205 protein-coding genes and 1 pseudogene (1 of these 206 cut by a window edge) are annotated in these 224,632 nt (G+C 70.3%); 92 read left to right on the forward strand and 114 right to left on the reverse strand.

What is annotated here, in order from left to right:
• Positions 1 to 54: 54 nt before the first annotated feature.
• Both moaA and QRN26_RS03880 read left to right on the forward strand, forming a co-directional pair.
• Complete coding sequence (gene moaA / locus QRN26_RS03875) at positions 55 to 1,122, forward strand: GTP 3',8-cyclase MoaA (RefSeq protein ID WP_056009996.1); 1,068 nt, start codon at positions 55 to 57, stop codon at positions 1,120 to 1,122.
• The gene (locus tag QRN26_RS03880; protein ID WP_056780293.1) at positions 1,115 to 1,372 is read left to right on the forward strand and encodes a MoaD/ThiS family protein; all 258 of its coding nucleotides are present in this window, start codon (positions 1,115 to 1,117) and stop codon (positions 1,370 to 1,372) included. The genes moaA and QRN26_RS03880 overlap by 8 nt, the downstream gene beginning before the upstream one ends.
• Positions 1,373 to 1,385: 13 nt before the next feature.
• Here the strand turns inward: QRN26_RS03880 and QRN26_RS03885 are convergent, their stop codons facing one another.
• Genes QRN26_RS03885 through QRN26_RS03895 form a run of 3 tightly spaced genes read right to left on the reverse strand, consistent with a single transcriptional unit; the run spans position 1,386 to position 5,069 of the window.
• Positions 1,386 to 1,856 (reverse strand): BLUF domain-containing protein, encoded by a 471-nt coding sequence (locus QRN26_RS03885; protein ID WP_285035331.1) that lies wholly within the window; start codon positions 1,854 to 1,856, stop codon positions 1,386 to 1,388.
• A gap of 34 nt (positions 1,857 to 1,890) precedes the next feature.
• Positions 1,891 to 2,433 (reverse strand): hypothetical protein, encoded by a 543-nt coding sequence (locus tag QRN26_RS03890; protein WP_285035332.1) that lies wholly within the window; start codon positions 2,431 to 2,433, stop codon positions 1,891 to 1,893.
• A gap of 35 nt (positions 2,434 to 2,468) precedes the next feature.
• Complete coding sequence (locus QRN26_RS03895; RefSeq protein ID WP_285035333.1) at positions 2,469 to 5,069, reverse strand: excinuclease ABC subunit UvrA; 2,601 nt, start codon at positions 5,067 to 5,069, stop codon at positions 2,469 to 2,471.
• 93 nt (positions 5,070 to 5,162) lie between these two features.
• Between QRN26_RS03895 and QRN26_RS03900 the strand changes: the two genes are divergently transcribed.
• Positions 5,163 to 5,735 (forward strand): dihydrofolate reductase family protein, encoded by a 573-nt coding sequence (locus QRN26_RS03900; RefSeq protein WP_285035334.1) that lies wholly within the window; start codon positions 5,163 to 5,165, stop codon positions 5,733 to 5,735.
• Between the two features lie 66 nt (positions 5,736 to 5,801).
• Here QRN26_RS03900 and QRN26_RS03905 read toward each other — a convergent pair whose 3' ends face one another.
• From QRN26_RS03905 to QRN26_RS03955, 11 genes are all read right to left on the reverse strand, one after another.
• On the reverse strand, positions 5,802 to 6,230 hold the full coding sequence (locus QRN26_RS03905) for a molybdenum cofactor biosynthesis protein MoaE (RefSeq protein ID WP_056011786.1): 429 nt from the start codon (positions 6,228 to 6,230) through the stop codon (positions 5,802 to 5,804).
• Entirely contained in the window at positions 6,223 to 7,212 is a 990-nt protein-coding gene (gene moaCB / locus QRN26_RS03910; RefSeq protein ID WP_056009984.1) for a bifunctional molybdenum cofactor biosynthesis protein MoaC/MoaB, read from the reverse strand. Before moaCB ends, QRN26_RS03905 begins: the two co-directional genes overlap by 8 nt.
• Positions 7,209 to 8,444 carry a molybdopterin molybdotransferase MoeA gene (locus tag QRN26_RS03915; protein ID WP_285035335.1) on the reverse strand — a complete coding sequence of 412 codons (1,236 nt, stop codon included), beginning with the start codon at positions 8,442 to 8,444 and terminating at the stop codon, positions 7,209 to 7,211. The genes moaCB and QRN26_RS03915 overlap by 4 nt, the downstream gene beginning before the upstream one ends.
• 58 nt (positions 8,445 to 8,502) lie before the next feature.
• Complete coding sequence (locus QRN26_RS03920; RefSeq protein WP_285035336.1) at positions 8,503 to 9,642, reverse strand: ThiF family adenylyltransferase; 1,140 nt, start codon at positions 9,640 to 9,642, stop codon at positions 8,503 to 8,505.
• A gap of 37 nt (positions 9,643 to 9,679) precedes the next feature.
• Positions 9,680 to 10,057 (reverse strand): VOC family protein, encoded by a 378-nt coding sequence (locus QRN26_RS03925; protein WP_056011783.1) that lies wholly within the window; start codon positions 10,055 to 10,057, stop codon positions 9,680 to 9,682.
• A gap of 55 nt (positions 10,058 to 10,112) precedes the next feature.
• A complete protein-coding gene (locus QRN26_RS03930) occupies positions 10,113 to 10,646 on the reverse strand; it encodes a TetR-like C-terminal domain-containing protein (RefSeq protein ID WP_285035337.1) in 534 nt (177 codons plus the stop codon).
• Positions 10,647 to 10,686: 40 nt separating this feature from the next.
• Positions 10,687 to 11,523 (reverse strand): alpha/beta fold hydrolase, encoded by an 837-nt coding sequence (locus QRN26_RS03935; protein ID WP_285035338.1) that lies wholly within the window; start codon positions 11,521 to 11,523, stop codon positions 10,687 to 10,689.
• Positions 11,524 to 11,648: 125 nt separating this feature from the next.
• On the reverse strand, positions 11,649 to 11,906 hold the full coding sequence (locus QRN26_RS03940; protein ID WP_056009974.1) for a DUF6510 family protein: 258 nt from the start codon (positions 11,904 to 11,906) through the stop codon (positions 11,649 to 11,651).
• On the reverse strand, positions 11,906 to 12,634 hold the full coding sequence (locus tag QRN26_RS03945; RefSeq protein ID WP_200921065.1) for a ferredoxin reductase: 729 nt from the start codon (positions 12,632 to 12,634) through the stop codon (positions 11,906 to 11,908). Before QRN26_RS03945 ends, QRN26_RS03940 begins: the two co-directional genes overlap by 1 nt.
• Positions 12,631 to 13,224, reverse strand: a complete 594-nt coding sequence (locus QRN26_RS03950) for a sulfite oxidase-like oxidoreductase (RefSeq protein WP_056009970.1) — start codon at positions 13,222 to 13,224, stop codon at positions 12,631 to 12,633. Before QRN26_RS03950 ends, QRN26_RS03945 begins: the two co-directional genes overlap by 4 nt.
• Before the next feature lie 89 nt (positions 13,225 to 13,313).
• Positions 13,314 to 14,009: an HAD hydrolase-like protein gene (locus QRN26_RS03955; protein ID WP_235526789.1), complete on the reverse strand. Its 696-nt coding sequence runs from the start codon at positions 14,007 to 14,009 to the stop codon at positions 13,314 to 13,316.
• A 107-nt stretch (positions 14,010 to 14,116) separates the two neighbouring features.
• On the opposite strand from QRN26_RS03955, the gene QRN26_RS03960 reads away from it, so the two are divergent.
• Both QRN26_RS03960 and QRN26_RS03965 read left to right on the forward strand, forming a co-directional pair.
• The gene (locus QRN26_RS03960; protein WP_285035339.1) at positions 14,117 to 14,998 is read left to right on the forward strand and encodes a sugar phosphate isomerase/epimerase family protein; all 882 of its coding nucleotides are present in this window, start codon (positions 14,117 to 14,119) and stop codon (positions 14,996 to 14,998) included.
• Positions 14,995 to 16,053 carry a Gfo/Idh/MocA family protein gene (locus QRN26_RS03965; RefSeq protein ID WP_285035340.1) on the forward strand — a complete coding sequence of 353 codons (1,059 nt, stop codon included), beginning with the start codon at positions 14,995 to 14,997 and terminating at the stop codon, positions 16,051 to 16,053. Before QRN26_RS03960 ends, QRN26_RS03965 begins: the two co-directional genes overlap by 4 nt.
• Positions 16,054 to 16,083: 30 nt before the next feature.
• Here QRN26_RS03965 and QRN26_RS03970 read toward each other — a convergent pair whose 3' ends face one another.
• Positions 16,084 to 17,298 carry an ROK family protein gene (locus QRN26_RS03970; protein ID WP_285035341.1) on the reverse strand — a complete coding sequence of 405 codons (1,215 nt, stop codon included), beginning with the start codon at positions 17,296 to 17,298 and terminating at the stop codon, positions 16,084 to 16,086.
• 146 nt (positions 17,299 to 17,444) lie between these two features.
• Between QRN26_RS03970 and QRN26_RS03975 the strand changes: the two genes are divergently transcribed.
• The 3 genes from QRN26_RS03975 to QRN26_RS03985 all read left to right on the forward strand — a co-directional run bounded on the left by QRN26_RS03975 (position 17,445) and on the right by QRN26_RS03985 (position 20,407).
• Positions 17,445 to 18,944, forward strand: coding sequence for a glycoside hydrolase family 36 protein (locus QRN26_RS03975; protein ID WP_285035342.1), 1,500 nt, complete (start codon positions 17,445 to 17,447; stop codon positions 18,942 to 18,944).
• A 95-nt stretch (positions 18,945 to 19,039) separates the two neighbouring features.
• A complete protein-coding gene (locus QRN26_RS03980; protein ID WP_056780252.1) occupies positions 19,040 to 20,002 on the forward strand; it encodes a helix-turn-helix transcriptional regulator in 963 nt (320 codons plus the stop codon).
• A gap of 27 nt (positions 20,003 to 20,029) precedes the next feature.
• Positions 20,030 to 20,407, forward strand: coding sequence for a Rid family detoxifying hydrolase (locus tag QRN26_RS03985; protein WP_056009959.1), 378 nt, complete (start codon positions 20,030 to 20,032; stop codon positions 20,405 to 20,407).
• An 82-nt stretch (positions 20,408 to 20,489) separates the two neighbouring features.
• Here QRN26_RS03985 and QRN26_RS18895 read toward each other — a convergent pair.
• From QRN26_RS18895 to QRN26_RS04020, 8 genes and pseudogenes are all read right to left on the reverse strand, one after another.
• Positions 20,490 to 20,954: pseudogene (locus tag QRN26_RS18895) on the reverse strand (GrpB family protein); the annotation flags it as partial.
• Entirely contained in the window at positions 20,951 to 22,033 is a 1,083-nt protein-coding gene (locus QRN26_RS03990; protein WP_285035343.1) for a LacI family DNA-binding transcriptional regulator, read from the reverse strand. The pseudogene QRN26_RS18895 and the gene QRN26_RS03990, both read right to left, overlap by 4 nt.
• A gap of 86 nt (positions 22,034 to 22,119) precedes the next feature.
• Entirely contained in the window at positions 22,120 to 23,001 is an 882-nt protein-coding gene (locus QRN26_RS03995) for a sugar phosphate isomerase/epimerase family protein (RefSeq protein WP_285035344.1), read from the reverse strand.
• The gene (locus QRN26_RS04000) at positions 22,998 to 24,095 is read right to left on the reverse strand and encodes a Gfo/Idh/MocA family protein (RefSeq protein WP_285035345.1); all 1,098 of its coding nucleotides are present in this window, start codon (positions 24,093 to 24,095) and stop codon (positions 22,998 to 23,000) included. Before QRN26_RS04000 ends, QRN26_RS03995 begins: the two co-directional genes overlap by 4 nt.
• 51 nt (positions 24,096 to 24,146) lie before the next feature.
• A complete protein-coding gene (locus QRN26_RS04005) occupies positions 24,147 to 24,965 on the reverse strand; it encodes a sugar phosphate isomerase/epimerase family protein (protein ID WP_285035346.1) in 819 nt (272 codons plus the stop codon).
• Between the two features lie 38 nt (positions 24,966 to 25,003).
• A complete protein-coding gene (locus QRN26_RS04010; RefSeq protein WP_082498572.1) occupies positions 25,004 to 25,948 on the reverse strand; it encodes a carbohydrate ABC transporter permease in 945 nt (314 codons plus the stop codon).
• The gene (locus QRN26_RS04015) at positions 25,945 to 26,916 is read right to left on the reverse strand and encodes a carbohydrate ABC transporter permease (protein WP_285035347.1); all 972 of its coding nucleotides are present in this window, start codon (positions 26,914 to 26,916) and stop codon (positions 25,945 to 25,947) included. Before QRN26_RS04015 ends, QRN26_RS04010 begins: the two co-directional genes overlap by 4 nt.
• Positions 26,916 to 28,178, reverse strand: coding sequence for an ABC transporter substrate-binding protein (locus tag QRN26_RS04020; RefSeq protein WP_285035348.1), 1,263 nt, complete (start codon positions 28,176 to 28,178; stop codon positions 26,916 to 26,918). The genes QRN26_RS04015 and QRN26_RS04020 overlap by 1 nt, the downstream gene beginning before the upstream one ends.
• A 184-nt stretch (positions 28,179 to 28,362) precedes the next feature.
• On the opposite strand from QRN26_RS04020, the gene uxaC reads away from it, so the two are divergent.
• The 4 genes from uxaC to QRN26_RS04040 all read left to right on the forward strand — a co-directional run bounded on the left by uxaC (position 28,363) and on the right by QRN26_RS04040 (position 34,251).
• Entirely contained in the window at positions 28,363 to 29,781 is a 1,419-nt protein-coding gene (gene uxaC / locus QRN26_RS04025; protein WP_285035349.1) for a glucuronate isomerase, read from the forward strand.
• Positions 29,778 to 31,247 (forward strand): mannitol dehydrogenase family protein, encoded by a 1,470-nt coding sequence (locus tag QRN26_RS04030; RefSeq protein ID WP_285035350.1) that lies wholly within the window; start codon positions 29,778 to 29,780, stop codon positions 31,245 to 31,247. Before uxaC ends, QRN26_RS04030 begins: the two co-directional genes overlap by 4 nt.
• 60 nt (positions 31,248 to 31,307) lie before the next feature.
• Positions 31,308 to 32,546: a D-mannonate dehydratase ManD gene (gene manD / locus QRN26_RS04035; protein ID WP_285035351.1), complete on the forward strand. Its 1,239-nt coding sequence runs from the start codon at positions 31,308 to 31,310 to the stop codon at positions 32,544 to 32,546.
• Between the two features lie 115 nt (positions 32,547 to 32,661).
• Positions 32,662 to 34,251: a NosD domain-containing protein gene (locus QRN26_RS04040; RefSeq protein ID WP_285035352.1), complete on the forward strand. Its 1,590-nt coding sequence runs from the start codon at positions 32,662 to 32,664 to the stop codon at positions 34,249 to 34,251.
• Between the two features lie 40 nt (positions 34,252 to 34,291).
• On the opposite strand, the gene QRN26_RS04045 is transcribed toward QRN26_RS04040, so the two are convergent.
• The 3 genes from QRN26_RS04045 to QRN26_RS04055 all read right to left on the reverse strand — a co-directional run bounded on the left by QRN26_RS04045 (position 34,292) and on the right by QRN26_RS04055 (position 36,582).
• Positions 34,292 to 34,696 (reverse strand): RidA family protein, encoded by a 405-nt coding sequence (locus tag QRN26_RS04045; RefSeq protein ID WP_056009933.1) that lies wholly within the window; start codon positions 34,694 to 34,696, stop codon positions 34,292 to 34,294.
• Positions 34,697 to 34,771: 75 nt separating this feature from the next.
• Positions 34,772 to 35,536, reverse strand: a complete 765-nt coding sequence (locus QRN26_RS04050; protein WP_056011768.1) for an IclR family transcriptional regulator — start codon at positions 35,534 to 35,536, stop codon at positions 34,772 to 34,774.
• Positions 35,533 to 36,582, reverse strand: coding sequence for a sugar kinase (locus tag QRN26_RS04055; RefSeq protein WP_285035354.1), 1,050 nt, complete (start codon positions 36,580 to 36,582; stop codon positions 35,533 to 35,535). The genes QRN26_RS04050 and QRN26_RS04055 overlap by 4 nt, the downstream gene beginning before the upstream one ends.
• A 155-nt stretch (positions 36,583 to 36,737) precedes the next feature.
• Here QRN26_RS04055 and QRN26_RS04060 point away from each other — a divergent pair, with 155 nt between their 5' ends.
• The 4 genes from QRN26_RS04060 to QRN26_RS04075 are packed head-to-tail and all read left to right on the forward strand — an operon-like array spanning position 36,738 to position 41,871.
• The gene (locus QRN26_RS04060) at positions 36,738 to 38,042 is read left to right on the forward strand and encodes a type III PLP-dependent enzyme domain-containing protein (RefSeq protein WP_285035355.1); all 1,305 of its coding nucleotides are present in this window, start codon (positions 36,738 to 36,740) and stop codon (positions 38,040 to 38,042) included.
• Positions 38,043 to 38,066: 24 nt separating this feature from the next.
• Entirely contained in the window at positions 38,067 to 38,726 is a 660-nt protein-coding gene (locus QRN26_RS04065; protein WP_285035356.1) for a bifunctional 4-hydroxy-2-oxoglutarate aldolase/2-dehydro-3-deoxy-phosphogluconate aldolase, read from the forward strand.
• Entirely contained in the window at positions 38,723 to 40,363 is a 1,641-nt protein-coding gene (locus QRN26_RS04070) for an N-acyl-D-amino-acid deacylase family protein (RefSeq protein ID WP_285035357.1), read from the forward strand. Before QRN26_RS04065 ends, QRN26_RS04070 begins: the two co-directional genes overlap by 4 nt.
• A gap of 38 nt (positions 40,364 to 40,401) precedes the next feature.
• Positions 40,402 to 41,871 carry a GntP family permease gene (locus tag QRN26_RS04075; protein ID WP_285035358.1) on the forward strand — a complete coding sequence of 490 codons (1,470 nt, stop codon included), beginning with the start codon at positions 40,402 to 40,404 and terminating at the stop codon, positions 41,869 to 41,871.
• A 200-nt stretch (positions 41,872 to 42,071) separates the two neighbouring features.
• Here QRN26_RS04075 and nucS read toward each other — a convergent pair whose 3' ends face one another.
• Positions 42,072 to 42,767 carry an endonuclease NucS gene (nucS, locus tag QRN26_RS04080; RefSeq protein WP_285035360.1) on the reverse strand — a complete coding sequence of 232 codons (696 nt, stop codon included), beginning with the start codon at positions 42,765 to 42,767 and terminating at the stop codon, positions 42,072 to 42,074.
• A 69-nt stretch (positions 42,768 to 42,836) separates the two neighbouring features.
• On the reverse strand, positions 42,837 to 44,078 hold the full coding sequence (locus tag QRN26_RS04085) for an MFS transporter (RefSeq protein WP_285035362.1): 1,242 nt from the start codon (positions 44,076 to 44,078) through the stop codon (positions 42,837 to 42,839).
• 124 nt (positions 44,079 to 44,202) lie between these two features.
• Here QRN26_RS04085 and QRN26_RS04090 point away from each other — a divergent pair, with 124 nt between their 5' ends.
• From QRN26_RS04090 to QRN26_RS04105, 4 genes are all read left to right on the forward strand, one after another.
• Positions 44,203 to 45,270 (forward strand): LacI family DNA-binding transcriptional regulator, encoded by a 1,068-nt coding sequence (locus QRN26_RS04090; protein WP_285035364.1) that lies wholly within the window; start codon positions 44,203 to 44,205, stop codon positions 45,268 to 45,270.
• A gap of 80 nt (positions 45,271 to 45,350) precedes the next feature.
• A complete protein-coding gene (locus QRN26_RS04095; RefSeq protein ID WP_082455989.1) occupies positions 45,351 to 46,637 on the forward strand; it encodes an amidohydrolase in 1,287 nt (428 codons plus the stop codon).
• Entirely contained in the window at positions 46,634 to 47,035 is a 402-nt protein-coding gene (locus tag QRN26_RS04100; protein WP_056009919.1) for a YbjQ family protein, read from the forward strand. The genes QRN26_RS04095 and QRN26_RS04100 overlap by 4 nt, the downstream gene beginning before the upstream one ends.
• A 37-nt stretch (positions 47,036 to 47,072) precedes the next feature.
• A complete protein-coding gene (locus QRN26_RS04105) occupies positions 47,073 to 48,377 on the forward strand; it encodes a glycoside hydrolase family 125 protein (protein WP_056780204.1) in 1,305 nt (434 codons plus the stop codon).
• Between the two features lie 63 nt (positions 48,378 to 48,440).
• Here the strand turns inward: QRN26_RS04105 and QRN26_RS04110 are convergent, their stop codons facing one another.
• The 6 genes from QRN26_RS04110 to QRN26_RS04135 form a co-directional block, all read right to left on the reverse strand.
• Complete coding sequence (locus QRN26_RS04110) at positions 48,441 to 49,070, reverse strand: response regulator (protein WP_056009915.1); 630 nt, start codon at positions 49,068 to 49,070, stop codon at positions 48,441 to 48,443.
• Positions 49,067 to 50,326: a sensor histidine kinase gene (locus QRN26_RS04115; RefSeq protein ID WP_285035367.1), complete on the reverse strand. Its 1,260-nt coding sequence runs from the start codon at positions 50,324 to 50,326 to the stop codon at positions 49,067 to 49,069. Before QRN26_RS04115 ends, QRN26_RS04110 begins: the two co-directional genes overlap by 4 nt.
• A 35-nt stretch (positions 50,327 to 50,361) precedes the next feature.
• Positions 50,362 to 51,258: an ABC transporter permease gene (locus QRN26_RS04120; RefSeq protein ID WP_285035368.1), complete on the reverse strand. Its 897-nt coding sequence runs from the start codon at positions 51,256 to 51,258 to the stop codon at positions 50,362 to 50,364.
• Positions 51,255 to 52,172 (reverse strand): ABC transporter ATP-binding protein, encoded by a 918-nt coding sequence (locus QRN26_RS04125; RefSeq protein ID WP_285035369.1) that lies wholly within the window; start codon positions 52,170 to 52,172, stop codon positions 51,255 to 51,257. Before QRN26_RS04125 ends, QRN26_RS04120 begins: the two co-directional genes overlap by 4 nt.
• Positions 52,173 to 52,358: 186 nt before the next feature.
• Complete coding sequence (locus QRN26_RS04130; protein ID WP_285035371.1) at positions 52,359 to 52,934, reverse strand: hypothetical protein; 576 nt, start codon at positions 52,932 to 52,934, stop codon at positions 52,359 to 52,361.
• A gap of 99 nt (positions 52,935 to 53,033) precedes the next feature.
• A complete protein-coding gene (locus QRN26_RS04135) occupies positions 53,034 to 54,374 on the reverse strand; it encodes an MATE family efflux transporter (protein WP_285035374.1) in 1,341 nt (446 codons plus the stop codon).
• A gap of 1,297 nt (positions 54,375 to 55,671) precedes the next feature.
• Between QRN26_RS04135 and QRN26_RS04140 the strand changes: the two genes are divergently transcribed.
• On the forward strand, positions 55,672 to 58,095 hold the full coding sequence (locus QRN26_RS04140; protein ID WP_285035376.1) for a hypothetical protein: 2,424 nt from the start codon (positions 55,672 to 55,674) through the stop codon (positions 58,093 to 58,095).
• Between the two features lie 78 nt (positions 58,096 to 58,173).
• Here QRN26_RS04140 and QRN26_RS04145 read toward each other — a convergent pair whose 3' ends face one another.
• Complete coding sequence (locus tag QRN26_RS04145) at positions 58,174 to 61,065, reverse strand: VTT domain-containing protein (protein WP_285035379.1); 2,892 nt, start codon at positions 61,063 to 61,065, stop codon at positions 58,174 to 58,176.
• 149 nt (positions 61,066 to 61,214) lie between these two features.
• Between QRN26_RS04145 and QRN26_RS04150 the strand changes: the two genes are divergently transcribed.
• Positions 61,215 to 63,194: a M13 family metallopeptidase gene (locus tag QRN26_RS04150; protein ID WP_285035381.1), complete on the forward strand. Its 1,980-nt coding sequence runs from the start codon at positions 61,215 to 61,217 to the stop codon at positions 63,192 to 63,194.
• A 289-nt stretch (positions 63,195 to 63,483) separates the two neighbouring features.
• Positions 63,484 to 64,923, forward strand: a complete 1,440-nt coding sequence (argG, locus tag QRN26_RS04155; RefSeq protein WP_056009903.1) for an argininosuccinate synthase — start codon at positions 63,484 to 63,486, stop codon at positions 64,921 to 64,923.
• 419 nt (positions 64,924 to 65,342) lie between these two features.
• Here argG and QRN26_RS04160 read toward each other — a convergent pair whose 3' ends face one another.
• From QRN26_RS04160 to QRN26_RS04180, 5 genes are all read right to left on the reverse strand, one after another.
• Positions 65,343 to 66,479, reverse strand: coding sequence for an NAD(P)/FAD-dependent oxidoreductase (locus QRN26_RS04160; RefSeq protein ID WP_285035383.1), 1,137 nt, complete (start codon positions 66,477 to 66,479; stop codon positions 65,343 to 65,345).
• Positions 66,476 to 67,561, reverse strand: coding sequence for a Gfo/Idh/MocA family protein (locus QRN26_RS04165; RefSeq protein ID WP_285035385.1), 1,086 nt, complete (start codon positions 67,559 to 67,561; stop codon positions 66,476 to 66,478). The genes QRN26_RS04160 and QRN26_RS04165 overlap by 4 nt, the downstream gene beginning before the upstream one ends.
• Positions 67,561 to 68,331: an amino acid ABC transporter ATP-binding protein gene (locus QRN26_RS04170; protein ID WP_285035389.1), complete on the reverse strand. Its 771-nt coding sequence runs from the start codon at positions 68,329 to 68,331 to the stop codon at positions 67,561 to 67,563. The genes QRN26_RS04165 and QRN26_RS04170 overlap by 1 nt, the downstream gene beginning before the upstream one ends.
• Positions 68,328 to 69,116: an amino acid ABC transporter permease gene (locus tag QRN26_RS04175; RefSeq protein ID WP_056009897.1), complete on the reverse strand. Its 789-nt coding sequence runs from the start codon at positions 69,114 to 69,116 to the stop codon at positions 68,328 to 68,330. Before QRN26_RS04175 ends, QRN26_RS04170 begins: the two co-directional genes overlap by 4 nt.
• A 75-nt stretch (positions 69,117 to 69,191) precedes the next feature.
• Positions 69,192 to 70,061, reverse strand: a complete 870-nt coding sequence (locus QRN26_RS04180; protein WP_285035392.1) for an ABC transporter substrate-binding protein — start codon at positions 70,059 to 70,061, stop codon at positions 69,192 to 69,194.
• Between the two features lie 209 nt (positions 70,062 to 70,270).
• Between QRN26_RS04180 and QRN26_RS04185 the strand changes: the two genes are divergently transcribed.
• Entirely contained in the window at positions 70,271 to 71,341 is a 1,071-nt protein-coding gene (locus tag QRN26_RS04185) for a LacI family DNA-binding transcriptional regulator (protein WP_285035393.1), read from the forward strand.
• 223 nt (positions 71,342 to 71,564) lie between these two features.
• Here QRN26_RS04185 and QRN26_RS04190 read toward each other — a convergent pair whose 3' ends face one another.
• Complete coding sequence (locus QRN26_RS04190; protein ID WP_285035395.1) at positions 71,565 to 72,209, reverse strand: SAM-dependent methyltransferase; 645 nt, start codon at positions 72,207 to 72,209, stop codon at positions 71,565 to 71,567.
• Between the two features lie 262 nt (positions 72,210 to 72,471).
• Complete coding sequence (locus tag QRN26_RS04195; RefSeq protein WP_285035397.1) at positions 72,472 to 74,016, reverse strand: leucyl aminopeptidase; 1,545 nt, start codon at positions 74,014 to 74,016, stop codon at positions 72,472 to 72,474.
• 87 nt (positions 74,017 to 74,103) lie between these two features.
• Here QRN26_RS04195 and QRN26_RS04200 point away from each other — a divergent pair, with 87 nt between their 5' ends.
• Complete coding sequence (locus QRN26_RS04200; protein WP_285035399.1) at positions 74,104 to 74,880, forward strand: hypothetical protein; 777 nt, start codon at positions 74,104 to 74,106, stop codon at positions 74,878 to 74,880.
• Between the two features lie 51 nt (positions 74,881 to 74,931).
• On the opposite strand, the gene QRN26_RS04205 is transcribed toward QRN26_RS04200, so the two are convergent.
• The 6 genes from QRN26_RS04205 to QRN26_RS04230 form a co-directional block, all read right to left on the reverse strand.
• Positions 74,932 to 76,071, reverse strand: a complete 1,140-nt coding sequence (locus QRN26_RS04205) for a Gfo/Idh/MocA family protein (protein ID WP_285035402.1) — start codon at positions 76,069 to 76,071, stop codon at positions 74,932 to 74,934.
• Positions 76,068 to 76,847, reverse strand: a complete 780-nt coding sequence (locus QRN26_RS04210; RefSeq protein ID WP_056009885.1) for a ThuA domain-containing protein — start codon at positions 76,845 to 76,847, stop codon at positions 76,068 to 76,070. The genes QRN26_RS04205 and QRN26_RS04210 overlap by 4 nt, the downstream gene beginning before the upstream one ends.
• 59 nt (positions 76,848 to 76,906) lie before the next feature.
• Entirely contained in the window at positions 76,907 to 77,788 is an 882-nt protein-coding gene (locus tag QRN26_RS04215; protein ID WP_056780160.1) for a carbohydrate ABC transporter permease, read from the reverse strand.
• Positions 77,789 to 77,803: 15 nt separating this feature from the next.
• A complete protein-coding gene (locus tag QRN26_RS04220) occupies positions 77,804 to 78,802 on the reverse strand; it encodes a carbohydrate ABC transporter permease (protein ID WP_056009881.1) in 999 nt (332 codons plus the stop codon).
• Positions 78,803 to 78,807: 5 nt separating this feature from the next.
• On the reverse strand, positions 78,808 to 80,067 hold the full coding sequence (locus QRN26_RS04225) for a sugar ABC transporter substrate-binding protein (RefSeq protein WP_285035405.1): 1,260 nt from the start codon (positions 80,065 to 80,067) through the stop codon (positions 78,808 to 78,810).
• 100 nt (positions 80,068 to 80,167) lie between these two features.
• Positions 80,168 to 81,376 carry a Gfo/Idh/MocA family protein gene (locus QRN26_RS04230; RefSeq protein ID WP_285035406.1) on the reverse strand — a complete coding sequence of 403 codons (1,209 nt, stop codon included), beginning with the start codon at positions 81,374 to 81,376 and terminating at the stop codon, positions 80,168 to 80,170.
• Between the two features lie 183 nt (positions 81,377 to 81,559).
• Here QRN26_RS04230 and QRN26_RS04235 point away from each other — a divergent pair, with 183 nt between their 5' ends.
• Positions 81,560 to 82,597, forward strand: a complete 1,038-nt coding sequence (locus tag QRN26_RS04235; protein WP_235522596.1) for a LacI family DNA-binding transcriptional regulator — start codon at positions 81,560 to 81,562, stop codon at positions 82,595 to 82,597.
• Here QRN26_RS04235 and QRN26_RS04240 read toward each other — a convergent pair.
• Positions 82,587 to 85,169: a bifunctional lysylphosphatidylglycerol flippase/synthetase MprF gene (locus tag QRN26_RS04240; protein ID WP_285035411.1), complete on the reverse strand. Its 2,583-nt coding sequence runs from the start codon at positions 85,167 to 85,169 to the stop codon at positions 82,587 to 82,589. The genes QRN26_RS04235 and QRN26_RS04240 overlap by 11 nt on opposite strands.
• A gap of 255 nt (positions 85,170 to 85,424) precedes the next feature.
• On the opposite strand from QRN26_RS04240, the gene QRN26_RS04245 reads away from it, so the two are divergent.
• A complete protein-coding gene (locus QRN26_RS04245) occupies positions 85,425 to 86,816 on the forward strand; it encodes a glycine--tRNA ligase (protein ID WP_056009877.1) in 1,392 nt (463 codons plus the stop codon).
• Between the two features lie 97 nt (positions 86,817 to 86,913).
• Here QRN26_RS04245 and QRN26_RS04250 read toward each other — a convergent pair whose 3' ends face one another.
• The 10 genes from QRN26_RS04250 to QRN26_RS04295 form a co-directional block, all read right to left on the reverse strand.
• Positions 86,914 to 87,657 carry a dienelactone hydrolase family protein gene (locus QRN26_RS04250; RefSeq protein ID WP_056009875.1) on the reverse strand — a complete coding sequence of 248 codons (744 nt, stop codon included), beginning with the start codon at positions 87,655 to 87,657 and terminating at the stop codon, positions 86,914 to 86,916.
• A 134-nt stretch (positions 87,658 to 87,791) separates the two neighbouring features.
• Positions 87,792 to 89,423 carry a beta-N-acetylhexosaminidase gene (locus QRN26_RS04255; protein WP_285035413.1) on the reverse strand — a complete coding sequence of 544 codons (1,632 nt, stop codon included), beginning with the start codon at positions 89,421 to 89,423 and terminating at the stop codon, positions 87,792 to 87,794.
• Between the two features lie 25 nt (positions 89,424 to 89,448).
• Positions 89,449 to 89,799 carry a hypothetical protein gene (locus QRN26_RS04260; protein WP_285035416.1) on the reverse strand — a complete coding sequence of 117 codons (351 nt, stop codon included), beginning with the start codon at positions 89,797 to 89,799 and terminating at the stop codon, positions 89,449 to 89,451.
• Between the two features lie 168 nt (positions 89,800 to 89,967).
• The gene (locus tag QRN26_RS04265) at positions 89,968 to 91,710 is read right to left on the reverse strand and encodes a DUF5605 domain-containing protein (protein WP_285035419.1); all 1,743 of its coding nucleotides are present in this window, start codon (positions 91,708 to 91,710) and stop codon (positions 89,968 to 89,970) included.
• Positions 91,711 to 91,830: 120 nt separating this feature from the next.
• Positions 91,831 to 94,659, reverse strand: a complete 2,829-nt coding sequence (locus tag QRN26_RS04270; RefSeq protein ID WP_285035421.1) for a family 78 glycoside hydrolase catalytic domain — start codon at positions 94,657 to 94,659, stop codon at positions 91,831 to 91,833.
• A complete protein-coding gene (locus tag QRN26_RS04275; RefSeq protein WP_285035423.1) occupies positions 94,656 to 97,133 on the reverse strand; it encodes a beta-glucosidase family protein in 2,478 nt (825 codons plus the stop codon). The genes QRN26_RS04270 and QRN26_RS04275 overlap by 4 nt, the downstream gene beginning before the upstream one ends.
• Positions 97,134 to 97,288: 155 nt before the next feature.
• Positions 97,289 to 98,140 carry an ATP-binding cassette domain-containing protein gene (locus QRN26_RS04280; RefSeq protein WP_056009863.1) on the reverse strand — a complete coding sequence of 284 codons (852 nt, stop codon included), beginning with the start codon at positions 98,138 to 98,140 and terminating at the stop codon, positions 97,289 to 97,291.
• The gene (locus tag QRN26_RS04285) at positions 98,137 to 99,996 is read right to left on the reverse strand and encodes a dipeptide/oligopeptide/nickel ABC transporter permease/ATP-binding protein (RefSeq protein WP_285035425.1); all 1,860 of its coding nucleotides are present in this window, start codon (positions 99,994 to 99,996) and stop codon (positions 98,137 to 98,139) included. The genes QRN26_RS04280 and QRN26_RS04285 overlap by 4 nt, the downstream gene beginning before the upstream one ends.
• Positions 99,993 to 100,934, reverse strand: a complete 942-nt coding sequence (locus tag QRN26_RS04290; RefSeq protein ID WP_056009860.1) for an ABC transporter permease — start codon at positions 100,932 to 100,934, stop codon at positions 99,993 to 99,995. The genes QRN26_RS04285 and QRN26_RS04290 overlap by 4 nt, the downstream gene beginning before the upstream one ends.
• Before the next feature lie 133 nt (positions 100,935 to 101,067).
• Positions 101,068 to 102,588, reverse strand: a complete 1,521-nt coding sequence (locus QRN26_RS04295; protein WP_285035428.1) for an ABC transporter substrate-binding protein — start codon at positions 102,586 to 102,588, stop codon at positions 101,068 to 101,070.
• A 248-nt stretch (positions 102,589 to 102,836) separates the two neighbouring features.
• Here QRN26_RS04295 and QRN26_RS04300 point away from each other — a divergent pair, with 248 nt between their 5' ends.
• Positions 102,837 to 103,397: a TetR/AcrR family transcriptional regulator gene (locus QRN26_RS04300; protein ID WP_235522595.1), complete on the forward strand. Its 561-nt coding sequence runs from the start codon at positions 102,837 to 102,839 to the stop codon at positions 103,395 to 103,397.
• Positions 103,398 to 103,405: 8 nt separating this feature from the next.
• Here QRN26_RS04300 and QRN26_RS04305 read toward each other — a convergent pair whose 3' ends face one another.
• Entirely contained in the window at positions 103,406 to 104,536 is a 1,131-nt protein-coding gene (locus QRN26_RS04305; protein ID WP_285035430.1) for a VanZ family protein, read from the reverse strand.
• Between the two features lie 116 nt (positions 104,537 to 104,652).
• On the opposite strand from QRN26_RS04305, the gene QRN26_RS04310 reads away from it, so the two are divergent.
• Positions 104,653 to 105,252 carry an NAD(P)H-dependent oxidoreductase gene (locus QRN26_RS04310; protein WP_285035431.1) on the forward strand — a complete coding sequence of 200 codons (600 nt, stop codon included), beginning with the start codon at positions 104,653 to 104,655 and terminating at the stop codon, positions 105,250 to 105,252.
• Positions 105,253 to 105,326: 74 nt separating this feature from the next.
• Here the strand turns inward: QRN26_RS04310 and QRN26_RS04315 are convergent, their stop codons facing one another.
• Positions 105,327 to 106,064 carry a FadR/GntR family transcriptional regulator gene (locus QRN26_RS04315; RefSeq protein ID WP_285035434.1) on the reverse strand — a complete coding sequence of 246 codons (738 nt, stop codon included), beginning with the start codon at positions 106,062 to 106,064 and terminating at the stop codon, positions 105,327 to 105,329.
• Positions 106,065 to 106,275: 211 nt separating this feature from the next.
• On the opposite strand from QRN26_RS04315, the gene QRN26_RS04320 reads away from it, so the two are divergent.
• The 8 genes from QRN26_RS04320 to QRN26_RS04355 all read left to right on the forward strand — a co-directional run bounded on the left by QRN26_RS04320 (position 106,276) and on the right by QRN26_RS04355 (position 115,246).
• Complete coding sequence (locus QRN26_RS04320) at positions 106,276 to 107,655, forward strand: MFS transporter (protein WP_285035436.1); 1,380 nt, start codon at positions 106,276 to 106,278, stop codon at positions 107,653 to 107,655.
• A complete protein-coding gene (locus tag QRN26_RS04325; protein ID WP_285035437.1) occupies positions 107,652 to 109,412 on the forward strand; it encodes a dihydroxyacetone kinase family protein in 1,761 nt (586 codons plus the stop codon). Before QRN26_RS04320 ends, QRN26_RS04325 begins: the two co-directional genes overlap by 4 nt.
• Complete coding sequence (locus QRN26_RS04330; RefSeq protein WP_056009848.1) at positions 109,409 to 109,879, forward strand: ribose-5-phosphate isomerase; 471 nt, start codon at positions 109,409 to 109,411, stop codon at positions 109,877 to 109,879. The genes QRN26_RS04325 and QRN26_RS04330 overlap by 4 nt, the downstream gene beginning before the upstream one ends.
• Complete coding sequence (locus QRN26_RS04335) at positions 109,879 to 110,661, forward strand: triose-phosphate isomerase family protein (RefSeq protein ID WP_285035440.1); 783 nt, start codon at positions 109,879 to 109,881, stop codon at positions 110,659 to 110,661. Before QRN26_RS04330 ends, QRN26_RS04335 begins: the two co-directional genes overlap by 1 nt.
• Positions 110,658 to 111,455 carry a sugar phosphate isomerase/epimerase family protein gene (locus QRN26_RS04340; protein ID WP_285035442.1) on the forward strand — a complete coding sequence of 266 codons (798 nt, stop codon included), beginning with the start codon at positions 110,658 to 110,660 and terminating at the stop codon, positions 111,453 to 111,455. Before QRN26_RS04335 ends, QRN26_RS04340 begins: the two co-directional genes overlap by 4 nt.
• Positions 111,452 to 112,324: a phosphogluconate dehydrogenase C-terminal domain-containing protein gene (locus QRN26_RS04345; RefSeq protein ID WP_285035443.1), complete on the forward strand. Its 873-nt coding sequence runs from the start codon at positions 111,452 to 111,454 to the stop codon at positions 112,322 to 112,324. Before QRN26_RS04340 ends, QRN26_RS04345 begins: the two co-directional genes overlap by 4 nt.
• A 242-nt stretch (positions 112,325 to 112,566) precedes the next feature.
• Positions 112,567 to 113,319, forward strand: coding sequence for an SDR family NAD(P)-dependent oxidoreductase (locus QRN26_RS04350; RefSeq protein ID WP_285035444.1), 753 nt, complete (start codon positions 112,567 to 112,569; stop codon positions 113,317 to 113,319).
• Between the two features lie 7 nt (positions 113,320 to 113,326).
• Positions 113,327 to 115,246 carry a D-apionate lactonase family protein gene (locus tag QRN26_RS04355; protein WP_285035445.1) on the forward strand — a complete coding sequence of 640 codons (1,920 nt, stop codon included), beginning with the start codon at positions 113,327 to 113,329 and terminating at the stop codon, positions 115,244 to 115,246.
• Positions 115,247 to 115,253: 7 nt separating this feature from the next.
• Here QRN26_RS04355 and QRN26_RS04360 read toward each other — a convergent pair whose 3' ends face one another.
• Positions 115,254 to 115,769 (reverse strand): GNAT family N-acetyltransferase, encoded by a 516-nt coding sequence (locus tag QRN26_RS04360; protein ID WP_285035446.1) that lies wholly within the window; start codon positions 115,767 to 115,769, stop codon positions 115,254 to 115,256.
• A 133-nt stretch (positions 115,770 to 115,902) separates the two neighbouring features.
• Between QRN26_RS04360 and QRN26_RS04365 the strand changes: the two genes are divergently transcribed.
• Together QRN26_RS04365 and QRN26_RS04370 are read left to right on the forward strand one after the other, a co-directional pair.
• Entirely contained in the window at positions 115,903 to 116,181 is a 279-nt protein-coding gene (locus QRN26_RS04365; protein ID WP_139382353.1) for a hypothetical protein, read from the forward strand.
• Between the two features lie 10 nt (positions 116,182 to 116,191).
• Positions 116,192 to 117,502: an MFS transporter gene (locus QRN26_RS04370; protein WP_285035448.1), complete on the forward strand. Its 1,311-nt coding sequence runs from the start codon at positions 116,192 to 116,194 to the stop codon at positions 117,500 to 117,502.
• A gap of 24 nt (positions 117,503 to 117,526) precedes the next feature.
• Here QRN26_RS04370 and QRN26_RS04375 read toward each other — a convergent pair whose 3' ends face one another.
• Positions 117,527 to 118,537: a diacylglycerol/lipid kinase family protein gene (locus QRN26_RS04375; protein ID WP_056009834.1), complete on the reverse strand. Its 1,011-nt coding sequence runs from the start codon at positions 118,535 to 118,537 to the stop codon at positions 117,527 to 117,529.
• A 170-nt stretch (positions 118,538 to 118,707) separates the two neighbouring features.
• Here QRN26_RS04375 and pdxY point away from each other — a divergent pair, with 170 nt between their 5' ends.
• A complete protein-coding gene (gene pdxY / locus QRN26_RS04380) occupies positions 118,708 to 119,556 on the forward strand; it encodes a pyridoxal kinase PdxY (RefSeq protein WP_056009832.1) in 849 nt (282 codons plus the stop codon).
• 91 nt (positions 119,557 to 119,647) lie between these two features.
• On the opposite strand, the gene QRN26_RS04385 is transcribed toward pdxY, so the two are convergent.
• The 8 genes from QRN26_RS04385 to QRN26_RS04420 all read right to left on the reverse strand — a co-directional run bounded on the left by QRN26_RS04385 (position 119,648) and on the right by QRN26_RS04420 (position 128,786).
• Entirely contained in the window at positions 119,648 to 121,156 is a 1,509-nt protein-coding gene (locus QRN26_RS04385) for a PucR family transcriptional regulator (RefSeq protein WP_285035450.1), read from the reverse strand.
• Positions 121,153 to 122,208, reverse strand: coding sequence for a DUF917 domain-containing protein (locus QRN26_RS04390; protein WP_285035451.1), 1,056 nt, complete (start codon positions 122,206 to 122,208; stop codon positions 121,153 to 121,155). The genes QRN26_RS04385 and QRN26_RS04390 overlap by 4 nt, the downstream gene beginning before the upstream one ends.
• A gap of 9 nt (positions 122,209 to 122,217) precedes the next feature.
• On the reverse strand, positions 122,218 to 123,366 hold the full coding sequence (locus tag QRN26_RS04395) for an S-methyl thiohydantoin desulfurase family protein (RefSeq protein WP_285035452.1): 1,149 nt from the start codon (positions 123,364 to 123,366) through the stop codon (positions 122,218 to 122,220).
• Complete coding sequence (locus QRN26_RS04400; RefSeq protein ID WP_285035454.1) at positions 123,363 to 124,466, reverse strand: S-methyl thiohydantoin desulfurase family protein; 1,104 nt, start codon at positions 124,464 to 124,466, stop codon at positions 123,363 to 123,365. Before QRN26_RS04400 ends, QRN26_RS04395 begins: the two co-directional genes overlap by 4 nt.
• On the reverse strand, positions 124,463 to 126,016 hold the full coding sequence (locus QRN26_RS04405; RefSeq protein ID WP_056780096.1) for a hydantoinase/oxoprolinase N-terminal domain-containing protein: 1,554 nt from the start codon (positions 126,014 to 126,016) through the stop codon (positions 124,463 to 124,465). The genes QRN26_RS04400 and QRN26_RS04405 overlap by 4 nt, the downstream gene beginning before the upstream one ends.
• A 67-nt stretch (positions 126,017 to 126,083) precedes the next feature.
• On the reverse strand, positions 126,084 to 127,436 hold the full coding sequence (locus QRN26_RS04410) for a purine-cytosine permease family protein (RefSeq protein ID WP_285035456.1): 1,353 nt from the start codon (positions 127,434 to 127,436) through the stop codon (positions 126,084 to 126,086).
• Positions 127,437 to 127,708: 272 nt separating this feature from the next.
• Positions 127,709 to 128,440 carry an alpha/beta hydrolase gene (locus tag QRN26_RS04415; protein WP_285035458.1) on the reverse strand — a complete coding sequence of 244 codons (732 nt, stop codon included), beginning with the start codon at positions 128,438 to 128,440 and terminating at the stop codon, positions 127,709 to 127,711.
• A gap of 58 nt (positions 128,441 to 128,498) precedes the next feature.
• Positions 128,499 to 128,786 (reverse strand): hypothetical protein, encoded by a 288-nt coding sequence (locus QRN26_RS04420; protein ID WP_056009816.1) that lies wholly within the window; start codon positions 128,784 to 128,786, stop codon positions 128,499 to 128,501.
• 52 nt (positions 128,787 to 128,838) lie between these two features.
• Here QRN26_RS04420 and QRN26_RS04425 point away from each other — a divergent pair, with 52 nt between their 5' ends.
• The gene (locus QRN26_RS04425) at positions 128,839 to 129,396 is read left to right on the forward strand and encodes a GNAT family N-acetyltransferase (protein WP_285035459.1); all 558 of its coding nucleotides are present in this window, start codon (positions 128,839 to 128,841) and stop codon (positions 129,394 to 129,396) included.
• Between the two features lie 189 nt (positions 129,397 to 129,585).
• A complete protein-coding gene (locus QRN26_RS04430; RefSeq protein ID WP_157580297.1) occupies positions 129,586 to 129,789 on the forward strand; it encodes a hypothetical protein in 204 nt (67 codons plus the stop codon).
• A 26-nt stretch (positions 129,790 to 129,815) separates the two neighbouring features.
• On the opposite strand, the gene QRN26_RS04435 is transcribed toward QRN26_RS04430, so the two are convergent.
• From QRN26_RS04435 to QRN26_RS04465, 7 genes are all read right to left on the reverse strand, one after another.
• On the reverse strand, positions 129,816 to 130,796 hold the full coding sequence (locus QRN26_RS04435; protein ID WP_285035461.1) for a cyclase family protein: 981 nt from the start codon (positions 130,794 to 130,796) through the stop codon (positions 129,816 to 129,818).
• On the reverse strand, positions 130,777 to 131,568 hold the full coding sequence (locus QRN26_RS04440; protein ID WP_285035463.1) for an IclR family transcriptional regulator: 792 nt from the start codon (positions 131,566 to 131,568) through the stop codon (positions 130,777 to 130,779). Before QRN26_RS04440 ends, QRN26_RS04435 begins: the two co-directional genes overlap by 20 nt.
• 65 nt (positions 131,569 to 131,633) lie before the next feature.
• A complete protein-coding gene (locus tag QRN26_RS04445; RefSeq protein WP_285035464.1) occupies positions 131,634 to 132,764 on the reverse strand; it encodes an extracellular solute-binding protein in 1,131 nt (376 codons plus the stop codon).
• Positions 132,765 to 132,877: 113 nt separating this feature from the next.
• Entirely contained in the window at positions 132,878 to 134,014 is a 1,137-nt protein-coding gene (locus tag QRN26_RS04450; RefSeq protein ID WP_285035466.1) for an ABC transporter ATP-binding protein, read from the reverse strand.
• Positions 134,011 to 134,913 (reverse strand): ABC transporter permease, encoded by a 903-nt coding sequence (locus QRN26_RS04455; RefSeq protein WP_285035468.1) that lies wholly within the window; start codon positions 134,911 to 134,913, stop codon positions 134,011 to 134,013. The genes QRN26_RS04450 and QRN26_RS04455 overlap by 4 nt, the downstream gene beginning before the upstream one ends.
• On the reverse strand, positions 134,910 to 135,785 hold the full coding sequence (locus QRN26_RS04460) for an ABC transporter permease (RefSeq protein ID WP_285035470.1): 876 nt from the start codon (positions 135,783 to 135,785) through the stop codon (positions 134,910 to 134,912). Before QRN26_RS04460 ends, QRN26_RS04455 begins: the two co-directional genes overlap by 4 nt.
• A gap of 4 nt (positions 135,786 to 135,789) precedes the next feature.
• Positions 135,790 to 136,572 carry an IclR family transcriptional regulator gene (locus tag QRN26_RS04465; protein ID WP_285035472.1) on the reverse strand — a complete coding sequence of 261 codons (783 nt, stop codon included), beginning with the start codon at positions 136,570 to 136,572 and terminating at the stop codon, positions 135,790 to 135,792.
• 204 nt (positions 136,573 to 136,776) lie between these two features.
• Here QRN26_RS04465 and QRN26_RS04470 point away from each other — a divergent pair, with 204 nt between their 5' ends.
• From QRN26_RS04470 to QRN26_RS04505, 8 genes are all read left to right on the forward strand, one after another.
• Entirely contained in the window at positions 136,777 to 137,697 is a 921-nt protein-coding gene (locus QRN26_RS04470; protein ID WP_285035475.1) for a DUF6282 family protein, read from the forward strand.
• The gene (gene kce, locus QRN26_RS04475; RefSeq protein WP_285035477.1) at positions 137,697 to 138,629 is read left to right on the forward strand and encodes a 3,5-dioxohexanoate:acetyl-CoA acetone transferase; all 933 of its coding nucleotides are present in this window, start codon (positions 137,697 to 137,699) and stop codon (positions 138,627 to 138,629) included. The genes QRN26_RS04470 and kce overlap by 1 nt, the downstream gene beginning before the upstream one ends.
• Before the next feature lie 30 nt (positions 138,630 to 138,659).
• Positions 138,660 to 139,577 carry a cupin domain-containing protein gene (locus QRN26_RS04480; protein WP_285035480.1) on the forward strand — a complete coding sequence of 306 codons (918 nt, stop codon included), beginning with the start codon at positions 138,660 to 138,662 and terminating at the stop codon, positions 139,575 to 139,577.
• Between the two features lie 2 nt (positions 139,578 to 139,579).
• Positions 139,580 to 140,365, forward strand: a complete 786-nt coding sequence (locus tag QRN26_RS04485; protein ID WP_285035482.1) for an HpcH/HpaI aldolase family protein — start codon at positions 139,580 to 139,582, stop codon at positions 140,363 to 140,365.
• An 82-nt stretch (positions 140,366 to 140,447) separates the two neighbouring features.
• A complete protein-coding gene (locus QRN26_RS04490; protein WP_285035484.1) occupies positions 140,448 to 141,230 on the forward strand; it encodes an SDR family NAD(P)-dependent oxidoreductase in 783 nt (260 codons plus the stop codon).
• Positions 141,231 to 141,309: 79 nt separating this feature from the next.
• On the forward strand, positions 141,310 to 142,542 hold the full coding sequence (locus QRN26_RS04495) for an iron-containing alcohol dehydrogenase (RefSeq protein ID WP_285035486.1): 1,233 nt from the start codon (positions 141,310 to 141,312) through the stop codon (positions 142,540 to 142,542).
• Complete coding sequence (locus QRN26_RS04500; protein WP_285035488.1) at positions 142,539 to 143,993, forward strand: NAD-dependent succinate-semialdehyde dehydrogenase; 1,455 nt, start codon at positions 142,539 to 142,541, stop codon at positions 143,991 to 143,993. Before QRN26_RS04495 ends, QRN26_RS04500 begins: the two co-directional genes overlap by 4 nt.
• Positions 143,994 to 144,106: 113 nt before the next feature.
• A complete protein-coding gene (locus tag QRN26_RS04505; protein WP_285035490.1) occupies positions 144,107 to 145,294 on the forward strand; it encodes a uroporphyrinogen decarboxylase/cobalamine-independent methonine synthase family protein in 1,188 nt (395 codons plus the stop codon).
• A gap of 47 nt (positions 145,295 to 145,341) precedes the next feature.
• Here QRN26_RS04505 and QRN26_RS04510 read toward each other — a convergent pair whose 3' ends face one another.
• The 3 genes from QRN26_RS04510 to QRN26_RS04520 form a co-directional block, all read right to left on the reverse strand.
• Positions 145,342 to 146,250, reverse strand: coding sequence for a cation diffusion facilitator family transporter (locus QRN26_RS04510; protein ID WP_285035493.1), 909 nt, complete (start codon positions 146,248 to 146,250; stop codon positions 145,342 to 145,344).
• A 46-nt stretch (positions 146,251 to 146,296) separates the two neighbouring features.
• Positions 146,297 to 146,509, reverse strand: a complete 213-nt coding sequence (locus QRN26_RS04515) for a hypervirulence associated TUDOR domain-containing protein (protein ID WP_064295385.1) — start codon at positions 146,507 to 146,509, stop codon at positions 146,297 to 146,299.
• A 107-nt stretch (positions 146,510 to 146,616) separates the two neighbouring features.
• Positions 146,617 to 147,213, reverse strand: a complete 597-nt coding sequence (locus QRN26_RS04520; RefSeq protein ID WP_285035495.1) for a hypothetical protein — start codon at positions 147,211 to 147,213, stop codon at positions 146,617 to 146,619.
• A gap of 115 nt (positions 147,214 to 147,328) precedes the next feature.
• Here QRN26_RS04520 and QRN26_RS04525 point away from each other — a divergent pair, with 115 nt between their 5' ends.
• A complete protein-coding gene (locus QRN26_RS04525; RefSeq protein WP_285035499.1) occupies positions 147,329 to 148,612 on the forward strand; it encodes a threonine/serine exporter family protein in 1,284 nt (427 codons plus the stop codon).
• Here QRN26_RS04525 and QRN26_RS18900 read toward each other — a convergent pair.
• Entirely contained in the window at positions 148,569 to 149,651 is a 1,083-nt protein-coding gene (locus QRN26_RS18900) for a GrpB family protein (RefSeq protein ID WP_350223906.1), read from the reverse strand. The two genes, QRN26_RS04525 and QRN26_RS18900, sit on opposite strands and share 44 nt — an antisense overlap.
• Positions 149,652 to 149,708: 57 nt before the next feature.
• On the opposite strand from QRN26_RS18900, the gene QRN26_RS04540 reads away from it, so the two are divergent.
• Entirely contained in the window at positions 149,709 to 150,293 is a 585-nt protein-coding gene (locus QRN26_RS04540) for an NADPH-dependent FMN reductase (RefSeq protein ID WP_285035501.1), read from the forward strand.
• 24 nt (positions 150,294 to 150,317) lie between these two features.
• On the opposite strand, the gene QRN26_RS04545 is transcribed toward QRN26_RS04540, so the two are convergent.
• Complete coding sequence (locus QRN26_RS04545) at positions 150,318 to 151,433, reverse strand: zinc-binding alcohol dehydrogenase family protein (RefSeq protein WP_285035502.1); 1,116 nt, start codon at positions 151,431 to 151,433, stop codon at positions 150,318 to 150,320.
• A gap of 102 nt (positions 151,434 to 151,535) precedes the next feature.
• Here QRN26_RS04545 and QRN26_RS04550 point away from each other — a divergent pair, with 102 nt between their 5' ends.
• Entirely contained in the window at positions 151,536 to 152,102 is a 567-nt protein-coding gene (locus tag QRN26_RS04550; RefSeq protein WP_285035503.1) for a TetR family transcriptional regulator, read from the forward strand.
• A gap of 43 nt (positions 152,103 to 152,145) precedes the next feature.
• Here the strand turns inward: QRN26_RS04550 and QRN26_RS04555 are convergent, their stop codons facing one another.
• Complete coding sequence (locus QRN26_RS04555) at positions 152,146 to 153,276, reverse strand: hypothetical protein (protein ID WP_285035505.1); 1,131 nt, start codon at positions 153,274 to 153,276, stop codon at positions 152,146 to 152,148.
• Between the two features lie 73 nt (positions 153,277 to 153,349).
• Here QRN26_RS04555 and QRN26_RS04560 point away from each other — a divergent pair, with 73 nt between their 5' ends.
• Positions 153,350 to 153,931 carry a hypothetical protein gene (locus QRN26_RS04560; protein WP_285035507.1) on the forward strand — a complete coding sequence of 194 codons (582 nt, stop codon included), beginning with the start codon at positions 153,350 to 153,352 and terminating at the stop codon, positions 153,929 to 153,931.
• Positions 153,932 to 153,958: 27 nt separating this feature from the next.
• Here the strand turns inward: QRN26_RS04560 and QRN26_RS04565 are convergent, their stop codons facing one another.
• Both QRN26_RS04565 and QRN26_RS04570 read right to left on the reverse strand, forming a co-directional pair.
• On the reverse strand, positions 153,959 to 154,234 hold the full coding sequence (locus QRN26_RS04565) for a hypothetical protein (RefSeq protein ID WP_285035509.1): 276 nt from the start codon (positions 154,232 to 154,234) through the stop codon (positions 153,959 to 153,961).
• Positions 154,235 to 154,286: 52 nt separating this feature from the next.
• The gene (locus tag QRN26_RS04570; RefSeq protein WP_285035510.1) at positions 154,287 to 155,333 is read right to left on the reverse strand and encodes a LacI family DNA-binding transcriptional regulator; all 1,047 of its coding nucleotides are present in this window, start codon (positions 155,331 to 155,333) and stop codon (positions 154,287 to 154,289) included.
• 160 nt (positions 155,334 to 155,493) lie between these two features.
• On the opposite strand from QRN26_RS04570, the gene QRN26_RS04575 reads away from it, so the two are divergent.
• The 6 genes from QRN26_RS04575 to QRN26_RS04600 all read left to right on the forward strand — a co-directional run bounded on the left by QRN26_RS04575 (position 155,494) and on the right by QRN26_RS04600 (position 168,017).
• Positions 155,494 to 156,789 (forward strand): ABC transporter substrate-binding protein, encoded by a 1,296-nt coding sequence (locus QRN26_RS04575; RefSeq protein ID WP_056780049.1) that lies wholly within the window; start codon positions 155,494 to 155,496, stop codon positions 156,787 to 156,789.
• A gap of 76 nt (positions 156,790 to 156,865) precedes the next feature.
• Positions 156,866 to 157,783, forward strand: a complete 918-nt coding sequence (locus QRN26_RS04580) for a carbohydrate ABC transporter permease (RefSeq protein ID WP_056780046.1) — start codon at positions 156,866 to 156,868, stop codon at positions 157,781 to 157,783.
• A gap of 2 nt (positions 157,784 to 157,785) precedes the next feature.
• Positions 157,786 to 158,709 (forward strand): carbohydrate ABC transporter permease, encoded by a 924-nt coding sequence (locus QRN26_RS04585; protein WP_350223907.1) that lies wholly within the window; start codon positions 157,786 to 157,788, stop codon positions 158,707 to 158,709.
• Between the two features lie 2 nt (positions 158,710 to 158,711).
• Positions 158,712 to 160,679 carry a glycoside hydrolase family 127 protein gene (locus QRN26_RS04590; protein WP_285035514.1) on the forward strand — a complete coding sequence of 656 codons (1,968 nt, stop codon included), beginning with the start codon at positions 158,712 to 158,714 and terminating at the stop codon, positions 160,677 to 160,679.
• A 203-nt stretch (positions 160,680 to 160,882) separates the two neighbouring features.
• Positions 160,883 to 167,143, forward strand: a complete 6,261-nt coding sequence (locus tag QRN26_RS04595; RefSeq protein ID WP_285035516.1) for an OmpL47-type beta-barrel domain-containing protein — start codon at positions 160,883 to 160,885, stop codon at positions 167,141 to 167,143.
• Between the two features lie 166 nt (positions 167,144 to 167,309).
• Complete coding sequence (locus QRN26_RS04600; RefSeq protein WP_285035518.1) at positions 167,310 to 168,017, forward strand: DUF805 domain-containing protein; 708 nt, start codon at positions 167,310 to 167,312, stop codon at positions 168,015 to 168,017.
• An 8-nt stretch (positions 168,018 to 168,025) separates the two neighbouring features.
• Here QRN26_RS04600 and QRN26_RS04605 read toward each other — a convergent pair whose 3' ends face one another.
• Positions 168,026 to 169,264 (reverse strand): RNA polymerase sigma factor, encoded by a 1,239-nt coding sequence (locus QRN26_RS04605; protein ID WP_285035519.1) that lies wholly within the window; start codon positions 169,262 to 169,264, stop codon positions 168,026 to 168,028.
• 13 nt (positions 169,265 to 169,277) lie between these two features.
• On the reverse strand, positions 169,278 to 169,721 hold the full coding sequence (locus QRN26_RS04610; RefSeq protein ID WP_056780040.1) for a YciI family protein: 444 nt from the start codon (positions 169,719 to 169,721) through the stop codon (positions 169,278 to 169,280).
• A gap of 214 nt (positions 169,722 to 169,935) precedes the next feature.
• Here QRN26_RS04610 and QRN26_RS04615 point away from each other — a divergent pair, with 214 nt between their 5' ends.
• Both QRN26_RS04615 and QRN26_RS04620 read left to right on the forward strand, forming a co-directional pair.
• Complete coding sequence (locus tag QRN26_RS04615) at positions 169,936 to 170,139, forward strand: three-helix bundle dimerization domain-containing protein (RefSeq protein WP_056009776.1); 204 nt, start codon at positions 169,936 to 169,938, stop codon at positions 170,137 to 170,139.
• 153 nt (positions 170,140 to 170,292) lie between these two features.
• Positions 170,293 to 171,093, forward strand: coding sequence for a sugar phosphate isomerase/epimerase family protein (locus QRN26_RS04620; RefSeq protein ID WP_056009774.1), 801 nt, complete (start codon positions 170,293 to 170,295; stop codon positions 171,091 to 171,093).
• A 116-nt stretch (positions 171,094 to 171,209) separates the two neighbouring features.
• Here the strand turns inward: QRN26_RS04620 and QRN26_RS04625 are convergent, their stop codons facing one another.
• Complete coding sequence (locus QRN26_RS04625; RefSeq protein ID WP_285035523.1) at positions 171,210 to 172,499, reverse strand: HNH endonuclease signature motif containing protein; 1,290 nt, start codon at positions 172,497 to 172,499, stop codon at positions 171,210 to 171,212.
• A gap of 67 nt (positions 172,500 to 172,566) precedes the next feature.
• Positions 172,567 to 174,603, reverse strand: a complete 2,037-nt coding sequence (locus tag QRN26_RS04630) for a beta-galactosidase (RefSeq protein ID WP_285035524.1) — start codon at positions 174,601 to 174,603, stop codon at positions 172,567 to 172,569.
• Between the two features lie 227 nt (positions 174,604 to 174,830).
• Between QRN26_RS04630 and QRN26_RS04635 the strand changes: the two genes are divergently transcribed.
• The 5 genes from QRN26_RS04635 (at position 174,831) to QRN26_RS04655 (ending at position 180,773) form a co-directional block, all read left to right on the forward strand.
• Positions 174,831 to 176,132, forward strand: coding sequence for an ABC transporter substrate-binding protein (locus QRN26_RS04635; RefSeq protein WP_285035526.1), 1,302 nt, complete (start codon positions 174,831 to 174,833; stop codon positions 176,130 to 176,132).
• A gap of 184 nt (positions 176,133 to 176,316) precedes the next feature.
• A complete protein-coding gene (locus QRN26_RS04640) occupies positions 176,317 to 177,186 on the forward strand; it encodes a carbohydrate ABC transporter permease (RefSeq protein WP_235522636.1) in 870 nt (289 codons plus the stop codon).
• 3 nt (positions 177,187 to 177,189) lie between these two features.
• Positions 177,190 to 178,095 (forward strand): carbohydrate ABC transporter permease, encoded by a 906-nt coding sequence (locus tag QRN26_RS04645; RefSeq protein WP_082455980.1) that lies wholly within the window; start codon positions 177,190 to 177,192, stop codon positions 178,093 to 178,095.
• 79 nt (positions 178,096 to 178,174) lie between these two features.
• Positions 178,175 to 179,188 (forward strand): LacI family DNA-binding transcriptional regulator, encoded by a 1,014-nt coding sequence (locus tag QRN26_RS04650; RefSeq protein ID WP_056009767.1) that lies wholly within the window; start codon positions 178,175 to 178,177, stop codon positions 179,186 to 179,188.
• Between the two features lie 148 nt (positions 179,189 to 179,336).
• Positions 179,337 to 180,773: a glucose-6-phosphate dehydrogenase gene (locus tag QRN26_RS04655; protein ID WP_285035530.1), complete on the forward strand. Its 1,437-nt coding sequence runs from the start codon at positions 179,337 to 179,339 to the stop codon at positions 180,771 to 180,773.
• A 65-nt stretch (positions 180,774 to 180,838) separates the two neighbouring features.
• Here QRN26_RS04655 and QRN26_RS04660 read toward each other — a convergent pair whose 3' ends face one another.
• Positions 180,839 to 182,020: an alcohol dehydrogenase catalytic domain-containing protein gene (locus QRN26_RS04660; protein WP_056009765.1), complete on the reverse strand. Its 1,182-nt coding sequence runs from the start codon at positions 182,018 to 182,020 to the stop codon at positions 180,839 to 180,841.
• A gap of 90 nt (positions 182,021 to 182,110) precedes the next feature.
• Positions 182,111 to 183,037: a LysR family transcriptional regulator gene (locus QRN26_RS04665; protein WP_285035533.1), complete on the reverse strand. Its 927-nt coding sequence runs from the start codon at positions 183,035 to 183,037 to the stop codon at positions 182,111 to 182,113.
• Positions 183,038 to 183,109: 72 nt separating this feature from the next.
• Here QRN26_RS04665 and QRN26_RS04670 point away from each other — a divergent pair, with 72 nt between their 5' ends.
• Positions 183,110 to 184,048: a DMT family transporter gene (locus tag QRN26_RS04670; protein ID WP_285035535.1), complete on the forward strand. Its 939-nt coding sequence runs from the start codon at positions 183,110 to 183,112 to the stop codon at positions 184,046 to 184,048.
• 6 nt (positions 184,049 to 184,054) lie between these two features.
• On the opposite strand, the gene QRN26_RS04675 is transcribed toward QRN26_RS04670, so the two are convergent.
• The 4 genes from QRN26_RS04675 to QRN26_RS04690 are packed head-to-tail and all read right to left on the reverse strand — an operon-like array spanning position 184,055 to position 185,886.
• A complete protein-coding gene (locus tag QRN26_RS04675) occupies positions 184,055 to 184,408 on the reverse strand; it encodes a hypothetical protein (protein ID WP_285035537.1) in 354 nt (117 codons plus the stop codon).
• Positions 184,408 to 185,028 carry an Asp23/Gls24 family envelope stress response protein gene (locus QRN26_RS04680; RefSeq protein WP_056011709.1) on the reverse strand — a complete coding sequence of 207 codons (621 nt, stop codon included), beginning with the start codon at positions 185,026 to 185,028 and terminating at the stop codon, positions 184,408 to 184,410. The genes QRN26_RS04675 and QRN26_RS04680 overlap by 1 nt, the downstream gene beginning before the upstream one ends.
• Positions 185,025 to 185,576, reverse strand: a complete 552-nt coding sequence (locus QRN26_RS04685) for an RNA polymerase sigma factor (protein ID WP_056780022.1) — start codon at positions 185,574 to 185,576, stop codon at positions 185,025 to 185,027. Before QRN26_RS04685 ends, QRN26_RS04680 begins: the two co-directional genes overlap by 4 nt.
• A gap of 7 nt (positions 185,577 to 185,583) precedes the next feature.
• Positions 185,584 to 185,886 carry a hypothetical protein gene (locus QRN26_RS04690; RefSeq protein WP_056780019.1) on the reverse strand — a complete coding sequence of 101 codons (303 nt, stop codon included), beginning with the start codon at positions 185,884 to 185,886 and terminating at the stop codon, positions 185,584 to 185,586.
• Between the two features lie 131 nt (positions 185,887 to 186,017).
• Here QRN26_RS04690 and QRN26_RS04695 point away from each other — a divergent pair, with 131 nt between their 5' ends.
• Positions 186,018 to 186,542, forward strand: coding sequence for a MarR family winged helix-turn-helix transcriptional regulator (locus QRN26_RS04695; RefSeq protein WP_285035540.1), 525 nt, complete (start codon positions 186,018 to 186,020; stop codon positions 186,540 to 186,542).
• Between the two features lie 253 nt (positions 186,543 to 186,795).
• Here QRN26_RS04695 and QRN26_RS04700 read toward each other — a convergent pair whose 3' ends face one another.
• Entirely contained in the window at positions 186,796 to 187,152 is a 357-nt protein-coding gene (locus tag QRN26_RS04700; RefSeq protein WP_082498562.1) for a DUF7882 family protein, read from the reverse strand.
• A 63-nt stretch (positions 187,153 to 187,215) separates the two neighbouring features.
• Positions 187,216 to 187,530 (reverse strand): ArsR/SmtB family transcription factor, encoded by a 315-nt coding sequence (locus tag QRN26_RS04705; RefSeq protein ID WP_056009753.1) that lies wholly within the window; start codon positions 187,528 to 187,530, stop codon positions 187,216 to 187,218.
• 82 nt (positions 187,531 to 187,612) lie between these two features.
• On the opposite strand from QRN26_RS04705, the gene QRN26_RS04710 reads away from it, so the two are divergent.
• The gene (locus QRN26_RS04710) at positions 187,613 to 188,848 is read left to right on the forward strand and encodes an MFS transporter (RefSeq protein ID WP_200936415.1); all 1,236 of its coding nucleotides are present in this window, start codon (positions 187,613 to 187,615) and stop codon (positions 188,846 to 188,848) included.
• Here the strand turns inward: QRN26_RS04710 and QRN26_RS04715 are convergent.
• Entirely contained in the window at positions 188,837 to 189,328 is a 492-nt protein-coding gene (locus QRN26_RS04715) for an Lrp/AsnC family transcriptional regulator (RefSeq protein ID WP_056009751.1), read from the reverse strand. The two genes, QRN26_RS04710 and QRN26_RS04715, sit on opposite strands and share 12 nt — an antisense overlap.
• Positions 189,329 to 189,419: 91 nt before the next feature.
• Between QRN26_RS04715 and QRN26_RS04720 the strand changes: the two genes are divergently transcribed.
• Entirely contained in the window at positions 189,420 to 190,073 is a 654-nt protein-coding gene (locus QRN26_RS04720; RefSeq protein WP_056009749.1) for a YitT family protein, read from the forward strand.
• Between the two features lie 3 nt (positions 190,074 to 190,076).
• Here the strand turns inward: QRN26_RS04720 and QRN26_RS04725 are convergent, their stop codons facing one another.
• The gene (locus tag QRN26_RS04725; protein ID WP_056009747.1) at positions 190,077 to 191,303 is read right to left on the reverse strand and encodes a pyridoxal phosphate-dependent aminotransferase; all 1,227 of its coding nucleotides are present in this window, start codon (positions 191,301 to 191,303) and stop codon (positions 190,077 to 190,079) included.
• A gap of 226 nt (positions 191,304 to 191,529) precedes the next feature.
• Here QRN26_RS04725 and QRN26_RS04730 point away from each other — a divergent pair, with 226 nt between their 5' ends.
• The 4 genes from QRN26_RS04730 (at position 191,530) to QRN26_RS04745 (ending at position 196,753) form a co-directional block, all read left to right on the forward strand.
• Positions 191,530 to 192,516 carry a 3-oxoacyl-ACP synthase III gene (locus QRN26_RS04730; RefSeq protein ID WP_056780005.1) on the forward strand — a complete coding sequence of 329 codons (987 nt, stop codon included), beginning with the start codon at positions 191,530 to 191,532 and terminating at the stop codon, positions 192,514 to 192,516.
• Positions 192,517 to 192,551: 35 nt separating this feature from the next.
• Complete coding sequence (locus QRN26_RS04735; protein ID WP_285035680.1) at positions 192,552 to 195,188, forward strand: alpha/beta fold hydrolase; 2,637 nt, start codon at positions 192,552 to 192,554, stop codon at positions 195,186 to 195,188.
• Positions 195,185 to 196,153 (forward strand): NAD-dependent epimerase/dehydratase family protein, encoded by a 969-nt coding sequence (locus tag QRN26_RS04740; RefSeq protein ID WP_285035546.1) that lies wholly within the window; start codon positions 195,185 to 195,187, stop codon positions 196,151 to 196,153. Before QRN26_RS04735 ends, QRN26_RS04740 begins: the two co-directional genes overlap by 4 nt.
• 63 nt (positions 196,154 to 196,216) lie before the next feature.
• Positions 196,217 to 196,753 carry a GNAT family N-acetyltransferase gene (locus tag QRN26_RS04745; protein ID WP_285035547.1) on the forward strand — a complete coding sequence of 179 codons (537 nt, stop codon included), beginning with the start codon at positions 196,217 to 196,219 and terminating at the stop codon, positions 196,751 to 196,753.
• Between the two features lie 22 nt (positions 196,754 to 196,775).
• Here the strand turns inward: QRN26_RS04745 and QRN26_RS04750 are convergent, their stop codons facing one another.
• Both QRN26_RS04750 and QRN26_RS04755 read right to left on the reverse strand, forming a co-directional pair.
• The gene (locus QRN26_RS04750) at positions 196,776 to 197,333 is read right to left on the reverse strand and encodes a hypothetical protein (RefSeq protein WP_285035549.1); all 558 of its coding nucleotides are present in this window, start codon (positions 197,331 to 197,333) and stop codon (positions 196,776 to 196,778) included.
• Positions 197,330 to 197,911, reverse strand: coding sequence for a helix-turn-helix domain-containing protein (locus QRN26_RS04755; RefSeq protein WP_285035551.1), 582 nt, complete (start codon positions 197,909 to 197,911; stop codon positions 197,330 to 197,332). Before QRN26_RS04755 ends, QRN26_RS04750 begins: the two co-directional genes overlap by 4 nt.
• A 107-nt stretch (positions 197,912 to 198,018) precedes the next feature.
• Between QRN26_RS04755 and QRN26_RS04760 the strand changes: the two genes are divergently transcribed.
• Positions 198,019 to 199,149 carry an epoxide hydrolase family protein gene (locus tag QRN26_RS04760; protein WP_285035552.1) on the forward strand — a complete coding sequence of 377 codons (1,131 nt, stop codon included), beginning with the start codon at positions 198,019 to 198,021 and terminating at the stop codon, positions 199,147 to 199,149.
• 18 nt (positions 199,150 to 199,167) lie between these two features.
• Here the strand turns inward: QRN26_RS04760 and QRN26_RS04765 are convergent, their stop codons facing one another.
• Positions 199,168 to 199,614, reverse strand: coding sequence for a MarR family winged helix-turn-helix transcriptional regulator (locus tag QRN26_RS04765; protein WP_285035553.1), 447 nt, complete (start codon positions 199,612 to 199,614; stop codon positions 199,168 to 199,170).
• Between the two features lie 81 nt (positions 199,615 to 199,695).
• Between QRN26_RS04765 and QRN26_RS04770 the strand changes: the two genes are divergently transcribed.
• The 6 genes from QRN26_RS04770 to QRN26_RS04795 all read left to right on the forward strand — a co-directional run bounded on the left by QRN26_RS04770 (position 199,696) and on the right by QRN26_RS04795 (position 205,206).
• Positions 199,696 to 200,064: a VOC family protein gene (locus QRN26_RS04770; RefSeq protein ID WP_056009736.1), complete on the forward strand. Its 369-nt coding sequence runs from the start codon at positions 199,696 to 199,698 to the stop codon at positions 200,062 to 200,064.
• 67 nt (positions 200,065 to 200,131) lie between these two features.
• Positions 200,132 to 200,665, forward strand: a complete 534-nt coding sequence (locus tag QRN26_RS04775) for a P-loop NTPase family protein (protein WP_056779994.1) — start codon at positions 200,132 to 200,134, stop codon at positions 200,663 to 200,665.
• A gap of 154 nt (positions 200,666 to 200,819) precedes the next feature.
• Positions 200,820 to 201,866 carry an NAD(P)-dependent alcohol dehydrogenase gene (locus QRN26_RS04780; RefSeq protein WP_285035556.1) on the forward strand — a complete coding sequence of 349 codons (1,047 nt, stop codon included), beginning with the start codon at positions 200,820 to 200,822 and terminating at the stop codon, positions 201,864 to 201,866.
• 176 nt (positions 201,867 to 202,042) lie between these two features.
• Positions 202,043 to 203,404: a type III glutamate--ammonia ligase gene (gene glnT, locus QRN26_RS04785; RefSeq protein ID WP_056009729.1), complete on the forward strand. Its 1,362-nt coding sequence runs from the start codon at positions 202,043 to 202,045 to the stop codon at positions 203,402 to 203,404.
• Positions 203,405 to 203,409: 5 nt separating this feature from the next.
• Positions 203,410 to 204,408, forward strand: a complete 999-nt coding sequence (locus tag QRN26_RS04790) for an alpha/beta fold hydrolase (protein WP_285035558.1) — start codon at positions 203,410 to 203,412, stop codon at positions 204,406 to 204,408.
• A 54-nt stretch (positions 204,409 to 204,462) separates the two neighbouring features.
• On the forward strand, positions 204,463 to 205,206 hold the full coding sequence (locus tag QRN26_RS04795; protein WP_285035560.1) for a TetR/AcrR family transcriptional regulator: 744 nt from the start codon (positions 204,463 to 204,465) through the stop codon (positions 205,204 to 205,206).
• 123 nt (positions 205,207 to 205,329) lie between these two features.
• On the opposite strand, the gene QRN26_RS04800 is transcribed toward QRN26_RS04795, so the two are convergent.
• Positions 205,330 to 205,578, reverse strand: a complete 249-nt coding sequence (locus tag QRN26_RS04800) for a hypothetical protein (protein WP_285035562.1) — start codon at positions 205,576 to 205,578, stop codon at positions 205,330 to 205,332.
• A 133-nt stretch (positions 205,579 to 205,711) separates the two neighbouring features.
• Here QRN26_RS04800 and QRN26_RS04805 point away from each other — a divergent pair, with 133 nt between their 5' ends.
• The 6 genes from QRN26_RS04805 (at position 205,712) to QRN26_RS04830 (ending at position 212,090) form a co-directional block, all read left to right on the forward strand.
• A complete protein-coding gene (locus QRN26_RS04805; protein WP_285035564.1) occupies positions 205,712 to 206,248 on the forward strand; it encodes a phosphoribosyltransferase family protein in 537 nt (178 codons plus the stop codon).
• A 391-nt stretch (positions 206,249 to 206,639) separates the two neighbouring features.
• The gene (locus QRN26_RS04810) at positions 206,640 to 207,959 is read left to right on the forward strand and encodes an ammonium transporter (RefSeq protein WP_056009719.1); all 1,320 of its coding nucleotides are present in this window, start codon (positions 206,640 to 206,642) and stop codon (positions 207,957 to 207,959) included.
• A gap of 112 nt (positions 207,960 to 208,071) precedes the next feature.
• Complete coding sequence (locus QRN26_RS04815; RefSeq protein ID WP_285035566.1) at positions 208,072 to 208,752, forward strand: DedA family protein; 681 nt, start codon at positions 208,072 to 208,074, stop codon at positions 208,750 to 208,752.
• A gap of 5 nt (positions 208,753 to 208,757) precedes the next feature.
• A complete protein-coding gene (locus tag QRN26_RS04820) occupies positions 208,758 to 209,999 on the forward strand; it encodes a sensor histidine kinase (RefSeq protein WP_285035569.1) in 1,242 nt (413 codons plus the stop codon).
• On the forward strand, positions 209,996 to 210,664 hold the full coding sequence (locus tag QRN26_RS04825; protein ID WP_056779966.1) for a response regulator: 669 nt from the start codon (positions 209,996 to 209,998) through the stop codon (positions 210,662 to 210,664). The genes QRN26_RS04820 and QRN26_RS04825 overlap by 4 nt, the downstream gene beginning before the upstream one ends.
• Before the next feature lie 121 nt (positions 210,665 to 210,785).
• Complete coding sequence (locus tag QRN26_RS04830; protein ID WP_285035572.1) at positions 210,786 to 212,090, forward strand: acyltransferase family protein; 1,305 nt, start codon at positions 210,786 to 210,788, stop codon at positions 212,088 to 212,090.
• A 25-nt stretch (positions 212,091 to 212,115) separates the two neighbouring features.
• On the opposite strand, the gene QRN26_RS04835 is transcribed toward QRN26_RS04830, so the two are convergent.
• The gene (locus QRN26_RS04835; protein WP_285035575.1) at positions 212,116 to 212,688 is read right to left on the reverse strand and encodes a TetR/AcrR family transcriptional regulator; all 573 of its coding nucleotides are present in this window, start codon (positions 212,686 to 212,688) and stop codon (positions 212,116 to 212,118) included.
• 45 nt (positions 212,689 to 212,733) lie between these two features.
• On the opposite strand from QRN26_RS04835, the gene QRN26_RS04840 reads away from it, so the two are divergent.
• Positions 212,734 to 213,804, forward strand: coding sequence for an NAD(P)-dependent alcohol dehydrogenase (locus tag QRN26_RS04840; RefSeq protein WP_285035576.1), 1,071 nt, complete (start codon positions 212,734 to 212,736; stop codon positions 213,802 to 213,804).
• 3 nt (positions 213,805 to 213,807) lie between these two features.
• Here the strand turns inward: QRN26_RS04840 and QRN26_RS04845 are convergent, their stop codons facing one another.
• The 4 genes from QRN26_RS04845 to QRN26_RS04860 form a co-directional block, all read right to left on the reverse strand.
• Positions 213,808 to 215,706: an FAD-binding monooxygenase gene (locus tag QRN26_RS04845; RefSeq protein ID WP_285035577.1), complete on the reverse strand. Its 1,899-nt coding sequence runs from the start codon at positions 215,704 to 215,706 to the stop codon at positions 213,808 to 213,810.
• 127 nt (positions 215,707 to 215,833) lie between these two features.
• Entirely contained in the window at positions 215,834 to 216,370 is a 537-nt protein-coding gene (locus QRN26_RS04850) for a hypothetical protein (RefSeq protein ID WP_056779957.1), read from the reverse strand.
• A gap of 34 nt (positions 216,371 to 216,404) precedes the next feature.
• Complete coding sequence (locus QRN26_RS04855; protein WP_285035581.1) at positions 216,405 to 217,301, reverse strand: pentapeptide repeat-containing protein; 897 nt, start codon at positions 217,299 to 217,301, stop codon at positions 216,405 to 216,407.
• A 313-nt stretch (positions 217,302 to 217,614) separates the two neighbouring features.
• Entirely contained in the window at positions 217,615 to 218,427 is an 813-nt protein-coding gene (locus QRN26_RS04860) for an isocitrate lyase/PEP mutase family protein (RefSeq protein ID WP_285035582.1), read from the reverse strand.
• A gap of 80 nt (positions 218,428 to 218,507) precedes the next feature.
• On the opposite strand from QRN26_RS04860, the gene QRN26_RS04865 reads away from it, so the two are divergent.
• Positions 218,508 to 219,629, forward strand: a complete 1,122-nt coding sequence (locus QRN26_RS04865; protein WP_285035584.1) for an NUDIX domain-containing protein — start codon at positions 218,508 to 218,510, stop codon at positions 219,627 to 219,629.
• Positions 219,630 to 219,665: 36 nt separating this feature from the next.
• Here the strand turns inward: QRN26_RS04865 and QRN26_RS04870 are convergent, their stop codons facing one another.
• The 4 genes from QRN26_RS04870 to QRN26_RS04885 all read right to left on the reverse strand — a co-directional run bounded on the left by QRN26_RS04870 (position 219,666) and on the right by QRN26_RS04885 (position 223,094).
• Positions 219,666 to 220,058, reverse strand: a complete 393-nt coding sequence (locus tag QRN26_RS04870) for a VOC family protein (RefSeq protein ID WP_285035585.1) — start codon at positions 220,056 to 220,058, stop codon at positions 219,666 to 219,668.
• A 20-nt stretch (positions 220,059 to 220,078) separates the two neighbouring features.
• Entirely contained in the window at positions 220,079 to 220,648 is a 570-nt protein-coding gene (locus QRN26_RS04875; protein WP_285035586.1) for a dihydrofolate reductase family protein, read from the reverse strand.
• 111 nt (positions 220,649 to 220,759) lie between these two features.
• The gene (locus tag QRN26_RS04880; RefSeq protein ID WP_285035588.1) at positions 220,760 to 221,356 is read right to left on the reverse strand and encodes an HAD family hydrolase; all 597 of its coding nucleotides are present in this window, start codon (positions 221,354 to 221,356) and stop codon (positions 220,760 to 220,762) included.
• 52 nt (positions 221,357 to 221,408) lie between these two features.
• Entirely contained in the window at positions 221,409 to 223,094 is a 1,686-nt protein-coding gene (locus QRN26_RS04885; protein ID WP_285035681.1) for a 2-isopropylmalate synthase, read from the reverse strand.
• Between the two features lie 138 nt (positions 223,095 to 223,232).
• Here QRN26_RS04885 and QRN26_RS04890 point away from each other — a divergent pair, with 138 nt between their 5' ends.
• Together QRN26_RS04890 and QRN26_RS04895 are read left to right on the forward strand one after the other, a co-directional pair.
• Positions 223,233 to 223,931 carry a FadR/GntR family transcriptional regulator gene (locus QRN26_RS04890; RefSeq protein WP_285035590.1) on the forward strand — a complete coding sequence of 233 codons (699 nt, stop codon included), beginning with the start codon at positions 223,233 to 223,235 and terminating at the stop codon, positions 223,929 to 223,931.
• Between the two features lie 91 nt (positions 223,932 to 224,022).
• The gene (locus QRN26_RS04895) at positions 224,023 to 224,421 is read left to right on the forward strand and encodes a hypothetical protein (RefSeq protein ID WP_285035591.1); all 399 of its coding nucleotides are present in this window, start codon (positions 224,023 to 224,025) and stop codon (positions 224,419 to 224,421) included.
• Positions 224,422 to 224,442: 21 nt separating this feature from the next.
• On the opposite strand, the gene QRN26_RS04900 is transcribed toward QRN26_RS04895, so the two are convergent.
• Positions 224,443 to 224,632, reverse strand: partial view of a hypothetical protein gene (locus QRN26_RS04900; protein WP_285035593.1) — the 3' end only. The gene runs 380 nt beyond the window's last position; the window shows 190 of its 570 coding nt (coding positions 381–570); its start codon lies off the right edge, out of view; it ends in the stop codon at positions 224,443 to 224,445.

Raw genomic sequence — 224,632 nt, forward strand, 5'->3', positions numbered from 1 at the left:
CCGGAACCGGCGCTAGAGGGGTGACTCGGGCTTCGGTGCCCGTAGCCTGGGGGGATGACCGCAGTCGGGCTCGGAATCCCTCGTATCGGGTCGCCACTCAGGCGCATCCCGGACGCTGCCGGACGCCCCGACGTCGACGGCCTCATCGACCGCTTCGGACGCGTCGCCCGCGACCTCCGGGTGTCGATCACCGAGAAGTGCTCCCTGCGGTGCACCTACTGCATGCCGGAGCAGGGGCTCCCGGCGATCGCCCGCGAGGACCTCCTCACGCCGACGGAGATCGGTCGCCTCGTCGAGATCGCCGTCCGCGACCTCGGGGTGCACGACATCCGCTTCACCGGTGGCGAGCCGCTCATGCGCCCCGACCTCGCCGAGATCATCTCCCGCAGTTCCGCCGTCGCCGGTGACGCGTCGATCTCCATGACCACCAACGGCATCGGCCTCGACAAACGGGTCGACGAGCTCGTCGCCGCCGGGCTCACCCGCGTGAACATCTCGCTCGACACCGTCGATCGCGACCACTTCGCCCGGCTCACCCGTCGCGACCGTCTTCCGGCGGTACTCGCCGGGATCGAGGCCGCCAAGCGGGCCGGGCTGACGCCGTTGAAGATCAACGCGGTCCTCATGCGCGACACCCTCGACGGCGCGGTCGCCCTGCTGTCCTGGGCCATCGAGAACGGGTGCCGCCTCCGGTTCATCGAGCAGATGCCGCTCGACGCCGACGAGCAATGGGTGCGGGAGAACATGGTCGACGCGGCCGAGCTGCTCGACGTGCTCGGCTCGCGCTTCACGCTGACGGCCCCGCACCGCGAGGACCCGTCGGCTCCGGCCGAGGAGTGGCTCGTCGACGGCGGCCCGGCGACGGTGGGCATCATCGCCTCGGTCACGCGCTCGTTCTGCGACGACTGCGACCGCACGCGGCTCACCGCAGAGGGCACGATCCGGTCGTGCCTGTTCGGCGACGACGAGACCGACCTCCGCGGCATGCTGCGCTCGGGCGTCGAGGACGTCGAGATCGCCGACCGCTGGCGCGCCGCCATGTGGCACAAGCAGGCCGGACACCGCATCGCGTCGGCCGACTTCGTCCGCCCGGAGCGGAGCATGGGGGCGATCGGTGGCTGAGACGACGACCCAGCAGGTGCTCGTCCGCTACTTCGCCGCGGCCGAGGAGGCCGCCGGTGTGCCGGAGGAGTCCCTCCCCGCGGTGGCGACGGTGGGCCAGCTGAAGTCGGTGCTGTCGGAACGCTACGGCGACGCGATGGTGCGGGTGCTCGCCTCAGGGTCGTTCCTCGTCGACGGGGTCGTCAGCCGCGACGACGAGCGTCCGCTCGGTGCACGCGTGGACGTCCTCCCGCCGTTCGCCGGCGGCTAGGCGGGCGACGCCGCTAGGACGACGCCGACGATGGGCCGCGTTCGGAGCCCGCGCGGGCGGCCCGCTGCTGGAACCATCGGACGACGCCCCGGATGCGGTGGTGTTTGGCGGCGGCCTCCTCGCGGTCGTCACCGGGCTCGTCGACCCCGGGGATCGGTCCGTCGGGGTAGTCGGCGAGGCGTTCGGACCGCATCGTCCAGTCGGGGAAGCGGCGGTAGGGGATCTCCTCTTCGAGCAGGATCCGCATGTCGCGGTGTCTGGCGTCCGCCCACAGCTTCTTCAGCACGTGCTGGACGACCACCGGAGGGCCCTCGATGACCTGGAAGAAGTCGTCGGCCTTGACGGCGAGCATCCCGGTCAGGCCCGAGCGCTCGTTGTTCTCCCGCGATTGTCGGAGCAGCGCGTCCAGGGTGGGACGGGTCAGCGGGGTGGACGAGGTGCTCACGTATGTGACGGAGAGCAACGCGGGTTCGGGCTGCGTCATACTCCGTGACCTTACACGCCAGGTGTCGAATAAGTCACCGGGAGGCGTGCCATGCACGGCGCGCGACCCCCGCTGAGCGGAACGCGAGGACGAGCGAGGCGATCGCGCCCACGATGGTCGTCAGGAAGGCTGCGAAGGCGAGCATCTGGAGGAGTTCGCCCACCGACGACGATCGGCCGATGTACGGCGGGATCTCGTCCGACACGGTGTTCCCGACCCCGAACCCGGCGAAGAACATGGCCAGGAGCCCCAGCCAGACGAGCATCGATCCGAGGGTCGCGACGTGGACCCAGTGGGTGCCGAGGCGCCCGCGCCAGCCGAAGGACGTGAACACCAGGATAGCGGTGAGGCCGAGCAGGAACGCGATCGCGACGCCGACGAGTCCGACGGCGAGGGTGGTCGGCGTGAAGATGCCGTAGATGGCCTCGAGGCCGTACGAGTCGTCCGTCATCGCGAGCGGCGCCCAGATGAGTTCCTCGATCGGTGCGAGCACCAGCATCACCGTCGCGGCGACCGCCCACACGATCACGGCGATGCGCTGCGGGCGGAGGTCGCGGCGTGCGTCGGGCGTCTGCATGGACTCCACGCTAGGTGCTCGACGATGTCGGGGCGTCATCCTGCCGAGGTGTCCTCGGGCGACGGTGCCTCGCCGAGGAGCGCCAACCGCTTCGCGAGGTACGGCGCCGTCCGACTGGCCGGGTCCGCGGCGACGGTGTCCGGTGTGCCGGCGGAGACGATCCGTCCGCCCGCGTCACCTCCGGACGGCCCGAGGTCGATGACCCAGTCCGCCGCGGCGACGACGTCCATCTCGTGCTCGACCACGACGACGGTGTCACCGGAGTCGACGAGCGCGTTCAACTGCGCGAGCAGGCGACGGACGTCGGACGGGTGCAGACCGGTCGTCGGCTCGTCCAGGAGGTAGAGGGTGTGCCCGCGGCGCACCCGCTGCAGTTCCGTCGCGAGCTTGATGCGCTGCGCTTCGCCGCCCGACAGTTCGGTGGCCGGCTGGCCGAGCCGCAGATACCCGAGGCCGACCTCGAGCAGGGTGCGGAGGCTCCGTGCCGCCGCCGGAACGGACGCGAGGAAGTCCGCCGCCTGCTCCACGGTCAGCGCGAGCACGTCGGCGATCGACTTCCCGTCGTAGGTGACCTCGAGCGTCTCCGCGTTGTAACGCGCGCCACCACAGGTCGGGCACTTGCCGTAGCTACCGGGGAGGAACAGGAGTTCGACGGAGACGAAGCCCTCACCGAGACAGGTCTCGCAGCGGCCGCCCGCGACGTTGAACGAGAACCGGCCGGCCGAGTAGCCGCGCTCGCGGGCCAGGTCCGTGGCGGCGAAGGCCGCGCGGACGGCGTCGAAGAGTCCGGTGTAGGTCGCGAGGTTCGAGCGCGGCGTGCGTCCGATCGGCTTCTGGTCCACCCGCACGAGGCGGTCGATGTGCTCGAGGCCCGTCGTGCGGCGGACGGACAGGGTGTCAGCGTGCCCGTCCGGGACGGTCGCCTCGGCCAGACCGGCGCCGGTCGCATCCGGCTCGTCCGTCGCGTCGTCCTCGTCGAGTACGTCGTCACGGTCGCCGCCTGCGCGCAGGTGGTCCCGGACGACGTCGCGGAGGACCCGGCTCACGAGCGTCGACTTACCGGAACCCGAGACGCCCGTGACCGCCGCGAAGGTGCCCAGGGGGATCTCCGCGTCGACACCGGCGAGGTTGTGCAGGCTGATGCCCTCGACCTTCAGCCATCCGCGCGGTTCCCGCAGCGCACGACGAGCGTCGGCCGACCCGTCCGCTTCTGGGAAGAGGAAGGGCCGCGTCGCCGAGGCCTCGACGTCGGCGAGCCCTGAGACCGCACCGCTGTAGAGCACCTCGCCGCCGCCCTCGCCGGCGCCCGGTCCGACGTCGACGATCCAGTCCGCGTTCCGGACGACGTCCATGTTGTGTTCGACGACGTACACCGAGTTTCCCGAGCGCTTGAGCTGCTCCAACACGTCGAGCAGGGGTTCGGCGTCGGCCGGGTGGAGGCCCGCCGACGGCTCGTCGAGCACGTAGACGACCCCGAAGAGCCCGGACCGCAGCTGGGTCGCCAGTCGGAGTCGCTGCATCTCACCCGGGGACAACGTCGTCGTCACCCGGCCGAGCCCCAGATAGCCGAGGCCGAGGTCGGTGAGGACCCCGATGCGCGCGAGGAGGTCGGTCGTGATGGCGACGGCCACGTCGGTGCGCTCGCCGGAGAGTGTCGTCGGGAGCGCCGGTGCGGCGTCGGTGAGCTCGGTCGTCGGTCGGATGACCTCGGCGAGTTCCGTCATCGGGAGGGCGTTGAGTTCGGCGATCGTCCGGCCGGCGAAGGTGACGGCCAGGGCCTCACGGCGGAGCCCGGTGCCGTGGCACAGCGGGCAGGGGCCGGAGCGCACGAACTGGAGGACCTTGTTCCGCATCATCTGGCTCTTGGAGTCGGAGAGGGTGTGGAAGACGTACTGCTTGGCGCTCCAGAACATGCCGTTGTACGGCTTCGCGACCCGGTCGCGCTGCGGGGTGATCTGCACCACCGGCTGCTCCTCGGTGAAGAGGATCCAGTCGCGGTCCTCCTGATCGAGTTCGCGCCACGGCCGGTCGACGTCGTAGCCGAGCGCGATGGTGATGTCGCGGAGGTTCTTCGCCTGCCAGGCTCCGGGCCAGGCGGCGATCGCACCCTCGCGGATGCTGAGCGACGGGTCGGGCACGAGGGAGTCCTCGGTGACCGTGTGCGCGACGCCGATGCCGTGGCACTCGGGGCAGGCGCCGACGGCGGTGTTCGGGGAGAACGCGTCGGAGTCGAGCCGGGTCGTGAAGCCCTCGGGGAAGGTGCCGGCGCGCGAGAAGAGCATGCGGAGGGAGTTCGAGAGCGTGGTGACGGTGCCGACGCTGGAGCGTGAGCTGGGGGCACCGCGGCGCTGCTGCAGGGCGACCGCCGGCGGAAGACCCGAGATGGAGTCGACGTGCGGGTCGTGGCCCTGCTGGATCAGTCGCCGGGCGTACGGCGCGACAGACTCCAGGTACCGGCGCTGCGCCTCGGTGAAGATGGTCCCGAACGCGAGGGACGACTTCCCGGAACCTGAGACGCCCGTGAAGGCGACGATCGCGTCGCGGGGGACGTCGACGTCCACGTTGCGGAGGTTGTTCTCGTTGGCTCCCCGGACGCGGACGAACGGGTCGGATGCTTCGGGGGCGTGTTCGGGCATCAGATCACCCTACGTCGCCGCGGCCCGATGGGCGACCGGGTTGACGTGCTCCGGCCGACGAGCGGTGTCGGCGGTTCCGGGCAGGATCGAGGCATGACTCGTGAACGTTCCTGGCGCGGCTGCGTCTTCATCGGCGTGAGCCTCGACGGATTCATCGCGGGGCCCGACGGCGACCTCGACTGGCTCACCGGACTCGCGCCGCGAGACCACACCGCGGATGCGCCGGGGGAGCACCCGGCACTCGTCTGGGAGACGTTCTTCCCGGACGTCGACACCCTGGTGATGGGTCGGACCACCTACGAGACCGTCCGCGGCTTCGACGAGTGGCCGTTCGAGGGCAAGCGGGTCGTCGTGTTGAGTACCACGCTGGAAGCCGGGGACGACCGCATCGCGATCGCCGGGTCGCTCGACGATGCCGTGGCTTTGCTCGACGAGGCCGGAGCCGGGCGTGTCTACATCGACGGTGGCAGGACGATCCAGGCGTTCCTGGGCGCCGGCCTCGTTGACGAGCTGACGGTGTCGGTCGCACCGGTCCTCATCGGTTCCGGCGCACGCCTCTTCGGCGACCTCGACACCGACGTCCTCCTGCGGCTCCGAGGCACCCACGCGACGCCCGAGGACGGGCTCGTGCGCATCACCTACGACGTGCTGGCGAAGGACGCCTAGGCGCCGTCACGATTATTGCGTTTTCGCGATACAGCCCGATACAACGCGATTCCCGCGCGGCGCGCGCTACAGACCGACCCACTCCGTCTCGCCGTCTGCGAGGTGCTGACGCTTCCAGATGGGGACGGTGCGCTTGATCTCCTCGACGAGGCGCTCACACGCGGCGAAAGCCTCGGCACGGTGGGCGGCCGCGACGGCGGCGACGAGCGCCAGGTCACCCACGACGAGGGAACCGACCCGGTGCGCGGCGGCCACCCGCAGACCGGTCTCCGCGGCGACGGTGCGGCAGCAGTCCTCCAGGAACCGCTGGGCGTCCGGGTGCGCCCGGTAGTCGAGGGCGTCGACCGCCTCGCCGTGATCGTGGTCGCGGACGATCCCCCGGAAGGCGACGAGTGCGCCGTTGGCGGGCGCCGCCACGAAGTCCTCGATCGCATGCGCGTCGAGAGGTGACTCGGAGATGAGGGCGAGGACCTCGGGAACCGTCGACTCACTCATGCGCGCCACCTCCGGCGATCTGGGCGACGAGGTGGTCGAGCAGGCCGTCGAGGACGCTGAGTCCGTCCTTCACGCCGCCGGTCGACCCGGGCAGGTTCACCACGACGGTGCCGCCGGACACCCCGGCGAGCCCGCGGCTGAGCGCCGCGGTCGGGGTCTTGGTCGACCCGAGCGTACGGATCGCCTCCGCGATGCCGGGCAGCTCGCGGTCGAGGTGCGGCCGGGTCGCCTCCGGGGTGCGGTCGCTCGGCGAAAGGCCGGTGCCGCCCGTCGTGATGAGCACCGCGGGCGCAGCATGCAGCGCCGCCGCGATCGCAAGGTGCACGTCCGCGTCTGACACGACCGTCACCGCGTCGACCGCGTACCCGCGATCAGCGAGCCAAGCCGAGATGCGCGGCCCCGTGAGGTCCTCACGCGTGCCCGCTGCGCCGGCGGTTGAGGCGACGATGACGGCTGCAGTCCCCGGACGGACCACTCGCTCCGTCGGCACCGCGACCGTTGCCGAGTCCTGCGAGTCGGGCGTCCAGTCCCCGCGCTTGCCGCCGGACTTCTCCAGCAGGCGGATGTCGCCGAGGACCGAGGCGGGGTCGACGGCCTTCGTCATGTCGTGGAGGGTCAGGCCGGCGATCGACGCAGCCGTGAGGGCCTCCATCTCGACCCCGGTCTGCCCGGTGGTCTTCGCGGTCGCCGTGATCACGATCGAGTCCTCGGTGAAGGCGAAGTCGAGGCTCACGGAGGAGAGCGCGAGCTGGTGGCAGAGCGGGATGAGCTCGCTCGTCCGCTTGGCTCCCGCGATGCCCGCGATGCGCGCGGTCGCGATGACGTCCGCCTTCGGCAGCCCGTCGGCCTGGACGAGTGCGATGACGTCCGGCCGCGTGGTGAAGGTCGCCGTCGCCGTCGCGACCCGCTTCGTCGTGGCCTTGTCGCCCACGTCGACCATCCGTGCGCGGCCGTCGTCGTCGAGGTGCGTGAGCCCGGTCATAGCGTCCATGCTTCCACAGCGTCCCCGGCCTCGAGCGCGAGGACGTCCTCGGGGATCACGAGGAGGACATCGGAGGCGGCGAGACCGGCGACGAGGTGCGAGCCGGGACCGGCGACGGGTTCGACACGACCGTCGTCGCGCCGGCGTCCACGGAGGAACTGTCGCTTCCTTGGCACCGACTGCACCGCGACGGCGAGCTTGGCCGGGCCGCGAGCCGCCTGCGGCAGTCCGGCCGCACGACGCAGGACCGGGGCGACGAAGACCTCGAACGAGAGCTGCGTGCTGACCGGGTTGCCGGGGAACGCGATGATCGGGACACCACGGTACGCGCCGAGCGCCTGTGGCCCGCCGGGCTGCATCGCGACCGATCCGATCCAGCCGTCCAACGGCCCGAGCACGTCGCGGACGACCTCGTGGTCGCCCATCGAGATGCCGCCGGAGGTGAGGATGAGGTCGGCGTCGCCGTGCAGCTCGTCGAGGAGCGCGAGCAGGGCGTCGCGGTCGTCGACCACCCGCGCCCGCCGGACGACCTCGGCTCCCACCGCGACGACGGCGGCCGCCAACGCGGTCCCGTTCGAGTCGAAGGTCTGGCCGAGCGTGGGGGTCTCGCCGGGTTCGACGAGTTCCGCACCGGTGGTGACGATCGCGATGCGAGCCCGCCGCCGCACCTCGACCGTCGTGATGCCGGCTGCCGCCAGGACGGCCAGGTGACGCGAGGCGAGACGGATCCCGGCGGGCAGCAGTTCGTCACCGGCGTGGACGTCGCTGCCGCGTTCGCGGACGAAGAGCCCTGATGTGCGCTCGCCGCCGGAGCGCGGGGCCCCGAGGACGACGGTCTCGGTCCCGTCGGGCGCGGTCTCGACCGACGACTCCTCGACGGGCACCACGACGTCCGCGCCGGGCGGCACCACCGCCCCCGTCATGATCCGCACCGAGGTGCCGGCCTGGAGCTCGGCCGGTTCGATCGGCCGTGCGGCGATCTCCCCGACCACCCGCAGTCGCGTCTCACCAGCGGTGAGGTCCGCGGATCGCACGGCGAAGCCGTCCATCTGCGAGTTGCGGAACAGTGGCAGCTCGACGGGGGAGGTCACGGCGACGGCCGTCACCCGACCAGCGGCGTCGTCGATCGGCACGGATTCGGTGCCGGTGCTCGTCACAGGGCCGAGGACGGCCGCGACGTCCGAGGCATGCTCCTCGACCCGCTTCCGGCTCGGGGGTGGCGTCGTCGTCATGGTGGATCCCGTCGTCGAGGTCGGTCGGAGGTGGTGCACGGGGTGTTCGGAGCGGTGGTCAGTACCGGGGGACGGCCGGGTCGACGAGTCGCGACCAGGCGTCGATGCCGCCCTCGAGGTGCACGGCCGCGTAACCGCGTTCGAGCAGCAGCCGGAGCGCGGACTCGGAGCGGATGCCGTGATGGCAGTAGACGACCACCGGTGTCTTCGGGTCGAGACCGTGGAGTGTCTCCGGCAGGGAGCCGAGCGGCATGAGCGTCGACCCGGGCAGGCGCGCGATCTCCGCCTCCCAGGGCTCCCGGACGTCGAGGAGGACGGATCCGTCGTCGCTGGCGGCCAATTGCTCGGCGGTGATCGTGCGGCCGCCGTGCCGGGGTGCGTGTGGTGCTGCCGATGCCGCGCTCGCCGCATCCCCTCCCGGCGTCCGATGCAGATGCTCGTCGAGCGACACCTGCCGTGCGCCGGCCGGGTCGCGCTCGTAGCGGAGCTCGCGGAAGCCGCCGCTCAGACCGTCGAACATCGTCACACGCCCGAGCGACGGCGTCCCGACGCCCGTGAGGACCTTGATCGCCTCGGTCGCCATGATCGAGCCGATGACACCGACCGTCGTGGGCAGGACGCCGCCCGCTTCGCAGGAGAGGATCGAACCATCGGTCGGCGGGTGGGGGAAGAGGTCGCGGTAGCGGGGGCCGCGGCTCGCCCAGCTGAGCCCTGCCTGCCCGCCGTACTGCGACACGGCACCCCAGACGAGCGGGACGTCGGCGAGGGTGGCCGCGTCGTCGACGAGGTACCGGGTCTCGAAGTTGTCGCTGCCGTCGATGACGAGGTCGATCCGTGCGTCCGCCAGGAGCCCCATGATCTCGCCCGGCCCGAGGCGGAGTCGATGCCTGACGATCGTCGCGTCGGAGTTGATGGCGAGCGCGCGGTCCGCGGCGGAGTCGACCTTGGGACGGCCGATGTCGCCGGTGCTGTGGACCGTCTGCCGGTGCAGGTTGCTGAGCTCGACCTCGTCGTCGTCCACGAGGTGGATCGCACCGTCGCCGGTGCCGACGCCGGCTGCGGCGAGGGCGGGGATCACGATGCTGCCGAGGCCACCGGCACCGACGATCAGGACGCGGGCGTCGGCCAGGCGTCGCTGCGCCGCCAGACCGAAGCCGGGGAGGGCGAGCTGCCTGGCGTACCGCGCGGTCGAGGACATGCGCCGATTATCCCACCGGGTCCGTGACCGCCGCCCCTCAGACCGGGTTCACGCGCGTGCGCAGGAGGCAGAAGGCGTTGCCCTCCGGATCGGCGAGCACGTGCCAGGACTCGTCGCCGGTCTGCCCGATGTCGGCCGGGCGCGCCCCGAGCGCGAGCAGTCGCGTGAGTTCCGCGTCCTGGTCGCCGTCGGTGGGGCTGACGTCGATGTGGAGCCGCGACTTCTGCTGCGGCGGGTCGTCGCTCCGGCTGAGGATGATGGTCGGCTGCGATCCACCGAAGCCGTCGCGCGCTCCGATCTCGACGCCGTCCTCATCGCGGTCGAGCACGACGAAGTCCAGCACCTCGCACCAGAAGCGGGCGAGCGCCTCTGGGTCGCGGCAGTCCAGGACGAGTTCACTGATTCGACATGACATGGCGGCACTGTACCCAGCCGCGTGCATCCAGTGGAACCCGTTGCGGATCCGGCCGTCACTCCTCGTCGGCGGTCTCCGTCCAGCGTTCGAGCGTCATCGTGAAGCCGCGGACGAGTCGGTCGAAGCTGCGGTCGAGGTCGCGGTCGAGCCCGAACGAGCCGGCGGCCTCGAGGGAGACGAAGCCGTGCAGCGTGGAGCGGAACGCGCGGATCGCGTCGATGGCGTCGTCGCCGCGCAGTTCGTAGGCGGTGAGGACGTCGGAGATGACCTGGATGGCGTCGAGCGATGCCGTGGCGTCCTCCTCGTCGTCCGGCCCCGCGATCCACTGCGCGGCGGTGTACCGGGCCGGGTGGTCGAGCGCCCACTGCCGGTACGCCAGGGCCATGCCGTGGATCGCGTCCGCACCCGAGCGACCGACCGCGGCACGGCGCAGCACGTCGCCGAGCTCGGCCTTGGCCTGCAGCGAGATGCTGCGACGCAGGCCGGCCAGGGAGTCGAGGTGCTTGTAGAGCGACGGTTGCCGGACGCCGAGTCGCTCGGCGAGTGCGGCGAGCGTCAGGGACTGGAGGCCGACCTCGTCGGCGAGCACCGCCGCCTCATTGACGACCCGCTCCCGGCTGAGCCCCGCCCTAGGCACGGTGCAGTGCCGTCTGGAGGAAGCCGAGGACGGCGCGCGAGGTGACCTCGGGCTGCTGCGCCTGCGGGTAGTGACCGGCGTCCTGGACCAGGACGACCTCGGCGCTCAGGGTGTCGCCGATCCACTGCGCCTCGGCCGACGGGTCGGGGAAGTCGGGGTCCTTGTCGCCCATGATGACGAGGGTGGGTGCGCTCACGCGGCTGAGGACCGCCTCGGCCGGGGCGTGGTCGGTCTGCCTGGTGGTCTGCGAGAACGCCTTGCCGTAGGCGGGTCGGCGCAGGCTCGTGTAGACGGCGTCGCGGTAGTCGTCGAAGTCGACCGGCTTGCGACCGGCGTTGAGCGTGGGGAGGTAGGCCTTCCAGACCCGCGCCACCCAGAGCGGTGCGGTCATCGCCCGGAAGAGCGCCTGCATGACGGCGCCCGCCTTCGGGTTGCGGACGAACGGCCCGACGAGGACGAGGGCGCTGACGTCCTCGGGGTGTTCCGCGGCGACGATCACGCCGGCTCCCGCCGCAAGGGAGTTGCCGACGACGACGGCCGGTGCACCGAGCTCGCGGATGAGGGCGTGGATGTCCGAGGCGGTCGCGACGTCGCCGTAGCTGGAGAACGTGGTGTCGCTGTCGCCGTGACCGCGGAGGTCGGTGGATGCGACCCGGTAGCCGGCGGCGGCGAGCTCGGGTGCGAGGAAGCGGTAGGAGGAGCGGAGCTCGCCCATGCCGGGGACGAGGATGACGAGCGGGCCTTCGCCCTGCAGCTCGTAGGCGATCTTGCCCTCCGGGCGGTGGAGGTGGCGGGTGGCGGATCCTGCGGACGCCGGGTTCGTGTTCATGTAGCTATATTGACTCGCCGTTTGGCTAATGTCAATAGCTTTTGTGTCGTGGTTCATTCGCCCATGTTTGGGCGACCGGATGTTCGTTCGCCCGAAGATGGGCGAACGAACCGGGGAGCGACGGGTCAGCCGAGCTCGGTCCACCACCGCACGCCGTCGAGCGTGACCAGTGTGGTCTCGCCGTGATGGAGGACGACGAGGAGGACGTCGTCGCAGTGACGGCAGCGCAGCACCCAGGCGTCAGGCGTGCCGAACACGAACTCGGCGGCGAGCGGGGCGACGTCCTCGCAGCCGAGGCACTGCGACATGGTGTCGGTCGGGTCGGTGCCGGTCAGCTCGGACAGGGTGCCGGCGAGGACGTTGCCGTCGAGGTGGGTGGTCATCAGGCCCCTCCGAACCGCTCGGTCTTGATGCGGGCGGGATCGTGGCCGATCGTGACCAGGGTGTCGGCGACGGCCTCGACGAAGCCGGTCGGGCCGCAGACGAACACCGACGGCGCCGCGCCGCCGGCCGCCTCGAGGGCCTGCAGGTCCGCCGCCGCCAACCGCCCAGCGGGACGCGGCCAGCCGTCCGGCGCTCGCCGCGTGTAGATCCAGGTGACCTCGACCCCGGTCGCCGCAGACAGTTCCTCGGCGAAGAAGGCGTCCTCGGGGGAGCGCACCGAGTACACGAGGCGGAACGGGGCCGTGCTCCCGGACGCCTCGTGGGCGCGCACCATCGCCATGAGTGGCACGATGCCCGATCCGCCGCCGACGAGGAGGACGGGCTCGGTCTCCTCCGGTCGCCAGACGAACCACCCGCCGAGCGGTCCGCGGACCTCGACCTGGTCGCCGACCTCGATCGCGTCGACGAGGAACGGCGACACCTCGCCGTCGGGCACGCGGTCGACGGCGATCTCGAGGCGGTCGCCGTCGTCCGCCGAGGCGATGGAGTACGACCGCACGGCCTGATACCCGTCCGGCGCGGTGAGTCGGACGTCGGCGTGCTGTCCGGCGAGGTTGCCTCCCCAGCCCGGAACGTCGAGCACGAGGCTCCGCCCCGAGGGTGTCAGCTGCGTCGCCGAGACCACGGTGGCCGTCTTCCAGACGTCGACATGACCCGTGCGCCTCACGAGTAGCGCTGCTCGAGCCAGGGATCACCGTAGGCGTGATACCCGTTCTGCTCCCAGAAGCCCGGTTCGTCGTCCTGCTGCATGACGAGGCCGCGGACCCACTTCGCGCTCTTCCAGAAGTAGAGGTGCGGGATGAGGAGGCGGGCCGGTCCGCCGTGCTCGGCTTCGAGCGGTTCGCCGTTGAAGCCGGTGGCGATCCAGGCCTTGCCGTCCAGGAGGTCTTCGAGCGGGATGTTGGTCGTGTATCCGCCGTAGGAGTGCGCCATGACGAAGTCGTAGCTGCTCTCGACGTCGGCGAAGAGGGTGTCGAGCGAGACGCCCTGCCAACTGGTGCCGAGCTTCGTCCAGCGGGTCACGCAGTGGATGTCGCGGGTGATGTCGTCCTGCTGCAGGGCCTGGAGGGCGTCCCAGTCCCAGCGGTGGGTCTCGCCCGCCTCGGTTCGGATCTGGAACTCCCACTCATCCGTGTCGATCCGCGGCGTGGGGCCTGCGGAGAGGACCGGGAAGTCCTCCGTGAGGAATTGACCGGGTGGGAGTCGGTCGTCCTGCTCCCGTGCCCGTCCTCCGAAACCGCGCGTGAACACCGCCATGTCGACCTCCTCAGGATGGTCATCACCCTAGTGAGCAGGTGTCGATGAAGCCAGGCCCTCCTGGGGCCACCAAGCGGTTCCGGCCTCGGTCAGCCGATGATGAGGCTCGACAGTGCGTCGATCGAGTGCACGACGGCGAGGGCGTCCGCCGCCTCAGCCGGTGAGCCGTAGCCCCACTCCACGAGGATGGTCGGGATGCCGTGCGCCGTCGCGCCCTCGATGTCGTGGAGGCGGTCGCCGACGAGCACGGTCCGGGAGGTGTCGACCCCGGCGGCCGTGAGGCGTCGCAGCGCCTCGCCGATGACGTCGGCCTTGCTGCTGCGGACCTCGTCCTCCGAGGCGCCCGTGACGACGGTGAAGTACTGGCTGAGGCCGAAGTGGTCGAGGATCGTGTTCGCCTGCGACTCCGGCTTCGACGTGGCGAGACCGAGCGGGACACCGGCCTCGGAGATGCGCGCGAGGAGCCCGGCGATCCCGGGGAACACGGCGGTCCCGACCTCGGCGCCCTCGATGGCGACCTGGCGTCGGTACTCCGTGAGGGCGAGCTGCGACTGCAGCGGGTCCATCCCGGCGAAGTCGCGGAAGGAGTCGAGGAGTGGTGGACCGACCCAGCGCAGCAGCGATTCGTCGGAGGGCACGACGGCTCCGACGTTCGCCAGGGTCGTCTTCATGCGCGAGATGATGCCGGGGGCGGAGTCCACGATCGTGCCGTCGAGGTCGAACAGCACACAGGACCAGCTGCGATGGAAGGACACGGTCGTGCTCGCGAGATAGAGGTCGGTCACGCGGTCCATCCTAAGGTCCGCCTGTGAACGGTCTCGCTGACGGGGTTGTCAACCGGTTGCCAACGTTCTAGGCTGGCACGACCGGCAGCGCGACTGCCCGGTTCCCGATGACGAGAACGAACGCGAAGGCGGAAGCGCACGTGAATGCACAGCACCCGGTGACCTGGACCCTGTCGGGATTCGGCGACGAGATCGACGCGTACCCGACGACACAGATCGCGGTGCTCGAAGCGCTCGGCGCCTCCCACATCGAGGTGCGGAGTGCGTGGGGCACGAACGTCATCGACCTCGACACCGAGCAGTCGGCCCGCCTCGCCGCCCAGCTGGAGCAGGCGGGGATGGGGGTGTCCGCGATCGGGTCGCCCATCGGCAAGGTCGACGTGGCCCTCGACGCCGAGCTGGAGGTCGCACGCCTCGCCCGGGCCATCGCCGTCGCCCACGCACTCGGAACCACCAACATCCGGATCTTCTCCTTCTTCCGCGGTGCGGACGTGCGCGTCGAGGACGCCCGGGACGACGTCCTCGTCCGCATGCGACTGCTCGCCGACCTGGCGGAGCGCGAGGGGGTCGTGCTCCTCCACGAGAACGAGAAGGACATCTACGGCGACGTGCCCGAGCGGATCCTCGACCTCGTCGAGTCGGTCGGATCGCCGGCGCTCCGCCTCGCCTGGGACAACGCGAACTTCGTCCAGTGCGGTGTCGCGCCGTTCGACGACGCCTACGCGATGCTCCGTCCCTACGTCGACTACCTGCAGGTGAAGGACGCGGTCGCCGAGTCGGGCCAGGTGGTCCCGGCGGGGGAGGGCGACGGCCAACTCCGTGAAACGCTCACCGCCCTGCGCGACGACGGCTACACCGGGTTCGCCTCGCTCGAGCCGCACCTGTCCGAGACGCATGCGCTCGGCGGGTTCTCCGGGCCGGCCTCGTTCGGTGTCGCGGCCCGCGCGTTCCGCGGACTCACCGACGAGCTGGGGATCGGGCTGCGATGACCCGCGAGCCGCAGCCCGTCGTCCGCCGCGTCGCCGTGGTCGGGTGCGGCGACATCTCCGCCCTCCACCTCGCTGCCATCGCGACGGTGCCGGGCGCCCAGCTGGTCGCGGTGTGCGACGTCGACGCCGGCCGGCTCGACGCGGCGAGCACGGCGACCGGCGCCCCTGGGTACACGGACCTCGACCGCCTCCTCGACGAGGCGCGACCGGACGTCGTCCACCTCTGCACCCCGCACCATCTGCACGCCGACCAGGCGATCCGTGCGCTCGAACGGGGGATCGACGTCGTCCTCGAGAAGCCGCTGGCCCACACGCGGGCGGAGGCCGACCGGCTCGTGGCGGCAGCCGAGCACAGCCGCGCCAAGATCGCCGTGTGCTTCCAGAACCGGTACAACCGACCGGCGGAACGGGCCAAGGAACTCCTCGACGCCGGCGAGCTCGGCGCGGTGCTCGGCGCCTCGGCGATCGTCCCGTGGCATCGCACGGCCGCCTACTACGAGGACCGCCCGTGGCGGGGTCGCTGGGCCACGGGCGGTGGCGGGCTGCTCATGAACCAGGCCATCCACACGATCGACCTCGTGCAGTGGCTGGTGGGCGACCCGGTCGCCGCGACGGGGTCGATCGCGACCCGTGCGCTCGCCGAGGTGATCGAGGTCGAGGACACGGCCGAGCTGCGCATCGTGCACGCGGGCGGCGCGACGAGCACCGTCTACGCGACGGTCGCCGGCGTCGCGAACCTGCCCGTCACGATCGACGTCGTCTGCGAGCGGGGGACGTTACATCTCGGCGCCGAGCTCACGGCACGCTTCGACGACGGGCGCGTCGAGACCACGGTCGAGCGGGCCACCGCGAGTGGCGAACGCGCGTACTGGGGGGTGTCCCACGAACGACTGATCCAGGACTTCTACGCCGGACTCGACGAGCCGGGGGCCTTCTGGCTCCACCCGGCCGAGGCCCGGAAGGCCTTCGACGTGATCCAGGACGTCTACGACGACGCGATCCCGGACCGTGTCATGCCGACCTCGGACCTATCGGCACCGGCTGCCATCGCCTGACGACACGCCTCCGGGCGGCTGGGACGGGGCTCAGGACGCCGGTGCCTGCCGCGCGAGGCGGCGTGCCTCCTCCGGGCCGGGGAACCGCCCCCGCTCACGGACGGCGGCTTCGAGCACGTGGTCGAGCCGTTGTGACGCCAGGCTGACGCCGCCGAGCGCCACCGCCTCGGAACCCAGCGCCGAGACGACCACCTCCGGCGGGAGCGGGCAGATCGCACCGAGCGTCTCGATGAAGCGCGGGAGGAAGACGTCGGCGCCGGGGGCGCTGCCGCCACCGATCACGAGCAGCTCCGGATCGACCGCCAGGGTGAGGGCAGCCGCCCCCGTCGCCAGGTCGTCGGCGAACTCCGTGACCGCGATGCCCGCGACCCGATCACCGGCGCGGGCCGCATCGAAGATCTCCTCGCGGGAGGGCCGGGGTGTGCTGAGGACCGACCCGCCGTACTCCTCGTTCAGCCGGGACCACCGCAGCTCGGGCATCTCGCCGACGATGCCCGCGGCGCCGTGCACGCCGCGGTGCACCCTGCCGTCGATGATCGACGAGCCGCTCGTCCGCACCCCGCAGAGCAGGTAGACGACGTCGCGTCGGCCCCGTGCCGCGCCGAGGGCGAGTTCCGCGTGCGCGCCGAGGGCGACGTCGCCCTCCACCAGGACGGCCCCCTCGAACTCCCGCTCGAACCAGTCACGGAGGTCGAGTCCCACCCAGCCGGGGAGGCCCGTTCCGCCGAAGTACAGCACCTCGCCGTTCCGCCCGATCGCGCCCGGCGAACCGATGGTCGTGACCCAGACCGAACGGCGGTCGAGGTCGAGGTCGGCGAGGGCCGCGTCGCCGGTCGCCAGAGCCGTCGCCAGGCGTTCCGCGGCTTCGGTGTCCTCGTCGAGGTGTGCGGTGCGCTGCGCGAGCACGGCGCCCGAGAGCTCGGCGACGACGACGTGGATGTGGTTCGCACCGATGTCGATCGACAGGAGGTGCCCGAGTCCGGCGCGGATCCGGTAGGCCGCGGCCGGCCTGCCGATCCGCGAGGTGGCGGTCGCCTCCGCGGGCTCCAACCATCCGAGCCCGACGAGGTCGGTGACGATCGCGTCGACGGCCGTCCGGGAGAGGCCGGAGTCGTTCGCCAGGGTCCGCAGGGTCGAGGGGGCCTGCAGGACCGCTCGCAGGATCCCCAGGGAGTTCATGCGGCGGAGCAGCGACCGGCTGCCCATCGACCCGCCGGTCGAATCGATCATCGCCTCGGGAGCCATGGCCGTCCTCTCTCTCGATGTCCAGGGAGCTCTTGCGACTTATCACGCCACGTTGCAGTATTAACTGCTCGTCGGTCCGACTCTACCCACGTCGACCGACCGGAAGCCGCCGTCGGGCGGTCGACCACCCACGAGAGGGCAACCACATGCTGCACACCTTCACCTTCGGTGACCTCCGCGTCCCCGCGAACCTCCCCGGCGCACCCGTCGCCACGCGCACCGGCCACATCATCCCGGCCGGCCCCGTCGCGCTGCTCCACCCGTTCGGCGACACCGGGTTCTACCGGCACGGCTGGAACTCGTGGAGCCCGAGTGGCTGGACCACCACCGACGGCGAGACCATCGGCATCAAGGACAGCCCGGACCGACTCCTCACGGCCGACGACGCGCTCAACGAGACCCCGCACCACCATTCCGGCAGCGGTGTCGGTGCCATCGCGGGACCCGACGGCACGGTGCTGCTGATCGGCACGCTCGGCCTCGGCAACCCGCGTGTCGGCGCCGACCGCAACACCATCTGGGCGCGGAGCGAGACCGACGAAGCCGAGTGGTTCGTGACTTTCGGCCCGGAGCAGCAGGCCTTCGCCGACTACGCCGCGGTGCTGTCGGAACGGCTCGGTCGGCGCTCGCAGCGGGCCGGTCGCGTCTGGAGCAGCTGGTACTCCTACTACGAGGGCATCGACGAGGAGCTGGTCGCCCGCACCGTGGCCGACCTCACCGGGTACCCCTTCGACGTGTTCCAGCTCGACGACGGCTGGGAACCGATCGTCGGCGACTGGACCGCCGGACCGGACTTCCCCTCCGGTATGCAGGCGACCGCCGAGCGGATCGCTTCGGCCGGGTTCCGGCCAGGCCTGTGGCTCGCTCCGATGATCGCGCTGCCGGACTCCACGATCGCCCGCGAACGCCCCGACCTCCTCGTGCAGGACGACGCCGGACGCCCACTGGCGACCGGCTACAACTGGAACTCGCACTACTACTCGCTCGACACCACGCAGCGCGAGGTGCAGGACCACCTCCGCGAGGTCTTCGAACGCGTCACGGGCTGGGGATTCAGCTACCTCAAGCTCGACTTCATGTACGCGGGCGCCGTCGCCGGCCGTCGCCACCAGGACGTGCACCGCGAAACCGCCTACCGGGACGCGATCTCGTTCATCAGGGAGACCGTCGGCGACGACGTGTACCTGCTCGGCTGCGGCGTGCCGATGATCCCGTCCATCGGCGTGTTCGACGGCGCCCGCGTGGGCCCGGACGTCGGCCCGTTCTGGGACAACGCCGAACGGATCGGCGACCCTTCCGGTGTCGGCGCCTGGAACTCGATCGTCGATTCCATCAACCGGGTCTGGTTGAAGGACGTCTACGAGGTCGACCCCGACGCGGTCTACTTCCGCAGCGCCCGGAACCTCCTCGACCCGGTCGAACGTCGCCTGCTCCAGGACGTCGCCGCCATCCTCGAGTTCAAATCGACCTCCGACCCGGTGGTCTGGCTCCACGAGAGCGAACGCGCCGAACTCCGACAGTACCTCAGCGAGACGCCCACGGTCGAGCAGACGGGGCGGTTCACGTTCCGGCTCGACGGCCGCGAGGTCGATCTGACGGACGTGGTGGCGGGCGAGGCCCGCTCCGACACCTCGTACATCGGGTGAGGCACACCGTCCGCCGCCGGACCCGCACTATCCAGTAAACGAAGCGTGATCGCCCGAAGGAGGAGCTGCGCCGGAGTCGTGAGATTCTGGGCAGGATGAGCGTGAAACCAGGGTCCGCGCAGCGGTTCGAGGCCGCCGGGACCGATGTGGATCAGGCTCGGGAGCTGTACGGTGCCGCCTACAACATCGGCCGGATGACGGTCGAACCGACCGCCGCCGAATTCCGGTACCGCTTCACCTCCGTCGGCGACGACGATCTCGCGCTGCGCGCGTCGCAGGTCGAGGGGCGGATCACGGGGGCGTCGTTCACGCAGGGCGAGTACGTCGTCGCCTGGATGACGCGCGGCGAAGGCGTCTCAGACCTGCTGGGTTCGCCGATGACGTTCCTGCAGGGGCAGCCGGCGATGTTCGCGAACGACCGCCCCGCGCAGTTCGACCTCATCGACTATCGGCTCAACATGATGCACTTCGGTGGAACGTACCTCGAGGGAGTCGCCGCGGAGCTCGAGGGCTCGGTCGGTCCGATCACCTTCGACACGACCTTCCGACCGTCGGGCGAGGCGCTGCGGCGATGGGCGGAGGCGGTGGCGAGCGTCGGCCGGGTGATCTACGACGACGGCAGTTCGGCCGTGCTCCGCGCCGAGGCGAACCGCTCGGCCGCGGTCGCGCTCCTCGAGACCTTCCCTCATCTGGCCGTGCAGCCACGGCGGGATCGCGTCGTGGCGTCCGGTCGGAAGACGGCGGCTGCGGTGGAGTTCATGATCGCCAACGCCCACCGCCCAATCCGGACCGAGGAGATCGCCGCCGCCGCCGGGCTCAGCCCGCGCAGCCTGCAGACGGCCTTCCGTCGGGAGTACGACCTCACCGCCACCGACTACCTCCGCTCGATCCGCCTCGACCGGGTCCGACAGGAACTGCAGGACGCCGAACCGGGCCTGGCGACCGTCGCCGAGCTCGCACGACGGTGGGGGTTCTCCCATCTCGGACGGTTCGCGGCGTCCTACGCGAGCCGCTTCGGTGAGTACCCGAGCGTCACCCTCGCGTCGAGCGCCCGCTGAATCGCCGGTCTTCCCTAGGCTGAGGCCATGACACGATCTACGGTGAACGACCCGCTCGCCCCGAAGCCCGTCGGGCCGTATTCGCACGCCGCGGTCGCCCCGAGTGGAGCGCTGTACCTCTCCGGGCAGACGCCGATCGATCCGGCGACCGGAGCCCTCGTCGAGGGTGATGTCTCCGAGCAGACCCGCCAGGTGTTCACCAACCTCGAGTCGGTGCTGACGGCCGCCGGGCGCGGGTTCGGCGACGTGGTCAAGGTGAACGTCTACCTCGTCGACATGGCCGATTTCGCGGCGATGAACCGGGTCTACGAGACGGTCTTCTCGGCGCCCTACCCTGCGCGCACCACGGTCGCGGTCGTCGGGCTGCCGCTCGGCGCACGCGTGGAGATCGAACTGGTCGCCTGAGGCCGCGCGAGGGACGACACCACTTGTCCCAGGCGGTCGTCGGCGGGAGGCCTCGCGCCGCGCGCTCCTCGTTCAGCAGCTCCTCGATGAGGGGGAGCTTCGCCGCGGTGTAGGCGCGGCCGTCGTCATGCGCCGCGGCCAGGCCGAGTTTGAGGTCCTGATAGCGGCGCACGGCGGAGGCGTCGTGCAGCAGCTTGTCGCGGAACAGCCGCTGGTTGCAGTGCTCCCAGTCGTCGGCGGTGAAGACGTGGAGGAGATGCGTCCGCCTGCTCCCGTCAGAGCGGGCGTAGACGGCGTGCGTCGTGGGGCCGGCGGGCTTCGGGTCGTAGCCGAGTTCCACCAGCAGCGGACCGAGCGCGCGAGGATCGGTGCCGTCCGACGCCCGCGCGGCGAGGTCGATGATCGGCTTGGCGACGAGTCCCGGAACGGCGGTGCTGCCGATGTGCTCGATCGCGTCGACCTCGGTGTGCAGAACCGCGGTGAGCCGCGCCGCCTCGAGTCGGAACGCCTCGGCCCACGCCGTCCGGTGCCCGCTCAGCTCGATCATCGCGGCGGGGCGGTCGATTCGCGCATGATGAGCGTGGTCGCGAGGTCGGTGATGACCGGGACGTCAGTGCCCCCGAGGTGCGCGAAGAGGGTCTGCACGGCGTAGGAGCCGGAGGCGATGTGCGGGCTGCGGATCGAGGTGAGCGCCGGTGTCGTGAAGTCCGAACCGAAGATGTCGTCGAAGCCGATGAGGCTCAGCTGTGCGGGCATCTCGACGCCGCGGGAGCGCAGCTCCAGCATGATGCCGATGGCCAGGAGGTCGTTGTACGCCAGGACCGCGGTGGCACCCGTCTCGAGCACGGCCGTGGCGGCCGCCCTGCCCGCCGCCATGTCGGGCTGCGTCGACGGCACCCGCACCGTCTCGATCCCGCGCTCGGCGCACAGCTCCCGCGTCCGGTTCCACCGGTGCCGCGACATCCAGGACCGGCCGGGCCCGGAGACGAACGCGAGGCGGCGGTGCCCGAGCCCGACGAGATGGTCGATCGCCTCCGTGAGGCCGGGGTCGACGTCGGCGACGATGCTGTCGACGTCGTCGACCTGACGGTTGATCACGACGACGGGCTTCTCCTGGCCCAGCGCACGGACGTCGTCGGGCAGGAGCCGCGACGTCGCGAGGATGAGACCGTCGACCGAGGGCATGAGCCGTCTGGCGGTCAGCAGCTCCATCTCCGCCGACTCCTTGAACTCCGCGAGCACGAGCGTGTAGTTGCGCTCAGCCGCCTCGCGCTCAGCACCGCGGACCACGTCGAAGAACATCGGGTTGGTGATGTCGGCGACGATGAGGCCGAGGGTGCCGGTGCGTCCGGTGGGGAGCGCGCGAGCGGCCGGGTTGGCGACGTAGTTGAGCTGCCTCGCGGCGTCGTGGATCTTCTGCGCCGTCTTCTCGTTGATCCGTCCGGGGCGGCTCAGGGCCCGCGACACCGTCGACGGGTTGACGCCGGCGAGCTGGGCGATGTCGTAGATGGTGGCGGCGCGCTTCGTCTTCGCGGGCACGGCGGAGGCCTCGGGCGCTCCGGCTTCGGGCGCTTTCGCGTCGGGTGCCGGCAGGACGACTTCGGGCGACGCGTCAGAGGTGCTCATGGGGCTCGCTCCTCTCGATCGCCGCCGTCGGCGACCTGAGCCATCGTACTGCCGCGGTCACCGCTCGCGGGCTCACCCCGGGGCCCTCAGCGGCTCCCGACGTCGAGCGCGTGGCTCGCCCATTCGTAGGACAGCCGGTGCGACTCGAAGACGCTGTCGACGCTCGGGAAGTCGACCTCGATCATGTAGTCGCCGTCGTAGTCCGCAGGCATCGCCGCGACGATGGCGTCGAAGTCGAGCACACCGAGTCCGGGCTCCGCCCACAGGCGTTTCGTCTGCGAGGTCTCCTGGTACGACAGGGTGCCGTCGCCCGCACCGTCGAGGTGGTCGGCGTAGACGTCCTTGATGTGGATGCCGCCGACCCGGTCGCGGTAGTCGGTGATCATGGCGACGGGGTCTGCGCCGGCCCAGCGCAGGTGGCCGGTGTCGGGACCGAAGCCGATGAGGTCCGGTCCGAGGGTGTCGAGCAGGCTCCGGATCTCGTGCTCCGTCTCGAAGACCCCGCCGACGTGCGAGTGGTGCAGCGGGCGGACCCCCTCGGCGAGCAGGACCTCGCAGGTGCGACCGGCGTGCTCGATGGCGCGGTCGAGGCGTTCCTGCGAGAAGTCCGCGCCGACGGCCGGGGTGACCATGCGGCCCGGGACCGACATGGAGGAGATCATCGTCCGGTCGAGTCCGAGCGAGGCCTGTGCGGCTCCGAACGCCTTCGCGGCCTCCAGGACGTCGGCCAGCTCGACCGTCTCGTCGAACGGGCTGCTGAACAGGCTGAGCGACGGCGCCAGACCGTAGCCGTCGATCCAGGACCGGTACTCGTCGGCGGTCATGCCCTCGGGGATGTCGGCCTTCACCGCGGTGAACCCGATGCGCTGGAAGTCGGCGAAGGCCTCCTCGAACACCTCCCGCGTCTTGCCGCGTGCACTCCAGTAGGGGATGGGGTTCGCCGCCACCCGGGGCGTCCTGGCGTTCATCGGGCCACCGCCGGAACGGTGTCGAGGCGGACGGGCGCTCCGGTGCGGGCCGATTCGTAGAGGCCCGTGATGATCGAGATCGCCTGTCGGTTCTCCGCGAGGGTCACGCGCAGCGGCTCCTCCCCGCGGATCGCGGCGAGGACGTTCCGGTACTGCCGCAGATGCGCGTCCGACATCTGGCCGGCGACGCTGGAGCCGGCCTGGGTCTCGTCGGCGAACTGCTCGGCCTGGTTCGTGCCGGCGCCCTGCGAACCGAAGAACGCCTCAGCGCGCTCCGTGCCGGCGGGGGTGGCGTGGAAGTAGGTGAGCTGGTCGTTCTCGATGACCGCCGAGCCGCGGTCGCCGTGCACCTGCAGCCTGGCCATGAGTCCCGGGTAGACGGCGGTGGAGCCGTGGAGGACGCCGAGCGCGCCGGAGGCGAACCGCACGACACCGACCGCGACGTCCTCGGTCTCGATCCGTTCGTGGGCGAGGAGCGCGGTGTAGCCGAAGACCTCGACCGGACGCCCGAGCACCGCGACGAGCAGGTCGACGGTGTGCACGCCCTGGTTCATGAGCGCACCGCCGCCGTCGAGCGCCCAAGTGCCACGCCAGTCACCGGAGTCGTAGTAGCTCTGGCCGCGCCACCAGTCGACGGACGCGATGCCCGAGGTGAGTCGACCGAAGTCGCCGCGCTCGACCGCGTCGAGGATGATCTCCGTCGAGGGGTCGAACCGGTGCTGCGAGATGACGGTGACGAGCGTCCCGGCTCGCTCCTGGGCGGCGATGATGTCGTCGGTCCGCGAGACGGTGACGTCGGCCGGCTTCTCGATGATGACGTGCTTCCCGGCCTCGAGCGCCTCGATGGCGAGATCGGCGTGCAACCCGGTGGGCGTGCAGACGACGACGATGTCCGGGTCGGTCTGCGCCAACGCCTCGGTGAGGCTCGCGAACGCCCGTCCGCCGCGCTCGGCGACGAGGGCCTCCGCCTTCGCGAGTTCGGGGTCTGCGACGGCGACGAGCTCCAACTCGTCGCGCAGCTGGTCGATGACGATGCCGTGCTGCTTCGAGATGATGCCGGCGCCGGCGATGGCGATGCGGTGCGGTCGGGTCATGCGGGGGTTCGCTCCAGTTCGGTGGGTGCTGCGGGCTGCGGTCGTGCCGGCTCAGGCGAGCCGGCGGAGGTGCGCGAGGGCGGCCTCGAGTTCGGGCTGGAAGTCCTCGAAGAGGCACTCGACGGTGACGGGGCCGTCGTAGCCGCCCTCCCGGAGGGCCTCGATGAAGGGGGCGAGCGGCCAGTCGCCCTGCCCTGGGGGTCGTCGCTCGGCGTCGGCGATGTGCGCGTGCCCGATGCGCGGCCCGAGCTCCCGGACGACCGACAGCGGCTCGGCCTCGAGCATGATGTGGAAGAGGTCGGCGACGACGGGGACGCGCTCGATGTCGAACTCGTCGAGGAACGCGACCGTCTCCTCGAGGGAGTTCAGGAGGTTCGTCTCGCGTCGGTTCAACGGCTCCAGGACGATCTGCAGCTCGTTCCGCTCGGCGGCGTCGCGGGTCTCGACGACGACCTCCGCGAACCGTGCCCGGGCAGCCGCGAGGTCGACCCCGTCGGGGATGGTGCGCGCGGTCCCGCTCCCGAAGACGATCTTCGCGCCCGGTTCCGCGACCGAGCCGATGATGGGCATGGCGGCGTCGAGGTAGGCGGTGACGCGGTCCGCCGGGACGCCAGGGTCCGCCAGGGACAGCTCGGCGGGGAACAGGATCGCGAAGGAACCGCGGCGGACCGTGGCGTCGTACGCCGGGTTGCGCACCCAGCCGTCGCCCTCGGCCACGACGAGGTTGCCGACGATGGTCGATTCGGCGTAGTCGGCGCCGGCGGCGAACGCTGCGGCGATGCGCTCGCTCGGCACGATCACGCCGTAGCCGCTGAGCGGGTACCGCTGGGCCGTCGGGTTCGTGTCGGATCGCGTGTCCGTGTCGGACATGGGGGTCCTTCCGTTCGTGGGGTGGAGGGTCGTCATGGCTACTTCAGGCTTCCCGAGATGAGGTCCAGGCGCCAGAAGCGCTGCAACACCAGGACGAAGATCACGACGGGGATGACGGCGACGAGCGCGCCCGCGATGGCCACCGAGTAGAGCACCGGTTCGCTGCCGCCGCGGTTGAGCATGAGGAACATGGCGACGGTGATCGGGGAGAGTTCCGACTTCGACTGCATGATGTACGGCAGCAGGAAGTTGTTCCAGGCGCCGATGAACTGCAGGAGGAACACGGTGACGAGGCCGGGGAACAGCAGCGGGAGGCCGATCGAGACGAAGGTGCGGCCCTCGTTCGACCCGTCCACCCGTGCGGCTTCGAGGAGCTCCTGAGGCACGGACCCCCGCGCGAACACGTAGGAGAGGTAGATCCCGAACGGCGTGATCGAGATCGGGATGAGCACCGCCCAGTAGGTGTTGGTGAGGTTGAGCTGCGCGAACAGCATGTACTGGGGGATCGCAAGCGTGATCGTCGGCAGGAGGACACCGGCGAGCAGCCCCACCATCACGGCCTTCTTGCCGGGGAACCGGTAGAGCGCGAGCGCGTAGCCGGCGGCCGCCGAGACCACCGTCGACAGCAGTGCTCCGCCGATCGAGTAGATGAAGCTGTTGCCCAGCCAGCGGATGAAGGAGCCGTTCTCGTACTCGAAGAGGTCGACCAGGTTGTCGACGAGGCTCGACCCGACGGAGAAGGCGCCCGTCGAGAACAGCTCACCGGTGCTCTTCGTCGCGGCGAACACGACCCAGACCATCGGGAGGAGGAAGTAGACGACGGCGATGAGCAGGACGATCGTGGGGAGGAGGCCGCCGAGCTTCCGGACGAGGCTCGGACCGTTGTCCGGCTTGCGGTCGTGCTCGCGGTGGCTCCGGCGCGAGGCCTCCCTGGCACGTCGGTCCTCCTCGACCCGTTCCGGGGTGCGTGCGGTGGTGGTCATGCGTTCCTCCGAGCGGCGAGGCGTTGCCCACCGAGCACCAGGAGCGACAGCAGCACGGTGGCGAGGGCGAGGATGATGGAAGCCGCCGACGCCGAGTTGAGGTCGTCGTGGGCGAAGGCGTCCCGGTACACCCGCATGAGCGGGAAGTAGGTCGAGTTGATGGCCGGCGTGAGACTCGAGAGCATCTGCGGTTCGCTGTACACCTGCAGGGCGCCGATGATCGAGAACAGGCCCGTCAGGATCGTCGCGGGCACGATGTGCGGCAGCTTGATGTACCAGGCGATCCGCGGCTCGTCGCAGCCGTCGATGCGGGCGGCGTCGATCTGCTCCTTCGGCAGCGACTGCAGCGAGGTGTACAGGATGATCGTGTTGAACCCGATCCCGCCCCACAGCACGACGTTGATGATCGCCGTCATGACGAGGTCGCCGCGCAGCAGCGTCGGGAACTGCAGGCCGAAGGTCTCGGCGAGCTGGTAGATCGGGCTGATCTCCGGCACGTACAGGAAGCCCCACATGAGCGCCGCGATGACGCTCGGGACACCGTACGGCAGGAAGATCGCCATGCGGCTGAACGCCCGGAGGTGGGCGCGCGGCAGGTCGAGGAGGAGCGCCAGCAGCATGGCCGTCAGCATCATGATGGGGACGAGGAACAGCGCGTACACGGCGAGGTTGCCGAGGCTGGTCCAGAACGTCGGGTCCTCGAGGACCTTCACGTAGTTGCCGAGCCCGACGAAGACCTCCTCACGCACGCCGTAGGCGCTCGCCCCGGCCGCCGTCCCCATGAGGCTGAGGCCGCCGGAGTAGACGATCGGGATGATGAAGACGAACACGAAGAGCACGACCGCGGGTGCGATGAGTCCCCAGGCGAACAGGTGGTGCGGACGCGTCAGCGAGGCGCGCCGTCCGGTGGGAGCCGTGCCCGCGGCGGTGCCGCGGGCACGGGGCTGCTCGATGGTCGGCACGGTCATTACCCGGCCAGATCCTTCTGCACGATGTCCTGCACCTTCGGGAGGACGTCGGCCCACGGGCTCGTCCCCTCGATCGCGTTGCCGAGCTCGTCGGTGATCGCGGTGAAGGCGACCTGCGTGTTCGGTCCCCACTGCACGGACACGAGCTTCGAGGCGGCCTCGGTGGCGCTCGGCCAGTACGTGGTGTCCTCCGGCATGAGGTCCGGCGGCGTGCGGTCGATCTCCTGGCCGTGGAGTGCCCCGGTGAACTTGTTGACCTCGACGAGCCCCTCGGCGCCCTCCTCGGAGGCGTTCAACCAGGTGATGAATTCGAGGGCCTGCTCGTAGTGCGGGCTCTCCTTGAGGATGACGTTGGCGGAGCCGCCGCGCGCGAAGACCCTCGGGTCGGCGGTGTCCCACTGCGGGATCTGCGCGGCCGACCACAGGCCGACCGTGTCGGGATACTGGTTGAGCAGTGGCCCAGGCGCCCACGCCCCGGCGATCGTACCCAGCACGCGGCCGCTCGCGGTCGCCTCGATCTGCTCCGGGCTGCCGGTCTGGTACGTGCTCACGAGGTCGTCCTCGACCATGCCCTGCCAGAAGTCGAGGACCTCCTGCGTCTGGGCGCTGGCGATGTCGACGCTCCACTCCTCGTCGGAGTAGTCCCACCACTCGGCCCCGTTCTGCAAGGCGAGGCCCATGAACTGGTCGGCGTCGATGGAGCTGAAGTTGAAGAGGTACCGGTCGCCGTCGAGCGTGCGGACCTGCTCGGCGAGGGCGCGGAAGTCGTCCCAACTGGCCGCCGGTGTGAGGCCGTACTGGGCGAAGAGGTCGTTGCGGTAGACGAACAATGCCGGCCCGAGGTCCTGCGGGACGCCGTAGACCGTGTCGTCGAAGGAGACGGTGTCGAGCACCGTGGGGGAGTAGGCCTCCTCGAGCTCCGCCTTCGCGCTGTCGAGCGGGGCGAGCACCCCGGCGGAGACGTAGGTCGGCATCTGCGTGTACTCGGCCTGCGCGATGTCGGGGCCGTCCCCGGCGCGGACGGCGCTCAGCACGCGGACGGGCATGTCGGCGCCGCTCGCCGGGGCCGAGATGTTCACCTGGATGTCGGGGTTGGCCTCGTTCCACACTTCGACGCGTTTGTCGATGTTGGAGCCCCAGGCCCAGAACTCGAGCGTCACCGGGCCGTCGGCCGAGTCGTCGCCGCCCGGCCCTGAGCAGGCGGTCAGTGCGAGGGCGAGGATTCCCGCGGTCGCGATTCCGAAACGAATGCTGCTTGCCACTGCAATCTCCTTTGATAGCGGGGGTGCGCTCCTCGCGGCAGTGAAGCGTTTCAGCGGTGGTCGGCCGGGACGTCCTGGGCGGAAGCGGGATCAGTCTCGCAGAAGGTCCGCGACGTGGCAAGCGATTGCCACGAAGTGGTGGCAATCGGTTGACAGCATGTCGGTCGCTGGCTTCAATGGAGGCGTGCCACTGACGCTGCAGAACGATCCAGACCGCCTGCTCCCCGCCGATCCGGGGACGCGCGACGTCGCCCGCGAGCTCTACCGCTCGGTCGCCGAGCTGCCGATCATCTCCCCCCACGGCCACGTCGACCCGGCCATGCTCGTCGACGACACCCCGTTCACGGACGCCACCCAGCTCTTCCTCCGTCACGACCACTACGTGACCCGCCTGCTGCACGCCTCCGGTCACGCGCTCGCCGAGGTCGGCGTGCCCGACATCGCGGACGGTGGTGCCGTCGCCGCCCCGCGTGACGCCTGGCGTCGGTTCTGCGAGGAGTGGCCCCGTTTCGCCGGCACCGCCTCCGGATACTGGCTGAGCACGATCCTCGGTGAGCAGTTCGGCATCACGGAGCAGCCCGACGCGGCGAACGCGGACCGACTCTTCACCACGATCGAGGATGCCCTCCAGCAGCCGGCGTTCCGTCCGCGCGCGCTGTTCGACCGCTTCCGCATCGAGGTGCTCGCGACCACCGACGACCCGATGGACGATCTCGCGGCCCACGCCGCGCTCGCGGCCGATCCCGGCTTCCGGGGGCGCGTGCTCCCGACGTTCCGTCCCGACGCCTACCTGGACCCGTCGAAGCCCGGGTGGTCGGAGCGCGTCGCCGCGCTCGCCGCCTGGAACGGGACGCCCGAGGGCAGTCACCGCGGCTATCTCGAGGCCCTCGCCGGCCGTCGTCGGCACTTCATCGAGCACGGCGCCGTGTCCGCCGACCACGGGGTCCTGGAACCGCGCACTGTGGAGCTCGACGCCGCCGAGGCGCAGGCCCTCTTCGACCGCGCTCTGTCGGGGACCGCCGACGCCGCCGAGCGTGGGCGCTTCGCCGCCCACATGCTGTTCGAGAGCGCCCGGATGAGTGTCGAGGACGGGCTCGTCATGACCGTCCATCCGGGCGTCTTCCGGGACCACCACTCGGCCACGCGCGGACGCTCCGGCCCCGACACCGGCCACGACCTGCCGGTGCGAACCGAGTACGTGCAGCCCCTCCGCCCGCTGCTCGAACGCTTCGGGACGGCTCCCGGATTCCACCTCGTCCTCTTCAGCGTGGACGAGACGAGCTACTCGCGGGAGATCGCCCCGCTCGCCGGGTTCTACCCGAGCGTCTTCATCGGCGCACCGTGGTGGTTCCTCGACGCACCCGACGCCGTGCTCCGCTTCCGAGCGGCCGTGACGGAGACCGCGGGCTTCTCGCGGGGGTCCGGGTTCATCGACGACACCCGCGCGTTCCTCTCCATCCCGGCACGTCACGACATGTCGCGGCGCCTCGACGCGGCGTTCCTCTCGCGGCTCGTCCGTGAAGGGCGTGTCGACCGGGTGACGGCCGAGCGGACCATCCTCGACCTCGTGGTCGACCAGCCGCGACGGGTCTTCAAGCTGTGAGGGCGCCAGCGGCGCAGCGTCCCACCGACGCCGAGCACGGAGCGGAGACGGCCCCTCGGCTGTCGCGCGCGCTGCTGCCCGGCTTCCCGACGGCGCCGGTCAGGATCGTCCACCTCGGACTCGGTGCCTTCCACCGCGCGCACCAGGCCTGGTACACGCAGCTCGCCGACCCCGACCACGAGTGGGGCATCGCCGCGTTCACCGGTCGGAGCCCACAGGCCGCGGCCGAACTGAGCGCTCAGGACTGCCTGTACACCGTCGTCGAACGGTCGGCCGCGGGCGATACGGCGACCATCGTCGGCTCGATCGTCGAGGCCAGGGATGGAGCCGACCTCCCGCGCCTGGTCGACCTCCTCGCGCTGGAGTCGACCGCGATCGTCACGCTCACCGTCACCGAGTCCGGGTACCGCCTCGACGCGGACGGCCGACCGGACACGTCGGATCCGGCGGTCGAGCAGGACGTCGCCATCCTGTCCGCCGCCTGTCGTGCCGAAGCGGCGCTCGGGGACGCCCGGCCGACGACGGCCCTCGGTCGGCTGGTGCTCGGCTTGGAGGCACGCCGTCGCTCCGGAGCCGGCCCGATCGCCATCGTCCCGTGTGACAACATCGCCGACGGCGGCGCGCTCGTCCGGGGTGCGGTGCTCGCGCTCGCCGAACGGGTCCACACCGAGACCGCGCAGTGGATCGCCGCACAGGTGTCGTTCGTCTCGGCCTCGGTCGACCGCATCACGCCGCGGCCGACCGCCGCGGACGAGGTGGCGGCCGCCGCGCTCACCGGCTACACCGACGGGGTGCCCGTCGTGACCGAGCCCTTCACCGACTGGGTGCTGAGCGGCGACTTCCCCGCCGGACGACCGGCCTGGGAGCGGGCCGGCGTCCGGTTCGTCGACGACCTGGAGCCCTTCGAGCAGCGCAAACTCCGGTTGCTCAACGGGGCCCACAGCCTGCTCGCCTACGCCGGACCACTCCGCGGGCACACCACGGTCGCCGAAGCCGTCGGCGACCGCGCCTGCCGAGCCTGGGTCGACGAGTACTGGGACGAGACGGAACGCCACCTCCCGGATGGCCTCGACCTGGCGGCCTACCGGCGCGCGCTGCTCGAGCGCTTCGACAACGCCCGCATCGAACACCGGCTGCAGCAGATCGCGCTCGAAGGGGTGACGAAGCTGCGGGTGCGGATCGTCTCGACCCTCCTCGGTGAGCTGGCGGCCGGTCGCCCAGGAACCGGGTCGCTCCGCGTGATCGCCGCCTGGGTGCTCGCCGTGCAGGCGGACGACCGGCCGGGTGACGCAGCCGCGGACGCCATCGCCGAGGCCCTGCGCGCGCAGGGCTCCGAGCGCACGACGGCGCTTGTCCGTCTGATCGACCCGCGCCTGCTCGACCCGTCGAGGGGCGGCGGACCGGAGCTGGTCGCCGAGGTCGAACGACTCGGCGATGACCTGGTCCGAGACCGCCCGCGGCCCTGACGCCGCAATCACCCGACCCGCGCGACCACTTCGGTCGCACCGTACGAAGGAGTAGCACCGATGAACATCGACAAGGCCGAGGTCATCGTCACGAGTCCCGACCGGAACTTCGTGACCCTGAAGCTCACGACGGATGACGGGCTCACCGGGCTCGGTGACGCCACCCTGAACGGTCGCGAGCAGGCGGTCGTCGCGTACCTCGCGGAGCACGTCGTGCCGCTGCTGCTCGGGCGCGATGCGTCGCGGATCGAGGACACCTGGCAGTTCCTGTACCGCTCGGCGTACTGGCGTCGCGGTCCGGTGACGATGGCGGCGATCGCCGCGGTCGACATGGCGCTGTGGGACATCAAGGGCAAGGCGGCGGGCATGCCCGTGTACCAACTGCTCGGTGGAGCGTCGCGGACGGGTCTGCTCGCGTACGGGCACGCGTCGGGCAAGAGCAACGAGGAGTTGTTCGACAGTGTCCGTGAGCATCAGGCGCAGGGCTACAAGGCGATCCGCATCCAGACGGCGGTGCCGGGGTTGAAGTCGATCTACGGCATCGCGTCCAACGCCACCTTCGAGGGCAACACGGGTGTCCGCTACGACCACGAGCCGGCGCAGCGGGGCGGCCTGCCGAACGAGGAGGATTGGGACACCCGTTCCTACCTGCGGCACCTGCCGACGGTGTTCGAGGCGGTGCGGAACGAGTTCGGGCCGGAGTTGCCGTTGCTGCACGACGGGCACCACCGGATGACGCCGATCCAGGCCGCGAAGCTCGGGAAGTCGCTCGAACCGTACGACCTGTTCTGGTTGGAGGACTGCACGCCGGCGGAGAACCCGGAGGCCCTGCGGCTCGTCCGGCAGCACACGACGACGCCGCTCGCGATCGGCGAGATCTTCAACACGGTGTGGGACTACCAGCAGATCATCCGCGAGCAGCTCATCGACTACGTCCGCAGCGCGGTGACGCACACGGGCGGGATCACGCATCTGAAGAAGGTGCTCGACTACGCCTCGCAGTACCAGATCAAGTCGGGCATGCACGGGCCGACCGACATCTCCCCGGTGGGCATGGCGGCCGCGATGCATCTCGGGCTCGCGATCCACAACTTCGGGATCCAGGAGTACATGAAGCACGGCGAGAAGACCGACGCGGTGTTCCAGCAGTCCTACACGTGGACCGACGGCATGCTGCACCCGGGCGAGGCTCCCGGCCTAGGTGTCGAGCTCGACGTCGACGAGGCGGGCAAGTACCCGTACCAGCGCGCCTACCTGCCCTACAACCGCCTCGCCGACGGCACCGTCCACGACTGGTGACGGTGACGGCGGGCCGAGCTCAGGTCTGACCTCGCGGCTCCCCGAAGCTGGTATTCTACGTTCCAGTGGACTAGTCTTGTCCGCTGGGCGAAGGGTGCCAGGTTCGGGGGAGCGCATGGCGATCGACGATGGCACGATCGTCCTGGCCGGCCCCGGCATCGATCCGACCGGGGCCACCGTCTCGACCGCGGCCGTGCAGGCGCTGCTTGCGGCCGCACCCGACGGCAGCACCGTGATCGTGCCGGGCGGAGCCGTCCTGCAGCTCGACGCAACCCTCCAACTCGATCAGCGGCTCGCCCTGCGGGGCAGTGGTGAGCTGCGGTGGACGGCCGGGATCGCCAATGCGCCCGCGCTCCGCGTCATGGCACCCGGCTCGACGGTGCGGGAAGTCCGGCTCACGCACCCCGACCACCTCGGCTCGGCCACCGGTGCCCGCAATGTCGCGATCGACATCCGGACGAGCGACGTCACCGTCGACGGGGTGCGCATCGTCGGGTTCCAGAACGGCGTCGTCAACGAGCCGACCGGAGAGTTCGAAGGCGTCATCGTCACCAACTGCCACATCGTCGACATCGTGGGCGCGGGCGGCGGACGCGGTTCGGCCTCCCGCGCCGGCGAGGACCGCGGCGACGGGATCACCATCTGGGGTGCCCGCGCCCTCGTGTCCGGCAACGTCGTGAACGCGCTCGCCGGAACGGACGCACGGATCGGCATCCACGCGGAAGGCCTGTCGGACTACGAGGTCGACCCCGGTCAGTACCCGGACGCCATGTTCTCGATCAACGACAACGTGGTCAGCGGGCCGTTCCGGCGGGGCATCGCGCTCGAGGCGGTATCGCACGCCACCGTGTCCGGGAACACCGTGACCGGCAACACCTGGTGGGGCATCGCCGCCATCGACACCCGCTCGACCGGGATCTCGAACAACACCGTGCGTTGGACCCGCGCCGCCGAAGGCGACCAGGGCTCGGCCTGGGGTCCGTCGCGCGGGCCGATCATGGTCTACCGCAGTGCGGAGGCCACGGTGCTCGACGGCAACGTGATCGAGATCCGCGGGGTGGCGTCGGCGGCCATCCGCTTGCAGGACGCCGCGATGCCCTCCGGTGACACCACGACATCCGTCGGATCGACCGACACGGTGATCACCGACAACGTGATCCGGCTCGCGGGAGGCACCTGCCCGAACGGTGTGGTGCTGCAACGCGCCGTCCGTCCGCTCGTCATCGGCAACCGCTTCAGCGTCACCGCGCCGAGCGGCGCGGCCGGCGGCATCGTCTCCTACCTGAGTGCGGACCTCGTCATCGCCGACAACTCCCTGCTCGGCGCCGGAGAGGCCAGTGGGTACGGGATCCAGCATCAGGGTGCCGGGACCGTGCAGGTCACCGGCAACCGGATCGAGGGGTTCCGCATCGGGATGGGCATCACGAACGCGTCCGCCGGCGTGACGATCGTGGGCAACACGGTCCTGGCCTGCGCGACCGGGATCGACACCTACGGATCCAGCGGTCGCTCGGTGGTGGCCGCCAATCGCCTGTCCGTCTCGGGCACGCCGCACATCAACGCCCAGCCCGCGACGAGCTACCTCACGACGCGGCACATGGGGACGGCGCGCCCGGTCGGCGGTGGATCCGGTGACCTGCTCGTCGGCGACAAGCTGCTGTGGGTGAACGACAGAGGGACCTGGCGGTCCCTCCCGCTTCCCTAGCCGGCGGCTGATGCTGGCTGAGGCGTGCGCCGAGGCAGGGTCAGTCGACGATCGCGATCGCGTCGATCTCGACGAGCATCTCCTCGCGGGGGAGGCCGGTGAAGACCGTGGTACGCGACGGCAGGACACCGCTCTTGACGCGCGAGCCGACGAACTCGCCGTAGGCGTCGTTCATGATCGCGAAGTCCTCGCGCTTCGTGAGGTAGACGCGCAGCATCATGACGTCGTCGAAGGTCGCGCCGCCGGCCTTGAGGATCGCCTCGACGTTCTGCAGCGTGCGGGTGGTCTGCGCGGCGACGTCACCCGGGAACAGGTACTCGTTGGTCGCCGGGTCGACAGGGCCCTGGCCGGAGACCTGGACGAAGTTGCCCTTGCGGACACCCTGCGAGAAGGTGTGCGCGGGAGCCGGAGCGTCGGTCGTGGAGATGGCGGTGCGTGCGGTCATGGGGGTGTCCTTCGTGTGGTCGGCCCTTCGACAAGCTCGGGGACCGGGGTGGATGGTCGGGGACCGGGGTGATGGTCAGGGACCGGGGGTGGGTGGGGGAGGCGCGTAGCCGAGCTCGGCGGAGATCGCCTCCGTGGTGGCGAGCAACTGCGGCAGCAGGGCGCGGACGCCGCTGTGGGGGAGCACCATCGTCGGGACCGAGATCGACACGGCGGCGGCGACGCGGCCGTCCGGTCCGAACACCGGCGCGGCGACGCAGTTCATGAAGCTCTCGTGCTCCTCGTGGTCCTCCGCCCACCCGCGTCCGTTGGAGCGCTCGATCTCCGCGAGGAGGGCGTCGGCGTCGGTGATGGTCTTGTCGGTGTACCGCTCGAAGACGATGCCGGTGACGACGCGCCGACGCTCGGCCTCGTCGAGTCCGCCGAGGAGCACCTTGGCCACGCCGGTCGCATACAGCGAGGCCGGCAGGCCCACGCGCGAGTACATCCGGAGTGGTTGGCGCGACTCGACCTTGTCGATGTAGAACACCGAACCGTTCTCGTACGCGGCGAGGTGGACCGTCTGACCGGTCGCCGCGCCGAGTGCGCGGATGTGCGGGGCCGCGACCCCACGGACGTCCTGCTCGTCGAGCGCGGTCTGGGTCAGTTCGAACATCGCCCGCCCGAGGTGGTAGCGGTACGAGGCGTCGCGGGTGACGAAGCCGTGCTCCTCGAGCGTGTTGAGCAGGCGCAGCACCGTGGTCTTGTGCACACCGGCCGTCGCCGCGAGCGCGTCGAGGGAGTTCGTGCCGGAGACGATCTCGCGGAGGAGGTCGAGCGCCCGGGAGAGTGACTGACTCATGCGCCCACCGTCCCCGGTGATCCGGCCGTCGACCAGGGCAGCGGTCGGTCCGCGGCGATCCGCCACGAAGCCCACGACGCGTCGTCCGCCTCGACGATGGTGCGGACACCGGGTGCGTCGGGGACCAGTTCCGGGCGGTCGCCGTGACAGATGAGTGTCGATGCCGCGACCGCGTGGCCGAGCCGCGTGCAGGCGGTGTCGTCGAGGCCGTCGGCCAGGCCGGCGAGGTATCCGGCGGCGAACGCGTCGCCCGCGCCGACCGTCTCGACGACGTCGACCGAGAGGGACCGCACCACGCAGTGCTCCGCGACGCCCCGGTGGACCGTCGTCGCGGCGTTCTCCTCGTCCTTCAGGACGATGCGCTGCAGGGTGGGCAGATCTGCGAAGAGCCGCTCGGCGTCCGTGTGCCCGAAGAACAGCTCGGCTTCGTCGGTGCCGAGGAAGAGGACCGAGGCCTGGTCGAGCAGGCGGTGGAGTGCGGCCGTGGACCGGCGTTCCCACAGGCGCGGCCGGAAGTTGAGGTCGACGCTCAGGACGGCGCCGTCGGGGAGGGCTCCGCCCAGCTCGCCCACGAGGTCCGCGGTCGAGTCGGACAGCGCGGGCGTGATCCCCGAGGTGTGCACGATGGTCGACGCGGCGACAGCTGCGCGGGTCGCGTCGTGCCGGAGGGTGTCGGCACTGAGCGCCGACGCGGCCGAGCCGCTGCGGTAGTAGTGCATCCGCGGTCGTCGATCGCCGTCGGCACCGATGACCGTCTCCTTCACGTAGAGCCCGGTGGGCCGGTGGTCGTCGCGCTCGACGGCGTCGGTGAGCACGCCGTCGTGGCGGGCCGTCTCGAGGATGTAGTCGCCGAAGCCGTCGTCGCCGACGCGGGAGATCCAGTGGGTGGGGACGCCCAGGCGCGCGAGGCTGGACGCGACGTTGAACTCGGCGCCCCCGACGCCCGTGCGGTACTCGCGCGCCTCGGCGACGGGGAGCTGCCCCTCGGGGAGGAGGACGACCATCGCCTCGCCGATCGTGCTCACGGTGGACGGTGACGTCGTCATCACGGTTCCCCTCGTGTCGCGGCCCTGTCCGGTTGACGGCCTGTGGTCGCAATGCTAGAACAGACGTAGCGATCAGTGCAATCCGTGTTGCGCATGTTGCAATCCACCTGACCGGTTCTCGGTGGCGCAACGCTCGGACCCGAAACGAGGAGACCATGACGGACGACTTCGACGCCGCCGCCCTCGGGGTGCTCGACGGCAGCCTCAAGGGCTTCCCGCCGGCCTCCGTCGGAACCGATGCGGCCACGTTCCTCGGTGCTCGCCCGGCGCTCGCCGACTTCACGACGCCCCTTGTCACGCTCGATCGCTCGGCGGTCGCCGACAACGTCGAGACCATGCGGCAGTGGTGCGAGCGCGCCGGTGTCGGGCTCGCCCCGCACGGTAAGACGACGATGAACCGTGCTCTCTGGCAACGTCAGCTCGACGCCGGAAGCTGGGGTGTCACCGTCGCGACGCCGTGGCAGCTGTCGATCGCCCTCGACTGGTCGATCCCCCGGGTCATGCTCGCCAACGCACTCGTGCAGCCCGAGCACCTCCGTGCCGTCGGGCGCGCGTTGGAGGAGGGCGACACCGAGATCGTCGTGTGGGCCGACTCGGTCCGCGCGGTGGAGATCATGGCCCGCGTGCTGGCCGAGCGGCCGCCACGTCGTCCGCTGCACGTCCTCGTGGAACTCGGAGCACCGGGTGGACGGACCGGGGCCCGCGACCACGCCACCGCCCGGGAGATCGCCGACGCCGTCGTCGCCTCGCCAGAGCTCGCGCTCGCCGGCGTCGGCGGGTACGAGGGAGCGCTCGCGCACCACGGCGACGAGGGTTCGCTCCGGATCGTCCGCGACTACCTCGAGTCCCTCGCGGCGCTGCACACCGAGCTGGTCTCGGGCGGTCGCTACGACGAGCGCGTGGACACCGTCATCGTGACCGCCGGCGGAAGTGCCTACTTCGACGTCGTCGCCGAGGTCCTCGCCGGCCTGCGCGACCTCGACGGCGCGCGTGGCCCGCGCGTCGACGTCCTGCTGCGCTCCGGCGCCTACATCACCCACGACGACGGCTTCTACCGCGGGATCACGCCCCTCGGCCGACACGAGGGCGTCGGTTCGTTCCGCTCGGCGATCCACGGCTGGGCCACGGTCGTCTCCCGTCCCGAGCCCGGTCTCGCGCTCATCGACGGCGGCAAGCGCGACTTCCCCTTCGACGAGGGGCTGCCCGAGGTGCAGGGTGTCCGTCGTGCCGGTTCCAGCACCGTCGAACCGCTGGCGGGTGCGACGGCCACGGCCATGAACGACCAGCACACCTTCGTCTCCCTGCCGCCCGGCAGTGACGTCGAGGTCGGCGACGTCATCCGCCTCGGCCTCTCCCACCCCTGCACCACCTTCGACAAGTGGCGTGCGCTCATCGTCGTCGACGACGTCCGTCTCGCCGAACCGCGCGCCGTCGACGCCGTCACCACCACCTTCGGCTGAGCCGACCCCGAACAGGAGACCCGCATGACGCTCGAGACCCCTCCGTCCGCGCCGCACGCCCTCGACGCGCTCTACGCCGACCGCGCCATCGCCGTCGTGCGCGTGCCCGTCATCCCCGACCCGGTCGAACTCTGCCGGGCGCTCGCCGCGGGCGGCATCCGCAGCGTCGAGTTCACCTTCACCACCCCCGGCGTCGAGGCGCTGATCCGGGCCGCAGCCGATGCGATCGCCGACCACGGCGCGGTGATCGGTGCCGGGACGGTCGTGGACCGCGACACCGCGCAGCGCGCCATCGACGCCGGCGCGCAGTTCCTCGTCACTCCCGGCTTGAGCGAGGAGGTCGCCGAGGTCGCGACCGCCGCCGGCGTGCCGTTCCTGCTCGGCGCGATGACGCCCAGCGAGGTCATGCGGGCGGCCGCACTCGGCTCGCACGCGGTGAAGATCTTCCCCGCCGCCGCCATGGGCCCCGGGTTCCTCAAGGACCTGTCCGGCCCGTTCCCCGGTCTCCGGCTCGTGCCCTCCGGTGGGCTGCACGCCGGGAACGCCCGTGAGTACATCCAGGCCGGTGCCGCCGCCGTGACCGCGGGGTCCAGCGTGGTCGGAGCGGCCGACGTCGCCGCCGCGGATTGGGCCGGCGTCACCGAGCGCGCGGCCGCGTTCACCGCGGCGGCCCTGCTGCCGTGAGCTCACGGCCGACGGGTGATGCGCGCGCGGTGCTCCTCCGCGATGCGCGCATCGTCGACGGCACCGGTGGCCCGAGCACGCTCGGCTCGGTGCTCATCGACGGCGGCCGCATCGTCGCGATCGGTGCCGACGCCGCCACCGACGCGCCGGCCGATGCGCTCGTCGTCGACGCCGAGGGGCTCGTCGCCGCACCGGGGTTCATCGACATGCACGCGCACTCCGACCTCGCCGTGCTGCGCGACCACGACCACCTCGCGAAGGTCTCGCAGGGCGTCACCACCGAGGTCCTCGGGCAGGACGGCCTCTCCTACGCGCCGACGGACGACCACACGATGGCGATCGTCCGACAGCAGATCGCCGGCTGGAACGGCCAACCCGACGACGTGGACTTCGCCTGGCGGAGCGTCGGCGAATACCTCGACCGCGTCGACCGCGGAGCCGCGCTGAACGTCGCCTACCTCGTGCCGCAGGGTTCCGTCCGCATGCTCGTGGTCGGCACCGAGAATCGCGCCGCCACCCCGGACGAGATCGTGCGGATGCAGGAGCTCGTCGCCGCAGGACTCCGGGCGGGCGCCGTCGGCATGTCCTCCGGCCTCACCTACGTGCCCGGGATGTTCGCCGACACCGAGGAGCTCGTCGCGCTGTGCCGCACGGTGGCGGAGCACGGCGGCTTCTACGCACCGCATCAGCGCTCCTACGGGAAGGGTGCGCTCGAGGCCTATGCGGAGATGATCGACGTCAGTCGGCGCTCCGGCTGCGCGCTGCACCTCACGCACGCGACGATGAACTTCGGCGTCAACGCCGGTCGTGCCGCGGAGCTCGTCGCGCTCATCGACGACGCCATCGCCGACGGAGTCGACCTCACGCTCGACACCTACCCCTACCTGCCGGGATCGACCACGCTCTCGGCCCTGCTCCCGAGCTGGGCGGCCGTCGGTGGGCCGGAAGCGACGCTCGAGCGTCTGGGCGACGACGACGTCCGCGCGCGGGTGCGGCACGAGCTCGAAGTGCTCGGCACCGACGGCTGCCACGGCGTCGTCACCGACTGGGCGACGATCGAGATCTCCGGTGTCGCGAACCCCGAGCTCGCCGGCTACGTGGGTCGCACCGTCGCCGCCATCGCCGCCGAGGACACCGGCCACGCCTGGTCGGGCGACCCCACCGCCCTGTTCTTCGAGCTCCTCGAGGCCGACCGCCTCGCGACCGGCATCCTCCAGCACGTCGGCGACGAGGCCAACGTGCGCACGATGATGGTGCACCCGGCCCACACGGGCGGCAGCGACGGCATCCTCATCGGGGCGAAACCCCACCCACGCGCCTGGGGCACCTTCCCCCGCTACCTCGGACACTACGTCCGTGAAGCCGGCGTGCTCGGACTCGAGGACGCCGTCGCCCACCTCACCTCCCGTCCGGCCGCCCGACTCGGACTCACCGACCGCGGCGTCCTCCGCGTCGGTGCCGTCGCCGACGTCGTCCTCTTCGACCCCGAGACGATCGCCGACCGCGCGACCTTCGCCGAACCGCGGCAACAGGCCGCAGGCATCCCGTGGGTCTTCGTGAACGGCGCAGCCGTCATCGCCGACGGTCGTCGCACCGACGCCGTCCCCGGTCGCTCGCTCCGGCGACGCCCATCCTGACCCGTCCCCTCCTCCTCGCCGACACAGAAGGTCCTCCCATGCCCATCCACGCCCTCGCGAGCCGCGTCGCAGCCGCCGCACCTGCCCCGAGCGACCCCATCGGCTGGTTGCAGCAGACCACCCCCGGCCTGCTCATCCTGTGTGCCGTCGCCATCGCGGTGCTGCTGTTCCTCATCATCCGGGTGAAGCTCGAGCCCTTCATCTCGCTGTTCATCGTGGGCATCGGCCTGGCGCTGGCGACGGGCACGAGCATCTACAAGATCGTCGGCGTCGCCGTACCGGACCCGTTCGACGACGAGCAGATCAAACCCGGTGCGTCACTCCTCGAGACCGGCTTCGGCGGCATCCTTGGGCACATCACCATCATCATCGGCCTCGGCACCGTGCTCGGCGCGATCCTGGAACGCTCGGGCGGCGCCGACGTCCTCATCCGCAAGCTCCTCGGCCGCTTCGGTGAACGAGGCGCGCCGGTCGCGATGGGGCTCACCGGGCTCATCTTCGGCATCCCCGTGTTCTTCGACGTCGGCATCTTCGTCCTCGCGCCCCTCGTCTACATCACCGCACGCCGCGGCGGGAAGTCGCTCGTGCTCTACGCGCTCCCGATGCTCGCCGGCCTCTCGATGACGCACGCGTTCCTGCCCCCGCACCCGGGACCGACGGCGCTCGCCGGCACCTTCGAGGTCGGGCTCGGCTGGCTCATCCTCATGGGCTTCCTCTGCGGTATCCCCGCGTTCATCGCGTCCGGTATCGCCTGGCCGCTGTGGATCGGCAAGCGCGTCATGGTGTCCGTGCCCGAGGAGTACGTGCTCGAGCCCGAGGACGACGCCCCGGAGCGCAAGGACGTCTCGCTGTGGGCCGTCGGGCTCATCATCATCACGCCGATCCTGCTCATCCTCGCCGCGACATTCGGCGCCCTCGCCCTGCCGAGCGGCCCGCTGCTCGAGGCGCTGACGCTCATCGGGAACCCCGCGGTCGCGCTGACGATCGCCGTCTGCCTCGCCTACTACGTGCTGGGGGTGCGGCGCGGCATGACGCTCGCCGAGCTGGGTGAGCTCTCCGGGCAGTCGTTGCGTCCCATCGGCATGATCCTGCTCGTGGTCGGAGCCGGTGCGTTCTTCGGTGCCGTCATCTCGGCGACCGGCGTCGGGGCGGCTCTGGCCGAGGTGCTCGGTTCGCTCGGCCTGCCGATCATCGTGTCGGCGTACCTCATCAGCTCCGGACTCCGCATCGCGCAGGGATCGGCGACGGCGGCGATCGTCATCACCGCGGGCATCCTGCAGCCGGTCGTCCTCGCGGGTGACTACTCGCAGCCGCAGTTGGCGCTCATCGGTATCGCGATCGCGGCCGGATCGATCACGCTCTCGCACGTCAACGACGGCGGCTTCTGGATCATCGCGAAGTACTTCAACATGTCGGTCAAGCAGACGCTCGCGACCTGGACCGTCCTCGAGACGATCCTGTCGGTCGTCGGCTTCGGGATGGTCGCCCTGATCTGGCTCTTCGTCTGACCGTCCCTTACTCAGGACGGCCCCGGTGTGTCCGGGTGGGGTCTCGGCGTGTCGCGTCCGACGCGCCGGGCCCGTCCTGAGTTAGGGACGGAGCCGACGCGAGATGGTGCCGTTCGCAATTCAGGACGGGTGCGGCGTGTCCGCGAGCGGCCTCGGTGTGTCGTGTCCGACGCGCCGAGGCCGTCCTGAATTGCGGACGATCAGAAGAGGCGGGACTCGCTGTCGTCGAGGCCGCGCATCGCGTCGTAGTCGAGGACGACGCAGCGGATCCCGCGGTCCTGCGCGAGGGTGCGTGCCTGCGGCTTGATCTCCTGTGCAGCGAACACGCCCTGCACGGGGGCGAGGAGCGGGTCGCGGTTCATGAGTTCGAGGTAGCGCGTGAGCTGCTCGACGCCGTCGATGTCGCCGCGGCGCTTCAGCTCGACCGCGACCGAGGCGCCACTCGCGTCGGTGGCGAGGATGTCGACCGGGCCGATGGCCGTCATGTACTCGCGACGGATGAGCCGGTAGCCGTCGCCGAGGAGCTCGATCTGTTCGGCGAGGAGCTTCTGCAGGTGCGCCTCGACGCCGTCCTTCTGGAGGCCGGGGTCGACGCCCAGCTCGTGAGCGCTGTCGTGCTGGACCTCGTGGATCGAGACGATGAGCGCGTCACCCGTCTTCTTGTGGGTGACCTTCCACAGTTCGGTGATGCCGGCGGCCGCCTGCGTCTCGTCGGGTTCGACGGTGGTGAGGGTGCAGGGCGGGCTCATCCAGTTGAGCGGCTTGTACGAACCGCCGTCGGAGTGGACGAGGAGGCTGCCGTCGTTCTTCACCATGAGGAGTCGGGTGGCGAGGGGCAGATGGGCACTGAGGCGTCCGGCGTAATCGACGGAACAGCGGGCTATGACGAGACGCACCAGACGAGTCTAGGAGGCGAGCCGCGGAAGCGGGTGCGTCGAGGGTGGGGAACGTCGTTCCGGCGGGTGTCAGCGCTTCCGGCGGCTGCTCTCGCGAGCCGCAGGTGATGCCAGGCCGGCGAGCACGATGAGGACGAGGACGACGAACAGGGCGTTGAGGAGTCCGATGCTGTCGCCGAGGATGCCGATGAGCGGCGGCCCGACGAGGAACGCGCAGTAACCGATCATCGCGACGGCGCTCACCCGTGCCGCGGCCCGCTTGGAGTCGTCGGCCGCTGCGGACATCCCGACCGGGAAGCCGAGCGAGGCGCCGAGCCCCCACAGCACGGTGCCGAGGACCATGAGGCCCGTCACCGGCGTCAGGATGAACAGCACGAGCCCGGCGATCGCGGCTCCCGCCGACACCTGCAGCACGGGCACACGGCCGAAGCGGTCGATGAGCGGCCCGCCGACGATCCGACCGACGGTCATCGCGGTGACGAACACGCCGTAGACGAGCGCGCCCGTCGTGTTGCTCTGCTCGTGGCCGTCGACCACGGCGAGGGCGAGCCAGTCGTTGGCGCTGCCCTCGGCGAACGCCATGCCGAGCATGATGACGCCGATGAGGATGAGTCGACCGTCCGCCCAGACGGACAGGCTCTCGCGCAGTCGTTCGCGCCAGGGCGACTTCGGGGCGTCGTCGAGGTCGACGACCGCCTGCTCGGCCGGCACGAAGCGGACGGCGATGACGGCGGCGACGGCGATGACGATCGCCAGGATCAGTGCGTGCCAGAAGACCTCGACACCGGCGGCCGACGCGAGGGCGCCGAGCCCGGCACCCGCGACGGTCCCGAAGCTGAAGCACGCGTGCATGAGCGGCATGACCGTCTTGCCGAGTTCCTGCTCCGCCGCGGCTCCCTCGACGTTCATCATGACGTCCAGGGCGCCGTTGCCGAAGCCGAAGATGATGAGCCCGACGAGGACGATCCCTTCGAGCGGCACGAGGCTCGCACCGACGCCGATGAGCAGCAGGCCGGCGGCGACGAGGCCGAGCGTTAATCGCATCCCGTTCCGCGGGCCGAGCCGGGCGAGCAGGTGCTGCGAGGCGACGAGGCCGAGGATCGACCCGATCGACATGCCGAGGATGAGGAGGCCGACCGTCCCGGTGGTGAGGTCGAGGTTGTCGCGGATCGCCGGCAACCGTGCGACCCAGGTGGCGATGCTGAGCCCGCTGAGGGCGAAGATCACGAAGATCGCGTTGCGCCAGGCGAGGAGTTCGCGGCGGGGACGCACGGCGACGGGGGCGGTCTGCGGGGTGGTCGGCTCTGACACGGGGTCCTCAGGATCGGTGCTTCGGGCGCCGGAGCGCTGCGTGGAACGGGTGGAACGTCGGCGGATCGGCGTGGATCCGTGCAGAGTCGAATCGATTCGATTCCGTCGACTAAGCTAGCAGATCGTGGACCAGGAATCACGCCCCTCACGACCGACGCTCGCCGATGTCGCCGAGCGCGCCGGGGTGTCGCCGTCGACCGCCTCCCTCGCGTTCAGCGGGGCCGGGCCGGTCTCCGAGGCGACGAAGCGGCGCGTGCTGCAGGCCGCGGCCGACCTCGACTACGGCGGTCCGGACCCCCGTGCCCGCTCCCTCCGTCAGGGCAGGAGCGGCATCGTCGGAGCGGTCGTCGCCGGTCGGATCGGGCACTCCTTCCGCGACCCGGTCATGGTGCAGACGCTCGACGGGCTCGCCGACGAGCTCGGCGCGGTCGGCGCGGGTCTCCTCCTCCTGAACGACGCCCAGGAGGGCACCCTCCAGCTGAGCAACGCACCGATGGACGGGGTCGTGCTCATCGGCTGCAGCCCGAACCTCGACAGTTCGGTCGCGGTGCTCAGTCGCCGGGGGATGCCCATCGTCTCGATCGAGGGACTCGCGGCACTCGGGGTCCCGGACATCGCGGTCGACAACCGCGGCGGCGTTCGCCAGGAGGCGCAGCACCTCGCCGACCTCGGGCACGAGCGGGTCGCCGTCGTCACCCTCAACCTGGATCCGACGGAACGCCGCGGTCCGCTGACGCCCGAGTGGGAGGGCGGCGCGACGACCGTCCCCGCGATCGAGCGCCTGCAGGGCCTCCGCGACGTCTTCCCCGGCGCCAGCGGCTTCGTCTCCACCGGGTCCTCGCTGGAGGAGGGGCGCATCGCCGGCCACGCCATCCTCGACGTCCCGGTGGGTGAGCGCCCGACGGCCGTCGCCGCGCAGAGCGACCTCCTCGCTGCCGGGGTGATCCGTGCGGCTGAGGAGCTCGGCATCGAGGTTCCCCGCGAGCTCAGTGTCGTCGGCTTCGACGGGATCCGGGTCGAGGGACTCGACTACGACCTCACGACGGTCTGGCAGCCCTCCCGGGAGAAGGGCTCGGCGGCCGGCCGGGCGATCGTCGCGATGCTGGACGGCCGTGAACCGGACTCCGAGCAGTTCGCGGTGCGCTTCCACCGTGGCGCGACGACGGCGTCGGTCCCCGCTCCACAGGGCTGAGGCCGACCCGAGGTTTCCCGGGCCCCTGCCGCGCGACGGACCAGGCCCGTAGGGTTGAAGGCGACGCTCGAAGGAGACCCATGACCGACCAGCCCATCGCCACCGCAGCACTCGTCCAGCAGGAGGCGGCATCGCTGGCCGTCGCCCTCGCCCCCGTGTATCAAGACCTCCACGCCCACCCGGAGCTCTCCTTCGCGGAGCATCGCACCGCTGCCCTCGTGGCCGATCGCATCACGGGCCTCGGGTACGCCGTCGCGACGGGGATCGGCGGCACGGGCGTCGTCGGCGTCCTGGAGAACGGTGCTGGGCCGACGGTGCTCCTCCGTGCCGACATGGACGGTCTGCCCGTGCTGGAGGAGACAGGCCTCGACTACGCGAGCGTCGTGCGCGGGGTCGACCCGGAGGGCAACGACGTCCCCGTCATGCACGCCTGCGGCCACGACGTCCACGTCACCTGCCTGCTGGGCGCCGCCGAACTGCTCGCCGCCCGGCGGGCAACCTGGTCGGGCACGCTCGTGGTGCTCTTCCAGCCGGCCGAGGAGGCCGGGGGAGGCGCGCAGGCGATGATCGACGACGAGCTGTACACCCGGGTGCCGAAGCCCGACGTCGTGTTCGGTCAGCACGTCGGCCCGCTGCCCGCCGGTGTGGTCGGCACGCATGCCGGCCCGTCGTTCGCCGCGACGGACGCCTACCGCGTCACCTTCCACGGCCGAGGCGGGCACGGCTCCCGCCCGCAGTCCACCATCGACCCGATCGTGATGGCGGCGTCGGCGGTCGTCCGGCTCCAGTCGATCGTGTCGCGTGAGGTCGCCGGCACCGACACCGCGGTGCTCACGGTCGGCACCATGCACGCCGGGACGAAGAACAACATCATCCCCGATACGGCGCAGATCGGGGTCAACATCCGCAGCTACGAACCACACGTGCGCAACCGCGTCGTCGGGTCCATGGAGCGCATCATCCGCGCCGAAGCGGCGGCGTCCGGCGCCGAACGCGAACCGGTGATCGAGCACACGGAGGCGTTCCCGGTGCTCGTGAACGACCCGGCCGCCACCGCGGAGGTGACGGCGGTCTTCGGTGAGGCGTTCGGTGCCAACCGCGTCGTCGATCCGGGGCTCGTCACGGGCAGCGAAGACGTCGGGATGCTGGCGACGGCCGCCGACGCACCGATCGTCTACTGGATCCTCGGCGGTGCCGACCCACAGGCCTTCGCCGCGGCCTACGCGTCCGGGCGCATGGAGCAGGACCTCCCCGGTAACCACTCGGCGAAGTTCGCGCCGCTCATCCACCCGACCCTCGACACCGGCATCGCGGCGCTCTCGCTCGCCGCGCTGTCCCGCCTGAGCGGAACGGAGGCCGGCGCATGATCGTCGTCACGACCGACACGGTGGCCGGCCACCGCATCGACGCCGTCCTCGGTGAGGTCGTCGGCCTCACGGTGCGGGCCCGCGACTGGGGCTCCTCGATGTCCATCGGGTTCTCGGCACTCGGCGGCGGCGAGGTCCCCGGCATGACGCAGCTGCTGTTCGAGTCCCGCCAGGAGGTCATGCGCCGCCTCGTCGCGGACGCAGAGCAGCGCGGTGCCAACGCGGTGTTGGCCATGCGCCTCGAGACGACCGACATCGGTGGTGCCTGGACGCAGCTGACCGCCTACGGCACCGCCGCGTACCTCGTCCCGATCCCCGAGGGTGAGCCCGGCGCGACGGGGCAGTCGGCCTACGCGGCGGCCCAGCCCGACGCGCCCAAGCCCCGCGGCGGCGTCTGATCGCCGGCCGGCCGGCCGTCACCGAGGAGGGATCACCATGACCGCGTGGATCGACGAGCTGATCGCCGAGGCGACCGCGGCCGTCCGCGAGCGCAGCGACCAGCGGGTGGCGGAGCGGTTCGAACGCTGCTTCGCCGACACCCTGCACAGCACGATGACGCCCATGCCGGACGGCACCGTGTTCATGCTCACCGGCGACATCCCCGCGATGTGGTTGCGAGACTCGAGCGCGCAGCTCGCGCCGTACCTCCACTTCGCGGCCGATCGGCCCGAGCTGGCCGACCTCCTCGTCGCCGTCAACCGTCGCCAGCTCGACGCGATCGCCCTCGATCCCTACGCCAACGCCTTCAACGCCGAACCGAACGGTCACGGCCACCACGACGACCGCACGGACGCCTCGCCCTGGGTGTGGGAACGCAAGTACGAGATCGACTCGCTCTGCTACCCGCTCCAGCTCGCACACGACCTCTGGCGGGCGACGGGCCGTTCCGACCACCTCGACGAGCGGTTTCGCGGCGCCGTCACCGCCGCGATGAGTGTCTGGCGCACCGAGCAGCACCATGAGGCGCGCTCGCCGTACCGGTTCCAACGGTTCGACGCGCCGCTCTCAGACACCCTCGTCCGCGACGGACTCGGCCCGGAGACCACGTTCACGGGCCTCTCGTGGTCGGGGTTCCGGCCGAGTGACGACGCGGCGCGGTACGGCTACAACGTGCCGGGCAACCTCTTCGCCGCGGTGACGCTCGCCGGCGTCGAGGCGATCGCGGTGGACGTGCTCGACGACGAGCCGCTCGCCGCGGACGCCCGCTCGCTCCGACGCGAGCTCGAGGCGGCGATCGACGCCCACGGAGTCGTGTCGACCGACCGGTACGGCGACGTCTACGCCTACGAGGTCGACGGGTTCGGCAACGCCCTGCTCATGGACGACGCGAACGTGCCGAGCCTCCTCTCGCTGCCGTTCCTCGGCTGGTGCGCACCGGACGACGCCCGGTACCTCGCCACCCGGCGGTTCCTCCTGAGCGAGGACGACCCGAGTTTCTTCGTCGGATCCGCCGCCCGCGGGATCGGGAGTCCGCACACCCCACCCGACCACATCTGGCCGATCGCCCTCGCCATGGAGGGGCTCACCTCGACGGACGACGCGGAGCGCGCCCGGCTCCTCGACACCCTCCTGCGCACCGACGCCGGCACCGGGGTCATGCACGAGTCGTTCCACAAGGACGACCCGGCGACCTTCACCCGCCCGTGGTTCTCCTGGGCCAACGCGATGTTCTGCGAGTTCGTCCTCGATGTCGTGGGTCTGCGCACCCACATCAGGCGTCCCGTCCCGCGCGGAGCCTGAGCCGGCCACCGAGACCCGCGCACCGATCTCAGTGCTCCGGACTCGGCGCTCAGCGCTCAGCGCTCAGAGCAGCCGGAGCTCCTGCGCCCGGGTGACGGCGCGGGTGCGGTCGGCGACCTCGAGCTTCTCGAACACGTGGAGCAGATGGGTCTTCACCGTCGACTCCGAGATGAAGAGTCCGGCCGCGATCGCCCGGTTGCTGTTGCCGGCGGCGACGAGCGCGAGGACCTCCAGCTCGCGGGCGCTCAGCTGCGGGCGCGGTGACGAACCGCCCTGGACGCGGCCGACGAGGGTCGCCGCGATGGTGGGCGCGAGGACGGTCTGGCCGGACACGACCGAGCGGATGCCGGCGAGGATCTCCTGCTCGGGAGCCGCCTTCAACAGGTACCCGCTGGCACCGGCCTCGATGGCGCCGAGGATGTCGTCGTCGGTCTCGTAGGTGGTCAGCACGAGTACCCGCACCCCGGGCAGGCGCTGCACGATGCGGGCGGTCGCCTCCACGCCGCCGAGGACCGGCATGCGGAGGTCCATGAGGACGAGGTCGGGGTGGTGCGCTTCGGCCGCTTCGACCGCGGCGGCACCGTCGGCGACCTCGGCCACGACCTCGAGGTCCTCCGCCCGCCCGAGCAACGCGACGATCCCCGATCGGACGATGGGGTGGTCGTCGGCGACGACGATCCTGATCCGCGTCATCCGCCGACCTCGTCCCCGACGCCGGCGGACGGCCCGACACCGACCGGTTCGGCCACGGCCACCGGCACCCGCACCACCAGCATCGTCCCAGCCCCGTGTCCGCTCACGATCTCGACCGTACCGCCCAGCAGGGCGACGCGGTCGTGCAGGCCGTGGAGGCCGAAGCCCGCGCCGGGTGCCGTGCCGAGGAGGGCGCCGGCGGCGTCGGGGATCCCGACACCGTCGTCCGAGAGTCGCAGCAGCGCCGAGCCGTCCGCGACCGACAGCTCGATGGTCGCATGCGACGCGCCAGCGTGCTTCCGGATGTTCGCCAACCCCTCCTGCGCGCACCGCAGCAGCACCACTTCCGCCACCCGGGGCAGGTGCTCCGCCGCCGTGACCACGCGCACCTGGACGCCTGTCTCCCGTTCGAAGCGGGTGCCGAGGCGACGGAGACTGTCGCCGAGGGTGGTGTCCGCCGTCGGCATGGCCGCCATCGTCGCCACGAGCGCCCGCGCCTCGCCGAGCGCGTCGCGCGCGGTGGACTCGATGAGGTCGATGCTCTCGAGGGCGGCGATCGGGCGACCGTCCAGCGGGGCGGCGTCCGGGGTGTCCGCGACGGTCATGCCGACCTCGGATCGGGCTCGTTGCGCGAGCAGCACCACGCTCGTGAGACTCTGGGCGATCGTGTCGTGGATGTCGCGTGCCAGACGTTCGCGTTCGGCAGCCGCGCCGGCCTCCCGGCTCGCGCGTTCCGACTCGGCCTGAGCCGTCTGCAGACTCACGAGGAGTCGTGCCTTCTCATCGCCGAGTTCGGCGATCCGGGTGATCCACAGGCCGAGCGACAGGGCGAAGACGAGCGAGACGCTCTGGATCGCGAGTCCCTGCACGATCGCGTCCGGTGTGGCGCCCCGACCGACGATGAAGCCGATGGCGAGCGTCGCGGCGCTCGCGACGTTGAGGACGATCGCGTTCCGCGTCTCCGGGGTCAGCACCCACAGCAGCGGGAACACGAGGCACTGCAGGGTCAGGACGTTCGGCGACAACGCCGTGCCGACGGCGGTGAGCGCGATGAGGGTGATCGCGAACCAGAGCCCGCCCTGTGGACGCTCGAGGGTCCGTCGCCCGGCCGTGTAGTAGACGAGGCAGAGCGCCGCCAGCACCACCCAGACACCGATCACCCGCTCCGGCGCCCCGGCCGCGCTGACGCTCACGAGCGCCCCCACGATCACGCATCCCGCGCCGAACGCGACATCCCACCACCGTCGTCCGTCCATGTCCTTACCCTCCCACTTCCGCCCGCGAACCGTCGTCAGGAGCGACGGACCCAGCGGAAGGAGAAGCGCGTCAGGACGAGTCCGACGACCGCCCAGACGACGAGGACGAGCGCGACCGTCGACAGGTCCCAGCCGCCCGACTGCTCCTGCGCAGCGAAGGAGTCCGGGAGGAACACGGACCGCATGCCCTGTGCGATCCACTTCACCGGGAACACGCTCGCGACGTTCTGCAGCCAGTCCGGGAGCATCGCGAACGACAGGTACACGCCGGAGATGAACTGCAGCACGAGCACGATGGGGATGATGACGGCCGTCGCGCTCTTCCCGCTCCGCGGCACCGCAGACAGCGCGATCCCGAGGACGGCCGACGTCGCGATCCCGAGGAGGTAGATCCAGGCGAAGGTGACCCACCGCTCGGGTTCCGTCGGCAGGGCGACGCCGAAGACGAGATGCGCCACGAGCAGGAGCAGGGCGAGCTGGAGCATCGAGGTCACGAGGACCTGCCCCATTTTCCCGAGGAAGTAGCTGACCACGGGAAGCGGGCTGCCCCCGAGACGCTTCAGCGTGCCGTCGCTCTTCTCCGTCGCGATGTCCGTGGCCAGGTTCTGGACACCGGAGAGGAGGATGCCGGCGGCGATCATGCCGGGGAGCGTGTACGCGGCCTGGGTGACCCCGCCCGTCCCGTCGGGCGCCTCACCGACGTTCCCCATCGCGCTGAACGCCGCGGAGAAGATCGCCAGCATCACGACGGGGAAGAGGAAGGTGAAGAACACCTGGTCACCAGAACGGAAGTAGATGCGCGTCTCGTACCCGATCCGGCTCAGTCCCAGGCGGAGCGTCCGGCCACGGGGCAGCGGCGGGACGAACGGGGAGGCGGCTCGGTCGAAGGGCTTCGTGGTCGTGTTCGTGTTCGACTTCGTTGTCAGGCTCATGCTCCTGCTCCCGTCTGAAGGGTGACGCGCGGACCGGCGACATCGGCGGTCGCCGTGGGATGACCGGCGCTCGCCGCGTGGACGAGGCCGAGGTAGATGTCCTCGAGGCTCGGGCGGATGACCTCGAGGTCGCGTGGTTCCCCACCGGTCGAGGCGGTGAGGTCGGCGACCCGTGCTGCCGGCGTCTGGGTGCGCTCCTCGTGGAGCCCGTCGCCGTCCCGCCATCGGACCACCGGGATCCGTGCCGCCGCACCGCCGATCTCGTCGACCGCGCCGATCTCGACGAGTCGTCCGCCGGCGATGACGGCGACCCGGTCGGCGAGCTGCGCGGCCTCGTCGAGGTAGTGCGTCGTGAGGAGGACGGTGGTGCCGTCCCGCTTGAGGGAGCGGATGAGGTCCCAGAACTGCCGGCGCGCCTCGGGGTCGAAGCCCGTGGTCGGCTCGTCCAGGAAGAGGAGCGCGGGGCGGCCGATCACGCCGAGCGCCACATCGACCCGCCGGCGTTGACCGCCCGAGAGCTTGCCGATGCGCGTGCCGGCCGCCGCGGTGAGGCCGACGGCGTCGATGACCTCGTCGACGTCCCGTGGCTCGGGGTAGTACCGGGAGAACTGGGTGAGCTGTTCCCGGACGGTGACGTTGGAGGCTTCTGCGCTCGACTGCAGGACGATCCCGAGGCGGGCCTTCCAGTCCAGGCCGCCGTGTGCGGGGTCGACGCCGAGGACGCTCGCCGAGCCGCCCGTGCGGTGCCGGTAGCCCTCGAGGATCTCGATGGTGGTGCTCTTCCCGGCGCCGTTCGGGCCGAGGAGCGCGAACGTCTCGCCCTCGTGGATGTCGAAGCTGATGCCGTCGACGGCGGTGAAGTCGCCGTACTGCTTGCGCAGTTCGCGGACCTCGATGATCGGTCGTGTGCTCATGGTGTCCATGCTCGTCCGGGTCGTCGACGGCCGGTAGCGGTGGAGCGGTTGATCCTGGCATCCACCGATCGGTTGATGCCGGCGATGCTGCTGCCGGCCATGGTGATGCCGGCGGCGCACGAGCGCCCACCCGCCCGGTGCGGGGCGGATGGGCGCGGGTGGGACGATCTGGTGCGGGACCCGGTGCTAGCCGAGCGCCGCCGTCGAGGCGACGACCACGAGGTCCTCGACGTTCTCGAAGCCGGCGGTCTCCTTGGTGAGCTGGGTGAACGGGACGCCGACGATCGTCAGGTCCTCGAGGGATCCGGTGAACGTGCCGGCGGCCTCGGTGATCTGGCCACCCGCGTTGGTGGCGTTCGCGGCGGCGGCGGTGAGGCTCGCCGCACCACCGGAGAGGACGGCGTAGCTGCCGGACACGGCACCGGCCTCGAAGCTCAGCACGCACACGGTCGTCAGGCCCTCGATGACGGCGGCGGGCGCGAACGAGGCCTTCGCGGCGGCGACGCCTGCGGCCGGGACCGCGACACCGCTGGCCGCGCTGAGCGTGTTGACCTGCTCCTCGGTGCACTTGGTCGCGCCGGACGCCGGTGCCTCCTCGGTGGTGTCCTCGGTGGCCTCCGCCTCCGAGGTGGCGCTCGACGTGGGCTCGGAGTCGGCCGGCGCCGATCCGCTGCTGCAGGCGGACAGCCCGAACAGGCCCAGGACGGCGACGGCGGTCACGGTCGAGACGCGGAGACGGTGGCTTGCGGTGGCGATGGTCATGGTGGTTCCCCCTGGAATCGTGAGCGTGGATGGATGCTCACAGGCCAGGATCGTGGACGGAGGCCGCCGATTCAATGGGGAGGACTCCCCAATCGTCGGTCAGATCCCGGTGCGCATCCACCCGCTCGTGCGGGCGCGGAGTCCGAGTGTGGTCGCTCGGGCGCCGAGGTATCCGACGAAGAAGGCGAGGGCCAGCCACGTGAGCCCGGTGGGTCCGCCGGGGGCCCAGGCGAGGACGGCGAGGGCGAACGGGAGGAACACGACCGTGTTGAGCAGGCCGGTGATCGCGAGGTACTTCGCGTCGCCGGCGCCGATGAGGACGCCGTCGAGGACGAACACGATCCCGCCGAGTGGTGTGGTGACGGCGAGCACGATGAGCGCGGGGACGATCAGGGCCGCGAGCTTCGGGTCGCTCGTGAACACGAGGCCGATGACCGGGCTCGCGAGCGCGACGACGAGGCCGAGGACGATCCCCGACCCGACGCCCCACTGCAGGCATCGGACGAGGACGGCGCGGACTCCGCCCACGTCGCCGGCGCCGAGCCCCTTGCCGACGAGCGCCTGGGCGGCGATCGCGAGGGCGTCGAGTGCGAAGGCGAGGGTGGCGAAGAGGGTCATGACGAGCTGGAAGCCGGCGAGCTCGTCGGTGCCGAGGTCGGTCGCGACGAACACGGCGATGAGCATCGCCGCGCGGAGGCTGACGGTGCGGAGGAACAGCCAGCCACCGGAGCGGGCCGCCCCACCGAGCCCGGCGCGATGCGGGCGCAGGCTCGCGCCGGTCCGTCGCGCGTGGCGCAGGACGACGACGAGGTAGGCGACGACCATGCCCCACTGGGCGATGACGGTGCCGAGGGCCGAGCCGGCGATCCCGAGGCCGAGACCGTAGATGAAGAGGAAGTTGAGGCCGATGTTCGCGGCGAACCCGGCGCCGGCGACGACGAGGGGCGTGGTGGTGTCCTGGAGGCCACGCAGCAGACCGGTCGCGCCGAAGACGAGCAGCATCGCGGGGATGCCGAGCATCGAGATGCCGAGGTAGGTGTCGGCCTGCTGGGCGACGGCGTCGGTCGCGCCGAACAATCCGACGAGGGTGGGGGAGAGGAACCAGCCGGCCGCACCGATCACGACGCCGAGGCCGAGGGACAGCCAGAGTCCGTCGACGCCGAGCGAGACCGCGCCGCGTTCGTCGCCGTGGCCGAGTCGGCGGGCGACGGCGGGGGTCGTCGCGTAGGCCAGGAACACCATGAGGCCGATGATCGTCTGCAGGACCGCGCTCGCGACGCCGAGGCCGGCCAGCGGGACGACCCCGAGATGGCCGATCATCGCCGAGTCGGCGAGGAGGAACAGCGGCTCCGCCATGAGCGCTCCGAGCGCCGGGACCGCGAGCCGGAGGATGTCGCGATCGACCGGCCGGAGTCGTCGCCTGTCCTGTCCCGTGGTCACCCGCCGAGCCTAGTCGCGGCCACCGTTTAGAACGACGCCGTCTCCTGACCCAGTTGCCTATCGCTCGCTACACTCTTGACGTGAGCCCGCCATCTGATCCCTCTGACGAGGAGCGAGCGCTTGAAGTAAGTATCGAAGCGAACGAACGGTACCGTACAAGAGCTCGATCCGCAGCGTCATTGGTAGCGGCATCCGCTGGAGCGCTAGTTGCTGGGCTCATCTTTGCCCCTTCCGTTTCCTTCTCTGGGCTCGCACGGATCGTAGGCTCCCTCTCGGTCTTACTTCTTCTCATTGGGACCAGCGCATTCCTGGCTGCTTCGTTCGGATACGCCGTTCGTCGGGACCCTGGAGGACGTTTGCGGAGAACAGCGCTCCGCATCCTTCTCTTCTGGAGGGTTGAACGCGCGGGCGCTAGACAAGTTGCCGATGACCGAGCGCAGGTCGAGGACGCAGAGAGCGTCCGGGTGAGGATTCAGAAAATTACAGACATCGCAGCGTGCGCCGCTGGTGCAGGCGCGCTCGCATTTGTCGTAGCCCTGGGCCTTGCCACCTTTGATCAGAACCAAACTGTGAGAATCACTCTAAAGGACTCCAGCGGAGCAAGAGCGGTTTGTCCGTTGTACTCCGAGCCCTTCATGGTGACCCTTCCGAACTCACAGCTTGAGAGTGATTCTGCGACTGTGGCTCTGCGACTATCTGCCGTTTCCTGCGGCCGGTCCTCAGACGCGATCATCTTCGTTCCACGACAGGAGCTCTTTCTAGGCGTTCCCTTTGAGTGAGCCGGCTCCGGCCCTGCTGGTGCGCTCAAGGGCATTGATCTCATTGACGCACGACTCATGGGAGTACGCCGTCACCGAGGCCGTCGCGGAAGCACAGCGCGCAGGCCGGCCGGTGCGTGTGGGAGATGATCAGGCAGGCCACATTGGACTGCTATTCGCAATTTACGAGGCCTCCGACCATGAACGAATTTCAGAGGAGCGCCGGCTGGAAGCATCGCTTGCTCAGCAGTCAGCAACCATCGGCCGTGTGATCCTGTGTGCATGTGACCGATCGCGACCGGCCGTATCAACCAAGATGGTTCGTGAGCTGTTGATAGACCAGGTTGGTCAATTCGAGAGCTCCTCGCTTCGCGCGCACTCGGTCGAAGAATTCGCCAATCATGTCCAAGACATAATAAGCCGGCAGGTCGTACAACATAGTGCCTCATTTGCCCCTACCGATGACCCGATCGAAGCCTTGGTCAACGACGACACGGTTATGGCCCGGGCACCGCTCTATCGCATAGGACACGTATAACATGGAAAACTCAGTAGGAGCAGTTTGGCTGGCCTCGGTATTGGCGCCATGGACTGTATCGCCCCATCCAAACTTCAGCCAGAAGTCGATTTCTGCCACCGGTCTTCTCGCACTGGTGACGGAACGACGATTTCTCAATGAACGAGAGCGTTACGGTGCCGACTTCGCGCTGAGTGCTAGAACTTGGGAGGTGGAGCTGGTGGACGCGGCGAGTCAGTCGTTGGACGCGCCCACTCAGCAATCCGCCACCGCTACCTTGTGGACTCTGTCGATCTCTCAAGACCTCCCCGCGGGTGCCCGCGTCGCTGCGGCGCTCTATGCAAGCGTCGGCTCGGCGGAGCTCGAGATGTCTTCCGACGCAGAGCGACGGCTCGCCGCGCTGGTCAGCGAACTCTCGGATCGTAGGGACCCAGAGGATTGCGAGCCCAGCCTGCGTCTGGTCGTGGCCGCCCTACTTCAGCACCGGGTCGCTCGTCTCTACGACTCGTGCAGAGGTGAAGCGGCGCTTGAGGTTGCCGCAGATGTCCTTCGCTGGGTGCCTCGCACAAGTGATCGAAAGTACGAGGACTTCCCAGTTTCGCAGGGAATCTCGTGGGGAGCGCCAAGGGTTCAAGCGGACATCGCGAGCTCCTTGAAGCAGCACGCGCTGGAAGCTAGGTCAATGCTCGAAGGTTTTCGTGGTCAATCCTGGGTGCGCGTTGTGCGCGCCAGGAAAACCTGGATCGATATGCGATTGAACAACCTCTCGGCTGAGCGCGATTCCTCCGTCCTGAGGGACGCGTATGAGCAAAAAATCGAGTCGAACAGTGGGGCGAGGCATTTCATGCGTCGCAGCACTGTAGAGGCTGGATATGAAGCGCTACAGCTCCGCGAATTGGCTGGCCAAATAGGTTTGACCTTAGCCGCGCGGGAAAGCTTGGGTAAGATATTGATGCTCGACACAGGCGTAAACGAACATCGAACCCGCGAGGCGATTCGTTTGCTACGTCAGGCTAACGCGCAGAGTGCCTTGAAGAGCACTCTCGCGTGGGTCAGAAATCAGGGGCCGGTGAACGCCCTGCGGACAGACGCAGCTGCGGTGATTGCGCGTGTCGAATTAGATGGTTGGATTACTGAGTCGGACCTTCTTGTGCTGGAATCTGCAGGGGACTTCTTGTCGTCGACCGATCGCGCACGAGCGCTTCGCGCATCCTTCGCTGGCCTCACGACTCGCGCGCGAGGAATGAGGTCTTCCTGGGCGACTCATGATCGTGTATGGAAGACGATCGCTGCCTTGATTTCAGGAACGGACGAGAGTCGGTTTGTGGTGGGACAATTGTCTCAATACCTTCGCGGACGTCTTTGGCGCAGCAGGCCGGTTTCTGACACCTTGGCTCGGGTTGTCGATGCCGTTGATTGGTCAGTGATTGGTGCAGAAGGGCGAACAAGTCTACAGGAGTGGGTTGATGCCAACTCGGCGGAGACTGAGGAATTCCTCGAACTCTGGCGCGCATTGACCCTCGCGTTGTCCAATCAGTCTCGAGGAGTTCCCGAAGAGTTGTCCCTCGCGCGTGCGGCCTACCTCGCTGATAACGGAAAGCCGCCGGCGATGCTACAGTCGGAGGTCATAGAAGTTGCTGACTATGTCGTGCGCAGTGTATCCGCGGAGGCAGACCAGGCGCGGTTGGGTTCGTTCAGTTACGGTGGATATTCGACTACAAATGTTGCGGTGGCTTTTGCGATTAGGTTTGCACATTCGGGGGTGTGGCAAGCGGTACTCGAACATCTGATTGACTCCGACATTGATGCCTCGCTAAAAACTGCAGCTCTAGATCGAATCGCCCGCTTTAAGGGGGATGTGCCGCCCTGGTTCGCGACCGCCATCGGAGACGCGGCTGACTCACTTCTGCGGTCGGAACGGAAGGACCTCTTGTTTGCGGCGCGACCTCTACCGGTTTTTGCTGAGGCGATACGCGCTTTAGGTGCTCTCGGTCAGCTTTCTCCTGAAACCATGATTGACGCCGTCATGCGACTAGCGGCGGGGGATTCGGAAGCGCGCGTCGAGGCGGCGAAGACCATCGGCTTCGCGCTTGGAGACGAGAATGCAGAATGGGGACATACGTTGTTGCTTCAACTTTCCTACGACGCTAATCCCATCGTGCGGGCTGAGGCTGGGGCTGGCCTTGTTGTTACAAGCTTGCATGAGACGCGGTTGACCAGGCTGAATCGAGACCGTGTCCGCGCGCTATTCGAAGAGGAAGGCATCCGTACAGCCGCGATGCTGTTGACTGCAATCCGAAGACTTCTACATGATGGTGTGGATGCGAGGATGCTGGACTATTTGCATGCGGAAGTGAGGAGGCTGTCCGAACCGGGTTCCCCCCGATTGGTTCGAGAGATTGCCGCTGAGACGTTAGCCACTATGACTGAATTGCAGGCTGGCTAACCCGGTCCATTGGTCGGGCCGGTCGTTCATTGCCTCCAGCCATAGTCCGCCACTGACGTCTGTGCTGAGGAGGAGACATCAAGCTGGCTTGACATCCTGCTCCCGCACTAGCAATGAGCCGCTCAGCCCGGGGAGGTCGCGGAGGCGGATGCCGGTGAGGAACCCGGCCGCCGCGGCGTAGGCGACCCGCGGTTGGTCGGCGTCCTCACGGCAGGCGAGGAACAGCGGGACGGGCGTGGCGCCGATCCGTTCGGCGACGGCGGCGATCTCGGCGAAACCGTGGAGCGGATCGACGCGGTGGGCGATGCCGGCCACCGTGCGCACGGCGACACCGTCGGGCTCCGAACCGTCCCGGGCCAGGCCCGACGCAGCGAAGGAGACCGTCGACGCCCCCTCAGCGGCGAACCGACGGCAGGCGTCGGTCAGCGTCCGCTCGACGGCGCGGCTGACGTCCGAGGAGGACGGTCCATCCGAGGTGTCCGCGGCGTCGGTCGCCACCGCGCGCAGGACCGTGTCGAGGGCCCAGCCACCGACGGTGCCGCTGGGGCCGGGGATCGGCAGCCACGACACCGCCGCCAGCACCGCACCACGGGCGTCGGTCACGACGGAGGTGCGAGCCACCGCCTGACCCTGCCCTGCGCCACGGGCGGTCTCGACACTCGCGCCCACGGTCAGTCCCAGCTCGGGCACGCGCCGGTCGGAGACCCACACCGAGGTCAGCGCGCGGATCTGGCTGCGCAGCTCCCAGGGCAGCTCATCCGACGGCAGCAGGATCGACGACCACTCGGGCTCCATGGCAGGACGGTCGTCAGCCGGATCGCCGGCACCGTCGTCACGGGCCTCCGCCGCAGGGAGCTCGAGCACGAGGTCCCGCCCGAGCGGCGACACGCGCCACCCTTCGGGCACGACACCCGGCTCCCGCACCGCGAACGCGGCCGGGGTCAGCCCCGCCTGCTCGGCCGCCGCCGTGAACGCCAGCACCGCGTCCGAGGCACCATCGCGTGCGCCGATCGGTTCACCGAGGGCCAGCGCGACACCCGCGTGCTGCTGGTAGACCACGGCGTGGCCGCCGTCCGCCGTGACGAAGATCCGGTTCTCGGGTCGGAGCGCCGACGCCGACAGCGGTCCGCTGCCGTCCTCGTCGAGCAGCTCTGCGGCTCGTGCCCTCGCCCGCCGCGCTCCCGGCCCGACCGCGCCGGGCAGTCGCCGTCTCGTCTGGTTCGCCGCCACCCGGAACGCGTGCCGCGAGAGCACGAGCACCACCGCCTGCCCCACCCAGAGCACGCTCGCCGAGATCCAGATCGTCGACGCCACGAGTGGCACCATCGCAAACCAGGTGAACGCGACGAGCGCGAGGGTCGTGAGCAGGTTGCCGACGGTCAGGACCATCGCCGCCCACCACGCCCAGCGATGCCCGCGCCGGAGCCAGTTCGCGATCAGCAGGATCGCCACCGTGTCGAGCCCCACGTCGAGGATGGAGCCCTGCGTCAGGGTGGTCGAGCCGAGCGGCCCGTCGAGCGGCACGAGCGTGACGAGCAGCTGCACCGCGCCGATGACGAGCAGCCCGGCGACCGCAAAGAGCCGCCAGTCCCGCATCGTCGGTCGCGGCGTCGAACGGTGTTCCCCGATGAGGAGTCGGGCGACGACGACGAACACGACCGTCGCGATCCAGTGCTCGAGGTCGTCGATCTTCCCGACGTAGAGGAGGGCGATCGACACCCACGACAGCAGGAGGAGCCGCCAGCGCAGCCGGTACGGTGACCGCATGAACGCGGTGGCGGTGGCCACGCAGGCCAGGATGCCGCAACTCGGGCCGACGTCGAGGGTCGTCGCGAGCGACTGCGCCCACGGCCAGTCGAGCTGCGCGAGCGCGGTCGCCGCCCCGAGGGCTCCGAGGATGCCGACGAGGTGCCCGGACAGGAAGATCGCCGACGCCCGCAGGGTACCGAAGCGCGCCTCGACCCATCCGCCGAACACCGCGGCGCCGAGGATCGCGATCAGGTAGGTGAGCGGGTCGGCGGTGATGAACATGCCCGTGAGCACCGTCCACCAACGACCGGCCTCGAGACTCGGCACGCCGTAGGCGAACGACGGGTACCAGGCGGCCTGGTCGATCGGGCCCCACAGCCCGCCGGTGACGACCCCCAACGCGACGAAGACGGTCACGAAGGCGGTGGTCGCCGGCGTCGTCCTGAGCGCCCAGCGGAGCGGGGTGAAGACCGCAGCGATCGCTGCGCGCAGGTCGGTCCGGACGGGAGCGGTGCTCGACGTCGTCTGCTGCGCCTCTGATGCCAGGGCCGCCGAGCCGGACGGCGACAGCAGCTCGTCGAGTTCCGCCTCGGTCAGCGAGACCGGGGTGCGCTCCTCGACCGGTCGGGCGGCGCGCCGACGCGCGCGGAAGACGAGGACGACGGCGATCACGACCGCCGCCGCACCCGCGAGGGCGAGGGCCGCCCAGGAGAAGCGGTGCAGGAACTCGGTCGCGGCACTCCCGAGCAGCGTGACCACGGTCACGACGAGCGATGCCCAGGCGATGCCGCCGGCGGCGTTGGCGAGCAGGAAGTGCGGGTAGGTCATCCGGAACATGCCCGCCAGCGGTCCGGAGAAGATACGGAGGACGGCGATGAAGCGTCCGACGAACACCGCCCACGGCCCCCAGCGACGCATGAGGTGCACCGCGGCACCGAGTCGTTTCGGCCCCACCTGCTTCGGGAACCGACGGTTGAGCACCGAGAGGAGTCGCCGCCCGTAGCGCTTGCCGACCCAGTACCCGATCGAGTCTCCGAGGATCGCCCCGCCCGCGGCGGCCGCTGCGACGAACACGGGGTTGAGGCCGCTCGACGCCGCGAGGAGCGTCGCGCCGATCAGCACGGTCTCGCCCGGCAGGGGGACGCCGAGGCTCTCGACCGCGACGACCAGGAAGACGACCAGCAGGAGGACTCCGGGCGGGAACTCGGACAACCAGTCCACGCGCGCTCCTTCCGACCGGTGCGTCCACGGTAGTCCCTCACCCGTCGAGCCACGCCCGACACCGCTCCACCGGTGCCGGACCCGGACCGTCTGCCAGCTCTGAGAGAACACCCGACCCGTCGTCAGGAGCCGTCGCTAGGCTGAGCCGCATGACTGACGCGCAGCTCGCCTCCGGCATCGACCGCTCCGAACTCGACCCGGCCGTCCGGCCGCAGGACGACCTCTTCCGGCATGTGAACGGCAAGTGGATCGACCGGACCGAGATCCCCGACGACAAGGCCCGCTGGGGGTCGTTCCACCAGCTCGCGGAGGACGCGGAGAACGCGGTCCGCGCCATCATCGAGGAGTCGCAGTCGAACCCCGACGGCCCGGAGGGTGTGAAGATCGGCGCCCTGTACGCCAGCTTCATGGACGTCGACCGCGCCAACGCGCTCGGTGCCGCACCGCTCGCCGACCAGCTCGCCCGCGTCGCCGCCGTCGACTCCATCGAGGCGTTCCTGCGCCTGTCGGGCGAGTTCGAGGCCGAGGGCGTCGGCGGCTTCCTCCAGCTCTTCGTCGACAACGACCCGGGCAACCCCGAGCGCTACCTCGTGTTCGCGGAGCAGGGCGGCATCACCCTCCCCGACGAGTCCTACTTCCGCGAGGACACCTTCGCCGAGATCCGTGACGCCTACCGCGCCCACCTCCAGACGATGTTCGAACTCGCCGGCCTCGACAATGCCGCAGGGCGCGCCGACCGCGTCTTCGCGCTCGAGACCGCGATCGCGTCCAAGCACTGGGACAACGTCGCCACCCGCGACAGCGAGAAGACCTACAACCTGTACGGCTGGGACGAAGCGGCGGCCCTCGCGGCCGGTGCCGACCTCGACGGCCCGAACCTCGCCGTTTGGCGCGACGCGATCGGCGCCGCCGAGGAGGTGTTCGCCGAACTCGTCGTCCGCGAGCCGAGCTTCCTCGAGGGGCTCGGTGAGCTCCTCGTCGGCGAGCAGCTCGAGTCGTGGAAGGACTGGCTTGCCTGGAAGGTCGTCCACGGTGCCGCCCCGTACCTCTCCGAGGAGTTCGGCCGGGCCAACTTCGACTTCTACGGCAAGACGCTCACGGGTACGCCGCAGCAGCGCGAGCGCTGGAAGCGCGGCGTCTCGCTCGTCGAGGGCATGCTCGGTGAGGCCGTCGGACGCATCTACGTCGACCGCCACTTCGGCACCTCGGCCAAGGACGAGATGGACGTCCTCGTCGGGTTCCTCGTCGAGGCGTACCGCGACAGCATCGAGCACCTCGAGTGGATGAGTCCCGAGACCCGCACCCGTGCGCTCGAGAAGCTCGACAAGTTCACGCCGAAGATCGGCTTCCCCGTGAAGTGGCGCGACTACTCGGCGCTGGAGCTCGACGCCGACGACCTGCTCGGCAACGTCCGTCGCGCCAGCCGCTTCGAGATGGACCGGGAGCTCGGCAAGATCGGCAAGCCGCTCGACCGCGACGAGTGGTTCATGACGCCGCAGACGATCAACGCCTATTACAACCCCGGCTTCAACGAGATCGTCTTCCCTGCCGCCATCCTCCAGTACCCGTTCTTCGACGCCGGCCGCGACGCCGCCGCCAACTACGGGGCCATCGGGGCGGTCATCGGGCACGAGATCGGCCACGGCTTCGACGACCAGGGCTCCAAGTTCGACGGCGACGGCCGACTCACCGACTGGTGGACCGAGGCCGACCGCGCCGCCTTCGAGGAGCGCACGGCGTCGCTCATCGAGCAGTACAACGCCCTCGCTCCCGCCCAGGTGCCCGACCACCACGTCAACGGTGCGCTCACCATCGGTGAGAACATCGGCGACCTCGGCGGGCTCGGCATCGCCTGGAAGGCCTACCTGCTGTCGCTCGAGGGCGCGGAGCCGCCGGTCGTCGACGGCCTCACGGGTGCGGAGCGGTTCTTCCTCTCCTGGGCCCAGGCCTGGCAGCAGAAGGGCCGCGACGCCGAGGTCATCCGCCTCCTGTCGATCGACCCGCACTCGCCGAACGAGTTCCGTTGCAACCAGATCGTCCGCAACATCGACGCCTTCTACGAGACGTTCGGCGTGACGGAGTCCGACGCAGCCTGGCTCGCCCCTGAGGAGCGCGTCACCATCTGGTAGCACCCGTTCCCGGCCTGTCGCCCCTCCCCGATGCCCCCACTATTGGGACCTGTGGAGGGGCGTCGGTCGCTGTCAGAATCGCTCTGGAGTCGACGAATCGTCATCCCGATGCACCCGTGAAGCCCGCGGCGCGAGACCCGAACAGCGCCTGGGTGGACCTGGTCCGATCCGTCCGGTTCACAGCAGCGTCACCGTCGATGCCGCCTGAACGCCCGCCGTCCCCCGGCGGGCGTTCGGCGGTACCGGCGGTGACGTGCTCCGCACCCCACGAACCCGTAGAATCGCAGGCGTGTCTAAAGTCTTGAGCAGCCTCCCCGTCGGCGAGCGCGTCGGCATCGCCTTCTCCGGAGGTCTCGACACCTCCGTCGCCGTCGCCTGGATGCGCGAGAAGGGTGCCGTCCCGTGCACCTACACCGCCGACATCGGCCAGGCGGATGAACCGAACATCGGTGCCGTCCCCGATCGCGCGAAGGAATACGGCGCGGAGATCGCCCGACTCGTCGACGCGAAGTCCGCGCTCGTGGAAGAGGGGCTCGTCGCGCTGCAGTGCGGCGCGTTCCACATCCGTAACGCCGGCAAGACGTACTTCAACACCACGCCGCTCGGCCGTGCGGTGACGGGCACCATGCTCGTCCGCGCCATGAAGGAGGACGGCGTCGACATCTGGGGCGACGGTTCCACCTACAAGGGCAACGACATCGAGCGGTTCTACCGCTACGGCCTGCTCGCGAACCCGCGCCTGCGCATCTACAAGCCGTGGCTCGACGTCGACTTCGTGAATGAGCTCGGTGGCCGCAAGGAGATGAGCGAATGGCTCGTCGCCCGCGATTTCCCGTACCGCGACTCCACCGAGAAGGCGTACAGCACCGACGCGAACATCTGGGGCGCCACCCACGAGGCCAAGCGTCTCGAGGAGCTCAGCTCCGGTATGGAACTCGTCGAGCCGATCATGGGCGTGCCGTTCTGGCGTGAAGACGTCGCGATCGCCTCCGAGGTCGTCACCGTCACGTTCGAGGCCGGCCGCCCGGTCGCGCTCAACGGCGTGGAGTACGACGACGCGGTCGCGCTCGTCCTCGAGGCCAACGCCATCGGTGGTCGTCACGGCCTCGGCATGAGCGACCAGATCGAGAACCGCATCATCGAGGCGAAGAGCCGCGGCATCTACGAGGCTCCCGGCATGGCCCTCCTGCACATCGCGTACGAGCGGCTGCTCAACGCGATCCACAACGAGGACACGGTCGCGAACTACCACAACGAGGGTCGCCGTCTCGGCCGCCTCATGTACGAGGGCCGTTGGCTCGACCCGCAGTCGCTCATGCTGCGCGAGTCGATCCAGCGTTGGGTCGGTTCCGCCGTCTCCGGCGAGGTCTCGATCCGTCTGCGCCGCGGCGACGACTACACGATCCTCGACACCTCGGGCCCCGGCCTCAGCTACCACCCCGACAAGCTCTCGATGGAGCGCGTCGGCGACGCCGCGTTCGGTCCTGACGACCGCATCGGGCAGCTCACCATGCGGAACCTCGACATCGCCGACTCGCGTTCGCGGCTCGAGCAGTATGCGGCCGCCGGCATCGTCGGTGGCGCGACGGCGGAGCTCGTCGGCAAGCTCGAGCAGGGTGAGGCGCAGGAGATCCTCGGCGGCGAACTCCTCGACCCGACGGCCGACGCCCTCGAGCGCGCGACGGACCTCGCGTCCGAAGGCGCTGCGTTCGACTCCGGCACCGACTAATCGCACCCCGTACCGCGAAACGCCCGCCGCACTCCTGGAGTGCGGCGGGCGTTCTGTCGTGGTCCCTCCCCGTCCCTGACTCAGGAGTCCTGCGGCGTGTCGGGCTGGAGCGACGGTGACACACCGGAGGTCTCCTGAGTTGGGGACAGCGGGACGGCGGGGTTCACAACTCAGGACCGGCGCCGTGAGTCATGACTTTTCTCAGGAGTCCCGCGGCGTGTCAGGCTGCTGCTCTGGTGACACACCGGAGGTCTCCTGAGTTGGGGCGGGGGGTGATGTTCACAACTCAGGACCGGTGCGGTGAGTCATGACTTTTCTCAGGACTTCGGCGGCGTGTCGGGCTGGAGCGACGGTGACACACCGGAGGTCTCCTGAGTTGGGGACGGCCGGGGTCGTCCTGAGTGGTGAACCGACCGGACCTACGCGGGGACGGGCGAGTCGGCGTACCGCTCGGGGCGGAACGTCGCGAGGAGCGGGGAGGGTTCGCCGTCGACGATCTCGTCGGCGAGGAGTTCACCGGCGATGAGCCCGAGCGTCGCCCCGCTGTGGCTGAACGCCGTGAACAGGCCCGGCAGCTGTGAGACCGCGCCGAAGACCGGCTCACCATCGCCCGGGATCGGCTTGTACCCGGCGCCGATGTGGTCGAGCTCGAGACTCGGGCTGCCGGCGAGCACCCGCGAGCCCTCGGCCAGCAGCCGCTCCACCGTCGAGTCCGCGATGTGCAGCGAGCCGTCGTCCCGAACCTCGATCTCCTCCTCCGACCACGCGGAGTCCAGCGCGAAGCCGCCATCCCTCGTGCGGCGGACGGCGACCTTCGGCGTGTTGAGCACGGCGACGAGCTCCGAGGCGGCCGGCTTCGTGAACGCGACGAACGCGGCCGGGCTCTGGTCACCGATCGTGATGCCGAGCGCTGCGAGCTGGGCCGGGACGTCCGGACCCGTGGCCAACAGGACCGCGTCGGCGTCGATGCGGTCGCCGTTCGCGAGGACCGCACCCACCGCGCGGCCACCGGCGGTGGCGATCTCGGCTCCGGCGTCCGTCACGATCCGTCCACCGCGGGCGACGAACTCGCGGGACAGGATCTCGATGACGGACGGCAGTTCGACCCACCCCTCGCCCGGGTTGAAGATCGCACCCTCGGCGGCCACGGCGGCCGGGTCGACACCGGGTGTGACCGAAGCGATGTCCTCCGGCGCCAACCACCGGGCGTCGTAGCCGATGCCGCGTTCGTACGCGAAGGTGTCGGCGTAGGACTCGCCCTCCGGCGCCCACATGAGCCCGCCGTCGAAGCGGAGGAAGTCCGCGCTCGGCACCTGCGCGGCGAAGGTCCTCCAGCGGTCGATCCCGAGGACGCGGAGCGCGTGGTACTCGCTCGAGCGGCGGGCCGCGGAGTTCAGCCAGGCGAGCGACCGCCCGGAGGCCCCGCTGGCGAGGGACCGGTCGGTCACGAGGGTCACCTCGGCGCCACGGCGGGCGAGGGCGACGGCGCTGGACGTTCCGAGGATGCCCCCGCCGATGACGACGACGCGACGGCTGGTCTGGGTGCTGGTGCTCATGCTGTCTGCTCTTTCTGTTCTGGAGTACTGCGTGCTGAAGCTGCTGCGGCCGCGTGGACGGCCTCGATGATCTCGAGGACGGCGATCGCGTCGGCCGGATCGACCGGTGGGGGACCGCCGTCGTGGAGCGCGGTCGCGAGGAGGCGCGTGAAGGCGGCGTAGTCGCCGTCGGCCATCGGGACGGGCTCCGTCGCGCCGTCGACACCGATCGAGCCCCAGCCCGACGGGTCGCGCCGTCCGAACCCCTCGTCGCGGGGATCGGCGCCGGCCTTGAGCGCGGGCTCCTGGCCGTCGAGTCCCCACGAGGTGTAGGCGCCGGAGGACCCGAGGATGCGGAACCGGGGGCCCGCCTGGGCGACGAGCGACCCCATCCACAGGTGCGAGCGCACGCCGGATCGATGCCGGAGGGCCACGAAGGCGTCGTCGTCGGCGACCGCCCCCGGCCGGACGACCCCGAGCTCGGCGTGGACGTCCTCGACCTCCCCGAACAGCTGGACCGCCTGGTCGATCACGTGCGTACCGAGGTCGTAGAGGATGCCGCCGCCGTCCGCCGCGGCGGCGACCGTCTTCCATGATGCGGGCGGGTCCGGCTTCCACCACTCGAAGCGTGACTCGTACCGGTGGACGCGCCCGAGCGCGCCCTCGTCGAGCAGCTGCCGCACGGTCAGGAAGTCGCCGTCCCATCGGCGGTTCTGGAAGACGGTGACGAGTCGATCGACCGCCGCCGCGCGGTCGACGACGGCCCGGCCCTCGGCCGCGGTGACGGCGAACGGCTTGTCGACCACGACGTGCAGGCCTGCTTCCAGGGCGGCTGTCGCGAGCGCGGCGTGCGTGCCGGACGGTGAGCCGATGACGACGAGGTCGAGCTCGTCGGCCCGGGCGAAGAGCTCCTCGGCCGTCGACACCACCTGGACGCCCGGGTATCGGCCGAGCGCCTCGGCCCGCCGATCCGGGTCGGAGGTCACGACGAGGTCGAACGAGTAGGCCGGATCCGCCGCGAGGAACGGCGCATGGAACACCGCGCCGGAAGTGCCGAAGCCGATGACGCCCGTCCGGATCGCGCCGGTGACGCGCGCCGCCATCAGAGGACCTCGGAGAGGAAGCGCTGCAGGCGCGGGCTCTGCGGTGCGTCGAACAGCTGCGAGGGCGTGCCCGCCTCGACGACGCGACCCTCGTCCATGAACACGACCTGGTCGGCCACCTTGCGCGCGAAGCCCATCTCGTGGGTGACGACGAGCATCGTCATGCCGCGCTGCGCGAGCCCGGCCATGAGGTTGAGGACGCCCTTCACGAGCTCAGGATCGAGCGCGCTCGTGGCCTCGTCGAACAGCATGACCTCGGGTTCCATCGCGAGAGCCCTGGCGATCGCGACCCGCTGCTGCTGGCCGCCCGAGAGGTCGCGGGGTCGGTGGTCGGACCGTTCGCCGAGCCCGACGTCGTCCAGCCGTGCCGCGGCGACCCGGAGCGACTCACTCTTCGACATCCCCTTCACGTTCCGCAACGCGAGGGCGACGTTCTCCAGTGCGGTGTGGTCGGGGAACAGGTTGAAGTGCTGGAACACGAGCCCGACCCGCGTCCGGAGCCGTTCCGGCTTCATCTTCAGGGCGCTCTCACCGGCGAGGAGCACGTCTCCGGAGGTGGGCTCGTGCAGCCGGTTCACCCCGCGGAGCAGCGTCGACTTCCCGGAACCGGACGGCCCGATGATGCACGTCGTGGTGCCCGGCTCGACGTCGATGCTCACCTCGCGGATGACCTGGATGTCGCCGTACGCCATCGAGACGTCGCGGAGCTCCAGGCTGGAGCCGCGGTAGAAGTGTCCGTCGGTGACGGGCAGGGGAGAGGTGTAGGTCATGTGTTGCTCCCGGTGGTGGCTGGCAGGGGTGGCTGCACCTCGTCGAGCTCGTCGAGGCCGCTCTTCGGCGGGGTGGCCTTGCGGCGTCCGGTGCGGAAGCGGTTGTCGAAGAAGTTGACGAGGTGGGTGAGGGGCACGGTGATGACGAGGTAGAACAGACCCGCCATGACGAGCGGCGAGAGGTTGCCGGTGAGGACGGCGGCGTCCTGACCGACCCGGAACAGCTCGCGCTCGCTGACGAGGAGCCCGAGGAAGTAGACGAGGCTCGAGTCCTTCACGATGGCGATGAACTGGTTGACGAGTGCCGGCAGCACCCGGCGGATGCCCTGCGGCACCACCACGAGTCGCATGGCCTTGCCGTAGCTCATGCCGAGCGCCCGGCAGGCCTCCAGCTGGCCGCGGTCGACGCTCTGGATGCCGGCGCGGAAGATCTCGCCGATGTAGGCGGAGGCGATGAGGCTGAGGGCGAGGATGCCCAGGGGGTAGGGGGAGGGGCCGAACAGCTGCTGGCTGAACCGGGCGAAGCCCTGGCCGATGAGGAGGATGGTGAGGATCGCCGGGAGGCCGCGGAACACGTCGGTGTAGATCCGCGCGGGCACCCGGAGCCAGCGCGAGGGCGAGATGCCCATGATCGCGATGATCATGCCGAGGACGACGCCGATGACCGTGGCGGCGATCGAGATGACGAGGGTGTTGACGAGTCCCACGCCGAGCAGCTGCGGGAACACCTGCCACATCGCGTCGAAGTCGAAGAAGGTCTTGATGATGCTGTCGAGCCAGTCCATGCTGTCTGCTCCTGAGGGGTGGGATGGTGTGGCGCGGGCCGGTGTGCGACCCGCACCACGAGACGGGGCTGGGGGCTACTCGGACGCGCTCGGGCTGGGGCTGGACGTCCGCTCCGCCTTCGGGAGGTACTGCTCGGGCATCGGGGAGCCCGGGAACCACTTCTGGTAGAGCTTCTTCCAGGTGCCGTCCTCCATCGCCTCGGCGAGGGCCTTGTCCAGGGCCTTCTTGAACTCGGGCTTGTCCTTCGCGATGGCGAAGCCGGCCGGTGCGTCGAAGGACGGGATGTCGATGGCGTTCACGAGGCCGTACTGGGCCGCGTACTCCTTCGCCGCCTCGTAGTCGAGGAAGTGGGCGTCGATGCTGCCGCTGTTGACCGCGGAGATCGCCGAGTTGTTGTCGGGGAAGCGGACGAGTTCGGTCTTGGTGAAGTTCTTGACCGCGTACGCCTCCTGGAGCGTGCCCTGGACGACGCCGAGGCGCTTGCCCTCGAGGCTGTCCGCATCGGTGATGCCGGAGTCCTTCGACGCCATGACCGTGAGGTACCCGGCGAGGTAGCCGTCGGAGAAGTCGACGGTCTGCTCGCGTTCCTTGGTGATGCCGATCGCGGCGACGCCGACGTCGAACTGGCCGTTCGCGACGGCGGAGAGCAGGCCGGAGAAGTCCTGACCGGTGAAGACGACGTCGTCGATCCCGATCCGCTTGGCGACGTCGGTGAAGAGTTCGACGTCGAATCCGGTGAACGTCCCGTCCGCATCCGTGAAGGTGTACGGCTTCGAGTCGCCGAGGCTGGCGACGCGGATCTGTCCGGGGGTGATGAGCCCGTAGGGGTTGTCCTCGGTGCTGCTCGCGGCGCCGGCACCACCGGAGCACGCGGAGAGGATGAGGGCGGTCGCCGCAGCGACGGCCAGGAGGGCCGTCCTGCGGAGGGTGGAGCGATTCGTCACGGCGAGTCCAATCGTGGGGAGGAGTTCTTGGTGCGTGGAGGGAACCGTCGGCTCGTGTCTTGTGGACGCCGTCAGCTCCATTGCTGTCGTTCTGCTGGTGAGACCGGTCTCAATCGCGTAGGTTGAGACCGGTCTCACTAGGTTGTCCAGGACAGTACCCTGGTTCCGGAACGACGTCAACGACGAAGCAGAACCCCGACGGAGGGCACATGGCAACGGATCCGGCTACCGGACGGCGCGAGACGACGGTGTCCGACGTCGCGAAAGCCGCCAAGGTCTCCAAGGCCACGGCGGCCCGAGCGCTCGGCGACTACGGGGCCGTGAGCGAGGACGTCAGGGACCGCGTGCAGGCTGCTGCCGAACGCCTCGGCTACCGCCCCAACGCCCTCGCGAAGAGCATGAACACGGGGAAGTCGAACACCATCGGGGTGGTCATCGGTGACATCGAGAACCCCTTCTTCGCCCGAGCCACCCGGGGGATCTCCGACGTCGCGCAAGCCGCCGGATTCGACCTCATCCTCGCCAATTCGGACGAGGAGATCGACGCCGAGACGGCCGCGATCGAGCTGCTCCTCGACAAGCGCGTGGACGGGTTCATCGTGACCCCGGCCTCCTCGATCGAAACGAGAAGTTTACAAACGGCGCTCGCGGAAGGTCGGCCCGTGGTGCTCCTCGACCGCCGCGCGGCCGGCATGGAGGCGGACACGGTCGTCGCCGACAACGCCTCCGGTGCGGCTGCGGCGACCCGGCACCTCCTCGCCGCCGGTCACCGGCGCATCGCCTTCGTGTCGACGCTCGCCCACGAGCACCCCTACGTCTCCGGCGACGTCGTCGGGTCCTCCTCGGTGGGCGACCGCATCGACGGGTTCACGTCGGCGCTCGGCGAGGGCGGGGTCGAGGATCCCGCCTCCTTCGTCCACCTCAACGCCCGCGCCGAGGGGATCGAGGTCATCACGCGGCGGGTCCTCGACGGTCCCGGTGCCGTCACGGCGATCGTCGCCTCCGACAGCCTCGTCGGCTCAGCCGTGTTCCGGACCATCCGGGAACTCGGCCTGGCGATCCCGGGCGACGTGTCGCTCATCGCGTTCGACGACGCCGACTGGACGAGCCTCACGACGCCCCCGATCACCGTCGTCTCCCAGCCGATCTACGAGCTCGGTGCGGAGTCCGCGCGTCGGCTGATCGCCCGGATCGGTGGGACGGGCTCGGAGACCGAGGAGTTCGTGCTCGCCCAGACGCTCATCGAGCGCGGATCGGTGGGCGCGCCGCCGCGACGCTGAACGCTGCCGTTCTGTCCCTAACTCAGGAGTGTCGGGGCGTGTCGGGTGCGACACGCGGGTGGGGCGGCGCGACGCGCCGAGACGCTCCTGAGTTAGGGACGTCCGAGGGTGGAGCTGGTGCGGGCGCCCGGCAGGTGTGGTTCTGTCCCGAACTCAGGACCGCTGCGGCGTGTCGGGTGCGACGCGCCGGTCGGGCGGCGCGACGCGCCGGGACGCTCCTGAGTTAGGGACGGCGGCGGAGGTGGAGGACGCTGTCGTCGAGCTCGGCGGGCTCGCCCGACGGACCGACGGCGGCACGGGGGACGAGCGCCGAGGTGTGGACCTCCCACTCGGCGGCGTCGAGCTCGAGCGAGGCGTGCACCTCCTCCGGCGTGGGGAAGTGGGCGTGCCCGAGGTGCCCGGTGCTCCAGGGCGGCGGACCGCCGTGCCCGACGACGAGGAGCGTGCCGCCGGGAGCCACGGCCGAGGCGGCGCGACGGAGGACCTCCTCACGCGGGAACGCGACCGGGGAGTGCAGGAACGTCGCGGTCACGAGGTCGAAGCGGCCGGAGGGTTCCCACGTGGCGAGATCGGCCTCGATCCAGGTGATGCGGTCGGCGACCCCGGCGGCCTCGGCGGTGGAGCGGCCGAGGGCCAGCGCGGTCGGGGAGATGTCGACCGCCGTGACGGACCAGCCCCGCTGCGCGAGCCAGACCGCGTCGGCGCCCTCACCGCTCCCGAGCTCGAGCGCGGTGCCGGGGCGGAGGTCGCCCACCTCGCGCTCGAGGGCGGCGTTCGGCCGGCCGCTCCACACCTGACCACGGCTGCGGTAACGGTCCTCCCAGAACTCGGCGGGATCGGTGAGGGTGGGCTCGTGCTCGGAGGTCATCCGCCCAGCCTGCCCTGCGCCGGGCGTCAGGCGGTGGTTTCTTGCCGGAACGGCAACGCGGGCCCTTCGACAAGCTCAGGGACCGGGGTGGAAGTTCAGGGTCCGGGGTGGAAGCTCAGGGACCGGGGTGCGGGTGGGGTCGGTGGGTCCCTGAGCCCTTCGACAAGCTCAGGGACCGGGGTGGAAGCTCAGGGACCGGGGTGCGGGTGGGGTCGGTGGGTCCCTAAGCCTTCGACGAGCTCAGGGACCGACCGCCCGCGGGTCAGGCGCTGAAGTTCAGCGCCAGGTCGACGAGGAGACGCGTGCCGTACCCGGTCGCGCCCTTCGAACGCCACGACTCGTCGGACTCCACGAGCATGGTCCCGGCGATGTCGAGGTGCGCCCACGGCACGTCGCCGACGAACTCGGCGAGGAACAGTGCGGCGAGCGTCGAACCGGCGTAGCGGCCACCGATGTTGGCGAGGTCGGCGACGTCGGAGTCGAGCTGCTTCCGGTAGCTGCGCTCGAGGGGCAGCTGCCACAGCTGCTCGTCGGTGGCCTTCGCCGAGGCGAGCGTCCGGTCGACGATGCCCTGATCGGTCCCGTGCACCGCGGCGGTCTTCGTGCCGAGCGCCATGATCGCGGCGCCCGTCAGCGTCGCGATGTCGACGATCGCGTCCGGGCCCTCCTCGACCGCCAGGCTGAGGCCGTCGGCCAGGACGAGGCGACCCTCGGCGTCCGTGTTCTTGATCTCGACGGTCGTGCCGTTGCGGAACGTCAGCACGTCGCCGAGCATCGTCGCCGAGCCGGACGGCATGTTGTCCGTGCACATGAGGAACGCCGTGACGCTGCTCGCGCAGTGCAGCTCGTCCAGCGCGGTCATGGCGGAGAGGATCGCGCCGGCACCCGCCATGTCCATCTTCATCGCGGCGTGCGACGGGTCGGAGGGCTTGAGCGAGATGCCGCCCGAGTCGTACATGATGCCCTTGCCGACGAGCGCGAGGTGCCCGGCCGGTTCGACCGGCGACCCGTCGGCGTCCTTCGGCGTGTACCGCAGCTTGATCAAGCGGGGCTCTTCGAGGCTGCCGGCGTTGACGCCGAGCAGACCACCGAGGCCGAGCTCGATGAGCGCGTCCTTGTCGAAGACCTCCACGTCGAAGCCGTTGGCGGCGCCGAGGAGCTGCGCGACCTCGGCGAGGTCCGTCGCGGTGAGGTGACCGGGTGGGGTGTTCGCGAGGTCGCGGGCCAGGTTCGCCGAGCGGGCGAGGACCTCGCCGCGGTGGGCGCCGGTCGCGGTGTCCGCGAGGTCGTCGCCGGCCGCGACGAGGTGGAGTGCGACGAGCGGCGTGCGTTTCGCCTCGCGCTTGAGCTCGGTGTAGCGGTAGCGGGCGAGCAGCGCGCCCTCCACGACGAGCTGTCCGGCCGATGCGGCGTCGAGGTCGAACGCGTGCGCGACGTCGAGGCCGATGGTCGCGAACGAGGACGCGGCGCGGGCGAAGGCGGCGGCGACGTCGCGGAGTGCGGCGGCGGTCCGCTTCTCGGGGGCGCCGACGCCGACGGCGATGAACGTGGGTGCGTCCTGGCTGGGGATCACGAGCGTCTGGCCGAGCTCGCCGGTGAAGCCGGCACGGGTCAGGGCCGCACGGTCGAGGCCGAGGGCCGCGGGGATCTCGTCGTCGACGCCGTCGAGCGCGGGGGCGACGGCGAGACCGATGGCTTCGACGCCCTCGGGGAAGTCGATCGCCACCTCCAACTCGACCGTCTCGGCGTCGAGCGACGGCGTGCGGGAGAAGGTCGGCGGGATCAACTTGGTGGGGCGGGATGGCATGCAGCGTCCTTCGTCTCGGAGTCGGGCTCCGTCCATCGTATGGGCCCGACCTGGCCGCGGATGGGCGTGGTCTGCGAGGATGCCGGGATGGGCGCATGGGGTACGGCGATCTTCTCGAACGACACGGCGTCGGACATCCGCACGGAGTACCGCGAGTTCGTCCAGGACCGGGTGCCCGACGACGAGGCGACGCGACGGACCGTCGCCTCCTTCGCCCACCTGGTGGACCGCGACGACGGTGAGCTGTGGATCCCGCTCGCGGCGGCGCAGAGCGAGGTGGGGCGACTCGATCCCGAGGTGCGGGCGCGGGCGATCGCGGCGATCGATCGGGGAGCCGACCTGGAGCTGTGGGCGGAGGCCGGCCGGACCGAACTCACCCGCCGCACCGCCGCCCTGCAGCGCCTGCGCGAGCAGCTCCTCGGCCCGCAGCCCGCGCCGAAACGCCTCCGTCGATCGTGGCGCCATGTCGAGGACGACCTGATGCCGGGCGACGTCCTCGCGTTCACGGCACCGAACGGGCGGACGGCGCTGTTCCGGGTGGTCGGCATCCACCGGTCCCGGTACGGCGACTCGCCAGAGCTCGACGTGCTCGACTGGGTGGGCGAGCACGTGCCCGAGCCGGAGATCCTGTCCGGGCTCCGGGCGAAGCGTGCGCCGGCCTCGGGCAACCTGCCGGAGCGCCCGGTCGTCTGGCAGCCGAATCGCTTCCGCAAGACCGACCCGGTGTGGCACGAGGCCGGCTTCGTCCGGGTCGCGCGCTTCGCGGGGTGGCCGAGCAGGGCCGCGCGGACGCCGGGTCACTCCGGCCTCTGGCGGGCCTTCAGCCTGAGCGTGACCCGCAACCTCCAGGACGGCACGTGGTGAGCTGAGGCGGATCGTCGTCCGCAGCACGCGACGACGACGATCCGCCCCACCTCAGCTGGTGGGGGCGAGCGCCGCTCGGACGTCGTCGCGCGGTTCGGCCTCGTGTGCCTGCCCGTGCGCCTGGGCGAGCACGTCAGCGATGGACACCCGCTCGCCGGTCTCCGCGGACCGTACGGCGGCTTCGACCATCGCGAGGCTCAGGACGTTCGCGTGGACCTCGCCCGAGGGGACCCGTCCCGTCCGGATCGCTCCGACGAACTCGACGAGCGAACCTGCGATCTCCTCCGGCACGTCGGCCTCGAGCGTCGCGGTCTCGACCTCGGCGGCCACCCCGTCCGTCGGCGCGAGCTGCCGCCGGGGCGCGGAGTCGCCGTCCCAGACCGCGGTGCCGCGTTCACCGTTGACGCGCCAGCTGCCGTTCCACGACGTCTCCACGCCGTCCGCGCACCAGCTGCCGCTGTAGGTGTATCGGACACCGTCTGCGAACTCGAAGACCGCGGTGGCGGCGGCGTCGGCCGAGAACCAGCTCCAGGCGGGGTTGAACTCCTCGCAGTACACGGCGATCGGGTCGCTTCCGAGGACGTAGCGGGCGGCGTCGAAGGCATGGATGGCCATGTCGACGAGCAGCACGTGCGGCATCTCCTCGCGGAACCCGCCGAAGTGCGGCGCCTTGAAGAACTCGGTGGTCGCCGAGCCCAGGCGGCCGAGCGAGGCGACCTGCTCTCGGAACGCGGCGATCGACGCGTAGTAGCGGCGCGACTGACTCGTCATCAGCAGCTGTCCGCTCGCCTCCGCCGTGGCGGCCAGGGAGAGGGCCTGCGCCACCGTGGGCGCGATCGGCTTCTCGCACAGCACGGGCAGCCCGGCGAAGAGCGCCTCGGTGTTCACCGGATGGTGCGCGGCGGGCACGGTCACGTTCACGACCGCGTGCGCCCCGGTGGCCTCGGCGACGACCGACACGCTGGTCCCGACGACGACACCGTCAGGACCCACCTGCAGCCCGGCCTCGACGACAGCCGACTCGGCGAGGGCCGTGTCGAGGTCGACGACGCCGACGAGCTCCGTCTCGGGGTTCGCGAGGATCGTCCGGAGCCAGGCCCGTCCCATGCCGCCCGCGCCCACGAGGACGAGCCGCACCGGGGCCGCCGCGTTTGCGAGCACCGCGAAGCCACCGTCGACAGGCGCACTCATCGTTCGAGCGCTCCCTCGTAGCCGCGACCGTTGTAGAAGTCCTCGGTCTCGTACCGCAGGAGGACCGGCACCGCGCGCTCAGGCCGCAGCGTGTGCGCCCACCGGACGCCGTTCGCGAGGACGCGTCGGACGTGCTCGTGGTGGTAGACGGGGTAGTCCTGGTCGCCGGGGGAGAAGAAGAAGATCTTGCCGAAGCCGCGCTTGTAGGTCATGCCGGAGCGGAACACCTCGCCGCCCGTGAACGTCGAGAGGAAGATCAGCTCGTCCGGCGCCGGGACGTCGAAGAACTCGCCGTACATCTCCTGCGCGGGGATGATGAACGGGTGGGGGACACCCTGGGCGATGGGGTGGGTCGGATCGACCGTCCACACGATCTCCCGGTCCTCCTCAGACCGCCACCGCAGCGTGCAGGTGGTGCCCATGAGCTTGCCGAAGATCTTCGACCAGTGGCCGGAGTGCAGCACGAGCAGCCCCATGCCGGCGAGGACGTGCTGGTGGACCCGCTCGACGACCTCGTCGGCGACCTCGTCGTGCGCGGCGTGACCCCACCACACGAGCACGTCGGTCGCGGCGAGGACCTCCTCGGTCAGGCCGTGCTCGGGTTCGTCGAGCGTCGTGGTGGTGACGACCGCATCGGCGCCGAGGTGCTCCTCGATGCCCTCCTTGATGGTGGTGTGCATGCCGTCGGGGTAGATCGCGCGGACCTTCTCCTCGATCTGCTCGTGGCGGTTCTCGCCCCAGACGAGGACGCGGACGGGGGTGGTGCTGTCGGACATGGTGGTGCTCCTTCGAGGATGCGTTGCGTGGTCGGAGAGGGTGTCTGCGTGCTGGTCGGTCATTTGACGGCACCGCCCGTCGCCCCGGCGGCGATGAAGCGCTGGGCGATGACGAGCAGGATGATGGCGGGCAGGGACGAGAGGACCGCGGTCGCCATGACCGCGCTCCAGTTCGACACCTGCGAGCCGAGGTACTGGTAGATCCCGAGGGTCACGGGGCGCACGTCCTCGGTCGTCGTCAGGGTCAGCGCGAACAGGAAGTCGCTCCAGGAGAACAGGAACGCGAACAGTCCGGCGGTGATGAGCACGTTGCGGCTCACTGGTAGGACGATCGAGACGAACGCCCGCACGAGCCCGGCGCCGTCGACCCGTGCCGCCTCGACGATCGAGGGTGGGATGGTCTGCATCGACGCCCGCAGGATGAGGATCGCGAACGGGATGGCGTGCGACGCGTCGGCGAGGATGAGCCCGGGAATCGAGTTGAGCAGGCCGAGGTCGTTGTAGGCGGAGTACAGGGCGTTGGCGATCACGATGCCGGGGATCATCTGCGCGATGAGGATCACGAGCAGGGCGACGCTGATCCACCGGAACCGGAACTGGGCGAGCGCGTAGGCCGCGGGTGCGGCGATCGCGAGGGTCAGCACGACGGTCCCGAGCGAGATGACGAGGCTCGTCACGAGGTGCCCGCCCTGGTCGGCGATCGCCTTCTCGTACCCGGCGAAGCTCGGGTTCACGGGGAAGAAGTCGCCGGTGAGGGTGTTGCCCGACGGCTGCAGCGACGCGTTCACCATCCAGTAGACGGGGAAGAGCATGATCGCGAGGATGAGGACGCCGAGGACGGTGGAGCCGAGGCGCCGTCGGTCGCCGCGGCGGCGCGACGGGCCGACCGGGGCGAAGCGACGGGTCTGTCGGCCGCCGGTCACGATGCTGGTCGTGGTCATGAGGGGTCGGTGTCCTTACTCGTCGACCGCGCGTCGGTTGACGCGGAGGTAGACGATCGCGAAGAGGAGCGAGATGACGATCAGGATGTTGCTGAACGCGGCGCCGACGCCGAACTCGAAGTTCACGAACGACTCCTGGTACGAGCGCACGGACAGCGTCTGGGTGGCGTTCGCCGGGCCGCCGTTCGTCAGGCCGAGGATGATGTCGAGCACCTTGATCGTGTAGACGACGCCGAGCACGAGCACGACGCTCACCACCGGGCGGAGGTTCGGCCACGTGATGTGGCGGAAGGCCTTCCACCCCGTCGCGCCGTCGAGCGCACCGGCCTCGTACAGTTCGTCGGGGATGTCCTGCAGGCCTCCGTAGAGGATCGTGACGTTGAACGGGATGCCGATCCAGATGTTCACGAGGACGACCGCGAACAGGGCGACCGAAGGACTGGTCAACCACGGGACCCCGCCGAGGCCGATGGTGCCGAGGGCGGTGTTCAGGACACCGCTGTCCTGATCGAGGATCGACCGCCAGGTGGCGCTCGACACGATCAGGGGGAGGAGCCAGGGGAGCAGCAGCATCGCCCGGAGGAACGAGCTCAGGGGGAAGCGTCGCTTGAAGAACACCGCGAGGGCGAGCCCGATCACGAACTGACCGGCGATGGAGCCGACCGTGAACAGCGCCGTGTTGAGGAGCGCCGGGGTGAACAGCTGGGAGCTGAACACGGTCACGTAGTTCGCGAACCCGACCCACGGTGCCTCGCCCGTGAAGAAGGTCTTCGTCGTGTACTCCTGGAAGCTCATCGTCACGTTCTTGACGACCGGGTAGCCGAAGAACAGCACGATGTAGAGCGCTGCCGGGGCGACGAAGCCGAGCTTGACGAGGTCTTCCCGACGGACGCGTCGGCGCCGGCGGGCGGCCCCGGCAGGGGTGCGCTTCAGGGGCGCACCCCCGTCGGTGCCGTCGGGACGTCGGTCGGTCTTCCGGTCCTGGAGCGAGGCTCCGGCGATGCCGCTGCTCATCGGGATCAGCCCGCGGCCGCCTGCTTGAACGCCTCTTCAGGCGTCGCCTGCCCGGTCAGGGCGAGCTGGATGGCGGTGTAGATCTCGGTCGCGGCCTCGGGCCACTCCTCGCCGAGCTCACCGGTGCGCGAGCGGGCGTTGGCGACCTGCTCGGTGAACGCGGCCATCTCGGGCACCTTGGCGACGTACTGCTCGGCCAGGGCCGTCTTCGTCGGGACGGTGAAGCGTGCCTCGGCGAGGGCGAGCTGGTTCTCGTCGCTCGAGATGCACTCGACGAACTTCGCCGCCTTCGCCTGCTTGTCCTTGTTCCCGGTCACCGGGACGGTCCAGACCTCGCCACCGAGCGGGGCGACGGGCGTCTGACCGGCCTTGTTCACCGGCACCTGCACGCTGCCGTACTTGAGGTCCGTGTGGGCGCTGAGAGCCGGGATCTGCCACGGGCCGTTGATCATCATCGCGGCCTTGCCGGCCATGAACTGGTCGTTGACGTCGGCCTGCGACCAGTTGATGACGCTCTTCGACGCGGAGCCGGAGTCCACGAGGTCGACCTGCAGCTGCAGGGCCTCGGCGACCGCCGGCGTGGTGAGGTCGGTCTCGTCGCCCCCGTTGGTCCACATGAACGGCAGGAACTGCCAGCTGCCCTCGTAGGTGGCGATGGAGCTGAACGCGAGCCCGTAGGTGTCGCCCTCGGTGAGTGCGGCCGCCGCCGTCTTCAGCTCGTCCCACGTGGTGGGCGGGGTGATGCCCTTCGCGGCGAGGAGGTCCTCGTTGTAGAAGAGGCCGAGGGTGTTGACCGTCGGTGCGAGGCCGTAGACCTCGCCCTCGTAGCTCGCGGCGTCGAGGATGCCCTTCGCGAAGCCGGAGGTGTCGACGTCGTAGTCGCTGAGCGGCGAGAGACCGCCGGTCGCCGCGATCTCCTGCACGTCCGGGTTGTCGAGCATGAGCACGTCCGGCAGCGTCTTGGACGACGACTGCTGCAGGACCTTCTGGATGAGGTCCTTGCCGGGGACGTTCTCGCGCTTGATCTTCACGTCGAGCTCCGTGGCGCAGCGGTCGAGGGCTTCGCCGACGAGGGTCTTGTCCGGCTCGTTGTTGTAGTAGTCGAGGATCGTCAGGGTGTCGGCGTCGCCGCCGGCCGCAGCGCCACCGCCGCCGCTGCACGCGGTGAGGGCGAACGGGGTGATCGCGAGGATCGCGATCGAACCGAGCACGTGCGGCCGCCGGATGAGGCGCTGCTTCGTGTCGCGGGTGGTCGTGGATCGCATGTCATGGCTCCTTTGCCTGGTGAGTGGTGATCGTGGTGCGGTGCTGATCGTGGTGCGGTGGATGGTCGTCGGATCGGTCGGTGGTGGTCGGGCGGGGAGGTCAGCGGTCGAGCGTGACCCAGCCGGCGTTCGCCGCGGCGCTCTCGGCGACGGCGGTGAGGACGCACTGCACGCGGAGGCCGTCGGCGAAGCCCGGCTCGGGTCGCCGGCCGGTGGCGAGGTCGCGGGCGAGGTCGGCGACCTCGTGGACGAAGGTGTGCTCGTAGCCGAGGCCGTGGCCGGCCGGCCACCAGGCGCCCGCGTAGGGGTGACCGGGCTCGGTGACGAGGATGCGCCGGAAGCCCGCCTCCTCCGCCGGGAGGGTGTGGTCGTGGAACTCGAGTTCGTTCATGCGCTCGAAGTCGAACGTGATCGAGCCGTCGGAGCCGTCCACCTCGAGTCGCATCGCGTTCTTCCGGCCGGTGGCGAAGCGGGTGGCTTCGAACGTCGCGAGCGCCCCGCCGTCCGTCCGGCCGATGAACACGACCGCGTCGTCGACGGTGACCGTGCCGGTGCGCGGGGTGGCGGCGGTCGCGGTGGCGCTGAGGCCGCTCGACGCGTCGGGGAGCGGACGTTCGGTGACGAAGGTCGAGCTGAGCGCGCTGACCCCGGTGAGCTCCTGCCCCGTCACGAAGCCGACCAGGTCGATGATGTGGGCACCCAGGTCGCCGAGCGCTCCGGAGCCGGCCTGCTCGGCGTCCAACCGCCAGACGAGGGGGAAGCCGGGGTCGACGATCCAGTCCTGCAGGTACTGCGCGCGGATGTGACGGATGGTGCCGAGCCGGCCGTCGGCGACGAGGCGCTGCGCGTAGGCGAGTGCCGGGGTGCGGCGGTAACTGAAGCCGACCATCGCCTGCACGCCCCGGGTCGCGGCGCGTTCGGCGGCCGCGACCATCCGCTCAGCCTCCTCGAGCGTGTTGGCGAGCGGCTTCTCGCAGAGGACGTGGATGCCGGCGTCGAGCGCGGCGATCGCGATCTCGGCGTGGAGGTGGCCCGGCGTGCAGATGTCGATGACGTCGACGTCGCCCCGGGTGAGGAGGGCGCGCCAGTCGGTCTCGACGTCGGCGATGCCGAATCGGTCGGCGAAGGCACGGGCGGCTCCGGCGTCCCGACCGCTGACGGCGACGAGTTCGACGCCGGGGCCGAGGTCGAAGAAGCGCGGGGCGGTGGTCCAGGCCTGGGCGTGGATCGATCCCATGAAGCTGTATCCGACGATCGCGACGCGGAGTGGCTGCGCCGGACGGTCGTCGACGGTGGTGGCTGCAGGCATCTTCGCGGCTCCTTCGCCGGTCGAGGTCGGATCGCGCACGGCCGGAAGTTAACCGGTTTACTGCGCGCTTCGGGAACCAGCATGCCTGCGTCTCGGCCCGCCGTCAAGGATGAATTTAACCGGTTTACCGAATCGTGATCCGTGAGAGACTTGCCGGACACCAGAGCACGTGAGCGGGGACCCATGGCAACGATGCGTGACGTCGCGCGGCTCGCCGGAGTCTCCGTCGCCACCGTCTCGTTCGTCGTCAACGACTCCAAGCCCGTGTCCCCGGCCACCCGCCTCCGGGTCGAGTCGGCCATGGTCGAGCTCGACTTCCGACGGAACGCGGTCGCCAGGGCGCTCGCGAGCCGCCGCACCCGCATGATCGCGCTGCTCTTCCCCGTCCTCCAACACCGCCTGTCGGACACCGCGGCCCGCTTCTTCACCGGTGCCGCCGAGGCGGCCTCCGAGCTCGGGTACACCGTGGTCCTCTGGCCGGAGCCGAGCGACCCCGAGGCCCTCCGTGGACTCACCTCGGACGGCCTCATCGACGGCGTGATCCTCATGGAGGTGCGCCTCGACGACCACCGGGTCGACCGGTTGCTGGCGGCGCGGACCCCGCTGACGCTCATCGGCCGCACCCGCGACCCCTCCGGGCTCGACTACGTCGACGTCGACTTCGAGGGCATGGTGGAGCAGTCGATCGACCGGCTCCAAGAGCTCGGGCATCGGGAGTTCGTCCTCGTCGAGGAGGTGGAACGCGAGGGACTCGACGGATACGGGCCGGTCGTGCGCGTGCAGGAGACGTTCCACGCCGTCTGCGACGAGCGCGGCCTCCGCGGCCGGACCCTCCGGTGCGCCCCGGACCCCGCCGGCGGTCGCGCGCTCGCGGCGACCCTCGTGGCCGAGGCTCCCGAGGTCACGGCGATCCTCGTCCTCAACGACCGGGCGGCCCTCGGGCTCGTGAGCGAACTGGGCAAGCTCGGCGTCTCGATCCCGGATGAGCTGTCCGTCGTCCTCATCGGCTCGACGCGCGAGGTGTCGGAGGCGGCCGATCCGGCGCTCGCCGTCACCCTGCTCCCCGCCACGGAACTCGGACGCATGGGGGTGGAGACGCTCGTCGGCCGCCTCGACGGCACGCTCGGCGAGCTCCGTCACGAACTCGTGAAGGGTCCCTTCCTCGAGGGCGAGTCACTCGCCCCACCGCCGGTGGCGGGGCAAGCTCGGCTCAGCGGCTGAGGGTGCGGACGAGCGCGATGGCCTCCTTCGGGGAGACGTCGGGGAGGTAGGCCTTGCCGACGGCCGTGCCGATGATCGGGAGCGCGAGCGGGTCCGAGTAGGTCATGTAGATGGTCTCGTACGTCGGGTTGAACTTCGCCTTGAACCGGAACAGCGAGGAGAACCCGTAAGCGGGCTCGAGGGTCTTCGCGAGGAAGTCCATCAGGCGCGTCATCGCGGTCGCCGGCGGTGGCGTCTCACCCGGCCGGAGCGGCTTCGTCGCCAGCGGTGCGCCGGAGAGCGACAGCACCTCGACCCCCGTCTCGCGCATGTGCAGCGCGGCCGAGGCGATGAGGAACTCCATGACCCCGTTCAGGCTGCCGTCGGCGCGGCGCATGAAGTCGATCGTCCACCCGACGACGCGCCCGTCGCGGTACGACGGCAACCAGCTCGTGATCGCCTGCAGCCGTCCGTCGGGCCCGATCGCGAGCATGAGGGCGACCTCCGGGTCCTTCAGCTCCTCCATCGCACCGAGGGTGAAGCCCATCTCGGGCAGTTCCTTCTCGGCCACCCACTGCTCGGAGATCGACGTGATCTCGTTGACCATCGCCAACGGCAGCTCGTCCCAGGTGGTCCAGAGCGTCGTCAGCCCCTCCTTGATGCCGCGGTTGAGGGCCTGCCGCACCTTCTGCCACGGCTTGCCCGTGAGTTCGAAGGTCGGCGGGTGCATGAGGGTCTCCTCGCCGACCGACATGACCTGCCAGTCGAGCTCCGCGAACACCGGCAGGTACTGCTCGTGCACGCTGTAGAACACCGGGATCCAGCTGTTCGCGTCGCAGAACTCGGCGAACCCGCGGATCGTGGAGCGGCCGTCGGAACCCGGCGCGATCGGATCGGACATCGTGATCGCGATCCCGTTGATCACCCGGTAGGCGACCGCGCTGCGGCCGTCCTCGGCGAACCAGTAGTCGTTGCCCGGCCAGGTCGCCATGAACCCCATGGTGCCGCCGCCGCCCTGCTTGAGGAGCTGCCGGATGCGGGCGCCGTCACCCTGGTGCGTCGTCGGCCCGGTCGCAGCGAACAGCCGGAGCATGGCGAGCAGGAACACCGCCCAGAAGATGGGGCCGACCCACTCGAACGCGAACACGGTGAGCCCGTCCGTGGGGAAGGTGGGGCTCCCGAGCGAGCCGAGGAACACCCCGGGCAGGAACCGGCGCGGCACGTCGGAGAGGAGGGTGGCGAGGCCGGCCGGCTCCGGGAGGAACGTGGCGCGGTTGATCCACCCGATGAGCAGCTCGCCGAGGAGCAGCACGACGAACGCGAAGACGACGGTGAACACGAACTTGCGACGGGCGTCACGGGGCGCCCGCACCTGGAAGTGCCGGCGCTGAGCGATGAGCAGGAGGGCGAGCGCCAACGGGACGACGAGCGCGGCGGCACCCCAGAGCAGGATCTCCCACAGGTCCGTCCCGTTCTGGTCGAAGCGGAGCGCGTACACGAACGCGAACGCGCCGATGACGGCGAGGGCGAACTTCACGACGATCGTCAGGATGAGCGCGAACCGCCGGCCGTTGCGCAGGCCGATCGCCGCGACGACGAGGAGCACGAGCGGCACGAAGGTCAGGACGAGGGACCCCGTCCCGGCCTGGCTCGCGATCGCGATCTCACGGTTGCACTCGTCGGTGAAGCTCGCGGCGCACCGGCCCATGACCTCGTCGTAGTCCGGGACGGTGTCGCTGAACACGTTCCCGAGGTAGGAGAGCAAGCCGATCGCATTGGGGGAGATGATCGAGATGAGCGGCCCGATCGCCGACACCGAGATCGTCGCCGCCAGCAGGGTCCTCGTCTCCTGGTGCGAGCTGCGGTTCCAGCGGGTGCGCTGCCGGCCCAGGGCCCGCGCGAGCACCCGCCCGAGCACGAGCCCGAGCATGGCGGCGATCAGCCGGTACACGTCGGTCGTGTCGCCGTTGTAGAGCACGAACATGAGGATGAACCCGATCGTGATCACCCGGATGCGCCGCCGCCAGAGGGGGAGGGCGAAGGCGCTCGCCGCGAGGAGGGCGCCGACGATGCCGACGAAGGGGTCGAGGGTCAGGTCCAACTCGACGGTGATCGCCCAGAGTTCTCCGATCGCGGCCCCGATCGCCTGCAGACCGATACCCACGAGGGTGCCGGCGACCCCGAGGACGAGGAAGGTCCAGAGGGTGCGCCGCGAACCCATCAGGCGTTCGGCGACCCCGAGCAGTCCGACGGCGCCGAGGACCGCGAACACGAGTTGGAACGGGTCCCAGGCGATCACGAGGGCGCTGAGCGGCGTCCACCAGTGCCCGGCCTCGACGGTCGTCGCGAACCCGGCGGCCCACTGCTCCTGGACCGCCGTGGAAGCGGGTCCGGTCGCCGTGCCGGTCAGGACCGCGAGGACGAGGATGATCGCCGCGAGCCCGAAGCTCACGGGTGTCCCGCGGACGAACCGGACGGCCGACGTCTGGAAGCCCGCGAGCCGTGCTGCGGTGCGTGATCGCCGCGACTCCGTCGATGTCGTGCCCGTCGCTGTGGGAGGTGTGCCCGTCCCCGGTGTCTCGCTCGAGCTCATGATGTCCCTTCCGCCGTGCTGTCCGGCGTGCCACTCCTCACGATCATGGCCTGCGGGGAGCGGACTTGGCGAGTCCGCCGGGCGGCTTCACGGCGGAGGCGCGCGCCGATGGGCCACGGGATGTGCCCGCCGCCCGTGCCTCGGTTTGGCGGTGCTCAGCGACGCGCCCGTAGGATTGGAGGGTTCCGGGAGCGGGCGCCAGCCAGGCGTCAGCACCGCAGACACCGCCGCGATCCGCGGCATGGAGAGGCCCACATGGCAGAGCAGTCCCGACTCGATTCCGTCGTCACCCTGGCGCAGCACCGAGGGTTCGTCTTCCCCTCCGGCGACATCTACGGCGGAACCCGGTCGGCGTGGGACTACGGGCCCCTCGGCGTGGAGCTCAAGGAGAACATCAAGAAGCAGTGGTGGAACGCCTTCGTGCGCGGCCGCGGCGACATGGTCGGTCTCGACTCCGCCGTCATCCTCCCCACCGCCGTCTGGGAGGCGTCCGGCCACGTCAAGGTCTTCAGCGACCCGCTGACCGAGTCGCTCATCACCCACAAGCGCTACCGGGCCGACCACCTCTTCGAGGCGTACGAGGCCGAGCACGGCCACCCGCCGGAGAACGGCCTCGCCGACATCCCCGACCCCGAGCACCCGTCGAAGATCGGCCAGTGGACCGAGATCCGTCAGATGTCCGGCCTGCTGAAGACGTTCCTCGGTGTCGTCGACGACGAGTCGGGCCTGCACTACCTGCGCCCGGAGACCGCGCAGGGCATCTTCACCAACTTCTCGAACGTGCTGCAGACGGCGCGCAAGAAGCCGCCGTTCGGCATCGGCCAGATCGGCAAGGCGTTCCGCAACGAGATCACCCCCGGCAACTTCATCTTCCGGACGCGTGAGTTCGAGCAGATGGAGATCGAGTTCTTCGTCGAGCCCGGCACGGACGACGAGTGGCAGCAGACGTGGATGGACCTCTGCTGGGCGTGGTTCATCGACCTCGGCATGACGCCGGACAACATCCGTTGGTTCGAGCACCCGCAGGAGAAGCTCGCACACTACTCGAAGCGCACCGTCGACATCGAGTACAAGTTCGGCTTCGCCGGCAGCGAGTGGGGCGAGCTCATGGGCGTCGCGAACCGCACCGACTACGACCTCAAGGTGCACGCCGAGAGCTCCGGCAAGGACCTCAGCTACTTCGACCAGGCGAAGAACGAGCGGTACATCCCGTACGTCATCGAGCCGTCGTTCGGCCTGACCCGTGCGCTCATGGCCTTCCTCGTCGACGCCTACGAGGAGCAGGAGCTGCCGCCGAACGCCAAGGGCAAGATCGAGAAGCGCACCGTGCTGCACCTCGACCCGCGACTCGCGCCCGTGAAGGTCGCCGTGCTGCCGCTGTCCCGCAACGAGGCGCTCTCGCCGCTCGCCCGCCAGATCGGCGACGAGCTGCGCGGCTCCTGGAACATCGACTTCGACGACTCGGGGGCCATCGGTCGCCGCTACCGCCGTCAGGACGAGATCGGCACCCCGTTCTGCGTCACGGTCGACTTCGACTCCCTCGAGGACAACGCGGTGACGGTCCGCGACCGCGACAGCATGCAGCAGGAGCGCGTCGCGATCGACGAGCTCTACGCGTACCTCGCCACGCGCCTCAAGGGCGCGTAGGCCTCCACCGCTCCACACGAACGCCCGCTCGCCCATGTTTGGGCGAGCGGGCGTTGCTTCGCCCAAGAATGGGCGAACGGAAGCGGATCGCTCGGGGCTAGGCGTTGCCGAGCGAGGTGTCGAGGAACGCGAGGGTCTTCACCCAGGCGTCGGCGGCCGCGTCCTCGCGGTAGGTGATCGTGTTCGTGTCATTGAAGAACGCGTGTCCGGCCTCGGGGTACACCGTCGCCGTGAACTCCACGCGGGCGTCCTCCATCGTGGTCGTGAGGTCGGGGAGGCTCTTCATGAGGTCCTCGTCCTGGTCGCCGTAGAACGCGAGCACCGGGCAGGCGATCGACGTGACGGCCTCGGGCTCCGGCGGGTACCCGTAGAACGGGACGGCGGCACGGATGCGGCGGTCGGCGGCCGCGAGCGCGAAGCTGTACCCGCCACCGAAGCAGAACCCGACCACGGCGACGCGTCCGTCGACACCGTCCTCGTCGAACAGGACGTCGACGGCCTTGCCGAGGTACCCGAGCGCCTCCTCGGCGTACTCCGGCGACTTCGACACCGACAGCGCCTCGCGGAACCGCGGCTGCGCGGCCGTGCGGGTCGCCTCGTCGCCACTGAAGACGAGCTCCTGCAGCTCCGTGCCGATCTCGGGCGTGACGCCGGCGCCGCTCAGGATGTCGGGCGCGACGACGATGTAGCCCTCCGCGGCGAAGCGGTCGGCGACGTCGATGATGTGCGGGACGAGCCCCCAGATCTCGTGGATGAGTACGAGCCCGCCGCGGAGTTCGACGCCCTTCGGCGGGTCGGCACGGTAGGCGGTGACGCCCTTGGTCAGCGTGATGGTGGTCATGTCGCCAGTGTTCCAGCCGACCCTCCGCGACACCTGGGGGTTGCGCTGGGCGGACAGTGGGCGCCCTTCGACAGGCTCAGGGACCGAGGAGGTGCAGGCTCAGGGACCGAGGGGCAGGCTCGGGGACCGGCGCGCTAGGCGCGGATGTCCTTCGTGAGCTCCTCGACGAGGGCGGCGCGCTGCTCGCGCGTGGAGGGCCGGCCCTCGGCGTCCGGACGTTCCTGCCACGGCAGCGGACCCGACGCCCGCCGGTACTCGACGCCGAGCGCGTCGAGCCGGGCCAGGTGCTGCCCGAGACGTTCCTCGAAGCCCGCGAGGTCCCGGTCACGACCGACCCACGCCACCTCGGCGAGGGCGCAGAGGCGCGGATACGCCTGGTAGTCGATGACCCGGGCCGAGTCCATGTGCTCGGTCCAGATGTTCGCCTGCACACCGATGACGTGCGCGCCCTCCGCCGCCGTCAGCTCCGCGGGCACGGGTTCGAAGGTGTAGACCTCGGCGACGGTGAGCGGCGGGCCGACCGGGATGGGCTCGCGCGGGTCGTCGGACTCCCGGTAATCGAGGTAGACGCGGTCGTCCGGGCAGGCGATGACGTCGTAGCCCTGGCGCGCGGCCACGACCGCACCGAACTCACCACGCCAGGAGGCGACGGTCGCGTCCTTCGGCAGCCCGCCGCCCTCGAGGATCTCGTCCCAACCGTAGAGCCGTCGTCCGGCGGCGGACAGGTGCGTCTCGAGCTGACGGATGAACCACGCCTGCAGTTCTTCGACCGAGGCCAGGCCGCGCTCGGTCATGAGGGCCTGCGTGCGCGGGCTCGCGGCCCAGCGCGTCTTCTTCGCCTCGTCGCCGCCGACGCCGATGAAGGTGGAGGGGAACAGGTCCATCACCTCGTCGAACACCGTGCGGAAGAAGTCGACGGTCGGCTCGCCCATGTCGAGGATCGCCTCGTTGATACCCCAGCGCGTCCACACCGACGGCTCGTCGGGGTCCTGCGCGACGTCGGGGACGGCGAGTTCCGGGTAGGCGGCGATGATGGCTCGCGCGTGGCCCGGCAGGTCGACCTCGGGGACGACGGTGATCGAGCGGGCTGCGGCGTAGGCGACGATCTCGCGGAGATCGTCCTTCGTGTAGAAGCCACCGTGGGGCCGGCCGTCACCCGGTGCGTGTCGTGCGGCGCCGTGCTGGCTCTCCGCGCGCCAGCCGCCCACCTCGGTGAGCTTCGGGAAGGCGTCGATCTGGATGCGCCACCCCTGGTCGTCGGTGAGGTGGAAGTGGAGGACGTTGAGTTTGTGCCGTGCCGCGAGGTCGATGAAGCGGAGGACGTCGGCCTTCGGGAGGAAGTGTCGGGCGACGTCGAGCATGACCCCGCGCCAACCGAAGCGGGGTGCGTCGTCGATCGTCGTGGCCGGGACCGTCCAGTCGAAGCCCGGCACGAGCGCCCGGCGGTTGACGGCGGGCGGCAGGAGCTGGGTGAGGGTCACCGCTCCGGAGAAGGCGCCGGACGCGTCGGACGCGACGATGCGCACGCCCTCCTCGCTCACCGTCAGGCGGTAGCCACCGGCGGGCAGGCCGTCCTCGTGGATGAACGCGATGCTGTCGGTCCGCAGGTCGATGCGGGCGTCGAGGTCGTAGCCGGTCGAGGCCTGCAGGACCTCGCGCAACCAGCGGCTCGCCGCCGTGAAGCGACGGTCGCCGCCGAGTCCGGTCGTGTCGCGGAGCGTGAACGCGCCCTCGTGCTGCTGGACGGTCGTTGGCAGGGGAAGCATCGATGGTCTCCTCGGGTGGACGTGCTCAGGCGCGGGTGTCGACGAGCGTGGTGAGGCGGTCGGCGATCAGCGTATCCGAGACGACCGTGAGCGGTGACTGGCCGGCTTCGGCGGCGAGGTCGGCGATGCTGCGACCGACGAGCTCACGCAGATCGGGGTGCGAGACCTGCGCGATCCGGATGGTCGACCAGTCGATGCGCTCGGCGACGGGCGGTTCGGCGAAGGACCGCTCGAGCTCGGCGATCACGGCGTCGTCACGCAGGCGGTCGAGGACCGCGTCGCCCCCGCCGCCGGTCACCCAGCTCGGCAGCAGCGCCGTGAGCGCCGTTCCTCGGAGGACGCTGCGCAGCAGGATGGTGCCGGTTCCGTCGTCCATGGGTCGCACTCCAGTCGTCGAGCGGTTGCGCATGCCGCAACTCAGGTTGCGCGAATGCCCGACAACTGTAAGTGGTCCGAACAAACCTGTCAACGGGGGCACTTCGACAGGCTCAGCGACCGGGAACGGCGGCTCAGTGAGCGGGGAGGGCGGCTCAGCGAGCGGGGGTCACTCCACGCGGCGGAGGCGCACCGCCATGAACTGCCGGCCGGGGAGATCGACACGGACGGTCCCGGAGAACGTGCCGGGCAGCGTCTCCACGGTCATGTTCCAGGTGTCGAGCACGTCGACGTGGAACTCGCCCTCCGGGAGGAAGACGTTCCGGAACCGCGGACGGTTGAACCCGAAGTACCCGATCACGTAGCGCCCGGCGACCCCACCCCACGGCACGTCCCAGTCGCCGGGGAGCGGGTCGAGTACGCCCGTCGGGGACTCGGCCGAGATGCGCTCGAGGAAGGCGATGCGATCCGGGCTCGAGCCGATGAGCGGTCCGCCCTTCGACCAGAACAGCTCCTCGCGCTCGTTGAGGTACGTCTCCCCGTGGCCGACGTAGCCACCGCGGATCGCGCCCTCCCAGAACCGTCGCACCATCTCCTCGCCGGTGATGTTGCCCCAGCCCTGGTCGATGTCGCCCTCGTACGCGCACTCGTCGATGACGATCGGCTTGCCCCACTGCTGCCGCCAGAGGTCCGTGTTCTCGGCGGTGCGGTACACGTCCACCCGCTGCACGCTGCAGTGCGTGATCCACGGCTTCGTGTAGTCGTAGAAGCCCTGGCAGTTGTGGATCGAGTTCAGGTGCCCGTGCGGGTCCTCCTCGCCGACCACCGCGGCCAGGCGCTCCCAGTCGTCGGTCGTCTTCGCCCAGAGCAGGTCGTACTCGTTGGCCATCGACCACCACACGTTCGCGAAGGCGGCGAGTCGGCGCACCGCGTAGCGGAGGTACCGCTCGTCGACGGCCGGGCCGAGGTCGGCGAAGCCCCACCGGTCGTAGGCGTGGAAGAGGATGAGGTCCGCTTCGATGCCGAGCGCCCCGAGCTGGGCGATGCGGTGCTCCAGGTTGGCCCAGTACGCCGGGTCGAACCGCTCGACGTCGAAGCCCTCGGCCAGGGAACCGACGAAGGGGAACGACGTGGGTTCGTTCGCGTTGTAGAGGTACGACTTGGGGAACACGCACATGCGGATCTTCGTGAACGGCGCGTCAGCCAGGGTGGCGAGCGTCGCCTCCTGGAGCTCCTCCGTCTGGTGCGTCCAGGCGTACGCGGTCGTGCCGAGCGGGCGGTGCCGGGTGCCGTCGGCGTGCGCGAAGTGGAACCCGTCCACCCGGACCGGACCGTGGTGGCCCGGCTCGGCGGCGCCGACCGTCACCGTCCCGGTGATCCCGTCGAGCGATCGCGCGGTCGAGGTCGTGATGAAGGTCCACTCGCCCGGCTCCTCGGCGAGCAGCCGCACGAGGTACCGACCGTCGCCGTCGTAGAAGCCGCCGACGGTGAGCTCACGCGCGCCGTTCGTGAACGTCGCGCCGAGCTCGACGTCGACGAAGGGGTTGCCGTGCGACGGACCCTCGAGGCGGACCTCGACGACGCCGTACTGCGGGACGGTGCCCGGCACGGTCACGACCGCCGAGCCGCGTTCGACCTCTTCGCCCTCGTAGCCGGTGTCCGGCTCGATCGCCTGACCGTAGGGCGCTCGGGCGTCCGGGCCGTCGTCGACCTCGGCCAACGCCGCCCACAGGCGTTCCTTCGCCTCGTCGTCGGCGAGTTCGGGGACGATCGCGGAGAGCTGGCCGAGGCGGATGCTCGTGAACTGCTTCGCCATCGGCGATGCCGCGATCCCGGGCAGGAACACCTCCAGGACGGCTCGGCCGGCCGGGCTGGTGAGGACGTCTCCGAAAGCTGAGCTGCGGTCGAACATGGATCTCCAGTGATCAGCCGAACGGGTCGGCGGTGGGCGAACGGTGGTGCGGGTGGTGGTGCTGTCGCTACGGGTGGTGCTGGCGGTGCGAGTGTTGCACGTGAAACAGCCGAGTGGCGTTTATCGCGCAACCCCCGCGGCTGACACGGCGGACAGGGCGGCCGCGACGTCGTCGAGCATCGTCGGCGGCGTGAACATGAGGAGCTGCCGGACGGTCCGACCGCGGCTCCACTGCGTCCCTCGACGGATCTCGTCGGCCTTGGCCTGATCGTGCCGGGCCACGGCCGCCAGGAGGGCGTCGTAGGCGGCCGGCCGGTCGATGATCTCCGAGAGCGGTGACTCGAGATCGAGTTCGACGGTGTCGTCGAGAGCGGTCGTCTCGACCACCGGCACGGTCCACTCGTGCCGACCCGATCCCACGGTCTCCACCGGTGCGCCGGGCAACGCGACCGTCGCCGTCGTGTTCGGCGGGACCTCCGCCGTGACCACGAGCGAGGAGCCCTCGCGGCGCCAGGCGACGGACGCCGGTCCGTACGGGGTGAGGTGTCGAGCTTCGGCGTGGTCGAGCCCGTCGATCGGCTGTGGGGCGATGCGCAGCTCCCGGTAGCCGGGCGCTGCGGGAGCGAGTCCCGCGACCGTGCGGTGCAGCCAGTCGGCGACGGCACCCAGGGCGTAGTGGTTGAAGGAGGTCATCTCGCCGGGGTTCACCGAGCCGTCCTCCAGCAGGCTGTCCCAGCGTTCCCAGACCGTGGTCGCACCCTTCGTGACGGGCGACAGCCACGACGGGTTCTCGGTCTGCAGCATGAGGCGGCCGGCGGCGCGGAGGTGACCGCCGTCGGTGAGCGCGTCGGTGATGAGCGGCGTCCCGACGAAGCCCGTGCCGATGCGGTAGCCGTCGGCGCGCACGAGGTCGGCGAGTCGGTCCGCGAGCCGCTGCCGCACCCCGGGGTCGTCCACGAGGTCGAACCGGAGGGCGAGGGCGTAGGCGGTCGGCGCGTCGGACATCATCCGGCCGGCCGGCGTCACGTACTCGGCGGCGAACGCGGCACGGCTCCGGTCGGCCAGGGCGCCGTAGTGCTCGGCGTCCGCCGTCTCGCCGAGGAGGGCGGCGGTGTCGGACAGGATCCGCAGCGACCTGGCGTGGTACGCGCTCGCGACGATGTCGGAGTCGACCCGGGCCTTCGCCGGCTGGTCCGGCGGTGCGCTCGGATCGAGCCAGTCACCGAGCTGGAAGGTGTTCGACCACAGCCCGTCGGTGCTGACCCGGAGGACGGCCTCGACCCACGACCGCATAGACGCGTACTGCTCGCGGAGCACGCCGAGGTCGCCGTAGCGCTCGTGGAGCACCCACGGCACGACGGTCGCGGCGTCACCCCACGCGGCGGTCGGACCGCCACCGGCGAACCCGGAGAGCGCTGCCGGGACGACCATCGGGACGACGCCGTCCGCGTGCCCCTGCTCGAGCGCGAGGTCGCGCAGCCAGGAGTCGAGGAAGGCGGAGCTGTCGTAGAGGAAGCTCGCGGTGGGCGCGAAGACCTGGAGGTCGCCCGTCCAGCCCAGGCGCTCGTCGCGCTGCGGGCAGTCGGTGGGGATGCTCAGGAAGTTCCCGCGCATGCCCCAGACGACGTTCTCGTGCAGGCGGTCGAGCAGCTCGTGCGACGAGGAGAACCAGCCGGTGCGCGTGAGGTCGCTGTGGAGGACGACCGCGGTGACCGCCGACGGGTCGACGTCGCCCGGCCAGCCGTCGATCTGCGCGTATCGGAAGCCGTGGAAGGTGAAGCGCGGCTCGAGGGTCTGCTCGCCGTCGCCTGAGAGGGTGAGGTGGTCGGTGGCCGCAGCGTTGCGGAGCGGTCGGAGGGCGAGCTCGCCCTCGTCGAGGACCTCCGCGTGTCGGAGGGTCAGGACCGTCCCGCGCGGACCCGAGACCGTGATGCGGAGCCGGCCGACGAGGTTCTGGCCGAAGTCGAGGATGGTCGCGCCGGACGGCGCCGTGAGCACCTCGGCCACCGCGCGTTCCTCGATGCGGCGGACGGGCGCGGCGATGCGGGCCTCCGGCACGGGGTGCGCTGCGTCGTCGACCAGGGCGGCGGACCACCCGGAGGCGTCGAAGCCCGTGGTGGCCCAGCCGGGTTCGGCGAGCGTCGTGTCGATCGCCTCACCGGCGTAGATCCCGCTGTCGACGAGGTCCGCGCCGTCCGCGGCCGACCAGCTGTCGTCGGTGACGATGGTCGCGGAGGTGCCGTCGGCGTAGTGGAGCTGCAGCTGGGCGGCGACGAGCGGCTGCTCCCCGTAGATCCGCTTCGCGAACTGGAAGAAGCCGTACCGTTCGGTGTACCAGGCACCCGCGACGGTCGCTGCGACGACGTTCTCGCCCGGCTCGATGAGCCCGGTGACGTCGACCGTCTCGTGCACGAGCCGGTCACCGTAGGCGGTCCAGCCGGGGGAGAGGACGTCGGCCGAGACGAGGGTGCCGTTCAGTTGCGGTTCGGCCGCTCCGAGTGCGGTCCAGTACAGGCGGGCACGACGGACGGGTCGGTCCACGGTGAACGATCGACGGACGCGCATGGGCTGAGCGGGTCGTTCCGGTGCGGCCAGCCCGATGAAGCCGGCGGCCCAGGCGCCGTCCGCGAGGAACGCGGCCTCGACGGTGAGCGGTGCGCTCCACGGGGTCTCCTCCCCGCTCGTCGAACCGGCCCGGACCTCGAGGGTGCGGACGGTGTCCGGTGTCAGCGGGCTGAACGGCCAGTCGACGAGGACCGACTCGCGACCCTCCACCCGGGCCGTCGCGCCGGTGTCATCCCGCAGCTCGGCCCAGGCCTGGACCCAGTCGGTGCCTGGCGTCTCGACCGTCCAGCTCAGCCGCGGTGTCGGCGTCGCGACCGCCGGGCTGTCGTCGCGGGCCTCCGCCCGCAGTCGCCCGATCCGCGCGCCGGTCGTCGCTGCCGTCATCGGACGGTCCCCGTGGCGATCGGAACGACCGTCTCGTGGACGAGGTCGACCACCGAGGAACCGATGCGGAGCGTGACGTCCCCGGCCTCGACCTGCCAGCCGTCGGCCCAGTGGGCGAACACGCGAGCGGGCAACGGGACCTCCCAGGAGACGGTCTCGCCGGCCTCCGCACGGACCACGGCGGATCCGACCAGCCAGCGCACGGGGCGGTCGACCGCGGAGTCGGCGCGCTCCGCGTACACCTGGACGACGTGCTTGCCGGCGCGCTCGCCGGTGTTCGTCGCGGTGCCGGCGAGGCGGGCGGTCCCGGCGTCGACCGCGCCGGAGACGGTACCTTCGTCGATGGTCCAGTTCGTGTAGCCGAGGCCGTGACCGAACCAGAACGCGGGCTGGGCGCCGGAACGCAGCCACGCCCGGTACCCGATGTGGATGCCCTCCTCGTAGCGCAGCACGCCGTCCACCGGTGTGACGTCGAGGACGGGGACGTCATCGAGCGACGCGGCCCAGGTCGTGCTCAGGCGCCCACCCGGTTCCGCGACACCGAGGAGGACATCGGCGAGGGCGTTGCCCATCTCCTGGCCGCCGAACCACCCGAGGACGACGGCGGCGACGTCGTCACTCCAGGGGAGCAGGACGGGGGCACCGGAGTTCACGACCACGACCGTGCGCGGGTTCACCGCGGCGACCGCGCGCACGAGCTCGTCCTGGCGGCCAGGCAGGGAGAGGTCGCTGCGGTCCCAGCCCTCGGACTCGACCTTCGCGTTGGTGCCGACGACGACCACCGCGACGTCCGCGGTCCGGGCCGCCTCGACGGCCTGCGCGATGAGGGCGTCGGGGTCGGAGTCGTCGGGGGCACGACCGACGGTCACGCTGATCGCCCCGAGGCCGTTCTCGCTCGGGGTGAGGTCGAACTCGGCTCGGATCTCGACCGGCACCTCGGCCTGCGCGGAGAAGGCACCGGTCGCCGAGGGCGGAGCGAGGAGTGCAGCACCGAGGTCGTTGCCGACGATGACGGGCTGCTCGTCGACGAGGAGGACGCCGTCGACGAAGAGGCGGCCGTGGAGGCCCGTGGCGAAGCCGAGCTTGAGCTGTTCGGAGGTCTCCGGCGTGTACGTGGTCGTGAGGACGAGCTGCGCCGCCGTGCCGATCGGGGCGTCGCCGCCGAACCAGACGAGCGCGGTGGAGCGGCGGTCCTCGGCGAAGAGTTCGGAGCCCTCCGCGTCGACGAAGGAGGCGAGCAGCCCGGGCTGACCGGTGCGGGGGTTGGTGAGGCGGTCGAGCGGCAGTTCGGCGACGCCCTCCTGCACGATGGCCCCGACGGCGTAGTCGATCGTCGCGTGGGGGAGGGCGAGCGTGAGGCCCTCGAGCGGGCTGACCGTGTGCTCGGGGAGCACCGTCGCGCTGCCGCCGCCCTGGGTGCGGGAGTCGCGGGCGTTGTGCCCGATGACGGCGACCCGGTTGAGGGAGGCTGCGTCGAGCGGCAGGGTGCCGTCGTTGGTGAGCAGCACCACGCCCTCGGTCTCGGCCTCCCGGGAGAAGGCGACGCCGTCGACCGGGGCCGGGGCGAGCGCCTCCTCGCCGAGCGCGCCGACGCGTACCGCGAGCGCCAGGAGTCGGGCGACCTTGCGATCGACGGCGGCCTCCTCGACTCGGCCGTCCCGTACGGCGGCGACGAGGGCGTCGCTCCAGGCGGGGGCTGGGCCGGGCATGGCGAGGTCCTGCGAGGCGGGCGCGGACCCGAGGCTGCGCACGCCGGTCCAGTCGCTGACGACGACACCGTCGAAGCCCCACTCCGAGTTGAGCGGCGTCTCGAGCAGCTCGTTCTCGCTCATCGTGACGCCGTCGACGGAGTTGTAGGCGCTCATGATCGCCCAGGTGCCGGCCTCGGTGACGGTGCGTTCGAACGGCGCGAGGTAGAGCTCGCGGAGGGCGCGCTCACTGGCCCGCACGTCGACGGTGAACCGGTCGGTCTCGGAGTCGTTCGCGACGTAGTGCTTGGGGGTCGCGGCGACCCCGTTGTCCTGTAGCCCGCTGACGTAGGCGGCGGCGAGCGAGCCGGTGAGCTCCGGGTCCTCGCTGAAGGCCTCGAAGTGCCGGCCGCCGAGGGGCGAGCGGTGCAGGTTGATGGTCGGGCCGAGGACGACGTCGACGCCCTTCCGGCGGGCCTCCGCGGCGGCGACCGCACCGTAGCGGTAGGCGAACGACGGGTCCCAGGACGACGCCAGTGCGGTGGCCGACGGAAGGTTGATCGAGGGGGAACGCTCGTCCCACACCGGCCCACGGACGCCGGCGGGCCCGTCGGACAGGACCATGGCGCGCAGCCCGATTTTCTCGAGCGGCACCGTCGTCCAGAAGTCGGCACCGGAGACGAGCGCGACCTTCTCCTCGAGGTCGAGGCGGGCGACGAGGGCGTCGATCGCATCGGTGTCGACGGGCTTCGTGGCGGCGGCGTGCCGGGGAGTGGTGATGGTCATGCGATGTGGGTCCGTTCTGGGGTGGCCCTTCGACAAGCTCAGGGACCGGATGTGGGTCTCAGGGACCGGATGGTGGGTCTCAGGGACCGGTGGTGCGCCCGGCCGGCCAGGTTCCTGGCCCCGGCCGACCGGGCGGTCGTGGTGATCCGGACGGATCAGGCGGCGGACTCGGCGGCCCGTTGCTCGTCGATGAGGCGGCGACGCTCGACGCGGCGGTCCTCCTGACGGTCGGGGTCCGGAATCGGCGCGGCCATGAACAGGCGCTGCGTGTACGGGTGGGCGGGACGCGCGGTCACCTGGTCGCCGTCGCCGGACTCCACGATCTCACCGTGGTACATGACGGCCACCCGGTGGCTGATGTGCCGGACGACCGCGAGGTCGTGCGAGATGAAGAGGTAGGCGACGCCCGTCTGCTCCTGGATGTCGATGAACAGGTCGAGCACGCGGGCCTGCGTCGACAGGTCGAGTGCCGACACCGGCTCGTCGCAGACGATGAGCTTCGGGTCGAGCGCGAGGGCACGGGCGATCGCGATGCGCTGCCGCTGCCCGCCGGAGAACTCCCGGGGCAGGCGCGACGCGGCGCCGGTCGGCAGCTGCACCTGGTCGAGCAGCGTGCCGACGCGCTTGCGGGCGTCCGCTCCGGAGACCCCACGCACGGTGAGCGGCTCAGTGAGGATCTGCTCGATCGTGAGCGAGGGGTTCAGCGAGGAGTACGGGTCCTGGAACACCACCTGGATCTCCGAGCTCAGCGCCCGACGCTCCTTGCGCTTCAGGTGACCGATCTCGCGGTCGCGGTAGCGGATGCTGCCACCCGTCACCGGGGCGAGGCCCAGCACGGCACGACCGAGGGTGGTCTTGCCCGAGCCGGACTCGCCGACGAGGCCGACGGTCTCACCGGGCCGGATGTCGATCGAGACCCCCTTGAGCGCTTTGAAGGACTGGGCGCGGAGCCCCTTGCCCGGGTATTCGACTTCGAGGTCCTTCACCTCGAGCAGTGACGTCGTCATCGGGTCTCTCCTGTCAGGTTCGTCGCGAGCGCCGGTCGGGCGGGACCCTCGTCGAGGATCGCGCCGAGCAGCGACTGGGTGTACGGGTGCTGGGCGTCGTTGAAGATCGAGCGCACGGGCCCGGTCTCCACGATGAGGCCGTTCTGCATGACCGAGACCCGGTCGCAGAGGTCGGCGACGACCCCGAAGTTGTGCGTCACGAGGAGCATCGCCATGTGCCGCTCGGCCTGCAGGTCGCGCAGCAGGTCGAGCACCTCGGCCTGCACCGTCACGTCGAGCGCCGTGGTGGGCTCGTCCGCGATGATGATGTCCGGGTCGGTCGACACGGCGCCGGCGATGAGCACGCGCTGGGCCATACCGCCGGAGACCTCGTGCGGGTACGCGGCGAAGGTGCGCTTCGGGTTGGGGATGCCGACCCGCTCGAGGAGGGCGAGGGCCTTGTCGGTCGCGTCCTTCTTGCTCAGGCCGAGGGCGACCCGGAGCGGTTCGACCAGCTGGCTGCCGATCGTGAACGCCGGGTCGAGGTTCGACATCGGCTCCTGCGGGATGTAGCCGATGCGCTTGCCGCGGATGGCCGTGTATTCGCGCTCGCCGAGGGTGTCGAGGCGTGTGCCCTCGTAGCGGATGGTGCCGTCGGTGACCCGGCCGCCGCGGGGCAGGAGCCCGAGGACACCCCACGCGGTCTGGGTCTTGCCCGAGCCGGACTCGCCGATGAGGCCGTGGACCTCGCCGCGACGGATGTCGAGGTCGACGCCGTGGACGACCTCGGTGACCCGGCCGCCCTCCTGGTCGTAGCCGACGCGGAGGTCGCGGACGCTGAGGACGAGCTCCTCGGCACGGACGGCGGCGCGGGCGTCGTCGTCGTGACGGATGGGCCGCACCCCGACGATCTCGTCCTCCGAGATCCCCGACGTGCTGATCGACTGGGTGACGATCGTGTTCGAGCCCGTCTTCGAGGTCGTCACGATCTTGCGCCGGCGGCGACGGACGCTCACGGTGCGCTCCAGCTCGTCGCGCATCGCGTTGGCGAGCAGGGTGAGCGCGATGCAGGTGAGGGCGATCGCGAGCGACGGCCAGACCATGAGGATCGGTGCCTTGTAGATGTTCGTGAAGCCGTCGTTGAGCATCGAACCCCAGGTGGGGACCGACAGGTCGCCGAGACCGAGGAACTCGAGGCCGGACTGGATCGCGATGGCGATGCCGGCGATGATCGCCGACTGGATGATGATCGGTGCGCGGACGACCGACAGGATGTGCTTGCCGATGATGCGCGGGTCGCTGAGGCCGGAGACCCGGGCGGCGTCGACGTACAGCTCGGACCGGACGGCGGTGACCGCGGCGTACACGAGCCGGAAGTACGAGGGCGAGAGCAGGATGCCGAAGATCGCCATCGAGATCCACACCGACGGGCCGAGGACGGCGCGGGCGGCGAGGAGGACGACGATGCCGGGCAGCGCCATGATGAGGCCGGTGAACCAGGACGACACCGAGTCGAACCAGCCCTGGTAGTACCCGGCGATCAGGCCGGCGACGACACCGATGACGATCGCGACCACGAGGGCGAGGAGCGCCGCGGCGACGCTGATCTGGGTGGCCGCGAGCAGCCGGGAGAGCACGTCGCGTCCGGCGCTGTCCGCTCCGAGGAGGTGGTCGGCGCTCGGCGGTGCGAGCACGAGCTGCAGCGAGGCGAGGTTCGGGTCCTGCGGGGCGATGAGCGGCCCGAAGATCGCGATCACGCCGACGATCGCGAGGAACACGAGCGACGCGGCGCCGATCGGACGCTTGAGGAGCCGGCGCAGGAGGTTGACGCGGACCTGTGGGGTCGGGACGGTCAGCGGGGTTTCGATGGCGGTCATGACAGTCGCACCTTCGGGTTGAGCGCAGCCTGCGCGAGGTCGATGAGCAGGTTGACGACGACGACGATGATCGCGGTCGCGATGACGACGCCCATCACGATGGGGATGTCGCCGGAGGTCGTCGCCTGCACGGCGAGCTGACCGATGCCGGGGAGGGCGAAGATCTGCTCGATGATGACGGCGCCGCCGAGGAGGCCGATGAACTGCACGGCGAGGACGGCGAGGGCCGGGCCGCCGGCGTTCCGGAGCACGTGCTTGTAGATCACGCGGTTGGTGCCGAGACCGCGGCTGCGGAGGGTGCGCACGTAGTCCTTCGACATCGCGTCGACGACCGAGCCGCGCACCTGCTGCGACACCGTCGCGATGGCGCCGATGGCGAGCGCGATGATCGGCAGCGTCACGGAGGCCACCCACCCCGAGAAGGAGGTGGTGATCGGGATGTACCCGGTCGCCTTGAACAGTCGCAGGTTGATGGCGAAGGTGATGACGAGCACGAGGGCGATGAGGAAGCTGGGGATCGCGAACCCGATGACGGAGATGAACTGGACGACGTTGTCGATCCATCCACCGCGTCGGGCGGCGAGGACACCGAGGATGACCGAGACGATCGCGGCGATGATGGTCGCGCCGAGGACGATCGACAGCGTCACCGCGAGGCGGCCGGAGACACCGGTGGAGACGAGCTGACCGGTGAACCAGGACCGACCGAGGTCGCCCTGGAAGGCCGAGGTGAGCCAATCGACGTACTGCACGGGGAGCGGGCGGTCGAGGCCGAGCTCCGCGGACTTCTTCGCGACGGTCTCGGCGGTCGCGCTCTGGCCGAGGATGCGGCGGGCGATGTCACCGCCGCCGAGGTAGAGGAGGGAGTACGCGATCACGGAGATCACGAAGATGAGGACGACACCGGAAACCAGGCGTCTGAGGATGAATCCGAGCATGGGTCACTCCAGGAAGTGGGTGAGCGAGGAGAGGGTGTGGACCGAGGTTCGGCCGGGGTTCCGGTCCCTGAGCAGGTCCCGGTCCCTGAGCCTGTCGAAGGGCGCACCCCTCGACAGGCTCAGGACGAGCGGACTACTTCGGCTGGATGTCGTAGATCGACGGGTACGCGTTCGTCGGGATCATCTTCACCGTCGTGTTCGCGTCGGTGGCGAAGCTGCCCTGCACCCGGTAGAAGGGCGCGAACCAGGCCTGCTCGACGATGTACGCGTTGAGTTCCTTCGCGACCTTGCCCTGCGTCGCCTCATCGCCGTACTGGATCTGCTTGATGTACTCGTCGACCTTCGGGTCTGCGTACTTGAACGGGTTGAACACCGCGTTCGGCGCGATCATGAACTGGATGAGCTGCCAGTCGGGGTTCTGCTCGAGCGCCATGAACGACACGGGGAACTTCGGCGCCAGGAGGTCGGCGATGAAGTTGTTGCCGGGGTCGACGTACTCGGCGGTGATGCCGACGTCGGCGAGCTGCTGCGAGATGAGCGTGTAGGTGGTGGCACCCAGCACGGCGGAGGACGGCATGGAGAGCGTCAGGCCGTCGGCGTAGCCGGCTTCGGCGAGGAGCTCCTTGGCCTTCTCGGGGTCGTAGCCGTAGCGGTCGTCGAGCGCCTTGTCGTAGGCGGGTGAGTTCTCCGGGAAGACCTGCCCGGTGACGGTGCCGTTGTCGTTCTGCAGTGCCTTGAGCAGGGCCGGGCGGTCGAACGCGTAGTTGATGGCCTGGCGGACACGGACGTCGGCGATGGCCGGGTTCATGGTGCCGGCGCGGTCGAGGAGGAGCATGCCCTGGAAGTCGAGCTCGTTGGCGTTGACGGTCCAGCCGGCGCCTTCGACCTCGGCGAGGTTGTCGTTGTTGGCGAGCTTGATGCCGTTGACCTCGCCGGACTTGACGGCGTTGAGGCCGGCGGTCGCGTCCTGGAGGACGTTGATGGTCAGCTTGTCGTAGTGCTGCCAGTCCTTGTTCCAGTAGTCGGGGTTCGCGGTGTACGAGTAGCTCGTGCCGGTGACGGTCGCCGCGGTGTCGAGGACGTACGGACCGGAGCCGACCGGGTTGGTCGCGAGGTCCGGGCTGTCGAACGACTCGGCGCTCGCGACGAGGCCCGGGTCGCGGGTGAGGTAGTTGAGCATGGCCGGATCGGGAGCGCTCAGCGTGATGACGACGGTGGTCTCGTCGGGGGCCTCGACGGAGGCGACGCCCGCGAAGTAGCCGGCGTCGGGGGAGGTGCCGGTCTTGAAGCGTTCGAGGTTCTGCTTGACGACGTCGGCGGTGAGCTTCGAGTCGTCGGTGAAGGTGACGTCGTCGCGGATCTTGAGCGTCAGGACGGTGTTGTCCTCGTTGTACTCGTAGGAGGTCGCGAGGGAGGGGACGATCTCGCCGTCGGCGGTGGCGACGAGCAGCGTGTCGAAGACGGCCTGGTAGAAGGGCGAGCGGTTGCCCCACTCTGAGCCGGCGGGGTCGAAGGTGGTGGGGGGAGTGATCGCACCAATGATCAGGGTGCCACCGGAGCCGCCGTCCGAGCCGGAGGGGCTACCGGAGCATCCGGTGAGCACGAGTGCAGCGGCGGTGACCGCGACGGCTGCGGTCGTCTTCCATCGGAACATCTTTGTCCTATCGCTGTGAGCAATCCCTCATCGGATCGCTGGTGATTGAGGACGCTAGCATGAAACCCGAGTGGTCACTAGCTTTTTGTTTTCGCCCATGTCACAGTTGGATCACGACCAGGCCGCGAGCGTTCGACGACGAACGCGCTATCGTGAAGCCGTCCGAAGGGGGAGGTCGTCCGATGACATCGGCCAAGACCGGGAACAAGCCGCAGGGGAAGCCACGCGGTGCATATGCCAAAACGGGGATGAAGCGCGTCGCGATCCTCGACGCAGCGCTCGCCGTGTTCGCGAACGGGGGCTACCGCGCGGGTTCACTGCGCGAAGTGGCGGCCCAGGTGGGCATGAGCGAGGCCGGGCTGTTGCACCACTTCCCGAACAAGAGCGCTCTGCTCGCCGCCGTCCTCTCGCACCGCGACGACCTCTCGGCCACCCTCGTGCCGATGGATGGCGACGACCCAATCGAGACGCTCCGGGGGTTGGTCGCACTCGCCCGGTACAACGCCTCCGTGCCCGGCGTGGTCGCGCTCTACTGCACCCTCTCGGCCGAGGCCACCTCGCCCGACCACCCGGCCCACGACTACTTCGTCGACCGCTATGAGAGCACCCGCGGGCGGCTGGAGCGGACCTTCGGCCTGCTCGTCTCCGCCGGTCGGGTCCGTGCGGGCTTCCCCGTGACGAGTGCCGCCTTCATGACGCTCGCCCTCATGGACGGCCTCCAGGTGCAGTGGCTGCTCGCGCCGGAGTCGGTCGACATGGCGGACGAACTGCACGCGTTCCTTTCGGGGCTCCTCGGCTCCGAGCTGTAGGCAGCGAGCTACGGCTTGGGCGAGCGAGCGTCGCGCAGTTCCGCGCCGACCGACGCGTAGGACACCCCTCGTCGGGTCCGGGTGAAGGGCACCGAGACGACGGCGACCGTCACGATGATCGCGCTCAGGAGGCCGACGACGCCGACGATCGTCTGCGCGAGGCCGCTGGTGGCATCGGGTGTCTGCGCCGCGGTCGTGGTGGCGATGTACGGCAGGGCGACGACGGACCCGCGGTAGAGGCGGCGGACGACGGACCCGCGGCCGTCGGGCCACTCGGGCGTCAGCCAGACGAGCCGCTGACCGATCGAGGCACCGCCACCGATGAAGGCGGGGAGGACGATCACGAGGACGACCGTGCCCGCACCGATGCTGAGCACCTCCGCGAGCGTCGGGTCGTTCGCGGTCCCGGTCGCGCCCGTGAGCAGCACGCGCGGGACGACGAACACCAGCGACAGCACCGTGATCGACAGGTTCACGGCGACCGCGTCGAGCACCATGCCGAACCACCGGCGCCAGACGGTCACCGGGCGCGCGCGGTCGCGGGTCGCCCGCAGTGCCCGGGCGCTCGGCATCCAGCCCAGCACGATCGGTGCGATGAGGGCACCGATCGCCGCGCCCATGGTGTTGGTGATGACGTCGTCGACGTCGGCCACCCGGTAGGCGCACTCGTACAGCCCCCAGATGCCGCTGTACTGCGTGGACTCGATGAGCAGGGAGGCGAGCGCGCCGAGCAGGATCGAGACGCCGAGACCGCGGTTCCAGTACCGACGGGCGATGGCGCCGAACGGGATGAACAGGACGACGTTCAGGACGACCTGGAGGAACGCGTGGCTGGTGAGCGTGCTGAGGACCGAGAAGCCGGCGGTCTCCCGCGCGATGTCGCCGATCGAGTGCCCGGGGACGAGCTCGAGTGCCCCGTGCGCCGTGGCACAGTTCGCGCGCTCGTCGGGCAGCGGGAGCAGGGTGTAGGCGACGAGCGCGACCGCGTAGATGCTGACGCCGGCGGCGCCGAGCACGCGCGGGAGGGACATCTGGCCGTACCGACGCACCTGCACGAGCAGGATGGGTCCGAGCACGGCGAAGAAGATCGCCGTGCCGCCGACGAGTCCGATCCACGCCTGCCAGGTCCATCCGCTCATTCCGACAACAGTAGGGCGAGCCCGGGGTCCACGGCATCAGTCGTCGGATGGACGGCCGTCATCCGCAGGATGGTGGCTTCGGCAGTGCACGCTCCCGGTGCACGCGAAGATGGAGGGTGCCCACCCTCATCGTGACCACCCATCCCGACCCCGACTCGCTCACCCACCACCTCGCCCAGCGGCTCGCGACCGAGCTGCGATCGACCTCCGCCCCGGCCGACGTCGAGCTCGCGGATCTGGCAGCGGAGGGCTTCGACCCGCGATACACACTCGCCGACCGGCACACGTACCGGGTGGGCGGGGATTACACCCCCGACGTGGCCGCCGAGCAGGAGCGGCTCGACCGCGCCACCGACCTCGTGCTCGTCTTCCCGGTGTACTGGTGGTCGACGCCAGCTCTGCTCAAGGGGTGGTTCGACCGCGTGTTCGTCAACGGTTGGGCGTTCGGCCTCGACGCCGAGGGCGGGATCGTCCGCAAGCTCGACCGGCTGCGGATCCACCTCGTGCCCGTCGCCGGCGACGACGCGGGCGTCTACGACCGCCACGGCTACGAGCAGGCGATGCGGACGCAGCTCGAGCACGGCATCGTCGACTTCTGCGGTGCCCGCCGCGGCGTGACGGCCTTCGTGCACGACTCCGAGCGCGAGGACGCCGAGGGGCGTGCGGCCGCGGTGGGCGCCGCCGTCACCGCGGTCGTGGAGGCGATCCGCGCCTGACCGCCCAGTCCGGTCCCTGAGCTTGTCGAAGGGCGGCCTCGGGCAGGGCTCCGGCCACCGAGCCGGTCGAAGCGCTACGCCGTGAGGGTGCGGTTCAGGCGCTCGGTCGCGGTGTCCATGTGGTGCTGCATCGCGGCCGTCGCGGCGGCCGGGTCGCCCGACATGATCGCCTCGTAGACGGCCTCGTGCTCCTCGAAGGCGAGCTGCGCGTCGACGTCCTCGTGGATGCCGCGCTCCACCCAGATGCGGAGGAGCGAGCGGATGCTCTGCAGGAGGTCCGACAGCACGCGGTTCCCGGTGGCGGCGGCGAGTTCGAGGTGGAACTTGAGGTCGGCCTCGATGAACTTCGTGCGGTTCGCTCCGGCCTCGCGCATGGCGGTGAGGTGGTTGCGCAGCCGGTTGCGGGCCATGTCGTCCATGCGGGTCGCGGCGAGCCCAGCGGCGAACACCTCGAGCTGCCCACGCACCTCGATGAGTTCGCGGGTGCGCGGTTCGCCGAGCATGAGGCCCCAGCTGAGGGTCTCGGGGAGGAGCTCGGACACGCTGCCGCGCAGGTAGGTGCCGCTCCCGGGGCGGACGTCGACGACGCCGAGGATCTCGAGGGCCGCGAGCGCCTCCCGCACGGCTGAACGTCCGATGCCGAGCGACGCGGCGAGCTGACGCTCCGGAGGAAGGCGGGTTCCCGGCGCGATGTCGCCGCTCGTGAAGTGGTCGAGGAGCCGTTTCGCGACGGCCGAGACCGCGGATCCGACGGCGACGGGACCGAGGCTGGACGAGATGTCGTCGGTCGGCCGATCCGGGAACGCAGGCATGGGTTCACTGTATCGCGGCCCTTCGACAAGCTCAGGGACCGGGAGGGTGCCGGGACCACCGCGGTCCCTGAGTCTGTCGAAGGGCGCTCCGTGGGTCCCGCGATATCGACCAGCTGTTGAATTGGTCAACCGGTTGATGTATCGTTCATTCCGGTCCGGACCGGACCACGCCCTGCCCGCGGCATCGATGCCGCCCAGACGAGGAGTCATAGTGGACACCACCGCCCCCGCGGCCAATCCGGCTGTCGAGCGATCAGCGATCCGGAAGGTCTCGATCCGCCTCGTGCCGTTCGTGGCGCTGATGTTCTTCATCAACTACCTGGACCGCACCGCGATCGGCTTCGCCGCCCCCAACGGCATGAACGACGACCTCGCGCTCTCCGCCGCCCAGTTCGGCTTCGCATCCGGCGTGTTCTTCATCGGCTACATCCTCTTGGAGGTGCCGAGCAACCTCGCGCTCAACAAGTTCGGTGCCCGCCGCTGGCTCGCGCGCATCATGGTCACCTGGGGCATCGTCGCGGTCCTGTTCACCTGGGTCGCCAACTTCGAGCAGCTCGCCATCCTGCGCTTCGTGCTCGGTGTCGCCGAAGCCGGCTTCTTCCCGGGCGCCATCCTCTTCCTGAGCCTCTGGGTCCCGGCCAAGCACCGCAGCAAGATCCTCGCGCTCTTCTACCTGGCGCAGCCGCTCACCACCGTCATCGGCGCCCCGCTCGCCGGGTGGCTCATCGGCCAGCACGGCGTGTTCTTCGGCCTTGAGGGCTGGCGCTTCATGTTCCTCGGCGTCGGTCTCCCCGCCATCCTGATCGGTGTCATCGCCTGGTTCTACCTGAAGGACCGCCCCGCGGACGCCAAGTGGCTGACCACCGAGGAGCAGGTCTGGCTCACGGCGGCCCTCGCCCACGAGAAGGCGACCACGGAGCAGAAGCAGGGCCACGTCAGCCTCAAGCACGCGTTCACGAGCGGCCGCGTCTGGATGCTCGCCTTCATCTACTTCGGCTTCATCTACGGCCTCTACGCGCTCGGCTTCTTCCTCCCCACGATCATCGAGGGCTTCCAGGCGAGCTTCGGCGTCGAGTTCGACGTCATGCAGAAGGGCCTCATCACGGCGATCCCGTACGTGCCGGCCGCCATCGCCCTGTACTTCTGGTCGCGTGACGCGACGCGTCGTGGACTGAAGACGTGGCACATCGTGATCCCCGCGATCGTCGGTGCCGTCAGCATCCCGCTCGCCCTCTTCGCGAACTCGCCCGCCCTCACGATCGCGATCATCGCGGTCACCGCCATGGCGATCTTCGCCGCGCTGCCCAACTTCTGGACGCTGCCCACGCAGTTCCTGACGGGTGCCGCAGCCGCCGCCGGTATCGCGCTCATCAACACCGTCGGCAACCTCGCCGGGTTCTCGGCGCCGTACATCACGGGCGCCGTCGCGGACCTCACGAAGGTCGGCGACACCCCGCAGTACGTCGTCCCGATGTTCATCGTCGGCGGCTTCATGATGATCTCCGCGACCCTCATGGTGATCCTCTCGAAGCAGCGGAGCTCTCGCGAGCTGCGCGTCTCGCACGACGACCTCACGGGTAAGACCCGATGACGCGCCTCTTCAACGACCCGGCGGACTTCGCCGACGAGATGATCGACGGCTTCGTCGCGGCGAACCGTCACCAGGTCCGGCGCGTGACCGGCGGGGTCGTGCGGAGCACCCGCACCCCCGAGGGCACCGTCGCGGTCGTCATCGGCGGTGGCTCCGGGCACTACCCGGCCTTCGGCGGCATCGTCGGCCAGGGTCTCGCGCACGGTGCGGCGATGGGCAACCTGTTCGCCTCGCCGTCCGCACATCAGGTGGAGTCGGTCGCGAAGGCCGCCGAGCGTGGCGGCGGCGTGCTGCTCAGCTACGGCAACTACGCCGGCGATGTCCTCCACTTCACCCAGGCGCAGGACGCCCTCAACGCGGCGGGGATCCCCGCCCGCAGCGTCGCCGTCACCGACGACATCTCGAGCGCGCCGCTCACCGAGCAGCACAAGCGTCGCGGGATCGCCGGCGACCTCACGGTGTTCAAGTCGGCTGCCGCCGCGGCCGAGGCGGGCTACGACCTCGACGAGGTCGTCCGCGTCGCCACCCACGCGAACGAGCGCACCCGGTCCTTCGGCGTCGCCTTCAGCGGCTGCACCTTGCCGGGCGCGACCGAGCCGCTCTTCTCCGTCCCCGAGGGTCGCATGGCGGTCGGGATGGGCATCCACGGCGAGCCCGGCATCGACGAGACCGACGTGCCGACGGCCGACGGACTCGCGACGCTGCTCGTGTCCTCCCTCCTCGCGGAACTGCCCGAGGGTGTGACCGAGGCCACTGGCGCGCGCGTCGGCGTCATCCTCAACGGACTCGGTTCCGTGAAGTATGAGGAGCTGTTCGTCGTCTACCGTGCGGTCGCCACGCAGCTGGAGGCCGCGGGCATCGAGATCGTCGACCCCGAGGTCGGCGAACTCGTGACGAGCTTCGACATGGCGGGCGTCTCGCTCACCCTGTTCTGGTTGGACGAGGAGCTCGAGGGCTTCTGGGCGGCCGGCGCGGACACCCCCGCGTACCGCAAGGGCGTCGTCGCAGCGGCCGAGCAGCTCGACCCCTCCGAGCTCGTCGCCGAGGTCGCCGCGGCGATCCCGGCGTCCACCCCGGCCTCACGCGAAGCCGCCACGACCGTCGTCGCCGCCCTCGACGCGCTCGTCGAGGTGATCGACACGAACGTCGAGGAGCTCGGCCGGATCGACGCGGTGGCCGGTGACGGCGACCACGGCATCGGCATGCAGCGGGGAGCCCGCGCAGCCGTCGCCGCGGCCCACGCGGCCGTCGACGCCGGAGCCGGTGCCCGCACCGTCCTCCACCTCGCCGGCGACGCCTGGGCGGACCGCGCCGGCGGCACCTCAGGAGCCCTCTGGGGCCTCGCGCTCCGCTCGGTCGGCACCTCGCTCGGCGACGAGACCGCTCCTTCCCGCAGCGACGTCGCGGCCGGCGTGCAGGCCGCCGTCGACGGCATCATGTCGTTCGGCAAGGCCGAGGTCGGGCAGAAGACGATGGTCGACGCCCTCGTCCCCTTCACCACGACGCTCAGCGCCTCGATCGCCGACGGGGCCGACCTCCTCACCGCGTGGACGAGCGCTGCCGCTGCCGCCTCCACGGCCGCCGCGGAGACCGCCGACCTCCTGCCGAAGATGGGCCGCGCCCGTCCGCACGCCGAGAAGAGCCTCGGCACCGTCGACGCGGGTGCATACTCGTTCGGCCTCATCGTCCAGGCGATCGTCCCCGTCCTGGGGTCCGCCGCATCCACCAGCACCACCGCAGAAGGAGTACCCGCATGACCGACCAGTTGCGCATCGTCATCGGCTCGGATGACGCCGGGTTCGACTACAAGGAGATCGTCAAGCGCGACCTCGAACAGCACGACGGCGTCGCCTCGCTCGTCGACGTGGGGGTCGACGCCGACGGCCACACCGCCTACCCGCGCGTGGCCATCGCCGCCGCCGAGCTCGTCGCTTCCGGGCAGGCCGACCGTGCGCTGCTCTTCTGCGGCACCGGCCTCGGCGTCGCCATCGCCGCCAACAAGGTGCCCGGCATCCGTGCGGTCACCGCCCACGACAGCTTCTCCGTCGAGCGCGGCGTGCTGAGCAACAACGCGCAGGTGCTCACCATGGGCCAGCGCGTCATCGGCATCGAGCTCGCCCGCCGCCTGGTGCGCGAGTGGCTGACCTACCGCTTCGACGAGTCCAGCGCGAGCGCCGAGAAGGTCGCCGTCATCGGCGAGTACGAGGCGACGGGCTCCTGCTGATGACCGCCTCCCCGTCGACCGCGAGCACGTCGACCGCGCCCCGCGTGGTCGGTGTGAGCCTGAAGATGTACTTCGGCCACGCGCAGACCCTCGACTGGATCGAGCAGGTGGGCGCTCTCGCCCGCCGGCACGAGGCCGTCGTCGACGGTCGGGTGCGGCTGTTCGTCATCCCCGGCTACCTCTCGATCGCGGCCTCGGTGGCGGCGCTGGCGGGGACGGGCGTGCTCGTCGGTGCACAGGACCTCGCGAGCGCCGACCGCGGCGCCTTCACGGGTGAGGTCGGCGGGCCGGAGCTCGCCGAGGTCGGTGTGACCGTGGTCGAGGTCGGCCACGCGGAGCGCCGCTCGCTCTTCGGCGAGACCGACGAGGTCGTCGCCGAGAAGACCGCAGCCGCCCTCCGCAACGGCATCTCGCCCGTGCTCTGCATCGGCGAGCGGGAGCGGATGGCCCCCGAGGACGCCGCGGCGGAGTGCCTGCGTCAGCTCGACTCCGCGCTCGCGGACGCCGTCGCCGGCCCGGTCATCGTGGCGTACGAGCCCGTGTGGGCGATCGGCGCGGCGGAACCGGCGGAGCCCGCGTACGTCCGAGCCGTCGGTGCGATCCTGCGGACGGCGATGGCCGGTCGCGGTGACCGCGCGGTCAGCTCGGTGATCTACGGCGGCAGTGCCGGACCGGGCCTGCTCACCGCACTCGGTGACGACGTCGACGGCGTGTTCCTCGGACGCTTCGCCCACGACGTCGCGGCGCTCGAAGCCGTGCTCGACGAGGCGGCCCGCGCATGATCGGCTTCGGCACGTACACCTTCTTCTGGGAGGGCTCGGAACTCGCCCCCGAGCGCCTGAGCGTCATCGGCATGATCGAGCGCACGGCCGAGGCCGGCGTGGGGCTCTTCCAGATCTGCGACGACGCCCGCATCGAGACCATGTCCGACGACGAACTCCGTCAGGTCGCCGAGGTCGCCCGCTCGCTCGGGGTGGTGCTCGAACTCGGCACCAAGGGGATCGCGGTCGCGCACCTCGAACGGTTCCTCGAGATCGCCCGGCTACTCGGTGCGAAGCTTCTGCGCAGCATGGTCACCTCGGGCGACGACCGTCCGACCCATGCCGAAGCCGTCGAGCGGCTCCGCCAGGTGCTCCCGGCGTTCGAGGCCGCCGGCGTGACCATCGCGCTCGAGACCTACGAGCAGTTGTCGTCGCAGGAGCTCGTCGACCTCGTGACCGCCGTCGACCACCCGAACCTCGGGATCTGCCTCGACCCGGCCAACACCGTCGCGCGACTCGAACACCCGAGCGACGTCATCGCCCGCACCGCCCCGCACGTGCGCAACATCCACGTGAAGGACTTCGCGTTCACCCGTCGGGGCGGCTGGGTCGGATTCACCCTCGAGGGTGCGCCGCTCGGGACCGGCCTGCTCGACTACCCAGCCCTCACCGCCGTCGTCCGACCGAACGAGCGCGGTGTCAACCAGATCATCGAACACTGGCTCCCGCTCGGCGACTCCATCACGGAGACGATCGAGCTCGAGCGCACGTGGACCGCACACAACCTGCAGTACCTGAGAGAAGGAAGATCATGACCGACACCACCACCGTCGCGGACCAGCTCACCATCGCCGTCATCGGCGCGGGCGGCAAGATGGGCATGCGCGTCTCCAACAACCTCGTGAAGACCAGCCACACCGTCTTCTACAGCGAGGTCTCGCCCGCCGGCCAGGAGCGCGTGACCGAAGCCGGTCGCGACCTCACCGAGACCGATGCGGCCGTCACCGACGCCGACGTCGTCATCCTCGCCGTCCCCGACCTGGCGCTCAAGGCCGTGTCCGCCGGCGTCGTCCCGCTCATGAAGTCGGGCGCCGTGCTCCTCACGCTCGACCCGGCCGCCGCCTACGCGGGGCTGCTCACCCGTCGTGACGACGTCATCCAGGCGGTCACGCACCCCTGCCACCCCTCGGTCTTCGTCGAGCGCCACACGCCCGAGGAGTACGCGGACACCTTCGGTGGCATCGCGGCCCTGCAGGACGCCATCGCGGCGATCGAGTCCGACGACGCCGCCAAGCAGGCGCAGGTCGAGGCCGTCGTCCGGGCGATCTTCGCCCCCGTCGGCGAGGTCCACTGGGTCACGGTCAAGCAGCTCGCGCAGCTCGAGCCGACCCTCGTGGAGACCATCGCCTGCATGATCGGCGCGCTGCTCAAGGAGTCGCTCGACGAGGCCGTGAACACGATGGGCGTGCCGGAGCCGGCCGCTCGTGCGATCCTCCTCGGCCACACGCAGGTCGCGCTCGCGAACTCGCTCAAGGGCGACAACCCGTTCTCCGACGCGTGCCTCATCGCGATGGACTACGGTCGCAGCGCGATCATCAAGGACGACTGGAAGAAGGTCTTCCAGGACGACGAGCTCGACAAGAACCTCGCCGCCATGCTGCACCTCGACAAGATCGAGCGCTAGGCCCCAACCCGCCCCACCCCATTTCCCGTTCCCTTTCTCAGGACTCCTGCGGCGCGTCGGTCACTCCGGCGGACGGCGCGCCGGGCATGTCCTGAGAAAGGGAACCGGACGGGATGGGGCTCACCACATGCGGTCAACCGGTTGTGCCGGATAGGCTGCAGGCGACCCGACGCACCACCTCTGACACCCACTGCGACACCCGAGACACCACCCCCGCGACACCGCACGAGAGACAGGCGACGATGACTGGACGACTTGCAGGAAAGACCGCGCTCGTGACGGGCGCCGGATCGGGGATCGGCCGTTCGGTCGCCGAACGCTTCGCGCGCGAGGACGCCGTCGTGATCTTCTCCGACCGCGACATCCAGGCCGCGCGGGAGGCCGCCGCACCCTTCCCCTCGGCCATGGCCGTGCGTCTCGACATCGCCGACGAGGCGAGTGTCGAGGCCGCCTTCGCCGTGATGGACGCGACGGGCAAGACACCGGACGTCGTCGTCGCCAATGCCGGCGTGCAGCTCTTCGGTCAGGACGCGAAGATCGCCGAGCTCGACCTCGACGTGTGGCGGCGCACCGTCGACATCAACCTCACGGGCACCTTCCTCACCACCAAGCACGCCGTCCGGGCGATGCTCGGCAAGGGCGGCTCGATCATCCTCACCGGCAGCCCGACCGGGCTCAACGGCGAGGGCGCCGACTTCACCGCCTACAGCTCCACGAAGGCCGGCATCCACGGCCTCGGGCGCACCGTCGCCGCGGCCTACGCCGACCAGGGCATCCGCGTGAACACCGTCGTCCCCGGCTACACGGAGACCCCACTCGTCACCGCGATCTCGGACGACCCGGAGTCGCGCGCCGCGATCGTCGGACGCATCCCGCTCGGTCGACCCGGCCGGGCCGAAGACGTCGAGGGCATCATGGTCTACCTCGCGAGCGACGAGTCGAGTTTCGCCACCGGAGCGACCTTCCGGGTCGACGGCGGCATGACGAGCCTCTGAGCCGACGATGACCTCGCGCTTCGGAACCACCTTCCGCGTCGCACCGGACCTGCTCCTCGAGCAGGAACGCGCCGCCCGTGCCGTGACGCGAGGGCCCTGGTCGCTGTCGCTCCGCGGCTCGGACCTCGACGACATCGCCTTCGACGGCGAGACGGTGCTGCGCAGCATCCGCTTCGTCGTCCGCGACCAGGACTGGAAGACGCTGCCCGTCATCGTGGACGCCGTCGACCAGACGACCAGCGGCCTGCAGCTGCGCGGCAGGGTCGGCGACGACGGCGAGACGGTCGCTTGGTCGCTGTCGGTCGACCTCGGCGCGTCGACCCTCCGGGTGGCCGTCCGGGCCGAGGTGACGGCGGCGTTCCGACGTGCGCGCATCGGGCTCATCGTGCTGCAGGCCCCGGCGCTCGCGGGCACCGAGCTCGTCGTCGGCCACCCCGAGGGATCCACGACGACGACCCGCCTGCCGGAGCACATCGCGCCGCACCAGCCGGCGATCCGCATCGAGTCCCTCAGCTGGACCGGCGACCACATCGCGACCGTCGCCCGGTTCGCCGGTGACGTCTTCGAGATGGAGGACCAGCGCAACTGGACCGACGCCTCGTTCAAGACCTATTCGACGCCGCTCTCGCTGCCGTTCCCGGTCGCGCTGACGGTCGGCGACGTCGTGGAGCAGTCCGTCGAGTTGTCGTGTTCGCGGGTCGAGGGTGTCGAGCCTGCCGCAGCTCCGCTCGCGACACCACTCGCCGTGACCGTCGCGCCCGAGACGGACCTCGAGCGCCCGGCCTCCGAGCTTGTCGAAGCACGGATCGGAACGCCGCTCGACAGCCTCGTCCCCACGATCTCGACCTCGGTGTCGAGCGACCCCGACGGCGGACGGCCGGGCGCGGTGCCGCCCGACGCGATCACCGAGCTCCTCGTCGAGGTCGACCCGGCGGCCGTGGACTGGCCGGCCATCCTCGACCGCGCGCTACGGCAGGCGGGCAGCAGATCCCTCGACCTGCGACTCGTGCTCGGCACCGGCGACGAGGCCGAGCCGGTCCTGCGGCGGCTCCGAGACGCGGGCATTCCCGTCGTGCGCGTCGGGGCGTTCCATCGCCGGACCCACCTCTCGGAGAGCGCCCTCCTCACCGCGGTCGGTGAGCTCCTGCAGCGCCTCTGGGCGGACGTCGAGGCACCGTCGCCCGTGCTCGTCGGCGGCACGCGGGCGCACTTCACCGAGCTCAACCGCAACCACGCGCGCCTCGACCGGTGGACCGGCCCGGTCGCCTTCAGCGTCACGCCGTTCATGCACGACCGCGCGGGTCACCAGTTGGTCGAGTCGCTCGACATGCAGGCCGTCGTCGTGGCTGACGCCGTCAGGATCGCCGACGGCCGGCCGCTGCACGTCGGCCCGGTCACGCTCGGCGCCCGCTACAACGCGGTCGCTACCACGAGGGCGGGCGCGGGAGCCACGGCCGACCCGGACCTCCGCGCGGGGTTCGGTGCGGAGCTGGTGCCGGGCGCCACTGACGACCGGCAGTCGGCGGAGGCCCTCGGTGCGTGGGTGGTCGCGAGTGTCGCCGCGCTGGCCGTCCCCGGCGTCGAGTCGCTGTCCTACTTCGAGGCGACCGGGCCGCGAGGCCTCGTCGCCGCCGACGGCACGGTCACGGCCGCCGGTCGGGCGCTCGGGTGGATCGCGGAACTCAGCGGACGTCCACGCTCGGCGGTCGTGATCGGGGGTCGTCGTCTCGACGTCGGCTCGCCCGTGTCGACGGAGGGTGTGACCGCGATCGCCGCCGTCGATGCCGCGGGCGAGACCGTCGTGATCCTCGGCAACCTCGGCGAGACACCGGTCCGGGTCGTCCTGGCCGGCGCGTCCGACCCGCACACGGTGGACCTCGGTGCGGGTGCGGTGGTCCGGGTCGTGCTGGCCGGTTCGGGTTCGTAGCTCCTGCTCAGGCGAGCGGGCGCCGGAGGATGGCGAGGTCCAGCCAGCGACCGAACTTCGTCCCGACCTCCGGCAGCAGGCCGACCTGCTCGAAACCGAGCTTCGTGTGCAGGGCGATCGACGCCGTGTTGCCGGCTTCGACGAGCGCGAGCATGACGTGGTGGCCGTCGGCGGTCGCGCGGTCGAGCAGCTCGACGAGGAGCGCCTTGCCCAGGCCGCGACCCTGCGCGCCGGGGTGCACGTAGACGGAGTTCTCGACGGTGTGGCGGTACCCCTCCTTCGTCGCGTACGGGCCGTAGCTCGCGTAGGCGAGGACGCTTCCCTCGGGGAGCGCGTCGTCGGGCCCGTCGGCGACGGCGACGAGCGCGACCCGGCCCGGCTCCTGGTGGCGGGCCAGCCATGCCTCGCGCTCGGCGAGGTCGGGTGTGACCTCGGTCCAGATCGCGACACCGTTCGCGACGGCGTCGGAGTGGATGGCGAGGACGCCAGGCAGGTCGGCGGGTTCGGCGAGACGGATGCGCATACATCGATCGTAGAGCGCCCTTCGACAAGCTCAGGGACCGGCGGTGTTGGGATCGGTGGGCGGGGAGCCGGGGCACCCTTCGACAGGCTCAGGGACCGAGGACCCGGCGGCCCGCGGAGAGTAGATTCGATGCATGTCCTCCTCCACTCCGCTCCCGATGGAGCAGCTCACCGCCGTGCTCAACGCCGAGGTCGCCCGCTACGCGGCCCGAGGCTGGTCGGTGTCGTCGGTCCAGGGGCAGCAGGCGGTCCTGCAGCGGCAGAAGCGCATCGGCTGGTTCTGGAACCTCATCCTGACGCTCATCACCGGTGGGCTCTGGCTCATCGTCGTGATCATCCGCGTCGTGAACCGGAAGGTCGAGTCGCTGATCGTCACGGTCGACGCCTACGGCCGCATCTCCACGCGCCGCTGACGGCCGGAGCATGACCGACAGCGCCGAGCCCGACACGAGCAGGACGGCGACGATCGCGGGCATCGCCGCCGAACGAGCGCGGGTGCAGCGGCGGACGCTCACCGTCGTCGTCATCAGCCAGGTGCTCGGCGGGGCCGGCCTCGCTGCCGGAGTGACGGTCGGGGCGCTGCTCGTGCAGGACGTCCTCGGGAGCACGAGCCTCGCGGGTGTCGCAGCCGCGCTCCTGACCCTCGGTTCGGCGCTCACGGCGTTCCTCGTCGGGCGCGTCACACAACGCCTCGGCCGACGGATCGGGCTCGGACTCGGATTCGCAGCGGGCGGGGTCGGCGCGATCGGCGTCGTCCTGGCCGCGACGACGGCCCAGGTGCCGCTGCTGTTCCTGTCGCTGTTCGTCTACGGCGCGGGCACAGCCACGAACCTCCAGGCACGCTACGCCGGCACCGACCTCGCGACCCCGGCACACCGCGGGACCGCCATCAGCGTCGCGATGGTGTCGACCACGCTCGGCGCGGTGGCCGGGCCCAACCTCGTCGAACCGCTGGGAGCGTTCGCGACCGGCCTCGGGCTCCCGTCGCTCGCCGGGCCGTTCCTGCTCGCCGCGGTCGCGTACCTCGCTGCTGGCACGGCGTTCCTCGTGCTCCTGCGTCCGGACCCGTTCCTCCTCGCGCGCCGACTGGACGCGGAGCTCGCGCAGCTGGACGCGGTCTCGGAGGAGGCGACGACCGGCCAGGACGAGCCGGCCGAGGGTCCGCGCCCGCGCCCCGGCGTCGGCGCCTATGTCGGTGCCGCGGTCATGGTGGTCACGCAGATCGCGATGGTCGCGGTCATGACGATGACGCCCGTGCATATGCGAGCCCACCACCACGGCCTGGGCGAGGTCGGGCTCGTGATCGGCATCCACATCGCCGCGATGTACCTGCCGTCGCTCATCACCGGCGTCCTCGTCGACCGCATCGGCCGCACCCCGATGGCGATCGCCGCCGGCGTGACCCTCCTGCTCGCCGGTGTCACGGGAGCCCTCGCGCCGGCGGACTCGCTCGGCCTGCTCATCCTGGCGCTCGCGCTCCTCGGACTCGGCTGGAACTTCGGGCTCATCGCGGGTACCGCGCTGGTCGTCGACCACACCGTGCCCGCCAACCGCGCGCGCACGCAGGGCACGCTCGACGTCCTGATCGCCCTCGCCGGCGCAGGTGCGGGCGTCATGTCGGGTGTGGTGATGGCGGGCGTCGGCTACGAGGCGCTGTCGATCGCGGGCGGGGTGCTCGCGCTCCTGCTCATCCCCGTGCTGCTCTGGGCCCGGCGGGTCACCCCTCGGGGGTGAGCCCGCTGGCGAGTCCGCTCGTCGCTACTCGGCTGCAGCCGGCACGCGGACGGTGAGGGCACCCGGCTCGATCCAGGTGTTGATCGCGACGGCCTTGCCGAAGCCGTCGCCGTCGAGCTCGATCTCCTCCGGCTTCGACATGCGGGCGACGAAGCGCTTCGCCGTGCCGTAGCGGAGCTCGCCGTCGTCCTTCTGCTTGCCGGCGAGGGCCCGGCCGGTCTTGGTCCGGCGCAGCACCCCGTTCACCCAGGCGACCTTCGCCCAGATGCGGATCCAGCCGAAGACCCCGCCGGGACGCATGAACATGAGGTCGAACAGGCCGTCGTCGACGACCGCGTCCGGCAGGAGCAGGATGTTGGCCGGCAGCGAACCGCAGTTGCCGATGATGACCGTGTGCACGGTGGCGCGGATCTGCGGCTCGTCGTCGATGCGGAAGCGCAGGTGCAGTTCGTCCGGGTCGCGCAGCGACTTCACGATCGCGTCGACGTAGGCGGCCCAGCCGGCCTTGGCCTTGAGGTCGTCGTCGGTGTTCTTGATCATCTTCGCGTCGATACCCATACCGGCCATGACGACGAACACGTGGCGGTCGCGCGAGTGGTCGGCGCGTTCGATGTCGATGACACCGAGGTCGATCGGCTTGTCGTCGCCGGTGAACGCGGTGATGACGGAACCGGGCAGGTCGTTGAGCGTGAGGTCGAGGTTGCGGGCGAGCAGGTTGCCGGTGCCCGAGGGCAGGAGTGCGAGAGGGATACCGCTGCCGCGCAGCGCCTCGGAGACCGCACGGACCGTGCCGTCGCCACCGGCCGCGATGACGAGGTCGACCTTCGCGGCGATCGCCTCGGCGGTGACGCCCTGGCCGACGTCGTCGACGCTCGTCTCGAACCAGAGCGACTCGCCCCAGCCCGCGTCGGCGGCGGAGCGGTCGACCGACTCGCGGAGCGCATCGAGGTCGACCTTCACGGGGTTGTAGATGACGGCGGCGGTCTTGGTCGCCGTGGTGTCACTCGGCGTGGTCGTGCTCTCAGGAGTCGTCATCCGATCAGCATAGAAGCGGAGACGCGAGGGAGGGAGATCCCGCTCGCGGGTTGACGCGGCACGTGGGTTCTGCAGGCGGCGGAAGAGTATCGTTGAGACCTTGCAGGCACCGTCCATGCCCGCCACGAACGCAGTGTCCGCGGCGGCCTTCCCATCGTGATTGCGACATCGTGAAGATCCTCAGCATCCAGTCCGCCGTGGCCTACGGGCACGTCGGCAACTCCGCAGCCGTGTTCCCCCTCCAGCGCATCGGCGTCGAGGTGATCCCGGTGAACACCGTGAACTTCTCGAACCACACCGGCTACGGCGCCTGGCGCGGCCCACTCATCTCGCCGGAGCAGGTGGGCGAGGTCATCACGGGTGTCGAGGAGCGCGGCGCGTTCCCGCAGATCGACGTGGTGCTGTCGGGCTACCAGGGCGGCGTCGGCATCGGAGACGTCATCGTCGACGCGGTCCAGCGGGTCAAAGCGGCGAACCCCTCGGCCCTGTACGCGTGCGACCCCGTCATGGGCAACGCGAAGTCCGGCTGCTTCGTCGCACCCGAGATCCCGGACCTCCTGCGCGACCGCGTCGTCCCGAACGCCGACATCATCACGCCGAACCAGTTCGAGCTCGGCTTCCTCACGGGCACCGAGCCCGGCTCGCTGGAGTCGACGTTGGCGTCGGTCGAGCTGGCGCGCGCGATGGGGCCGTCGGTGGTCCTCGTGACGAGTGTCGAGCGCCCCGACCGCGACCCGGAGACCATCGAGATGCTCGTCGTCGACGACGCCGGCCGGTGGATCGTGCAGACGCCGCTGCTGCCGTTCAAGGCGAACGGTTCGGGCGACGTCACGGCGGCGCTGTTCGCCGCGCACTACGGCGAGACGCGCGACGCGAAGCTGGCGCTGGAGCGGACGGCGTCGAGCGTGTTCGACCTGGTCGAGCTGACGTACCGGTCTGGTCAGCGCGAGCTGCAGCTCGTCGAGGCGCAGGAGTTCTACGCGAACCCGCGGATGCAGTTCACCGCGACGGCGGTCTGAGGAGGGCGCGCGCCCGGTCCGTGAGTTCCCGTTCCGGTCCCTGAGCTTGTCGAAGGGCGGCACTTCGACAAGCTCAGCGACCAGACGTGGCTCAGCGCACCGCGCGGCAGGCGAGGTGCAGTGCGAGGCGCACCTCCGGATCGGCCATGTCGACGCCGAGGAGTTCCTGCGCCCGGGTGATCCGCGTCGCGACGGTGTTGCGGTGCAGCCCGAGCGCGGCGGCCGTCGGCCCGACCGCCGACTCGTGGTCGAGGTAGGCGGACAGCGTCGTCAACAGCTCACCCTGCCCGGCCTGCAGGGGCGCGAGCAAGGACCGCGCGGCCGGCACGAAGATGTCGTTGCCGGTCCAGGCGAGGAGGAGTTGCTCGAGACCGAGGCCGTCGACCCGCACGAACCACCCCGTCGTCGACCGGTTCACCGCGATCCGGACCGCGTCCGCCGCCTCACTGAGCGACGAGGTGAGTCCGGCCGAACCGCTCGCCAGGGAACCGACGGCGGTCGCTACGTTGAACGACCGACGCGCCTCGACGTGCAGCTCGCGCAGGGCGCCGACGTACCGCTCGACCTGGGACGGCGGCGGCGGCTCCGTGAAGGTGAGCCACCCGCTCACGCCTCGGCCGCTCGTCGTCGCGTGGGAGTCGGCGGCGATCCGACCGAGCGCGCTCGTCACGAACCGGAGGAGCTGGAGGGCGTCGACCCGGCTCCGACCGACCGTGCGGAAGGCGAGGTGGTACCCGGTGGTCCGCCAGCCGCGTTCGAGCATGCGCCGCTCGACGTCCGGATCGGGCCGGCCGCGCAGGTCGACGAAGTCGCGGAGGACGCCGGAGGACACCGAGGCGTCGCTGACCTCCGCGACCTCGTCGATGAGGATCCTGGCGGCGACGGCGGGCATGGCGACCTCCGCCGCGACCGCGAGCGCGCTCACCTGCCGCTCGTCGAGCCCGTCACCGAAGAACGCGAGCCGGAGCCCCTCTCGACTGGGGCTGTCGACGCGGACGGACGCCGCAGTGCCCGTCCCGGCACGGGTCCGGTCCGTCCAGGGGGAGAAGTCGATCGCGGCGTGGACCTCCGGCGTCAGCCGCCCGCCCGCCTCGAGCAGCACGCCCTCGCTGTCGATGAGCGCGATGCCGTGGCCGACGCTGGACGAGAGGTGCCGCAGCAGGTCCGGGAGGCCTTCGGCGTGGTACTCGATGGACTGCGCCACCTTCCGCACGTAGCCGAGCGTCAACGAGTCGCGTGCCTCGACCAGCTGCCAGCACGCCTTCGCGAGCAGCATCGGCCGGTCGACGTGCAGGAGCGTGAACCCGAGGCGGTCGGCGAGGGCGCGCGTGCCCGCACCGAAGCCGTCGGCCTGCTGCATCGCGAGGGCCCGGAACCCGCGGTCCCTGATCCGCCGGATGAGCGCGTCCTGCTGCCAAGGGCGCGTGGGTGGGACGCCGGTCAGCACGGCGAGTCGGCCGGCGTCGTCCTCGGGGAGAGCAGCCTCCTCCGTCTCGACGACCACACCGGCCCAGTTGGCGTCGGCCGGGCCGGCGACGAGCCGCACGCCGCCGTTGTCAGGGTGCGCGAGGAGGGCGCCCGACTGCAGACGATCGCTCATACCGGGACCCCGTCGGTGTGGACCTCGTCGAGTTCGTCCAGGCCGTAGGCCGAGGGGAGCACCCGGCGCAGCCGCTCCGGCGTCCGCGACCACCAGCCGGGTCCGTCGATGCGGATGACGGCGACCTGCCTGGCCATCGAGATCGCGGAGACCTCGAGGATGTCCCGGGAGACGGTGTCGAGGACGACGATGAGGTCCGGCGCGGCGGCCTCGACGCGGCCGTCCGTCATGAGGGCGAGCGTCTCCGACCTCGCGACGAGCCGGTGCACCTGCCCGCCACTGCCGTCGATGGCGAACGCGAGCACGTGCGGGTCGTTCCGGTCGGCCTCGATCGCGCTGACGCGACCCTCGGCGAGGAGACGACCACCCATGGAGCCGGACAGCTCGTCGAGGGAGCCGGACGCGGCACCGAGGAACGCCGCGCCGAGCTGCACGGCACGGGTGGCGTTCCCGACGATCGCATGCTCCCGGAGGTCGCCGACGGTGAACCCGGCGTAGACCATCCCGCCGCTCCCACCCGCCTGCACGATGGCGGCGCGGACGACCCGTTCGATGTCGAGGGCGCGCTCCGTCTCGACGAGGGCGACACCCCCGCCGCCCGTGTCGCAGGTCACGACGATGCCGGGGACCTCGTCGACGAGCAACGACATCTGGTCGAGCGACGGCACGGCGCGGCCGGTGAGGTCGGCGTCGACGATCAGGCGGTCGGCGGCGAACGCGAACGGGGTGAGCCCGTTGACCCCGCCACCCTCGAGGGAGCAGATCGCCGGGATCCGGTGGCCGAGCCAGCGTTCGGCGGCACCGATCAGGCGCCCGAACGGATCGGTGCCCGGCAGCCGTTCACCGAGGAGCAGCGTGGATCCGACGAAGCCGAGGGCGAGGCACGGCGTCGCCGGGTCGAGGTCGTCGACCGCGTGCAGCTCGAACGGCCAGACGCCGGGGTCGGACAGCACCAGTTCGAGCATCGTGGTCGCGCCGCCGCCGCCGGAGCCCAGGATCGCGAACCCCGTCGCCAGCGCGCGGAGTCGATCGTGCTCGAGGGTGGTCGGCATGGCACCAGCCTAGGCTCGGACCGCCTGCCCGCCGCCGAACGCCTCAGCGGCTTCTGCGGCAGCCGCCTCGCCCTCCACTGGGACGAACGGCTCCGACAGCCCGAAGGCGCTCGGGCCGAACGCGCGGAGGGCGTCGGGGGTGCGCATGAGTGCCGGCGTCGAGATCCCGAGCACCCGCACCCGTTGGCCGTAGCGCAGGCCCTCCGTGGTGATCGGCTCCGCGGTCTCGTGGTCGACGATGCAGATGAGGTCCGGCACGATCGCCACGACCTCACCGTTCCACCGGGCGATGAGGTTCTCGTTCTGGAAGGAGATCTCGAGACGTTCGGAGCTCGCCGGGTCCGTCGACCAGATGACGGCCGTGCCCTTCGCGAAGCCCTCCGTGGTGCGGCGCTCCACATCGGCGACCTTCCCCACGAACAGCTCCCGCATGTGGGAGTAGAGCGTCGTGGACAGGGTGTCGGCGATGGCGGTGAACGGCGACCGGTGCTCCTCGCGCGCGATCCGGATCGCGCGGCCGAGGGCGAGCGCCATCGAGATCGTCCGCGGCACCGCGGTGCGTCGGACGTCGGCCCCGCTCATCGCGTACTCGGCGATGTGGGCGACCCCTCCGAGCCGGATGGCGATGCCACGGGCCAACCACTCCATCTGGCGGTCGTCGTCGCCGGTGTCGATGATCACGCGCTCGCCGCGTTCGCCTGCGATGGCCAGCGGCGATCCGTGCACCCCGTAGACCGCGAAGGTCTCCATCGAGAGCTCCGGGAACGCCCGACCCATGCCGTCGGCGTCGACGACCGGCAGCCCGGTCTCGGCGGCGACGATCAGCGGGATCATCGAGTTGATGCCACCGCACTCGATCGGCATGGTCGCGTCGGCGGTGCGGCCGAGGTGCTCTTCGAGGGTGCGGAGTGCGAGCGTCGGCTCGAACCCCGCGGGGATCTTCTCGACCATGACGGTCGGTGCGCCCATCTGTGCGGTGGGGATGACGAACAGGTCATCGTCGAGCTCGTCGGGGTCGAGGATCGTGATGCTGCGATCGCCGAGCACCTGCTTGACGAGCATCATGCCGATGTAGGGGTCGCCGCCGCCGCCCGTGCCGAGGAGCGTGGCGCCGCGGGCGAGGTCGGGGAGGTCTGCGGCGGTCAGGGTCCAGCTCATGCAGCGACCTCCGGAGTCTCGTCGACCGGGGTCTCCGTCGTGCCGTCGAAGCGGTGCGAGGCCACGTCGTAGCCGAAGTAGCCCGGACCGACCATCGCGAGGGCCGCCGGACTGTGCCAGCGTTCGTCGCTCGGCGCGGCGATCACCCGGACGCGCTGGCCGTAGCGCAGGCCCTCCGTCGTGATCGGCTCACCGGAGTCGTGCTCGAGCACCATGATGAGGTCGGGGGTCGTCACGAGTGTGACGCCGTCCAGGGCGGCGATCAGGTGCTCGTTCTGGAAGGAGAGCTCCAGGCTGGCATCCACACCGTCGATCCGCGCGCGCCCGCGGGCGAACCCCGTCGTGGTCGCGCGTTCGACGTCGACGACCTTGCCGGCGAACAGTTCGCGTCCGCCGAGCAGCTCGACGGTGCGCGTGACGGCGTCGGCCTTCTCCTCGCGCGCAGCTGTGATGCCGTCGCCGATCTCGCGGCACAGCGACAACGAGTCGGCGACGAGCGCCTCACGGGCCTGGGCGCCGGACATGGGGAAACCGGAGATCATCACCGAGCACCCCATCTCCACGCAGGCGACGCGGGCGATCCGCTCCGTCCAGCTGTTGTCGACGGTGGTGAGGACGCCGGTGTTGCCCTTCTCGTCGCTGAACGCCAGGGGCGAGGCGTCGATCCCGTACAGGGTGGGGAGGACCATCTGCAGTTCGGGGAAGGCCCGGCCCATGCCGTCGGCGTCGATGAGCGGGAGGCCGAGGGCGGCCGCTGCAGCGATCGGGATGGTCGAGTTGACGCCGCCGACCTCCGCGCAGGCGACGTGGGTGACGGGGCGTCCGAGCGAGGCGCTCAGGGCGTGGACGGGCGCGACCACCTCGGTGAGGCTCGGCAGCTTCTCGACCATGACGGTCGGTGCCCCCATCATCGCGACGGTGAGGACGAGCGCGTCGTCGGGGACCTCGTCGAGGGTCACGACGGTGACGTCCCCGTGCTCGCGCAGGGCTTGCGCAGCGAGCAGGGCGCCGATGTACGGGTCGCCGCCGCCGCCGGTCCCGAGGACGGCGGCCCCACGGGCGAGGCCGGGGATGAGCTCGGCGGTGATCGTCCAGCTCATCGGAGGCCTCCCATGTCGAGGTCGCCGACGGCCTTCACGCGGATCCGGGTCGCGTTGCCCGGCAGGTACGGGATGGGGACCTCGTCGAAATCGACGATCGCGACCGACGCGGGGGAGGCGCCGGCCGCGATCGCCTTGTCGATCGCCTCGGTACGGACCTCGGCGATCGCCTCCTCGCGCCGACCGGGCTCGATGGCGTAGACCTTGTCGATCTCGCCGCCGACCTGCGCGATGGAAGCACCGATGGCATTGGCCACGGCGTAGTTGTCGGGCCGGTGGACGGCGCCGAAGATGGGGAGTTCGTCGGACAGCAGGATCGACCCGCCGCCGACCGCCACCACGGGGATGGGCTCGGGGGAGGTCCGCATGCGGTCCACGGCCTCGGCGATGCGCTCGCCGATGCGGGCGAGCACGCGCTCCACGAAGGCGGGATCGAGGTGCGCGACCTTCGAGGCGTCGCCGATGGAGGCGCGACCGGCGGCCACCGCGATGTCGGTCGCCGTGAGGGTGTCACCGCCGAAGACGAGAGCCTCCGTCATGAGCTTGTAGCCCACGGACGCCGGCCCGACCTCGGCCGTCTCCTCGTCGACGATGCTGCCGCCGCCGATGCCGATCGAGAGCACGTCGGGCATCCGGAAGTTCGTGCGGATGCCCGCGACCTTGACCTCGTTCGCCGTCTCGCGGGGGAAGCCGTTGATGAGGAGGCCGATGTCGGCCGTGGTGCCGCCGATGTCGACGACCGCACAGGTCGCGAGGCCGCTCGTCAGGGCGGCACCGCGCATCGAGTTGGTCGGGCCGGAGGCGAACGTCGCGACCGGGTAGAGGCGCACGTAGTCCTCGTCCATGAGCGTGCCGTCGTTCTGGCTGAGGAAGATGGGCGCCTCGATGCCCTGCTTCCGGACGGCGGCGGTGAGGCCGTCGACGATCTCCGAGGCGAGTTCGCGCAGCGCCGCGTTGATGATGGTCGCGTTCTCCCGCTCCAGGAGGCCGATCCGCCCGATCTCGTGGGAGAGCGAGATGGCGACGTCGGGTCCGAGGACCTCGCCGACGATCCGTGCCGCCTCGACCTCGAGGTCGTGGTTGACCGGGCTGAAGACGGAGGAGATCGCGACGGAGCGGATGCCGTTCGCCCGCATGTCCTCGGCGTGCGCCCGCAGCTCGTCGGGGTCGATCGGGGAGATGGGGCGGCCGTCGAACTCGTAGCCACCGTGCGCGAGGTAGCTGCGAGCGCTGATCGCCTCGACGAGCTCGGCCGGCCAGTCGACGAGCGGCGGCAGGGCCCGCGTCGCCGGCAGGCCGAGCCGGAGTGCCGCGGTCGGCGCCAGGCGCTTGGCCTGCACGAGGGCGTTGATGAAGTGCGTCGTCCCGATCATCACCGCGGTGATCTGCTCACCGTCGAAGTGGTGTCCGCCCCGCAGTTCGCCGATCGCCTGGACGATCCCGTCGGTCACGTCCGGGGTGGTCGCGTGCTTCACGGCAGCCAGAGTGGTGGTGCCGTCCATGAGCACGGCGTCGGTGTTGGTGCCGCCGACATCGATACCGATGTGCATATGAGGGGTTCGCTTTCTGTCGGTGCGGTGGAACGTGCGCGGTGGATCGGAACGGGTGCGCGGTGGATCAGTTGGAGGCGGTGGCCGGGCTGTCCGTCGGCACGTCGGCTGCGATCTGCGAGGTGTGGGCGACGCCGACCCCGCGGACCCAGCCAAGCTTCCCGGCGGCGATGTACAGCACCATCGAGAGGATGAGGGAGAGGACGGCGGGGATGCCCCAGGTGACGAAGTAGCCGGTGATCGCGGACACGGCCCAGATGATGATCGTCGCGGGGACGATGCGCGGCGCCGTCGTGGGCAGGCGACCGGACGCGCGGGTCTCGTCGAGCTCACCGCGCCAGCGCTTCACGATGAAGTACTCGGCGACCATGATGCCCGCGATGGGCGGGAACGCGACGCCGAGGATGATGAGGAAGCCGGAGAACTGGCCGAGGATGCCGACGGCGGCGAGGATCGAGCCGACGACGCCGAGGACGATCGTCGTGGTCACCCGGTTGAGGTTCTTGCCGAAGGCCGTGGAGATGAAGTTGACCAGGCCGAGGGTCGAGGAGTACAGGTTCCAGTCGTTGATCTTCAGGGTGCCGGTGATGACGATGATGAGACCGATGAGGCCGACCGACGACGTGACGATCGCAACGACGTTGCCCGAGGCGGCGGCGTGGGCGAGCAGGACGCCCGAGAGGCCGATGACGAACTCGCCGAGCGAGACGCCCACGACGGTCTGCTTGATGACGTCGGCGCGGGAGCGGTTGAAGCGGGTCATGTCGGCGGTGATGATCGCGCCGACGATGAGGCCGCCGGCGACGATCCCGGTGCCCGCCCACACGCTCATGGTCGGGCCGGGGGCCGGGCCGGTGACGAGCTCCATGAAGTCGTGCTTGGTGAGTTCGCTGATGATCGACCAGCCGACGAGGATGAGGAACAGCGGCACGGTGATGTTCGCGAGCCACTGCATGCCCTTGAACCCGTAGGCGACGATGGCCGTGACCGCGAGGCCGAAGATGAGGCTCCAGGCCCACACCGGCATGAAGCCCGGCAGGAGGGCGTCGAGCGACTCGGCGGAGATGGCGCTCTGGATGCCGAACCAGCCGATGAGGCTGATGCCGATCGCGAGGCCGACGAGCGAGGCGCCCACCTCGCCGAAGCCGGCCCACCGGGCGAGGAGCGCCGTGTTGAGGCCCTCCTTCTGTCCGATGATGCCGACGATGCACATGATCACCTCGAGGATGATCGAGCCGAGGAGGAGCGCGAGGAAGGCCTCGCCGAAGGTCATGCTGTAGCCGAGGGTCGCGCCGAGGAGGAACTGGGACAGGGCCGACACCTGGCCGAACCGCTGGACGGCGATGCCGAACCAGGGTTTCTGTGCGTCGGGACGGACGCGGGACAGGGCGAAGTCGTCTGCGTGTGCCATGCGAGCCATGGAGGTCTCCAGAAGGTGGGGGAAGGAGCGGTGCGGGTTGCCGCAACGGTACTGACGTCCTCCGCGCAGCACGATGTGCATCGTGCAGGAATGAGCTCCCGAAATCAGCACTCTGCACAATCCGGACGCGGAGCTGTCCCCACCCGGTCCATGAGTCCTCGACACCCGGTCTCTGAGTTCTCCCCACCCGGTCCCTGAGCTTGTCGAAGGGCGACGTTCTCCGTGCGCACTTCGACAGGCTCAGCGACCGGGGGGCGGTGATGGGAGGCCCGTCACCTCAGAGCGCGGGCGATGACTTCGAAGGTCCGTGCTCCGTCGAGCCCCATCATGTCGTGGCGGATCGCCGGGAACCGGGTCACCGTCCACCCCAGCTGTGCGTAGCGGGGGACGTCCCTGCTCGGGACGACGAGCTTGGCGTCGTCGGACAGCACCAGCGTCGAGGGGACGACCGGCGCAGCCGGCGCCACGGGGTTCGCGGCGACGTCCCGCAAGACCTCTGCGACCATCGTCCGGTCCCACGCGGCGTGGGCGGCCTCCGCGAGCGCGACGTTCGCGGGACCCGTCGCGGGATCGGTGCGGTCGTAGAGCCAGGCCAGGAGCCAGGGCAGGCCGGGGACGTTCCAGAACAGTCGGGCTCCGAGGCCGCGGCCGGGGAGTTTCAGCCCGAATCCCGGGTCGAGGTAGATCGCGCGCGCCGGGCGGAGCGGTTCCACGATGTCGGCGAGGACCCGACCGCCGAGCGAGTGACCCACGATCGCGTCGAGGCCGGTCGGCAGCGTCTCGACCAGGTCGGTTGCGAGCGAGGCGAGGTCGTAGCGCTCGCCGCGTGCCCGATCGGCGCGAGGGCTGGCTCCGTGGCCGCGCAGATCGACGAGGAGGAACGTGTACCGCTCCGGATCGGAGGCGGCGACGACGTCGGTCCAGGCGGCGCCGTCGGCCAGGAACCCGTGGATGAGGGCGATGCGGACGGGTCCGTGCCCGCGTTCCTCGACGTGCAGACGCATGGCCCTCGTTTCGATGGTGGTGGTGACGGTGGGATGACTCTACGCGGCGGCGCTGCGCTCAGGAGCGCACGAGCAGCCAGGCGAACGCGCCGAAGGACACGAGCCCCAGGATGGCCCCGACGATCGACCCGATCAGACTGAAGGTGGGCCACCGTGCGCCGGGTTGGCGGCTCATCCTGATGCCCTGGGCTGCGAAGAGCAGGGGCACGAAGCAGGCGAGCACCGAGAACGTCCACGATCCGCCGTCCCTCGCCGTCGAGGCGACGAGGAAGATGGAGAAGGCGGCGATGGTGACACTGAGGATCGCACAGGCACGTGCGGAGATCGGTTCGTTCTTCGCGGCCATGCGGACAGGGTATCGAGTCGGGGTGGACAGCGACCAGAGCAGAATGGACGGCATGACCGACGCGACTTCGCCGACCCTGACGGAACGATTGACGCTCGCGCGCCCCTCCGAGCACGACCTGCCGGAGCTCCACGACCTCCACGCCGACCCCGCGGTGTGGACGCATCTGCCCTCCGCTCGCCACACCTCGCTCGAGGAGACCCGGGAACTGATCGGCCGCTATCAGAACGGATGGGACACCAACGGGCTCGACGTGTGGGTGGCGCGCGACACCGCGACGGGTTTGCTGGTCGGCATCGGGGGCCCGAGTCTTCGCGGTGGGGTCGCTTGGAACCTGTATTACCGCCTGGCGCCCGCTGCTTGGGGGCGCGGATACGCCCAGGAGCTCATCTCGGCAGCGCGGGCCGCGGCATCGGCGTCGGCACCGGATCTGCCGGTCGTCGCATTCCTCCTGGAGCACAACGAGGGGTCCCGGCGGGCTGCAGAGCGTGCCGGTCTGGAGGTCGTCTGGCGCGGCCCCGACGCGGGCAACCCTGATCCCGATGCCGTGCGGCTCGTGTTCGCGGACCGCCCGCTCACCGACGAGGCGCTGCGGGTGTTCCTGAACTGAGCGCTGAGGCGACAGGCCCGGTGGCCGGATGGTCGCTTCGGGAGCCCCGAGCGGTCCGCTGCTTCCGGGCGCGACCGGGTATTTTCGGGTACCCGGCCGCGAAACGCAAGGAGCTTCCCCGAGTCTGTTCACCGACGGCATTCCTCGATACGGTGGGGAGATATGTCAGCCACCGTCGAGATGGAACACATGAGTCAGGTAGAACGCGAACGTCCGCTCCTGCGCAAGGGCAGCGAGGCGAGCTTCGTGCGGTGGGCCTTCGACGGACGCGCGTGGTGCGCCGACCTCGTGAGCGGCCAGTACCGCGGCGCGACGAAGACCGGGTGGCTCCTCCAGACGGACGACGAGCAGCGCGAACTCTCCAACCAGGAGTGGGCTCCCTGCATGGCCTGAGTGCTTCCTCGTGAAGCACGCGAGCCTTACTTGAAGGCGATCGCGTTCGGCGGCGAGCCGACACCGCCCGGCACGTAGAGCGGCTTGCAGGTGACGAAGCACTCGTAGACGCCGTCGGCCGCGCAGTCCTCGGCGAGCTCGTCCAACCGCCACAGCTCACCGAGGGCCATGCCCAGCAGGGCGATGAGCGGCCGGTGGAGCATCCCGCTGTGGTCGACCCCGCGCTCCGGTGGCCGGTCGTCCGGTGAACGGAAGTCGCTGTCGACGACCGGATCCGCCTCGACGGCGAGGTTGTCGGCTGCGACGAGGGCGATCTCGTGATCCCACAACCACCGGAGCACGGATTCGCGCTGCGCCAGTCCGGGCGACTGCCGCCACGGGGTCGCCAAGCGCTCGGCGGGCGTCTTCGCGAGGTACTGCTCGGCCCAGGCGGTCCTGAGGAGCAGCAGCTCGCCGCCTCGCCAGGTCACGCCCTGGTGTTCGGCGATCGCGTCGAGGAGCGGGGCGTCGATCGGGATCGTGGACGACGGGTCGTACGGCTCGCCGACCGCCGCGAAGTAGCGCGGTACGTCGAGCAGGACCCCGCGGCCGGCGATCCCGGCGTCGGCCCAGGTGTGCACACCGAGCCGGTTCGACGAGGCGTCGTTCGCCGCCGTGCTCAGCCCGTTGTAGAAGCCGTGCTCCGGGTGGCCGATGTGGCGGAGCGCGTCGATCTGCGACGACGACTGCAGGTAGAAGGAGTCGAGGTAGTCGTCGCGGTGCGAGGGGTTGTTCGAGAACACATGGTGTTCCAGCGCCCGGCGGGTGCCGGTCGGGTAGGGCTCGAAGGCGGTGATCGCGTGGTCCAGGCCGAACCGCCGGCCGGTCCTGACGAGGGCTGCTGCGGCGGCGACGCGTTCGGCGGTCAGGAAGTTGACGGTGCCGAGTTCGTCGCCCGGGCCGAAGACCGCCCAGCTGGATCCGGGCGGGGTGGCTGCTGCGAGCTGGTCATAGCTCGGAATGGTCATCGGTCGGTCCGTCCGGTCTGCCGCGGAGCTCGTTGCTCAACACGGTCGTCGTGCGCAGGAGTGCGCGGATGATGGGGGAGTCCGGCGTGAGGTCCGCCTGGGGGTCGGCGCCGAGGAGCCCGACGGTCGCGGCGATGCCGTACTCGTCGAACACCGGTGCCGCGGCGGTGAACACGCCGCCGGACTGGGAGGCGATGCAGTAGCCGGAGCGGCGCGCGGTGTAGACCGCCGCCTCCAGCTCGGCCCGCTGCGCCGTGGTCGAACCCGCCGCGGTCCAGTCGAAGGCCCGGGCGTCCGTGAGGTGCGCGAGGAAGACCCGGGTCTGGGCGGCCGTGGCGTCGAGCTGGGTGCCGGCCCGGACCGTGACGACCGCTGAGCGGGTCCGGTCCTCCTCGACGAGCGTGACGATCGGACCACGAGCGCCCCAAAGGCTGAGCACCGCCGTCATGCGGACGGCGGCGCTCAGCTCGGCGAGGTGCGGCGGGGCGATCTCGGTGACCCGCCGGCGGCTCAGTGCGTGGATGCCGAGCTGCAGCATGAGTCCACCGAGGACGAAGGTGCTGCGACGCGGCCCACGCTCGAGGATCCCGGCCGACACCATCGACGCGCAGTAGCGGTAGGCGGTGGTGCGGTTGAGTCCCAGGCGTTCGGCGACGTCCGCCGCCGTCAGCTCCGTGGTGTGCGGACCGAACAGTGAACAGATCTGTCCGACGCGGTCCACCGCCTGGATCTCGGACCCGGATGCTTCGCTCGTACCGTCCATGTTCGCCATGACTGAAGCGTAGTTCAGCTGGAGAACACGGCCGGTCGAGCGCAGCCTCGGCTCGGGCGGGCTGATCACCCGGCGAGCCAGGTGGTCAGCTTCGTCGTCGTGTCATTGAAGTTGTCCGTGTACCAGTCGATGTCCTGGAGCACGGTCTCGCCGGTGTTGGCCGGCCCGTACACCTCGACCTGCTCGGTGAACTCGTCGAGTTCCGGCTTCGCCGCCGTGTTGACGGGTGCGACCCCGAGCAGTTCGGAGATCTTCGCGACCTGCTCCGGTTCGACGACGCTCGAGATGAAGTCGACGGCGGCCTGCTTGTTCGGAGCGCCCTTCGGGATGGCGAAGGCGTTCAACGAGGCGACCGTGACGTCCCACACGATTGTCATGTCGAAGCCGCTCTGGAGCAGTGGCACGAGGCGGGAGTCCGGCAGGAGGAACATGTCCACCTGGTTCGCCTCGACCGCCTGCTGCAGGGCCCCGACGTTCGGGGCGAAGGTCGTGACGTCGCGGATCTCGTCGAGCTTGTCGAGGGCGCGGTCCACGTCGAGCGGGTACAGCTCGTCGGGCTTCACCCCGTCGGCGAGGAGCGGGTACTCGAGGATGCCGTTCTGCAGGTTCGTGACGATGCCGCGTTGGCCGGGGAACCGTCCCGTGTCGAAGAAGTCCGCGACCGACTCCGGGCCCTTGCCCTTCGGGAACGCGTCGGTTCGGTACGCGATCGGGGTGGCGTTGATCCAGTTGCCGAGGTAGCACTCGCCGACGGTGCCCTCCGCGAGGTCCGTCTGGTCGATATCGGCCAGGTCGAGCTTCTCGAAGAGCGTGCCGCAGTTCTGCTGTGCCGCGTAGGGGGCCGTGGCCATGACGTCCCACTGCACGGAACCGCTCTCCACCTGTGCCTTCACCTGCGCGACGTCGGGCGGTGAGGTGTTGACGAAGGTGACGTTCGGGTGCGCCTTCGTATAGGGCTCCTGCCAGGCCGCGATCTGTGCGTCCTGGCCGCCGCCGCCGTACCCGACGAAGGTGATCGTGGCCGCCGCGTCGTCACCGGCCGCTGCGGAACCGCTCGGGGCGGCCGTTCCGCCGCTCGCGCAGCCGGACAGCAGGGCGGTGATCGCGACGACGCTCACGCCGACGGCGAAGCGGGTGCGGCGGGTGCGGGGGTCGGTGTTCCTACTGATGGATCTGGAGGTGGAGCTGGGCGCCATTGTCGTCTCCTCGGTGTGTGCGCGCCGACGGTCGCCGGGCGCGGGTGGGTGTTCGGGTGCGTCTGCAGGTGTTCGGGTGTGTGGGTCGGTGGTCGGGTGATCCTCGGGGTGGCTCACGCGGCGACGACGCGCTGCCGCTCCGGTCGCCACCAGGCGGTCACGGTGTCGCCGAGCGTGTGGGCGGCGTCGAGGGCGTCGATGCGGGCGCGGCCGAGCAGGCCGGTCCCACCGAGGTCGAGCATGGCGGTGCGGTACGAGCCCATGTACTCCAGGTCGCGGATGGTCGCCTGCACCGTGTTGGCGCCCGGTGGCACGGTCGCCGGGTCCTGCACGATGCGCAGATCCTCCGGTCGCACGACGACGGCGCCGTGCACGTCGACCCCGGGGTGGTCGGCGACGGTGGTCGGATCGATCGACCAGGTGTTGCCCTCCCAACCGGCCTGCGGGCCGAACGCGGAGCCACCGAGGTCGAAGACGTTCGAGTCGCCGAGGAACGTGGCGGTGAACAGGGTGTCCGGCTCCCGGTACAGCTGCTCGGGCGAGCCGACCTGCTCGATGCGTCCGCTGTTGAACAACGCGATCCGGTCGGAGAGGTTCATCGCCTCCTCCTGGTCGTGCGTGACGAAGACGAAGGTGGAGCCGACCTCGCGGTGGATCCGTCGGATCTCCATCTGCAAGGCTCCGCGGAGGTTGCGGTCGAGGGCGCCGAGCGGTTCGTCGAGGAGGAGCGCCGCCGGGTTGAACACGATGGCCCGGGCGAGCGCCACGCGCTGCTGCTGCCCGCCGGAGAGCTGGGAGGGGAAGTTCCCGTCGCGTCCGGGCAGCTGCACGAGCTCGAGCACCTCGCTCACCCGTCGGGCGATCTCGGCCTTCGGCAGCCGGCGCTCCCGGAGCGGGTACCCGACGTTCTGCGCCACGGTCATGTGCGGGAAGAGGGCGTAGTTCTGGAAGAGCATGCCGAGGTTGCGCTTGTGGGGTGGCAGCGACCCGACATCGGCTCCGTTCAGGTCGATGGTGCCGGCGCTCAGCGTCTCGAAGCCCGCGATGAGGTTCAGCGTCGTCGTCTTGCCAGAGCCGCTCGGGCCGAGCAGGGTCATGAACTCGCCCGGCTCGATGGTGAGCGAGATGTCGTCCACGGCGGGCGCGGCGAGCCCGTAGTCCTTCGTCACCCCGTCGAGACGGATCCTCGTCCCCTGGCGTGGCTGCGTCGCCGTGGTCGACGGGGTGGTGTCTGCGCGTGAGATGGTCACGACGTCTCCTTACGGGTCTTGGTGCGGCTGCCGATGAGCATGGGCACCAGGAAGATGATGGTCACGGCGACGACGACGAGGCTCGACGACGCGGAGATGGTGGGATCGAGCTCGAAGGTGACGCTGTTGTACATCTGCACCGGCAGCGTCTGGAAGGTCGGCGAGCGCAGGAACAGGGCGATCACGACCTCGTCGAACGAGGTGACGAAGGCGAAGATGGCGCCGGTGAGCACGCCACGGCTGATGAGCGGCATGGTGACGGTGATGAAGGACCGCAGCGGTGAGGCTCCGAGCGAAGCCGAGGCGCGCAGGAGCTTCGGATCGAAGCCACCGAGCGCCGTCGTCACCGACACGAGCACGAACGGCACCCCGAGCGCGGCGTGGGCGAGCACGTACCCGAGCAGGCTGCCCGTCAGGTGCCACTGGAGGAACGACACGTACACGGCGACCGCCACGACGATGGCCGGGGTGACCATCGAGATCATGAGCAGGGTCCGCAGGAACCCGGCGAGCCGTCCGGTCAGGCGGTTCAGCCCGACCGCGGCCGCCGTGCCGACGAGGGTCGCGATGACGGCTGCCAGGATGGCGACGAGGAACGAGTTCCCGAGCGAGGAGAGCCACTTCGGGTCGGTGAAGAAGTTCTCGTACCACCGCAGGGAGAACTCCGTCGGCGGGAACTGGAACGCCGAGGCGGCGCTGAAGCTCAACGGGATGACGATGAGCGTCGGCAGGATGAAGTAGAGGGCGACCAGGGTCCCGATGACGATGAGCCACCAGGGGACCGGGTCGACGCCGCGGTCCTTGCGCCGGACCCGGCGTGCCCCTGGCGAGGTCGAGGGTCCGCGGGCGGTGAGGACGCTGCGGGTGTCGACGTCGTCGACGTCGCTCAGCGCGGTCATGAGTGCTCCTTCGTCGGGGCGGTACTGGTGACGCCGATGGCCGAGATGGTCCCGCCGAAGCGGTTGGCCCAGGCGACCAGGGTGAGGGTGACGACCAGGACGAGGATGCCGAGGGCCCCGGCCCCGGCGAAGTCGAGGAGCTGCGTCGTCCGCTGCGCGAGCAGCTGGGCGATGAGCGACTGCTGCGGCGAGCCGAGGAGGGCCGGGGTGACGTAGAAGCCGAGGCTCAGCGTGAAGACGAGGATGAGTCCGGAGACGACGCCGCCGCGCGAGAGCGGCCAGTAGATCTTCCAGAACGCGACGAGCGGGGAGGAACCCAGGCCGCGGGCCGCGAGGAGCAGCTTCCGGTCGATGCCGCCCAGTGAGCTGTACAGGGGGAGCACCATGAAGGGGAGGAGCACCTGGCTCATCGCGATCGTGACGCCGACGACACTGCCCTGGAACACCACGTCCCCGGCGCCGAAGAACTCGAACACGCTCTGCACGGGCCCGCCGCGCTGAAGCAGCACGATCCAGGCGTAGTTGCGGGCCATGACGGAGGTCCAGAACGGGATCAGCACGATCACGAGCAGGATGCCGCGGGTGCGCGGGCCGACACGGGTCATGAGGTACGCGTAGGGGTAGCCGAGGAGGAAGGCGACGACCGTGACGATGATCGCCGTCGTGGCCGTCCGGCCGAGCACGGTGAGGGTGACGCCGTCGGTGAAGAGGGAGGCGTAGTGGTCGAGCGTGACGTCGGGCGTGCCGAAGCTGCGCAGGAGGCTCTGCCCGAGTGGGACGAGGAGCACCACGGCGAGGACGCCGAGCGCCGGAACAAGCAGCAGCCAGGCGGGTCGCGGCAACCGTCGGGTGTGCGGGGAGGTGGTCGTCATCTGATCATCCGTTCAGCATGGCGCTGAGCTGCTCGGCAGCCTCACGCAGCATCGTCACGCGCTCCTCGGACTCGGGAGAGGAGGGGAGCATGGTCGTGGTGCCCAGGACGGCCATGGCCGCCTGGACGTCGTCGGCGCCGAACACGGGGGCAGCCACGGAGGCCAGCCCGACCCGGCCGAGGTCGGCCCAGGCGATCCGGTCGCGCCGGGCGAGGGCGAGTTCCGCGTGTTCAAGCTGGGCCTCCGCCGGCGGCAGGCCGGCGTGCAGGCGGGAGACGACCGTGGGGTCCGACTGGAAGGCGAGGAGCACCCGCGACTGGGCGGCCTTGATCTCGAGGACCGTCCCGACGCGCACCGTGAGCACGATGGTGCCCTCGTTCGCCTCCTCGACATGGCCGACGACGGCGCCGGAGCGGCCGAGGAAGCTGACGACGGCGGTGAGGCCGGTGCGGTCGGAGAGCTGCCGGAGGAGGGAGGGTGCGAGGCTCATGATCTGCTGACGCGTCGAGACGAGCCCGGAGAGCTGGTCGATGAGCGGGCCGGGGCCGGACGCGGCGTTGAGGAAGCCGGAGGCCTGCATGGAGAGCAGGTACCGGTGCGCCGTCGTGCGGTTCAGGCCGAGCCGATCCGCCACGAGCGCGGGGGAGAGGACCCTCGTGTGCTGGTCGAACAGCGCGAGGATCATCGCCGCCCGTTCGATCGACTGGATGGACCCGCGGTCGGTCTCGGGGAGCGGAACCGGCTGGGCCGGAACCTGCTGGGCGATGCCTGCGGTCGCGTCACTCATGTCACACCTCCTCATCGAGGGTCGAAGCGGTTGTCGTCGATCAGTACAGCAGGTGTCTGTTCATAATGCAATCCTCAATTTCGCATCATGAACACAGAGCGCTCGACAAATCCGTGATGATCCTGGCGCTTTCGCTGGACACGATCGGCTTGTGTGCGTAATCTGAACCAAAAGTACGCAATCCGAACACAAGGAGGTTCTCGGATGCTCGCCACCGAAGACGCACCCATCCCGTCGCCCGCACTGCTCAAGGTCCTGCACGGAGCGGTCGACCTGCACGTGCACTCCGGCCCCAGCCCCTTCCCCCGTCGGCTCAACCACGTGGAGGCGTCCTACGACGCCGCCCGCATCGGGCTGCGGGCCATCCTCATCAAGTCGCACCACCACAACACCGTCATGGACCTCCTGGCGATGCGCGACCTCCTCGCCGACGCACCGACCCCCGCCTATGGTGGTGTCGCCCTCAACTCCGAGGTGGGCGGGATCAACCCCTCAGCCGTCGCCGTCGCGATCCAGATGGGCGGCCGCGCCGTCTGGGGTCCCACGGTCTCGGCCGGGCAGCACATCCGCGCGCACAGTCACGACGACGGCTTCCCCACCGCCGGTTCCAACCTCGAGGAACGCGAGGAGTCCATTTGGGCGGCGAACGGCGACGTCTCGGCCGAGACGGTCCGCGTCACCCAGCTCGTCGGCGAGGCCGGCATCATGCTCTCCGGTGGACACCTCGACGCCGAGTCGATGAAGGCGCTGTTCGCGACCGCGAAGGACAACGGTGTCACCAGGCTGCTCCTCCACCACCCGGACTTCATCGTCAACGCCTCCGACGGCGACGTGGAGGAGATGCTCGGCTACGGCGCCTTCGTCGAGCACGAGATGTCGATGTACCACCCGGGCGTCCCCGCTCCCGGCTTCCCCATCAGCCAGCTCGTGGACTGGATCGAGAAGGTCGGCCCGGAACGCACCGTCATCGACTCGGACCTCGGGCAGCTCACCAACCCGCTGCCGGTGGACGGATACATCTACGTCATCCAGCAGCTGCTCGACCACGGGGTGTCCGAGCGCGACATCCGGCAGATGATCTGCCGGAACACCGCCTTCCTCCTCGGGCTCGAGGAGACCAACTGATGTTGGCCGCCGAGCAGGTCATCATCAGCACGGCCGTCACGGGTTCGGTCAACGTCCCGTCCCAGAGCGACGCCCTGCCGCTCAGTGCCGACCAGGTCGTCGCCTCCGCACTCGAAGCGGTGGAGGCGGGATCGGCCGTCATCCATCTGCATGCCAGGCATCCGGACGGACGGCCTGCCTGGGAGGCCGAGATCTACGAGCAGATCATCCCGCGGATCCTCGACGAGACCGACGTCGTCATCAACATCACGACGGGCGGCTCCTCGGCCATGACCATGGAGCAACGGCTCGCGGGGGCGATGCGCTTCGCCCCCGAACTCGCCTCGTTGAACATGGGGTCGATGAACTTCGTTTACGCGGGCATCGCCGACAAGGTCACGGAGTGGAAGCACGACTGGGAACGCCAGTACGTGCTGAACACCTACTCGCAACCGTTCATCAACTCCTTCGACCGCATCGAGCACACGCTCCGCGAGCTGGGCGACGGCCTCGGGACCCGGTTCGAGTACGAGTGCTACGACATCGGCCACCTCTACTCGCTCGCCTACTTCGCCGACCGCGGGCTCGCGAAGGCGCCGTTCCTCATCCAGGGGGTCTTCGGCATCCTCGGTGGGATCGGGGCCGACCACGAGAACCTCACCCACATGGTCGCGATCGCCGACAAGCTCTTCGGCGACGACTACTCGTTCTCCGCGTTCGCCGCCGGCCGCGGCCAGATGCAGTTCGGCACCCACAGCGCCTGGCTCGGGGGACACGTCCGGGTCGGCCTCGAGGACAGCCTCTGGATCGGGAAGGGCGAGCTCGCCACGAGCAACGCACAACAGGTCCGGAAGATCCGGGCGGTCGTCGAGGACCTCGGCAAGACGATCGCCACGCCGGACGACGCTCGACGCATGCTCCGCCTCAAGGGCCTCGACCGAGTCACCCGCTGACCAGGACCCCACCTCACGACAAGGAACCCCATGACGATGTATGCCAAAGACGACATCCGTTCACGGCTGGCGACGGCACCGACCGGCGCCGCGCCGTCGATCGACCCGACCACCCCGGTCAAGCCGTCGCAGTGGATCGCGTTCGACGACGTCCCGCCCGCCGAGACGGGCTCCGCCGGCGGCCGCACCTGGATCGCCAGGGCCGCCAACCTGGTGATCGTGTATTCCGACGCGCGCGCCGGTGAGCGCTTCAGCCGGGCCGGGCAACCCGACGAGTACGCCGTGCTCCTGTACTCCGACAGCGCCGCCCTCCGCATCTCGGCGGGTGGCACGGAGGCCGACGTCGCCGAGGAGGCGTTCGTCGTCGTCCCGCCCGGCGACAGCGAGATCGAGGTCGTCACCGACGGGCCCGTGATCCGGCTGTTCTCCACCCGGGCCGAGGACCTCCTGCAGCGCGCCTCGAACGCCGACGCGTACGCCGAACCCGACCAGCGGGCCGCTCCGCTCGAGCCCTGGCCGGACCCGGTCGGCGGATTCGCGCTCCGGGTGTACCGGCTCGCCGACACCCCGATCGCCGAGGGGCGGTTCGGTCGGATCTTCCGCACCACGAACCTCATGGTGAACTTCCTCGCGGAGGAACCCGCGCCACGGGACGCCCACAAGCTCTCGCCGCACTTCCACGACGACTTCGAGCAGATCTCCTTCGGCGTGAAGGGCCGGTTCCGTCACCACATCCGGTACCCGTGGGGACCGGACTCCTCGCAGTGGCGCGCCGACGAGCACGAGGAGATCGGCACCCCCTCGATCTGCATCATCCCGCCGCCGACGGTGCACACGACGCAAGGGGTCGGGCCGCACCAGCAGCTCCTGGACATCTTCGCGCCCCCGCGCGTGGACTTCTCGGCATCCGGTTGGGTGCTGAACGCCGACGACTACCCGGCCTCGTGACCATGGCGACGAGACGGACGAGCCGGTTCCGAGCCGCCCTCGCCGCCGACGCCGGTCCGGCTCTCGGCACCTGGGTGAAGCTGCCGGCGATGGAGAGCATGGAACTCGTGGCGCTCGCCGGCTTCGACTTCGCGGTCATCGACCTCGAGCACTCGCCGATGAGCATGGAGACGGCCTCGCAGCACATCGGGGTGGCGCTGCTCGCCGGCGTCTCACCGATCGTGCGCATCCCGGCGCTCGACGGCGGTGTCGTCCAGCGCGTGCTCGACGCCGGTGCGGAAGGGATCATGCTCCCGCACGTGGACTCGGTCGCGCAGGCCGAGGCCGCAGCGGCCGCCGTGCGGTTCGCCCCGCTCGGCACCCGCGGTGTCGGCAGCACGAGCCGCGCCGGTGCGTGGGGGGCGACGTCACGCGAGGAGTACCTGCGGTTCGGGCAGGAGGAGGTCGTGTTGATCGCCCAGATCGAGAGCGCCGCCGCCGCACGCGACGCCGGGGCGATCGCCGCCGTCGCCGGGGTCGACGCCCTGCTCATCGGCGCGGCCGACCTCTCCACGAGTGAGGGTCGGAGCGAATCCGACCCGGTCGTCGTCGACCTCATCGCCCGAGCGATCCGTGACACCGTCGCCGTCGGGAAGCCCATCGGCAACGCCGGCGGCGCCAGTGCGGCCTCCGTGCAGGCCTCGGTCGACGCCGGCTACCGCTTCACCCTCATGAGCAACGACGCGAGTCTGCTCGGCGGCGCGGCGTCCGCGGCGGTACAGGCGGGCCGCTCGGTGCGGTACGCCTGACGACAGCAGGACGACGAGACATCCCGACGACACCGACTCCCGAACCGATCGACCCGCAGCACCCACCTGGTGGAAGGACCCCATGAACACAGCGACCCCCACGACCACACCGCACGCCCTCCTCGACGGCAAGGTCGTCCTCGTCGTCGGCGCGAGCGCCGGCATCGGTGCCGACGCCGCGCGCGTCTTCGCCGAACACGGTGCCTCCGTCATGCTCGTGGCGCGCACCGCCGGGCCACTCACCGCGGTCACCGACGACCTCGTCGCGGCCGGGTACGACGCCGCGTCGATCACCGGCGACATCAGCGTCGGAGCCGACGTCGCCCGTATCGTCGACGCGACCGTCGAGCGGTTCGGCCGGCTCGACGGCGCGTTCAACAACGCGGCGCTCACCCAGGCGGGTCGCCTGGACGAGGTGACCGAAGCGGACTTCGACCGCCTCCTCGCCGTCAACGTGAAGGGTGTGTGGCTCTGTCTGCGCGAGGAGCTCCGGGTCATGCGCGCCGCCGGCACCGGCTCCATCGTCAACGTGAGTAGCATCGGCGGTCTCCGCGGCAGTTCCGGCATGGGCGCCTACCAGGCCACCAAGCACGCCGTGATCGGACTGACCCGTACCGCCGCGCACGACAACGGACCGCTCGGCATCCGGGTGAACGCGCTCGCCCCCGGCCCCACCGAGACCCCCATGCTCGACCAGACGAGGGTCGCCATCCCGGGCGGAGTCGAGGCGCGGATCGCCGCGACCCCGCTCCGCAAGGCGGGCACCGGTGCCGAGGTCGGCGAAGCGGCAGCCTGGCTCCTCAGCGACCTCGCGAGCCACATCAGCGGTGTCGTCCTCCCGGTGGACGGCGGCTTCAGTGCCTGACACCGGCCTCGACCATCGCACCACCGAACACGCCACCGCCACCCACCCCGCCGCCTCCGAACGGACAGGACCCAGCAGCATGACCGAGACCGGAACCCTCCGCCTCCCACCCCGCATCCACGTCGGCTTCGGCGTCCGCCGCCAACTGCCCGTGATCCTCCGCGAGCACGGGACCCGCGTGTTCGCCGTCGTCGACCCCTTCCTCGCCGACTCGCCGGACTTCACGACGATCGTCGACACCCTGCGTGCGGACGCGTTCGAGGTCGCCGTCTACACCGAGGTGCTCCCGGAACTCCCGGTCGACTCGCTCACCGAGGCGGGCCGGGTGGCCGCGGACTTCGCCCCCGACGTCGTGCTGGCATACGGCGGTGGCAGCTCCCTCGACGCGGCGAAGCTCATCGCGGTGCTCGTCGCCCACGGTGGCGTCCTCGCCGACTACTACGGCGAGAACAACGTGCCGGGGCCCGTCCTCCCGATCGTGGCCGTACCGACGACCGCCGGGACGGGCTCCGAGGTCACCCCGGTAGCCGTGATCTCCGACCCTGCCCAGGAGATGAAGATCGGCGTCTCGAGCCACCACCTCATCCCGGTCGCCGCCGTCGTCGACCCCGAGCTGACCATCGGCGCACCGCCGTCGGTCACCGCGTACGCCGGCATCGACGCCCTCGTGCACGCGCTCGAGTCGTTCACCGCGGCCGAGCTGCCGTTGGACTGGGAGACCCGTCTGCCCGTGTTCACCGGGCAGAACCTGTTCGTCCGACACCTGGCGCTCGAGGCGATCCGACGGATCGCGCCCAACCTGCCCAGGGCCGTCGCCGACGGCACCGACCGCGAGGCCCGAGCCGAGGTCGCGTACGGCAGCCTCCTCGCCGGCATGTGCTTCGGCCCGACCGGCACGCACCTCTCCCACGCGGTCCAGTACCCGGTCGGCGCGATCACCAAGACCCCGCACGGACTCGGTACCGGGCTCATGATCCCGTACGTCCTCCAGGCGTGCGTGCCCGTCATCCCCGAACGCCTGGCGGCCATCGACGCGGCACTCGGCGGCACCGAGACCGACGTCCATGCGGCGGCACAGGACGCGGTCGACCGCGTCGCGGAACTCTGCGGCACCATCGGCATCCCGACGAGCCTCGCCGAGATCGGCGTCGAGGCCGACCAGCTGCCCCGTATCGCCGAGCTGGCGATGCGCTCGAGACGACTCGTCGACATCTCACCGATCGGCTCCGACCCGGAGCTGCTGCACGCCATCCTCCAGGCCGCCCACGCCGGCGACCGATCCGCCCTCCGAGCAGACACGGACGCACGATGACCACCACCCTCACCACCACGAGCACCGAACCGATCGCCCGCCTCTTCATCGACGGCGTCTGGCGGGCCGGGTCCGACGGACGCACCTTCCCCGTCGTCGACCCGGCCGACGGCAGCACGATCGCCGACTTCGCCATCGCGAGCCGCGAGGACTGCCTCGCCGCCGTCGAATCCGCCGCCGCCGCCCAGGCCTCCTGGGCGGCCACCCCGCCCCGGGAACGCGGCGAGCTGCTCCGTGCCGCCTACGAGGTCCTCACCGACGAGGTCGAGACGCTCGCCGAGATCATGATCCGGGAGAACGGGAAGTCCTACCGCGACGCCATCGGCGAGGCGAACTACGCCAAGGAGTTCTTCCGGTGGTTCGCGGAGGAAGCCGTCAGGATCCCCGGCGACTACCGGCTCTCCCCGAGCGGCGACAAACGGATCGTCGTCGACCGACAGCCCATCGGCGTCTCCCTCCTCATCACCCCGTGGAACTTCCCCGCCGCGATGGCGACCCGCAAGCTCGCCCCGGCGCTCGCCGCCGGGTGCACCGTCATCCTCAAGCCCGCGCGCGAGACGCCGTTGGCCGCGGCCTACGTGGTCGACGTCCTCCACCGGGTCGGGTTCCCGCCGGGGGTCGTGAGTCTCGTCACGCCGGTACCCACCGGGCCGATCGTCGCCGAGATGCTCGCGCACCCGGCCGTCCGCAAACTGTCGTTCACCGGGTCGACCGAGGTCGGACGGGAGCTCCTGCACGCGTGCGCCGACACCGTCGTGAGCGCCTCGATGGAGCTCGGTGGCAACGCCCCCGTGATCGTCCTCCCCGGAGCCGATCTCGACCTCACCGTCCGCGAGTCGCTCCTCGCCAAGATGCGCAACGGCGGCTCGGCGTGCACGGCGGCGAACCGCTTCTACGTGCACGCGAGCGTCCACGACGCGTTCGTCGACCGGATGGGCGAGGCGCTCGCCGCGATGCGGGTGGGGCCTGGGCTCGACCACGACAACGAGCTCGGCGCGCTCGTCTCGGTGCACGAGCGCGACAAGGTGGCGGCGCTCGTCGAGGGTGCGGTCCGCGACGGGGCCAGTGTCGTGCAGGGCGGTCGACCGTCGAAGGAGGGCGCGTTCTACGACGCGACGCTCGTGACCGGCGTCCGGCACGGCTCGGAGATCACGACCACCGAGATCTTCGGTCCGGTCACGGCCGTGGTGCGGTACGACGAGGTCGACGAGGCGGTGCGCATGGCGAACGACACCGTCTTCGGACTCATGGCCTACGTCTTCGGTGAGGAGCGTGAGGCGGTCGCCGTCGCCCGCCGGCTGGAGGCGGGCATGGTCGCCGTCAACCGCGGTGTCGTGAGCGACCCGGCCGCGCCGTTCGGCGGGGTCAAGCAGAGCGGCCTGGGGCGTGAGGGGTCGAGCGAGGGCATCCTCGAGTTCCTGGAGGAGCAGTACATCGCGCTGACGGCGTAGCCGGGGGTGATGAGGCTGGCGGCCGGCTGGGCGATGCGGCATCGTGGGAGCGGTGACCGGCGCCCGACGGTTCCGTCCGCGCCCACCCGCGCCAAGCATCGAGGAGCTCACGCATGACCGACCGCATCCTGACCACTCACGCGGGGAGTCTGCCGCGCACGCCCGAGCTGACCCGGCTGCTCGTCGCCCGGGACCAGCGGCGCGCGTTCGACGTCGCGGAGCTGGAGGAGGTCGCGGCGGAGGCGGTGGCCGCAACGGTCGCCGCCCAGCTCGCGACGGGCCTCGACCTCATCAACGACGGCGAGGTCCCGCGCGTCGGGTTCTCGACCTACGTTCTCGAACGCATCGAGGGCTTCGGCGGCGCAGGGCACCGGAAGCCGACGCTCGACTCCCTGGCGTTCCCGGACTACGCCGCCTTCCAGGCCAAGCAGATCGTCGAGGGCGCCGACGTCGCGCGCGTCTGGGACCCGCCGATGGCGCAGGGCCTGCTCACCTACGACCCGACGCTGTCCGGCATCACCGCCGACCTCGACGGCTTCGACCGGGAGCTCGCCGTGCAGGCAGCCCAGGGGCGGGTGCCCGCCGGCACCTTCTTCTCCGCTGCGACGCCCGGGATCGTCTCGACCACGTTGCTCCTCGACGCGGCGAACCCGCACTACGGCGACGACCGGGCCTACGTCTTCGCGCTCGCCGACGAACTGCGGGTCGAGTACGAGGCGATCGTCGCCCGGGGCCACGTCCTGCAGCTCGACGCCCCGGACCTCGCCATGGAGCGGGTCATCCAGTTCGGCGATTCGACGCTCGAGGAGTTCCTCGCGGCGGTGGACCTCCACATCGACGCCCTCAACCACGCCATCCGGAACATCCCTCGCGAGCAGGTCCGGCTGCACGTCTGTTGGGGCAACTGGCAGGGGCCGCACCAGGACGACGTCCCCGTCGACGTGCTCCTCCCACACCTCTACCGGGCGAACGTGGGCGCGTTCAGCATCCCGCTCGGCAATCCGCGGCACCAGCACGAGGCTCCGGCGTTCCGCGAGCACCCGCTACCCGAGGGGGCGCTGCTCATCCCGGGCGTCATCGACGTCACCACCAACTACCTGGAGCACCCGCAGGTCGTCGCGAACCGCATCGTCGAGGTCGCAGAGGCGGTCGGAGATCCGACCCGCGTGATCGCCGGCACCGACTGCGGTCTCTCGACGTTCGCGAGCTACGAGTTCGTCGCGACGGACGTGGCCTGGGCGAAGCTCGGCGCGCTCGTCGAGGGTGCCGAGATCGCCTCGAAGCGGTTGTTCGGCGCCTGACCCGTCGCCGACCCGCGCGGGTGAGAGCGCGGGTGCGGGCCGGGCGCTCAGGCGGTGATCGACGCCTCGTCGCTCACGGAGAGCGTGAGCACGGCCTTGCCGATGAGGTCGTCCTGCTCGAGGTCGCCCTCGAGTCGGCGGAGCTGCCGCGCGACGTCGTTCTCCCGGTCGTCGCCGACGAGGTCGACGGACGCGACGAGGAAGAGCCGTTCCGGGCCACTGAACTCGAGGTACAGGGCGGTGACCCGCTCGATCTCGGGGTGCGCCAGGAGCGCGGTGATCGTCTGCGCCCGGTACGCCGGGCTCGGGGAGGCCCCGAGGAGATAGCGCCGGTTGCGGTTGATGAGCAGGAGCGCGACCCCGCCGAGCAGCACACCGATCGCGATCGAGCCGATCGCGTCCCAGACCGGGTCGCCGGTCACCTGGTGGAGGCCGATGCCGGCACCGGCGATGATGAGGCCGAGCAGTGCCGCGGAGTCCTCGAAGAAGACCGAGCGGAGCGTCGTGTTGGAGCCGTTCACGATGTAGTCGAAGAACCCGCGGCCGTACTTCTTCGCCGTGCGGCGGCCCTCGAGGATCGACTGCGTGAACGAGAAGCCCTCCAGGAGGAAGGCGACGCCGAGCACCAGGTAGCTGAGGGCGTAATTCTCCATCGCCTCCGGAGCGGTGAGGCTCTGGATGCCGTGCTGGATCGAGACGACCGCACCGACGGTGAAGATCCCGAAGGCCGCGAAGAGCGAGAAGATGTACGCGTCGCGGCCGTAGCCGAGCGGGTGGGCGGCGTCCCGCTGCTTGTCGGCGCGTTTGTCGGCGATGAGCAGGAAGATCTCGTTCCCCGCGTCGGCCCACGAGTGTGCCGCCTCCGCGAGCATCGACGCCGAGCCGGTCAGTGCGGCGACGATGGACTTCGCGATGGCGACGATGACGTTGGCCAGGAAGGCGATCACGACGGTCATGGGGCAACGCTACGCCCAGCCGGGCCGCCGTGTGCGCGAGGGACGCCTAGGACTTCAGGACGCGCAGCGCCGATCCCTTGTGAGCGGCCTTCGCACCCGTCTTCTCCGACTCCACGATGAACGCGGGCTCGTCCTTCGACGCCGTGAAGTGCTGGCCGTCGAACTGGAAGTCGGCGGTCTTCCGCTCGACGACCTTCCCCTGCGTCCGACCCTGCGACGTGCCCCACGACACCCGGTCACCCACTCGTACGTCTGCCATGCTGCCTCCTCGTCGCCGGGCGCCGCGGGTGCGACGTGCCGATGACGATGCCAGGACCGGTCACGCGCCGACAAGGGCTTGCGCCCCGTCCACTCCGAGGCCGAGTCCTAGAAGACGTTGATGACGTCCTCGCAGCTGCTCTCCTCGTCGAGGGCGGTGATGACCTTCTGGTCCTCGATGTCGCCGAAGGGGAAGCCGTCGGGCTGGCCGTCGCCGTACTCGCCGATGTCCTTCAGGACCTCCTGCGATTCCGTGATGACCTGGTCGTAGTTGCGTTCCAGGACGGTGGGGAACTCCTCGAACTCGGCGATGCGCGCTTCGGCGATCTCGATGCGGGCGTCGTAGTGGTCGGTGAAGGCCTTGACGATCGCCTTCGCGTCCTCGCCCGCGGGCGGGTTGTCGGCGACGGCGTCCCGTGCAGCCTGGATGGTGGCGACGTGCGCGTTCGCGGCGTCGAGGATCGCCTGCTTCTGGACCGGGCCGTCCTCCGCCGTGCGGTCCGCGCTGCGGACGTCCATGAGCGAGCTGAGGACGTCGTTGTCGGCGTCGTCCGCGGCGAGCATCTCGCTCCAGCCCGTGCAGGCCTCCTTCGCGAACGCGGCGTTGTCGCCCGAGTCGCCTGCGTCATCGGCGCCCCCTGCGCATCCCGTCAACGCCATCATCATGGCGGCCCCTGCGATCGCCACCGTCCCGAACCTGCGCATTGCCGCCCCCACCGTCTCATCACGGCCCGACCCCCGGACCGCCTGATCAACGGTAGCGGGGGCGGTGGCGCCACCGCGATGGGGACACCTCCCCATCTCGCGTAGCGTTGGCGGGATGAGTGACGACGCCGCTACCGAGGAACACCGCAGGACCGCTGCGCACGCCTACAGTGCGCTCGGCTGCCTGCTCCTCGACGCGGGCACCTCCGTCACCGACGTCCGCGACTCCCTGGAGCGTGCGACGGCCGCATCGGGTGACGAGGGCCTCGCCTTCTCGGTGCTACCGCAGCTCATCATCGTCAACGACGTGCACACCGGCGCGGTGCTCGCGGTCGGCAACACGCATGGCGAGTTGTCGTTCCGCGGCGCGGCCCGGGCGAACCGGCTCATGCGCGAACTCGAGCTCGGGCACTGGCCGGTGGGCGACCTGCCGGCGCGGGTCCAGTCGATCCGGGAGACGCCCCGACCCCACGCCTCGATGCACTGGGTGGTCGGGAACCTACTGCTCGCCGGGGGACTCGCCCTGCTGTTCCGCTGCCCGTGGTGGGCGATCGTCGCCTCGATGCTCGTCGGCGCGTTCGTCGGCCTCGTCATCACCCTGCTGGCGCGGTGGCGGGGAGCGGTCGCGATCGCCCCGTTCGTGACGGCGTTCGTGTCGACGACGCTCGTCGGAACGCTCGCCTCGGCGATGGACCTCGGCCCAGTGCCGCTCTTCGCCGTCTGCGCGCCCATCGCGATCCTCGTGCCCGGGGCGCTCATCACGAACGCCCTGCTGGAGCTGACCGCGACCGACATCGTGACGGGTTCGGCACGCCTGATGTACGGGTTGATCGTCCTCGCCTTCATGGCGGCCGGCATCTCGGCCGGGGCGCTACTCACGGGCCTGTCGATCGACCCCGACTCCACGGCGCTCGTCGGCCAACTCGGCCGCGGCACCACGGACCTCGTCGGTTGGGAGGCGATCCCGCCGCTCTGGTTCACCTGGATCGGAGTGGTGATGCTCGCGGCCGGCATCGGGATCGCGTTCGGTTCCGGGCGCTCCCTGACGCTGCTGACGATCTGCGTGATGGCGTTGACCTATGCGGGCATCGTCCTGTTCGCGCCTCTCGTGGGGAACGCGGTCGCGACGGGGCTCACCGCCGGGCTCGTGTTCGTCGTCGCTCGCATCGTCGAGCGCTACTCGGCGGCGGTGCCGTCCAACGTCACGTTCCAGCCGGCGCTGCTCATGCTCGTGCCCGGAACCGTGGGGCTGGTCTCCCTCGCGACGCTCGAGGGCTCGGCGGTCACGGCGGCGCTCACGGTCTTCATCAGCCTCTGCGTCGGCGTCAAGACGGCGGCGGTCGTGACCGGGGTCGTCATCCCGCCGGTGCGTCCCCGGTCCGCCGCGCCCGCGCCTTGATCGCGAGGATGACCTCGGTCTTCGCGTCGGCGTAGTCGTTCATGTCGTCCCACGACCGGCTGAGCAGCTCCTGCTTGGTGTGCTCGTACAACGCGCGGTCGGCGGCGTCGGAGCGCAGATGGTCGCGGAGGAGCAGGTACTCGCCGATCTCCGGCGCGCCCTGTTCGTAGAGGTGCACGTGGACGTCGCGCTCCGGCGTCCGGACCATCCGATGGCGGGGCTCGCGGACGCGCAGCACGTAGCCTGCGGCCAGCAGCGGGTCGAGGTAGTCCTCCTCCGCCGTGATGTCCTCTACGGCGACCACGAGGTCGACGATCGGCTTCGCGGCGAGTCCGGGCACCGACGTCGAGCCGATGTGTTCGATCGCCACGGCGTCGGCCCCGAGGGCGTCGAGGATGCGCTGCCGGTGCTCGCGGTACCGCTCGGGCCAGTGCGGGTCGGCGTCGTGCAGCTCGACCCGGACCGGCTCTGCGCCTCCGACGAGCTCGAGCGCCGTGACGTCGGGGCGTCGGGGGCGTCGGTGCAGGCCGTCCTGGAGAGCGCGGATGTTCGCGCCGAGGACACCGGAGGCCAACAACCCGGAACCGAGCGGGCCCGACGGGTCGGTGCCGAGCGCGGGGAGGAGACGGAGGGCGGACCGGACCGGACCGCTCGCGTGCTCGAGCTGCCAGGCGATCTCGGTCGCACCGGCGCCGGGGTGGTCCAGCTCGGCGGCCTTCGCGGCGTAGGCGGCGGCGCCCAGCGCATGCGCACCCATGTGCGCGACACCGGCCGCCTGCCCGGCCGACCAGGCGGCGGCCTTCGCCGCGGGTGCGGTGACAACCTGTGAGGCGCGGTTCGCGACGAAGCGTCGGCGGATCTCGCCGGCCGCATCCAGCTCGCCGGCCGAGAAGGCCCGCGCCCGCGCGATGGCGTCACGCGGACGGTCGTCGTCGGGCGCCTCCGCCTCGAAGAGCGGCAGCACCCGTTCGGCGCAATCGGCGGCCCAGGCGGCGACGAGGCGGCGGTCGGCTTCGGGGAGTGACTGCGGCGAGAGCATGCTCCACCTTCGCACGCCGCCGCGGATTCCCGCCGGGTGTCGGGTTAGCGTAGACGGATGGCCGCCCTGAATCTGCCCGTGATCTCCTGCAGCCTCGATCCGGCGAGTCGGAGCCGGACGCTCGCTTCGATGAGCAGCGGGCTGCTCCGCGATCAGGGGCACGAGTCCTCCGTCATCGATCTGGCCGAGCTGGAGCTGCCCGCCTTCGACAACGCCCGGGTCTTCGACAGCCCCGTCTTCCGTCGGCTGCACGACGTCATCTCCGCCGCGGACGGTGTCGTCCTCGCCTTCCCGATCTACAACTGGGCTCCGGCGGCCACGGTGAAGTCGCTCATCGAGGCGACGGGCGCGACCGGCGAGGACGGCAGGGTCGCCGCCTGGTTCGACAAGGTCGTGACCTTCGTCTGCGCCGCGGGCCTGCCGCACAGCTTCATGGCGACCGGCACGCTCGGGCAGTCGCTCATGCTCGACTTCAAGTGCGTGATCAACCCGTACGCCGCCTACCTGTCCGAGCGGGACTGGGAACGACCCGAGGTGCTGCGGGTGGACCGCGCCGAGCGGCTCGCCAAGACGATGACCGTGCACGCCGAGCTCTCGGGCCTCCTGGCCGCGCGGACGTACCGCTCCGTCTGGGATGTGTGAGCCCGCGCCTCGGAGCCGGATGTCTCAGAGGCGGACGACGAGTTTCCGCGCCGAGACCCCGGCGCGGACGCGGTCGAGCGCGGGCTGGATCGCCTCGAGGCCCTCGCCGACCACCTCCGGCGCGGGTGCGCAGACGTGTCGGCCCGCGGCGAGGGCGCCGGGCAGGTAGTCCTCCCACAGCATCGGGCCGACCTCGTTGGTCATGAGCGAGCTCCCCCAGACGTAGCGAGCGGTGACACCGGCCCGGCGTGCGCGGAGCTGGAGGGCGACGTTCGCCGCCACCAGCCGGCTCATGGTGCGCACGAACGCCAGGCTCGGGCCGCCGCGACGCGGCAGGGAGCCGAAGGACACCGAGGGGCTGGCGAGCGCGACGCGTCGGGCGCCGGTCGCCGCGGCCACCGCGACCGACGGTTCCGCCGAGCCGGTGCCGACGGCCAGGACGCCGGCGACGTCCGAGCCGGCCAGCGCGCCGATGAGGTCGGCCACGACCGACGGGCTGCGGTAATCGAGGACGATCTCGGCCCCGAGGGCGCGCATCCGGTCGTGGTTGTGGGGTGACGCGGTCGTGGCGACGCGGTGGCCGGACGCGACGGCGAGCTGGATGGCGTTGCTCCCGACGCTCGTGGCGCCTCCCCACACGACGACGATCGTCCCGGTCGGGGAGGGATGCTCGGAGGGGTGGGGGAGCGCCAGGTGGTCCGCTTGGAAGAGGGCGGTCGCGGCGGTGGAGATCGCGAGTGGGAGGACGACGGCGTCCTCGTCGCGCAGGTCCGCCGGGATGGGGGCTGCGAGGTCGGCCCGGACGACCGTGTACTGCTGGAACCCGCCCTCGGCCTCGTGGCGTCGGCCTCGTTCCATGCCGACGGCGTAGGCGACGACGCGGTCGCCGACCGCGAAGCGATGGACACCCTGCCCGATGGCGACGACTTCGCCCGCGACGTCCTCGCCGAGCACGGCGGGGCTGGGGAGCCAGCGGTACATGAGGTTCCCGGTCCACTGCTTCACCTCGTCGAGCGGATTCACGGCGACCGCGCGGTTCCGGAGGAGGAGCTCTCCCGGGCCCGGCTCGTGCATCGCGGCGGGACCCACGACGAGGTCTGCGCGGTGTGCTGGCAGCCAGGCTGCGGTGTTCGTCGACATGCGGACTCCAAGGGGATCGGGACGACGGGCATCCGATTGATGACACGTCGTGCCATCACTGTACACCTGACGACACGTCGTGTCATCCGCTAGCCTGATCGCATGGCACGCTGGGCACCCGATGCGGCTCTCCGACTCGAGAGCGCTGCGATGGAGCTCTTCGCCGAGCGCGGCTTCTCAGCCACGACGGTCCCGGAGATCGCCGAAGCCGCCGGCCTCACGACGCGCACCTTCTTCCGCCATTTCGCCGACAAGCGCGACGTCCTCTTCCTCCGCGAACGGGAGCTGCCGGCGGTCGTCGGTCGGCTGGTCGCGATGGCGCCGCCCGGGCTCGACCCGCTCGCGCTCGTGATGTCGGGCCTCGAGACGGTCGCGGCCGGTGAGCTGCAACGCTGGCGGGACGACATCGCCGCCCGTCGGACGATCATCCGATCGGAACCGCAACTCCGCGAGCGGGAACGGCTGAAGTCCGCCGTGCTCTCCGACACCATGCGCGACGCCCTGGTGGGCAGCGGGGTCACCCCCGCCGACGCGGCGCTCGCCGCATCCATCGGCTCCGCCCTCTTCGACGCCGCCCTCGAGCAGTGGTTGGCCGGCCCGGACGACGTGCTCCTCATCGACGTCCTCCGCGGTATGCGCCGGCGCCTCGGGGATCTCGCCGGGCGCTGACCGTTCGGGTGTCGGTCGAGCTTCGCTCAGTGCGTCGCGCGGCTCACTCGTGCCGGCCGACGCCGGGGCAGGCGGGTGCCTGAGCCAGCCACCAGGCGGCGATCGCCTGGTCGGCCTCGCTGGGGTCGCGTGGTGGATCCAGCTCGTCGTCAGCGCTTCCGCATGTTTGGGCCGTGAAGCCGGCGATCCGCGGATTGTCGGCGCTCATCGAGAACGAGATCGCCGTCTCCGAGGTGTTCGCGAGCGTCGTCACCTGCTGGTACGCCGCCCACTGCGGACTCGCCTGCAGCTCCGCGAGGGGCACTCCTCCGAGTCGCGTGTCCCCGGGGAACGCCACCGCGAGGAGGAGCTCGTCGGGCCGGTCGAGGCCCCCACCATGCTGCTCCCCGTACCAGTCGATGCCGGCCACCGAGCCACCGAGGGGCGCGAGGACGGCGGTCGTCCCCTCGATTGCCGCGATGGTCTCCAGTACGGCGGGCGGGACGGGGAGGCCGGTCGCACTGAACCGAGGGGCTCCGGAGGACGACTCGGGGTTGTTCAGGACGAGCGTGGTCTCCGCAGCTGCCAGCGGGTCCGGGAGCTCGGCCTGGAACTCCCCGACGAAGCCGGCGATGGTGGCTGGCGCGAGCGGTTCGGCGAAGACGAACATGACCTGGAGGTCGGAGGATGCGGGTCGATCCCCGTCGGCGGATGTCGCGACGAGCTCGACCCGGATCGAATCGACCGCGACCGGATCCGTGTCGGCCGCCCAGTCGCGCCAGGCCGTCACGGTCGCATCGATCGTCTTCGCCGGTGCACCGGTGCCGAACCGGACCGAACCCCCTGCGGCGTCCTCGATGATCACCTCGCCGGATTCCTTGCCGTCGGTCGCCTGAGCAGCAGCCGTCGCGACGTCGGCGTAGGACTCGGGCGGAGCGCCGTCGGCCATCTCGACGGTGATCCTGGCGTTGTAGTACGTCTCGAGCCCGCCGCCGTTCGACGCCTCGACCGTTCCACTGACGTCCTCGACATCGGGCAGGCCCTCGACGGCCTCGACGATCGACGCCCGCGCCGCGTCAGCGCCGGCGCTCGAACCGCACCCGGTGAGCAGGACCGCGGCTGTGACCGCGCCGAGTCCGATGGCGATCGCCCGGCGTGCGTTCCGGCGCGCGCGGGCGCCTCGTGATTCCCCCATGCAGGGAGGCTATCGTGACGCCGCGCTCGTCGTCCGGCGGACGGCGGGGGCTTCCATGGTCGAGGATGGATCCATGCCGAACCGGGAGCCGTTCAGCACCAACCCCTACCGCATGAGTCGTCGGCGCATCTCGACGCTGAGCGGTGCGCTCATCGGATCCCTGGTGCTGCTCGTCGGCGTCGCCCTCGTCGGGGCCGCGATCGGCGGTGACGACGCCGAGTCCTGGGTCGCCATCGTGTTGTACGTGGCGTTCGGCCTGCCGCTGGCCGTGGGTGCGGTCCTCGGTGGCCTGGCGATCTCCCGGTGGGGGTGGATAGCCGGCACCGTGTTCGGCTTGGGTTGGCTGACGATCCTCGTCGTCGTCTTCGACAACGGGTTCGGACTGTTCACCGACGGCGAGGCCGTGGGGCCGGTCGTCTTCGACAACGCTATCTGGCAGATCATCGGCGTCGCCGGTCTGGTCGTCGGCGGAGCACTGTTCTTCGTCGCCGGTTGGCTGAGCAAGGTCCCGATCTGGATCGGCGGGCCGGCCGGCGGCGTCGACGTCTCGCGCCGGAAGCGTTCGGGCGAGGGGAACGCGGTCGTCCCACCGGCGAAGCGCAAGTCGCGCCCGAAGCCGAAGGGTCGCTCGAAGCAGCAGCGACGCCGCCGCTGACGGGCTGAGGTGGTCGTGGCGGACTGTTCAGTCGCCTCCGCCGCCGCCACCCCCGTCTCCGCCACCCCCGGAATCGCCGCCACCGCCTCCGTCCCAGCCGCCCGAGTCGTGCCCACTGCCGTGGTGACCGCCGCCGTGGTGGTTGTCACCATCCACGATGTACGGTCCTCCGGCATCCGAAGACGATCCTCCACGACGCTTCGATGCGGGAGGACGCCTCCGTCTGGCCTGGACGGTGATCGTGAAGATGATGACCGCGACGGCCGCGACGATGACGAGTGTGGCGACACCGGTGCTGTTCATGGCTCGACCGTAGCGATGTCCGACGATTGTCGCATCACCCGCGGGTCGAACCTCAGCGCCTCGGGATCGTGGAGCCGCGGAGGACGAGTCGACCCGGCAGGTACTCGACACCCTGCGCGACCTCCGTGCCCTCGATCGCCTCGAAGATGCGCGTGGCGGCGAGTCGGCCGAGCTGTTGCAGGTTGGCGTCGATCGACGACAGTTCCGGACGCGAGTTGGTGGCCAGGATCTCCCAGTTGTCGAAACTGACGACCGCCACGTCGGTGGGGACGTCGCGCCCGAGGTCGCGGACGGTGTCGAGGACGCCGCGCGCGATCTGGTCTGATCCGGCGACGATGCCGTCGATCTCGGGGTGCTGGGCGAGGAGCATGGCCGCGGCATCCCGACCCCAGTGCTCGGTCCACTCCGAGAACATCGGGGTGCCGACGAGCTCCAGGTCCGCGGCGGCGAGCGCGTGCTGCACCCCCGTCACGCGGTCGCGGGCTGCCGCGTACTGGGGCTCGCCCGTGATCATCGCGATGCGGGACCGCCCGCAGGCGATCAGGTGCTCGACGGCGAGCCGGCCGCCGTCGCGGTTGTCGGGCGTGATCGAGACGTCGGTCGGGTCGTCGGACGGTGCGTAGGCGTACACGACCGGCACTGGCAACTTGTGGCCGAGGGACGGGCGGGGGTCGGTGCTGCGGCCCACGACGATGATGCCGTCGACGCGCCGGGTGAGGAGGGCGTTCAGGTGGTGCTGCTCGCGGATCGCGTCCCCACGCGCGTCGCAGAGGAACACGTTCACCTGTCCGGCGCCGAACGCGTCCTCGGCGCCCATGAGGATCGGGATCACGAAGCGACCCTCGAGGTCGCTCGTGAGGAGGCCGACGGTGCCGGTGCGGCCGTTGATGAGGCTGCGGGCGAGTTCGTTGGGCGTGAAGGACACGGTCTTCGCGGCGTCGAGTACGCGCTGGCGGGTCTTCGGTGCGACCTCGCTGCGTCCGTTGATGGCCTTCGAGGCCGTCGCGATCGAGACACCGGCGATGCGGGCGACGTCTCCGAGCGTCGCCGCCCTGCCGCTCGTGGCCCCGCCTGCGGCCATGGCGTCTGCATCGGTCATGACGCCCCCCTTCTCGTTCCGGAAACGTTACCGGATTCTGCTCTTGACGCTACCGTGATCCCAGGCTAGCTTTACCGAAAGGCGTTTCGACAGTTTCGAAACTTCTCCCCGCACCGCCGGACCCGACCGGTCCGCTCAACGATGAGTCAGAGGAGTCACCATGCGCAGCACGCACACCAGACGGATGCAGCGGGTCGGAGGAGTGGTCGCCGCCGGCGCCCTCCTTGTCGGCCTCGCCGCCTGTTCCTCCGGCGGCGGTGGGAGTTCGCCGCTCGCCAGTGCCGGCCCCGAAGGCGTGGACGACGGTTCCGAGCTCACGCTCTGGACCCGCGCCCCACTCGAGAAGCAGGCCAAGCTCCTCGTCGAGGCCTACAACGCCTCGCACGAGAACCAGGTCAAGCTCACCGTCGTCCCGAACGACGACTACGTCGCCAAGGTCGGCGCGGCAGCCGGTTCCGACAGCCTCCCCGACCTGTTCGCCGCCGACATCGTCTACGTCCCCAACTGGGTCGAGCAGGGCCTCTTCCAGGACCTCACCGCCAACATCGACGGACTCGACTTCAAGGACGAGATCAACAAGGGCCACCTGGCCGCCGGCACCGCCGACGACAAGGAGCACGTCCTCCCGTTCGTGCTCGACCTCTCGATGCTCTTCTGGAACAAGGAGCTGTACAAGGAGGCCGGCCTCGACCCCGAGCAGGGTCCGACGACCCTGGCCGAGTTCGCCGAGGACGCCAAGGCCGTGCAGGCCCTCAACAAGCCCGACACCTACGGCACCGCCACCGGCCTCAACTGCGGCGGCTGCCTCGTCTTCACCTGGTTCCCGAGCGTCTGGGCCGACGGCGAGCAGGTCATGAACGAGGACGGCACCGAGTCGCTCCTCGCCGAGGACGGCGCCAAGGAGGTCTACAGCACGTGGGCCGACCTGTGGAAGTCCGGCGCGGTGCTCCCCTCCTCGAAGGACGAGGCCGGGCCCACCTGGACCGCCGGCTTCACCGAGGGCAAGGTCGGCGTCATGCCGTACCCGGCGACCCTCCTGTCCTCCACCCCGTTCGACGTCGGCGTGTCCGGCATCCCCGGCCCGAAGGGCGGCGACTCGACCTTCGTCGGCGGCGACGGCATCGGCGTCTCGAAGGACTCCAAGAAGGCCGCGCAGTCGTGGAACTTCCTCAGCTGGCTGATGTCCGAGGACGCCCAGGTCGGAGTCCTCGCGAAGGACAACGACGTCGTCTCCCGCTCCGACCTCGCGAACAACGAGTACTCGAGCAAGGACCCGCGACTGGTCACGATCAACGAGGTCGCCTCCAAGGGTGACACCCCGTACTCGCTGAACTTCCAGGAGGCCTTCAACTCGCCGACCAGCCCCTGGCTGACGCTCGTGCGGAACGCGGTCCTCGAAGGCACCGACACGGTCGACGCCGACAGCGACGCGATCACGGACGTGCTCTCGCAGTAGTCCGACCCGCGGGTGCGTCGTCGCATCCCCCGCTGTGACGGCGCACCCGCACCCACCCGCTTCGAAAGGTCCACCCATGAGTACCACCCTCGCCAGACGAGGCCCGACGGACTCGGTCGGAGCCAGGAGACGTCGAGCCGTGCACGCCCGCACCGGCTGGCTCTTCGCGCTCCCGACGGCCGTCTTCGTCGTCCTGCTGTTCCTCGTCCCGCTCGGACTCGTGTTCCAGATGGCCGCGTCCGACTGGCCCCTCCTCGGCGGCAACCAGGGTGTGAACTTCCCCGAGAACTTCCCGAAGGCGATCGACAACCGGTTCTTCCTCGACTCGGTCGTCTTCACCCTCAAGTACACGGTCATCGCGACCGTCCTCCTCATCGGCCTCGGTCTCGGCCTCGCGCTCCTCGTGCAGGAGTCCAGCCGGTGGAAGGGGTTCCTCCGCACCGCCTTCCTCATCCCGAGCGCCCTCGGCCTCGCCTCGGCGTCGCTCCTCTTCTACGTGCTGTACTCGCCGATCGCCGGCCCCTTCGCGGACCTCACCAAGGCCATGGGCTTCACCTTCCTCGGCACACCCGACGCGGCGCTCTGGTCGACGGTGTTCCTCATCGTCTGGCGCTTCGCCGGCTTCTACATGCTGCTCATGCTCGTCGGCCTCCAGGGCATCCCCGAGGAGGTGTACGAGGCGGCCCGCATCGACGGCGCATCCCGTTGGCAGACCTTCCGCGACATCACCGTCCCCCTGCTGAAGCCCACCCTCGCGCTCACCACGGTGATGTGCGTCACCGGCTCACTGCTCGCGTTCGAGCAGTTCTACATCCTCACCAAGGGCGGCCCGGACAACAGCACGATCACCGTCGTCCAGCTCATCTACAACGTGGCGTTCCAGGGCCCGAACAACCTCGGCGTCGCCGGCGCCCTGTCGGTCCTCGTGCTCGCCGCGCTCATCGTCATCAACATCGTGCAGATCCGCGCGTTCAGCAAGAAGGTCGAGGACTGAGCATGACCATCACCCGGAAGGAACCGGCCACCGTCACCTCGACGATGCCCGACGTCCGCGGACACGGACGCGCTCGCTCTCGCTCTCGCGAGGCCAAGCCCACGAACTTCTTCGGCATCGCCATCAGGATGCCGTTCTGGATCTTCACCGCGGCGCTCGCCGTGATCTTCCTCTACCCGCTCGTCTGGACCGCCGTGCGCTCGGTCTCCCCGCTCGCCGGCACGAACCAGACCGAGGGCTGGGGGTTCGGCAACTACATCACGCTCGCGGGCTACCAGGACGGCATCCTGCAGTACGTCGGCAACTCGGTGTTCGTCTCCTTGCTCACCGTCATCCTGACGCTCGTCATCTCACTCTTCGGCGGGTACGCGTTCGCCCGGTTCCAGTTCCGCGGGAAGAACGCCCTGTTCCTCGCGACCATCGCGATCCTCATGGTCCCGTACGCCACGCTGCTCATCCCGCTGTACGTGCTGCTCAACCTGGTCGGGCTCTCCAACTCGCTCGTCGGGGTGGCGCTCGTCCTCACCATGTTCCAGCTGCCGTTCTCGACCTTCATGATGCGCATCGCGTTCGAATCGATCCCGAAGGAGCTCGACGAGGCGGCGATGGTCGACGGCTGCACCTCGTGGACCGTGCTGTGGAAGGTGCTCGTGCCGGCGGTGAAGCCCGGCCTCATCACGGTCGGACTGTTCGCGTTCCTCGCGGCGTGGAACGACTTCATGGCGCCCCTCATCCTCATCAACGACTCGGCGAAGATGACGCTGCCGCTCGCGGTCTCGAACCTGCGCGGTCAGGTGCAGGGCGTCGTCGACTACGGCGCGACCGAAGCCGGTGTCGTCGTCCTCGCGTTGCCGTGCATCCTCCTCTTCCTCATCCTCCAACGTCACTACGTGCGCGGCTTCATGTCCGGCGCCTTCAAGGGGTAACCATGAGCACCACCATCAGCAACACGTCGACGCACACCGCCCTGAGCATGGCTCCGGTCGTCCCCACCACCGGTGCGCTCTCCCCACTCGGGCTGGACGAGGTCCGGATCACGGACGGGTTCTGGGCCGACCGCCAGCGCGTGAACGGCGCCGCGACCCTGCCGCACGTCGAGCACTGGCTCGAGCGCGAGGGATGGCTCCGCAACTTCGACCTCGCCGCCGCGGGCACCCTCCCCGAGGGTCGCCGCGGGCGGGAGTTCGCCGACTCCGAGGTCTACAAGTACCTCGAGGCCGTCGCGTGGGAGCTCGGACGGCTCGGCGGCGACGATGCCTTGGAGTCGCGGTTCCGCAGCGTCGTCGACCGGGTGGCCGGCGCCCAGGAGGCGGACGGCTACGTCAACACCCGCTTCGGGCGCCCTGGGCAGGGTGAGCGCTGGTCCGACCTCGAGTGGGGTCACGAGCTGTACTGCCTCGGTCACCTCTTCCAGGCGGCGGTCGCCCGGGAGCGGACGAGCCCGGGCGCCGACGACGGCCTGCTCGGCATCGCGACGCGCGCCGCCGACCTCATCTGCGAGGTCTTCGGCACCGACGGCATCCAGTCGGTGTGCGGGCACGCCGAGGTGGAGATCGGTCTCGCGGAGCTCGCCCGGGTGACGGGGGAGTCGCGGTACCTCGACCTCGCCTCGCTTTTCGTCGAACGGCGCGGCACCGGGGTCCTCGCGGACATCGAATACGGCCGGGCGTACTTCCAGGACGACGTCCCGATCCGCGAGGCCGAGGCACTGCGGGGTCACGCGGTTCGCGCCAACTACCTCGCCGCAGGGGCGACGGACATCGCCGTCGAGCAGGGCGACACCGGTCTGCTCGAGGCCCTCCGCGGCCAGTGGGACCGCACGATCGCGCGCCGCACCTATCTGACCGGCGGGCAGGGCTCGCACCACCAGGACGAGGCGTTCGGCGAGGACTTCGAGTTGCCGTCCGACCGGGCCTACTCCGAGACCTGCGCCGGTATCGCGTCGATCATGTTCAGCTGGCGACTCCTCCTCGAGGACCGCGACGTCCGGTACGCCGACCACATCGAACGCGTCCTCTACAACGTCGTCGCCACGTCGCCGTCGGCCGCGGGCACCGCGTTCTTCTACGCCAACACGCTGCACCAGCGCACGCCGGGGGAGTCGAGCCCCGACGACGAGGTGTCGCCACGCGCGTCGTCGTCCGAACGCGCGCCCTGGTTCGACGTCTCCTGCTGCCCGCCGAACGTGGCCAGGACCCTCGCGAGCCTGGCCGCCTTCGTCGCCACGAGCGACGACCACGGGGTGCAGATCCACCAGTTCGCGTCGGCGACGATCGACACGACCATCGGTGGGGCGCACGGCGGGCGGTTCCGTGCCGAGCTGGTGACCGACTACCCGCGCTCCGGAGTCGTCTCGTTGCGGATCCTGGAGGCGCCTCGTGACGCGGTGACCGTCTCGATCCGGGTGCCGTCCTGGGCCGACGACGCACGCCTGTCGGTCACGCCGGCAAGCGGCGCGGAGGAGACGCAGGACGTCGCCCCCGGGTACGCCGACCTCGCCCGCGTGTTCGCCGCGGGCGACGTCGTCGAGCTGTCCTTCGGCATGCGGCCGCGGGTCACGCACCCGGACCCGCGCGTCGACGCCATCCGCGGCGCCGTCGCGATCGAGCGGGGCCCGGAGGTCTACTGCGTCGAGTCGGTCGATCTGCCGGGAGGCGACGAGACGCTCGCCCGCATCGAGATCGTCCCGGACGCGGGTGTCGAGGAGGCGGCCGACGGGCGCCTGACGGTCGCGCTCCGAGCCCGCCCGGTCGTCGACGCGGCCTGGCCCTACGCCGAGCGCTTCGACGCACCACGGGACGTCGAGTCGTTCACCGCGACCATCGCGCCGTACCACTCGTGGGCCGAGCGCGGTCCGTCCACCATGCGCGTCTGGATCCCCACGACGCGGAGCTGACCGACGCTCGACAGGCCACTCGGATCGCCCGACGCCACCCCGGATCGCAAGGATTTCGGGGCGGTTTCGGGCGATTTCGCGTGCTCCTTCATCCCGTTGCCGCACGGTTTTCCGAAAACTCCGAAAACCCTTGCGGCGGCTGTGAGAGTGCCGATAGCCTCCCCGGGAGTGTCCTACTCACCGACGAGAGGGAATCAGACAGCGTGGTCAGAACACAGCACACCACCCCCGAGCGGGGGTCGCGCAGATGGCGCGGCGGGATCGCGGCGACAGCCGTCCTCGCCGTCATCGGCACGACCTTCCTCACGGCGCCGGCACAGGCCGCGAACGCCGACATCGGCTACCCGACGTTCTCGGGCAGCGACACCCCCATCCCGGCGACCGGCACGGGGTACACGGCCGGCAACCAACTGCAGGCCATCTTCGACGCGGACGTCGCGGCCGGAGCCGGAGCCCTCGGCGGACCCGACTTCTGGATGGACCGGATGCTCCAGCGCACCGGCACCACCGGCAGCTTCGGCGACGACAACCAGTGGCTGTTCAGCCGTGGGCGCGCGGTCTTCATGAAGGAGCACGACCCCTCGAAGCTCGGCTTCGGCGGTCAGGTCGCCTACTGGGAGGCCATCGACGGCAAAGCGGCGTACACGATCACCGCGAAGGTCGACGGCACCGACGTCACCCTCACCGAGGACACCGCGAGCCGCGTGCAGACGCCGAGCTACTGGCGCAGTGTGCACCGTCACGCCGCCACCGGGATCGAGGTCGTCCAGACGAAGTACATCACCGACGCGAACGTGGCCGTCACCGGCCTCGAGGTCCGCAGCACGAACGGCGCACACACCGTGCAGCTCACCGCGACCTCCGCCTACACGACGACCGTCGAGGGCGACGAGCTGACGGGCGTCGTCACGGCGGCCAACAAGCTCACGACGATCTTCCCGCGGCTCTCCGGCGACGGCTTCACCCCGGACGGCGGCGGCATCACGACCAGCCTCGCCGTCCCGGCCGGCGGCACCGTCTCCACCAAGGTGCAGCTCGGCTTCGTCACCGACGAGATCGCCGAGTCGCGCACGCAGTACGACGCCGTCCGCGGCCTCGCCCCCGACGCCTCGTACACGGCGCAGGTCACCGCGTACAACCAGTGGTGGGCCGACAACGTGCCCTTCCTGGACACCCCCGAGGACAACATCGACAAGACGCTGTACTACCGCTGGTGGCTCATGCGCTTCAACTTCCTCGACGCGGACATCCCCGGCAACGACTACCAGTTCCCCACCTCGATGGAGGGCGTGCTCGGGTACAACAACGCCATCGTGCTCACCACGGGCATGTTCATCGACGACCTCAAGTACTTCCGCAACCCGATCTACTCCTACGGCCCCTGGGTGTCGGCGGGGGAGACCTCGAAGAGCTACAAGTTCGTCGACAACCCGGGCGACCCGGCGAACTGGTCGAACAGCTACACGCAGTACATCTCCGAGGCCGCGTGGCGCTCGTACCAGCTGCACGGCGGACCGACGGCGATCGCCGAGAACCTGGCGGAGTACGCCGAGGACGACGTGAAGGGCCTGCTCGACGCCTACGACACCGACGACAGTGGCCTCATCGACTACAACTGGGGTGCGATGACGGGTAACGACGCCGACGCGGTGTCGTTCCACGAGCGCCCGAACGCCTCCATGGACCGCACCGAGAACGCGTACCTGTACTCCAACGCGCTCGCCTCGGCCGCCGCCTACCGGACGGCCGGTAACGAGGCGAAGGCCATCGAGATGGACGAGTTCGCCCAGGGCATCAAGGACAAGGTCGTCGAGCTCCTCTGGGACGCCGACGCGAAGGTCCTCAAGCACCGGTTCACGTCCGACGGCAAGCTCGCGAAGTGGAAGGAGATCAACAACTTCTACCCCTTCACCGTCGGCCTCATGCCGAAGCCGGGCGACGCGGACTACGACGACGACTACGTCAAGGCGCTCGACCTCTTCGCGGACGACGCCCAGTACCCGATCTTCCCGTTCTACACGGCGAACCAGGCCGACCAGGCGGACTACGGCGGACCGGGCAGCAACAACTTCTCGGTGATCAACTCCACCGTGACGTTCCGCATGCTGGCGAAGGTGCTGCGCGACTACCCGACGAAGGCGATCGACGCCGAGTGGTACAAGAAGCTCCTGTACTGGAACGCCTGGTCGCACTACCAGAACGGTGGTGACAACCGCCTGCCCGACCAGAACGAGTTCTGGTCCGACGGCGACGCCGACCCGCAGAACATCGGCTACCGCTCCTGGATCCACCACACGATCCTCGGCGCGACGAACTTCACGATGATCGAGGACACCATGGGCCTGCGCCCGCGGAGCGATGCGAAGATCGAACTCGATCCGATCGACATCGACTGGGACCACTTCACGGCGAACAACATCGCCTTCCGCGACCAGGACCTCACGATCACCTGGGACGCCCCGGGCGGTGAGCGCCACTACGGCGACAGCGTCCCCGAGGGCTACTCGGTGTTCCTCGACGGCAAGCTCGCCTTCACCATCGACTCCCTGAGCAAGGTCGTCTACGACCCCGCGACGGGCACGGTCGAGGTGGCGGACGACGTCACCGTCCTGTCCTCGACCACCGCCTCGCTGCAGGCGCCGCAGGACGTCTCCTTCGCCGCCGGTGACCGGGTCGTCGACCTGTTCGCCAAGGCCGGCGCCGACGTGGACCCGGCCAGCGCCGGATCCGCGAACGCCGCCGAGGGTGCCGAGGTCAGCGCGAGCTTCTCCGCGCCGAGCCGCCCCGCCACCGCGGCCGTGGACGGCACGACCGCCAACGAGCCCTTCTGGGGCACCGCGGGGTCGCCGAACGCGAAGGACTCGCTCGTGGTCGAGCTCGGAGGCACCAAGACCTTCGACGACGCCCGGGTGTACTTCTACAACTCCTCCTCCACCGCCACCGTGCAGGGGTACTCGGAGCCGGCGACCTATTCGCTCGAGGTCCGGAACGGCGACACCTGGACGGCGATCCCGGCCCAGGCCCGCGGCCCCGTCTACCCGCGTGCCAACTACAACCACGTCCAGTTCCCCGAGGTCACCGGCGACGCCGTGCGACTGACGGTCAACCACGCCGCCGGGTTCAAGACGGGGGTCAAGGAGCTCCAGCTCTTCGCGACCGGCGTCGAGGCACCGGCGTCCACCAACCAGGCTCCGTCGGTGAACGCCTGGGTCGACCAGGCGAACTCGGCCGGTGGCACGCTCGCGCTCGTCGGCGAGGTCAAGGACGACGGGCTGCCGCTCGGCGACGTGACCTCCTCGTGGAGCGTGGTCGACGCGCCGCAGGACGGTCTCGTCATCTTCGGCGACGCCACCTCGGCGTCCACGACGGCGAGCTTCACCGCGGAGGGTTCGTACACGCTGCGCCTCACCGCGAGTGACGGCGAACTCACGAGCACGAAGGATCTCGTGGTCCAGGGCGCGGTGTCCGCGGGTGGCCAGAACGTCGCCCGTGAGGCCACGCCGACCGGTGAGTTCACGGCGGGATGGAACAACGTGAACGCCGTCAACGACGGCACCGTCCTCCACAGCGGTGGATCGCAGGCCGACGTCTGGGGCACCTGGTCGGGCAGTCGTCCGGCCACGAGGTGGCTGCAGTACGACTGGGCGAACCCGGTCCGGGTCGACTCCGCGACGGTGTCGTTCTGGGCCGACCAGACGAACCCCTCCTCGGGCTCCGGTGTGAACGTGCCGAAGGCCTGGAAGGCGCAGTACTGGACGGGCGACGCCTGGGCCGACGTCACGGGCGCGTCCGCGTACGGCGTCGACCGCGACGCTCCGAACGCCGTCGAGTTCGACGCCGTGACCACGACCAAGCTCCGCCTCGTGCTGAGCGCGGCCGGTCCCGGCACCGGAGCCGACCCGTACGCCGGTGTCGCAGTCAGCGAGTGGGAGGTGTTCGCGGTCGCCCCGACGGCGATCGAACCCATCGACGTGCGCACCACCACCGGTGTCGTGCCGACGCTGCCCGCGACGGTCGACGCGACCTTCGCGGACGGCAGCCACGCCGACCTCCCGGTCTCGTGGGCGTCCATCCCACCCGAGCAGGTCGCGGGCGAGGGCAGCTTCGCCGTCGTCGGTCTCGTGACCGGTTCCGCGGTGCCCGCGAAGGCGACCGTTTGGGTGCGGACGACCGCTCCTGGGCAGATCAACGCCGTCGATCCCGTCGCGGTCACGACGGCAGCCGGGGTCGCCCCAGCCCTACCGGCCTCGCTCGGCGTCCTCTACAACGACGGGTCCCGCGAGGACCTGCCGGTGACGTGGGCGACCGTCGACCCGGCGGCGTACGCGGCCGAGGGCGTCTTCGAGGTCACGGGAACGGTCGACTCGGCCATCCCGGGGGTGAAGTCGGCCACCGCCACGGTGACCGTCGGTGCCGGCGGCGGCGAGGAGGACGACACCGCTCCGGTGGTCGCGCTCATCGTCGACCCGGCAGCCCCGGCTTCGGGTTGGCACCCGGGAGCGGCGACCGTCTCGGTCACCGCGACCGACGACCGAGATTCGGCGCCCGTCATCGAGGTGTCGGTCGACGCCGCCGCCTGGGTCCCGTACACCGGCCCGATCGCCGTGAGTGGGGACGGTGTCCACACCGTCGCCGCCCGCGCGACCGACGCCACCGGCAACCGCTCCGCCGCTGCCGACGTCGCCGTCCGGATCGATGCGACCGCACCGCAGGTGACCCCCGTCGCCGACGCTGCGGCCCGCACGGTCAAGGCGACCGCGACGGACGCCGGTTCGGGCCTCGCCTCCATCGAGGTCCGCATCGGTGATGCGCCGGAGTGGACGCCCTACACCAAGGCGGTCCTCGTGGGCCTGGAGGAGACCACGGTCCACCTCCGTGCCACCGACACCGCCGGCAACGTCTCCGCGGAGACGAGCGTCGTCGTGCCGAAGAGCGACGGTCAGCTGCGCCGGAACGTCGCGATCGGAGCCGTCCCGACGGCCTCGTTCACGGCCGCCTGGAACACGGTGGACGGCCTGAACGACGATGTCGCTCCGACCTCGTCGGGTGACGTCACGCCGAACGACAACGCGAGCGTCTGGGGTGCCTGGCCGCAGATCGGGCAGCAGTGGGTCCAGTACGACTGGGCTGAGGCGGTCACCGTCGGCGAGACCGGGGCGTACTTCGTCTCGAACCTCGACGACGCAGGCCTCGGCATCGAGGTCCCGAAGTCGTGGAAGGCGCAGTACTGGGACGCGGAGGCCGGAGACGGCGCCGGCGCGTGGGTCGACGTCGAGGCGCTCGGCGCCTACGGGACCGAGGTCGACGCGTTCAACGCGGTCGCCTTCACCCCGGTGACGACGACGAAGCTGCGTCTGCTCCTCGAGGCCTCGGGCACCGAGAGCGGCAAGGGCAGCCTGGGGATCAAGGAGTGGCAGGTGTTCGAGGCGGCCGACCAGCCGGTCCCGGACGTCACCGCCCCGGTCGTGACCACCACGGTCACCCCCGAGCGACCCGCTTCCGGCTGGTTCCGCGAGGACGTGAGCGTCTCGGCGACCGCCGTCGACGACCGCGACCTCATCGCGACCCTCGAGGTCCGGGTCGGAACCGGCGAGTGGGCGGCCTACACCGGTCCGGTCGTCGTGACTGCGGACGGGGTCACCTCGGTGTCCTTCCGCGGGACGGACGCCGCCGGCAACGTGTCGGAGCCGTCGGTGGTCGAGGTACGGCGCGATGCGACCGTCCCGACGGCCGCAGCGACGGTCGACCAGACCGCCCGCACCGTCACGGTGACCGCCGAGGACGCACACTCCGGTGTCGCGTTCACGGAGGTCCGGGTCGGCGACGGGGCGTGGACCACGTCCACCGCGCCGGTCGCGGTCGGCGATGCGGCGACCACGGTGGCCGTCCGTGCCACCGACGTCGCCGGCAACGTCTCGGAGTCCGTCTCCGTCGACGTCCCGGCGAAGCCCGTCACGCCGGAACCGACGCCGACCCCGGTCGACCCGGAGCCGACACCCGGTCCCAGTGAGCCGAGCGGCTCGCTGACCGGTGACGAGGTGCTGCGACTCGGTGTCACGAGCGTGGCCCCCGGCGGAGCACTGCCGGTGTCGCTGACGGGAGCCCAGCCGGGCGCGGTGTTCCGCGTCGAGCTGCGGTCGACGCCGGTGACGCTCGGCACGCTCACGGTGGGTGCCGACGGCACGGCGAACGCGGTGTTCACCGTCCCGTACACGATCACGGCCGGCGTCCACACGCTCGCCCTGGTCCTGCCGGGTGGTGAGGTGACGGCGCAGGTGACCGTCATCACGCCGGGTGCCAGCACGCCGGACGCCATCGCGTCGACCGGTGTGCCCGAGGAGGCCGGTACCTTCGGCCGCCTCGCCGCCCTCGCGGTGCTCCTCGGAGCCGCCGCCGTGCTGATCGCCCGCCAACGGGCGGGACGCACGCCGCTCGAGCGCGGACCGGCGGGACCGCTCGGCTGATCCGCCGCGCAGGCCCGGGGAGCATTCCGCTCCCCGGGCCTGTCGCCCTCTCCGGTCCCTGAGCTCCCCTCCGGTCCCTGAGCCTGTCGAAGGGCGGCATCCACTCGGCCCCGGCAGCCGGTGACGCCATACTGGTGTCACCTCGACCCGCGATCCGGAAGCAGCCATGACGTATCCTCCGAACCCTCAGTCGCCTTCTGGTCAGGCCCCGTACGGCCAGCAGCCGTACGGCCAAGCCCCCTCCGGCCAGCAGCCCTACGGCCAGCCCCAGTACGGCCAGGCCCCCTACGGCCAGCCGCAGTACCAGGCACCCGCGCCCCGCGGGGCCTCCTCGCCGGACGACCTGTCCCTGCCGCTCTACGGCGCGACGTTCAGCCAGGCGAGGCGACGCTTCTTCAAGCAGTACGCGGACTTCTCGGGTCGTGCATCGCTCAGCGAGTACTGGTGGGCCAGCTTGTTCACCACCCTCGTCATGCTCATCCCGACGCTGTTGGTGACCATCGGTGCGGCCCTCGTCGCGGTCACCGCCACGACGACGGCCGTGCAGCAGCAGGCCCGGTACGACAACGGGTACACCGGAGAGTTCGATGGGGTCGACCTGGGTGCCACGGGCATCGGTGTCAGCGTGATCGTCCTGATCGTCGGGGTGGTCCTGTTGCTCGTCGCGTGGGTGGCGCTCTTCGTGCCGAGCCTCGCGCTCACCTGGCGTCGCCTGCACGACGCAGGCTTCCCGGGCACCTACTACTTCTTCACCCTCGTGCCGTCGGTGGGCAGCGTGATCGTGCTCGTCATGGTGCTGCTGCCGTCGAAGCCGGAGGGCCAGCGGTTCGACGTACCGGCCCAGGTGCCTGCTCAGGTACTGGCCAAGGGCTGAACCGAACCTCACGCGGGCAGGGCGGCGACCTTCCGGAGGAGGACGTCGCGCTCGCGCTCGTTCGTCGCGAGGTGGGCGGCGGTCGTGAGCTCCGACCGTGCCTCCTCGGTGCGACCGAGCTGCGCGAGTAGTTCCCCGCGCACGCTCGGGAGCAGGTGTGAGCCACGGAGCATCGGGTCGTCGGCGAGGGCGTCGACGATGCGGAGGGCGGTCGCCGGGCCGGTCGCCATCGACACCGCGATGGCACGGTTGAGCTCGACCACCGGATTCGGGGCGATCCTGCCGAGCGCCTCGTAGAGGATCACGATCCGCTCCCAGTCCGTCGCCGCGACGCTCGGGGCGACCGAGTGGCACTGCGCGATCGCCGCCTGGAGTCCGTAGGCGCCCCGGCCTCGTCCGAGTGCGTCGGCCCGGTCGAGTGCCGCCGAGCCGCGGACGATCTGTGCGCGATCCCAGCGGTCGCGGTGCTGATCCGCCAGGAGGATCGCCGAGCCGTCGGGCGCCACGCGGGCGGCGAAGCGCGAGGCCTGGAACTCCATGAGGGCGACGAGGGCGTGCGCCTCCGGTTCGCGGGGCACGAGCGCGACGAGTCGACGACCGAGCCGCAGTGCCTCGTTCGCGAGCTCGGAGCGGATCCACGACGACCCGCTCGTCGCCGCGTACCCCTCGGTGAACAGGAGGTACACGACGCCGAGCACGGCCGACAACCGTTGGCGCCACTCGGCGGGGTCCGGCGCCTCGAACGGGATGCCTGCTGCCGCGAGGGTCTGCTTCGCCCGGGTGATCCTCGCCTGCACGGTCGGCACCGGGACCAGCAGCATCCGGGCGATCTCCCGGGTGGTCAGGCCGCTGACCACCCGGAGGGTGAGCGCCACCTGCGACTCCCGCGACAGCACGGGGTGGCAGGCGGTGAAGACGAGCCGGAGCACGTCGTCTCCGATCGGTTCCCAGTCGTCGTCACCGGCCTGCTCGAGGTCGCGGGCGATCGCCCGGTACCGCTCGTCGAGGGCTGCGCGCCGCCGCCAGCCGTCGATCGCCCGGCGTTTGGCGACCATCGTCAGCCAGGCGCCGGGGACGCGCGGCACGCCGTCGCGTGGCCACTGTTCGAGCGCCTCGAGCAACGCCTCCTGCGCCAGGTCCTCGGCGAGCCCGAGATCGCCGGTCAGCTTGGTCAGCGTCGCGACGATCTGGGCGCTCTCGATCCGCCAGACGCCCTCGACACTGCGGCGGACGGCGTCGTCGGTCATGGTCGTGCCGGGCTCAGGCCGGGTCGGCAGCGGGCTTCGGTGTGCCCTCCTGAGCGCGCCACTCCTCCTCCTTCTGGAGGTACTCGTTGTCGGCGTGGTCGGCGAAGTCCGACATGTCGGTGATGCGGCGCACCTCGATCTTGTTGCCGGGGGCGAGCGGCGCACGGCTGGCCCACTCGATCGCCTCTTCGCGGGTCGCGACCTCGATGGTCCAGAACCCGTTGAAGAGTTCGTGCAGTTCGCCGTAGGGGCCGTCGGTCACGATCGGGGCCTCCGTCGTGAACTCGACGACGGCACCCTGCGCGGCGTCGGTGAGGCCGTCGCCGCCGACCATGACGCCGGCGGTGATCATCGACTCGTTGTAGGCGCCCATCGCGTTGATGACCGCTTCGAAGTCCATGTCCTCGAGCTTCTCGACGGATCCGCTGTTGCGCATGATGAGCATGTATTTCGACATCGTCTTCTCCTGGTTTCCGGGGGCGCGATCGCCCGCCTCACTACGACGTCGAACGGCGGATGTGGAAATCGACATCGCGGACAGGATAGCTCCGGCGGGCGTCCGACGGGGAGGGTGAACGGGGCGCTGCCGGGAGGTGTCCGGCGCGCGAACAGCGGCGGACGGAAGCCGAGGTTCACAGCCCGGACAACACCTGTGGGCCGATACTGGAGGCATGGCAACCGACATCGACCACGAAGAGATCATCCGTCAGCTCACCGAGAAGCTGAGCGACAAGTACTCGGGGGTCGATTCCGCCCGGATCGGCGCGCTCGTGCGCGAAGAGGTCAGCGCGCTCGCCGAACGACCGGTGCAGGACTATGTGACCGTACTCGCCGAGCGCGCGGTCAAGAAGACCCTGAAGCGCTCCGAGAAGTAGCGGCGGGGCGGCATCGGCTCGCTCGCGCCCAGCCTGGGTCGATAGACTCGGCGCGGGTACTTTTGTCGATCTGTCGACAGAAGCGGTCCGACCGGCGTCGGTGACGCGGTGGACCGCCCGTCGGTGCCCGCCCGAAGCTACGAAGGAGTACCCATGAGCGCACCGTCCGTGCAGCTGTACACCGTCCGCGACGCCATCGCCGAGGACCTGCAGGGCGCCGTCGCCCGCATCGCCGAGATCGGCTTCACCAAGGTCGAGCCCTACGCGTTCGTCGAGCGCGCCGCCGAGTTCGAGACCGCGTTCGCCGCCGCCGGCGTGACGGCACCGTCCGGCCACGCGCCGGTGATCGACGCCGCCGACCCGGCCGTCGCGTTCGACGCCGCCTCGCGGCTCGGCATCGGGACGGTCATCGACCCGTTCATCCCGACCGACCGGTGGCAGACCGCGGACGACGCCGCTCGCCTCGCCGAGCGGGTCAACGAGCTCGCCGTTCAGGCAGCCGCCTCCGGCTTGAAGTTCGGCTACCACAACCACAACTGGGAGTTCTCGACCCACGTCGACGGTCGCCCGATCTTCGAGCTGTTCGTCGAGCAGCTGTCGCCCGAGGTCGTCCTCGAGATCGACACCTTCTGGTCGACCGTCGGCGGTGCGGACACCCCCGCGTTCCTGCGTTCGCTCGGCGACCGCGTGCAGTTCCTGCACATCAAGGACGGCATCATCTCCGGCGACATCGCCACCGCACTGCCGAGCAGCGAGAGCGCACTCGTCGTGCCCGACGCCCTCGCGCAGGCGTTCGCCAACCAGCAGCCCGCCGGTCAGGGTCAGGTCGACATCCCGGCGATCCTCGCCGCCGCGCCGCACGCGACCCGTGTGGTCGAGTTCGACGGCTACAGCAAGGAGATCTTCGGCGGCGTCGCCGAGTCCTTCGCCTGGCTCGCCGAGCACGACAAGTAGCACGCGCCTCGACACTTCGACAGGCTCAGTGACCGGCCTCCCGGTCCCTGAGCTTGTCGAAGGGCACGCCGAACGCGGGTACCTCGGTCCCTGAGCTTGTCGAAGGGTGCGCCCGCTCAGAACGGCGGATCGGCGTCCGGTACCGTCCGATGCCGCTTGCCGTCAGGTGTGGTCCAATCGAGGACGCCGTCGGGTCGGTGGTCGAGTGACCACCCCGGTAGGTGCTTCAGCCGGTGATGATGTCGGCACACGCAGGCCAGATTGCCGACACTCGTCGTTCCGCCGTCGGCCCAGGCGACCGAGTGGTCGAGGTCGCAGGCCCGTGCCCGCCGCCCGCACCCGGGTGCCCGACACGTGACGTCTCGCAGGCGGACCGCCCGTTGGAGATCCGCGGGCACGCGGTATTGCTGCCGCCCGACCGAGAGGACCGAACTCGTCTCCGGGTGGGTGAGCACCCTCGTCATCGAGGGCGCGTTGACCGCGAGCCTCGCCGCGGTCTCAGGGTCGATCGGGCCGTAGCCGTCGAGGGTCGCCGGGGTCTCGGTGACCCCCAAGAGGCTGAGCACGGGCACGGTGAGGTTCACCGTCGGCTGGATGTCGTCGAGTACCTCCACCGGCCGGGCGATCGGCGACCGCCGGCCCTGGTGATCGGTCTGGTCGGCTGTGGTGACGCCGCTGACGCAGAGCGAGCCGAGTGCGTCGGCACGCAGCTGCTGGCAGGTGCGGTCGTCGTTCGTCAGGTGGGCCGCGCCGACGAGCGCGTCGAGCCGTTCTCCGATCGCGATGGCGACGGGTGCCGTCGTGAACAGGTGCACCCGCGCCATGCCGTCTGCCGCGGGCTCGACCTCCACCCGGCGGTCTGCCTCCGACCGGGCCGCACGGACGGTGATGGACTCGGGGTGCAGGCGCTCGCGAAGGACTCGACACCGCTGCTGCAGCCGCGCGACGGTCGACTGCTCCGCGATGGGCAGGATCCTCTCCACGAACGCGGCGCGACCGTGCGCGGGGATGTCTCGGAGCTGATCGGTGATGGTCCGCGCGTGACGGCCCGAGATGCGGCCGGCCTCCAATGCGCTGAGCACCGCCGGGGCATCGGCGACGAGCCGTTCGGCGTCGCCGGTGGCCCGTTGCACGGTGTGCTCCGAGGAGCGCGTCGCCATGGCGAGTGCGGCGCAGGCGGACCGACGGACGAGCGCCTTCCGCTGTGCGGGCGTCTCGTCGTGCGGGACCAGGCTGTCCGCCATCGCGTCGGCGAGGGCCGCGGACCGGGCCAGCAGGCGAGCCTCCCGGGCGTCGAGCGCGGCACGCTCGCGCGCGATGGTGGAGAACTCGTCGGAGAGCGCCGCGAGCTGCTCCTCGAAGACGTCCACCGCACGCAGCGGGAGCGTGGTGGAGGTCTCGGTCATGACTCCAGTCGACCACTGACATTCGAGATGACCAGTACGCGGCGGGGGGTGTCCCCGCCGCGCCGCACTACCCGCGCAGCGGCGTCCGCACCACCCGCACGGCTCCGGCCGGGATCCGCACCGCGCCCGCGACCACCGGCTCGCCGGTCAGCAGTTCGACGGTGCCGTCGGTCGCGAGTTCCGCGTCGGCCTCGCCGTGGTTGATCGCGACCGTGAACGACGCCTCGTCGCCCCAGCGGGTGACGACCTCGAGCCCGAGGGCCGGCACCGGCGGTGCGTCGACGCCTGCCTGCTCCAGGGCTTCGGACAGCAGCTCCGACAGCCCCGCCTCGTCGAGCTTCGTCGAGACGTACCAGGCGGTCCCCGCGCCGAAGCGGTTGCGGGTCACCGCGGGGCTCCCGGCCGCCGGTCCGGAGCGGTACGAGGAGACGGCCTCCGCACCCTCGAGGACGATGTCGTCAGTCCAACTCGATCCGGTGCGACCGTCGTCGAGCTCGACGGTCTCGTGCTCGTGGAGCGGCAGGAACTCGGGGACGGAGAGTCCCAGCACCCGGCGGAACGCACCTGGCGCGCCGCCCTCCCACACCGCGTCGTGCTCGTCGACGACGCCCGAGAAGTACGACACCACGAAGCTGCCGCCGTCGTCGACGTAGCGGGTGAGGTTCTCGGAGGTCTCGCGGTCCGCGAGGTACAACGACGGCGCGAGCACGAGGCGGTAACCGCTCAGGTCGGCGTGCGGGTGGACGAAGTCGACCGTGACGCCGGCCCGCCAGAGGGCGGCGTAGTAGGCCTCGACGCGTTCGCGGTGGTCGAGTTCGACGGAGGGGCGCCACTCCAGGTCCTGGGCCCAGAACGACTGCACGTCCCAGAGGATCGCGACCTCGCTCCGCACGCGAGAGCCGACGAGTTCGTCGAAACGGCCGAGGTCCTGCCCGAGCGCGACGACCTCGCGCCAGATCCGGCTCTCGGTGCCGGCGTGGGGGAGCATCGCCGAGTGGAACTTCTCCGCACCGGAGCGGGAGGCACGGAACTGGAAGTAGAGGATCGCGTCGGCGCCGCGGGCCAGGTGGCTCATGCTGTTGCGGGCGAGCTCCCCGGCACGCTTCGCGATGTTCCGCGGCTGCCAGTTGACGGCCGACGTCGAGTGCTCCATGAGGATCCACGGGTCGCCGCCGGCGAGGGAGCGGGTCAGGTCGGAGTCGAGGGCGAGCAGGATGTGGTTGTCCGCGCGCTCGGCGACGAGGTAGTAGTCGTTGGCGACGATGTCCACCTCGCGACTCCAGGCCCAGTAGTCGATCGACCGGCAGTTGGTGGCCATGAAGTTCGTCGTGACCGGAACGTCCGGCGCGTGGCGCTTGATGATGTCGCGTTCGGCGACGTAGCACTCGAGCAGGGTGTCGGAGGTGTAGCGCGCGAAGTCGAGGCGCTGCGTCTGGTTGACGACGGAGGCGGACACGCGCGGGGCGTCGATCTCGTCCCACTCGCCGTAGTCCTGGCCCCAGAACCGGGTGCCCCAGGCGGCGTTGAGGGCGGCGACGGAGCCGTACCGACGCTGCAGCCAGGCGCGGAAGGCGAGCACGGAACCGTCCGAGTAGTCCTCGCTGATCGGTGCGCCGTACTCGTTGTGCACGTGCCACAGCACCACGGCGGGGTGTGATCCGTAACGCGCGGCGAGCTGCTCGGTGATCGCCGCGGCCGCTCGACGGTAGGCGGTGGAGCTGGGGCTCGCGATGCCGCGCGAGCCGTGGCCGAGCCGCAGGCCCTCGCGGGTCACGGGGTGCGCCTCGGGGTACCGCTTCCAGAACCACGCGGGCGGGACGGTCGTCGGGGTCGCGAGGTCGACGGAGATGCCCGCGTCGTGCAGGAGGTCGATGATCTCGTCGAGGAAGGTGAAGTCGTACTCGCCCTCGCGCGGTTCGAGGACCGCCCAGGAGAAGATGCCGACGCTCACGAGGTCGACACCGGCGGCCTGCATGAGGGCGATGTCCTCGAGCCAGGTCTCGCGCGGCCACTGCTCGGGGTTGTAGTCGCCGCCGTAGCGGAGGCCGGTGCTGCCGGGGATCCAGGTGGCCTGGGCGGTGAGCGGGTCGAGCTCGATGGTCATGCTGCGTCTCCTGTGACTCAGTGGGCCGAGAGGGATCCGGTCGATCACCTGGCTGTGTGCGCTCCCAGTTCTATCACAGCCCGGACTGCCAGCGGAGTGGGCAACCTGATTGTTGACAAGCTGAACCGGGTGTGAATAACTGTAACCGCTCACAGGTACAACGACGTTCTCCATCGAAGCGTCGCTGCCCCGCACCAGAGCGCCCCAGCTTTCGACAAGGAGGACGAATGCGCAGCACGCTTCGCCACATCGGCATCGCCACGGTCGCCACGACGGCTCTACTGCTCTCCGGATGCTCGGCATCCTCGGGCGGCACCGAGTCCGGCCCCGTGAAACTCACCTACTGGGCCTGGGCGCCCAACCTCGAACAGGTCGTCGAGCTGTGGAACGAGGACCACCCCGACATCCAGGTGGTCGTGCAGAAGCAGGACGGCGGCGACCCGGCCATCACCAAGCTGCTCACTGCGATCAAGGCCGGCAGCGGCGCCCCCGACCTGATCCAGGCCGAGTACCAGAAGATCCCGACGCTCGTCGCATCGGATGCCCTCGCGGACATCTCGGAGCAGGGCGCTGCAGACCTCAAGGACGACTTCTCCGACGGCGTCTGGAACTCCGTCACGCTCGGTGGCGACGCGGTCTACGCCGTGCCGCAGGACTCGGGCCCGATGATGGCGTACTACCGCACCGACATCCTCGACAGCCTCGGACTCAGCGTCCCGACGACGTGGGACGAGTACGCCGAGGTCGCCCGTGCCGTGCACCAGGCCGACCCGACGAAGTACCTCGGCACCTTCTCCGCGAACGACGCGGGTTGGTTCGCCGGACTCGCGCAGCAGGCGGGTGCCTCCTGGTGGTCCATCGACGGCGACAGCTGGGGCGTCGACATCGACGCCGGCCCGACCGAGCAGGTCGCGTCCTACTGGGGTGAGCTCGTCGAAGAGGGCGCCATCGACAACAAGCCGATGTACACGCCCGAGTGGAACGCCGGACTCAACGACGGCTCGCAGGTCGGCTGGATCTCCTCCGTCTGGGCCCCCGGGGTCCTCGGCGGCAACGCGCCCGACACCGCGGGCAAGTGGACCGCAGCAGAGCTCCCGCAGTGGGACGCCTCGAAGCCGTCCAACGGCAACTGGGGTGGTTCGTCCACCGCGGTGACCACGCAGTCGAAGCACGCGGCCGCCGCCGTCGAGTTCGCCACCTGGTTGAACACCGACCCGAAGGCCGTCGCGGCCCTCGCCGACGTCTCGGGCGTCTACCCGGCCGCGACGAAGGTCGCCGCCGACGCCCTCACCACGTCGCCGGAGTTCTTCAGCCAGCAGAGCGACTTCTACGACATCGCGTCGAAGGCCTCAGAGTCGGTCGCGCCGTTCACCTACGGCCCGAACGTCAACGTCGCCTTCAGCGCGTACAACGACGAGTTCGCGAAGGCGGCCGAGGCGAAGACCGCGCAGGCCTTCTCCGACGCCGTGGCCGCGATGCAGTCCATCACCATCGACGACCTGAAGAAGAGCGGCTTCTCGGTCAAGTAGTCCCCGCGGGGCCGGCTCACCGAGTCGGCCCCGCTCCCCGCTCCCGCACTCGACCCAAGGACCCGGCATGGCTGCACCATCGACGCTGGACACGATCCGGCCCACCCAGGACCCGCCCCGCGGCTCGCGCCGACCGGCCCGGTCGCGCAAGAACCTGAAGAACCGGGTCCTCATCCCGTACGTGATGCTCGCCCCCGGCATCATCCTGTTCCTCGTGTTCATGGCCGCGCCCATCGTGTACACGCTGTTCCTCAGCTTCCAGAAGAAGCAGGTGACGGGCCTCGGCCTCGGCTCCGGTGGACGCACGACCGCGTTCGCCGGTTTCGAGAACTACCTCGGCGCCTTCGGCGATGCGGAGTTCGCGGCGAGTGTCGGCCGGGTGCTGCTGTACGGCCTCATCCTCATCCCGTGCATGCTCGGCCTCGCACTCCTCTTCGCGCTGCTGCTCGACTCCCGACGCACGCGGGCGGTCTCCTTCTCGCGGATCTCGATCTTCCTGCCCTACGCGGTGCCCGCCGTGATCAGCTCACTGCTCTGGGGCTTCCTCTACCTACCCGCGGTGAGCCCCTTCTACGCGATCTTCGACAGCCTCGGGTGGAACGCCCCCGAGATCCTGTCGTCCGGCACGATCATCTTCGGCATCGCGAACATCGCCCTCTGGGGTGGCGTCGGCTTCAACATGATCGTCATCTACACCTCGCTCAAGGCCGTTCCGAGCGAGATCTACGAAGCCGCCCGCATCGACGGTGCGAGCGAGGTCCAGATCGCCCTGCGGATCAAGATCCCGATCGTCGCCCCGGCCCTCGTGATGACCGCGCTGTTCTCCATGGTCGCGACGCTGCAGGTGTTCGCCGAACCCACCACGCTCCGACCGCTCACCAACAGCCTGTCCACGAGCTGGTCGCCACTCATGCTCGTCTACCGCGACGCGTTCACCCGCGACGACATCTACTCGGCCGCCGCGACCTCGATCATCATCGCCGTCGCCACCTTCATCGTCTCCTTCCTCTTCCTCCGGGTCGTGCAGAAGCGAGCCTTCGGTCAGGAGGACTGACACATGACGACCACCCTTCGACCCGACAAGACGGCCAGCCCGCGTCGCCGCGAGCGCGCCGGCAGCACGACCATGCGGTCCGACCGCCCCAGCGGGATCTCGACCGGCATCCTCATCCTCGGCGCGATCTACTGCCTGTTCCCCGTGTTCTGGGTGCTCATGGCGTCGACGAAGAGCAGCGGCGAGCTGTTCTCCACCTTCACCCTCATGCCGAGCACCCACCTGTTCGACAACATCGTCGAACTCACCCAGTACCGGGACGGACTGTTCTGGCGCTGGATGGTGAACACGGCGCTGTACGCGGGCATCGGTGCGATCGCCTCCACCTGGGTCTCCGCGATCTCCGGCTACGTGCTCGCGAAGTTCGACTTCCCCGGCAAGCGGACCGTCTTCAGCATCCTGCTCATGGGCGTCCTCGTGCCCGGCGTGATCCTCGCGATCCCGCAGTACTTCCTGCTCGCGAACGTCGGCCTCACGAACACGTTCTGGGGTGTGCTGCTGCCGCAGATCATCAGTCCGTACGGCATCTACCTCGCCCGCATCTACGCGGCCGCAGCCGTGCCGACCGACGTCATCGAGGCCGCCCGCACCGAGGGTGCCGGCGAGTTCCGGATCTTCGGACGGATCGCGATGCCGATGATGCTGCCCGGCCTCGTCACGATCTTCCTGTTCCAGTTCGTCGCCATCTGGAACAACTTCATGCTGCCGTACATCATGCTCGGCGACGACTCGCTGTTCCCCATCACCGTGGGGCTCAACGGGCTCCTCAACCAGGGCGCCTCGGCACCGGCGCTCTACACGCTCGTGATCACCGGTGCGCTGCTCGCGATCGTCCCGCTCATCCTCATCTTCCTCATCCTGCAGCGGTTCTGGCGCGTCGACCTCGCCGCCGGCGCCGTGAAGGCGTGAGGCACGGTGGCGTGAGGCACGGTGGCACGCGGTGCAGCGCCCATCGGACCGCGGAACGCCCCCGCACTAGGCTGACGGGATGACCACCGTCCCGTCCCGTCGGCGCCCGACGATCGACGACGTCGCGGAGGCCGCCGGTGTCTCCCGTGGCACCGTCTCGCGGGTGCTGAACGGCGGCCGATGGGTGAGCCAGGACGCGAAAGCCGCGGTCGACGCGGCCATCCGCAAGACCGGGTACCGGGTCAACCCCCACGCCCGTAGCCTCGCCACGAACCGCACCGGCTCCGTCGCGTTCCTCCTCACCGAGAACCACCAACTGCTCTTCGAAGACCCCAACTTCTCCATGCTGCTGACGGGGGCCGCCCAGGCGCTCGCCGAACGGCAGCTGTCGCTCGTGCTCATCATGGCGGGCAGCGCGGCCGAGCAGGAGCGTGCTCTCGCGTACATCGAGGCCGGACACGTCGACGGCGTACTGCTGGTCTCGGCGCACAGTGGGCAGCGACTCATCAGTGACATCGTCGATTCGAAGGTGCCGGCGATCGCCTGTGGCATCCCGCTCGGATTCCAGAAGCGTCTCGGCTATGTGGCCGCCGACGACCTCGAGGGGGCGCGCGAGATGGTGGCCCACCTGCGGAGCCTCGGCCGCGAGCGCATCGCGACCGTCGCCGGTCCGGCAGACACCCCGGGAGGGGTGACGCGGCTCGAGGGCTACCGGCTGGAACTCGGCGACGCGTTCGACGAACGGCTCGTGCGGCACGGCGACTACGGACGGGCGAGCGGCGAGGCGGCCATGCGCGAGCTGCTGGCGGCCGACCCGACGATCGACGCCGTGTTCGTCGCCAACGACCGCATGGCCGCCGGCGCGATCGACGCCCTGCACGCCGCCGGGAAGCGGGTCCCCGAGGACGTCGCCGTCGGCGGCTTCGACGACTCGAGCATCGCGCTCGGCACCGAGCCGGCGTTGACGACCATGCGGCAGCCGTTCGAGCGGATCAGTGCCGAGATGGTGCGGTTGCTGCTGCAGGTCATCGAGGGCGAGCGCCCCGCGGCGATCACCCTCCCGACGGAACTCGTGGTCCGCGACTCGGCGTGAGCCCTTCGACAAGCTCAGGGACCGGAGTGCGGCTCAATGACCGGCGTGCCCTTCGACAGGCTCAGTGACCGGAGTGCGGCTCAGGGACCGGAGGCCCGGGCCACCGCAACCCCGAGCGTCTCGCAGCCGGTTCGGTGAGGATGGGACCATGAGCGATCAGTCCGACACCACCAATCAGCCCGATCCCGACGACCAGCCCGGCATCCCCGATGCGGAATCCCTCGAACCCACGAAGCGCACCATCGCGATCCTCGGCGCCAACGGCGACCTGGCGAAGCGGCTCCTGATCCCCGGCCTCGGCGAGGTCGTCGACGCCGCGCGCGGTCTCTCCCTGCAGATCATCGGAGCCGCCCGCACGCCGCAGTCGAACGAGGAGTGGCGGGCCACCGTGCGGGCGAGCCTCGAGGACGCCGGCATCGGTGACCGGACCGTCGACGCGCTCGTGTCGACCACCGAGTTCATCCCGACCGATGCCTCAGACCCGGACGAACTCCGAGCGCTCCTCGACGCCTGCACCGGCTCGCCGATCCTCTACATCGCCCTGCCGCCCTCGGCCGGACGCAAGGTCGCCGAAGCCCTCGCGCAGATCGACCTGCCCGACGACCTCCTCATCGCCATCGAGAAGCCGTTCGGCGACGACCTCGCGGACGCGCAGGCGCTCAACGCGGCACTCGCCGACGTCGTGCCCGAGGAGCGGCTGTGGCGGATCGACCACTTCCTCGGCAACGCGACCGTCCTCGGGATGCTCGGCCTGCGCTTCGGCAACCGGCTGCTCGAAGCGGGCTGGAATGCGGAGCAGATCGAGAAGGTCGAGATCTTCTACGACGAGGAGCTCGGTCTCGAGGGGCGCGCCAAGTTCTACGACCAGACGGGGGCGCTGCGCGACATGCTGCAGAGCCACCTCCTCATGGTGCTCGCGCTCACGGCGATGGAGCGGCCCGACGCGGTGACGCCGACGGACGTCCACGACCGCATCGCCGAGGTCCTCGGGGCGGTGCGCCTCTGGAAGGACGACCCGTCGACCGCCCGTCGCGCCCGCTACACCGAGGGACGGGTGGGCGAGCGCTTCTTCCCCTCCTACGTGGACGAGCCCGACGTCGACCCCGCGCGCGACACGGAGACGCTCGCGCAGATCCTCCTGCAGGTCGACACCCCGCGCTGGCAGGGCGTGCCGTTCGTCCTGCGCTCCGGCAAGGGCATCAGCGACCCGCGTCGTGAGGTCGCCGTGCACTTCCGTCGTTCCGCGGTGCCGACCGGCCTGGACGCTCCCGACGGACCGTCCGACACCGTCCTCCGCATGTCGCTCAAGGGTGGCGCCGTGCACCTCGACCTCATCGTCACCGGCGCCGACGACGTGGACGGGCTGCGGCGCGTCGAGCTGGAGGCCGACCCGGGTGCGGCGACCCTGAGCGCCTACGCGCAGGTCCTCGCCGGCCTGCTGCAGGAGAACACCCTGCTGTCGGTCCGCGGCGACATCGCCGAGCAGTGCTGGCGCATCGTCACCCCCGTGGTGAACGCTTGGGCCGCGGGCGAGACGACGCTCGAGGAGTACGAGGCGGGGAGCGCCGGTCCGAGCGACTGGTGACGCAGGACTGACACGAAACGACCCGCGCCGAGTGATCGGCGCGGGTCGTTTCGTGCGGTCAGCGGTTACGCCGAGGGCTTCAGGACGACCTTGATGCAGCCGTCCTCCTTCTTCTGGAACGTCTCGTACATGGCGGGGGCCTCGTCGAGCGGCACCCGGTGCGTCGCGAGGTCGAGGACGCCGAGCGGGTCGGCGCTGTCCTCGACGAGCGGCAGGAGCGTGGGGATCCAGCGGGCGACGTTGCACTGGCCCATCCGGAGCGACACCTGCTTGTCGAACATCGACTTCATCGGCATGATGTCCGCCTCACCGGCGTAGACACCGCTGAGCGAGACGACACCGCCACGGCGGACGAGGTCGAGTGCCGTGTGCAGGGCCGCGAGGCGGTCGATGCCCGCGTGCTCCATCGCCGGTCGGGCGACCGCGTCGGGAAGCAGCCCGACCGCGGTCTGCGCGGCGGCGGCGACCGGTGAACCGTGCGCCTCCATGCCGACGGCGTCGACCACGCCGTCGGGTCCCCGTCCGCCGGTGGCGTCACGGAGTTCCGCGACGAGGTCGTCGGACAGGTCGAGGGCGCGGATGCCGTGTCGCTCGGCGAGCGCGCGACGCTCCGGGACCGGGTCGACGGCGAAGACCTCGAGGCCGCGGTGCTTGGCGATGCGGGCGGCCAGCTGGCCGACGGGACCGAGACCGAGCACGGTGATGGAGCCGCCCTCGGGAACCTCGGCGTACTCGACGCCCTGCCAGGCCGTCGGGAGGATGTCGCTCAGGTACAGGTAGGACTCGTCGGGCAGCTCGCGGCCGACGACGATGCAATTGGCGTCGGCGAGCCGCACCTGCAGGAACTCGGCCTGCCCGCCGGGCACCTGGCCGTAGAGCTTCGTGTAGCCGTACAGCGAGGCGCCGCTGCCGTGCTCGGTCACCTGGGTGGTCTCGCACTGCGACTGCAGGCCGTTGCGACACATGAAGCACTCGCCGCACGCGATGGTGAACGGGATGACCACGCGGTCGCCGACGGAGACGCGGGTGACCTCGGAGCCGACGGCTTCGACGACGCCCATGGTCTCGTGGCCGAGGACGTCGCCGCGATCGAGGAACGGGCCGAAGAGTTCGTAGAGGTGGAGGTCGGAGCCGCAGATGGCTGCCGAGGTGACGCGGATGATCGCGTCGGTCGGGGCGGTGATCGCGGGGTCCGGGACGGTCTCGACCGACACCGAACGGCGACCCTGGTACGTGAGTGCGCGCATGGATGCTCCTTCGTCGTTGTCCTTCCACCCTGCGCCTCCCGAGGCATGGGCGACGGGGGGTGGACGTCTCGACGGAGGGCTGATACGTGGTCAGCGGGCTGCGTCGACCGCCACCCGCAGGAGTGTGGCGAGCACCGTCCGGACGGTGGACCGCGCCATCGCCTCGGGCCGCGCCAGGACGTCGACGTGGCGGACGAGGACGGCGCCCGCGACCGGGCGGAGGACCATGCCGTCGACCGCCAGGGGAGCGGCGGTCGTCCGCGGCATGACCGCGATCGCGGCACCGGTGCGGACCACCTGGGCGGCGACGGAGAACTCGTTGATGCGGTGGTCGATCCGCGGCGCCTGCCCGCTCATGGCGCCGAGCTGATGGAGCACCCCGGCGAGCGGGAAGCCCTCGTGCGTGGAGATCCAGGGTTCGTCGCGGAGGTCTTCCGGGCGGACCTCGGGCTGCGCGGCGAGCGGGTGCGCCTCGTGCATGGCGATGTCGAGCGGTTCGACGAGCAGCGGGGTCACGACCAGCCGGTCGAGCGGCCAAGCCGGTTCGTGGGGGAGGCGGTGGGCGACCACGAGGTCGTAGTCGGCGGTGAGACTGGCGAAGCGGTCCTGGGCGACGTCGGCGTCGGCGAGCAGGAGGCGCGGGACGGGGCCGGCCGGCCCAGTGCTCCCCGTGGACCCCACCGCGGTCAGCAGGGGGCCGAAGAGTGCGAGCCCGGCGCTGTGGAACGCGGACACACTGACCGGGCGCTGCTCGTGCTGGAGGAAGGAGTCGACGGCCTCCCGCGCCTCCGCGAGCGCCTCCTCCACCCGTGCGGCTGCGACGGCGAGAGCCTCACCGGCCTCGGTGAGCACGAGCCGTCGGCCACGTTTCTCGGTGAGCGGCACCGGCAGCGTCGCCTGCAGGGCAGCGAGCTGCTGCGAGACGGCGGAGGGGCTCACGTGGAGCGCCTGGGCGACGGCGACCACGCTGCCGCGGTCACTCAGTTCGCGGAGGAGTCGGAGTCGGGCCGGGTCCATGCGCATCTCCTTCATCGTCGATCCAGACACTGGCCGTTGTTCTACCGGGTCCGTCTCCAGGAGAGTAGCGGCATGGCCCGCCGCGCACCCGCTGAACTCCTCGTCGACATCCTCCTCGTCGGCGTGGCTGCCGTCTGGGGTGCGAGCTTCCTCGCCGCCAAAGACCTCGCGGCGGTCACGGGGGTGCCGTCAGCGGTCGCCCTCCGGTTCCTCGTCGCGGTGATCGCGGTCGGACTCATCTGCCTCGTGCGCCGGGAACGGTTGCCGCGCGGCCGCGGGTTGCTCATCGCGGCGGGACTCGGCTGCTCGCAGGCGGCGATCATCGGCCTGGAGACCTGGGGTGTGCACCTGACGTCCGCGACCAACGCTGGGCTGCTCATCAGTCTCGCGCTCGTCATGACCCCCGTCCTCGACGGCGTCGCCTCACGATCCTGGCTGCCGCGCTCCTACTTCGTGGCGGCGGTCGCCGCTGTGGTCGGGGTGGCCCTGCTCGTCTCCGACGGAGGTCTCCGCGCACCCACCGCGGGCGACGCGCTCGTGATCGCCGCCGCGGTCGTCCGTGCCGTCCACGTGACGTCGAGTGCGCACCTGACGCGGGGCCGTCGGGACAGCACCCTCGGCGTGGTCCTCGTCCAGATGGTCGTCTGCGCTGGTGCGTTCTCGCTGCTCGCCGGCGGTGGGCTCGCGACGGCCGTCTCCCAGCTCGACGCCCGCGGTTGGGTCGACGTGCTCTTTCTCGGCCTGCTGTGCTCGGTGTTCGCGTTCGTCGTCCAGCTGTGGGCCGTCCGCCGGACCTCGGCGTCCCGGGCGAGCATCCTCATGGGGACGGAACCCGTCTGGGCGCTCCTCGTCGGTGTGCTCGTCGCCGGCGAGGCGATCGGGCCGCTGGGGGCGCTGGGCGCCGCCCTCATCATCGTCGCGAGCTACGCGGGCCAGGCGATCGAGCGACGCCACCGGCAGCGCACCGTCGGCACCGCACCACCGTCGCAGCAGGAGCCGGCGCCGGTCTGAGACGGGTCAGCGGGTGGGGGCCGCGCCCTCCTCGATCCGGCACACCCGGACGTCGATCCCGGTGATCGCCGCCGCACCGTCGCGCTCGAGCAGGACCGAGCGGATCGCATCGCCGACGAGCCGCGTGGTCGCCGGGACGGGCGCCCCGTCGGTCACGCCGATCGTCACGCGCACCACCACGGCGCCGTCGTCCCCACGGGTGACGGCCACCTTCGCGGGTTCGTCGTCCCGGCCGAACGCCTCGGTGGCGACACGCAGCACGGCCCGGACCGGCGATCCTGACGCGTAGACCGCCGTCACGCCCGGCGTCGCGGCGACGGCGGTGGTCAGCAACCGCGAGAGTTCCACCTCGGTGTCCATCAGGAGTCCTCCGGCCGCATGAGGCGCTGCGTGTGGATGTCGATGATCGTGACGTCGACGGCGGTGACGTTGAGCTCGGTGTGGATCGCGAGTTCCGCGGTGACGCGATCGCGGATCCGCTGCGACAGCTGCTCCAGGTTGTTGCCGAAGGCCGCCGAGGCCGTGATCGCGACCGTGACCGGTGCGTCGAGCACGGTGACGTCGCCGTCGAGACGGACGCGGCCGATGATCGCGCCCCCGACGTCGTCGCCGACCCCGCGGATCAGGGTGCGGACCGAGCCCTCGGTCAGGTGCAAACGCACCTCGGGATCCGGGTGTCTCAGGGGGATGTCGCGACCGGCGTGCGCCTCGAGCGAGATGTTCTGCAGCACGGCGTGCATCCAGGAGCGGTCGTGCTCGGAGTGGGTCGCGGCTTCCGACTTGAGGAGCGCCCAGGTCTGGGTGCGGAGTCGGAGCAGGGCGTCCAAGGCGAGCTGGCAGCCGGGGGAGTCCTCGATGCTCGCGTCGCGCGGTTCACGGCCGCGGTCGAGGTACTCGGAGAGTTCGTCGATCGTGTGTCCGTCGAGGTCCGCGCCGTCGAGGCCGTCGAGGGTCGCCTCGGGGTCGACGTCGTCGTTCATCGCCACACCTCCATCTCGCGCAGGACGGTCTGTCTGGCCCGGGCGAGCTGCCCACGGACCGTCGACGCCGGCACGCCGAGCGACTCGGCGATCTCCACGTAGGAGAGGCCGCCCGTCTCCTTGAGCATCCAGCACTCGCGCTGCATGGCGGGGAGGCCGTCGAGGACCGCGGCGAGGGCGCTCATCTGCATGCGCACCTCGACGACGCGTTCCGGGGACTGATGGGACGGTGCGGGGGCATTCCAATCCTCGATGTCGCTGTGTTCGCGTCGGCGTCGGAGGCGGTCGATCGCGCGGTTGGAGACCATGCGCATGAGCCAGGACTTCACGGCGTTCGGGTCGTTCAGCCGGTCCAATTGTCCCCAGGCCTGGATGAGCACGTCCTGGACGACGTCCTCCGCCTCGGACCGTTCCCCGAGCACGCGCACGGCGTATGCACGCATGAGGGAACCGTGTCGGAACACGATCACCTCGAACGCGGCGACGTCTCCGTCGGCGGCGCGTTCGGCGAGGATGCCGTCCGGGAGGAGCTCGAGTGAGCGCTTCACGGAAGGGTCAGAGGACGGCGAACGCGGTGAAGGCGACGGCGGTCGCGGACACGAGCGCGGACGCGGCGACCGTGGCGACGTACGGAAAGGGGAGCGACTTCGCCGGACCGTTCTCCACCGCTTCCTTCGCGCGGAGCAGGGAGACGAAGATCCCGAGGTCCTTCCCGGTGCTCGAGGCGGCCACGAACCGGCCGTCCCGGAACTCGACCATCCCGGCGTACTCGCCGTCGATCGAGGCGACCCAGAGGGTCGCGTCCGGCTCGGCCCAAGCGACCGTGGTCGTCGCGCCTCGCTCCAGCACCGTGCTCATGACTGCTCCTCGTTCGTGGTGGGTGTTGTTAGAGAATCTAGCGATCCATGCGTCTGCATGAACCCCACTTGACATCACGATCAGCACTCCGCTAGACGATCTCGTTACGAGAACCACTACTGTTGGACTTCATGAGCGCCGAAGCCGTTGCAGCACAGCACTACTGGTACGAACAGGACGAACACGAGCGCGGACGCCGCATGCTCGAAGCCATGCGTCTGTACCGCGCTGCAGAGGCCGCCATGCGTCGCCGCACCCGCGACGAGATGCACATGGGCGAGAACGACCTGCTGGCCCTGCGCTTCATGCTGCGCGCCAAGCAGGACCACCGCCTGGTCAGCCCCACGGATCTCGGTGCCTACCTCGGCATCAAGACCTCATCGGTCACGGTCATGCTCGATCGCTTGGAGGCGGCGGGCCACGTGGTCCGCCGGCCGAGCGAGACCGACCGTCGGCGCGTGACCGTGTCGACCACCGACTTCGCCGACGCCGAGGTCCGCAAGACGCTCAGTCACATGCACCACCGCATGATGGAGGCGACCACCGGGATCGGACCGGAGATCGCGGCCGGCATCGTCGACTTCCTCGACCGCATGCGCGAGGCCGTCGACTCGATCGACCGGTCGCCGGAGGACGTCGCCGACGCGCAGCACTGATCGGCGCCCCGACCGGACGCCGCATCGGCGGTGAGATGTGCGAGGCGGGCCGCACGGTCTGATCCGTGCGACCCGCCTCCGAATGTCTTCGACGATTTCGACCACGCGCTGCAGGCCCTCCAGGCACCGCTCGAGCCGACTCTCAGAAGTCCCCGACCTTCGATGGTCTCGATGGTAATCGAGCACCCGTCGGGCAGCCGATGCTTGAACGGCCGTATCGCTTGTGCTACCCGGGCTCGTGCCGGGCGTCACCTCAGCTGTCGCCGGGCTTCTCGGGGTAGTCGCCCTCGGGCATCAGCTCGAGGCCTGCCGGCGTGTAGGTGCGATCGAGCATGGCCTGCAACCACGCGCGGTTGAGCGCGACCGGGCGCGAACCCGTGAACCGGAAGACGATGGGCACGCCGGTCTCGATCCAGATCGCGTAGCGGCCGGAGCCGTGAGCCGGGTCGATGGTCCAGGACAGCAGGAACGCCTCGCCCTTGCGGAGCTTCGAGACGACGACCATCTGCACGTGGGCGAGGGTCCGATCCTCGAGCTCCAGCGCCTCGTTCCCGTACCGCAGCGTTCCCATGTTCCCCGTCCCCCGTTCGTCGTGTGCGCGGTCGATCACCGCACTGACGATTCTGGCAGTTCCCGTCCGGGCGCCGTGAGTCCGAGGCGTGGGTGCGGTCGATCAGTCCGCGTCGAGGACGGCGTCGAGCAGGCCGGGGAATCGCGAGTCGAGGTCGTCTGTGCGGAGGGTGAGCGTGCGGCGGCGACCGTTCGGCTCGTTCCGGATGACGCCGGCCTCGCGGAGCACCTTCATGAGGTGGGACTTCGTCGACTTCGGGATCGTGGGGTCGAGTGCGGTGCAGTTCGCGGCGTCCATGGGCCCGTCCCGGAGCTGCCGCACCATCTCGAGCCGGTCCGGATCGCTCAGCGCGAAGAGGACGGCCGGCAGCTCGATCGCCTCGCGGTCGGGGTGTGCGAGATCGGCGGGCGCTGGCATGGTTCGATAATAGTTGAACAATCACCGGGAAGCGCGTATCGTCCAATCGTTCGACATTTTTGGAACCAAAGGAAGCCGCCCCGTGCACACGACGACCCCGTCACCCCCGACCCGACCCGTGCCCACCATGCCCGCCGGCGAGCGTGCGCTTCCTCGCCGCCGGTTCGGCTTCGTCCTCGCCGGGCTCGGCAGCACGCTCATGCTCGCCGGTGCGAGCGCCCCGTCACCGTTCTACCCGGAGCTCCAGGAGCGGCTCGGCATCGGCCCGATCGGCGTCACCATCGCCTTCTCGGCTTACGCGCTCGCCCTGCTGGTCGCGCTCCTCACGATCGGCTCGGTCTCGGACCACCTCGGCCGACGCCCGGTGATCACGGCCGGATTCGTCGTGCTCGCCGTGAGCATGCTGCTCCTCTGGCACGTCGATTCCGGAACGCTGCTGTACCTCGCCCGGGTGCTCCAAGGGCTCGCCAGTGGGGCGCTCCTCTCGACGCTCTCAGCGACGATCATCGATCTGGCGCCACCCGGACGGCCGCGAGCCGCGACCCTCCTGAACGCCATCGCGCCGATGATCGGCCTCGCCGCCGGCACGATCCTCGCGGGTGTTCTGCTGCAGACGGTCGCCGACCCGTCGAGCTGGACGTTCCTGCCGCTGGCGGTCGCCTACCTGCTCATCGCCGGGCTCATCCGGCTCGTCCCGGAGACCTCGGCCCTCGCTCCCGGGTGGGCGCGGGCCATCCGACCTCGCGCCGCCGTGCCCGCCGAAGCCAGACGGCTCTTCGTCGTCAGCATCCCGATCGTCCTCGGCGGCTGGGCGACCGGTGGCCTCTTCCTCTCCCTCGGGCCGAGCATCATGCACACGGAACTCGGCGTGGACGGCCAGCTCGGCGGCGCGCTCCTCATCGGACTGCTGCCGGCCGCCGGGGCCGTCGCCGCCGCGGTCCTGCACCGACGCCGACCGGTCGTCGCCGCGGTCTACGGGGCGTCCGCGCTCTCCGTGGGCACGATCGTCCTGCTCGTCGCCCTCCTGCTCGGCTCACTCCCGATCGCCGTGGTCGCCGTCGTCATCGCGGGGACCGGGTTCGGGACGGCGTTCATGGGCACGATCGCCTCGCTCGTCCCGCTCGCGCCGGCCGACGAACGCGCCGAGCTGTTCGCCGCGCTCTACATCGTCGCGTACCTGTCCTTCGGGGTCCCGGCCGTCATCGCAGGGCTCCTCGCCTCGGCGATCGGGCTCCACGCCACGGTGCTCGGCTACGGGACGGTCGTCGCGATCGCCGCGGGCACGGCCGCCGTGGTGCGCGCCCGCTCAGCCCGCTGACGGCTCCTCGGCGAGGCGGTCGAGGAGGCTCGACGAACGGTAGGGGATGACCTCGATGAGCGAGACCTTCGTGTTCGTCCGGACCACCCCCGGCGCGGCGAGCAGGACGCCGGCGATGCGGTGCAGATCCTCCGTGTCGTGCGCGACGACCTTCGCGAAGAGATCGGCGTCGCCGGTGGTCGCGTGCACCTCCACGATCTCCGGGATCGACTCGAGTGCCGCATAGGCCTCCGTCGCGAGGTCCTGCCGGATGGAGATCTCGATGAACGCGGTGAGTGGGTAGCCGAGCGCCGACAGTCGCACCCGGCGACTCGGGGCGCCCAGTGCGCCATTCGTCTCGAGTCGACGCAGGCGGGCGTGGACGGTGTTCCTCGCGACGCCGAGGGTGCGCGCGAGCGCGAGGGTCGTCATGGACGGGTCGTCGTCGAGCGCGGTCAGGATGCGCGCGTCGAGGTGGTCGATGGTCGCTGCATGAGGCATGTTGCTCACTCTCGGGCCGGGAATGGAGCACGATGACCACTGCACTCTACCCGTGTTGCGCAACGGTCCGAGCTGACGCATCGTTGGCGGAATGAGCACCCAGCAGCCGAGCGCGCAGCAGACCCCCGCCATGCCGAGCCCGGCCCCGTCGCCCATCCGTCACGGCATGGTGGAGGACATCCTCGGTCTGCTCGTCGGCGTGACGGTCGTGTCGTTCGGGCTGTTCATCCTCAAGGCCGGGTCGGCGGTCACGGGCGGGACGGCCGGTCTGTCGCTCCTCGTCAGCTACCTCGCACCCGTGCCGTTCCCGGTCCTCTTCATCGCGATCAACCTGCCGTTCTTCCTGCTGGCCATCCGCGGCAAGGGCTGGGTGTTCACGCTGCGGAGCGGCGGCGCGATCGTGCTCGTCTCCGTGCTGTCCGGCGTGCACCCGCTGTTCCTGCCGGTCGGGCACCTCGACCCGTTCTACGCGGCCGTCGTCGGCAACGTGCTCTGCGGCGTCGGCATCCTCATCCTGTTCCGACACCGAGCCAGTCTCGGTGGGTTCAACATCGTCGCGCTGATCCTCCAGGACCGCTTCGGCCTCCGAGCCGGCTACGTCCTCATGGCCGTCGACACCGTGGTCGTGCTCGTGTCACTCGTCGCGGTCCCGCCGCTCAACGTCCTCGTGTCGGCGCTCGGCGCGGTCCTGCTGAACCTCATCCTCGCGCTGAACCACCGGCCGGGCCGGTACCTCGGCGTCTAGCGCCTACTGCTTGTAGGAGGACAGGAAGTTGCCGAGTCGCTCGATCGCGTCGGTGAGGACGCGCTCCTCCGGCAGGGTGACGACCCGCAGGTGGTCGGGGTCCGGCCAGTTGAAGCCCGTGCCCTGGACGAGCAGGATGTGCTCCGCCACCAGTAGATCGTGGACGAGCTGCTCGTCGTCGTGGATCTCGTGGACCTCGGGGTCGAGGCGCGGGAAGGCGTAGAGCGCACCCATGGGCTTGGTGCAGGAGACCCCGGGGATCGAGTTGAGGCCGGCCCAGGTGGCGTCGCGCTGCTCGAGCAGGCGACCGCTCGGTGCGATGAGGGCGTCGATCGACTGCACCCCGGAGAGCGCCGCCTGCACGGCGTGCTGCGCCGGCACGTTCGGGCACAGACGCGTGGACGCCAGGAGGGTGATGCCCTCGAGGAAGCCGCGCGCGTGGTCACGCGGCCCCGTGATCACGAGCCAGCCGGACCGGTAGCCGGCGACGCGGTAGGTCTTCGACAGGCCGTTGAACGTGAGGCAGAGGAGATCGGGGGCGACGGTCGCCATCGGGATGTGGACGGCGTCGTCGTACAGGATGCGGTCGTAGATCTCGTCGGCGAGCAGCAGCAGCCCGTGCTCACGGGCGACCCCGGCGATCTGCTCCAACACCTCGCGGGAGTACACCGCACCCGTGGGGTTGTTCGGGTTGATGACGACGATCGCCTTCGTGTTCGGCGTGATCTTGGAGCGGATGTCCTCGATGTCGGGCGCCCAGTCCGCCTCCTCATCGCAGCGGTAGTGCACCGGGGTGCCACCCGCGAGGCTCGTCATCGCCGTCCACAGCGGGTAGTCGGGCGCGGGGATGAGGACCTCGTCGCCGTCGTCGAGGAGGGCCTGCATCGTCATCGTGATGAGCTCGGAGACGCCGTTGCCGAGGAACACCCATTCCGGATCGACCCGGGGGAACCCCTCCATCTCCTCGTAGCGGTAGGAGACGGCCTGGCGCGCGGAGAGGATGCCGCGGCTGTCGCTGTACCCGTGGGAGTGGGGGAGCGCCGCGATCATGTCGCGCACGATCTGGTGCGGAGCCTCGAAGTCGAAGATGGCGGGGTTGCCGGTGTTGAGCTTGAGGATGCGGTGCCCGTCGGCCTCGAGACGCACGGCCTCGACGAGGGCCTTCCCCCGGATCTCGTAGAGGACGCTTTTCAGCTTGGAGGACTGGTCGAGGGTGCGGCGGGTGGTCATCCCCACAGGCTACTGCGGCCGGTCGAGCGGGCGGCAGTGCCGATTGCGGGATCGCGGCTCCTCGGACGCGCTGTTTCGCTGAGTCCCCGCTGTCAACGCCGGGGACACGATTCGTCCACGTTCAGGGTAGAGGAGTACCGTCAGACGCTGGCGGTCAAGACTGCCTGGTCAGAGGCACGGAGGAATCGTGACCGGAAACGCAACTACCCGATTCGACAATGTGGCCATGTTGTCGGTGGCGAGCACGCTGCCGTCCGCAGTGGTGACCTCGGTGGAGATCGAAGAGGGCCTCGCCGCGGCGATGAAACGCGCCAGGCTCCCGAAGGGCATCCTGCGACGGGTCGCCGGCGTCGTCGAACGACGACACTGGGGTCCGGGCGAGAACTCGGACGACGCCACGGTGTCCGCCGGTCGCCGTGCGCTCGCCGAGGCCGGTATCTCGCCGTCGCAGATCGGGCTCATGATCAACACCTCGGTCACGCGGCAGCACCTCGAACCGTCCGTCGCCGTGCGCATCCACGACGGCCTGGGTCTCCCGAGCTCCGCGATCAACTTCGACATCGCCAACGCGTGCCTGGGGTTCGTGACCGGCATGACGATGGCCGCCGCGATGATCCAGTCCGGGCAGATCGAGTACGCGCTCATCGTGAACGGTGAGGACGCGAGCGAGGTCCACGCGAACACGATCGAACGGCTGAGCGGCAGCACGATCGACCGCGACGACTTCATGAGCGAGTTCGCCTCCCTCACGCTCGGATCCGGAGCTGCGGCCGCCGTCATCGGCCCCGCCGACCGCCACCCGGAGGGGCACCGCATCCTCGGTGGCGTCACCCGTGCCGCGACCGAGTTCAACCACCTGTGCGTCGGCAGCGTCGACGGCATGTTCACCGACGCGCGTGCCCTCCTCAAGGGCGGCCTCGACCTCGTCGTGTCCGCGTGGAAGGAAGCCGCCGGCGACGAGTGGCGCTGGTCGAAGATGGACCGCTACATCACCCACCAGGTGTCGTCCATCCACACCGACTCGATGGTGAAGGCGGCATCGCTCGACCGCAGCCGCGTGCCCGTCACCTACCCCTACCTCGGCAACGTCGGCCCCGCGTCCATCCCGATCACCCTCGCCGACCAGCAATCGAGCCTCACCAAGGGCGACCGCGTCCTCCTCATGGGCGTCGGCTCGGGGTTGAACACCGGCCTCATGGAGCTCGCGTGGTGACGGGCACCGTCGCCGCCAACATCGGGCTCCGCACCATGGGCGTCCGCGCCGCAGGGCTCCCCGGTCTCCCCGCCCGGTACTCGCACCGCATCGACGTGCCCGGCCGGCTCGCGGACGAGGGCACCACGCGCAACTGGCACTACCTCGACACCGCCGAGGCGCTCGCCGAAGCCGGGGTCGAACCCGTCGGCACGGTGCTCGCCGTCCACGGCAACCCGACCTGGTCGTACCTGTGGCGCTCGCTCGTGACGCAGTCCGTGGAGCAGGCCCGCGAGGGCGGTGCCGCCTGGCGCGTCGTGGCCGTCGACCAGATCGAGATGGGGTGGTCCGAGCGCACCGAGCTCACGCGGACCCTGGAACAGCGGATCGCCGACCTCGCCGGCTTCACCGAGGCGCTCGGGCTCACCGGCCCCGTCGTCACACTCGGTCACGACTGGGGCGGCGTCATCTCGCTCGGGTGGGCCACCGAGCACCCCGACCTCCTCATCGGATCGATGCTCCTCAACACGGCCGTTCACCACCCGGACGGGACGCCCATCCCAGCACCGCTGCGGCTCGCCGGAGCCCGAGGCATGCTCGGTGCCGGCTCCGTCCAGACCACCGCGTTCCTGGACACCACCCTGGCGCTCGCCGCTCCGCCGCTCGCGAGCGACGTCCGCGACGCCTATCGCAGCCCGTATTCGGCTCCGGCTCGGCGCCGCGGGATCGGCGCGTTCGTCGCCGACATCCCGGCGACGCCCGAGCACGTCAGCTTCCCCCGCCTGGAGCGGCTCGCCGCCGACGTCGCCGAGCTCCGCGTCCCGGCCCTCATGCTGTGGGGCCCGCGCGACCCGATCTTCAGCGACCGGTACCTCGACGACCTCGCCGACCGCCTGCCGCACGCCCAGGTGCACCGCTTCGCCGGTGCCGGGCACCTCGTCATCGAGGACGCCCCGGTCGCCGAGTCGCTGCTGTCCTGGCTCGACGAGCACCTCCCGCAGGGTCAGGCGACCACGGCCGAGGCGACCGTCCCGGCCGACGCTCCGGCGGCCGACCCCACCTTCGAACCGCTCTGGCGACGACTCGACGAACGCCGTACGGACGACGCCGATGCCATCGTCGAACAGCGGGGTGCCGGCTCCGCCCGTCGCGTCAGCTGGCGCCAGCTCGACGACCGCGTGACGCGCCTCGCCGCAGGGCTCCACCGCATCGGCGTCCGCCGCGGCGACCGCGTCTCGTTGCTCGTGACGCCGGGCGCCACACTCACCGCCGTGATCTACGCCTGCCTGCGCATCGGCGCGGTCGTGGTCGTCGCGGACGCCGGGCTCGGTGTCCGTGGGCTGTCGCAGGCCGTCCGTGGCGCCTGGCCCGCGTACGTCATCGGCGAGACGAAGGGCCTCGCCGCCGCGCGTGCGCTCGGCTGGCCCGGGGTGAAGATCTCGGCAGCACGGCTCCCCGGAGCGACCGCAGCAGCCCTCGGCGTCTCGCACAGCCTCAAGGACCTGCTCGATGACGGTCCGGCTCCCGCGCTCCCCGCGGAGCCCGGTCCGGACGACCTCGCCGCTATCCTCTACACCTCGGGTTCGACGGGCCCGGCGAAGGGGGTCCGGTACTCGCACGCGCAGCTGTCGTCCCTCCGGGATGTCTTGTCCGCCCACTTCGGGATCACCGCCGAGTCCGGCCTCGTCACCGGCTTCGCGCCGTTCGCGCTCCTCGGCCCGGCGCTCGGTGCCCGCTCCTCCACGCCGGAGATGGACATCTCGGCCCCGCGCACGCTCACGGCCCGCGCGGTCGCCGCCGCGGTGGCCGAGGCGGACGCCGACATCGTGTTCCTCTCACCGGCTGCCATCCTCAACGTCGTGGCGACGGCCGGCGAGCTCGACGACGCCGATCGTCGAGCCCTGCAGGGCGTCCGCACGGTGCTCTCGACGGGTGCACCGGTCAGCCGTCAGTTGCTCACCGCGCTCGTCGGGGTGCTCCCGAACGCGTCGGCGCACGCCGTCTACGGCATGACCGAGTGCCTGTTGGTCTCCGACATCACGCTCGACACGATGCCCGGCGACGACTCCGAGCACACGGGCGTGTGCGTCGGGACCCCGATCGGTGGTGTCGAGGTGCGCATCAGCCCGCTCGATGCGGCCGGCCGGGCGACGGGCGAGCTGACGCAGGACCCGGACCGCCTCGGTGAGGTCATCATCTCGGCGGCGCACCTCAAATCGCAGTACGACCGCCTCTGGTTGACCGACCGCGCCGCCGTGCGCGACGTCGCCGAGGACGGCCGCTGGCACCGCACGGGCGACGTCGGGCATCTCGACGCCGACGGGCGCCTCTGGATCGAGGGTCGCCTGCCGCACGTCATCACGACGCAGGACGGGCCGGTCGCACCGGTCGGACCGGAGCAGGCGATCGAGACGGTGCCGCTTGTGCGTCGTGCCGCGGTCGTCGGTGTCGGCCCGGACGGCCTCCGGCAGTGCGTCGCGATCGTGGAGACCACCCCCGGTTCGAAGCGGGTCCGGCTCGCCGACGCCGCGCTCGCGGCCGAGGTGCGGGCTGCTTCACCGCAGCCGCTCGTCGCCGTCTTCGTGGTGCCGGAGCTGCCGACGGACATTCGACACAACTCGAAGATCGACCGCACGCGGCTCTCCGAGTGGGCCGACCGCGTCCTGGCCGGCGAACGGCTGAGCGCGCCGTGACCGTCCTCGTCACCGGTGCGAGCGGCATGCTCGGCCGCGAGGTCGCTCTGGAGCTGCTCCGCGCGGGTCACCGGGTCCGGGTGTTGCAGCGCGGTCCGGCCGGGCTCGACGGGGTCGAGGAGGTCCGTGGGTCGATCACCGATGCGGCCGCGGTCGGTCGGGCGATGCAGGGTGTCGACGCGGTCGTGCACCTGGCGGCCAAGGTGTCGTTGGCCGGTGATCCGGCGGAGTTCGAGCAGGTGAACGTCGGCGGGACCGAAGTCGTCCTCGACGCAGCGGAGACGGCCGGGGTCTCGCGGTTCGTCCACATCTCCTCGCCGTCCGTCGCGCACGGCGGTTCGGCACTCGTGGGCGTCGGCGCAGAGCCGGCCGACCCGGGTGCGGCGCGTGGTGAGTATGCGCGGACGAAGGCGCAGGGCGAGTTGCTCGCCCTCGAACGGGATCGTCGTGGCTTCGCGGTCGTCGTCGTGCGGCCGCACCTCGTCTGGGGTCCCGGCGACCCGCAACTCGTGGAGCGCATCGTCGACCGTGCGCGTCGCGGCCGGTTGCCGTTGCTCGATGACGGGACCGCCCTCATCGACAGCACCTACGTCGCGAACGCGGCGTCGGCCGTCGCAGCGGCACACGAGCACGCCGAGACGGCGCACGGGCGGGCGTTCGTCGTGACGAACGGGGAGCCCCGGCCGGTCGGCGAGTTGCTCGCGGGCATCTGCCGCGCCGCCGGCGTGAAGCCGCCGTCGTTCAGCGTCCCGGCGGGCATCGCTCGTGCGGCCGGCGGACTCGTGGAGCGTCTCTGGAGCATCCGTCCGGGTGCGGACGAGCCGCCGATGACACGGTTCCTGGCGGAGCAGCTGTCGACCGCGCACTGGTTCGACCAGCGCGACACCCGCGAGGCCCTCCACTGGACGCCGGCGGTCTCGATCGACGAGGGTCTCGAGCGCCTGGCGGCCCACTACCGCGCCTGACGCGAGGCCTGGCGCTGGAGACGGCACGCTCGTCTGTCGGGATGCGACTGCCAGACTGTGCGCATGGTCGACTCGCTCTTGCGCCCCTGGAAGTCGACGGACGCGCCATTCCTGTGCGCCGCGTTCGTGGAGAACCCAGACCTGGGCCCGCAGTTCGGCGGAGTGGATCTGTCGGACGTCGACGCCGCGGCTGGTTTCATCTCGCAGGTGTTACAGCCGTCCGCCTCCCGCCGCAATTGGGCGATCGTGAGCGACGGCGTGGTGGTGGGCAACGTCGGTGTGTCCGCGATCGAGCGCCGGCATGGCACCGGCTGGCTGTCCTACTGGTTGAGCGGCGACGCCCGGGGTCGAGGTCTGGCGACGCGAGCGGTCAACGCCGTCGCCGCATGGGCCTTCACGGACGGGCTGTTCCGCTTGGAGCTGGGGCACCGGGTCAACAACCCGGCGTCCTGCGGGGTCGCGACACGGGCAGGCTTCATCGCTGAGGGAATCGAACGCCAGAAGCTCTCGTACGGCAAGGAACGGTTCGACGTCGAGCTGCACGCCCGCCTGACGACGGACCCCAGTCCGAGCGGCGACCGCCTACCGCTGGTGCTTTAGGAGCGTTGGTTCGGTGGCGTCGTCAGATTGTCGAACGCTTCGCCGCCGCCAACACGTCCACGGCGAGGCGAAACACGTCTTCTCGGCTGTCCGTCAAGCTCATCGAGTCTTCGCCGTAGATCTCGAAGGCGATGTCGACGAGTGTCTCCGCCGCCGTGATCCCCAGGTGTCTCACCAGCACGACGAGGTCGCTGAGGTCTTGCTCCCGGGCGCTTGCGAGCTTCATTGCGATGAGTACCTTGGGATCCGCGAGAGCGACGACGAAGCCTTCGGACTCTGCTCTGACGTCTCCTTGGCCATCGGGGATGAACGGCCTTGCGTTCGAGTTCAACCATGTCGGCGAAAGGGAATAGCGCACCGCCAGCTTCGCGGCTTCTTCCTGCACTTCGGCGTCTGGCCAGAAGACCGCGTCGACATCGGTCGTTACACGTATGGCGTGGTCGTCGGGGTACTGCAAGGCCAGTGCGGCCCCTCCGACCACGTACATCCGTCCGTTGACCTTCCGCTCGGTCAGAGCGCCCTCGAGCTCGCGCATCAACCGGCGGACGAAGGCTGGATCCAACTGCTGCTCGTGGCTCACGCGCGGCTCAGGCTCTGTTCGTCGATGAAGATGTTGAGACGCCGCAGATGCTCCGGCGAGCGGGTACGCGCACGCTCCCGCAGGCTGCCGAACTGGGAGACGAACCATGGCTCGGGCAGCGGTGTCAGCTCGGGCCATCGCGCGGTGAGTGCATCAGGCAATGCTCGGCCGTAATGGGCGCGGAACAGGGTGTCCCATCCGGTGTCGGGGAGTTCCTGTGGAGGCCGGGCAAACAGCGGATCGATCGAAAGGTCGGGTTCGACCGTGACCTTCTGCACGGCTTGCGTCAGCAGACGGAGCGCGAACGTGCGATCTCCCTCGGCGAGGGCGTCGATCATGGCTTGAGAGACGCCGGCGGGCGAGAATCGAGCGGTGGGCGACGACGATTCGACCGCGTTGATGACGATGTCCTTTCCCAGGGCTCGCAGGGCCCGTTCGAGCGATGCAAGCTTGATCGTCGCGTCCTCCTCGGACTTGAGGAGCTGCGAGACCGCCCCAGGAGTGACGTGCAGGCGCCGAGCCAGCTCAGCTCCACTGGTCCCCGCAGCGCTCATGGTGTCCCGGATCAACGTGCTCACTGCTCGTCCAATCGTTAGCTGTAGCTAAATTCTACCAGCTCATCCGACTGCGTCACCTCCGTCGCGCACCACTCACCCTGTCGGAGGTGTGCTCTACGTTCGAGCGCATGCGTTCGTTCCGGATCCAAGTGCCCGATGCCGACCTCGACGAGCTGCGTCGGCGACTCGAAGGGGCCCGTCTGCCGGGTGCGATCGGCGACGCAGCGGAGGAGAGCGCGCTGTCGCTCGATCGACTGCGTCAGCTCGTCGACCACTGGCGCGACGGCTTCGACTGGCGGCGGGTGGAACGGGAGCTGGCGGCCGTCCCGCAGTTCGAAGCGGAGGTCGACGGCCAGCGACTCCACGTCGCACGGTTGCCCGCGGCGGAGGGGGCCACGGAGACGGTCCCGGTCATCGTGTTCCACGGGTGGCCCTACTCGTTCGTCGAGATGCTGCCGCTCGCGACGGCGCTCGCCGGCCGGGTCGTCGACCTCGGTCACGGTCGGGTGCTCGGCTTCGAGGTGGTCGTTCCGTCGCTCCCCGGCTACGGGTTCTCCGCGCCCCTCGCCGACGACCGCCCGTTCACCGGCCCGGTGGTCGCCGAGTTCATGCACGGGCTCATGACCGAGGTGCTCGGGCACGCGCGATACCTCACGTACGGCGAGGACGTCGGTTCGACGACGAGCGACTGGCTCGCCGCGCTGCATCCGGAAGCGGTCATCGGGCAGTTCGCGACGCATGCCGCGTTCCCTGCGGCGTCCCGGGCGCACGATCTCAAGGTTGCGGAGCAGGACTGGCTCGACCGCCACGATCGCGAGTGGACTCGCGGCCTCGCCTACGCGCGCGTCCAGGCGACCCGACCTGAGATCCTCGCCGCAGCGCTCAACGACTCACCCGTCGGGCTCGCCGCCTGGATCGCGGAGAAGCTCCTCGCCTGGGCGGGTGACGGTGCGTGGTGGACGGACGACGAGCTGCTGACGACCGTGTCGTTGTACTGGTTCACGCAGAGCATCGGGTCATCGTTCCGCCCCTACCGCGACCACCCGAAGCAGCAGGAACTGCCGCTGATCGAGGTGCCCGTCGCGGTCGCCGTGCAGACCGGAGAGCGTGGGCTTCCGCGCTCCTACGCGGCGCGGACGTACACCGACATCCGCAGTTGGACCGAGCTGGACGAGGGAGCCCACTTCACCGCTTGGCAGGTGCCGGTCGAGGTGGCCGACCGGATCGAAGCGTTCGTGGTGACGCTGCTCGACGACTGACCGGCCGGGGTGGGGCCGTCAAGCGTCCGCGTCGCGAAGCGAACGGATCATGCTGCGCAAGATGGTGAGCGCCGCCTGCTGCTCGTCCGGGGTCAGCCCCTGCAGCATCCGTACCTCCACCGATCGCACGGCGGCGGTCGCCTGCGCGAGGTGTTCACGGCCGAGCGGGGTGAGCTGCGTGGGCAGGGCCTTCCCGACGGGCGCCTGCTCCGGGCGGCTGACGAAGCCGTCCCGTTCGAGTGCCTGCAGGAGGACGTTCATCGACTGCCGGGTCACGAACGCGCCGCGGGCGAGCTCCGAGTTGGACAGGCCGGGCCGCTGGGCGAGGAGTTCCAGGCACGAGTAGTGCGTGATCGTCATGCCGAGTGGGCGCAGGACCGCCTCCATCGCGGAGCGGAGCGCGCTCGACGCCTCCTTCAGGAGATACCCGAGCGAGGTGTCCAGTTCGATCACGTCTTGACTCATGTCAGTATTCTGACATAGGCTGACGGTGTCAGGTAACTGACACGCTGAATTCACCACCCACTACGAGAACAGGAACACGCCATGCCCGTCACCGGACCCGACTTCATCTCCCTCCAGGTCACCGACCTCGACGCCTCGCAGGCCTTCTACGAGCAGTACCTCGGCCTTGTCCGCTCGCAGGCCGGCCCGCCGCACGCGGTCGTCTTCGAGACCACGCCCACCGCCTTCGCCCTGCGCGACATCGTCCCCGGAACCGACCTCGCGGCCGTCGACCAGCCCGGCGTCGGAGCCGCGATCTGGTTCCACGCCACCGGCGTCCAGGAGATCCACGACGCCCTCGCCGCAGACGGTCACACGATCGTCTCGGCTCCCATCGACGGGCCGTTCGGGCGCACCTTCACCTTCGCCGACCCCGACGGCTACCAGCTCACCCTCCACGACCGCGCCTGATCGCGACCGGCCCCGCCCGGCCCCTGCCGCTCGACCCGCGCGGAGCCCGACGCGTCAGAATGGACGGATGCGACGTTCGAGAGTGCACGTGATGGGGGCCAGTGGTAGCGGCGTGACGACGCTCGGGCGGGCGCTCGCCGACCACTGGTCAGTGCCGCACGCTGACGCCGACGACTACTTCTGGGTGCCGACCGACCCGCCGTACGTCACGAAGCGGGCTGATGCCGAACGGGTGCGGCTCATGCGGGAGATGTTCGTTCCGCGTGAGGCCTGGGTCCTGTCGGGTTCGATGCCGGGTTGGGGTGACGAGATCGTCGCGGAGTGCGACGCCGTCGTCTTCGTCGTCCTCGACCCGGCCGAGCGCCTGCGTCGGCTGGAGGCCCGCGAGGTCGAGCGGCGTGCCGGCGAGCGGTTCGACGAGGCCGCCTGGGAGACGTTCCGGGAGTGGGCGAGCGGCTACGACGACCCTGCGTTCGACGGACGCAGCCGCGCCTCGCACGAGGCGTGGCTGGCCACCCTGCCGCAGCCCGTCCTCCAGGTCGACAGTGCGATGTCGAGATCCCAGCTCGTCGAAGCGGTGCTGGCCTGGGATCCGCGCTGAGTCACGGAGCGCGAGCGCAGGGCGTCGGCGTTGTCAACCGCGCGCCCCGCTGCCGACGGGAGGCGCATACTGGAACGGTCAGATCTATCTGACACACGTCGCTTAGTGAGCGACAGCGGCGTGCAGTTTCGACGCTCGAGGAGGATGTCCCACCATGAAGGCACTGCGGTACACGAAGATCGGCTCGGCCCCTGAGGTCGTCGAGATCGAGAAGCCGACGCCGGGGCCGGGTGAGATCCTCCTGAAGGTCACCGCTGCCGGCGTCTGCCACTCCGACGACTACGTCATGAGCCTGCCCGAGCAGGACTACCTCGAGCAGCAGTACCCGCTGCCGCTGACGCTCGGCCACGAGGGTGCGGGCGTCATCGAGGAGTTCGGGCCCGGCGTGGAGACGAGCCTGCAGCTGGGCGAGGCCGTCGCCGTCTACGGCCCGTGGGGCTGCGGGCACTGCCTGAACTGCTCGCAGGGCAAGGAGAATTACTGCACCAATGCGGCGGCGGAGGGCATCCGTCCTCCCGGACTCGGCGCCCAGGGCTCGATGGCCGAGTACATGATCGTTGACGACGTGCGTCACCTCGTCCCGATCGGCGACCTCGACCCGGTGAAGAACGTGTCGCTCACCGACGCGGGCCTCACGCCGTACCACGCGATCAAGCGCAGTCTGCCGAAGCTCGGCGCCGGCACCTTCGCGGTCGTCATTGGCTCCGGTGGCCTCGGTCACGTCGGCATCCAGATGCTGAAGGCGCTCTCCGGTGCCACGGTCATCGTGCTCGACGTCAACGACGAGAAGCTCGAGCTGGCGAAGCACGTCGGTGCCGACGTCACCCTCATCAGCGACGAGTCGGCGGCGGGGAAGATCCGCGAGCTGACCGGCGGTGTCGGGGTCGACGCCGTGTTCGACTTCGTCGGCGCGAACCCGACCATCGCGACGGCCACCGCTGTCGCAGCGACGGAGGCCGACGTGACGATCGTGGGCATCGGCGGCGGTTCGGCCACCATCGGCTTCGGTTCGATCGCGTACGACGCGGCCGTCCGGATCCCGTACTGGGGTTCGCGCAGCGAGCTCATCGAGGTCTTCGAGCTGGCGAAGGCGGGCAAGGTCGACGTCGAGGTGCAGCCGTACTCGCTCGACGACGCTCCGAAGGCCTACGAGGACCTGCACGCGGGCACGATCCGCGGCCGGGCGGTCATCGTCCCGTAACAGCGTTTCCGAGAACCGGCGTGTGCTGCGGCTGCGGCACACGCCGGTCCTTCGTTCTAGGGTTCACACCCCGGAAACATTTTCGACACCCTATTGAAACTGCGCGCGCGCATACTTTCAATACAGTATCGAAATGAGTCGCCGCGAGGTTGGCGACGCAACCGGAGGAGCATCCCATGACCGTCGTCGAGACCGTTACCACCGTGGAGTCCGTCCGCGCCCGCCTGCAGGAAGCCGGCGTCAAGTACGCCATGGCGAGCTTCGTCGACATGCACGGCAGCATCAAGACCAAGTTCGTGCCGCTGTCGCACCTCGAACGCATGGCCGGGGGATCGGAACTCTTCACCGGTGCCGCGCTCGACGGCCTCCCGCAGGCGATCAGCGACGAGGAGCTTTCGGCCCGCCCCGACCTCGACAGCGCCGTCCAGCTGCCGTGGCGGAAGGACGTCGCGTTCTTCGCGAGCGACCTCTACACGAAGGGCGAGCCGTTCGAAGCGGCGTCGCGCAACATCCTCAAGCGTCAGCTCGACGCGGCCGCGGAGATGGGCTTCACCTTCAACCTCGGCATCGAGACCGAGTTCTTCGTCCTCAAGGACACCCCCGAGGGTGTGACCGAGGTCAGCGACCGCGACGACCTCGCGAAGCCCTGCTACACGGCCACCGCGGCACTCGACAACCTGGACTGGCTCACCGAACTCGTCGAGGCGATGACGGAAATGGGCTGGGGGGTCTACTCCTTCGACCACGAGGACGCGCCTGGGCAGTTCGAGATCGACTTCAACTACTCCGACGCGCTCACCATGGCCGACCGTGCCGTGTTCTTCCGGCTCATGGCCAACGAGATCGTCCGCAAGCACGGCTACTTCGCCACCTTCATGCCGAAGCCCTTCGCCGACCGCAGCGGTTCCGGCGCGCACTTCAACATGTCGCTCGCCGACATCGAGACCGGTGAGAACCTCTTCGAGACCGACGACGACCCGCGCGGCTGCGGCATCTCGGAGCTCGGCTACAAGTTCATCGCCGGTGTGCTCAAGCATGCACCCGCCCTGTCGGCGGTCATCGCACCGACCGTGAACAGCTACAAGCGTCTCGTGCGGCAGGGCAGCATGTCCGGCTCGACCTGGGCGCCCGTGTTCGTGAGCTACGGCAACAACAACCGCACCAACATGCTCCGCGTGCCGTTGCAGGGTGGACGCGTGGAGTGCCGCGCGGCCGACATCAGCTGCAACCCGTACCTCGGCGCCGCCCTCATCCTCGCCGCGGGCCTCGAAGGCATCCGTGAGGACCTCGACCCGGGTGCACCGCACACCGAGAACATGTACGACTACACGGAGGCGGAGGTCGCGCAGCTCGGCATCGGCATGCTGCCGCGCAGCCTCGGTGAGGCGGTCGACGAGTTCGCCACGGACTCCCTGTCGCGGTCGGTGTTCGGCGAGGCGATGTACGACGCGTTCATCGACTACAAGCGCCAGGAGTGGAACGAGTACCAGGCGCACGTCTCCGACTGGGAGACCGCCCGCTACCTGAAGTTCTTCTGATCCCGATGCACCAGGTCCTCGACCTCGGGAGGTTCGCGCTGGAGTCCGGCGCGGACCTCCCCGAGGCCCGGCTCGCGTACACGACGCACGGTGTGCTGAACGCCGCCGGCGACAACGCGGTGCTGGTGCCGAGCTACTACACGGGCACGCACGCGAGCGCAGAACCGTGGATCGGCTCAGGGCGGGCGCTCGATCCGGCGGAGTGGTTCATCGTGTCGGTGGACCTGTTCGGCAACGGCGTCTCGACCTCACCGTCGAACGCCGCCGCGGAGGTGCACGGGGCCGCGTTCCCCACGGTGTCGATCGGCGACAACGTGCGCGCGCAACTCCGGCTCGCCGAGCGGCTCGGCGTGCGACGCTGGCGGCTGATCGCCGGCTGGTCGATGGGGGCGCTGCAGGCCTACGAGTGGGCGGTCCGGTATCCGGCGTTCGTCGACGCGTTCCTCCCCATCGCCGGTGCCGCCCGCTGCTCCCCGCACAACGCGGTCTTCCTGGCGGGTGTCGAGGCCGCTCTCAGGGCCGACCCGGTGTTCGAGGGTGGTCGATACGCGGTCCCGCCGCGCGCCGGACTTCGCGCCTTCGGGACGGTCTACGCGGGCTGGGCGTACTCGCAGGCCTTCTTCCGCGACGGCGTGTACCGCGAGCTCGGCTATCCCGACGTCGCCGCCCTCCTCGAGGACTGGGCCGCCGACCACGAGCGGTGGGACGCGAACGACCTGCTCGCCATGCTGCGCACCTGGCAGCAGGCGGATCCGGGACGGGGAGTCGAGGGCGGTCTCGCTGCAGCGCTCGGTGGGGTGCGTGCGCGGAGCATCGTGATGCCGTCGTCGACCGACCTCTACTTCACCGTCGACGACAACGTGCTCGAGTCGGCGATGATGTCTCGGAGCGAGGTGCGGGTCATCTCGTCCGACCTCGGCCATGTCGCCGGGCGACCCGGGGTGCGGGCCGCTGAGACGGCCGTGATCGAGGCCGCGATGCGTGAGCTGCTCGCGGATCGCTGAGGCCGCCCGCCCGTAGGATTGGCGGAGGTGTCCGCGAGCAGGGAGTGGTGATCGATGGCCGGCCGCACAGGAGCATCGCCGGGCCGTCCGCGCGCGAGCGGGATCGCCACCGAGGATCCGCGCGAGGAGATCATCCAGGTCGCGACCCGGTTGTTCGCCGAGCGCGGCTACGAGCGCACGAGCATGACGATGCTCGCCGAAGCCTGCGGGATGAAGCAGTCGTCGCTGTACTACTGGTTCGCGAACAAGCGTGAGGTGCTGCGGGCGACCGCCGCCTCGAACCGCCAGTCGGTCGGCGCTGCGGAGGCCCTCGGCTCGATCGAGGCCGCGACCCCCGCGAAGCTGTACCGGGTGCTGTACGAGGACGGTGTCGCCATCTGCGAGGCGCCCTTCGACTACAACGAGATCGAGCGGCTCGCTGCGGAGCACCCGGACGACCTCGCTTCGTTCTGGGACGACTACCGCGCGCTCTTCACCTTCATCGCCGGGCTCATCCGCGACGGCGTCGAGCAGGGCGTGCTCATCCTGGGCGGCAGCGAGACGCCGGAGTGGGCGGCGGCCGCAGCCCTCCACGCGAACGAGGGCATGCAGAAGGCCTACCGGTACGGCTCCGGCGACATCGCCGCCCAGTATCCGCCGGTCGAGGCCGCCGAAGGTGCGGGCGACGCGGACCGCATCCGGGCCTTCGCCCGCCGGACGGCGGCCGCGACCGTGCACAGCCTCCTCGTCGACCGTGCGGCGCTCGCCGACGTGGAGCGCGACGCCCTGGCGCTGAACCTCGCCGTCGCTGTCGACTAACGCGTCGGCGGCTCGTCGTCGGGTCGGGTGTGCACCTGGCCGCCCCCGAGGCGGGACCGCAGGCTCGTGGTGATGACGGTCAGCGCGAGCGAGATCTGCACCACCAGATCGTGCGGGCGCGGGTCATCCCGCACCTCCGTCGTCGGTTCGGGCCGCCTCGGCGGGTGGAGGTTTCGGGAGCCTCCACGCCTGGATCACGATGACCGCGCCCAGGACGACCTGCAGGACGCCCAGGATGACCCAGGACAGCGAGCCATGACTGTCTGCGTCGGGAGACACCCTGAGTGCGAGTTGCCCGATGCCGAGAGCGGCCCACGTCCAGCCCAGCACCAGTCGTGGTGTCCGGTACTCCGGATCGTTCGCCTTGACCATGCGAGCAGCCTATGCCGCGGTGTCGGTGGGCGTGACAGTCGGTGCGGGTCGGCGGGCTCCACCGACGTGAGCAGAGTGAGCTCACCGCGCGCGTGAGCGCTTCGTCCGGGCTTGGCCTCGATACGTTCGTTCAATGACGCAAGACGAGGTCGCGCAGGGACGCCGGCACATGCTGGAACACTTCCGTTGGATCGAGGGCGAAGCAGACGTGTGGAGCATGTTGCGCGATCCGAAGGCGCTCAGTGCCATCGTCAACGCCTTGGCTGCTCTCGCAGAGCGCGATCGGCCTGACGCCATCGTCGGTATCGAGTCACGCGGCTTCGTTCTGGCGCCGGCAGTGGCGGTCAGATTGGGCATCGGGTTCGTAGCCGTCAGAAAGGACGGTGCCCTGTTCCCTGGCTCGTTGATCAGCAAACAGACCGAGGCCGACTACCGGGGACGCCGACAGACGTTGTCGGTACGCAGGGATCACCTGGAATCCGGGGCTCGACTGGTGCTGGTCGATGACTGGGTGGAAACCGGAAGCCAGGCTCTGACCGTCACGCAGCTCGCGAAGGCGGGCGGGGGCACGGTCGTGTCGCTGAGCACCATCGTCGATGAAGCGGATGACGCTGCGCGGCACAGGCTGCCGCCGATCCGCTCGCTCGTGACGCGGGCCGACCTCCACTGATCGGCGCCGGTTGATCGAAGCGGGAAGGGCGACCCGCACCTGACAGGGAGCTGGACCTCTCCGCCAGCGCACTCGCGTTCATGCGTATGGTCGAACCATGTTCGTCCGATTCCAGAGCGCCGTTCCGAATCGGCACGGGCGGTACCCCGGGGTGTTCGCGATGGCGAACGGCCTGCATGCCAGTGGTCGACTATCGGAGAAGCGTCTTACCTACGAGGACGACGTGCAGGTCGTCGCCGTTCCGTTCCGGCACCCCGACGACTGGCCCCTCTGATGTAACGAACACGAAACGGATTCGATACTGCATTGAAACCGGTCGTCGCGACAATTGGATGACATATTGAAAATGCGGTCGTCCGTTTCGGATCCCGCGCGAACCCTGGAGGTCCGAATGGACACGGCTGCAATCGCGGGCAACACGGCATGGCTCCTGACGGCGGTGGTCGCCGTCGCACTCATGCTGCCCGGCCTCGCCATGTTCTACGGCGGGATGGTCAGCCGCCGCGTCACCATGAACATGATGATGATGATCTTCGCGTCGTTCTGCCTCGTCGGGATCCTGTGGGTGGCGTTCGGCTACTCCATGGTGTTCGGCGACAGCATCGGCGGCCTCGGACTCGTCGGCGACCCGACCGAATACCCCGGCCTCGGTCAGCTCCTCGTCGCCCCGGAGGGGAGTGCCCTGCCGCCCCTCGCGCTCGCCGCCCTCCACCTCATGTTCGCCGGCCTCACCATCGGGATCGTCGCCGGTGCCGCCGCCGGCCGCATGAAGTTCAGTGCGTGGATGGTCTTCGCTGGGGTCTGGTCGACGCTCGTCTACTTCCCCGTCGCGCACTGGGTCTTCGCATTCGACTCCGCCGACGGCAGCGTGCAGGGCGGCTGGCTCGCGAACACGATCGGCTCGATCGACTACGCCGGCAGCACGGCCATCCACGTCAACTCCGGGGTCGCGGCCCTCGCGCTCGCGCTCGTCCTCGGCAAGCGCAACGGTTTCCCCTCGCAGCCGAAGGCGCACAGCCTCCCGCTCACCCTGCTCGGCGCGGGCCTGCTCTTCGTCGGCTGGATCGGCTTCGACGGCAGCGCGCTCGGTGCCGCAGACAACAACGCCGCCGTCGCGGTCTTCAACACCGTCGCCGCGACCTGCGCCGGCGTCATCGTCTGGCTCGTCGTCGAGAAGCTGCGCGACGGACACCCGTCGACCCTCGGCGCCTGCTCCGGCGCGATCGCCGCGCTCGTCGCCATCACACCCTCCTGCGGTGCGGTGACCCCGCTGGGCTCGCTCGCGATCGGTGCCGCAGCAGCGGTCGTCTGCTACTTCGCCGTCAGCCTCAAGGTCCGCTTCGGCTTCGACGACGCGCTCGACGTCACCGCCCTCCACTTCGTCGGCGGGGTCGTCGGTGGTCTCCTCATCGGCATCCTCGCGGTGCCGCTCGCACCCAGCGGCGGTGAGGGGCTCCTCGCCGGTGGCGGCTTCCTCCTCCTCGGCAAGCAGGCCCTCGCGATCGTCGCCGTCTTCGTCTACACGTTCTCCATCACCTGGGTGCTCGCGAAGGTCCTCGACAAGACGATGGGCATCCGGGTGTCGGCCCAGACGGAGGCCCAGGGTCTCGACGTCGTGCTCCACGCGGAGAACGCCTACGAGATCAGCACGCACGAGGCGCTCTCACCCCGCGGGCACGCGGAACCGAAGGTCCCGGCCGTCGTCGACTGAGTCCGGTCCGCCGAGGGCTGGTCCGGGCGGCGCCGCAGAACACCACCGGGGTAGGGGGTACCGGATACCTCGGGGTGATGCTGCGACGCCGCCCGCTTCGTAGCGTCGAAGCATGGACGTCATCAACGAACTCATCCTCACCGCAGTGACCTCGCCGTGGCTGTACGTGGTGATGTTCGCGGTGGCCGTGATCGACGGTTTCTTCCCACCGGTCCCGAGTGAGACGGTGCTCGTCGCCGCGGCGGCCGTCGCGGTCTCGACCGGAGGATCGAACCTGCCGCTCCTCGTCGTCGTCGCGGCGCTGGGTGCCGCGATCGGCGACAACCTCGCCTACCTCATCGGTCGGGGCGTCGGCACGACCCGCTTCGCCTGGATGCGTCGCCCGCGGATCGCCGAGGGATTCGACCGGGCCGGCCGTGCCCTCGGCCACCGCGGTGCGCCGCTCATCCTCGGCGCACGCTACATCCCCGTCGGTCGCGTCGTCGTCAACATGACCGCGGGTGCGCTCCACTACCCGTGGCGGCGGTTCGTCCCGCTGAGTCTCATCGGCGGTGCGACCTGGGCCGCCTACAGCGCCCTCATCGGCATCGTCGCCGGGAAGCTCTTCGCAGACCAACCGCTCCTCAGCTCCGTCATCGGCGTCGCGGTCGCCCTGGTCCTCGGCCTCGTGGTCGACCGGGTCACCGCGGCCCGCCGACGCCGTCGCGAGCGCTCAGCGGCCACCGCAGCGCGCGGCGCAGAGGAGGACGCCGAGGCCGACGCCCGGTCGGTGCTGGTGCCGGTGGGAGAATGACGCTCATGGACCGCACGACGCTCGACCCCTCGCGCCGCGCCGTCGTCCTCTTCGTCCTCGCGGGCATCGGGGTGGTCCTCCTCAGCGTCCTCGTGCCGATCCAGAGTCTCCTCTACGGCACGGTGCTCCCGGCGTCGTTCCTCCTCGGAGCCGCGATCTGCGGCGCACCGGTCCTCTCCGTCGTGCTTCCCCGGGTCGCGATCGCGCTCTTCTCCGCCGCCGCATTCGTGCTCCCGCTCGTCGCCTCAGCCGATCACGACCCGGTCTGGCCGTGGCCGTGGTCGGTGCCGGCGCTCATCGCGTTCGCCGTCCTCGTCGGGGCCGTCACCTTCCTGCACGGCTGGTTGCCCGGGCTCGTCACCCTGCTCGTGAACGTCGCCGGCTCGCTGGTCGCGGCGCTGCTCGTCCCGTCGGCGGCCGACGCGACCGCCATGGCCGCCGATCTCATCGTCGCGTCCTCCATCGCCGCGGTGGCGTTCCTCGTGGCGCTCCTCGTCTCCGGGCGCGTGCGCATCGGGGAGGAGCTCACTCGGGAGCGCGAGGTCTCAGCGTCCGAGCAGTCCCGGCGGATGCTCGTCGAGGAGCGCACGCGGATCGCTCGAGAACTGCACGACGTCGTCGCGCACAGCATGTCGGTCATCCAGGTGCAGGCCTCGACCGCCAAGTACCGGGTGCCTGGCCTCGCGGACGAGGCCACGGCGGAGTTCGACGACATCGCGGCGACCGCCCGTGCGTCGCTCGTGGAGATGCGGCGCCTGCTCGGCGTCCTGCGCACGGAGGATCAGGCGGCCGAGCTCGCGCCGCAGCAGGGCATCGATGACCTTCCTGCCCTCGCGGAGGGGCTGCGCCGAGTGGGAGCCGACATCACCCTCGAGGTGGGCGACCCCGGCGACACCGTCGTCCCGCCATCCGTCCAGATCGCGGCGTTCCGCATCATCCAGGAGGCCATGAGCAACGCGGTGCGGCACGCGCCCGGCGCGCGCGTCACCGTGGCCGTCGGCATCGACCCCGATGCGGTCCGCCTGCGTATCCACAACGGGGCTGCCCGGTCCGCTGGGGAGCACGGGGCCGGACACGGGCTCCGCGGCATGCTCGAACGCGCCGCACTCCTCGACGGCAGCCTGAGCGCCGGTCCGGACGGCGAGGGCGGCTGGCTCGTCGTCGCGGCCCTGCCCGTCGCTGCTCCGTCTCCGTCGCACGTCTCGACCTCTTCCGCCCGACCCGTCTCCACGAAGGACCACCAGTGACCATCGACGTCCTCATCGCCGACGACCAGGCCATGGTCCGCGCCGGATTCGGCGCCCTCCTCGACGCGCACGAGGGCATCCGGGTGACCGGTCAGGCGGCGAACGGCGCGGAAGCCGTGAAGCTGTCCGCACGCCTCGACCCCGACGTGATCCTCATGGACGTGCGCATGCCCGAGCTGGACGGGATCGAGGCGACCAAACGCATCCTCGGGCCGTCGTATCCGGCGGCGAAGATCCCCAGGATCATCATGCTCACCACCTTCGACATCGACGACTACGTCTACGACGCGCTCCAAGCCGGCGCGAGCGGATTCCTCCTGAAGGACGCGCTCCCCGAGGACCTCGTCCACGCCGTGCGGGTCGTCGCGGCCGGTGACGCCCTGTTGGCGCCGAGCGTGACCCGCCGGATGATCGCGCAGTTCGCCGCGCAGAAGCCGCGGGTCGGCCAGGGGGTCGCCCGGCTCGCGGAGCTCACGGACCGCGAACGCGAAGTGCTCGTCCTCATCGGCAACGGCCACTCCAACAGCGAGATCGCCGCGAGCCTCTTCATCGCCGAGCAGACGGTCAAGACCCACGTCGGCAAGGTGCTCGCCAAGGTCGGCGCCCGCGACCGCGTCCAGGCCGTCATCTTCGCCTACGACACCGGACTCGTCGCGCCCGCCTGACCGGGTCGGCCTTCGGCGCTCCACCTCCCTCCCCGGTACGGGGCGGGTCGACACCGCCGGGTGATGTGGCGGCCCATGCCGCGTTCATAACCTCCTCGGACCGTCACCGAGGAGGACCGTCATGGCCATCACCCACACCCCACCGCAGCCCGCCAGACCCGCGCTCAGGCCAGGGCTCGCGCCCGCAGTCGTCGCGTCGAACACCCGTGACACCGGCATCGACCTCGTCCGCGCCTGCTGCATCGTCGGAGTCGTCGTCCTCCACGCGATGATGGTCGGCGTGACGGTGACGTCCGCCGGCCCGGTGTTCGCGAACGCGAGCGACGGCACCGCGTGGATCGCACCGCTCAGCTGGGTCCTACAGGTCATGCCGCTCTTCTTCGTGATCGGCGGGTTCGCTGGGCTCCTCGCCTTCCGTCGGCAGCGGGCCCGAGGCGTGCCGGCCTCGGCGTTCGTCGCGGCACGGCTGCACCGACTCCTCCTCCCGGCGGTCGTCACCATCGGCTGCACGGCCGCGGCCCTCGCGATGCTGACCCTGGCCGGCGTGCCGGCCGACCTCATCGCCGCCGCCGGCTTCCGGTTCGGACAACCGCTCTGGTTCCTCGCCGTGTTCCTGCTCTGCCAGGCACTCCTGCCCGCGCTCGCCGCAGCCCATGAGCGCGCTCCGATGCGGGCCATCGTGGCGCTCGTCGTCGCTGCCGTCCTCGTCGACGTCCTGCGGGCGTCCACCGGTGTCGACGCCCTCGGGTTCCTCAACCTCGTCTTCGTGTGGACCGCGCTCCAGCAGCTCGGGTTCTTCCTGGCGGACGGCTCGATCGACGCGCTGGCCAAACGTGTCCGGATCGCAGCCGGTGCCGGGGCGGTCGTCGTGCTCGTCGTCCTGTGGTGCGCCGGGGTGTACTCGGCCGACCTCATCGCCAACATCAATCCGCCGACCGCCGCCCTCCTCCTCGTCGGGGTCGCGCACACGGCGCTGCTGTCGCTGCTGCGCGAGCGGCTGACCCGACTCAGCCGACGACCCCGGGTCGCGAGCGCGACGGCTTTCGTCACCACGCGGGCCATGACGGTCTACCTCTGGCACATGCCGGTCCTGCTGGCGATGGCGGGGGCGTCCGCGGTGTTCGCACTCACCACGGGTGTCGCGCTCCCCGAGCCCAGCAGCCTCGGATGGTGGCTCGGTCGGCCCATCTGGCTCGTCGCGGCGCTCGGGCTGACCGCCGCCGTGGCCACGGTCTTCGCGCGTGTCGAGGCGGTCTCGATGCCGGTCGCGACACGCTCCCGCCGCCGGATCACGGTCGCCGTCGTCCTCGGGCTGACCGCGGTGACCTTCCTCCTCGTCGTCGGCACCTCGGTGATGACGGGCACGCTCGCCGTCCTGATGATCCTCGCCTCACTCCACGTGTCGCGGTCATCCTCGCGATCATGATCGGTGACCTCGGGCCACTGCCGCGTCAGCGCGTGCAGAGCCCGTCGCGGATGGTCGCGGCCAGCGCGCTGCGGCGGCGCTCGTGGACCTCAGGCGCATCCGCCGAGGTGGCGACGACCGTCATGGACGCCTGCGCCCAGGTCGCCGCGGTCGAGATGAGCAACGACCAGATGTCGGCCGGGTCGAGATCGGGGCGGATCGACCCTGCGCGCTGTTCGGCCTCGATGTCGCGGATGTGCTGGACGTCGTGGTCCTCGAGGCTGGGGTAGAGGTAGCCGGTGCTCTCACGCTCGAGGCGCTTCCACATGACGAGGCGGGCCAGCGCCGGGTCGGCGAGGTAGTCGTCGTACAGCCGGGCCGCGTATTCGGGGAGCTGGGCCGCGGTGAACGGGACCCGGTCGCTGTTGGCGATGACATGGGCGTGGAACACCGCGTCGAAGAGCTGGTCCTTCGCTCCGTAGTACGCGTAGATCATGGGCTTGCTCATGCCGGACCGACGGGCGATCCGGTCCACCCGGGCGCCGGCGATGCCATGGGTGGCGAACTCCTCGGTCGCGGCGTCGAGGATGCGCTGGCGAGTCTGGTCCGCGGTGGTCATTGATCGAGTCTACCGAACCTACCAACTAGTAGGTAGTATCGAGCCATGCGCACAACCGCCCTCATGTCCACCGCCACGCCCCGGTCGCTCCGACCGACCACGATCGAACGCCGCGACCTCCGACCGGACGACGTCGACGTCCGCGTCACCTACTGCGGGGTCTGTCACAGCGACCTGCACGCCCTCGACTCCGCAGGGCCTCAAGCGGGACTCGTGCCCGGCCACGAGTTCGTCGGCGAGGTCGTCGCCGTCGGTTCCGCGGTGACGGCGTTCGCCCCCGGCGATCCGGTCGCCGTCGGCAACATCGTCGACTCCTGCGGCACCTGTGCGATGTGTCTGCGCGGCCAGGAGAACTACTGCGCGGAGTTCCCGACCCTCACCTACGGCGGGCGGGACCGCGTCGACGGGAGCACGACGCTCGGCGGCTACGCCGGTCGCTACATCGTGCGCGACAGCTTCGTCTACCACCGCCCGCTCTCCCTCGACCCGGCCGGCGTCGCGCCCCTCATGTGCGCGGGCATCACCGTCTGGGAGCCGCTCCGGAGCAACGGCGTGGGGGAGGGGACGCGACTCGGGGTCGTCGGCCTCGGCGGTCTCGGGCACCTCGCCGTCCGGCTCGGGCATGCGCTCGGTGCCGACGTCACCGTCTTCACCACCTCGGAAGGCAAGGCGAGCGACGCCGAGCGGCTCGGGGCGTCGCGGGTGGTCGTCTCGACAGACGCGGACGCGATGGCCGCCGCGGCCGGCAGCCTCGACCTGGTGATCGACACGGTCTCAGCCGAGCACGATCTCGCGCCGTACCTCCGCGTCCTCGACCTCGACGGGACGCTCTGCTCGCTCGGCACCCTCGGTCCGATCTCCATCCAGACCATGGACCTCCTCCTCGGTCGGAAGCGCCTGACCTCGTCGGGCAGCGGCGGTCGGCCGTGGACGCAGGACCTCCTCGACTTCTGCGGCACCCACGGCGTGACGGCCGACGTCGAGATCGTCCCCTCCGCCGACGTGGACGTGGCCCTCGACCGGCTCGCGCGGAACGACGTCCGGTACCGCTTCGTGCTGGACCTCGCCGACCTCGACGCCGAGCTGGATGCGGAGCGGGACACCCTGCACGTCTGACGATCAGGCGGGGCGCGCCGCCTCCCGTCCCATGACGCCGTCGAAGAACGCGGCGAGTTCCGCCGTGGCCGTCAGCGGCAGCACGTGGGCGACGTACTGGTCGGGTCGCACCACGACGATCGCGCCGTCGCGGTCGATGCCGCGCTCCTCGAAGACGTCGACGTCGGGGTGCACCGCGTAGACCTTCTCGTAGTCGACGAGGTCGAAGGGGCCGACCCGCGGCAGGAAGACCTGCGGCACGGTCCCGAGCTCGATGTCCGTGTGGTGCTCCTGGTAGACCACCTTCACGTCGAACCAGTCGTCCGCCCGCACGCCGTCCGGCACCTGGTTCAGGGGCGATTCCGGCGCGTCCTGCAGCCAGGCCGCCAGCTCCGCCGAGCGACCCGTGGCAGGGGAGGCGGCGTCGGCGAACACGTAGACCCGCCACCGGCCGTCGGCCGTGGCGTGGTGTCCGAGGTGGACGTGGTTGGCGTCGGCGACCCGCGAGGTGAGGGCCGACTTGAAGCGCTTGCCGAGTGGGAAGCCGGTCGCGAGATGCTGGTGGGTCGCCTCGCCGACGATGGCCGACGGGGCGTATTCGGTCATGAACCCCGCCGGGAACTCGGCCGTCCGCACGTAGAAGTCGGCGAGCTCCGAGGGGTCGGCGAACTCCTCCGGTCGCTTCGCCATGAGCGTCGACCACTCGCGGTCGAAGTCGATGAGGTCCTGTGCGACGACCTGCCGCTCGGCCGAGTAGGTGGCCAGCAGGCTCTCCGGGCTGCGGCCCTCCAACACATGTCCGAGCTTCCAGGCGAGGTTGAAGCCGTCCTGCATCGACACGTTCATGCCCTGCCCGGCCTTCGCGCTGTGCGTGTGGCAGGCGTCTCCGGTGATGAACACGCGTGGTGTGCGCGTGCCGAGTTCGTCGAGCGGCACGTCGTCGAAGCGGTCGGTCAGTCGGTGGCCGACCTCGTAGACGCTGTGCCAGGCGACGTGCTTCACGTCGAGCCGGTAGGGGCTGAGGATCGCGTTCGCGTGCTCGATGATCTGCTCGATCGAGGTGGACCGGACCGCTGCGCCGCCGCCCGCCGGCACCTCACCGAGGTCGACGTACATGCGGAACAGGTGCCCGCCCTCACGCGGGATCAGCAGGATGCTGCCGCCCGAGCCCGACTGGATCGCGCACTTCGTCCGGATGTCCGGGAAGTCCGTGACGGCGAGGGCGTCCATGACGCCCCAGGCGTGGTTCGCCTGGTCGCCGGCGAGGGTGCAGCCGATCGCTTGACGCACGCCGCTCCTGGCGCCGTCCGCCCCGATCACATATTTCGCGCGCACCGTCCTCGTGGCGCCGGTCGAGTCCTCGCCGGTGTCGAGCAGGGTCACCGTCACCGGGTACTCGGCGGTGTCGTCGATCTCGAGGCCCTGGAACGCCCAGCCGTAGTCGGGTCGCATACGCGTCGGTGCGTTGGCCATGTACTCGGCGAAGTAGTCGAGCACGCGCGCCTGGTTGACGATGAGGTGCGGGTACTCGCTGACGCCCGTCGTGTCGTCGAGGGGGCGGGCGCCGCGGACGATGCGGCTCGGGTCCTCGAGGTCGGGCTTCCAGAACGCCATCTCGGTGATCCGGTACGCCTCGGCGGTGATGCGTTCAGCGAACCCGAACGCGTTGAACGTCTCGACGCTGCGCGCCTGGATGCCGTCCGCCTGGCCGATCGCGAGGCGTCCCGGTCGTCGCTCGACGATCCGCGTGGTGATCGTCGGGAACCGGGAGAGCTGGGCGGCGGCGATCATGCCGGCGGGTCCGCTGCCGACGATGAGGACGTCGACCTCGTCCGGCAGCTCGTCGGGCCGGTCGATCCCGACCCCCGCGGCGGGGAGCACGCGCGGATCGCCGGAGACGTAGCCATGGTGGTGAAACTGCATCGATTCCTCACTTCGTCGTCAAGAATTCGATAATGGAACACAGTGTTCGCTTATCGCACGGCAGACACTACCCTGCGTCGACGCGCGGCGGAAGGCCGGACGCCGATGCAGGGTGATGTCGTCGCGCTCAGTCCTTGGTCGCCCAGGTGCCGAGGTCCTTCACCTCGATGGCCGTGGGGAGCGCGTCGGCGTCACCGAGGAAGGCCTGGCAGGCGACGAGCGGCGCATCGGGTGCGACCCCGGCGGTCGCGTTGCCGTCCGGCGTGCAGTCGAACTGGCCGATCACCTGGATGGGCCGGTAGGTGCCCTTGCCGGTGAGCTTCCACTCGTCGGTCTTCGGCACCGGGAGCGCAGAGCGGTCGGCGTCCGCGATCTCCCCGTCGGTGAGGGTGACCGAGTACGTGACGAAGTACGGGACCTTGCCGTCGTCCGACGGCGTCGACTGCAAGCCCATCTCCGCGAGGTCGCTGAGCTTCCCCTCCCGGACGTCGTCGATGGAGAACGACATCTCCACGCCGGTGCCGACCTCGACGGCCACGCCCGTGCCGATCGCCAGGGCGTCATCGGGAGCCTGCTGGGTGCCGGCGGAGCATCCGGTCAGGGCGACCCCGAGGGTCGCGGCGATGAGGGCGGTCAACGTGAGGGCGCGGCGGGAGCGGGTCATGTCCTCGACGCTATCGGGGACGAGGCGCCTGAGCCTACGGGGACAACTCCCCATCCGTCGTTGAGGTGGATGGGGACTTCGTCCAGTGCCCCGGCCGGTCGATGGTTGCCGGGAGCAGGGTCGCTGCATCACCGCGCGCGGCGTTCACCTGCGCCTGCGTGAGGAACAGGGCCTCCGCGAGGTCGGCTCCGTCGAGTCGCGCACCGCGAAGGTCGGCACCCAGGAGATCGACGCCCGCCAGGTCCGTTCCGCGGAGGTCGGCGCCGACGAGGAGTGCCCCGCGCAGCTCGGCTCCGCACAAGCGGCGATCGCGGAGGTCTCGGCCGACGAGGTCCGCCGAGGGCTGGAGGGCGTCGTCCACCTCCCAGCCGGCGCCGGCCAGGTACCCGCCGCGTGCCTCCTCGCTGATGTCGACCAACACCGTCCTGACGGCGGCCCGGAGCCCGTCGACATCAGCGGCGAGGATCTCGGCCGTCCCGCCGTCGAGGACCCGCACGACCTCCGCCGTGAGTCGGGCCACCGGTGCAGCGAGGTCGGTGCCGCTCGCGCGCTCGGCGGCCTCGACGAGGTACCAGCGCATCTCCTGCAGCTGCCGGACGACGCCGAAGGTGCGGAACATCTCGGCGCTCATGTCGGGGCGTTCCCGCCAGCTCGTCCCGCCTTGCAACTCCTGCGACACGAGCTGTCCGGCACCGAAGCAGTCGAACACGGTGCAGCCGCGGAAGCCTCGCGGGCGGAGGGACTCGTGGATGGTGCAGGAGAAGTCGTCGGCGAGGTTCTGGCAGGGTGTGCCGGCGGGTTTGTCGATCGGGAAGTCCGCGGATCGTTGGAACCCGAAGGCAGTGCAGCAGAGGGCGAAGCAGTCAGCGCAGTTCGCGCGAAGTGTCGAGCGGGCGTCGGACGGGGTGACGGAAGCGTCGTTGGAAGGCATGCGTGGGTGGTCTTTCCGGAGTGGTTTCGAATGCGGGCCGGGATGCGGGGGAACTCCGCAGGGAGCTCCCCTTCCGGGCGCACGAAATCACCGCCCCTCGTCGGAGGAGCGAACGGGTGTCGCTGGAGGGGCTCTGGGTCACAGAGGGAAAGAACGGTTCACTGCCGACCAGGGTAGCGCGGCGGCTTGGCTCGCGGCAGCTGGCGACCCACCGCTGGACGGAGCCGCCCGGTACCTGATGGAGATCGACATCGTCCCCTCCGGGGCCACGTCGGAACGGCACGTCCGGTTCGACTGCTGACTCCGCGGCGGTTCAGTCCCGGATCAGGCCGTTCATCGCGGCCCACCCGAGTGCGGGCGGCTGCGCCGGTGCCGCATCGGGGGAGTCGAGCATCGACGAGGCCCACTGGTGCGCGAGGCTGTAGGCGGCCTCGGCGATCGACGAGCCGGCGCTGATCCGGCTCGCCCCGGCCTTCGCGAGCTCGCTGATCGACAGGGTTCCGGGACCGTAGGCGAGGTTGACCGGGAGGGTGGTCGCGTCCGCGAGTCGTTCGATCGTGTCGGCGCGGAGGGCGCCGAGCACGAAGATCCCGCTCGCGCCTGCCCGCGCATACGCGGCGGCACGGGTCACGGTCTCGTCGAACCAGTGGTCCCCACCGACGTCACCGAGTCGATGCGTGTCGATCCGCGCATTGATGAAGAGGGGGATCCCGGCCTCGTCGGCTGCACGTCGTGCGGCGGCGATCCGGTGCTCCTGTTCCTCGACCGGGCGGAGCGTGTCCTCGAGGTTCACCCCGGAGACGCCCGCCTCGATGCAGGCGGCGATGGTGCGGGCGACCTCGGCCGAGGTGTCGCCGTAACCGCCCTCGATGTCGGCGGTGACCGGGACCGGCACGGCGGTGGTGATCCGCCGCACGGCGTCGAGAGCCGTCTCCCGGCTGAGCTCGTTCCCGTCGCGGCGCCCGAGCGACCAGGCGACACCGGCGCTCGTGGTCGCGACCGCCTGCGCGCCCGCCGCGAGGACGGCACGGGCCGAGGCGACGTCCCACGCGTTGGGGAGGATCAGCGGGTCGCCCTGGACGTGCATCGAGTGGAGGGCGAGGGCGCGTTGGAGGTGGTCGGTCATCCTCCCAGTCCAGCACATGACGGAGGAGTCGCCGACCACGCCGCTGCTTGCTAGCGTGGGCGACGATCGAAGGCGGGTTCATGCGTCCAGTGGTGTTGTCCGGCGGCCCGGCGGTCGGGAAGTCGACGTGCGGGCGCCTGCTGGCCCGGGAGCTCGACCGCGCCGCCTTCATCGATGTCGACGACATCCGACAACTGGTGGTGTCGGGCGAGGCCACGCTGTGGAGCGGAGACGACGGGGTGTCCCAACATCTCCTCGCGGCGCGGAACGCGTCGGCCATGGCGAGGAACCTCCTCGAGGACGGCTTCGCGGTCGTCATCGCCGACGTCGTCACGCCGGAGGCCCTCGCGGTCTACCGGGCGGAACTCCCGGACTGCCTCGTCGTACACCTGACACTCCCGCTCGACGAGGCGCATGAGCGCGCCACGACCCGTGCCGTCTACCTGTCCGAGGACGAGTTCGACCTGCTGCACGCGCTGCTGACGCCGCCGCCGGACGTGGATCACGTGATCGACGTCAGCGGCATGACGGTCGATCAGCAGCTGCAGGCGATCCGCGACGTCTGGGCTTCGTTGCAGACGGACGGGCGCGTTCCGTCTCTCGACCCGCACAGAGACCCGGAGCGGACGGACGGCGAGATCGAGACGGGTTGGAGCACTCGGTCGACGAGGACGGTGTTCGAGGGCCGGGTCACCTTGGTCGAGCACGAGGTGGAGGTGCCCGGTGGTTCCCGTCTCGGCTACCTCGTCGATGAGAGTGTGCCGTTCTCGGTCGCTTCGCTCATCGTCGACGGAGACGACGTGATCCTGGCGCGGCAATATCGCTATCCCGTCGACCGATGGATCTACGATCTGCCGGGTGGCGGAGGCCGGGGCGAGGAGCGGCCGATCGACGCTGCTCGGCGCGAGCTCGAGGAGGAGTTGGGGCTGATCGTGGACGATCTCCGACCGCTCCACACCTTCTTCATGAACCCGGGGCGTGCAGCATGGCCGACGCACCTGTTCATCTCCACGTCCGGCCTGCGCGCAGGACATGCTGACACGTCCGACCCTGGCGAACAGGTCCGCCTCGTGCGCATGCCGCTGATCGAGCTCGACCAGCTGATCACCGACGGGACGATCGTCGATCCGCCGCTCATGGTGGCGCGAGCGGCTGCGGCCGCCCGCGGTCTGCTCCCGCCGCTCCGCCCGATCGCCGGGTGACGGAGGCGCTCAGCTCCTGACGGCGCTTCTGCGCCCTCAGGCGACCGCCGCCGGCCGCTCCTGGATCACCCAGGTGTTGCCGTCCGGATCGGCGAAGAAGACGAACGAGTTCCAGTCGCCGCCCCGGCCCTCAAGGCGCACGCCGTTTTCGAAGTGCATCACCGGTGTCACGTCGACGCCGCGCTCGGCGAGTTCGGACCGGGCCGCGTCGACGTCGTCGACCACGAGCTGCAGGCCCTCGAGGCGGGTGTCGCCGACCTTCAGCTGGATGCTGCTCGCCGAACCGGGAGGGGTGAGCTGCACGATGCGGAGATCGTCGCTGACCCGATGGTCGAGGTCGAGATGGAACCCGAGCTGCTCGTCGTAGAAGGCTTTCGCCCGGTCGACGTCGGCGACGCTGACGGGGACGACTTCGAGATTCCAGTGCATGGGATGCTCCTTCGAGTGGTTCAGTCGGTCGACGGCATCGGCCGGTACCGCATGGCGACCGCGCCCGAGCCGAACGGTTCGCGGTGCACCAGTTCGAGCTGGATCTGTTCGCGCAACCCGGCGAGCAGCGTCGGGCCGTGGCCGGCGAGGACCGGCTGCACGACGAACTCGTATTCGTCGATGAGCCCCAAGTCGGCCAGCGCGCGGGGGAGCGTCACACCACCCACCCACAGGCCCGCGCCGGGCTCCGCCTTGAGCCGTTGCACGGCCGTGCCGACATCGCCGCGGAGCAGCTCGGCGTTCCAATCGACCGACGCCAGTGTGCTCGACACCACGATCTTCGGCGCTCGGTCGATCGCCTCCGCGAACGCGATCTCCGAGGCGCCCATCCAGTCGGGCCAGACGCCGTCGGGTGGCCGCCGCCAGGTGGACTCCATCATCTCGTAGGTGACCCGGCCGAAGAGCAAAGCGTCCGCTCGCTCCATTTCGGCCGTCCAGAAGCGCATCGACTCTTCGTCCGGTGGGGGCCCGGCCTCGTGATGGCAGCAACCGTCGAGCGTGACGTTGATCGAATACCGGAGTGGTCGCATCGCATCGCTCCCTCGTGATGGCTCGGGCGCGCGGGGTGCCCTGACGCCCCACTGTAGGACGATCCGCCAGCCGTGGGGAGGGGTGATCGGGCGCCGCCACCGCCCCGCGGTTCAGTGCCCGACGGCTACGCCCGCCGCGGAGAGTTCAGCGCGGAGTGGGCGGACACCGTGGAAGTGGTGCGTTCGCATGCCGAGCGTGTCGGCGCCGACGAGCTTGGACGCGGTGTCGTCGGTGAAGAACACCTCGTCCCCGGTGACGTCGAGCGCGTCGAGCACATGCTGGAATGCCCGGACGTCGGGTTTCGCGAAGCCGATGACCGCCGAGTTGAAGATCGCATCGAACCGCCCAGTGAAGCCATGTGCGTCGACCTCGGCCGCAATGGTGTCGGTGCCGTTCGTCAGGATCGCGGTCCTGAGGCCCAGTCCTCGGATCTCGTCTGAGAGGCCGAGCACCTCGTCGTCCACCGTCGACGGGTGTCGACCCCACTTTTCAGCGGCGGCGTGATCGCCGAGGGTCTCGCCCACGCGCCTCACCCACTCGTCGCGCGTGATCCGCCCGGTGGTGACTTCCTCGATCAGCGGCTTGGAGAAGGCGACCCGCTCGATCGATCCTGGGTTCACGCCGCGACGGTGTTCGAGATCCGTCATGAACGCAGGGTCGAAGTGCCGGACGACGCCGTCGAGATCGAAGAGGACGACGTGGATCATCCGGCCATCCTCCCCGATTCCACGACGAACCGCAGCCCTCGGGCCGGATCGCTCAGTCGACGGAACGGTTCGCGGCGACCGCTGCATTGAGGACCGCCTGCACGCTCGCCTCGAGGACGGACCGGTCGCGGCCCGCTGCCCAGCCCGTCCGCTGGCCGAGGCGGTACTCGACGAGAGTGAGCGCCTGCGCGTCGCTCCCCGACGTCAGCGAGGTCTGATGCAGGGAGACGATCTCGACCGGCAGACCGTGCTCGGCGAGCAGGAGGGTCGTCGCCTCCACCGGGCCGACCTCGGGGAACGCCGCGGCGTGGGTGGCGCCGTCGACCTCGATCCGCAGGGACGTCCTGGTCGTCCCGTTCGCGCTGGTGGTGTCGAGTTCGACCAGACGTGTCGACCCGGGCTGCGTGAGATAGTCGCGCTCGAAGATCCCGAAGAGCGCCTCCGCATCGAGTTCGCTCCCGGAGTCGTCCGCGTGCTGCTGCACCCGGCGGGAGAAATCGACCTGCAGACGCCGCGGCATCTCGATGCCGTAGTCGCGCTCGAGCAGGTACGCGATCCCGCCCTTGCCCGACTGCGAGTTCACGCGAATGACCGCCTCGTAGCTCCGCCCCAGATCTCCCGGGTCGACCGGCAAGTACGGCACCCGCCACGGGAGGTCCTCGGCCCGGCTGCCGCTCGCCTCGGCCCGGGCGCGGTGCTCGGCGAAGCCCTTCTTGATCGCATCCTGGTGCGTGCCGGAGAACGCCGTGTGCACCAACTCGCCGACATAGGGATGCCGTGGGTGGACATCGATGCGGTTGCTGTGCTCGACGACCCGACGGATGTGGTCGATGTCGGAGAAGTCGATCATGGGATCGACGCCCTGCGTGTGGAGGTTCAACGCCAGCGTCGCGATGTCGACGTTGCCGGTACGCTCGCCGTTCCCGAAGATGCAGCCCTCGACGCGTTGGGCGCCGGCCAGCACCGCGAGTTCAGCGCACGCGATGCCGGTCCCGCGGTCGTTGTGCGGGTGCACGGAGAGAATGACCGACGACCGCCGGGCGAGGTTCCGGTGCATGTACTCGATCTGATCCGCGTACACGTTCGGCGTCGCCGCCTCGACGGTCGCCGGCAGGTTGAGGATCACCGGTCGGTCCTCGGACGCGTCCCAGAGGGTGGTCACGGCATCGCAGAGCTCCAACGCGTAGTCGGGCTCCGTCAGGTTGAACACCTCGGGCGAGAACTCGAACCGGACGCCGTCGAGGTCGCCGGCGAACTCGAGCACATCCGACCCGCCCTGGAGGATCAACGACCGCAACGAGTCCCGGTCGTGGCCGAGCACGACCTCCCGCCAGAGCGGGGCGGTCGCCGTGTACATGTGGATGACGACCTGGTTGCGGATGCCCCGGATCGACTCGACGGTCCGCTCGATGAGGTCCCGGCGGGCCGGGGTGAACACCACGATGGTGACGTCCTCGGGGGCGATGTCGGTCTCGGCGATGAGACGCACGAAGTCGTAATCCGTCTGCGAGGCGGAGGGGTAGCCGACCTCGATCTCCTTGTAGCCCATGGTGACCATGAGCTCGAAGAAGTTCCGCTTGCGCGCGGGGTCCATCGGCTCGGCCAGCGCCTGGTTGCCGTCGCGCAGGTCCACCGGCACCCAGAGCGGGGCTTCGGTGAGGCGTCGTGCCGGCCACTCGCGGTCGATGAGCGGCACGTCGACGCGCGAGAAGAGGTCCTGGTAGCGGTCGGACGGCATCTGTGAACGCCGCTGGCGGTTCCAGGTGGGAGCGTGCGGAGGGACGGGGCCGGCTGGGGTGGAGAGGCGGGAGTCGGAGAGGATCACGCGGCCACGGTAACACAACTTGTCAGACAAGCTGAGGACTATGATCGATCCATGACCACCGTGCGACGCGAATCCCTCTCGGACCAGGCGGCCCGCCTCCTGCTGGCACGGATCCAGACCGGTGAGTGGGCGATCGGCCAGAAGCTCCCCGGCGAGACGACACTGGGCCCCCAGCTCGGCGTCGGCCGATCCACCATGCGGGAGGCGATCCGGCAGTTGGCCGGACAAGGCATCCTGATGAGCCGCCAGGGGTCGGGGATCTTCCTGCAGGCCCTCGCGCCGCAGCAGGATTGGGAGGCGCTCGTGCTCCGGACGAACATCGCCTCGATCCTGGAAGCACGCCTCGCCATCGAGAGCGAGGCGGCGGCGCTCGCCGCAGAGCGTCACACCGCCGCCGATCTGGGCGTCATCCGTGCGGCGCTCGACCGCCGGAACGTCGAGCGGGCGACGATCCCGTCGAGAGTGGACGCCGACACCGCGCTCCATCGGAGCATCGTGGCCGCCGGTGGCAACCCGATCCTGACCGAACTGTTCGACACCTTCGCCGAGCGCAGCCGCGACGCCATGATCCAGATGTTGCGGCTCAGTGGCGAGCCGGGCACCGATCACGATCAGCAGGTGCACGAGCGCATCGTCGACGCCGTCGCATACCGTGATGGCGAGGCCGCGTCCGCCCTGAGCCGTGCTCACCTCCTGGCGCTGCGCGACGCCGTCGTCGGCGACGGTGCGGGAGGCGCGCCCGCCGAGTGATGAACGACCTCGGCGTCACCCCTTGTCATCCGGCGCCGCGACCGGCAGGATCTCCAGTGTTCCTTGGGGAGGTCCTGTGCGTGTTTTCGGTGTGATCGCCATTGTTCTGGCGGCTCTCGGCCTGGCGGTCGGGGTGCTGCTGCTCTTCGGCAACCGCGATCTCTCGTCGTCGGGGCCGCAACTGCTGCCGGCTGCGGCGTACGACTCCTGGCGGTTCCTGCTGGGCGTCCTGCTGTGGTTCGCGTCGCTGCTCTTCGTCGCAGGCGTCCTCGCGGTGTCGCGTCAGCCCGGCCTCGCCTGGCTGATGCTCCTCGCGTTCATCCCGCTGCTCGTGGTCTACCTGCTCGGTGGCGGGCTGATGCCGAGCCTCGCCCTGGCGCTCGTCGCGGTCGTCGTCCTCGGTCTCGTCGTCCCCGCGATCATCGCCGGTGTCGGCCTCGCGATCGGCGGCGCGGTCCGTCGGCGGAAGCTCCGCACGGCGCCCGTCTGACCGATCAGCTCCGCTCCGAGCTCACCGGACGGAAGGGGTGAGCGCCGAACCCAAGCGGGACAGTGGGATCGCGCCGGGGAACGGCGCACGCACCGGCTCCCAGCCTGGTTCGGCGAGACGCCGCTCGGCGACGTTCTTCGTCTGCCCGTCCCAGATCCGGGTGAGCACATTGCCGGCGCGCCGACTCAATATCGTGGTGATCAGGTTGAGC

This window comes from Plantibacter sp. ME-Dv--P-095, assembly GCF_030209365.1.
Taxonomy (GTDB): Bacteria; Actinomycetota; Actinomycetes; order Actinomycetales; family Microbacteriaceae; genus Plantibacter.

What these genes read in the sequence shown, in the direction of transcription:
- moaA (WP_056009996.1), top strand. Translation starts at nt 55, where the DNA reads ATGACCGCAGTCGGGCTCGGAATCCCTCGTATCGGGTCGCCACTCAGG.
- QRN26_RS03885 (WP_285035331.1), bottom strand. Translation starts at nt 1,856, where the DNA reads ATGACGCAGCCCGAACCCGCGTTGCTCTCCGTCACATACGTGAGCACC.
- QRN26_RS03890 (WP_285035332.1), bottom strand. Translation starts at nt 2,433, where the DNA reads ATGCAGACGCCCGACGCACGCCGCGACCTCCGCCCGCAGCGCATCGCC.
- QRN26_RS03895 (WP_285035333.1), bottom strand. Translation starts at nt 5,069, where the DNA reads ATGCCCGAACACGCCCCCGAAGCATCCGACCCGTTCGTCCGCGTCCGG.
- QRN26_RS03900 (WP_285035334.1), top strand. Translation starts at nt 5,163, where the DNA reads ATGACTCGTGAACGTTCCTGGCGCGGCTGCGTCTTCATCGGCGTGAGC.
- QRN26_RS03905 (WP_056011786.1), bottom strand. Translation starts at nt 6,230, where the DNA reads ATGAGTGAGTCGACGGTTCCCGAGGTCCTCGCCCTCATCTCCGAGTCA.
- moaCB (WP_056009984.1), bottom strand. Translation starts at nt 7,212, where the DNA reads ATGACCGGGCTCACGCACCTCGACGACGACGGCCGCGCACGGATGGTC.
- QRN26_RS03915 (WP_285035335.1), bottom strand. Translation starts at nt 8,444, where the DNA reads ATGACGACGACGCCACCCCCGAGCCGGAAGCGGGTCGAGGAGCATGCC.
- QRN26_RS03920 (WP_285035336.1), bottom strand. Translation starts at nt 9,642, where the DNA reads ATGTCCTCGACCGCGCGGTACGCCAGGCAGCTCGCCCTCCCCGGCTTC.
- QRN26_RS03925 (WP_056011783.1), bottom strand. Translation starts at nt 10,057, where the DNA reads ATGTCATGTCGAATCAGTGAACTCGTCCTGGACTGCCGCGACCCAGAG.
- QRN26_RS03935 (WP_285035338.1), bottom strand. Translation starts at nt 11,523, where the DNA reads ATGAACACGAACCCGGCGTCCGCAGGATCCGCCACCCGCCACCTCCAC.
- QRN26_RS03940 (WP_056009974.1), bottom strand. Translation starts at nt 11,906, where the DNA reads ATGACCACCCACCTCGACGGCAACGTCCTCGCCGGCACCCTGTCCGAG.
- QRN26_RS03950 (WP_056009970.1), bottom strand. Translation starts at nt 13,224, where the DNA reads ATGGCGGTGTTCACGCGCGGTTTCGGAGGACGGGCACGGGAGCAGGAC.
- QRN26_RS03960 (WP_285035339.1), top strand. Translation starts at nt 14,117, where the DNA reads ATGACGAGAACGAACGCGAAGGCGGAAGCGCACGTGAATGCACAGCAC.
- QRN26_RS03965 (WP_285035340.1), top strand. Translation starts at nt 14,995, where the DNA reads ATGACCCGCGAGCCGCAGCCCGTCGTCCGCCGCGTCGCCGTGGTCGGG.
- QRN26_RS03970 (WP_285035341.1), bottom strand. Translation starts at nt 17,298, where the DNA reads ATGGCTCCCGAGGCGATGATCGATTCGACCGGCGGGTCGATGGGCAGC.
- QRN26_RS03975 (WP_285035342.1), top strand. Translation starts at nt 17,445, where the DNA reads ATGCTGCACACCTTCACCTTCGGTGACCTCCGCGTCCCCGCGAACCTC.
- QRN26_RS03980 (WP_056780252.1), top strand. Translation starts at nt 19,040, where the DNA reads ATGAGCGTGAAACCAGGGTCCGCGCAGCGGTTCGAGGCCGCCGGGACC.
- QRN26_RS03985 (WP_056009959.1), top strand. Translation starts at nt 20,030, where the DNA reads ATGACACGATCTACGGTGAACGACCCGCTCGCCCCGAAGCCCGTCGGG.
- QRN26_RS03990 (WP_285035343.1), bottom strand. Translation starts at nt 22,033, where the DNA reads ATGAGCACCTCTGACGCGTCGCCCGAAGTCGTCCTGCCGGCACCCGAC.
- QRN26_RS03995 (WP_285035344.1), bottom strand. Translation starts at nt 23,001, where the DNA reads ATGAACGCCAGGACGCCCCGGGTGGCGGCGAACCCCATCCCCTACTGG.
- QRN26_RS04000 (WP_285035345.1), bottom strand. Translation starts at nt 24,095, where the DNA reads ATGACCCGACCGCACCGCATCGCCATCGCCGGCGCCGGCATCATCTCG.
- QRN26_RS04005 (WP_285035346.1), bottom strand. Translation starts at nt 24,965, where the DNA reads ATGTCCGACACGGACACGCGATCCGACACGAACCCGACGGCCCAGCGG.
- QRN26_RS04010 (WP_082498572.1), bottom strand. Translation starts at nt 25,948, where the DNA reads ATGACCACCACCGCACGCACCCCGGAACGGGTCGAGGAGGACCGACGT.
- QRN26_RS04015 (WP_285035347.1), bottom strand. Translation starts at nt 26,916, where the DNA reads ATGACCGTGCCGACCATCGAGCAGCCCCGTGCCCGCGGCACCGCCGCG.
- manD (WP_285035351.1), top strand. Translation starts at nt 31,308, where the DNA reads ATGAACATCGACAAGGCCGAGGTCATCGTCACGAGTCCCGACCGGAAC.
- QRN26_RS04040 (WP_285035352.1), top strand. Translation starts at nt 32,662, where the DNA reads ATGGCGATCGACGATGGCACGATCGTCCTGGCCGGCCCCGGCATCGAT.
- QRN26_RS04045 (WP_056009933.1), bottom strand. Translation starts at nt 34,696, where the DNA reads ATGACCGCACGCACCGCCATCTCCACGACCGACGCTCCGGCTCCCGCG.
- QRN26_RS04050 (WP_056011768.1), bottom strand. Translation starts at nt 35,536, where the DNA reads ATGAGTCAGTCACTCTCCCGGGCGCTCGACCTCCTCCGCGAGATCGTC.
- QRN26_RS04055 (WP_285035354.1), bottom strand. Translation starts at nt 36,582, where the DNA reads ATGACGACGTCACCGTCCACCGTGAGCACGATCGGCGAGGCGATGGTC.
- QRN26_RS04060 (WP_285035355.1), top strand. Translation starts at nt 36,738, where the DNA reads ATGACGGACGACTTCGACGCCGCCGCCCTCGGGGTGCTCGACGGCAGC.
- QRN26_RS04065 (WP_285035356.1), top strand. Translation starts at nt 38,067, where the DNA reads ATGACGCTCGAGACCCCTCCGTCCGCGCCGCACGCCCTCGACGCGCTC.
- QRN26_RS04075 (WP_285035358.1), top strand. Translation starts at nt 40,402, where the DNA reads ATGCCCATCCACGCCCTCGCGAGCCGCGTCGCAGCCGCCGCACCTGCC.
- QRN26_RS04095 (WP_082455989.1), top strand. Translation starts at nt 45,351, where the DNA reads ATGACCGACCAGCCCATCGCCACCGCAGCACTCGTCCAGCAGGAGGCG.
- QRN26_RS04100 (WP_056009919.1), top strand. Translation starts at nt 46,634, where the DNA reads ATGATCGTCGTCACGACCGACACGGTGGCCGGCCACCGCATCGACGCC.
- QRN26_RS04105 (WP_056780204.1), top strand. Translation starts at nt 47,073, where the DNA reads ATGACCGCGTGGATCGACGAGCTGATCGCCGAGGCGACCGCGGCCGTC.
- QRN26_RS04110 (WP_056009915.1), bottom strand. Translation starts at nt 49,070, where the DNA reads ATGACGCGGATCAGGATCGTCGTCGCCGACGACCACCCCATCGTCCGA.
- QRN26_RS04115 (WP_285035367.1), bottom strand. Translation starts at nt 50,326, where the DNA reads ATGGACGGACGACGGTGGTGGGATGTCGCGTTCGGCGCGGGATGCGTG.
- QRN26_RS04120 (WP_285035368.1), bottom strand. Translation starts at nt 51,258, where the DNA reads ATGAGCCTGACAACGAAGTCGAACACGAACACGACCACGAAGCCCTTC.
- QRN26_RS04125 (WP_285035369.1), bottom strand. Translation starts at nt 52,172, where the DNA reads ATGAGCACACGACCGATCATCGAGGTCCGCGAACTGCGCAAGCAGTAC.
- QRN26_RS04130 (WP_285035371.1), bottom strand. Translation starts at nt 52,934, where the DNA reads ATGACCATCGCCACCGCAAGCCACCGTCTCCGCGTCTCGACCGTGACC.
- QRN26_RS04140 (WP_285035376.1), top strand. Translation starts at nt 55,672, where the DNA reads ATGGAAAACTCAGTAGGAGCAGTTTGGCTGGCCTCGGTATTGGCGCCA.
- QRN26_RS04150 (WP_285035381.1), top strand. Translation starts at nt 61,215, where the DNA reads ATGACTGACGCGCAGCTCGCCTCCGGCATCGACCGCTCCGAACTCGAC.
- QRN26_RS04160 (WP_285035383.1), bottom strand. Translation starts at nt 66,479, where the DNA reads ATGAGCACCAGCACCCAGACCAGCCGTCGCGTCGTCGTCATCGGCGGG.
- QRN26_RS04165 (WP_285035385.1), bottom strand. Translation starts at nt 67,561, where the DNA reads ATGGCGGCGCGCGTCACCGGCGCGATCCGGACGGGCGTCATCGGCTTC.
- QRN26_RS04170 (WP_285035389.1), bottom strand. Translation starts at nt 68,331, where the DNA reads ATGACCTACACCTCTCCCCTGCCCGTCACCGACGGACACTTCTACCGC.
- QRN26_RS04175 (WP_056009897.1), bottom strand. Translation starts at nt 69,116, where the DNA reads ATGGACTGGCTCGACAGCATCATCAAGACCTTCTTCGACTTCGACGCG.
- QRN26_RS04185 (WP_285035393.1), top strand. Translation starts at nt 70,271, where the DNA reads ATGGCAACGGATCCGGCTACCGGACGGCGCGAGACGACGGTGTCCGAC.
- QRN26_RS04190 (WP_285035395.1), bottom strand. Translation starts at nt 72,209, where the DNA reads ATGACCTCCGAGCACGAGCCCACCCTCACCGATCCCGCCGAGTTCTGG.
- QRN26_RS04195 (WP_285035397.1), bottom strand. Translation starts at nt 74,016, where the DNA reads ATGCCATCCCGCCCCACCAAGTTGATCCCGCCGACCTTCTCCCGCACG.
- QRN26_RS04200 (WP_285035399.1), top strand. Translation starts at nt 74,104, where the DNA reads ATGGGCGCATGGGGTACGGCGATCTTCTCGAACGACACGGCGTCGGAC.
- QRN26_RS04205 (WP_285035402.1), bottom strand. Translation starts at nt 76,071, where the DNA reads ATGAGTGCGCCTGTCGACGGTGGCTTCGCGGTGCTCGCAAACGCGGCG.
- QRN26_RS04210 (WP_056009885.1), bottom strand. Translation starts at nt 76,847, where the DNA reads ATGTCCGACAGCACCACCCCCGTCCGCGTCCTCGTCTGGGGCGAGAAC.
- QRN26_RS04215 (WP_056780160.1), bottom strand. Translation starts at nt 77,788, where the DNA reads ATGACCACGACCAGCATCGTGACCGGCGGCCGACAGACCCGTCGCTTC.
- QRN26_RS04220 (WP_056009881.1), bottom strand. Translation starts at nt 78,802, where the DNA reads ATGAGCAGCGGCATCGCCGGAGCCTCGCTCCAGGACCGGAAGACCGAC.
- QRN26_RS04225 (WP_285035405.1), bottom strand. Translation starts at nt 80,067, where the DNA reads ATGCGATCCACGACCACCCGCGACACGAAGCAGCGCCTCATCCGGCGG.
- QRN26_RS04230 (WP_285035406.1), bottom strand. Translation starts at nt 81,376, where the DNA reads ATGCCTGCAGCCACCACCGTCGACGACCGTCCGGCGCAGCCACTCCGC.
- QRN26_RS04235 (WP_235522596.1), top strand. Translation starts at nt 81,560, where the DNA reads ATGGCAACGATGCGTGACGTCGCGCGGCTCGCCGGAGTCTCCGTCGCC.
- QRN26_RS04240 (WP_285035411.1), bottom strand. Translation starts at nt 85,169, where the DNA reads ATGAGCTCGAGCGAGACACCGGGGACGGGCACACCTCCCACAGCGACG.
- QRN26_RS04245 (WP_056009877.1), top strand. Translation starts at nt 85,425, where the DNA reads ATGGCAGAGCAGTCCCGACTCGATTCCGTCGTCACCCTGGCGCAGCAC.
- QRN26_RS04250 (WP_056009875.1), bottom strand. Translation starts at nt 87,657, where the DNA reads ATGACCACCATCACGCTGACCAAGGGCGTCACCGCCTACCGTGCCGAC.
- QRN26_RS04255 (WP_285035413.1), bottom strand. Translation starts at nt 89,423, where the DNA reads ATGCTTCCCCTGCCAACGACCGTCCAGCAGCACGAGGGCGCGTTCACG.
- QRN26_RS04260 (WP_285035416.1), bottom strand. Translation starts at nt 89,799, where the DNA reads ATGGACGACGGAACCGGCACCATCCTGCTGCGCAGCGTCCTCCGAGGA.
- QRN26_RS04265 (WP_285035419.1), bottom strand. Translation starts at nt 91,710, where the DNA reads ATGTTCGACCGCAGCTCAGCTTTCGGAGACGTCCTCACCAGCCCGGCC.
- QRN26_RS04270 (WP_285035421.1), bottom strand. Translation starts at nt 94,659, where the DNA reads ATGACGGCAGCGACGACCGGCGCGCGGATCGGGCGACTGCGGGCGGAG.
- QRN26_RS04275 (WP_285035423.1), bottom strand. Translation starts at nt 97,133, where the DNA reads ATGACCATCACCACTCCCCGGCACGCCGCCGCCACGAAGCCCGTCGAC.
- QRN26_RS04280 (WP_056009863.1), bottom strand. Translation starts at nt 98,140, where the DNA reads ATGACGACGTCACTGCTCGAGGTGAAGGACCTCGAAGTCGAATACCCG.
- QRN26_RS04285 (WP_285035425.1), bottom strand. Translation starts at nt 99,996, where the DNA reads ATGACCGCCATCGAAACCCCGCTGACCGTCCCGACCCCACAGGTCCGC.
- QRN26_RS04290 (WP_056009860.1), bottom strand. Translation starts at nt 100,934, where the DNA reads ATGCTCGGATTCATCCTCAGACGCCTGGTTTCCGGTGTCGTCCTCATC.
- QRN26_RS04295 (WP_285035428.1), bottom strand. Translation starts at nt 102,588, where the DNA reads ATGTTCCGATGGAAGACGACCGCAGCCGTCGCGGTCACCGCCGCTGCA.
- QRN26_RS04300 (WP_235522595.1), top strand. Translation starts at nt 102,837, where the DNA reads ATGAAGCGCGTCGCGATCCTCGACGCAGCGCTCGCCGTGTTCGCGAAC.
- QRN26_RS04305 (WP_285035430.1), bottom strand. Translation starts at nt 104,536, where the DNA reads ATGAGCGGATGGACCTGGCAGGCGTGGATCGGACTCGTCGGCGGCACG.
- QRN26_RS04315 (WP_285035434.1), bottom strand. Translation starts at nt 106,064, where the DNA reads ATGCCTGCGTTCCCGGATCGGCCGACCGACGACATCTCGTCCAGCCTC.
- QRN26_RS04325 (WP_285035437.1), top strand. Translation starts at nt 107,652, where the DNA reads ATGACGCGCCTCTTCAACGACCCGGCGGACTTCGCCGACGAGATGATC.
- QRN26_RS04330 (WP_056009848.1), top strand. Translation starts at nt 109,409, where the DNA reads ATGACCGACCAGTTGCGCATCGTCATCGGCTCGGATGACGCCGGGTTC.
- QRN26_RS04335 (WP_285035440.1), top strand. Translation starts at nt 109,879, where the DNA reads ATGACCGCCTCCCCGTCGACCGCGAGCACGTCGACCGCGCCCCGCGTG.
- QRN26_RS04340 (WP_285035442.1), top strand. Translation starts at nt 110,658, where the DNA reads ATGATCGGCTTCGGCACGTACACCTTCTTCTGGGAGGGCTCGGAACTC.
- QRN26_RS04345 (WP_285035443.1), top strand. Translation starts at nt 111,452, where the DNA reads ATGACCGACACCACCACCGTCGCGGACCAGCTCACCATCGCCGTCATC.
- QRN26_RS04350 (WP_285035444.1), top strand. Translation starts at nt 112,567, where the DNA reads ATGACTGGACGACTTGCAGGAAAGACCGCGCTCGTGACGGGCGCCGGA.
- QRN26_RS04355 (WP_285035445.1), top strand. Translation starts at nt 113,327, where the DNA reads ATGACCTCGCGCTTCGGAACCACCTTCCGCGTCGCACCGGACCTGCTC.
- QRN26_RS04360 (WP_285035446.1), bottom strand. Translation starts at nt 115,769, where the DNA reads ATGCGCATCCGTCTCGCCGAACCCGCCGACCTGCCTGGCGTCCTCGCC.
- QRN26_RS04365 (WP_139382353.1), top strand. Translation starts at nt 115,903, where the DNA reads ATGTCCTCCTCCACTCCGCTCCCGATGGAGCAGCTCACCGCCGTGCTC.
- QRN26_RS04370 (WP_285035448.1), top strand. Translation starts at nt 116,192, where the DNA reads ATGACCGACAGCGCCGAGCCCGACACGAGCAGGACGGCGACGATCGCG.
- QRN26_RS04375 (WP_056009834.1), bottom strand. Translation starts at nt 118,537, where the DNA reads ATGACGACTCCTGAGAGCACGACCACGCCGAGTGACACCACGGCGACC.
- QRN26_RS04385 (WP_285035450.1), bottom strand. Translation starts at nt 121,156, where the DNA reads ATGAGCGATCGTCTGCAGTCGGGCGCCCTCCTCGCGCACCCTGACAAC.
- QRN26_RS04390 (WP_285035451.1), bottom strand. Translation starts at nt 122,208, where the DNA reads ATGCCGACCACCCTCGAGCACGATCGACTCCGCGCGCTGGCGACGGGG.
- QRN26_RS04395 (WP_285035452.1), bottom strand. Translation starts at nt 123,366, where the DNA reads ATGAGCTGGACCCTGACCGCCGCAGACCTCCCCGACCTCGCCCGCGGC.
- QRN26_RS04400 (WP_285035454.1), bottom strand. Translation starts at nt 124,466, where the DNA reads ATGAGCTGGACGATCACCGCCGAGCTCATCCCCGGCCTCGCCCGTGGG.
- QRN26_RS04405 (WP_056780096.1), bottom strand. Translation starts at nt 126,016, where the DNA reads ATGCACATCGGTATCGATGTCGGCGGCACCAACACCGACGCCGTGCTC.
- QRN26_RS04410 (WP_285035456.1), bottom strand. Translation starts at nt 127,436, where the DNA reads ATGGCTCGCATGGCACACGCAGACGACTTCGCCCTGTCCCGCGTCCGT.
- QRN26_RS04415 (WP_285035458.1), bottom strand. Translation starts at nt 128,440, where the DNA reads ATGCGTCTGCACGTCGAGGAACGCGGGCACGGACCCGTCCGCATCGCC.
- QRN26_RS04420 (WP_056009816.1), bottom strand. Translation starts at nt 128,786, where the DNA reads ATGGCCGCGAAGAACGAACCGATCTCCGCACGTGCCTGTGCGATCCTC.
- QRN26_RS04425 (WP_285035459.1), top strand. Translation starts at nt 128,839, where the DNA reads ATGACCGACGCGACTTCGCCGACCCTGACGGAACGATTGACGCTCGCG.
- QRN26_RS04430 (WP_157580297.1), top strand. Translation starts at nt 129,586, where the DNA reads ATGAGTCAGGTAGAACGCGAACGTCCGCTCCTGCGCAAGGGCAGCGAG.
- QRN26_RS04435 (WP_285035461.1), bottom strand. Translation starts at nt 130,796, where the DNA reads ATGACCATTCCGAGCTATGACCAGCTCGCAGCAGCCACCCCGCCCGGA.
- QRN26_RS04440 (WP_285035463.1), bottom strand. Translation starts at nt 131,568, where the DNA reads ATGGCGAACATGGACGGTACGAGCGAAGCATCCGGGTCCGAGATCCAG.
- QRN26_RS04445 (WP_285035464.1), bottom strand. Translation starts at nt 132,764, where the DNA reads ATGGCGCCCAGCTCCACCTCCAGATCCATCAGTAGGAACACCGACCCC.
- QRN26_RS04455 (WP_285035468.1), bottom strand. Translation starts at nt 134,913, where the DNA reads ATGACCGCGCTGAGCGACGTCGACGACGTCGACACCCGCAGCGTCCTC.
- QRN26_RS04460 (WP_285035470.1), bottom strand. Translation starts at nt 135,785, where the DNA reads ATGACGACCACCTCCCCGCACACCCGACGGTTGCCGCGACCCGCCTGG.
- QRN26_RS04465 (WP_285035472.1), bottom strand. Translation starts at nt 136,572, where the DNA reads ATGAGTGACGCGACCGCAGGCATCGCCCAGCAGGTTCCGGCCCAGCCG.
- QRN26_RS04470 (WP_285035475.1), top strand. Translation starts at nt 136,777, where the DNA reads ATGCTCGCCACCGAAGACGCACCCATCCCGTCGCCCGCACTGCTCAAG.
- kce (WP_285035477.1), top strand. Translation starts at nt 137,697, where the DNA reads ATGTTGGCCGCCGAGCAGGTCATCATCAGCACGGCCGTCACGGGTTCG.
- QRN26_RS04480 (WP_285035480.1), top strand. Translation starts at nt 138,660, where the DNA reads ATGACGATGTATGCCAAAGACGACATCCGTTCACGGCTGGCGACGGCA.
- QRN26_RS04485 (WP_285035482.1), top strand. Translation starts at nt 139,580, where the DNA reads ATGGCGACGAGACGGACGAGCCGGTTCCGAGCCGCCCTCGCCGCCGAC.
- QRN26_RS04490 (WP_285035484.1), top strand. Translation starts at nt 140,448, where the DNA reads ATGAACACAGCGACCCCCACGACCACACCGCACGCCCTCCTCGACGGC.
- QRN26_RS04495 (WP_285035486.1), top strand. Translation starts at nt 141,310, where the DNA reads ATGACCGAGACCGGAACCCTCCGCCTCCCACCCCGCATCCACGTCGGC.
- QRN26_RS04500 (WP_285035488.1), top strand. Translation starts at nt 142,539, where the DNA reads ATGACCACCACCCTCACCACCACGAGCACCGAACCGATCGCCCGCCTC.
- QRN26_RS04505 (WP_285035490.1), top strand. Translation starts at nt 144,107, where the DNA reads ATGACCGACCGCATCCTGACCACTCACGCGGGGAGTCTGCCGCGCACG.
- QRN26_RS04510 (WP_285035493.1), bottom strand. Translation starts at nt 146,250, where the DNA reads ATGACCGTCGTGATCGCCTTCCTGGCCAACGTCATCGTCGCCATCGCG.
- QRN26_RS04515 (WP_064295385.1), bottom strand. Translation starts at nt 146,509, where the DNA reads ATGGCAGACGTACGAGTGGGTGACCGGGTGTCGTGGGGCACGTCGCAG.
- QRN26_RS04520 (WP_285035495.1), bottom strand. Translation starts at nt 147,213, where the DNA reads ATGCGCAGGTTCGGGACGGTGGCGATCGCAGGGGCCGCCATGATGATG.
- QRN26_RS04525 (WP_285035499.1), top strand. Translation starts at nt 147,329, where the DNA reads ATGAGTGACGACGCCGCTACCGAGGAACACCGCAGGACCGCTGCGCAC.
- QRN26_RS18900 (WP_350223906.1), bottom strand. Translation starts at nt 149,651, where the DNA reads ATGCTCTCGCCGCAGTCACTCCCCGAAGCCGACCGCCGCCTCGTCGCC.
- QRN26_RS04540 (WP_285035501.1), top strand. Translation starts at nt 149,709, where the DNA reads ATGGCCGCCCTGAATCTGCCCGTGATCTCCTGCAGCCTCGATCCGGCG.
- QRN26_RS04545 (WP_285035502.1), bottom strand. Translation starts at nt 151,433, where the DNA reads ATGTCGACGAACACCGCAGCCTGGCTGCCAGCACACCGCGCAGACCTC.
- QRN26_RS04550 (WP_285035503.1), top strand. Translation starts at nt 151,536, where the DNA reads ATGGCACGCTGGGCACCCGATGCGGCTCTCCGACTCGAGAGCGCTGCG.
- QRN26_RS04555 (WP_285035505.1), bottom strand. Translation starts at nt 153,276, where the DNA reads ATGGGGGAATCACGAGGCGCCCGCGCGCGCCGGAACGCACGCCGGGCG.
- QRN26_RS04560 (WP_285035507.1), top strand. Translation starts at nt 153,350, where the DNA reads ATGCCGAACCGGGAGCCGTTCAGCACCAACCCCTACCGCATGAGTCGT.
- QRN26_RS04565 (WP_285035509.1), bottom strand. Translation starts at nt 154,234, where the DNA reads ATGAACAGCACCGGTGTCGCCACACTCGTCATCGTCGCGGCCGTCGCG.
- QRN26_RS04570 (WP_285035510.1), bottom strand. Translation starts at nt 155,333, where the DNA reads ATGACCGATGCAGACGCCATGGCCGCAGGCGGGGCCACGAGCGGCAGG.
- QRN26_RS04575 (WP_056780049.1), top strand. Translation starts at nt 155,494, where the DNA reads ATGCGCAGCACGCACACCAGACGGATGCAGCGGGTCGGAGGAGTGGTC.
- QRN26_RS04580 (WP_056780046.1), top strand. Translation starts at nt 156,866, where the DNA reads ATGAGTACCACCCTCGCCAGACGAGGCCCGACGGACTCGGTCGGAGCC.
- QRN26_RS04585 (WP_350223907.1), top strand. Translation starts at nt 157,786, where the DNA reads ATGACCATCACCCGGAAGGAACCGGCCACCGTCACCTCGACGATGCCC.
- QRN26_RS04590 (WP_285035514.1), top strand. Translation starts at nt 158,712, where the DNA reads ATGAGCACCACCATCAGCAACACGTCGACGCACACCGCCCTGAGCATG.
- QRN26_RS04600 (WP_285035518.1), top strand. Translation starts at nt 167,310, where the DNA reads ATGACGTATCCTCCGAACCCTCAGTCGCCTTCTGGTCAGGCCCCGTAC.
- QRN26_RS04605 (WP_285035519.1), bottom strand. Translation starts at nt 169,264, where the DNA reads ATGACCGACGACGCCGTCCGCCGCAGTGTCGAGGGCGTCTGGCGGATC.
- QRN26_RS04610 (WP_056780040.1), bottom strand. Translation starts at nt 169,721, where the DNA reads ATGTCGAAATACATGCTCATCATGCGCAACAGCGGATCCGTCGAGAAG.
- QRN26_RS04615 (WP_056009776.1), top strand. Translation starts at nt 169,936, where the DNA reads ATGGCAACCGACATCGACCACGAAGAGATCATCCGTCAGCTCACCGAG.
- QRN26_RS04620 (WP_056009774.1), top strand. Translation starts at nt 170,293, where the DNA reads ATGAGCGCACCGTCCGTGCAGCTGTACACCGTCCGCGACGCCATCGCC.
- QRN26_RS04625 (WP_285035523.1), bottom strand. Translation starts at nt 172,499, where the DNA reads ATGACCGAGACCTCCACCACGCTCCCGCTGCGTGCGGTGGACGTCTTC.
- QRN26_RS04630 (WP_285035524.1), bottom strand. Translation starts at nt 174,603, where the DNA reads ATGACCATCGAGCTCGACCCGCTCACCGCCCAGGCCACCTGGATCCCC.
- QRN26_RS04635 (WP_285035526.1), top strand. Translation starts at nt 174,831, where the DNA reads ATGCGCAGCACGCTTCGCCACATCGGCATCGCCACGGTCGCCACGACG.
- QRN26_RS04640 (WP_235522636.1), top strand. Translation starts at nt 176,317, where the DNA reads ATGCTCGCCCCCGGCATCATCCTGTTCCTCGTGTTCATGGCCGCGCCC.
- QRN26_RS04645 (WP_082455980.1), top strand. Translation starts at nt 177,190, where the DNA reads ATGACGACCACCCTTCGACCCGACAAGACGGCCAGCCCGCGTCGCCGC.
- QRN26_RS04650 (WP_056009767.1), top strand. Translation starts at nt 178,175, where the DNA reads ATGACCACCGTCCCGTCCCGTCGGCGCCCGACGATCGACGACGTCGCG.
- QRN26_RS04655 (WP_285035530.1), top strand. Translation starts at nt 179,337, where the DNA reads ATGAGCGATCAGTCCGACACCACCAATCAGCCCGATCCCGACGACCAG.
- QRN26_RS04660 (WP_056009765.1), bottom strand. Translation starts at nt 182,020, where the DNA reads ATGCGCGCACTCACGTACCAGGGTCGCCGTTCGGTGTCGGTCGAGACC.
- QRN26_RS04665 (WP_285035533.1), bottom strand. Translation starts at nt 183,037, where the DNA reads ATGGACCCGGCCCGACTCCGACTCCTCCGCGAACTGAGTGACCGCGGC.
- QRN26_RS04670 (WP_285035535.1), top strand. Translation starts at nt 183,110, where the DNA reads ATGGCCCGCCGCGCACCCGCTGAACTCCTCGTCGACATCCTCCTCGTC.
- QRN26_RS04675 (WP_285035537.1), bottom strand. Translation starts at nt 184,408, where the DNA reads ATGGACACCGAGGTGGAACTCTCGCGGTTGCTGACCACCGCCGTCGCC.
- QRN26_RS04680 (WP_056011709.1), bottom strand. Translation starts at nt 185,028, where the DNA reads ATGAACGACGACGTCGACCCCGAGGCGACCCTCGACGGCCTCGACGGC.
- QRN26_RS04690 (WP_056780019.1), bottom strand. Translation starts at nt 185,886, where the DNA reads ATGAGCACGGTGCTGGAGCGAGGCGCGACGACCACGGTCGCTTGGGCC.
- QRN26_RS04695 (WP_285035540.1), top strand. Translation starts at nt 186,018, where the DNA reads ATGAGCGCCGAAGCCGTTGCAGCACAGCACTACTGGTACGAACAGGAC.
- QRN26_RS04705 (WP_056009753.1), bottom strand. Translation starts at nt 187,530, where the DNA reads ATGCCAGCGCCCGCCGATCTCGCACACCCCGACCGCGAGGCGATCGAG.
- QRN26_RS04715 (WP_056009751.1), bottom strand. Translation starts at nt 189,328, where the DNA reads ATGCCTCATGCAGCGACCATCGACCACCTCGACGCGCGCATCCTGACC.
- QRN26_RS04720 (WP_056009749.1), top strand. Translation starts at nt 189,420, where the DNA reads ATGAGCACCCAGCAGCCGAGCGCGCAGCAGACCCCCGCCATGCCGAGC.
- QRN26_RS04725 (WP_056009747.1), bottom strand. Translation starts at nt 191,303, where the DNA reads ATGACCACCCGCCGCACCCTCGACCAGTCCTCCAAGCTGAAAAGCGTC.
- QRN26_RS04730 (WP_056780005.1), top strand. Translation starts at nt 191,530, where the DNA reads ATGTTGTCGGTGGCGAGCACGCTGCCGTCCGCAGTGGTGACCTCGGTG.
- QRN26_RS04735 (WP_285035680.1), top strand. Translation starts at nt 192,552, where the DNA reads ATGGGCGTCCGCGCCGCAGGGCTCCCCGGTCTCCCCGCCCGGTACTCG.
- QRN26_RS04745 (WP_285035547.1), top strand. Translation starts at nt 196,217, where the DNA reads ATGGTCGACTCGCTCTTGCGCCCCTGGAAGTCGACGGACGCGCCATTC.
- QRN26_RS04760 (WP_285035552.1), top strand. Translation starts at nt 198,019, where the DNA reads ATGCGTTCGTTCCGGATCCAAGTGCCCGATGCCGACCTCGACGAGCTG.
- QRN26_RS04765 (WP_285035553.1), bottom strand. Translation starts at nt 199,614, where the DNA reads ATGAGTCAAGACGTGATCGAACTGGACACCTCGCTCGGGTATCTCCTG.
- QRN26_RS04770 (WP_056009736.1), top strand. Translation starts at nt 199,696, where the DNA reads ATGCCCGTCACCGGACCCGACTTCATCTCCCTCCAGGTCACCGACCTC.
- QRN26_RS04775 (WP_056779994.1), top strand. Translation starts at nt 200,132, where the DNA reads ATGCGACGTTCGAGAGTGCACGTGATGGGGGCCAGTGGTAGCGGCGTG.
- QRN26_RS04780 (WP_285035556.1), top strand. Translation starts at nt 200,820, where the DNA reads ATGAAGGCACTGCGGTACACGAAGATCGGCTCGGCCCCTGAGGTCGTC.
- glnT (WP_056009729.1), top strand. Translation starts at nt 202,043, where the DNA reads ATGACCGTCGTCGAGACCGTTACCACCGTGGAGTCCGTCCGCGCCCGC.
- QRN26_RS04790 (WP_285035558.1), top strand. Translation starts at nt 203,410, where the DNA reads ATGCACCAGGTCCTCGACCTCGGGAGGTTCGCGCTGGAGTCCGGCGCG.
- QRN26_RS04795 (WP_285035560.1), top strand. Translation starts at nt 204,463, where the DNA reads ATGGCCGGCCGCACAGGAGCATCGCCGGGCCGTCCGCGCGCGAGCGGG.
- QRN26_RS04800 (WP_285035562.1), bottom strand. Translation starts at nt 205,578, where the DNA reads ATGGTCAAGGCGAACGATCCGGAGTACCGGACACCACGACTGGTGCTG.
- QRN26_RS04805 (WP_285035564.1), top strand. Translation starts at nt 205,712, where the DNA reads ATGACGCAAGACGAGGTCGCGCAGGGACGCCGGCACATGCTGGAACAC.
- QRN26_RS04810 (WP_056009719.1), top strand. Translation starts at nt 206,640, where the DNA reads ATGGACACGGCTGCAATCGCGGGCAACACGGCATGGCTCCTGACGGCG.
- QRN26_RS04815 (WP_285035566.1), top strand. Translation starts at nt 208,072, where the DNA reads ATGGACGTCATCAACGAACTCATCCTCACCGCAGTGACCTCGCCGTGG.
- QRN26_RS04820 (WP_285035569.1), top strand. Translation starts at nt 208,758, where the DNA reads ATGGACCGCACGACGCTCGACCCCTCGCGCCGCGCCGTCGTCCTCTTC.
- QRN26_RS04830 (WP_285035572.1), top strand. Translation starts at nt 210,786, where the DNA reads ATGGCCATCACCCACACCCCACCGCAGCCCGCCAGACCCGCGCTCAGG.
- QRN26_RS04835 (WP_285035575.1), bottom strand. Translation starts at nt 212,688, where the DNA reads ATGACCACCGCGGACCAGACTCGCCAGCGCATCCTCGACGCCGCGACC.
- QRN26_RS04840 (WP_285035576.1), top strand. Translation starts at nt 212,734, where the DNA reads ATGCGCACAACCGCCCTCATGTCCACCGCCACGCCCCGGTCGCTCCGA.
- QRN26_RS04845 (WP_285035577.1), bottom strand. Translation starts at nt 215,706, where the DNA reads ATGCAGTTTCACCACCATGGCTACGTCTCCGGCGATCCGCGCGTGCTC.
- QRN26_RS04850 (WP_056779957.1), bottom strand. Translation starts at nt 216,370, where the DNA reads ATGACCCGCTCCCGCCGCGCCCTCACGTTGACCGCCCTCATCGCCGCG.
- QRN26_RS04855 (WP_285035581.1), bottom strand. Translation starts at nt 217,301, where the DNA reads ATGCCTTCCAACGACGCTTCCGTCACCCCGTCCGACGCCCGCTCGACA.
- QRN26_RS04860 (WP_285035582.1), bottom strand. Translation starts at nt 218,427, where the DNA reads ATGACCGACCACCTCCAACGCGCCCTCGCCCTCCACTCGATGCACGTC.
- QRN26_RS04865 (WP_285035584.1), top strand. Translation starts at nt 218,508, where the DNA reads ATGCGTCCAGTGGTGTTGTCCGGCGGCCCGGCGGTCGGGAAGTCGACG.
- QRN26_RS04870 (WP_285035585.1), bottom strand. Translation starts at nt 220,058, where the DNA reads ATGCACTGGAATCTCGAAGTCGTCCCCGTCAGCGTCGCCGACGTCGAC.
- QRN26_RS04875 (WP_285035586.1), bottom strand. Translation starts at nt 220,648, where the DNA reads ATGCGACCACTCCGGTATTCGATCAACGTCACGCTCGACGGTTGCTGC.
- QRN26_RS04880 (WP_285035588.1), bottom strand. Translation starts at nt 221,356, where the DNA reads ATGATCCACGTCGTCCTCTTCGATCTCGACGGCGTCGTCCGGCACTTC.
- QRN26_RS04885 (WP_285035681.1), bottom strand. Translation starts at nt 223,094, where the DNA reads ATGCCGTCCGACCGCTACCAGGACCTCTTCTCGCGCGTCGACGTGCCG.
- QRN26_RS04890 (WP_285035590.1), top strand. Translation starts at nt 223,233, where the DNA reads ATGACCACCGTGCGACGCGAATCCCTCTCGGACCAGGCGGCCCGCCTC.